The 230,686-nt window shown below is 41.5% G+C and carries 215 protein-coding genes, 8 tRNA genes and 4 pseudogenes; 132 read left to right on the top strand and 95 right to left on the bottom strand.

All coding sequences use genetic code 11. The features are described 5' to 3' along the window. Window positions 1–35 precede the first annotated feature (35 nt). Complete coding sequence (serC, locus tag AC4MC0_RS04825) at window positions 36–1,115, top strand: 3-phosphoserine/phosphohydroxythreonine transaminase (protein ID WP_004982544.1); 1,080 nt, start codon at window positions 36–38, stop codon at window positions 1,113–1,115. 120 nt (window positions 1,116–1,235) lie between these two features. Here the strand turns inward: serC and AC4MC0_RS04830 are convergent. The 5 genes and pseudogenes from AC4MC0_RS04830 to map all read right to left on the bottom strand — a co-directional run bounded on the left by AC4MC0_RS04830 (window position 1,236) and on the right by map (window position 6,073). Then, a pseudogene (locus AC4MC0_RS04830) lies at window positions 1,236–2,191 on the bottom strand (TauD/TfdA dioxygenase family protein). Window positions 2,192–2,358: 167 nt separating this feature from the next. Beyond that, window positions 2,359–2,493 (bottom strand): hypothetical protein, encoded by a 135-nt coding sequence (locus AC4MC0_RS04835; RefSeq protein ID WP_004982541.1) that lies wholly within the window; start codon window positions 2,491–2,493, stop codon window positions 2,359–2,361. Next, on the bottom strand, window positions 2,486–3,694 hold the full coding sequence (locus AC4MC0_RS04840) for an MFS transporter (protein ID WP_087013304.1): 1,209 nt from the start codon (window positions 3,692–3,694) through the stop codon (window positions 2,486–2,488). Before AC4MC0_RS04840 ends, AC4MC0_RS04835 begins: the two co-directional genes overlap by 8 nt. Window positions 3,695–3,846: 152 nt before the next feature. Continuing rightward, window positions 3,847–4,917 carry an OmpW/AlkL family protein gene (locus AC4MC0_RS04845; protein WP_335998490.1) on the bottom strand — a complete coding sequence of 357 codons (1,071 nt, stop codon included), beginning with the start codon at window positions 4,915–4,917 and terminating at the stop codon, window positions 3,847–3,849. A 328-nt stretch (window positions 4,918–5,245) separates the two neighbouring features. Further along, a complete protein-coding gene (map, locus tag AC4MC0_RS04850) occupies window positions 5,246–6,073 on the bottom strand; it encodes a type I methionyl aminopeptidase (RefSeq protein ID WP_491887301.1) in 828 nt (275 codons plus the stop codon). A 207-nt stretch (window positions 6,074–6,280) separates the two neighbouring features. On the opposite strand from map, the gene rpsB reads away from it, so the two are divergent. The 6 genes from rpsB to AC4MC0_RS04880 all read left to right on the top strand — a co-directional run bounded on the left by rpsB (window position 6,281) and on the right by AC4MC0_RS04880 (window position 10,616). Continuing rightward, window positions 6,281–7,030 carry a 30S ribosomal protein S2 gene (gene rpsB / locus AC4MC0_RS04855; RefSeq protein WP_004982536.1) on the top strand — a complete coding sequence of 250 codons (750 nt, stop codon included), beginning with the start codon at window positions 6,281–6,283 and terminating at the stop codon, window positions 7,028–7,030. 141 nt (window positions 7,031–7,171) lie between these two features. Further along, window positions 7,172–8,047 (top strand): translation elongation factor Ts, encoded by an 876-nt coding sequence (tsf, locus tag AC4MC0_RS04860; RefSeq protein ID WP_004695824.1) that lies wholly within the window; start codon window positions 7,172–7,174, stop codon window positions 8,045–8,047. 82 nt (window positions 8,048–8,129) lie between these two features. After that, on the top strand, window positions 8,130–8,624 hold the full coding sequence (locus AC4MC0_RS04865; protein WP_004695827.1) for a DUF3465 domain-containing protein: 495 nt from the start codon (window positions 8,130–8,132) through the stop codon (window positions 8,622–8,624). Between the two features lie 67 nt (window positions 8,625–8,691). Beyond that, window positions 8,692–9,525, top strand: coding sequence for an AraC family transcriptional regulator (locus AC4MC0_RS04870; RefSeq protein ID WP_078426468.1), 834 nt, complete (start codon window positions 8,692–8,694; stop codon window positions 9,523–9,525). A gap of 137 nt (window positions 9,526–9,662) precedes the next feature. After that, entirely contained in the window at window positions 9,663–10,295 is a 633-nt protein-coding gene (locus AC4MC0_RS04875) for an AzlC family ABC transporter permease (RefSeq protein ID WP_227557101.1), read from the top strand. A 3-nt stretch (window positions 10,296–10,298) separates the two neighbouring features. Beyond that, window positions 10,299–10,616 (top strand): AzlD domain-containing protein, encoded by a 318-nt coding sequence (locus AC4MC0_RS04880; protein ID WP_176538050.1) that lies wholly within the window; start codon window positions 10,299–10,301, stop codon window positions 10,614–10,616. Window positions 10,617–11,260: 644 nt separating this feature from the next. On the opposite strand, the gene AC4MC0_RS04885 is transcribed toward AC4MC0_RS04880, so the two are convergent. From AC4MC0_RS04885 to AC4MC0_RS04910, 6 genes are all read right to left on the bottom strand, one after another. Then, window positions 11,261–11,869, bottom strand: coding sequence for a septal ring lytic transglycosylase RlpA family protein (locus AC4MC0_RS04885; RefSeq protein WP_004695839.1), 609 nt, complete (start codon window positions 11,867–11,869; stop codon window positions 11,261–11,263). Window positions 11,870–12,156: 287 nt separating this feature from the next. Next, window positions 12,157–13,158 (bottom strand): lytic murein transglycosylase B, encoded by a 1,002-nt coding sequence (gene mltB, locus AC4MC0_RS04890; RefSeq protein ID WP_062033930.1) that lies wholly within the window; start codon window positions 13,156–13,158, stop codon window positions 12,157–12,159. Between the two features lie 459 nt (window positions 13,159–13,617). Further along, entirely contained in the window at window positions 13,618–14,268 is a 651-nt protein-coding gene (locus tag AC4MC0_RS04895; protein ID WP_234304686.1) for a hypothetical protein, read from the bottom strand. A 27-nt stretch (window positions 14,269–14,295) separates the two neighbouring features. After that, window positions 14,296–15,108 (bottom strand): NADPH-dependent 7-cyano-7-deazaguanine reductase QueF, encoded by an 813-nt coding sequence (queF, locus tag AC4MC0_RS04900; RefSeq protein ID WP_335998489.1) that lies wholly within the window; start codon window positions 15,106–15,108, stop codon window positions 14,296–14,298. Beyond that, window positions 15,108–15,881: an ABC transporter permease gene (locus AC4MC0_RS04905; RefSeq protein ID WP_004695847.1), complete on the bottom strand. Its 774-nt coding sequence runs from the start codon at window positions 15,879–15,881 to the stop codon at window positions 15,108–15,110. Before AC4MC0_RS04905 ends, queF begins: the two co-directional genes overlap by 1 nt. Continuing rightward, window positions 15,878–16,813: an ABC transporter ATP-binding protein gene (locus AC4MC0_RS04910; RefSeq protein WP_004695849.1), complete on the bottom strand. Its 936-nt coding sequence runs from the start codon at window positions 16,811–16,813 to the stop codon at window positions 15,878–15,880. The genes AC4MC0_RS04905 and AC4MC0_RS04910 overlap by 4 nt, the downstream gene beginning before the upstream one ends. 178 nt (window positions 16,814–16,991) lie before the next feature. Between AC4MC0_RS04910 and AC4MC0_RS04915 the strand changes: the two genes are divergently transcribed. Continuing rightward, window positions 16,992–17,067: transfer RNA gene (locus AC4MC0_RS04915), tRNA-Arg, on the top strand. 617 nt (window positions 17,068–17,684) lie between these two features. On the opposite strand, the pseudogene AC4MC0_RS04920 reads toward AC4MC0_RS04915, so the two are convergent. Then, window positions 17,685–17,849: pseudogene (locus AC4MC0_RS04920) on the bottom strand (SOS response-associated peptidase family protein); the annotation flags it as partial. A gap of 16 nt (window positions 17,850–17,865) precedes the next feature. Further along, window positions 17,866–18,303: a hypothetical protein gene (locus AC4MC0_RS04925; RefSeq protein ID WP_491887302.1), complete on the bottom strand. Its 438-nt coding sequence runs from the start codon at window positions 18,301–18,303 to the stop codon at window positions 17,866–17,868. 489 nt (window positions 18,304–18,792) lie between these two features. Here AC4MC0_RS04925 and AC4MC0_RS04930 point away from each other — a divergent pair, with 489 nt between their 5' ends. Then, on the top strand, window positions 18,793–19,473 hold the full coding sequence (locus tag AC4MC0_RS04930; RefSeq protein WP_335998459.1) for a hypothetical protein: 681 nt from the start codon (window positions 18,793–18,795) through the stop codon (window positions 19,471–19,473). 330 nt (window positions 19,474–19,803) lie between these two features. Here AC4MC0_RS04930 and AC4MC0_RS04935 read toward each other — a convergent pair. From AC4MC0_RS04935 to moaA (AC4MC0_RS04950), 4 genes and pseudogenes are all read right to left on the bottom strand, one after another. After that, a pseudogene (locus tag AC4MC0_RS04935) lies at window positions 19,804–19,893 on the bottom strand (molybdenum cofactor guanylyltransferase); the annotation flags it as partial. 139 nt (window positions 19,894–20,032) lie between these two features. Then, window positions 20,033–21,250, bottom strand: coding sequence for a molybdopterin molybdotransferase MoeA (locus AC4MC0_RS04940; protein WP_335998458.1), 1,218 nt, complete (start codon window positions 21,248–21,250; stop codon window positions 20,033–20,035). Further along, the gene (gene moaCB, locus AC4MC0_RS04945) at window positions 21,247–22,170 is read right to left on the bottom strand and encodes a bifunctional molybdenum cofactor biosynthesis protein MoaC/MoaB (RefSeq protein ID WP_004695990.1); all 924 of its coding nucleotides are present in this window, start codon (window positions 22,168–22,170) and stop codon (window positions 21,247–21,249) included. Before moaCB ends, AC4MC0_RS04940 begins: the two co-directional genes overlap by 4 nt. A 139-nt stretch (window positions 22,171–22,309) precedes the next feature. Next, window positions 22,310–23,317: a GTP 3',8-cyclase MoaA gene (moaA, locus tag AC4MC0_RS04950; protein ID WP_335998457.1), complete on the bottom strand. Its 1,008-nt coding sequence runs from the start codon at window positions 23,315–23,317 to the stop codon at window positions 22,310–22,312. 376 nt (window positions 23,318–23,693) lie between these two features. Here moaA (AC4MC0_RS04950) and AC4MC0_RS04955 point away from each other — a divergent pair, with 376 nt between their 5' ends. The 6 genes from AC4MC0_RS04955 to AC4MC0_RS04980 all read left to right on the top strand — a co-directional run bounded on the left by AC4MC0_RS04955 (window position 23,694) and on the right by AC4MC0_RS04980 (window position 29,763). Continuing rightward, window positions 23,694–26,108, top strand: coding sequence for an FdhF/YdeP family oxidoreductase (locus AC4MC0_RS04955; protein WP_335998456.1), 2,415 nt, complete (start codon window positions 23,694–23,696; stop codon window positions 26,106–26,108). Window positions 26,109–26,195: 87 nt separating this feature from the next. Then, the gene (gene fdhD, locus AC4MC0_RS04960; protein WP_335998455.1) at window positions 26,196–26,996 is read left to right on the top strand and encodes a formate dehydrogenase accessory sulfurtransferase FdhD; all 801 of its coding nucleotides are present in this window, start codon (window positions 26,196–26,198) and stop codon (window positions 26,994–26,996) included. An 84-nt stretch (window positions 26,997–27,080) separates the two neighbouring features. Continuing rightward, window positions 27,081–27,431 (top strand): winged helix-turn-helix domain-containing protein, encoded by a 351-nt coding sequence (locus AC4MC0_RS04965; RefSeq protein WP_335998454.1) that lies wholly within the window; start codon window positions 27,081–27,083, stop codon window positions 27,429–27,431. A 277-nt stretch (window positions 27,432–27,708) separates the two neighbouring features. Then, window positions 27,709–28,449 carry a molybdate ABC transporter substrate-binding protein gene (modA, locus tag AC4MC0_RS04970; RefSeq protein ID WP_418655264.1) on the top strand — a complete coding sequence of 247 codons (741 nt, stop codon included), beginning with the start codon at window positions 27,709–27,711 and terminating at the stop codon, window positions 28,447–28,449. Beyond that, the gene (gene modB / locus AC4MC0_RS04975) at window positions 28,449–29,141 is read left to right on the top strand and encodes a molybdate ABC transporter permease subunit (RefSeq protein WP_333653213.1); all 693 of its coding nucleotides are present in this window, start codon (window positions 28,449–28,451) and stop codon (window positions 29,139–29,141) included. The genes modA and modB overlap by 1 nt, the downstream gene beginning before the upstream one ends. 4 nt (window positions 29,142–29,145) lie before the next feature. Beyond that, on the top strand, window positions 29,146–29,763 hold the full coding sequence (locus tag AC4MC0_RS04980) for an ATP-binding cassette domain-containing protein (protein ID WP_279676820.1): 618 nt from the start codon (window positions 29,146–29,148) through the stop codon (window positions 29,761–29,763). Between the two features lie 78 nt (window positions 29,764–29,841). On the opposite strand, the pseudogene AC4MC0_RS04985 reads toward AC4MC0_RS04980, so the two are convergent. Further along, window positions 29,842–30,429: pseudogene (locus AC4MC0_RS04985) on the bottom strand (AraC family transcriptional regulator); the annotation flags it as partial. A gap of 56 nt (window positions 30,430–30,485) precedes the next feature. Between AC4MC0_RS04985 and AC4MC0_RS04990 the strand changes: the two are divergent. Together AC4MC0_RS04990 and AC4MC0_RS04995 are read left to right on the top strand one after the other, a co-directional pair. Next, a complete protein-coding gene (locus AC4MC0_RS04990) occupies window positions 30,486–31,418 on the top strand; it encodes an IS5 family transposase (RefSeq protein ID WP_114392660.1) in 933 nt (310 codons plus the stop codon). Window positions 31,419–31,924: 506 nt separating this feature from the next. Beyond that, complete coding sequence (locus tag AC4MC0_RS04995; protein WP_078426589.1) at window positions 31,925–32,104, top strand: hypothetical protein; 180 nt, start codon at window positions 31,925–31,927, stop codon at window positions 32,102–32,104. A 155-nt stretch (window positions 32,105–32,259) separates the two neighbouring features. On the opposite strand, the gene AC4MC0_RS05000 is transcribed toward AC4MC0_RS04995, so the two are convergent. Together AC4MC0_RS05000 and AC4MC0_RS05005 are read right to left on the bottom strand one after the other, a co-directional pair. Further along, the gene (locus AC4MC0_RS05000; protein ID WP_418655283.1) at window positions 32,260–32,469 is read right to left on the bottom strand and encodes a DUF2171 domain-containing protein; all 210 of its coding nucleotides are present in this window, start codon (window positions 32,467–32,469) and stop codon (window positions 32,260–32,262) included. 327 nt (window positions 32,470–32,796) lie between these two features. Further along, window positions 32,797–33,339: a serine O-acetyltransferase gene (locus AC4MC0_RS05005; protein ID WP_005400529.1), complete on the bottom strand. Its 543-nt coding sequence runs from the start codon at window positions 33,337–33,339 to the stop codon at window positions 32,797–32,799. 515 nt (window positions 33,340–33,854) lie between these two features. On the opposite strand from AC4MC0_RS05005, the gene AC4MC0_RS05010 reads away from it, so the two are divergent. Beyond that, window positions 33,855–34,073: a hypothetical protein gene (locus AC4MC0_RS05010; RefSeq protein ID WP_004696033.1), complete on the top strand. Its 219-nt coding sequence runs from the start codon at window positions 33,855–33,857 to the stop codon at window positions 34,071–34,073. 340 nt (window positions 34,074–34,413) lie between these two features. On the opposite strand, the gene AC4MC0_RS05015 is transcribed toward AC4MC0_RS05010, so the two are convergent. Beyond that, complete coding sequence (locus tag AC4MC0_RS05015) at window positions 34,414–35,004, bottom strand: hypothetical protein (RefSeq protein WP_005400531.1); 591 nt, start codon at window positions 35,002–35,004, stop codon at window positions 34,414–34,416. Between the two features lie 90 nt (window positions 35,005–35,094). Further along, a complete protein-coding gene (locus AC4MC0_RS05020) occupies window positions 35,095–35,793 on the bottom strand; it encodes an exonuclease domain-containing protein (protein WP_078426585.1) in 699 nt (232 codons plus the stop codon). Between the two features lie 491 nt (window positions 35,794–36,284). Between AC4MC0_RS05020 and AC4MC0_RS05025 the strand changes: the two genes are divergently transcribed. The 3 genes from AC4MC0_RS05025 (at window position 36,285) to rnk (ending at window position 39,514) form a co-directional block, all read left to right on the top strand. Continuing rightward, window positions 36,285–37,529, top strand: coding sequence for an alpha/beta hydrolase (locus AC4MC0_RS05025; protein WP_078426584.1), 1,245 nt, complete (start codon window positions 36,285–36,287; stop codon window positions 37,527–37,529). 156 nt (window positions 37,530–37,685) lie between these two features. Beyond that, complete coding sequence (gene glyA, locus AC4MC0_RS05030) at window positions 37,686–38,939, top strand: serine hydroxymethyltransferase (RefSeq protein ID WP_005400534.1); 1,254 nt, start codon at window positions 37,686–37,688, stop codon at window positions 38,937–38,939. Window positions 38,940–39,109: 170 nt separating this feature from the next. Further along, window positions 39,110–39,514: a nucleoside diphosphate kinase regulator gene (gene rnk, locus AC4MC0_RS05035; protein WP_004696044.1), complete on the top strand. Its 405-nt coding sequence runs from the start codon at window positions 39,110–39,112 to the stop codon at window positions 39,512–39,514. A 32-nt stretch (window positions 39,515–39,546) separates the two neighbouring features. On the opposite strand, the gene AC4MC0_RS05040 is transcribed toward rnk, so the two are convergent. Then, the gene (locus AC4MC0_RS05040; protein WP_336000742.1) at window positions 39,547–40,212 is read right to left on the bottom strand and encodes a hypothetical protein; all 666 of its coding nucleotides are present in this window, start codon (window positions 40,210–40,212) and stop codon (window positions 39,547–39,549) included. A 161-nt stretch (window positions 40,213–40,373) separates the two neighbouring features. Here AC4MC0_RS05040 and AC4MC0_RS05045 point away from each other — a divergent pair, with 161 nt between their 5' ends. From AC4MC0_RS05045 to ahpF, 4 genes are all read left to right on the top strand, one after another. Beyond that, window positions 40,374–41,162 (top strand): tellurium resistance protein, encoded by a 789-nt coding sequence (locus AC4MC0_RS05045; RefSeq protein ID WP_491887303.1) that lies wholly within the window; start codon window positions 40,374–40,376, stop codon window positions 41,160–41,162. Window positions 41,163–41,181: 19 nt separating this feature from the next. After that, window positions 41,182–42,315: a toxic anion resistance protein gene (locus AC4MC0_RS05050; protein WP_491887304.1), complete on the top strand. Its 1,134-nt coding sequence runs from the start codon at window positions 41,182–41,184 to the stop codon at window positions 42,313–42,315. Window positions 42,316–42,347: 32 nt separating this feature from the next. After that, entirely contained in the window at window positions 42,348–43,274 is a 927-nt protein-coding gene (locus tag AC4MC0_RS05055) for a hypothetical protein (RefSeq protein ID WP_491887305.1), read from the top strand. A gap of 170 nt (window positions 43,275–43,444) precedes the next feature. After that, entirely contained in the window at window positions 43,445–45,010 is a 1,566-nt protein-coding gene (gene ahpF, locus AC4MC0_RS05060; RefSeq protein WP_491887306.1) for an alkyl hydroperoxide reductase subunit F, read from the top strand. Between the two features lie 288 nt (window positions 45,011–45,298). Here the strand turns inward: ahpF and AC4MC0_RS05065 are convergent, their stop codons facing one another. The 3 genes from AC4MC0_RS05065 to AC4MC0_RS05075 form a co-directional block, all read right to left on the bottom strand. Continuing rightward, complete coding sequence (locus AC4MC0_RS05065) at window positions 45,299–45,553, bottom strand: YfhL family 4Fe-4S dicluster ferredoxin (RefSeq protein ID WP_491887307.1); 255 nt, start codon at window positions 45,551–45,553, stop codon at window positions 45,299–45,301. A gap of 14 nt (window positions 45,554–45,567) precedes the next feature. Next, window positions 45,568–46,968, bottom strand: coding sequence for a prephenate-dependent tRNA uridine(34) hydroxylase TrhP (trhP, locus tag AC4MC0_RS05070; RefSeq protein WP_491887308.1), 1,401 nt, complete (start codon window positions 46,966–46,968; stop codon window positions 45,568–45,570). Window positions 46,969–47,431: 463 nt separating this feature from the next. Beyond that, the gene (locus tag AC4MC0_RS05075) at window positions 47,432–47,863 is read right to left on the bottom strand and encodes a Cd(II)/Pb(II)-responsive transcriptional regulator (protein WP_126037287.1); all 432 of its coding nucleotides are present in this window, start codon (window positions 47,861–47,863) and stop codon (window positions 47,432–47,434) included. A 76-nt stretch (window positions 47,864–47,939) separates the two neighbouring features. On the opposite strand from AC4MC0_RS05075, the gene AC4MC0_RS05080 reads away from it, so the two are divergent. Further along, complete coding sequence (locus AC4MC0_RS05080; RefSeq protein WP_491887309.1) at window positions 47,940–48,578, top strand: cation efflux transmembrane domain-containing protein; 639 nt, start codon at window positions 47,940–47,942, stop codon at window positions 48,576–48,578. A gap of 142 nt (window positions 48,579–48,720) precedes the next feature. Here the strand turns inward: AC4MC0_RS05080 and AC4MC0_RS05085 are convergent, their stop codons facing one another. Beyond that, window positions 48,721–49,563, bottom strand: a complete 843-nt coding sequence (locus AC4MC0_RS05085) for a hypothetical protein (RefSeq protein ID WP_491887310.1) — start codon at window positions 49,561–49,563, stop codon at window positions 48,721–48,723. Window positions 49,564–49,814: 251 nt separating this feature from the next. Here AC4MC0_RS05085 and AC4MC0_RS05090 point away from each other — a divergent pair, with 251 nt between their 5' ends. Continuing rightward, a complete protein-coding gene (locus AC4MC0_RS05090; RefSeq protein ID WP_491887311.1) occupies window positions 49,815–50,381 on the top strand; it encodes a TetR/AcrR family transcriptional regulator in 567 nt (188 codons plus the stop codon). A 387-nt stretch (window positions 50,382–50,768) separates the two neighbouring features. Here the strand turns inward: AC4MC0_RS05090 and AC4MC0_RS05095 are convergent, their stop codons facing one another. Both AC4MC0_RS05095 and AC4MC0_RS05100 read right to left on the bottom strand, forming a co-directional pair. Further along, the gene (locus AC4MC0_RS05095; protein ID WP_491887312.1) at window positions 50,769–51,569 is read right to left on the bottom strand and encodes a DUF2071 domain-containing protein; all 801 of its coding nucleotides are present in this window, start codon (window positions 51,567–51,569) and stop codon (window positions 50,769–50,771) included. Between the two features lie 109 nt (window positions 51,570–51,678). Continuing rightward, the gene (locus AC4MC0_RS05100) at window positions 51,679–52,458 is read right to left on the bottom strand and encodes a ferredoxin--NADP reductase (protein ID WP_004982408.1); all 780 of its coding nucleotides are present in this window, start codon (window positions 52,456–52,458) and stop codon (window positions 51,679–51,681) included. 102 nt (window positions 52,459–52,560) lie between these two features. Here AC4MC0_RS05100 and tsaA point away from each other — a divergent pair, with 102 nt between their 5' ends. Then, window positions 52,561–53,271, top strand: a complete 711-nt coding sequence (tsaA, locus tag AC4MC0_RS05105; RefSeq protein ID WP_159151646.1) for a tRNA (N6-threonylcarbamoyladenosine(37)-N6)-methyltransferase TrmO — start codon at window positions 52,561–52,563, stop codon at window positions 53,269–53,271. A gap of 5 nt (window positions 53,272–53,276) precedes the next feature. On the opposite strand, the gene AC4MC0_RS05110 is transcribed toward tsaA, so the two are convergent. Then, window positions 53,277–54,533 carry an MgtC/SapB family protein gene (locus AC4MC0_RS05110; RefSeq protein ID WP_159151647.1) on the bottom strand — a complete coding sequence of 419 codons (1,257 nt, stop codon included), beginning with the start codon at window positions 54,531–54,533 and terminating at the stop codon, window positions 53,277–53,279. A gap of 208 nt (window positions 54,534–54,741) precedes the next feature. Here AC4MC0_RS05110 and tfpB point away from each other — a divergent pair, with 208 nt between their 5' ends. From tfpB to AC4MC0_RS05130, 4 genes are all read left to right on the top strand, one after another. Then, window positions 54,742–56,499 (top strand): type IV pilus assembly ATPase TfpB, encoded by a 1,758-nt coding sequence (gene tfpB, locus AC4MC0_RS05115; RefSeq protein WP_159151648.1) that lies wholly within the window; start codon window positions 54,742–54,744, stop codon window positions 56,497–56,499. A 101-nt stretch (window positions 56,500–56,600) separates the two neighbouring features. Continuing rightward, on the top strand, window positions 56,601–56,963 hold the full coding sequence (locus AC4MC0_RS05120; RefSeq protein WP_004696098.1) for a NirD/YgiW/YdeI family stress tolerance protein: 363 nt from the start codon (window positions 56,601–56,603) through the stop codon (window positions 56,961–56,963). Window positions 56,964–57,108: 145 nt separating this feature from the next. Beyond that, window positions 57,109–57,771 (top strand): response regulator transcription factor, encoded by a 663-nt coding sequence (locus tag AC4MC0_RS05125; protein WP_491887313.1) that lies wholly within the window; start codon window positions 57,109–57,111, stop codon window positions 57,769–57,771. Further along, on the top strand, window positions 57,771–59,108 hold the full coding sequence (locus tag AC4MC0_RS05130) for a sensor histidine kinase (RefSeq protein ID WP_491887314.1): 1,338 nt from the start codon (window positions 57,771–57,773) through the stop codon (window positions 59,106–59,108). Before AC4MC0_RS05125 ends, AC4MC0_RS05130 begins: the two co-directional genes overlap by 1 nt. A 122-nt stretch (window positions 59,109–59,230) precedes the next feature. Here AC4MC0_RS05130 and hemP read toward each other — a convergent pair whose 3' ends face one another. Then, entirely contained in the window at window positions 59,231–59,398 is a 168-nt protein-coding gene (hemP, locus tag AC4MC0_RS05135; protein WP_004696105.1) for a hemin uptake protein HemP, read from the bottom strand. A 150-nt stretch (window positions 59,399–59,548) separates the two neighbouring features. Between hemP and AC4MC0_RS05140 the strand changes: the two genes are divergently transcribed. Next, window positions 59,549–60,448 (top strand): NUDIX domain-containing protein, encoded by a 900-nt coding sequence (locus tag AC4MC0_RS05140; protein WP_491887315.1) that lies wholly within the window; start codon window positions 59,549–59,551, stop codon window positions 60,446–60,448. 12 nt (window positions 60,449–60,460) lie between these two features. On the opposite strand, the gene AC4MC0_RS05145 is transcribed toward AC4MC0_RS05140, so the two are convergent. Together AC4MC0_RS05145 and mrcB are read right to left on the bottom strand one after the other, a co-directional pair. Next, entirely contained in the window at window positions 60,461–61,009 is a 549-nt protein-coding gene (locus tag AC4MC0_RS05145; RefSeq protein ID WP_491887316.1) for a tetratricopeptide repeat protein, read from the bottom strand. A 21-nt stretch (window positions 61,010–61,030) separates the two neighbouring features. Continuing rightward, window positions 61,031–63,427, bottom strand: a complete 2,397-nt coding sequence (gene mrcB, locus AC4MC0_RS05150) for a penicillin-binding protein 1B (RefSeq protein WP_491887317.1) — start codon at window positions 63,425–63,427, stop codon at window positions 61,031–61,033. Between the two features lie 151 nt (window positions 63,428–63,578). On the opposite strand from mrcB, the gene AC4MC0_RS05155 reads away from it, so the two are divergent. From AC4MC0_RS05155 to AC4MC0_RS05165, 3 genes are all read left to right on the top strand, one after another. Continuing rightward, on the top strand, window positions 63,579–64,517 hold the full coding sequence (locus AC4MC0_RS05155) for an NAD(+) kinase (RefSeq protein WP_004696112.1): 939 nt from the start codon (window positions 63,579–63,581) through the stop codon (window positions 64,515–64,517). A 3-nt stretch (window positions 64,518–64,520) separates the two neighbouring features. Continuing rightward, the gene (locus AC4MC0_RS05160; protein ID WP_058869973.1) at window positions 64,521–64,787 is read left to right on the top strand and encodes a YeaC family protein; all 267 of its coding nucleotides are present in this window, start codon (window positions 64,521–64,523) and stop codon (window positions 64,785–64,787) included. A gap of 93 nt (window positions 64,788–64,880) precedes the next feature. Further along, entirely contained in the window at window positions 64,881–65,321 is a 441-nt protein-coding gene (locus tag AC4MC0_RS05165) for a hypothetical protein (RefSeq protein ID WP_114837366.1), read from the top strand. A 28-nt stretch (window positions 65,322–65,349) separates the two neighbouring features. Here the strand turns inward: AC4MC0_RS05165 and AC4MC0_RS05170 are convergent, their stop codons facing one another. Then, on the bottom strand, window positions 65,350–66,345 hold the full coding sequence (locus tag AC4MC0_RS05170; protein WP_491887318.1) for a glycosyl transferase family protein: 996 nt from the start codon (window positions 66,343–66,345) through the stop codon (window positions 65,350–65,352). Window positions 66,346–66,755: 410 nt separating this feature from the next. Between AC4MC0_RS05170 and AC4MC0_RS05175 the strand changes: the two genes are divergently transcribed. Together AC4MC0_RS05175 and AC4MC0_RS05180 are read left to right on the top strand one after the other, a co-directional pair. Next, a complete protein-coding gene (locus tag AC4MC0_RS05175; RefSeq protein WP_183174841.1) occupies window positions 66,756–68,099 on the top strand; it encodes a dicarboxylate/amino acid:cation symporter in 1,344 nt (447 codons plus the stop codon). Between the two features lie 142 nt (window positions 68,100–68,241). Next, the gene (locus AC4MC0_RS05180) at window positions 68,242–69,384 is read left to right on the top strand and encodes an acyl-CoA dehydrogenase family protein (RefSeq protein WP_004696119.1); all 1,143 of its coding nucleotides are present in this window, start codon (window positions 68,242–68,244) and stop codon (window positions 69,382–69,384) included. 51 nt (window positions 69,385–69,435) lie between these two features. On the opposite strand, the gene AC4MC0_RS05185 is transcribed toward AC4MC0_RS05180, so the two are convergent. Continuing rightward, window positions 69,436–69,954: a DJ-1/PfpI family protein gene (locus tag AC4MC0_RS05185; protein WP_114837591.1), complete on the bottom strand. Its 519-nt coding sequence runs from the start codon at window positions 69,952–69,954 to the stop codon at window positions 69,436–69,438. Window positions 69,955–70,408: 454 nt separating this feature from the next. On the opposite strand from AC4MC0_RS05185, the gene pheA reads away from it, so the two are divergent. The 4 genes from pheA (at window position 70,409) to AC4MC0_RS05205 (ending at window position 75,404) form a co-directional block, all read left to right on the top strand. Beyond that, on the top strand, window positions 70,409–71,518 hold the full coding sequence (gene pheA, locus AC4MC0_RS05190; RefSeq protein WP_335997913.1) for a prephenate dehydratase: 1,110 nt from the start codon (window positions 70,409–70,411) through the stop codon (window positions 71,516–71,518). Window positions 71,519–71,585: 67 nt separating this feature from the next. Then, window positions 71,586–72,677 carry a histidinol-phosphate transaminase gene (hisC, locus tag AC4MC0_RS05195; RefSeq protein ID WP_491887319.1) on the top strand — a complete coding sequence of 364 codons (1,092 nt, stop codon included), beginning with the start codon at window positions 71,586–71,588 and terminating at the stop codon, window positions 72,675–72,677. A gap of 3 nt (window positions 72,678–72,680) precedes the next feature. Further along, on the top strand, window positions 72,681–74,930 hold the full coding sequence (locus AC4MC0_RS05200) for a bifunctional prephenate dehydrogenase/3-phosphoshikimate 1-carboxyvinyltransferase (RefSeq protein ID WP_491887320.1): 2,250 nt from the start codon (window positions 72,681–72,683) through the stop codon (window positions 74,928–74,930). Window positions 74,931–75,038: 108 nt separating this feature from the next. Beyond that, window positions 75,039–75,404 (top strand): hypothetical protein, encoded by a 366-nt coding sequence (locus AC4MC0_RS05205; protein WP_125274733.1) that lies wholly within the window; start codon window positions 75,039–75,041, stop codon window positions 75,402–75,404. 113 nt (window positions 75,405–75,517) lie between these two features. Here AC4MC0_RS05205 and AC4MC0_RS05210 read toward each other — a convergent pair whose 3' ends face one another. Together AC4MC0_RS05210 and AC4MC0_RS05215 are read right to left on the bottom strand one after the other, a co-directional pair. Then, on the bottom strand, window positions 75,518–75,958 hold the full coding sequence (locus AC4MC0_RS05210) for a DUF2147 domain-containing protein (RefSeq protein ID WP_010327146.1): 441 nt from the start codon (window positions 75,956–75,958) through the stop codon (window positions 75,518–75,520). 393 nt (window positions 75,959–76,351) lie between these two features. Continuing rightward, a complete protein-coding gene (locus AC4MC0_RS05215; protein ID WP_125273532.1) occupies window positions 76,352–76,981 on the bottom strand; it encodes an alpha/beta hydrolase in 630 nt (209 codons plus the stop codon). 126 nt (window positions 76,982–77,107) lie between these two features. Here AC4MC0_RS05215 and yaaA point away from each other — a divergent pair, with 126 nt between their 5' ends. Then, window positions 77,108–77,887 carry a peroxide stress protein YaaA gene (yaaA, locus tag AC4MC0_RS05220; protein WP_005400565.1) on the top strand — a complete coding sequence of 260 codons (780 nt, stop codon included), beginning with the start codon at window positions 77,108–77,110 and terminating at the stop codon, window positions 77,885–77,887. A 15-nt stretch (window positions 77,888–77,902) separates the two neighbouring features. Beyond that, window positions 77,903–78,529 carry an HD domain-containing protein gene (locus tag AC4MC0_RS05225; RefSeq protein WP_491887321.1) on the top strand — a complete coding sequence of 209 codons (627 nt, stop codon included), beginning with the start codon at window positions 77,903–77,905 and terminating at the stop codon, window positions 78,527–78,529. Here the strand turns inward: AC4MC0_RS05225 and AC4MC0_RS05230 are convergent. Next, on the bottom strand, window positions 78,526–79,953 hold the full coding sequence (locus tag AC4MC0_RS05230) for a cryptochrome/photolyase family protein (protein ID WP_491887322.1): 1,428 nt from the start codon (window positions 79,951–79,953) through the stop codon (window positions 78,526–78,528). The genes AC4MC0_RS05225 and AC4MC0_RS05230 overlap by 4 nt on opposite strands. 183 nt (window positions 79,954–80,136) lie before the next feature. On the opposite strand from AC4MC0_RS05230, the gene AC4MC0_RS05235 reads away from it, so the two are divergent. The 4 genes from AC4MC0_RS05235 (at window position 80,137) to AC4MC0_RS05250 (ending at window position 83,600) form a co-directional block, all read left to right on the top strand. Then, window positions 80,137–80,379: a hypothetical protein gene (locus tag AC4MC0_RS05235; RefSeq protein WP_004696143.1), complete on the top strand. Its 243-nt coding sequence runs from the start codon at window positions 80,137–80,139 to the stop codon at window positions 80,377–80,379. A gap of 412 nt (window positions 80,380–80,791) precedes the next feature. Next, window positions 80,792–82,114 (top strand): NCS2 family permease, encoded by a 1,323-nt coding sequence (locus AC4MC0_RS05240; RefSeq protein ID WP_004696144.1) that lies wholly within the window; start codon window positions 80,792–80,794, stop codon window positions 82,112–82,114. 67 nt (window positions 82,115–82,181) lie between these two features. Further along, window positions 82,182–83,183 carry an adenosine deaminase gene (locus tag AC4MC0_RS05245; RefSeq protein ID WP_491887323.1) on the top strand — a complete coding sequence of 334 codons (1,002 nt, stop codon included), beginning with the start codon at window positions 82,182–82,184 and terminating at the stop codon, window positions 83,181–83,183. Window positions 83,184–83,237: 54 nt separating this feature from the next. Further along, complete coding sequence (locus tag AC4MC0_RS05250) at window positions 83,238–83,600, top strand: hypothetical protein (protein WP_205667786.1); 363 nt, start codon at window positions 83,238–83,240, stop codon at window positions 83,598–83,600. 26 nt (window positions 83,601–83,626) lie between these two features. On the opposite strand, the gene AC4MC0_RS05255 is transcribed toward AC4MC0_RS05250, so the two are convergent. Continuing rightward, window positions 83,627–84,181, bottom strand: coding sequence for a cytochrome b (locus tag AC4MC0_RS05255; RefSeq protein ID WP_439328825.1), 555 nt, complete (start codon window positions 84,179–84,181; stop codon window positions 83,627–83,629). A gap of 236 nt (window positions 84,182–84,417) precedes the next feature. Between AC4MC0_RS05255 and AC4MC0_RS05260 the strand changes: the two genes are divergently transcribed. From AC4MC0_RS05260 to rnhB, 3 genes are all read left to right on the top strand, one after another. Continuing rightward, window positions 84,418–84,795, top strand: a complete 378-nt coding sequence (locus AC4MC0_RS05260) for a hypothetical protein (protein WP_279665761.1) — start codon at window positions 84,418–84,420, stop codon at window positions 84,793–84,795. A gap of 138 nt (window positions 84,796–84,933) precedes the next feature. Next, window positions 84,934–85,296: a hypothetical protein gene (locus AC4MC0_RS05265; RefSeq protein WP_335997892.1), complete on the top strand. Its 363-nt coding sequence runs from the start codon at window positions 84,934–84,936 to the stop codon at window positions 85,294–85,296. Between the two features lie 63 nt (window positions 85,297–85,359). Further along, entirely contained in the window at window positions 85,360–85,947 is a 588-nt protein-coding gene (rnhB, locus tag AC4MC0_RS05270) for a ribonuclease HII (protein ID WP_491887324.1), read from the top strand. 48 nt (window positions 85,948–85,995) lie between these two features. On the opposite strand, the gene csrA is transcribed toward rnhB, so the two are convergent. From csrA to alaS, 3 genes are all read right to left on the bottom strand, one after another. Further along, window positions 85,996–86,250, bottom strand: coding sequence for a carbon storage regulator CsrA (gene csrA, locus AC4MC0_RS05275; protein ID WP_004982340.1), 255 nt, complete (start codon window positions 86,248–86,250; stop codon window positions 85,996–85,998). A gap of 273 nt (window positions 86,251–86,523) precedes the next feature. Then, window positions 86,524–87,804, bottom strand: a complete 1,281-nt coding sequence (locus tag AC4MC0_RS05280) for an aspartate kinase (protein WP_005400573.1) — start codon at window positions 87,802–87,804, stop codon at window positions 86,524–86,526. Window positions 87,805–87,870: 66 nt separating this feature from the next. Further along, window positions 87,871–90,564, bottom strand: a complete 2,694-nt coding sequence (gene alaS / locus AC4MC0_RS05285) for an alanine--tRNA ligase (RefSeq protein WP_335997885.1) — start codon at window positions 90,562–90,564, stop codon at window positions 87,871–87,873. A gap of 392 nt (window positions 90,565–90,956) precedes the next feature. Between alaS and gap the strand changes: the two genes are divergently transcribed. Both gap and AC4MC0_RS05295 read left to right on the top strand, forming a co-directional pair. Beyond that, the gene (gene gap / locus AC4MC0_RS05290) at window positions 90,957–91,991 is read left to right on the top strand and encodes a type I glyceraldehyde-3-phosphate dehydrogenase (RefSeq protein WP_491887325.1); all 1,035 of its coding nucleotides are present in this window, start codon (window positions 90,957–90,959) and stop codon (window positions 91,989–91,991) included. A gap of 113 nt (window positions 91,992–92,104) precedes the next feature. After that, window positions 92,105–92,410, top strand: a complete 306-nt coding sequence (locus tag AC4MC0_RS05295; protein WP_490753116.1) for a hypothetical protein — start codon at window positions 92,105–92,107, stop codon at window positions 92,408–92,410. A 9-nt stretch (window positions 92,411–92,419) separates the two neighbouring features. Here the strand turns inward: AC4MC0_RS05295 and AC4MC0_RS05300 are convergent, their stop codons facing one another. Together AC4MC0_RS05300 and AC4MC0_RS05305 are read right to left on the bottom strand one after the other, a co-directional pair. Beyond that, window positions 92,420–92,719 (bottom strand): AzlD family protein, encoded by a 300-nt coding sequence (locus tag AC4MC0_RS05300; RefSeq protein WP_490753115.1) that lies wholly within the window; start codon window positions 92,717–92,719, stop codon window positions 92,420–92,422. Continuing rightward, complete coding sequence (locus AC4MC0_RS05305; RefSeq protein WP_029575069.1) at window positions 92,716–93,462, bottom strand: AzlC family ABC transporter permease; 747 nt, start codon at window positions 93,460–93,462, stop codon at window positions 92,716–92,718. Before AC4MC0_RS05305 ends, AC4MC0_RS05300 begins: the two co-directional genes overlap by 4 nt. Before the next feature lie 164 nt (window positions 93,463–93,626). Here AC4MC0_RS05305 and AC4MC0_RS05310 point away from each other — a divergent pair, with 164 nt between their 5' ends. Then, window positions 93,627–94,082 carry an Lrp/AsnC family transcriptional regulator gene (locus AC4MC0_RS05310; RefSeq protein WP_125273521.1) on the top strand — a complete coding sequence of 152 codons (456 nt, stop codon included), beginning with the start codon at window positions 93,627–93,629 and terminating at the stop codon, window positions 94,080–94,082. 88 nt (window positions 94,083–94,170) lie between these two features. Here the strand turns inward: AC4MC0_RS05310 and AC4MC0_RS05315 are convergent, their stop codons facing one another. Next, the gene (locus AC4MC0_RS05315) at window positions 94,171–94,683 is read right to left on the bottom strand and encodes a hypothetical protein (protein WP_491887326.1); all 513 of its coding nucleotides are present in this window, start codon (window positions 94,681–94,683) and stop codon (window positions 94,171–94,173) included. 429 nt (window positions 94,684–95,112) lie between these two features. Between AC4MC0_RS05315 and AC4MC0_RS05320 the strand changes: the two genes are divergently transcribed. The 4 genes from AC4MC0_RS05320 (at window position 95,113) to AC4MC0_RS05335 (ending at window position 99,133) form a co-directional block, all read left to right on the top strand. Then, window positions 95,113–96,279 carry an ATP phosphoribosyltransferase regulatory subunit gene (locus tag AC4MC0_RS05320; RefSeq protein WP_491887327.1) on the top strand — a complete coding sequence of 389 codons (1,167 nt, stop codon included), beginning with the start codon at window positions 95,113–95,115 and terminating at the stop codon, window positions 96,277–96,279. Window positions 96,280–96,348: 69 nt separating this feature from the next. Further along, on the top strand, window positions 96,349–97,668 hold the full coding sequence (locus AC4MC0_RS05325; protein ID WP_114836827.1) for an adenylosuccinate synthase: 1,320 nt from the start codon (window positions 96,349–96,351) through the stop codon (window positions 97,666–97,668). A 199-nt stretch (window positions 97,669–97,867) separates the two neighbouring features. Then, window positions 97,868–98,173 carry a hypothetical protein gene (locus AC4MC0_RS05330; RefSeq protein WP_004696180.1) on the top strand — a complete coding sequence of 102 codons (306 nt, stop codon included), beginning with the start codon at window positions 97,868–97,870 and terminating at the stop codon, window positions 98,171–98,173. 186 nt (window positions 98,174–98,359) lie between these two features. Then, window positions 98,360–99,133 (top strand): M48 family metallopeptidase, encoded by a 774-nt coding sequence (locus AC4MC0_RS05335; RefSeq protein ID WP_004696181.1) that lies wholly within the window; start codon window positions 98,360–98,362, stop codon window positions 99,131–99,133. Between the two features lie 181 nt (window positions 99,134–99,314). On the opposite strand, the gene AC4MC0_RS05340 is transcribed toward AC4MC0_RS05335, so the two are convergent. Both AC4MC0_RS05340 and crp read right to left on the bottom strand, forming a co-directional pair. Beyond that, window positions 99,315–100,364, bottom strand: coding sequence for an NADP(H)-dependent aldo-keto reductase (locus AC4MC0_RS05340; protein WP_491887328.1), 1,050 nt, complete (start codon window positions 100,362–100,364; stop codon window positions 99,315–99,317). A 201-nt stretch (window positions 100,365–100,565) separates the two neighbouring features. Beyond that, entirely contained in the window at window positions 100,566–101,273 is a 708-nt protein-coding gene (gene crp / locus AC4MC0_RS05345) for a cAMP-activated global transcriptional regulator CRP (RefSeq protein WP_004696183.1), read from the bottom strand. 147 nt (window positions 101,274–101,420) lie between these two features. On the opposite strand from crp, the gene AC4MC0_RS05350 reads away from it, so the two are divergent. The 3 genes from AC4MC0_RS05350 to AC4MC0_RS05360 all read left to right on the top strand — a co-directional run bounded on the left by AC4MC0_RS05350 (window position 101,421) and on the right by AC4MC0_RS05360 (window position 106,328). After that, the gene (locus AC4MC0_RS05350; RefSeq protein WP_078426237.1) at window positions 101,421–101,843 is read left to right on the top strand and encodes an OsmC family protein; all 423 of its coding nucleotides are present in this window, start codon (window positions 101,421–101,423) and stop codon (window positions 101,841–101,843) included. Between the two features lie 390 nt (window positions 101,844–102,233). Further along, window positions 102,234–104,813, top strand: coding sequence for an ATP-dependent chaperone ClpB (gene clpB, locus AC4MC0_RS05355; RefSeq protein ID WP_078426236.1), 2,580 nt, complete (start codon window positions 102,234–102,236; stop codon window positions 104,811–104,813). Between the two features lie 228 nt (window positions 104,814–105,041). Continuing rightward, window positions 105,042–106,328, top strand: coding sequence for a DUF945 family protein (locus tag AC4MC0_RS05360; protein WP_491887329.1), 1,287 nt, complete (start codon window positions 105,042–105,044; stop codon window positions 106,326–106,328). Window positions 106,329–106,451: 123 nt separating this feature from the next. Here the strand turns inward: AC4MC0_RS05360 and rlmKL are convergent, their stop codons facing one another. Continuing rightward, window positions 106,452–108,656: a bifunctional 23S rRNA (guanine(2069)-N(7))-methyltransferase RlmK/23S rRNA (guanine(2445)-N(2))-methyltransferase RlmL gene (gene rlmKL, locus AC4MC0_RS05365; protein ID WP_335997868.1), complete on the bottom strand. Its 2,205-nt coding sequence runs from the start codon at window positions 108,654–108,656 to the stop codon at window positions 106,452–106,454. Between the two features lie 231 nt (window positions 108,657–108,887). Here rlmKL and AC4MC0_RS05370 point away from each other — a divergent pair, with 231 nt between their 5' ends. From AC4MC0_RS05370 to AC4MC0_RS05390, 5 genes are all read left to right on the top strand, one after another. Further along, window positions 108,888–109,241, top strand: coding sequence for a hypothetical protein (locus AC4MC0_RS05370; protein ID WP_335997866.1), 354 nt, complete (start codon window positions 108,888–108,890; stop codon window positions 109,239–109,241). A 286-nt stretch (window positions 109,242–109,527) separates the two neighbouring features. After that, the gene (locus AC4MC0_RS05375) at window positions 109,528–110,544 is read left to right on the top strand and encodes an aspartate carbamoyltransferase catalytic subunit (RefSeq protein WP_004696193.1); all 1,017 of its coding nucleotides are present in this window, start codon (window positions 109,528–109,530) and stop codon (window positions 110,542–110,544) included. A gap of 10 nt (window positions 110,545–110,554) precedes the next feature. Further along, complete coding sequence (locus tag AC4MC0_RS05380) at window positions 110,555–111,790, top strand: dihydroorotase (protein WP_335997864.1); 1,236 nt, start codon at window positions 110,555–110,557, stop codon at window positions 111,788–111,790. A 160-nt stretch (window positions 111,791–111,950) separates the two neighbouring features. Next, entirely contained in the window at window positions 111,951–113,408 is a 1,458-nt protein-coding gene (locus tag AC4MC0_RS05385; protein WP_491887330.1) for an OmpA family protein, read from the top strand. A 114-nt stretch (window positions 113,409–113,522) separates the two neighbouring features. Further along, a complete protein-coding gene (locus tag AC4MC0_RS05390; protein WP_490450324.1) occupies window positions 113,523–114,545 on the top strand; it encodes a DUF1311 domain-containing protein in 1,023 nt (340 codons plus the stop codon). A 91-nt stretch (window positions 114,546–114,636) separates the two neighbouring features. Here AC4MC0_RS05390 and AC4MC0_RS05395 read toward each other — a convergent pair whose 3' ends face one another. The 8 genes from AC4MC0_RS05395 to AC4MC0_RS05430 all read right to left on the bottom strand — a co-directional run bounded on the left by AC4MC0_RS05395 (window position 114,637) and on the right by AC4MC0_RS05430 (window position 124,071). Next, entirely contained in the window at window positions 114,637–116,046 is a 1,410-nt protein-coding gene (locus AC4MC0_RS05395) for a short-chain fatty acid transporter (RefSeq protein WP_491887331.1), read from the bottom strand. Between the two features lie 134 nt (window positions 116,047–116,180). Further along, window positions 116,181–116,810, bottom strand: a complete 630-nt coding sequence (locus AC4MC0_RS05400; protein ID WP_004696203.1) for a CoA transferase subunit B — start codon at window positions 116,808–116,810, stop codon at window positions 116,181–116,183. 3 nt (window positions 116,811–116,813) lie between these two features. Then, the gene (locus AC4MC0_RS05405; protein ID WP_004982282.1) at window positions 116,814–117,518 is read right to left on the bottom strand and encodes a CoA transferase subunit A; all 705 of its coding nucleotides are present in this window, start codon (window positions 117,516–117,518) and stop codon (window positions 116,814–116,816) included. A 26-nt stretch (window positions 117,519–117,544) separates the two neighbouring features. Then, window positions 117,545–118,447, bottom strand: coding sequence for a hydroxymethylglutaryl-CoA lyase (locus tag AC4MC0_RS05410; RefSeq protein WP_114836818.1), 903 nt, complete (start codon window positions 118,445–118,447; stop codon window positions 117,545–117,547). Beyond that, window positions 118,444–120,435, bottom strand: coding sequence for an acetyl/propionyl/methylcrotonyl-CoA carboxylase subunit alpha (locus tag AC4MC0_RS05415; RefSeq protein ID WP_279690895.1), 1,992 nt, complete (start codon window positions 120,433–120,435; stop codon window positions 118,444–118,446). Before AC4MC0_RS05415 ends, AC4MC0_RS05410 begins: the two co-directional genes overlap by 4 nt. Before the next feature lie 20 nt (window positions 120,436–120,455). Continuing rightward, the gene (locus tag AC4MC0_RS05420) at window positions 120,456–121,250 is read right to left on the bottom strand and encodes an enoyl-CoA hydratase/isomerase family protein (RefSeq protein ID WP_078388946.1); all 795 of its coding nucleotides are present in this window, start codon (window positions 121,248–121,250) and stop codon (window positions 120,456–120,458) included. Between the two features lie 10 nt (window positions 121,251–121,260). Then, the gene (locus AC4MC0_RS05425) at window positions 121,261–122,862 is read right to left on the bottom strand and encodes a carboxyl transferase domain-containing protein (RefSeq protein WP_062033822.1); all 1,602 of its coding nucleotides are present in this window, start codon (window positions 122,860–122,862) and stop codon (window positions 121,261–121,263) included. 36 nt (window positions 122,863–122,898) lie between these two features. Beyond that, on the bottom strand, window positions 122,899–124,071 hold the full coding sequence (locus AC4MC0_RS05430) for an isovaleryl-CoA dehydrogenase (protein ID WP_491887332.1): 1,173 nt from the start codon (window positions 124,069–124,071) through the stop codon (window positions 122,899–122,901). 148 nt (window positions 124,072–124,219) lie between these two features. Between AC4MC0_RS05430 and AC4MC0_RS05435 the strand changes: the two genes are divergently transcribed. From AC4MC0_RS05435 to AC4MC0_RS05465, 7 genes are all read left to right on the top strand, one after another. Further along, entirely contained in the window at window positions 124,220–124,846 is a 627-nt protein-coding gene (locus AC4MC0_RS05435; RefSeq protein ID WP_004982268.1) for a TetR/AcrR family transcriptional regulator, read from the top strand. 99 nt (window positions 124,847–124,945) lie between these two features. Next, window positions 124,946–126,634, top strand: coding sequence for an AMP-binding protein (locus tag AC4MC0_RS05440; RefSeq protein WP_491887333.1), 1,689 nt, complete (start codon window positions 124,946–124,948; stop codon window positions 126,632–126,634). Between the two features lie 75 nt (window positions 126,635–126,709). After that, window positions 126,710–127,702 carry a biotin synthase BioB gene (bioB, locus tag AC4MC0_RS05445; protein WP_279677875.1) on the top strand — a complete coding sequence of 331 codons (993 nt, stop codon included), beginning with the start codon at window positions 126,710–126,712 and terminating at the stop codon, window positions 127,700–127,702. 70 nt (window positions 127,703–127,772) lie between these two features. Then, the gene (locus tag AC4MC0_RS05450; RefSeq protein ID WP_078426218.1) at window positions 127,773–128,447 is read left to right on the top strand and encodes a class I SAM-dependent methyltransferase; all 675 of its coding nucleotides are present in this window, start codon (window positions 127,773–127,775) and stop codon (window positions 128,445–128,447) included. A gap of 53 nt (window positions 128,448–128,500) precedes the next feature. Continuing rightward, window positions 128,501–129,298, top strand: a complete 798-nt coding sequence (locus tag AC4MC0_RS05455; RefSeq protein WP_491887334.1) for a thioesterase family protein — start codon at window positions 128,501–128,503, stop codon at window positions 129,296–129,298. 212 nt (window positions 129,299–129,510) lie between these two features. Continuing rightward, complete coding sequence (locus AC4MC0_RS05460) at window positions 129,511–130,284, top strand: Rossmann-like and DUF2520 domain-containing protein (RefSeq protein ID WP_078426216.1); 774 nt, start codon at window positions 129,511–129,513, stop codon at window positions 130,282–130,284. Window positions 130,285–130,411: 127 nt separating this feature from the next. Continuing rightward, the gene (locus tag AC4MC0_RS05465; protein ID WP_078426215.1) at window positions 130,412–131,197 is read left to right on the top strand and encodes a fatty acid desaturase; all 786 of its coding nucleotides are present in this window, start codon (window positions 130,412–130,414) and stop codon (window positions 131,195–131,197) included. A 53-nt stretch (window positions 131,198–131,250) separates the two neighbouring features. Here AC4MC0_RS05465 and trmB read toward each other — a convergent pair whose 3' ends face one another. Further along, the gene (gene trmB / locus AC4MC0_RS05470) at window positions 131,251–131,967 is read right to left on the bottom strand and encodes a tRNA (guanosine(46)-N7)-methyltransferase TrmB (protein ID WP_005400603.1); all 717 of its coding nucleotides are present in this window, start codon (window positions 131,965–131,967) and stop codon (window positions 131,251–131,253) included. A 192-nt stretch (window positions 131,968–132,159) separates the two neighbouring features. Here trmB and AC4MC0_RS05475 point away from each other — a divergent pair, with 192 nt between their 5' ends. Continuing rightward, window positions 132,160–134,616 (top strand): ExeM/NucH family extracellular endonuclease, encoded by a 2,457-nt coding sequence (locus AC4MC0_RS05475; RefSeq protein ID WP_491887501.1) that lies wholly within the window; start codon window positions 132,160–132,162, stop codon window positions 134,614–134,616. 63 nt (window positions 134,617–134,679) lie between these two features. Here the strand turns inward: AC4MC0_RS05475 and AC4MC0_RS05480 are convergent, their stop codons facing one another. Then, on the bottom strand, window positions 134,680–136,122 hold the full coding sequence (locus tag AC4MC0_RS05480) for a SulP family inorganic anion transporter (RefSeq protein WP_491887335.1): 1,443 nt from the start codon (window positions 136,120–136,122) through the stop codon (window positions 134,680–134,682). 219 nt (window positions 136,123–136,341) lie between these two features. On the opposite strand from AC4MC0_RS05480, the gene AC4MC0_RS05485 reads away from it, so the two are divergent. The 3 genes from AC4MC0_RS05485 (at window position 136,342) to AC4MC0_RS05495 (ending at window position 138,019) form a co-directional block, all read left to right on the top strand. Continuing rightward, window positions 136,342–136,953 carry a glutathione binding-like protein gene (locus AC4MC0_RS05485; protein ID WP_078388936.1) on the top strand — a complete coding sequence of 204 codons (612 nt, stop codon included), beginning with the start codon at window positions 136,342–136,344 and terminating at the stop codon, window positions 136,951–136,953. 157 nt (window positions 136,954–137,110) lie between these two features. Continuing rightward, window positions 137,111–137,692, top strand: coding sequence for an NAD(P)H-dependent oxidoreductase (locus tag AC4MC0_RS05490; RefSeq protein ID WP_491887336.1), 582 nt, complete (start codon window positions 137,111–137,113; stop codon window positions 137,690–137,692). Between the two features lie 15 nt (window positions 137,693–137,707). Next, on the top strand, window positions 137,708–138,019 hold the full coding sequence (locus tag AC4MC0_RS05495; protein WP_491887337.1) for a putative quinol monooxygenase: 312 nt from the start codon (window positions 137,708–137,710) through the stop codon (window positions 138,017–138,019). 40 nt (window positions 138,020–138,059) lie between these two features. Here the strand turns inward: AC4MC0_RS05495 and AC4MC0_RS05500 are convergent, their stop codons facing one another. The 6 genes from AC4MC0_RS05500 to AC4MC0_RS05525 form a co-directional block, all read right to left on the bottom strand. Next, window positions 138,060–138,785: a hypothetical protein gene (locus AC4MC0_RS05500; RefSeq protein WP_419275171.1), complete on the bottom strand. Its 726-nt coding sequence runs from the start codon at window positions 138,783–138,785 to the stop codon at window positions 138,060–138,062. A 180-nt stretch (window positions 138,786–138,965) separates the two neighbouring features. Beyond that, a complete protein-coding gene (locus tag AC4MC0_RS05505) occupies window positions 138,966–139,751 on the bottom strand; it encodes a thiazole synthase (protein ID WP_005400610.1) in 786 nt (261 codons plus the stop codon). A gap of 12 nt (window positions 139,752–139,763) precedes the next feature. After that, on the bottom strand, window positions 139,764–139,961 hold the full coding sequence (gene thiS, locus AC4MC0_RS05510) for a sulfur carrier protein ThiS (RefSeq protein WP_004696245.1): 198 nt from the start codon (window positions 139,959–139,961) through the stop codon (window positions 139,764–139,766). Window positions 139,962–139,980: 19 nt separating this feature from the next. Continuing rightward, window positions 139,981–140,346, bottom strand: a complete 366-nt coding sequence (locus AC4MC0_RS05515) for a DUF423 domain-containing protein (RefSeq protein WP_004982244.1) — start codon at window positions 140,344–140,346, stop codon at window positions 139,981–139,983. Window positions 140,347–140,475: 129 nt separating this feature from the next. Continuing rightward, a complete protein-coding gene (rpoH, locus tag AC4MC0_RS05520) occupies window positions 140,476–141,345 on the bottom strand; it encodes an RNA polymerase sigma factor RpoH (RefSeq protein WP_004982243.1) in 870 nt (289 codons plus the stop codon). 138 nt (window positions 141,346–141,483) lie between these two features. Next, window positions 141,484–141,717 (bottom strand): sulfurtransferase TusA family protein, encoded by a 234-nt coding sequence (locus tag AC4MC0_RS05525; RefSeq protein ID WP_126037172.1) that lies wholly within the window; start codon window positions 141,715–141,717, stop codon window positions 141,484–141,486. A 391-nt stretch (window positions 141,718–142,108) separates the two neighbouring features. On the opposite strand from AC4MC0_RS05525, the gene AC4MC0_RS05530 reads away from it, so the two are divergent. Together AC4MC0_RS05530 and rhlB are read left to right on the top strand one after the other, a co-directional pair. Beyond that, entirely contained in the window at window positions 142,109–142,321 is a 213-nt protein-coding gene (locus AC4MC0_RS05530; RefSeq protein WP_004648643.1) for a cold-shock protein, read from the top strand. 97 nt (window positions 142,322–142,418) lie between these two features. Further along, a complete protein-coding gene (gene rhlB / locus AC4MC0_RS05535; RefSeq protein ID WP_281963026.1) occupies window positions 142,419–143,570 on the top strand; it encodes an ATP-dependent RNA helicase RhlB in 1,152 nt (383 codons plus the stop codon). 60 nt (window positions 143,571–143,630) lie between these two features. Here the strand turns inward: rhlB and AC4MC0_RS05540 are convergent, their stop codons facing one another. Then, window positions 143,631–144,011, bottom strand: coding sequence for a hypothetical protein (locus AC4MC0_RS05540; RefSeq protein ID WP_491887338.1), 381 nt, complete (start codon window positions 144,009–144,011; stop codon window positions 143,631–143,633). Between the two features lie 232 nt (window positions 144,012–144,243). Between AC4MC0_RS05540 and AC4MC0_RS05545 the strand changes: the two genes are divergently transcribed. From AC4MC0_RS05545 to AC4MC0_RS05600, 12 genes are all read left to right on the top strand, one after another. Next, window positions 144,244–144,819 (top strand): nitroreductase family protein, encoded by a 576-nt coding sequence (locus AC4MC0_RS05545; protein ID WP_491887339.1) that lies wholly within the window; start codon window positions 144,244–144,246, stop codon window positions 144,817–144,819. Window positions 144,820–144,842: 23 nt separating this feature from the next. Continuing rightward, a complete protein-coding gene (locus tag AC4MC0_RS05550; protein WP_004982230.1) occupies window positions 144,843–145,916 on the top strand; it encodes an NAD(P)H-dependent glycerol-3-phosphate dehydrogenase in 1,074 nt (357 codons plus the stop codon). Between the two features lie 102 nt (window positions 145,917–146,018). Then, the gene (gene sixA / locus AC4MC0_RS05555) at window positions 146,019–146,474 is read left to right on the top strand and encodes a phosphohistidine phosphatase SixA (protein WP_279703134.1); all 456 of its coding nucleotides are present in this window, start codon (window positions 146,019–146,021) and stop codon (window positions 146,472–146,474) included. A 29-nt stretch (window positions 146,475–146,503) separates the two neighbouring features. After that, window positions 146,504–147,643, top strand: coding sequence for a type II secretion system protein GspL (gene gspL / locus AC4MC0_RS05560; protein ID WP_491887340.1), 1,140 nt, complete (start codon window positions 146,504–146,506; stop codon window positions 147,641–147,643). Then, window positions 147,643–148,122: a type II secretion system protein M gene (locus AC4MC0_RS05565; protein ID WP_201951864.1), complete on the top strand. Its 480-nt coding sequence runs from the start codon at window positions 147,643–147,645 to the stop codon at window positions 148,120–148,122. Before gspL ends, AC4MC0_RS05565 begins: the two co-directional genes overlap by 1 nt. Window positions 148,123–148,212: 90 nt before the next feature. Beyond that, on the top strand, window positions 148,213–149,223 hold the full coding sequence (locus AC4MC0_RS05570; protein WP_491887341.1) for a quinone-dependent dihydroorotate dehydrogenase: 1,011 nt from the start codon (window positions 148,213–148,215) through the stop codon (window positions 149,221–149,223). Beyond that, complete coding sequence (locus AC4MC0_RS05575; protein ID WP_004696270.1) at window positions 149,220–149,804, top strand: CvpA family protein; 585 nt, start codon at window positions 149,220–149,222, stop codon at window positions 149,802–149,804. Before AC4MC0_RS05570 ends, AC4MC0_RS05575 begins: the two co-directional genes overlap by 4 nt. Window positions 149,805–149,828: 24 nt before the next feature. After that, window positions 149,829–151,364, top strand: a complete 1,536-nt coding sequence (purF, locus tag AC4MC0_RS05580) for an amidophosphoribosyltransferase (RefSeq protein ID WP_004696272.1) — start codon at window positions 149,829–149,831, stop codon at window positions 151,362–151,364. An 87-nt stretch (window positions 151,365–151,451) separates the two neighbouring features. Then, on the top strand, window positions 151,452–153,338 hold the full coding sequence (locus tag AC4MC0_RS05585; protein WP_491887342.1) for a M48 family metalloprotease: 1,887 nt from the start codon (window positions 151,452–151,454) through the stop codon (window positions 153,336–153,338). A gap of 120 nt (window positions 153,339–153,458) precedes the next feature. After that, window positions 153,459–154,124 carry a hypothetical protein gene (locus tag AC4MC0_RS05590; RefSeq protein WP_491887343.1) on the top strand — a complete coding sequence of 222 codons (666 nt, stop codon included), beginning with the start codon at window positions 153,459–153,461 and terminating at the stop codon, window positions 154,122–154,124. Between the two features lie 2 nt (window positions 154,125–154,126). Then, the gene (locus AC4MC0_RS05595; RefSeq protein ID WP_205667811.1) at window positions 154,127–155,095 is read left to right on the top strand and encodes a 2-hydroxyacid dehydrogenase; all 969 of its coding nucleotides are present in this window, start codon (window positions 154,127–154,129) and stop codon (window positions 155,093–155,095) included. A gap of 84 nt (window positions 155,096–155,179) precedes the next feature. Continuing rightward, window positions 155,180–156,619, top strand: a complete 1,440-nt coding sequence (locus tag AC4MC0_RS05600) for a M48 family metalloprotease (protein WP_491887344.1) — start codon at window positions 155,180–155,182, stop codon at window positions 156,617–156,619. 169 nt (window positions 156,620–156,788) lie between these two features. Here AC4MC0_RS05600 and AC4MC0_RS05605 read toward each other — a convergent pair whose 3' ends face one another. Then, on the bottom strand, window positions 156,789–157,235 hold the full coding sequence (locus AC4MC0_RS05605) for a GatB/YqeY domain-containing protein (protein WP_004982206.1): 447 nt from the start codon (window positions 157,233–157,235) through the stop codon (window positions 156,789–156,791). A 33-nt stretch (window positions 157,236–157,268) separates the two neighbouring features. Beyond that, window positions 157,269–157,484: a 30S ribosomal protein S21 gene (rpsU, locus tag AC4MC0_RS05610; protein ID WP_001136722.1), complete on the bottom strand. Its 216-nt coding sequence runs from the start codon at window positions 157,482–157,484 to the stop codon at window positions 157,269–157,271. 145 nt (window positions 157,485–157,629) lie between these two features. Between rpsU and tsaD the strand changes: the two genes are divergently transcribed. Continuing rightward, the gene (tsaD, locus tag AC4MC0_RS05615; protein WP_005400624.1) at window positions 157,630–158,646 is read left to right on the top strand and encodes a tRNA (adenosine(37)-N6)-threonylcarbamoyltransferase complex transferase subunit TsaD; all 1,017 of its coding nucleotides are present in this window, start codon (window positions 157,630–157,632) and stop codon (window positions 158,644–158,646) included. 568 nt (window positions 158,647–159,214) lie between these two features. Continuing rightward, window positions 159,215–159,865: an isochorismatase family protein gene (locus AC4MC0_RS05620; protein WP_491887345.1), complete on the top strand. Its 651-nt coding sequence runs from the start codon at window positions 159,215–159,217 to the stop codon at window positions 159,863–159,865. 161 nt (window positions 159,866–160,026) lie between these two features. Here the strand turns inward: AC4MC0_RS05620 and AC4MC0_RS05625 are convergent, their stop codons facing one another. Next, window positions 160,027–160,899: an ATP-binding protein gene (locus AC4MC0_RS05625; RefSeq protein ID WP_004696288.1), complete on the bottom strand. Its 873-nt coding sequence runs from the start codon at window positions 160,897–160,899 to the stop codon at window positions 160,027–160,029. A gap of 204 nt (window positions 160,900–161,103) precedes the next feature. On the opposite strand from AC4MC0_RS05625, the gene AC4MC0_RS05630 reads away from it, so the two are divergent. The 8 genes from AC4MC0_RS05630 to AC4MC0_RS05665 all read left to right on the top strand — a co-directional run bounded on the left by AC4MC0_RS05630 (window position 161,104) and on the right by AC4MC0_RS05665 (window position 164,334). Next, complete coding sequence (locus tag AC4MC0_RS05630) at window positions 161,104–162,615, top strand: DUF3336 domain-containing protein (RefSeq protein ID WP_491887502.1); 1,512 nt, start codon at window positions 161,104–161,106, stop codon at window positions 162,613–162,615. Continuing rightward, window positions 162,590–163,414 carry a serine/threonine-protein kinase gene (locus AC4MC0_RS05635; RefSeq protein WP_491887346.1) on the top strand — a complete coding sequence of 275 codons (825 nt, stop codon included), beginning with the start codon at window positions 162,590–162,592 and terminating at the stop codon, window positions 163,412–163,414. Before AC4MC0_RS05630 ends, AC4MC0_RS05635 begins: the two co-directional genes overlap by 26 nt. 107 nt (window positions 163,415–163,521) lie before the next feature. After that, window positions 163,522–163,606: transfer RNA gene (locus AC4MC0_RS05640), tRNA-Leu, on the top strand. A 35-nt stretch (window positions 163,607–163,641) separates the two neighbouring features. Continuing rightward, window positions 163,642–163,715 (top strand) — tRNA-Trp (locus AC4MC0_RS05645). Window positions 163,716–163,748: 33 nt separating this feature from the next. After that, window positions 163,749–163,833 (top strand) — tRNA-Leu (locus AC4MC0_RS05650). A gap of 189 nt (window positions 163,834–164,022) precedes the next feature. Then, window positions 164,023–164,107, top strand: a tRNA-Leu gene (locus AC4MC0_RS05655). Window positions 164,108–164,142: 35 nt separating this feature from the next. Continuing rightward, a tRNA-Trp gene (locus tag AC4MC0_RS05660) sits at window positions 164,143–164,216 on the top strand. Between the two features lie 33 nt (window positions 164,217–164,249). Next, window positions 164,250–164,334 (top strand) — tRNA-Leu (locus AC4MC0_RS05665). A gap of 129 nt (window positions 164,335–164,463) precedes the next feature. On the opposite strand, the gene AC4MC0_RS05670 is transcribed toward AC4MC0_RS05665, so the two are convergent. From AC4MC0_RS05670 to ahpC, 3 genes are all read right to left on the bottom strand, one after another. After that, window positions 164,464–164,667: a hypothetical protein gene (locus AC4MC0_RS05670; RefSeq protein ID WP_004696295.1), complete on the bottom strand. Its 204-nt coding sequence runs from the start codon at window positions 164,665–164,667 to the stop codon at window positions 164,464–164,466. 489 nt (window positions 164,668–165,156) lie between these two features. Beyond that, entirely contained in the window at window positions 165,157–165,888 is a 732-nt protein-coding gene (gloB, locus tag AC4MC0_RS05675) for a hydroxyacylglutathione hydrolase (protein ID WP_279743550.1), read from the bottom strand. Between the two features lie 204 nt (window positions 165,889–166,092). Then, on the bottom strand, window positions 166,093–166,656 hold the full coding sequence (ahpC, locus tag AC4MC0_RS05680) for an alkyl hydroperoxide reductase subunit C (RefSeq protein WP_004982189.1): 564 nt from the start codon (window positions 166,654–166,656) through the stop codon (window positions 166,093–166,095). Window positions 166,657–167,000: 344 nt separating this feature from the next. Between ahpC and hrpA the strand changes: the two genes are divergently transcribed. The 3 genes from hrpA to AC4MC0_RS05695 are packed head-to-tail and all read left to right on the top strand — an operon-like array spanning window position 167,001 to window position 172,862. Then, window positions 167,001–170,939, top strand: a complete 3,939-nt coding sequence (gene hrpA, locus AC4MC0_RS05685) for an ATP-dependent RNA helicase HrpA (protein WP_490748063.1) — start codon at window positions 167,001–167,003, stop codon at window positions 170,937–170,939. A 30-nt stretch (window positions 170,940–170,969) separates the two neighbouring features. After that, window positions 170,970–172,082, top strand: a complete 1,113-nt coding sequence (locus AC4MC0_RS05690) for a beta-ketoacyl-ACP synthase III (protein ID WP_279665292.1) — start codon at window positions 170,970–170,972, stop codon at window positions 172,080–172,082. Between the two features lie 6 nt (window positions 172,083–172,088). After that, complete coding sequence (locus AC4MC0_RS05695; RefSeq protein ID WP_125273480.1) at window positions 172,089–172,862, top strand: 1-acyl-sn-glycerol-3-phosphate acyltransferase; 774 nt, start codon at window positions 172,089–172,091, stop codon at window positions 172,860–172,862. A 23-nt stretch (window positions 172,863–172,885) separates the two neighbouring features. Here AC4MC0_RS05695 and AC4MC0_RS05700 read toward each other — a convergent pair whose 3' ends face one another. The 3 genes from AC4MC0_RS05700 to AC4MC0_RS05710 all read right to left on the bottom strand — a co-directional run bounded on the left by AC4MC0_RS05700 (window position 172,886) and on the right by AC4MC0_RS05710 (window position 175,021). Next, complete coding sequence (locus AC4MC0_RS05700) at window positions 172,886–173,164, bottom strand: hypothetical protein (protein WP_125273479.1); 279 nt, start codon at window positions 173,162–173,164, stop codon at window positions 172,886–172,888. Window positions 173,165–173,434: 270 nt separating this feature from the next. Continuing rightward, window positions 173,435–174,430, bottom strand: a complete 996-nt coding sequence (locus tag AC4MC0_RS05705; protein ID WP_125273478.1) for an ABC transporter substrate-binding protein — start codon at window positions 174,428–174,430, stop codon at window positions 173,435–173,437. Between the two features lie 3 nt (window positions 174,431–174,433). Beyond that, the gene (locus AC4MC0_RS05710) at window positions 174,434–175,021 is read right to left on the bottom strand and encodes an ANTAR domain-containing response regulator (protein ID WP_004696311.1); all 588 of its coding nucleotides are present in this window, start codon (window positions 175,019–175,021) and stop codon (window positions 174,434–174,436) included. A gap of 591 nt (window positions 175,022–175,612) precedes the next feature. Between AC4MC0_RS05710 and AC4MC0_RS05715 the strand changes: the two genes are divergently transcribed. From AC4MC0_RS05715 to AC4MC0_RS05825, 23 genes are all read left to right on the top strand, one after another. Further along, window positions 175,613–176,962 (top strand): MFS transporter, encoded by a 1,350-nt coding sequence (locus AC4MC0_RS05715; RefSeq protein WP_335997789.1) that lies wholly within the window; start codon window positions 175,613–175,615, stop codon window positions 176,960–176,962. A gap of 65 nt (window positions 176,963–177,027) precedes the next feature. Then, entirely contained in the window at window positions 177,028–179,574 is a 2,547-nt protein-coding gene (gene nirB / locus AC4MC0_RS05720) for a nitrite reductase large subunit NirB (protein WP_491887347.1), read from the top strand. 95 nt (window positions 179,575–179,669) lie between these two features. Beyond that, window positions 179,670–181,280 (top strand): nitrite reductase small subunit NirD, encoded by a 1,611-nt coding sequence (gene nirD / locus AC4MC0_RS05725; RefSeq protein WP_335997939.1) that lies wholly within the window; start codon window positions 179,670–179,672, stop codon window positions 181,278–181,280. A 291-nt stretch (window positions 181,281–181,571) separates the two neighbouring features. After that, the gene (locus AC4MC0_RS05730; RefSeq protein ID WP_491887348.1) at window positions 181,572–184,364 is read left to right on the top strand and encodes a molybdopterin-dependent oxidoreductase; all 2,793 of its coding nucleotides are present in this window, start codon (window positions 181,572–181,574) and stop codon (window positions 184,362–184,364) included. Further along, window positions 184,361–184,987 (top strand): molybdenum cofactor guanylyltransferase, encoded by a 627-nt coding sequence (gene mobA / locus AC4MC0_RS05735; protein ID WP_491887349.1) that lies wholly within the window; start codon window positions 184,361–184,363, stop codon window positions 184,985–184,987. Before AC4MC0_RS05730 ends, mobA begins: the two co-directional genes overlap by 4 nt. A 345-nt stretch (window positions 184,988–185,332) precedes the next feature. Continuing rightward, the gene (gene moaA, locus AC4MC0_RS05740) at window positions 185,333–186,361 is read left to right on the top strand and encodes a GTP 3',8-cyclase MoaA (RefSeq protein ID WP_125273473.1); all 1,029 of its coding nucleotides are present in this window, start codon (window positions 185,333–185,335) and stop codon (window positions 186,359–186,361) included. Between the two features lies 1 nt (window position 186,362). Continuing rightward, on the top strand, window positions 186,363–186,629 hold the full coding sequence (locus tag AC4MC0_RS05745) for a MoaD/ThiS family protein (RefSeq protein WP_491887350.1): 267 nt from the start codon (window positions 186,363–186,365) through the stop codon (window positions 186,627–186,629). Between the two features lies 1 nt (window position 186,630). Then, entirely contained in the window at window positions 186,631–187,128 is a 498-nt protein-coding gene (locus tag AC4MC0_RS05750) for a molybdenum cofactor biosynthesis protein MoaE (RefSeq protein ID WP_491887351.1), read from the top strand. A gap of 190 nt (window positions 187,129–187,318) precedes the next feature. After that, window positions 187,319–188,740 carry a cysteine--tRNA ligase gene (gene cysS, locus AC4MC0_RS05755; protein ID WP_491887352.1) on the top strand — a complete coding sequence of 474 codons (1,422 nt, stop codon included), beginning with the start codon at window positions 187,319–187,321 and terminating at the stop codon, window positions 188,738–188,740. Window positions 188,741–188,804: 64 nt separating this feature from the next. Next, window positions 188,805–188,880: transfer RNA gene (locus tag AC4MC0_RS05760), tRNA-Gly, on the top strand. A gap of 146 nt (window positions 188,881–189,026) precedes the next feature. Further along, window positions 189,027–189,674 (top strand): 2'-5' RNA ligase family protein, encoded by a 648-nt coding sequence (locus tag AC4MC0_RS05765; RefSeq protein ID WP_279734831.1) that lies wholly within the window; start codon window positions 189,027–189,029, stop codon window positions 189,672–189,674. Continuing rightward, entirely contained in the window at window positions 189,665–190,183 is a 519-nt protein-coding gene (gene cobU, locus AC4MC0_RS05770) for a bifunctional adenosylcobinamide kinase/adenosylcobinamide-phosphate guanylyltransferase (protein WP_491887353.1), read from the top strand. The genes AC4MC0_RS05765 and cobU overlap by 10 nt, the downstream gene beginning before the upstream one ends. Continuing rightward, window positions 190,180–191,232: a nicotinate-nucleotide--dimethylbenzimidazole phosphoribosyltransferase gene (gene cobT / locus AC4MC0_RS05775; RefSeq protein WP_491887354.1), complete on the top strand. Its 1,053-nt coding sequence runs from the start codon at window positions 190,180–190,182 to the stop codon at window positions 191,230–191,232. The genes cobU and cobT overlap by 4 nt, the downstream gene beginning before the upstream one ends. A gap of 2 nt (window positions 191,233–191,234) precedes the next feature. Then, entirely contained in the window at window positions 191,235–191,837 is a 603-nt protein-coding gene (locus AC4MC0_RS05780) for a histidine phosphatase family protein (RefSeq protein ID WP_491887355.1), read from the top strand. Continuing rightward, window positions 191,837–192,580, top strand: coding sequence for an adenosylcobinamide-GDP ribazoletransferase (locus AC4MC0_RS05785; RefSeq protein ID WP_078425898.1), 744 nt, complete (start codon window positions 191,837–191,839; stop codon window positions 192,578–192,580). Before AC4MC0_RS05780 ends, AC4MC0_RS05785 begins: the two co-directional genes overlap by 1 nt. A 270-nt stretch (window positions 192,581–192,850) precedes the next feature. Continuing rightward, window positions 192,851–193,828: a KpsF/GutQ family sugar-phosphate isomerase gene (locus tag AC4MC0_RS05790; protein ID WP_491887356.1), complete on the top strand. Its 978-nt coding sequence runs from the start codon at window positions 192,851–192,853 to the stop codon at window positions 193,826–193,828. A 3-nt stretch (window positions 193,829–193,831) separates the two neighbouring features. Continuing rightward, window positions 193,832–194,371, top strand: a complete 540-nt coding sequence (locus AC4MC0_RS05795; RefSeq protein ID WP_004696343.1) for a KdsC family phosphatase — start codon at window positions 193,832–193,834, stop codon at window positions 194,369–194,371. Window positions 194,372–194,405: 34 nt separating this feature from the next. Then, a complete protein-coding gene (lptC, locus tag AC4MC0_RS05800) occupies window positions 194,406–194,948 on the top strand; it encodes an LPS export ABC transporter periplasmic protein LptC (protein WP_078389214.1) in 543 nt (180 codons plus the stop codon). Beyond that, entirely contained in the window at window positions 194,938–195,504 is a 567-nt protein-coding gene (lptA, locus tag AC4MC0_RS05805) for a lipopolysaccharide transport periplasmic protein LptA (protein WP_078389213.1), read from the top strand. The genes lptC and lptA overlap by 11 nt, the downstream gene beginning before the upstream one ends. Continuing rightward, window positions 195,504–196,250, top strand: a complete 747-nt coding sequence (gene lptB / locus AC4MC0_RS05810; protein WP_004696348.1) for an LPS export ABC transporter ATP-binding protein — start codon at window positions 195,504–195,506, stop codon at window positions 196,248–196,250. Before lptA ends, lptB begins: the two co-directional genes overlap by 1 nt. A gap of 259 nt (window positions 196,251–196,509) precedes the next feature. Then, complete coding sequence (locus AC4MC0_RS05815; RefSeq protein ID WP_491887357.1) at window positions 196,510–197,106, top strand: IMPACT family protein; 597 nt, start codon at window positions 196,510–196,512, stop codon at window positions 197,104–197,106. Further along, window positions 197,099–197,710 (top strand): acyltransferase, encoded by a 612-nt coding sequence (locus AC4MC0_RS05820; RefSeq protein ID WP_125273462.1) that lies wholly within the window; start codon window positions 197,099–197,101, stop codon window positions 197,708–197,710. The genes AC4MC0_RS05815 and AC4MC0_RS05820 overlap by 8 nt, the downstream gene beginning before the upstream one ends. Window positions 197,711–197,838: 128 nt before the next feature. Further along, complete coding sequence (locus AC4MC0_RS05825) at window positions 197,839–198,681, top strand: universal stress protein (protein ID WP_004696353.1); 843 nt, start codon at window positions 197,839–197,841, stop codon at window positions 198,679–198,681. Between the two features lie 141 nt (window positions 198,682–198,822). Here the strand turns inward: AC4MC0_RS05825 and AC4MC0_RS05830 are convergent, their stop codons facing one another. From AC4MC0_RS05830 to AC4MC0_RS05890, 13 genes are all read right to left on the bottom strand, one after another. Beyond that, complete coding sequence (locus AC4MC0_RS05830) at window positions 198,823–199,488, bottom strand: O-methyltransferase (RefSeq protein ID WP_317109462.1); 666 nt, start codon at window positions 199,486–199,488, stop codon at window positions 198,823–198,825. A 133-nt stretch (window positions 199,489–199,621) separates the two neighbouring features. Then, window positions 199,622–200,341, bottom strand: a complete 720-nt coding sequence (locus tag AC4MC0_RS05835) for a D-Ala-D-Ala carboxypeptidase family metallohydrolase (RefSeq protein WP_005400653.1) — start codon at window positions 200,339–200,341, stop codon at window positions 199,622–199,624. A gap of 132 nt (window positions 200,342–200,473) precedes the next feature. Continuing rightward, entirely contained in the window at window positions 200,474–200,797 is a 324-nt protein-coding gene (gene fdxA, locus AC4MC0_RS05840) for a ferredoxin FdxA (protein WP_490753078.1), read from the bottom strand. 207 nt (window positions 200,798–201,004) lie between these two features. Continuing rightward, a complete protein-coding gene (gene mutS / locus AC4MC0_RS05845; protein WP_491887358.1) occupies window positions 201,005–203,638 on the bottom strand; it encodes a DNA mismatch repair protein MutS in 2,634 nt (877 codons plus the stop codon). 251 nt (window positions 203,639–203,889) lie between these two features. Then, window positions 203,890–205,896: an esterase/lipase family protein gene (locus tag AC4MC0_RS05850; protein ID WP_491887359.1), complete on the bottom strand. Its 2,007-nt coding sequence runs from the start codon at window positions 205,894–205,896 to the stop codon at window positions 203,890–203,892. A gap of 132 nt (window positions 205,897–206,028) precedes the next feature. Further along, window positions 206,029–206,931, bottom strand: coding sequence for an ABUW_2363 family tetratricopeptide repeat lipoprotein (locus AC4MC0_RS05855; protein WP_078425893.1), 903 nt, complete (start codon window positions 206,929–206,931; stop codon window positions 206,029–206,031). Between the two features lie 123 nt (window positions 206,932–207,054). Further along, window positions 207,055–207,864 carry a serine O-acetyltransferase gene (gene cysE / locus AC4MC0_RS05860; protein WP_078425892.1) on the bottom strand — a complete coding sequence of 270 codons (810 nt, stop codon included), beginning with the start codon at window positions 207,862–207,864 and terminating at the stop codon, window positions 207,055–207,057. Next, window positions 207,857–208,705 carry an RNA methyltransferase gene (locus AC4MC0_RS05865; protein WP_419380812.1) on the bottom strand — a complete coding sequence of 283 codons (849 nt, stop codon included), beginning with the start codon at window positions 208,703–208,705 and terminating at the stop codon, window positions 207,857–207,859. The genes cysE and AC4MC0_RS05865 overlap by 8 nt, the downstream gene beginning before the upstream one ends. 33 nt (window positions 208,706–208,738) lie before the next feature. Then, the gene (dnaE, locus tag AC4MC0_RS05870) at window positions 208,739–212,308 is read right to left on the bottom strand and encodes a DNA polymerase III subunit alpha (RefSeq protein ID WP_491887360.1); all 3,570 of its coding nucleotides are present in this window, start codon (window positions 212,306–212,308) and stop codon (window positions 208,739–208,741) included. Between the two features lie 184 nt (window positions 212,309–212,492). Next, window positions 212,493–213,122: a hypothetical protein gene (locus tag AC4MC0_RS05875; RefSeq protein WP_336000386.1), complete on the bottom strand. Its 630-nt coding sequence runs from the start codon at window positions 213,120–213,122 to the stop codon at window positions 212,493–212,495. A gap of 84 nt (window positions 213,123–213,206) precedes the next feature. After that, entirely contained in the window at window positions 213,207–213,902 is a 696-nt protein-coding gene (locus tag AC4MC0_RS05880) for a methionine ABC transporter permease (protein WP_151835929.1), read from the bottom strand. Further along, window positions 213,899–214,924, bottom strand: coding sequence for a methionine ABC transporter ATP-binding protein (locus AC4MC0_RS05885; protein ID WP_336000383.1), 1,026 nt, complete (start codon window positions 214,922–214,924; stop codon window positions 213,899–213,901). Before AC4MC0_RS05885 ends, AC4MC0_RS05880 begins: the two co-directional genes overlap by 4 nt. 73 nt (window positions 214,925–214,997) lie before the next feature. Beyond that, a complete protein-coding gene (locus tag AC4MC0_RS05890; RefSeq protein WP_004982088.1) occupies window positions 214,998–215,870 on the bottom strand; it encodes a MetQ/NlpA family ABC transporter substrate-binding protein in 873 nt (290 codons plus the stop codon). 489 nt (window positions 215,871–216,359) lie between these two features. Between AC4MC0_RS05890 and AC4MC0_RS05895 the strand changes: the two genes are divergently transcribed. After that, the gene (locus AC4MC0_RS05895) at window positions 216,360–217,292 is read left to right on the top strand and encodes an IS5 family transposase (RefSeq protein WP_114392660.1); all 933 of its coding nucleotides are present in this window, start codon (window positions 216,360–216,362) and stop codon (window positions 217,290–217,292) included. A 173-nt stretch (window positions 217,293–217,465) separates the two neighbouring features. After that, on the top strand, window positions 217,466–218,554 hold the full coding sequence (locus tag AC4MC0_RS05900; protein WP_335998975.1) for an AraC family transcriptional regulator: 1,089 nt from the start codon (window positions 217,466–217,468) through the stop codon (window positions 218,552–218,554). 47 nt (window positions 218,555–218,601) lie between these two features. On the opposite strand, the gene purD is transcribed toward AC4MC0_RS05900, so the two are convergent. The 8 genes from purD to AC4MC0_RS05940 form a co-directional block, all read right to left on the bottom strand. Continuing rightward, the gene (purD, locus tag AC4MC0_RS05905) at window positions 218,602–219,885 is read right to left on the bottom strand and encodes a phosphoribosylamine--glycine ligase (protein WP_335998973.1); all 1,284 of its coding nucleotides are present in this window, start codon (window positions 219,883–219,885) and stop codon (window positions 218,602–218,604) included. 141 nt (window positions 219,886–220,026) lie between these two features. Continuing rightward, window positions 220,027–221,601 carry a bifunctional phosphoribosylaminoimidazolecarboxamide formyltransferase/IMP cyclohydrolase gene (purH, locus tag AC4MC0_RS05910; RefSeq protein WP_491887361.1) on the bottom strand — a complete coding sequence of 525 codons (1,575 nt, stop codon included), beginning with the start codon at window positions 221,599–221,601 and terminating at the stop codon, window positions 220,027–220,029. Window positions 221,602–221,691: 90 nt separating this feature from the next. After that, window positions 221,692–221,961 carry a DNA-binding transcriptional regulator Fis gene (gene fis, locus AC4MC0_RS05915; protein WP_001086304.1) on the bottom strand — a complete coding sequence of 90 codons (270 nt, stop codon included), beginning with the start codon at window positions 221,959–221,961 and terminating at the stop codon, window positions 221,692–221,694. A 380-nt stretch (window positions 221,962–222,341) separates the two neighbouring features. Further along, window positions 222,342–223,241: an MJ0042-type zinc finger domain-containing protein gene (locus AC4MC0_RS05920; RefSeq protein WP_004696393.1), complete on the bottom strand. Its 900-nt coding sequence runs from the start codon at window positions 223,239–223,241 to the stop codon at window positions 222,342–222,344. A gap of 18 nt (window positions 223,242–223,259) precedes the next feature. Further along, on the bottom strand, window positions 223,260–224,162 hold the full coding sequence (gene prmA / locus AC4MC0_RS05925; protein WP_004696394.1) for a 50S ribosomal protein L11 methyltransferase: 903 nt from the start codon (window positions 224,160–224,162) through the stop codon (window positions 223,260–223,262). A gap of 114 nt (window positions 224,163–224,276) precedes the next feature. Next, on the bottom strand, window positions 224,277–225,158 hold the full coding sequence (locus AC4MC0_RS05930) for a bile acid:sodium symporter family protein (protein WP_078425885.1): 882 nt from the start codon (window positions 225,156–225,158) through the stop codon (window positions 224,277–224,279). A gap of 44 nt (window positions 225,159–225,202) precedes the next feature. After that, window positions 225,203–226,090, bottom strand: a complete 888-nt coding sequence (locus AC4MC0_RS05935) for a bile acid:sodium symporter family protein (RefSeq protein ID WP_335998965.1) — start codon at window positions 226,088–226,090, stop codon at window positions 225,203–225,205. A gap of 137 nt (window positions 226,091–226,227) precedes the next feature. Next, on the bottom strand, window positions 226,228–226,578 hold the full coding sequence (locus AC4MC0_RS05940; RefSeq protein WP_004696401.1) for a hypothetical protein: 351 nt from the start codon (window positions 226,576–226,578) through the stop codon (window positions 226,228–226,230). Between the two features lie 253 nt (window positions 226,579–226,831). Between AC4MC0_RS05940 and mnmG the strand changes: the two genes are divergently transcribed. The 3 genes from mnmG (at window position 226,832) to AC4MC0_RS05955 (ending at window position 230,615) form a co-directional block, all read left to right on the top strand. After that, entirely contained in the window at window positions 226,832–228,712 is a 1,881-nt protein-coding gene (gene mnmG / locus AC4MC0_RS05945; RefSeq protein WP_078389200.1) for a tRNA uridine-5-carboxymethylaminomethyl(34) synthesis enzyme MnmG, read from the top strand. A gap of 94 nt (window positions 228,713–228,806) precedes the next feature. After that, window positions 228,807–229,736, top strand: a complete 930-nt coding sequence (locus AC4MC0_RS05950) for a tetratricopeptide repeat protein (RefSeq protein ID WP_491887362.1) — start codon at window positions 228,807–228,809, stop codon at window positions 229,734–229,736. Further along, window positions 229,737–230,615: a tetratricopeptide repeat protein gene (locus AC4MC0_RS05955; RefSeq protein WP_335998959.1), complete on the top strand. Its 879-nt coding sequence runs from the start codon at window positions 229,737–229,739 to the stop codon at window positions 230,613–230,615. It abuts the gene before it with no gap. Window positions 230,616–230,686 lie beyond the last annotated feature (71 nt).

Below are 230,686 nucleotides of genomic sequence, written 5' to 3' on the forward strand. Positions count from 1 at the left end.
TCATTTTATTGTGTTTCACTTTGAAAGGAAAAATCATGCGCGCGTACAACTTCTGTGCTGGTCCTGCTGCATTACCTACTGCCGTTTTAGAAAAAGCACAAGCTGAAATGCTTGATTGGCAAGGCAAGGGTCTTTCCATCATGGAAATGAGTCACCGTAGTAAAGACTATGTTGCTGTGGCTGAAAAAGCAGAAGCAGATTTACGTAAACTCATGAACATTCCAGAGAACTATAAAGTCTTGTTCCTTCAAGGTGGTGCTTCACTTCAGTTCTCCGCGATTCCTTTAAATTTGTTGGGTAAAAACAGCAAAGCGGACTATATCCATACTGGAATTTGGTCTGAGAAAGCACTAAAAGAAGCGCAGCGCTATGGCGATATCAACGTCATTGAAGCGGGTACGCAAATTGATGGAAAACTTGCCATTGCAGACTCAAGCACTTGGAACTTATCTCAAGATGCGGCTTATGTGCATTATGTAGACAATGAAACGATTGGTGGTCTTCAGTTTGCGGCTATTCCAGAAACCAATGCACCATTGGTTGCAGACCTGTCTTCAAGTATTTTGTCTGCACCTGTTGATGTGACTAAATTTGGTATCATCTATGCAGGCGCGCAAAAGAACATTGGCCCAGCGGGTTTAACCTTGGTTATTGTTCGTGAAGATCTGCTAGATCAAGCTAAACCTGAAATTCCAAGCATCTTGAAATACGCTTCACAAGCGAAGAATGATTCGATGGTCAATACGCCGTCGACCTATGCATGGTACTTATCCGGTCTGGTATTTGAATGGTTGCTTGAACAAGGCGGTGTTGAAGCGATTCATAAAGTGAACCTTGAAAAGGCGAAACTACTTTATGGTTATATCGATGCAAGCGATTTTTATGCGAACCCAATTGCTGTGCAAAACCGTTCAATTATGAATGTACCGTTTACTTTGGCGAATCCAGATTTAGAAAAACTTTTCCTCAAAGAAGCTGAAGAAAACCATTTGTTGAACCTTGCGGGTCACCGCTCAGTTGGTGGGATGCGCGCAAGCATTTACAATGCGGTTCCACTAGAAGGCGTTCAAGCGTTAGTGAATTTTATGGATGACTTTGCGAAACGCAATGCTTAAGTCATAGAAATAAAAAAGCCCATCAAACGATGGGCTTTTTTATTGGTTTTTTAACAGATTATCTAAAACAATCGTGACATTTTGGTGTCATGCCAATGAATTATTCATTTTATTTATCGCCTAGTACGGACGCCCACCTGCAAGACTAATACGTTTGAGTAAGCGACGTTGATCGACAGGAAAGGGGCGACGTGAATGTAGTGTCACCTGATTATCCCAAAAGACAATATCTCCAGTTTCCCAGTGATGTTCATAGCGAAACCAGGTTTGAGGATATGCGTACGAAGTGCAGCAATCAGTTCACTGCCTTCGGTATCATCGACATTGAGTAATTCAACTTCCGAACGAGTATTGAGCCAAAGCGCTTTACGCCCAGATTCTGGATGTGTGCGGACTAAGGGATGAGGATAGGCATGACCTAAAATGGGTTGATCTTTAAAGCGATAATAAGGGCTGTCGCCATAACCCGTATTGCCTGTATTACTTTGCGCACGGACGAATGGGTTATAAGTAATCAGCTGTAGCTGGTCGATCTGCTTTTTGACGTCATCGGGAAGCGCATCATAGGCTTTGATGGTATTGAACCAAGAGGTTTGTCCACCGTCTTGAGGAAGCTCAAGGGCATAGAGCAGAGAGCCAAAAGAGGGAAGAGGTGTCCACTGGTGATCGGCATGTGGGGTGAGTTCGCCATGACCAGTATAGTCGCCTTGACCGACCGCATTAGAAACAGGAACCACATCGGGTGGAACACCAGTGTCAGTCTGGCTAGCCAGCACTGGATTGTCTGCACTTGGGCGGAAAATAGAACCAAAATAGCTGGCAAAGGCTAAATATTGCAGATCATCCAAAGTTTGGTTTTTAAAAATTAAAAGTAGATGTTCAGCCAAAGCTTCTTTCAAGCGATAGATGGTCTCTCCTGCTTGGGCTTTACGGGCATCTAAACCAAAAACCACAGCACCTAAGGCTTCTTCCGCCAGTGGGATAATTTGTATTTCTTCTGGATTTTGAAATTGTTCAGGTTGATGCCAACGCTGGGCATCATGAATCGCTTGTGAAAGTTGAGTTAATGCGGTCATTTTGATTATTTTCTCTAGATATGCGGTCTAGAGAAAATGTAATCAAAATATGTGTAATCTTAAAATTAAAAGTAGTTCTAAACTTATGAAAAAATTTAAAAAATACTAAGCTGATGATTATATTGCTTTTCTTTTATAATGAAATATTGAGCTCAAAATATGCAGATTTAATGAGCGCAAAATGCCTGATTAAAATACTCAAACAGGTCAGGCGTATTCAGCCAAAGGCTAATAGCCAGAGCAAACAACGCAATAATGCTAATGCCGATACCGCATTTGAGCCATAAAAATGAATTAGTCATGGACAACCGCCTTTTCATCGACAAAGAAATGTACCAGTACGCCAAAAACACTCAGAATAATAGAAAACAGCCAAATCAAGTCATAATTACCTGTCACGTCATGGTTCACACCACCTAGCCATCCACCGAAAAATGAACCAACTTGATGGGTAAAGAACACGATCCCGCTCAGCATGCTCAGATATTTAATACCAAACATATTGGCCACAATACCGTTGGTCAAAGGCACTGTAGATAACCATAATAAACCCATCACTACACCAAAGCTATAGATGGTGACTGTGCTGAGTGGGAGCATCAAAAAGGCAATAATGGCAATGCCTCTGAGCCCATATAAGCCCATCAGTAACTTTGGTTTAGAATATTTCCCACCTAGCCAACCAGCAGTGTAGGTGCCAACGATATTAAATAAACCGACCAGCGCTAAGAAAACAGTTCCTGTGGTTGCATTAAAACCATGGTCAATCAAATAGCCAGGTAAATGGATACCTATAAAGACGACTTGGAAGCCACAGACCAAAAAACCAAGTGATAGGAACCAAAACGGTTTATGATTTTTCGCAATCACTAAGATATCTTTAAAGCTGAGCTGAACTTGGTTGGTTGACGCATTCGGTACAACAAAGGCGGGAGCTTTGAGCATCCAAGCCAGTGGAACAATCATCGCAATTAAAAGTGCACTAACGACCAACGCCGCAGACCAGCCAAAGTTTTGTAACAGTAGTAAGGTTGACGGCAGCATAATGAACTGCCCAAAAGAACCCGCTGCACTGGCAATACCCATAGCAAGGCTACGTTTTTCAGGCGGTGCAGCACGACCCACCGCGGATAACAATACAGAGAAAGAGGTCGCAGATAATGCTAGGCCCAAAATAAGACCGACACTTAAGTTGAGTAACCAACCCGTAGAGCTGACTGCCATGAGCAGCAAACCGATGGTATACAACACACCACCGACGGCAACCACGATTTTAGAGCCATATTTATCTGCTAATGCGCCTGTAAAGGGCTGCGCAGCACCCCAAATCAGGTTTTGCATCGCAATCGCTAGACTAAAAACATTATGTCCCCAGCCAAACTCATCACTCATAGGCACAAGGTAGAGTCCAAAGCCATGTCGGACACCCAGTGATAATGCCAGAATTATTGCACTTCCAATGAGCATGTAAATTAGCGGTTTGGAAAAACGAGTTTCTGACATATTTCAACCAAACAATGAGCTTAGAGTTCGCTATATTAAGTGAATTATTTGCTGAAAGCGATGATAAAAAATTGACTATTTGATCAATAAAAACAATGAATATTCATGAAAAAAGACGACTTGGTGTCGTCTTTTTGGTAGTTGTTTGAAGCTTAGAACCGGTAGCCGACACCTGCATAAGCCAGAATGGGGTTAATTTCAATATCGGCTGTAGATTTGATTAGTTCACCGTGCGTAGCATCTTTGACGGTGATCGTGGTTTCATTTTTAAGATGAGCATAGGACACGGAACCGACAGCAAACCATTTATCATTAAAGTCATAGGTGAAACCGACAGTTGCAATAGGCGCGAAGGCATCAGTTGCTTTTAGCTTAACTTTGGGATTAGCTGAACTTTTTTTCCCTTCAAGTGATGCGCCAGCATTTCCTTCTTTAATATTGGCAATCATATGACCTGCCGCAATCAAGTCTTTTTCTGTTTGTGGGTTAATTTCTAGCTCATTGAAGTAGGCATACATCATTCCAACACCGACATAGGGGCGGAATTTATTCACACCTGTTTTACCAAAGTGATATTGGAACTCGAAAGCAGGTGTCCACGCACGTGCAGATGCCGCAGGGCCGTGTGCTTCCAAATCGGTAATGAAAATATCATTTTCAAGTTCTAAATTTCCTAAAGCTCCGCCCATAGGTGTTGCAGTTGCTGAAAAAGGCGCATAAATTTTTCCTTTACCTTGTAAATCGACTTTCGGTGGAATCCCTGCTTTCATTTCAAAAGAAATATTGTCGGTAAAAAAGTAATTGGTCATGATGCCAAGCGTAGTAACATCGTCGGCTTCTAAACCCGTACCTGGGTTGTCCCATTGACTGAGTCCACGGATTTCAGCAGTTCCACTTAATGCTGAGGGGACATCAGCATTAATTAAAGCTAGCCCATCAAGAGTGGCCTTTAATAGAGGATTGACGCTACTTCCTGGCTTGATATTGTCGAGCACCGTTTGTGCTTTGATATCTCCAACTTTTGCAGTTTCACCTTCTTTAACTGATGTGTTAACTCGGAAGGGTTGAGCTTTACCTTGTGGCATGACGTGTAAAGCACCGACCGATACAGAAAAGCGTTTAAATCCATCACCATCTTGTAGACTAAAATAAGGTGAATCTGCATGTGTGAGCATAGGCAAGGCAGCAAGAGACGTTGCTACACAAAGCAATGTTTTTTTCATTCTGGGACTCCATGTCCAAATTAGCTATTCGTTTTTATAGAGCGTATTATTAAGGTTGCTGCTACGATAAAGCTGTTGTTTTTGAAGGACATGTGTTTTTGACATTTGTGAATATCAAAACCCATTTTGTGTGATCGTGTTACTTGCTTGCAATCTTTGTTACAGGTGAATGAATGTAATAGAAAGCTACTGTTGAATATTTTTTAATTCTAGCTGTTTGTAAAATAAAGAATAAATTTCAAATCCAATATTTGCTTAGTCATAAAAAAGACCACCAGTAGGTGGTCTTTTTGACAGATGGCATCATATTTCATGCCAATGACATTATTTAAGACTGAAAACGTGATAAATCTTCTTCAGGACGTGCAGTTAACACTTCAACCCCGTTTTTAGTGACCAACAACGTATGTTCATACTGTGCAGACAAACTATGGTCTTTGGTCACTACCGTCCATTTATCGCCCAGTAATTTAGTTTTCCAGTCACCACCATTGACCATTGGCTCAATGGTAAAGGTCATGCCTTCTTCTAAAATCATGCCTGAGTTTGGTTGACCATAGTGTAAGACTTGAGGTTCGTCATGGAACACAGTTCCAATACCGTGACCACAGTATTCACGCACGACACCAAAACGTTCCGATTCGACATATTGTTGAATGGCATGACCAATGTCGCCAATGGTTGAACCTGGCTTCACTGTTGCTATTCCACGGTACATCGCTTCTTGTGCCACTTTACATAAACGATTCGCAAGAATAGAAGTTTCGCCACCCACGATGTACATCATGTTGGTATCGCCGTGGAAACCATCTTTAATGACCGTCACATCAATATTTAAAATATCGCCTTTTTTCAACACTTTTGCATCTGAAGGAATGCCGTGACAGACCACATGGTTTACAGACGTACAAATCACATGTTGGAAAGCAGGGCGACCCGGTGCTGCACCGTAACCTAAACATGCTGGAATCGCGTCTTGTTTATTGACAATATAATCGTGACAAATCGTATCTAACTCAAGTGTAGTCACACCTGGTTTAATATGTGGCTTGATCATATCCAAGACTTCAGCCGCCAGTCGTCCAGCCACACGCATCTTTTCGATATCTTCAGTGCTTTTGATGAGTCGACGGGGTGCTTCGTAAGTACTGTTCATGATCTCTAAAAACTTTTGGAAATTTGTGTGTGACTATGGTATAAATAGCCGCCCATTTTATCAAATGCTTTTTCGTGAATAAATTTCACGGGCTTTGTGCGATGGGGCAATAAAATCCGCACATATATCGACACATTTCTCTGGGTGCCCGTTAGGGTGGAGGATGCGGATATATGGAGGCCTAACCCAAACTTTAAGGTAAAGAAAATGGCAGATTACAACGTAAGCATGCGCGACCTTCTTCAAGCAGGCGCACACTTCGGTCACCAAACACGTTTCTGGAACCCAAAGATGCGTCAATACATCTTTGGTGCGCGTAACAAAATTCACATCATCAACCTTGAGCACACTGTTCCTGCGTTAAATGATGCTTTGAACTTTGTTAACAACCTTGCTAGCAAAAAGAATAAAGTATTGTTTGTTGGTACGAAACGTGCTGCTTCTAACATCATCCGTGAACAAGCACAACGTGCTGGTCAACCATATGTTGATCACCGTTGGTTAGGTGGTATGTTGACGAACTGGAAAACACTTCGCCAATCTATCAACCGTCTTAAAGACCTTCAAACTCAATCTCAAGATGGTACTTTCGCTAAGCTTACTAAACGTGAAGCTTTAGAGCGTACTCGTGAGATGGAAAAACTTGAACGCGCTTTAGGCGGCGTTAAGAACATGGGTGGTTTACCTGACGCATTATTCGTAATCGACGTTGATCACGAAGCAATTGCAATTAAAGAAGCTAAAAACCTTGGTATTCCTGTAATCGGTATCGTTGATACAAACTCTAACCCAGACAACGTAGACTACGTTATTCCGGGTAATGACGATGCGATCCGTGCAGTTACTTTGTATGCTTCTGCTATGGCTGATGCGATTCTTGCTGGTAAAGAATATGCTCAATCACAAGCAAATGCACAAGCTAAAGTTGAAGAAGCTAAAGAAGCTCCTGAGGCTTAATGCGTTTGACGTAAGCTTGTCATTTTTGCGACATGTGATGGTGGCAAAGTAAGCGTCATGTATGCAGACGGCCCAAGAGACAGCTCTGGGCCGTTTCTGTTCTAAAAAGAATTCATTTTCTACCGTATTTAGGAGATTGACATGACTGCAGTTACAGCAAGCATGGTTAAAGAATTGCGCGATCGTACTGGTCTTGCAATGATGGAATGTAAAAAAGCATTAACAGAAGCGAATGGTGACATCGAATTAGCGATTGATAACCTTCGTAAATCTGGTCAAGCTAAAGCGGCTAAAAAAGCGGGTAACATTGCAGCTGATGGCGCAATCACTATCGCTCAAGACGGTAACAAAGCGCTTCTTTTAGAAGTAAACTGCCAAACTGACTTCGTTGCTAAAGACGAAAACTTTGCTGGTTTCTCTGCTCAAGTTGCTGCTGCTGCGTTAGCTGCTGGCGAAACTGATGCTGCTAAAATTGCTGAATTGAAACTTGAAGATGGTGCAACTGTAGAAGAAGCGCGTATTGCTCTTGTTCAAAAAATCGGTGAAAACATCCAAGTTCGTCGTGCTCAAATCATTGAAGGCGAAAACCTTGCAGTTTACAAACACGGTTTAAAAATCGGTGTTGTTGTATCTTACACAGGTGATGCTGCGACTGGTAAAGGTATTGCAATGCACGTTGCTGCGTTCAACCCAGTTGCTATCTCTGCTGAGGGTGTATCTGCTGAACTTATCGCTAAAGAGAAAGAAATTGCTGAAGCTAAAGCAATCGAATCTGGTAAGCCTGCAAACATCGTTGAGAAAATGGTCACTGGTTCAGTTGAGAAATACTTGAACGAAGTTGCTCTTGATCGTCAAATGTACGTAATCGACAACGACAAGAAAGTTGCGGACGTTCTTAAAGCAACTGGTACTACAGTTGTTCAATTTGCTCGCTTTGAAGTGGGTGAAGGTATTGAGAAAAAAGCTGAACTTTCTTTCGCTGAAGAAGTTGCTGCTGCTCAAGCTGCTGCAAAATAATTGAAAAATTATTTTGAGTAAAAAAAGCCCCTTTGGGGCTTTTTTTATACAATTAATAAAAATAAAACGAGGAAGTAGATAAGTGGCCAACAAAACCAACCTGAGTATTGGCGCGGTGATCATACTATTGATTGCTGCATATTTCGGAATCGATCTTCAAGAAAATCAATTACAAACATCGACACCATCAGTCGCGGTAGAGCCCTCTACACAGACCAGCCAACCGCAAAATCAAGTACTTGATGGCACAGCAAAAATTGCCCAAGCGTTTCAAAACCGGAAAAGTAATATTCAAGTTCAATCACAAGGGCGTGTTGTGGCTGTGCTTAAAGATGATAATGATGGTTCTCGTCATCAAAAATTTATTGTAGAACTCCCTAATGCAATGACGGTTTTGGTTGCACATAATATTGATTTGGCACCACGCATTGAACGCTTACAAAAAGGCGATACCGTTGGTTTCAATGGTGAATACGAATATAGTGAAAAAGGCGGGGTGATCCACTGGACACATCACGATCCACAACAGCGCCATGAAGGTGGTTGGTTAAAACACCAAGGAAAAACCTATCAGTAGTAGAGCAATTTTGTTCTATACGTTTTGCTGAATCGCAGTATGCTGAGTGTTCAGGAGAGGCCAACTCATGCACGAAATCAGACCCAGTGAATTTGTAAATTACCATCATGTTCAGGAACTTGATGGTCTTGAAATGTTAAAAGCCTCCTATCAGCATACGCAGTTTTCAAAACATACCCATGAAGGCTATTGTATTGGTTTAATTGATGAAGGTGCACAGTCCTTTTTGCGCACAGGGAATCAGCATATTGCGCCGCAAGGCGATATTATTTTAGTGAATGCTGATGAGGTACATACGGGTTCTTCTGCTGTTGAAACTGGTTGGTGTTATCGGGCAATTTATCCGACCCCTGAAATGATTCAAGAGGTGAGTCAAGATTTTTTTCATGAAGCAGGCACTATGCCGTGGTTTCCGCAAGCTGTGGTTCATGATGAAGGGCTAGCCGAACAATTGAATTTGCTGTTCGATTTGTTATTACAGCCTAAAAATACACTGTTTAAGCAGAGTTTATATATTTCAACTTTGGCTTATTTATTAAGCCGTTATAATCAATCTAAAAAAATATTAAAAGACTTGCCCGAAGCACAGCGTAAAGTGGTCTTGGTACAAGAACTACTTGCTGCGGAACCTGAAAGAGAGCATCAACTGGCCGAGCTCGCCGCTGTCGTCGGGATGAGCCCATGGCATTTATTACGTCAATTTAAAAAGTTTACTGGACTTCCACCTCATGCATGGTTGGTACAGTTTCGATTACGTAAATCATTATATTTACTTAAACAAGGCTGCGAGATTGCGACAGTCGCACAACTCTGTGGTTTCTCCGATCAAAGCCATTACACTCGTCATTTTAAAAAGTCTTTGGGCTGTACGCCTGCGCAATATCTGGCACATAAAATTTAAAATAACAGCAATTTCATACAAGAAAGCCATCTAAGGTATGCCGCATATTGACTCTAGCGAATTGAAAAATGGAGTCTGCTGTGCAGTCGTAATTGATCCAACAAAAAAGTTTAAGCTTTTTCCGTGGTGTACAGGATATGTTGCCGCTTTCAGTCGCCGTTATTCCATGGGGAATATTGGCAGGCTCAGCAGCGATTAATGCGGGCCTGAGTGTCATGCAAGCTGTAGGCATGTCAGCGTTAGTGTTTGCAGGTGCGGCACAATTGGTCAGTTTGAGTATGCTCATGACGGGTGCATCTTTACTGAGTATTCTGATCACCGTATTTTTTTTAACCAGTCAGCACTTTATTTATGCACTGAGTTTAAGAGAGGAGGTGAAGCCATGGTCACTCAAAAGAAGACTGAGCATCGGCTTTTTGCTAACCGATGAACTCTACGCCACCGCGATGCTGAAGGAAAAGCCGTCTTATGCCTATATGTTGGGTGCAGGATTCAGCTTTTATGTCAGTTGGGTGTTGTTTAGTCTAATGGGTATTTTGCTAGCAAATAAAGTACCTGATCTTTCAACTCTCCACTTAGAATTTTCAATTGTGGTGGTGTTCTTGGTTATGGCAGTGATGCTGATTCAAAATAAAGCTGCAATTTATGGCGTGGTGAGTTCGTCGATCATGGTGTTGATTTTGAGTTGGTTAGAACTCGGATCAGCTATTTTGCTGGCTGGGTTTAGTGGTATGTGGGTTGCTGCGTTTTTTGATCAAGCGGAGGACTAAAACATGACCTGGTTATTTGTTTTGAGTTTGACCTGTGTGACTTTTTTTAATCGGTATTTATTTTTAGAGCCTAAAACTCAAATTCGCCTGCCTAAATTTGCGACACGCATGCTGAAATATGCGGCGCCTTGCCTTATGGTTTCGATTTGTTTGCCACTGGTTTTTTTTGAAGGTGGACACTGGAAAGGGATATTTGAAAATAGCTATTTTTATGGTGCAATTTTTACGCTGTTAACCACTCTTTTGACGAGAAAATTATTGCTCAGTATTTTGCTGAGTTTAGGATTTTTTTACGGTCTGAATCTGTTATTCGATTTCTAGCATTTCATCAGCAAATAGGCCCATAAAATACCGAAAAAAGGATAAAAAAGTGTGCGAGCCCGATCTTTTTCATTGCTTTTAAATTTGTGTTGCTCTAAATGCTCACCATTTGCGATTCTTTCTATGTCTATCAAATTGGCGTAGCTTTGGTTGGGGAACTAGAAAAGTTGAAAATAGAGCAAATGAGGCGGGGTTTGAGAACTTTGAAGAAAGAAGATGCTTTTCTTTTGAGTTTTGGTCCATACAATTGGCTCAATTATACAAAAACAAGCAGGGTAATAGTGAGTCCAATATCGTAAAAATGGCGCTTAATTTACTAGGTAATTCATAAAATCATTCTAATTTGACGAATGCATAAAACTAGAGTTCAGGGTAGGTAGAAAAATTGGCTTTGATCAGATAAGAATGAGCTGAGAAAATATTTAATTTTTCTAGTCTTCCACCGCTGTAAAGATGTGAGCACACTCACTTCAAAAAATCGGATCGATTAGATTTCGCATCTTATTCAAACTAAGCATCTGGGAGGGATCAAATGATGGAGATCGAGCTGTTTACGATTGTGTAAAACATTAGGCAAAGATAGGACAATAAAAAAGCCACATTACTGTGGCTTTGCTGTCAAATGCGTGCTGTAGGAAAGAGTCTTAAGAGTTTGGTCCATCAATACGTTCAATGCTGACTTTCGCAGTACCGGCATTGGTAATACCCAGTTGCTTAGCAGCGCCATAAGAAAGATCAAGCACGCGGTTACCGTGGAATGGGCCGCGGTCATTTACTTTAACCACAACACTTTTACCATTGGTTTTATTCGTTACACGAATAAAACAGTTTAGCGGCAAGCTACGGTGAGCTGCAGTTAATGCATTCATATCGAATGTTTCACCACTTGCTGTTTTACGACCGTGGAACTGACGACCATACCAAGACGCCATGCCCGTTTGACTAAACTTACGTACTGTATTTGATGCAACAGTATTTAACTTTTCAATCACTGAAGGCTCTTCTTCAGGGATCTCAATTTTTGCAGCGATTGTTTCGCGACGAATCTTATCGCCTGAACGTTCAGTGATTGAAAGGCTATTTAAATTTGAGAAGTGTGAGTTGAAGCCTTGAGCATCTTTATTCAAGACACGCGCAGCTAGGCGAGAGTTATCGTTATCATTGGTAAATGATGACTGAACCATCTCTGCTTGCGATTGGCTCAGCGCGATGGTCGAGGCAATGGCCAGTATATATTTAAGTGAAGACTGCATTTATAAACTCCAAAAGACAATACTTTTTTCTTTAAACTAAGTGGTTGAAAGATAAAAAAACTTGCCTGTTAATTCACTTTTGCAACAACATTTGACGAAATGGATAATATTCATGCAGTCATAAGCATGTCTAGTGTTTAATTAAAATAACGATAAAAACTACATAAACCGAACATTTTTTGATTAAAAAATAATCAATATTGTAACAAGGTGTGAAAAATGCCGGAATTTACATCATTTTTAAATATTTTTTTATTGACATCTCAAGCTTGAGTAAAAAGCTAGCCCTATCGGCTAGCAATTTCAGCCCCTAATTGCCACACTGCAGTCGCATACATACGGCTCTTGTTATAGGTCGTAATCACCTGAAAGTTAGGGTAAGTGATGTAATAACTTTGCCCATAATTTTCCTGTAGTTGGATCACATTCACCATATCTAAATCATCGATTTTGACAATCGGATTGGTCGGTTGAATGCCCTGATTTTTTAAAACGCCATAAGGTGTCGGTAAAGTTAAATCTTTGGCAATGACCGCTTCAGGATTCGAGCCACTATAGCGTGCTGCGAATCCAATTGGCTGATTACGTTGCCAGCCATGATTTGCTAAATAGTTGGCAATTGAACCAATCGCATCGACTGCTGAATTTCGTAAATCGACATGACCATTGCCGTCATAATCCACCCCAAACTTTGGAATATTGCTAGGCATAAATTGTGGATAGCCAACTGCACCTGCATACGAACCTACAACCGAGTTGGTTGGCACGCCATCTTTATAGCTCCATGCGATTAAAGCACTGAGTTCATCTTGGAAATATTGCTTACGGCGTTCGTAACCAAAACCTAAAGTGGCTAAGGCATCACGGGTCACAAAATTACCTTTATTGCTCCCAAAACCTGTTTCTACCCCTAAAATGCCGAGAATGACTGATTGCGGTACACCAAATTGTTGTTCGGCGCGGTTTAAAGTATCTGCGTACTGTGCTTTAAAACGGACACCACGTTGAATGGTGCTTTCTGCCATAAAATTGGTTTTATATTCGTACCACGGTTTACTTTCACCAGGGCGGTTCATAATGTTGATGATGTTGGGTACATTTTTAGAACCATTCATCGCCCAATCAACTTGTTCAGCAGACAGACCATAATTTTGCATGGTTTTTTGTTTAAAGCTGTAATAGTCAGGATGAGAAGCGAAATCGTTGGCTTGGCAAAAACTGGTGATCGACAAAGCGCCAATCAATAAAGGTAAACGTTTAACTTTGTTATAAAAGTTTAAATTTAACATAGAAGTCTAATTTCCAGAGTCGTTATTGGCAGTGGAGCAAAGCGAATAGGGGAATGCCCATAGTTCGCGTTTCTGTTATGTCGAAATTCTTGTGAACGGAGTCTAGCGTGAATAGGCTTTAAGATAACATTGTCTGTACTGAAGCGGGCAAATAGGTATACAAAAAAAGACAAACTCAGCCTATATAAAGGACAGATCAATCAAAATGGTACAGTTTTTCAGGCAGAATATTTACGTGACTATATAAGTCAAGTTTTACTGACTGATATAAAAAGTATTCCTTATATAGAGGCAATTAAAATTGTAGTGTTTAGGGTCTAGTGACAATTACAAAAAGATCTGGTCTCAGCTTATATATGGACTTTATATAAAGAGCAAGAAATCACAGCTTAGAAACCAAAATGACCCTACACAAGTAGAGTCATTTTGATCTGAAAAGCCTCGAAAGACTTTTAGCACTTAAGCATGAAATAAGGTGTCGTGATATTCAGCTAAAGCTAAAAGTTCATCTTTGGTTAGATTAGGGATGATTTTATTGGCAGCAATATGCACTGCTTTAATGACAGCTGCAGAACCGATATCGGCCGCTTTACGCTTAATCATGCCCAAATCGAGGGTTTTATTAAAGTCATTCATGAAGTGGCGTACAGTCGCTTCAGCAAACTGTTTATATAGTTCAGTTAACGCGGCTTTATCTACTTCATTGCCTGCTTTAATTTCAGCATAGTTATATTTGAGGTTGGTCACTAAGCTTGCATCTAACGCTTCACCCACACGGAACTGACCTTCAGCATCTTTAAACAAGCTTTTTTCAGAAAACTGAATCGATGCTTGAACCACATCATTCGATGATTTGCCTAAAAGCTGCTTCAACAGAACCGCAACTGTTGACTTAATATAGCCAGCTAGTTTCTCGGCTGTGTCTCGTTTATCACTCGGTGGGAAACGACGTACTAACTCAGTCAAAATGGCATCAATAATTTCATCATTGATCAGTAGTGCTGTTTTGTCTCGAAGTGGATATAAAGGTTCACTTGAGTCTTTCTTCTGCTGAGCAGTTTGAATAGTCTGTAAAAGTTCAGTCGATGGAATAAAACCAAAAAATGGCATCGTGTATTAACCTCAATGTTCTTTATTTTATTGTCGCGCCAATCGAATTGGGCGGGGCATCCATGACACATCTGACACACGACAAGGGTTAATGTCTAAACCACCACGGCGTGTATAAGCTGCGTACACCATCAGCTTTTCAGGTTTCAAATTTTGCCAAATATCGGCAAATATTTGTTCCACACATTGTTCGTGAAAACCGTTGTGCTGACGATAAGAGATAATATAAGCCAGTATGCTGTTATAACAAGGCTTTTTACCTTTGTATCGGATAAATACCGTGCCCCAATCAGGTTGTCCAGTGACTGGACAGTTACTTCTGAGTAAATGTGAGTAAATCTGTACTTCAACATCTTCCGCAGCGTCATCTAATGTCAACAGATGTGCATTGGGATGATTTTCCAATTGGGTCGGAGTCAGTTCATCTATACAGATACCTTCAGGTTGACTAATTTCCACATCATCGACATGAAAAAGATCAATATTCACATCTGCGCCAGCCGCCGCCGATAAATCCTGTTCAACCGTTGCTTTAAATGCAGCTTTAGACTCAAACTGAGTAAAGTTCATGCTATTAAAGTAGAGTTTTAATGATTTTGACTCAATGAGGTTGGGCGAGGTGGCAGGCAGGCTGATGCGACCAATGGCAACTTGCGGAACACCATGGTGATTTAACCAAGAAATTTCAAAAACATGCCACCAGTCTTTACCTTGTTGAATACCTTCAACATGCGCATAGTGCTCACGTGCTGTAGCACGGGCGATAGGAAAAAGAATATCGGGTTGATAAGTTGTAGGGTAATTGGTGTCTTTACCCAAAAGAGAATGTTCTACACTCATTATTCACGCATTCCTGAACCACGAGAAAGTAAATAGTAAGCAATGCCATAAAGCACTGCACAGCATATGGTCATAACAGATAGGGAGACGACGACGTTAACATCACTATGACCTAAGATACCGAAACGAAAAGCATTGACCATATACACAATCGGATTGATCAACGATAAATTTTGCCAAAAAGGGCTGAGTGCTGAAATGGCATAAAATACGCCACCTAAATAAGTTAAAGGCGTCAGCACAAATGTTGGGATGATGGAGATGTCATCAAAAGATTTGGCATACACCGCATTGATAAAACCACCCAGTGAAAATAAGAACGAGGTGACCAAGACGGTGTAAATGGTAACAAACCAATTGGTAATATAAAGGTCAGTAAAAAATAAACTCATGGCTGTCACAATGATACCGACCAAGACCCCACGACAGACACCGCCTAAGACAAAGCCCCATAAAATGGCATGCAAAGGTACAGGACTCATGATCAGCTCTTCAATACTTTTTTGAAATTTGGCACTAAAAAAGCTCGAAGAAACGTTAGCGTAACTGTTGGTAATCACCGCCATCATAATCAGTCCAGGCACGATGAACTGCATATAGCTAAAACCGCCCATCTCACCAATACGAGAGCCGACCAAATTGCCAAATATCACAAAGTACAAGCTCATGGTAATGGCAGGTGGAAGTAAAGTTTGCGGCCAGATGCGCATAAAGCGGCGAATTTCTTTATACACCAAAGTATATAAAGCTACGCTAAGTTGATTTAAGTTCATGGCGTAGTTCCTTCGAGATTTTTTTCGACCATCTTCACAAACAGTTCTTCTAAACGGTTGGATTTGTTCCGCATACTACGAACTTGGATCCCTTGCGATTCGAGCAATTGAAATAAGTCATTGAGGGTATGCGCTCTATCCATAGTCACCTCTAAAGTCACGGCGTCGACTAAATGGAAACGAACCCCAATAATGTCGATATGAATTGGTTCAATCGGTGCGGCCAAATCAAAAATAAAGGTTTCCTCATTGAGTTGATTGAGGAAATTTTTCATGCTGGTGTCTTCTTTAATCACACCACGGTCAATAATGGCAATTCGACGACACAGCATTTCTGCTTCTTCTAAATAGTGTGTGGTTAAAATGATCGATGTGCCTTTATTGTTCATTTCTGTGAGGAAGTCCCACATCGAACGACGTAGCTCAATATCAACCCCTGCTGTGGGTTCATCTAAAATAAGGAGTTTCGGTTCATGCATCATGGCACGGGCAATCATCAGGCGACGTTTCATACCACCTGAAAGCATACGGGCTTGAACACCGCGTTTTTCCCATAAGCCGAGTTTTTCTAAATATTCTTCGGCACGAACTTCCGCAATTTTTTTAGGAATACCATAATATCCCGCTTGTGTGACTAAGATATCGAAGGTTTTTTCAAACTGACCGAAGTTAAACTCTTGAGGTACAACTCCTAAGCACTGTTTCGCTTGAGAGGGGTGTGTATCGAGATTATGTCCAAAAATTTCGACAGTGCCTGAGGTTTTCTTAGTCAATGAACTGATAATACCAATCGTTGTAGATTTGCCTGCACCATTTGGTCCAAGAAGGGCATAGAACTCACCTTCAGGAACAGTTAAATCGATGCCTTTTAAAGCCTGAAACCCATTTTTATAGGTTTTGGACAAATCTCTTAACGTCAATGCATCAGTCATGAAATTCTCGAATGATTAATAGTGGCACTATTGTGAGCGATTATGCCTAATAAACCAAGTAATCTACTCGCAATTCTGTGTTGCAGATATGGAACATTGTATAAAGCATAAGCAGGAAAATCACTCTAAGCTATATAGATGCTTTACCTTGTGATTTTTTTTGATATGATGTGCTCGCGCGCTCATAGCTCAACTGGATAGAGTACAGGTCTCCGAAGCCTGTGGCGTGGGTTCGAGTCCCGCTGAGCGCACCATATTTAAATTATAAGCTATTGTAATTTATATATTTTAAATAATAAAATCTTGCTCCGTGTACTCATGTTTATTTTCACTTGTTTGTAATTGAATATTTCATAACGCTGGAAAGTCTCATTTCGTTAAATGATATCTATCTGATTACTGTGTATTTATAAAACAATATGCACTTATTGAGCTTTGGCGTTCATAAACAGGCATTCAGTGTTTTCCATGTGATGGGGAATATACAAATACAAGATCGGGCAATTAGATATGTTAGAAGAATAGGACGAGTTGGACGGCGTTATTGAGCAGTTGGATAAGTGATTTAAGATAAAAAAGCATCCTCAAGTGCCAAATTATATTTTACAGCATAAGGGGGCTGGGGACTTCTAGTTGATATTTATATTTCTTCAAATTTGATTGATAACAAAGTACGTTTGATGGCAGTAGAAGATAAAAACTGTTAAATCCCATAAAATGTCTATACAAGGAACTGTAAGCAATGGAAGTTTTTAGACTATAAGATATTGATTTAGATAAAAATATTTAATAAGGAGTCAATCCGGAAGTCCCTCAGGTTTTCCCGTATCGTGAGTTTATTATTTAACATCAATGGGTTATTCAGCTATTCCATCACCACCACATCATAGATCCCTGCGACAGTAAAAGGTTGATCATCTGTACGTTTGATGATGTACCAGTGAGGCTTACCATTGATGTATTTTGGTTCGTAGAATTCTTGTAGCGGCACAATGCAAAAGTTACTGCACTTCCATGCGTGACGAAAACTTGGTTTTCATTTACTGATTATCCTATCCCAAAGTGTTACATTTCGAGTCGTTTTCCTCGAAGTGATCATAGTATTCGCGCGATTTATAAAAAAGAATTTTGGCTTCTGGTTGTTGCAACAATTTGGGATATCGATTCAGATACACAGCAAGAAGATTTTTTGCATCAGTAAGATAGTCACATTCAACTTGAAGTTGCTCATTTAAATTTTGTTTAGCTTTAAGTTTGTCCGAATAATAAGAATTTAAAATATTGACCTGAGTCTTCATTCTTTTATCAAATTCTTTATTTGAAGTTTTTCCGTCACCATCAAATGCAACATAGTGTATGTCAAAACCTTGCCAACCTAAATCATTTTTGGGAGTGTATATAGTTACTTGAGCATGTCCTGTATTTATGAATATATAACAGGTTAGTACGCCAATCAGATATTTACTAAATTTAATCATTAATGCACCCACTAATATTATTCTAAATAAACGTGATGATAAATTAAAATTTTTATAGAAATTCTTTAGCTATAAGTATTACTTAAAACTACGAAATTATGCTTTAAGCCAAGCGACCAACCAGGTTCTTTGTAAAAAGGTTCGGCAATGCTATGTAGAAAATTTATATGGAAGTAGAGCCAATCATGCATATTTGGATTCTTATAAAGTGGTTCATTTGTTATGTGATACTAGCAAAAGTAAACAATTCTGGCGCGTCAAAATGGTCAATCTTTTCTATATTTTCGATAATAGTTTTGCAGGAATTTTGCATTTATTTTGCAGGAACTTTTACAAATCATAGTAAAAACATAAAGATAACGTTAATTTTCAGTCTTTTATTGATATTTGTTATGTAACATTAAAGCATGGTTTTTAAGTATTGCTTACTTCATTTTAAGATTCATTAATTACTCATTTGCTATTAACATAAGGAAAAATACTTTATCAGAATGAAGAAAGATGAGAAAAGATTCTATATATGAATTACTTGAAGATGTAAAAGGAACCTTTTTACTAATAAGTAGTTACAAGAAGATTCCACCGCCAAAAGTTAAAACAATACTAGAGCATCTGCGAAGTTGTCTTGAATATGCTGCTCAAGATATAAATTCAAAATTGAGCGCTCCTAAAGTTAGATTTTATTTTCCATATGGAAAAAACCTCGAAACTTTAGTCGATTCCATGCAGAAAAACCTACCTTTACTACAGACAGAAAGACCAGATATCTTTGCTGAAATTAAAAAATTACACAATTTTGAATCAGATGGGGAGTGGCTTAAAACTTTATGTGATTTGACCAATCATACTAAGCATAAAAATGCGATAGACATTAAAAGTGATCAAGAGAAGGTCAAATCGGTAATGATAGCTGCTGGTGGTATGAGTTTATTACATGCTTGCGGTGAGTCATCAAATATTACTTTTACGAATTGCTCAGTGAGTGGTCAAAAAATAGATGATTTCGTTGTAAATAAAGGTGAGGTAAATATAACTAAAAAGGGTGCTGTTCCAATTAATTTTAAAATTACTAAAGATAGAAAAATATTAGTCGGTGATGAAGAGATTGACTTGTTACCATTCTTAGATTCAAGTATCAAAAGCATAGAATCTTTTGTTGATGAGTTATATGGAATTCTCTAATTAGAAGGCCATTATCATGGAAAAGGTAGATGCGCATGAGATTCACGCATCTCTTTTCGGAAAGCCATTGAAATTATTTTATGCGTTACATTTTGCGTTACTTATATTTATTGAGTTTAAAATATATTATAAATACAATTGCTTGTATGCTGGTTTAGATGCACGCTGAGCGCACCATTTACCTATTTCAATACATACCAACATAGCCTCAAACACCTATAAATACTGTATTATCTGCCTTTCTCTTGTTTCAATTTGTTCCATGCTGTACCCCTATAATCCATTTTTTTTTAGGGGCTATACTTAGCAGTACATCAAAACAATAGTCTAAAATCTTTGCAAAAGCTTATTGACCCCATTCATTCGTGTGGCTTTCCCACCCGCTAAAATCACCAGTGTTGTTGCTGGGTAGTTTTGCATGATTTTGACCTAACATCCGTGTATAGGGGTATCAATAACGATCGTTCAATATTGAGATGTACGGTCTAAGACAAAGCTGTCCAAGCCTTAGACCGTGTGCAAAAAGCACTTGGTTTGTATTACTATCTAATCGATGTTCTTAGATCGAGATGAAATCGACATAGTCCAATGTTACAGGGGCATCAGATCGAGCAGGGATTCGAACTATACTATTGGCTCGATTTAAATTACTGAGCATGTGGGATTGTTGTTTGCCGAGTTTGGAAACGGTTAATTGTCCAAATTCGTTGACATCTAATACCATGCGAACCAGTTGCTCACGGCTGTCTTGTCTAATGCTGTCGTTGAAGCGAGCTTTTTTCCACGCGGGTGCAGGAGACGTAACTCCCTGTAAAGCCGCCAATAATGTCGATACATGTACAGCAAGACAGGTGAGTACAGCAGCAGGGTTCCCAGGCAAACCAATCAAATAAGAATGATGATGGTCTGTCTGATATTCAGCAAAATACAATGGTTTACCCGGTTTTTGCGCAACTTGCCAAAAAATCTCTGTTGCACCTAAAGCCATTGAAACAGGTCGAATCAAGTCATAATCGCCTACCGAAACACCGCCTGTAGTAATGACTACATCATAATGATTCATGACATTCGAGAGCGCTTGTGTGAGTATCTTCTCATCATCAATCACATGCTCTAAATGCACTTCAGCAAAACCCTGTTCTTTAAGCCAAGTACGGATCATTGGCGCATTGGCATCGAACACTTTAGATTGATTGTCCAGTTGCGTACTGACTTCATCACCGGTAATAAGCACTGCAATTTTAGGTTGGCGATAAACCTCGACATGCTGAACCCCCGCCATACTGAGTGCTGCAATTAAACCGCTGCCTAAACGCTGGCCTTGCTGTGCAAGTGTTGTTCCGATGGATAACTCCTCACCTTGATAGCGAATGTCTGCGCCTTTGTCCAAAGCTTGAGTTAGAGTCGCTTGTTTATGGCCACGCGTGATAATTTCCTGTCGAGCCACAGTATCTGCTGAGTTTGGCAGCTTGCCCCCAGTAAAAATACGAACGGTTTGTCCTGTTTGAATTTCAATATGTTCTTCAATACCTGCACGAATTTCACCAACCAATTCAAAGCGAGTAATTCCTGCTTGCAAGTCTTCAGAGCGCAGCGCATAGCCGTCAACCGCACTTTGGGTAAATAGAGGCAAGGCAACTGTTGATAAAACATCTGCCGCTAAAACATATCGATGTGCTTGTACTAAAGGCATAGTAACAACAGGCAATGTTTGGACGGTGCTATAGTGTTCAAGAGCTTGATCGAGTGTAATTAAACCAACGCCAGAGCAACTCATTCATAACCTCCCGGATGGGGTAGATCACGGCAGACATCAAAAATATGGACCAAAGCAGGTAAAATGGCTGCCATAGATTCACTTGCACCACCACGGCTGCCCGGAAGGGTAATCACCAATGAACGGTCGATAAAACCTGCAACGCCACGTGACATCGCAGCATAAGGGGTACGTTTTTGTCCGAAAGCACGTGCGGCTTCCATCAGGCCATTGAGTTCACGTTCAAGTAAAGGCTCAAGTGTGTCTACTGTAATGTCACGCTTGCCGATGCCTGTTCCGCCTACAGTAATAATGCAAGCATAAGATTGAGTGAGCTCTAAGACCAATGCTTTTAACTGATCGGCTTCGTCAGGTAAAATTTGATAGTGAATTGGATCAAAACCAGCTTCGGTTAAGGTCTCGACGACGGAGCGGCCAGCAGTATCTGGTTTACGCCCTGCGGCAACGGTATCTGATAGAACCAATACTGCCGCAGAAACAGGCTGACGCAAATGACGTTTAAAGTGTGATTTTCCGCCTTTTTTCAGATCGAGTTTACATTGCTGAATGATCAACTCATGCGGTTCGCAATGGGGTTTGAGCATGTCGTAAATGGTGAGAGCCGCAATACTGGCAGCGGTCAACGCTTCCATTTCTACACCTGTTGGCCCAATCGTTTCAACGGTTGCACGAATAATCACACGGTCGACAAGTAGTTCAAAATCGACATCGGCACGATAAATAGGTAGCGGATGGCACAGCGGAATCAGTTCATCGGTACGTTTTGCGGCTAAAATCCCAGCAATGCGGGCTGTTTTGAGAGCATCACCTTTTTCGGTATTGCCGTCGGCAAGAAGTTGTAAACAATGTGCAGGGGCAAGCAGTTCGGAGCTTGCAGTTGCAACGCGATAGCTTTCTGGCTTCATGCCAACGTTTTTCATAAAGTATTCCGAAACATTGAAGTGTTGATTTAACGTGAAACTGTTCGATCAAGAGAAAAAGTTTATGACGTATTTAGATAACACAAAAATAAAAGCGGATACAGTCGAATGACTGACAAACTCAAAATTAACCAGTTGATTAACCCCCTATGGCATGCATACTGATTTTGCGCGTTGGGGCGTGCTGATGTTCAATAAACCCTGCTTTTTTATGCCATACCGCGTTCAGAATCTGGGCCTGTAATAAAGCGGGATCTTTTTGTTGAAGTAAATGACGTAGCGGTGTTCCCTTGTTGGCAAATAAACAGGTAAAAAGCTCTCCCGTTGCAGTGATACGTAAACGGTCACAGCTTTGACAGAATGGTTTGCTGATGGTGAAAATAATGCCTAATGTGTACTGATCATTAAGCAGATAAATGGTTGCAGGGTCATGTTGTCTGGCTTGTTTCTGAATCTGAAAATGAGGCTTAAGAGTTTGGATAATGTCATCTTCAGTGATGACTTTTTGAGGCTGCCAGTGCTCAGGTTGATCTAAAGGCATATATTCAATAAAACGTAATGCGATCTTCTGCTGATAAGCCCATTGAGTCAGTTCAAGCACTTCATGATCATTTTGTCCTGCGACTAAAACACAGTTTAATTTTATCGGAAGATTGGCTTGTTGTGCTGCCGAAATGCCTTCGAGAACAGGTGCTATCGGACGTTTGGTCATGTTCATAAACGTGTCTGCATGAATGCTATCGAGGCTGATATTAAGATCATCTAGTCCTGCTTCTTTTAGCGCTCGTGCATACTTGTTTAAATAGAAAGCATTACTGGTCATGGAAATACGTTCTAAACCCTGTGGCTTGAGCCGATTCAAAGCATCAATAAAATTGACTACGCCTTGACGCATCAAAGGCTCACCACCTGTTAAGCGGATGTGCCGAATGCCTAGCCCCACCATCATTTCACAAAAGGTTAAAAGCTCTTCAAAGCTCAAGATGTCTTTTTTTGCCAACCATTCCGGCCTATCGGGCATGCAATAACTACAACGAAAGTTACAACGATCTGTCAGTGAGATTCGGAGTTTATGTTTATGACGGCCAAATTGATCGATCAGTTGCGCTGAACTATGTTCTAAGCGTGTAGTCGTCGAACCGTCCATAGTCGCTCCACCTCGTATTTACATACGATTTAGTTTTTATAAGCAGAGTATGAAATGTTTTATTTTAAAGATCAAACGGGGTCTTGAAGCTGTTTAGTTCATTCATTTTCAAAAAATGAGAGGGTATTCCTCGAACACGATCCATCAAGTCATTGTCTTTTGTAATAATTCATCTATTGAAATTGCATATCAAAAGGGTGATATTTTTGATCAGAAGTGTTTTTGGAATGGTGCCAAGAAACGCGGGCATGATGAATAAGAAAAGAGCAATAAAAAAGGGATGAGCAATCCAAATCGCTTGCAAGAATGAGCAAAGCGAACAGTGAATTGATCATTGCAGAACTTTTTACCGAAGATAAATATTGAGGGCGGTGAGATGGAAAACACTGAAGATAAAAAGCATGACGATGAAGAAACCAGCTATGCACGAATAGAGCCTTATAACAATCCTGCGGGTGGTTGGGGCGCATTATTAAGTGTTGCAAGAAACTTGAAAAGACAGGAAGTTTTCAAAAAAGGTGCGATTACGCTTCTCAATATTAACCAACCCACGGGTTTTGACTGCCCAGGATGTGCATGGCCTGAAAAGAAAGATGCACATGCCTTTAACTTTTGTGAAAACGGTGCAAAAGCCGTTGCCTTTGAAGCCACTTCAAAACGTGTTACACCTGAATTTTTTGCGACCCATACGGTCAGTTGGCTGTCTGAACAAAGTGATTTCTTGCTTGAAGATTCAGGTCGTCTAACTGACCCAATGCGCTATGACAGCGCGACCGATAAATATGTGCCTATCTCGTGGGACGATGCTTTTGCCTTAATTGCAAAACATTTACATGCCTTGGATCATCCAGATCAAGCGGCATTTTATACTTCGGGTCGTGCCAGTAATGAAGCAGCATTTCTGTATCAACTCTTTGTCCGCTCTTTTGGTACCAATAATTTTCCAGACTGTTCCAATATGTGCCATGAGACCACCAGTGTTGGCTTACGTGACTCAATTGGTTTGGGTAAGGGAACGGTGACTTTAGAAGATTTTGATATCGCCGATGCGATTTTCAGTTTTGGGCATAATCCGGGCACCAACCATCCGCGGATGTTGGGGACTTTACGAGAAGTTTCACGGCGTGGTGGCAATATTGTTGCCATTAATCCCTTAAAAGAACGTGGTTTAGAACGTTTCCAAGATCCGCAAGCACCTGTTGAGATGATGACCAATGGCAGTACAACCATTAGTCGTTATTATTTCCAACCCAACGTGGGTGGTGATTATGCACTCATGTTCGGAATGCTGAAACATTTACGTGAATGGGACATTCAAACACTGGCAGCTGGGAAAAAGAGCGTTTTTGACCGATCTTTTATTGAGATGAATACGGTTGGTTTCGATGCCATGATGGAAGAAATTGATCGTACTGCATGGTCCGATATTCATACACATACGGGACTTAGCCCTGAGCATTTAGAATCTTTAGCTAAAATGTATTTGGATGCCAAAACGGCCATTTTCTGTTGGGGCATGGGGATTACACAGCATCGGCACGGGACTGCGAATGTACATATGCTCGCGAACTTAATGTTGGCAAGAGGGCATATTGGTCGTCCAGGGGCAGGCTTAGCACCGATTCGTGGGCACAGTAATGTGCAGGGCGATCGAACCATGGGGATCAATGAACGACCAAGCCCAAAATTGCTGGATAGTCTGGACCGAGTATTCGGCATTAAGTCGCCACGTGAACATGGTTTTGGCGTGGTGGATACCATTCAGGCGATGTATGAAGGTGATGTAAAAGTCTTTATTGGTTTAGGTGGTAACTTTGCTGTTGCCACTCCAGATACACCGTATACACAAGAAGGCTTACGTCGTTGTGATTTAACAGTACAGATTGCAACGAAGTTGAATCGTAGCCATTTAGTTTGTGGTAAAGAGGCATTACTTTTACCCTGTTTGGGCCGTACCGAAATTGATATGCAACAGCATGGGCCACAGGCAGTGAGTGTTGAAGATTCTATGAGTAATGTGCATCTTTCAGCAGGGCGTAATGAGCCTGCTTCTAAGAATCTACTTTCAGAGCCTGACATTGTGGCGCGTATGGCAGCAGCCGTCTTGCCAGACAGTGATATCAAGTGGAAATGGTATGTAGAAAGTTATGATCGTATTCGAGATTCGATTGAAGAGGTCTTTGATGAATTCCAAGATTTTAATGCACGTGTTTATCAGCCGGGTGGTTTTCACTTAGAGCATCCTGCCAATCAACATGTGTGGAATACGCCTGTAGGCAAGGCACAGTTCTTAATTACGCCGTTGGCTGAAGTGTATGCCGATAAAGAGAATAAATACGCTGAACAATATACAGGGGCCAAAGTCTATACCCTAATGACTACACGCTCACATGACCAATACAACACAACCTTGTATGGACTCGATGACCGTTATCGTGGGGTATTTGGTCAGCGCCGTGTTTTGTTTATGAATGCAGAAGATATCGCTGCGGCTGGTTTTGTTGCAGATCAATGGGTGGATATCGAAAGTATTTATTCGGACGGTGTTAAACGTGTGGTTCAAAGCTTCCGTATCGTCCCGTATAACATTCCAAGGGGTAGCCTCGCAGCCTATTATCCGGAAACCAATCCATTGGTTGCACTTAGTAGCCATGATAAATACGCCAAAATACCAGCTTCGAAAAGCGTGCCTGTGATTTTGCATGCAGGCCAAGCGCCTGAACATTTCAACTTGGCACAAGCGGTTGATCCTGAAGATGCCAATCAGATCGTGAATCGAGAGGTTAGTTGATTCAATGCTGAAATGACGCCTGATTTGCAGGTGTCATTTTTTTCATGATTGAAGGGTTTGGTGTTTAGGGAAGATTGGAAAATTATTATGGATATTCGGGCGTCTAAGTTGAGTTCTCTGGGCTATGAAACGGTTGATATTCAGCGTTTAAGTGAAAATAGAGCTGTTGAACAATCTGATTTTGTGGTGCAAGAACATCCTATTGCTTTGGTTTATAATGGGATTTCCCATGCGGTAATGATGGCAACGCCAGCCGATATTGAAGTCTTTGCCAAAGGTTTTAGCTTGTCTGAAGGTATTTTGACGAGTTTGAAAGAGCTTTATTCTTTAGACATAAACGAAACTGAATTTGGGATTCAAGTCGAAATGACGATTTCTACTCGGGCCTTTATGGCGCTAAAACAACATCGACGGATGATGGTTGGACGCACGGGTTGTGGTCTCTGTGGGATTGAAAGTTTGCAGCAGCTTCATTTGGATTTACCTCAAATTACCACAGCCCTTTGTGAGGGATGGCTGGTTCAAATTCCGCAAGCCATTGCTCAACTCAATACCCGACAGAAAATCACCCAAATGACGGGCGGTGCACATGCGGCTGCATGGGTTCAAGCGGGGGAAATAGTGGCTTTGTTTGAGGATGTAGGCCGACACAATGCTTTAGATAAACTATTGGGTTATATTGCAGAACATCATTATGATGTAAATCAAGGTTTTGTCGTGATGACCAGCCGCGCCAGTTATGAGTTGATTCGTAAGTGTGCTCAACTGAATATTGCCTTGCTGGCGTGTATTTCAGCCCCAACCAGTATGGCGATTAATATGGCAAAGCAGTCAGGTTTGACCTTAGCGAGTTTTTGCCGCGGTAATCGTTTTGTTTTATATACTTGATATTCAAAATTTTGCTGTATAAAAAGTAAAAGGTTTTTCTTTAGGTCATCTGTGTCGATGACAGGTCTTTATTTGAGTGAATGTATGCAGGACGTCAAATTAAAATTACAGCTCAGAATACTTCTCAATCAAGACATTGCATTTGGGCCGGGTAAGGCCGAGTTATTGGAAGAAATTCGACGTACTGGCTCAATTTCTCAAGCTGCAAAAAGTATGAATATGAGTTACCGCCGTGCATGGCAGTTGGTTGAAACTATGAATCATAGCTTTCAGTCAGGATTGGTCGAAACTCAAAAAGGTGGAACGCATGGTGGTGGGGCAAAACTCACGGACTTGGGGGAAAGTATTTTAAGTCAATTTAGACAAATGGAAATAAAAGCACGTGATGCGATTGAGCAGGATTTTGCAGAAATAGCTCAATACTTGAAACAATAATCTAGTTAGGTCAGCTAATCCTTTTAGTAGTCAGTCATTGCTTACACGAATAAGCTTCCTCTATTTGATAAAACCTCTTATCTACCCACTCGATAGCAAGAGCAGTATCAGTCACGTGATTAGGATACAAATCCTTTAACTTGAACGATAAATAATCTGTTTCTGGAATTGACGTTGCTTATGTATCCATATATTTTTGAAAACATATCGATCAATTTATAACGCTTAGGGGAACATGGTGCTGCTCAATTTTAAGAATAAGTATATGCAATATGCGATGTTATGTTGTGGTTTGACTCTTGCGGCACAGGTACATGCAGAGCAAGCCATTACCGTTTATGCAGCAGCCAGCTTGACCAATGCTATAGCAGATGTTGATGCAATGTTTGAACAACAAAAAAGAGTACGCGTAAAAACTTCTTATGCAGGGTCGTCGACTTTGGCCAAGCAAATTGAAGCGGGTGCACCAGCAGATGTTTTTATTTCGGCAGATGAACAGTGGATGAATTATCTGCAAAATAAAAAGTTAATTGTGCCGAATAAACGTGTGAATTTATTGGGCAATCGTCTTGTTCTAATTTCTCCAAAAGCTAAGCCCGTCAAAATAAAAATGGATAAAAGTTTTGATCCTTCTACCGCTTTTCAAGGCAAGCTTTGTACAGGCGACACCAAAAGTGTCCCAGTCGGAAAATATGGGAAACAGGCACTGACCGCATTGGGCTGGTGGTCAAAACTTAAACCAAGATTGGTTGAAACTGAAGACGTCAGAGCTGCGCTCAACTTTGTCGCACGTGGTGAATGTCAGCTTGGCATTGTCTATGCAACCGATGCTGCCATCAGTAAAGCTGTCACCGTCGTTGGTGTTTTCCCTATCAGCACCCATACCCCAATTGTTTATCCCTTAGGGCTTGTCAAAAATAATCCAGATGCGCTAGCGTTTTATCAGTTTGTACAGAGTAAACAAGCACATGCAGTCTTTAAAAAATATGGCTTTACCGTTTTATCTGCTGCTAAGTGATGATGTTTTCTTTATCGGTTGAAGAGATAGAGGTACTCAAGTTATCCTGCCAAGTGGCTGCAACCTGTTTGGCCTTTAGTCTGATCCCTGCATTGGCAGTGGGTTGGGTTTTGGCACGTAAAGAGTTTTTTGGCAAATCATTATTTGAAACCTTTATTTTCTTACCTCTGGTGCTGCCGCCTGTGGTGCCAGGATATTTGCTGTTACAGGTTTTTGGCGGAAACGGAATACTGGGTAAGTATCTTGAGCCCTTTGGATTCAATTTTGCATTTAATTGGAAAGGCGCAGTTTTGGCTTCAGCCGTGATGGGTTTTCCACTCTTGGTTCAATCGATTCGTTTGGCTATAGAGTTGGTGGATCAACGGCTAGAAATGGCGGCGAAAACGCTCGGTGCTTCCTCTTTGGGTACTTTTTTTTATGTCACTTTGCCTTTAGCCAGCAGTGGCATATTGGTAGGGGCGATTTTATGTTTTTGTCGCAGTCTGGGCGAGTTTGGCGCAACCATTACCTTTGTCGGTAACATTGCAGGCGAGACCAGAACTTTGCCCTTGGCCATGTATAGCCTGATGCAGCAACCCGACACAGAACAAGCGGTTTGGCGATTGATTATTCTGTCATTAACTGTGGCATTTTTGGCGTTATGGTTTGCCCAGTGGTTCCATCGCTATCAGAAGAACAAACGAGGACATTAAGACGATGATTGACTGTCATATTCAGTTAAATTTAGGCAAATTTAAACTCGATCAGACATTTTCATCTGAACATCCTGTCGTTGGTTTATTTGGAGCGTCAGGCTCAGGAAAAACCAGTATTTTGCATGCCATTGCAGGACTCAACACTCCAGTCAAGGGCTGGATTAAAATCAACCATCAGACATGGTTCGATGCTGAAAATAAGATCAATTTAAACGTGCAGCAACGTCATGTTGGCTTGGTTTTTCAGGATGCGCAACTGTTTCCACATATGACGGTGATGCAAAATTTATTGTTCGGCTATAAGCGCATTCCGCCTGAAAGCCGACGTTTTGATCCCGATTATATTATTGAACTGCTTAAACTTAATCATTTACTCAGTCGTATGCCGACGAAGCTTTCAGGTGGTGAAAAGCAGCGAGTTGCATTGGGTCGGGCACTGTTGTATTCGCCAAATTTATTATTATTAGATGAACCATTGTCTGCGTTAGACGCTGCACATAAACAGGAAATCCTTCCTTTTTTTCAAACCGTCCAACATGAAACCCATATCCCGATGCTGTATGTCAGCCATGATATGGATGAAATTAAGCAGCTGACCGAAGCAGTTTGGTTACTTTAATTGAACACATTTCAGCTTCAACTGTTGACGAGGGAATGAATAAAAACAGAAAAAATGGGCCTCCGTATCAGCTTAGGATCATTCGGTACCATTTTTATAAACAGACGGCGCTTGGCCTGTCCAGCGTTTAAATGCCCTACGAAATTCACGTACTTCACTAAAACCTAAAGCTTGGCTAATGTCCCCAATGGAGAGATTTTTCTCAAGCATCTGTTTCGCTTTTCGTTCTAACACGGTTTGTCGAATTTGCTGAAAACTAATGCCTTCTAGCAATAAGTAGCGTCGAAGATGACGCTCACTCATTTGTAAATAGTCTGATGCGAATTGCATATCAAAGCGTATGGGAAGGTGCTGATCGATGAGCTGTTCTAATAAATATGCATATTGTGCATTATTGAGCTGATCAATTTCTTGTTGTGCACGTTCACAAATCTGGATGGCAGTTGCATAGTTAGCAGGGCTATAAGTTTTGAGTGGGCGCTCTAGCATACTTCGTTTAAATCGAATGACATTTCTGTCTGCATTAAACCGAATCGGGCAGGAGACAATTTTTTGATATTCGGCAAGATGCGTGGTCGGAGAATAACTCAGCTCTAACTGAATAATATCTTGATGATCGCCTAACATGGCATTGAAGCAGGCCATGATGCTACTTAGCAGTTCCTCACGGCTTTGTTGCACAAACCTATCTGTAAAGGGTTTTTCAGCGATATAATTTTCAAATGAAGAAGCCTACACACAAAATCTACCGCACAACCAATTGGCCCGCATATAACCGAGCACTCATGAGTCGCGGAAATATTGCCATTTGGTTTGATCCTGCTACGCAATGGTATGCGCCATCAAAAGGCAAACAAGGGCGAAATCAAACCTACTCCGACGCAGCCATCCAATGCTGCTTAATGATTAAATCCTTATTCCGTCTGTCTTTACGTATGGTCACTGGCTTTGTGCAAAGTCTGATTAAACTTTGCGGATTAAATTGGATAGCTCCAGATTACACCACGCTTTGTAGAAGACAAAAGCATATTGATATTGTAATCAGCTACCAAAAAAGTAGCGATGGGCTGCATCTACTCATGGACTCTACAGGCATGAAGTTTCTAGGTGAGGGCGAATGGAAACGCAAGAAACATGGACCTGAATATCGTCGCCAATGGCGTAAACTTCATATTGGTATAGATGCTAAAACCCTACAAATACGAGCAGTTCAGCTTACAACCAATAATGTCAGTGATTCACAGGTGCTTGGTGATTTACTTAATCAGATTCCACAAGATGAGCGGATTGACTCTGTTTATACCGATGGAGCTTATGACACCAAGCAATGCCGTCAGGTCATTGCAGATCGGCAAGGGCATGCGGTGATTCCACCTAGAAAAAATGCGAAACAATGGAAAGATACAAAGAGTAGCTCGCTAGAGCGAAATGAATTACTTCGAACAATTAAACGTTTAGGCAGGACACTATGGAAAAAATGGTCAGGCTATCATCGGCGAAGTTTGGTTGAAACTAAGATGCATTGCATCAAATTATTAGGAGATAAACTCAGTGCAAGGAGTTTTGATAGCCAAGTGAATGAAATCCATGCACGTGTAGCAGTCCTTAACAGATTTACGGAATTAGGTCGACCACTTACCCAAGTTACACCTTAAATTTAGCTCAATTAGGGGCGCTTTGCATTTCCAATCTTTGTGCAACAAAGCCCTCTTTTTTATATCGAACTCAGGTTAGTTTAATACAAAAATTGAAATTAGAAACAATCTTGAGACACAGCCAATAATTAAAATCAAAATTAGTTTTTGTAAATCTAAACGATGAAAAACTGATTTCTTGATCACCCATGCCCCCAAGACAAGAACGGATTTTTAAAGTTTTGTTGTGACGCCTATAGAAGCTCAATTCTCATGATTGAAATTAATTCGGGTGAAAATTGATGAATTTGCTTACTGGTATTTTTATAAGTATAGAGAAACTTCAGATTAATATATATGTAATTTTTCTATAAAAATTACATTAGTTTTCATTAAGATAATATGAATAGCACACAATAGCGCATAATTAATTAAAAGCACTATTAAAGTTTAATGAAAACAACATTAAATTGACATGCCTAAACGCAATAATGAGATCTTTCTTATTTTAACCATTGGAGAAAAACATGCATGTCTTTGGCATCGCATTGATCACTTTATTATCATTCATCGGGTTAGGGGCGCTCATTACCGGTTTCGTTGTGGGTGAAACATTCTTTATCGTGATTGGATTACTTTTATTTATTATGGCTTTTTTGGTTTGGTTAAGTATTAAAGATAAAGTTTCAAACCCTTTTAAAGATTAAGAATGTTGTGGTTGAGCGATTTTTATACTTTTACGATAGATCAATATTGATCAAGCTTAGCTAGATGGATGTAGATTACGCTCTTTGCATCTACTTCGTGTGTATATCATATGCAATACCAGCCCAAAGGCTGGTAGCTTTGCAGTTTTTGGGGGCTAGGCCTCAATCCAATTATCTTTAATTTCTTGGGTATCTTTGCTTAACATGACCTGATCCTCTCGAATTTCTCTTACCCATGCACTTGGGATAATATGATGTTTCCCATCGCCATGTTTGGTCAGTTTGATCTCTTGACCTTCTATGTGGTCAACATCTCCGATCTTCGTTCCACATACGGCAATTACACGGCTTTGTTGCACAAAGATTTCATAACTATATGATTTTAAAAGTTTTGATTATTTTTTGATCCAAAATTAAATTTATTTAAATCAGATGCTTACATATTTATGCAACAAAGCCCAATTACACTAGAATGTTCTTTAATGTCTGAAATATTAATCGTGGTCATGATGTACCTCTATCTTATTCATAGAACAAAAACGAAGATTTACCCTAACCTAATTTTTCCTATTCATCGGCATTTTAAATACAATAGCCACATATTATGTCTTAAAATTTACGGAGTATAAAGATTGTTAACCTTTGTTTTATTTATAGAGTGCTAAATTGATTCAATTATGCTGATGTTGTTTTTATTTGCAATTCAGCCAGCGTCTATTTACAGAATTTCCAGCATTATTATAGTGAATGACTTTTGCGTAATTACCTACGGCTGTTGCATTATCAGGAATATCTTTGGTGACCACACTACCTGCACCGATGGTGGCATTATCGCCAATTTTAACATGATCGATAATACAGACATTTGGGCCAATATATACATTGTCGCCAATTACAGCGGCCTGACGACCGCCATTGGCACCAATCGTTGTAAACTGAGAAAGGTTGACATTGTTTCCAATCACAGTCGTTGGGTTGACAATCAAAGGTCCCCCATGACCGATGAACAAGCCATAGCCAATTTTTGTGGTGCAGTGGATATCGATTCCGTATTTCTTCTTCTTATAATAAAAAATAGGATAGGCCAGTTTGCCGATCCACGATTTTGAAGCCGAAAGACGTAACCAAACGCTAAAGTTAAAACCACGATTAAACAAATAAGTTTTGAGAAATGAACTTAATTTCGTATTGCCACAATACCGATATAAATCACTCAAAATCAATTGAACTAACATGGAAAAGAACTCATAGGTTGAATGCGCGATTTTACTTGATTTGACGCTGAGATGTTATCTCGATTTTGCCTTTCAGTACGGTCTCTTATTTTTAAAAAATATCAATTGGCTTTTATTTGTACAGTTGTTTCGAAATGTCATAGGCACTTGTCGAGAGTGAAAAATGCTTTTATATTGTACTTACAGTAGGTCGATAACTAAGACGCTACGATGTAGTTGGACGGATCAATGACAGCTCGTTGAGTTTGAAACGAAATGTTCAAACAATAAATCAGCACTAGCCTTCCAACATAGAAAAGCTCGCAGCAATGCGAGCTTTTTTTATGTAAAAAATATATGACTATGTATCTCGGTTGTTAAGCATATTTGATTTAAGTTTATGATTTATAGTCCTGATTTTGAAAATATTTATATAAATTAACATTGCGATAAATTCTAACAACTCTAATGGCGGTGCTGGAAAAAACTTGTGCTATAAGATTAAACAGAGCTAAAAAAAGAAAAGGAAAATGACCATGACTCAGCTTGTAGATGTAAAGGTAAAGGACCAATACAGCCAAACGTATAATGTGAAGGCCCAGTTAAGACAAGTACCTGAAAACTCCGAAGCAGAACGTTTGGATTTGTTTAAACGAATTGAACATATCGTTGTTGATGGTGAAGTGATTCTGCCTAGTATTGAACTGTTATTTGAAAGTCGACAAACGGAAAATATATACCGAGTTGTTGATTAACCCTATTGAAAAAAGCCCATGTTTACATGGGCTTTTTTATGGGCGATCTACGTCGAGTTACGTTATCCCATTGCAGTATATAAGAGATAAATTTTTTTGAGCGATTATCTTGAAGGTCATAAAATAAAATCAGCATATCACTTCACACATAGTTATTATTTATCAAGCTGTTTGATAAATGGTTCGAGTAACCATTGTGCCAAAGTCTGAAAAAGTCGATGAAAGACATTAAGATTTATTGCCTGAATGATAAAACAATAGATTGCTAATCAAACTCGTAGTCTTTAAATCTTAACTAAGGCCGAAAAAGACTTAATTATTATCCTTTGAATCTATTTATTTAAGCTGCCTGCAAACGCAACAGTGAGTGATTGATCTGTTGTAAGTGTTGGTTGAGTACTATGGGTTCTATTCGACTTTCCTGTAACGTCGTAATCCATTGCATTTGGCAGCGTTTGAGACTGTGTAAGTCTGTCGCCGATTGAATTTGAAGAATGAGTTGTTTTGCCATTAAGCCACAATAACGTTGTAATAAGCTCATCATCAAATTGCGAGTTTCTTCAAAGCTATAAGCTTTAAGTGGTGGGGCTGGGCTTTGTGTAGGAGCGGGTGGTGTAGGGGGCTGCGCTGTACTGTCTAAATCTATTGGATTGACGTTATTTTGACTAATTTCTAGTACTGAGGCCGGTGGTGGGGGTTCCGATTGTATTGGGCTAGGGGCATGAGATGTTTGTGTAGAATGAATTAAACCTAATTCAATTAATTGTTCGAGGATTTCAGGCGTTGCGATTCGTTGTTTGAACTGGTCAGCCAATTGTTCAAAATCTTCTGTACCAATTAAAACCAATAGTCGTCTTTGACGCGCATTGAGTGGGATATGGCGTTGTTGTAAAGCATCTAAACCCAATGCTGTTTTTTGATAATGATTCATACCTTAATTTACTCCCCCAGAAAAAATAAATTAAGGCTGAACATACAGGCTGAAAATTACAACAATATTAAGAATTTATGACAAGACATTTTAGAGCGTTTTAATGCTCGTATTTTCTAACGCTTTACGTAAGTACGGATCGAGCTCATCTTGGCGCATTAGCCACTGAATATAGTCAGCAGGAAGTTCGGCAATCGCTGTTCCGCGATGCTTGCCAAAATTAATGACACGCGGAATACGAGCATCCTCAGAGACAGCAAATAATTGCTCCATGCTGTTTATTTTTAATTGGTGAACCACATGCATTAAAATATTGGCCGTTAAAATAATATCCATATCGGCACGATGAGCCTTTTTAATCATTTCACGGGCTTTTTCACTGCCTTTTGAAATCATATAAATGAGTGCCGAAATATTGTGGGCTTCAGCATCAGGCCAGACCAAACGTGCAAGTGCGAGTGTACAAATCGCTTTAATACGAGAAGTATCGACACCACATTTTTCGATAGCACGAATATCATAATCAATATTATGACCAATGATGTACTGCGTTTCGGTAGGTAGTTTGAAGGTCGTATAGTGAGGCTTCCCAACGAGGTCTGACTCTAAAATATGATGCACAGCCATCGCAGCGAATGAGATTGGTTCATCGACGGTATAGAGCTGATCAAATACTTGGCTTTTGTCTAGGCTTAATTTGCCATTTGTAATTTCAATCGGTGCATATGCAATCTCAATGGGTTGACCATTTAGGGTATGGGTTTCTGTGTCGAGAATAATGGCTTGCATGTGCATATCCGAAAATTAAAAGCTGAATAAATTTATCATTTTCAAGACTATCAAGACAGCCTATGACTGCCAGATTTGTGGTTTATTCGCTGATTTTGTGCAGTGATGGTGTTTAAATCATCTGGTGAAGCTAGGTGATTAGAGATCAAGCTTTATTAAGCAAGGGAAAAGTTGGAAGCTACTTATCGATTTATTTAGGCGGGTTGAAAAGGAAAATCATTGCTTAAAATTAAAATAATTCTTTGGGATTCGGTTCAAACAAAGACTAGAGAAGAGCTCACTGCCTGAATTCAGTTGTGGGATCAGGATTTATTTTAAATTCCAATGACCAGTTTTTATAACAATGGTGAGTGTGCATTTGCAGACAATGTTCACTTTGTATCATTCTCGTAACTGGTCTTGCCATGCGTCATTTTGAGGCGTAAATCATTAATCTATTCAAGTGATTTGAATCGTTACAACAAGAAAAAATGTCATTAAGGAATTTTAAGATGAAAAAACATATATTGGCCGTGTTCGTCAGTAGTTCTATGCTTGTTTTAACAGCCTGTGGAGGAGGGGATGGCGATTCAACTTCTGTTGGTGTGGATGATGGGATTCCTAAAAATAATATTGTTAATCCAGTCGTAACTACGCCAACAGCATATACAGCTACAGATATGTCAGCTACCGCTGGTGAAAGTGTGGTCATGACTTATAAAATGCTGGGTCAGGACAATAAAGAAACTCGCGCAACAGCATTGCTTTTTACCCCTAAAATAGTAGCTCCGGCGAAAGGTTGGCCAATAGTGGTGTGGGCACATGGTACTACAGGTGTTGCTGATATTTGCGCGCCAAGTAAATCTTCTATGGATCCTGATGTAAAATCGATGATTAATGAGTTACTTAGCGCGGGATATGTTGTTGTTGCTCCCGATTACGAAGGACTGGGAGAGCCAAGTGGTACAGAAGCCCACCCTTATCTTAATTTAAAAAGTGAAGCTTTTTCGATTACAGATGCAGTAGTTGCAACACGTGACTACTTAACCAAACAAGGTAAATCGGTTTCAAAAAACTGGGTGACGGTTGGACACTCACAGGGCGGTCATGCTGCTTTAGGTGCTGGTGAATATCAAAGTCGCGCGCAGTTAGATTATAAAGGGACAGTTGCGATTGCACCTGCGTCTAATTTAAAAACGATCTTTCAAGTGGGGGCTGCAAGTGTTGCAAATTTGCCAGCAACTCAACAGGTTGCTACTTATACTTCACTGAATTCCTATGCTGCACTCATCACTGCAGGTATGCAAAATCCACCCAATATAACTTTGTACGGGCAAGTGTTTGAGTCTGAAGCAGCCCGTATTGCACGAACAGCTGAATCGGCATGTTCAGGGACTGTTTCTGTAAATTACTATACGGAAATGAATATTTCTGCGAATACATATAACACATTAAATGGGTATTACCCAAAAACAGGATTCCTTGATTTGCCAGTCATAAAAAACTTTTTAGATAACACATCTCAGCCTTTGAAGGTCAAACAAACAGCGCCAATTATTATTTATCAAGGTACCAATGACACGACTGTTCCAAGAGCGATTACGAATATTTTATATGCTGGAGCTTCTCAAGCTGGAAACAATATTCGTTATGTGACTGATGACAGTGAAACGACGAAATGGACCCATACCACATCGTTTAGTGAAAATATCGATGATATTGTTGACGATGTCAAAACTCTCATGCCAATTCAGTAATTTGCTTTGACCCAAATCGCTCATGGAGTTCTGCTTCGTGAGCGATTTTTTATTTAAAACTGCGTAAAGTTCGTTCTCGAAATTTATAAACTTCATGCTACAATACGCGCCAATCTTAGCACGGCTTAAAAGCCCTAATTTCATAGGACCTCGCTAATGTTTGCCAATATCTCAATTGCTGAATTTGATCCAGAAATCGCGCAAGCAATCACAAATGAAGATGCTCGCCAAGAAGCGCACATCGAACTGATTGCTTCTGAAAACTATTGCTCTCCAGCAGTAATGGAAGCGCAAGGTTCAAAACTTACAAACAAATATGCTGAAGGCTACCCAGGCAAACGCTACTACGGCGGTTGTGAATATGTAGACGTGATTGAACAATTAGCGATTGACCGTGCTAAAGAGCTTTTCGGTGCAGATTACGCAAACGTTCAACCGCATGCAGGTTCACAAGCAAACTCTGCTGTTTACTTAGCCCTTCTTAACCCAGGCGACACTGTTTTGGGTATGAGCTTGGCTCACGGTGGTCACTTGACTCACGGTGCAAAAGTAAGCTTTTCTGGTAAAACATATAACGCAATTCAGTACGGTTTAAACCCTGAAACTGGCGAGATTGATTACGAAGAAGTTGAACGTTTAGCAATTGAGCACAAGCCACGTATGATTGTAGCTGGTTTCTCTGCTTATAGCCAAATTGTAGATTGGCAGCGTTTCCGTGACATCGCGGATAAAGTTGGTGCTTACCTATTTGTAGATATGGCTCACGTTGCTGGTCTAGTTGCTGCTGGTGTTTACCCAAGCCCAGTTCAGATTGCTGACGTAACAACAACCACTACACACAAAACACTTCGTGGCCCACGTTCAGGTTTAATCCTTGCAAAAGCAAACGAAGAAATTGAGAAAAAATTACAATCAGCTGTATTCCCTGGTAACCAAGGCGGTCCATTGGTTCATGCGGTAGCGGCTAAAGCAATTTGCTTTAAAGAAGCAATGGCTCCTGAATACAAAGTTTACCAACAACAAGTGGTGAAGAACGCTCAAGCAATGGCTGAAGTTCTTATTGCTCGTGGTTATGACATCGTTTCTGGCGGTACAGAAAATCACTTGTTCTTGTTATCTCTTATTAAGCAAGATGTAACAGGTAAAGAAGCAGATGCATGGTTAGGTGCAGCTCATATTACTGTGAACAAAAATGCTGTACCAAATGACCCGCGCTCACCATTTGTGACTTCTGGTATCCGTATTGGTACACCAGCTGTGACGACTCGTGGTTTCGGCGAAGCTGAAGTACGTGAACTTGCTGGTTGGATCGCTGATATCCTAGACAGTAAAGGTGATGAAGCTGTGATTAACGCTGTTAAAGCGAAAGTTGAAGCTGTTTGTGCGAAATTTCCTGTTTACGCAAACTAAGTTCTGACTTGAGAAAGCCCCCTCAAGGGGGCTTTTTTTATAGCATTAAAAAATCAAAATCAGTTGAAATGTAATTTAGACTGCATTTCTGATATAACAGAAGTTATAGGCTAATAAATTATTTTTAATAAGAATTTTATTCATACCGTATTCAAATAGGAATGCAGCACATGGCAAACCCAGCAATTATCATTTCTGAGCAGGATCTTCATCGTTTAGAAACGATGTTAGAACATCAGCCTAAACTTACACCGACCATGCAGTTGCTTGAAGAAGAATTGGCACGCGCCGATGTTGTTGCTCCACAAGATATGCCTGCCAATGTGGTAACGATGAATGCAAAAGTTTTACTGACCATTGCGCCATCTACAGAAGCATCTGAAATTACCTTGGTTTATCCGCATGATTTTAAAGGCGAGAAAGGACAGGTTAATGTTGTAGCCCCAATTGGTGCAGCAATTCTTGGCTTAGCTGAAGGTCAAGAAATTGAATGGCCGCAGCCAGATGGTCAAATGATGAAAGTCAAAATTGAAAAAGTGGTTTATCAACCTGAGCGTGAAGGCGATTATTTATAATATCGAAACACCTCATTTTAAAGCCATGTTGATCATGGCTTTAAAATGACTTTGAATATGTACTTTCTATACTGAAAGACAGTAATGCAAAAGAAAACAATAAAATAGAGTGCTGATTGATTGCGATTTTTTATTTCATTTATATAGAGTTGTTTATATTGCTGATAGGCTTGTTCATAGCCGAAAATCTTTTTCCCATTCACATTTAATGCATACAAAATATCTTGATGGCTTTTTAGATAGGTGATGGGTTGCCCTGTCCAAGCGGGAATATCTAAAGGGAACTGCATTGCATCGAATAGCCATTGGCAAGTATGAAAATAGCGAATAGGTAAATTTATTTTATTCATTGGATTTTTCGGGCCTGTGTCAGAGGAGGTCTTAAGTGGTGCGTCTGGCCAACGATCACACCAAACTGTTTGAATTCGACCTTGGTTCTGGCTAAAGATACCGACCAAAAAGTGCGTTTTCCCCAAGCTGTTTAAGTTATAGGGTGCTTGATTTTTTTGATAAAGTTGGACGGCTGTTTCATTATCTAGCAGTGTGCCACTCACTTGTTGTAATTGGCTTGGATCATGCTCTAAAAATGTTTCGTGAATGTGTTTTGCTTTATAGTGCGCACCAACACTGATAAGTAAGGTTAATGCAATGCAGAAACCTAAACTATAACGAATGATGTGCTGAAGGCGAATGATCATAATTTTGAATAGATATAATTTTGTTGGAAACAGAAGCGATGATTAGCCAGATCAGGATAAACGGTTTTCACAACATTTTTGCAAAAATCTACATGTTATTTGACATAAAAGCTGTACTATAAAAATGATTTTATTCAATTTCTTTATTGGGTTAAAGCACTATGGCACAAATTGACGTTCTTGTTCCTTTAAGGGATATACCAGTCAATTCAGATGAACTTTTAAGTATCCAGCGTAATGATTTGGTTCCTTTGCTGAACGATCAATATCGTCTCAATCATTATGCAGATGGTGTCATTCAAGCGCAGTCTGTGCTGTTAAATGGAGTGGACCCGCAGCTCACTTTACAGTTGAGTCAGACCATTGAGCAACTGATCCAGTCACTGGCTGACTCAAAAAAATATCTGAAGAAGCGTAAATTTAATGGGCTACAAAAGTGGCTCGGAATTGATATTGAATATGGTTCAACCCAAGTTGAATACTATAAAAAACTGGATCAGCTGTTGGATCGAGCCAATCATCTCAGCCAAAAATTACAAATTGAAATTCAAAAGTCACAGGCGCGCTATCAGCAGTTAACAGGCTTACGTGAGCAAATGGCCAAATATATATCTGCGGCTGAAGCATTTTTAATGGAATATCCTAAATTTGTGAAGAATGCACATCCTTTAGATAATTTTGCAGAACGTTTATCCAAGAAAATAAACAGCTTGCAGACTTTGCAAAGCAGTAATGATATTGCGATTACGCAAATGCAGTTGTCTCAACAGCTTTCATTGAGTTTGTTAGACCGATATAAAGAGGCTCAGCAGGTTTTGATCCCAGCATGGCAATATCATGTCAAACAATCACAGCAATCAAGCTCGACAATTGAAGTGAAAAAGCTCGATAATAGCCGTGAAAAATTGATTCATACCTTAAAAAAATCACTACAGAAACCAACACTTTAAGAAATAGATTAGGTGAATTATGACCAACTCAGAACAAAACAGTCTTGTAGTAGAGCCAACCACTGAAGTGATTGAACATAAGTTTCAACAGTTAAATTTGCAAGAAATTGGCTTGCAACAAGATGACTTCAATGCGGTCTTGGCAGCACGGAAAGAGTTGGCAGAAATCAACCATAACGCCGTGGCGGAGTATGGTAAAAATATTGCGACACAAACTTCTGGATATACTGATGAGTTGTTAAATTTGGTTCAAAATAAAGACTTGGATGAAACAGGGCAAAAGCTGAATCAGGTGGTACAAGTCGCACAACAACTGAATACCTCAAGTATATTAAATAAAAAGAAAAATTCAGGTTTTTTTGGTGGCTTGATGAGCAAAATTAAAGGCGCAAAGAATAATATTGATATGCACTTTAATACCACCAAAGAACAGATAGATACTTTGGTGAAAGAAATTGAAAAATCGCAGTCTGGTTTAAAAGCACGCGTCGATACACTCGATCGGATGTTTCATGGTGTGCAAAGTGAATATAAACAGCTCGGTGTGTATATCGCAGCGGGTAAGTTGAAACAGGATGAAATTCAGCAGGAAATCTCAACACTGACTTCACAGGCGCAAGATCAAACCACGACACAGAGAGTTTACGACCTCAATCATTTAGCCAATAATTTGGAAAAACGTGTAAGTGATTTGCAGGTTTTACAACAATCAGCCATGCAAACACTACCGATGATTCGTATTATTCAGTCTAATAATTTGATGTTGGTCGATAAGTTTTATGCGATTAAAAACATTACATTGCCTGCATGGAAAAACCAAATTAGTTTGGCGATTTCTTTAAATGAGCAGAAGAATAGTGTGCAGTTGGCCAATACTATTGACGATGCGACCAATGACTTATTGAAGCGTAATGCTGATTTGTTACATCAAAACTCAGTAGATACAGCAAAAGCAAATCAACGTTCAGTGATTGATATTGAGACGCTTGAACATGTACAAAACACCCTCATTAAAACAGTAAATGATGTGATTCAAATACAAAAAGAAGGGATGCAGAAACGTGCGGAAGCAACCACACGTTTGCGTAGTTTGCAGGACAATTTGAATCAATTGGTTTTAGACTCGAGTTCTAATCGTACGACACCATGTTAATGCCGAGGTGGGGGTCAATAGAGGAGAAGCGTTTGTCTTCCTTAGATGAGTATGTTGTTCAGCCTCAGCACATTGAACAAGGCGTGGTTGCACTCAAACAACGTCAACGTAAACTGAGTTTATGGTGTATGTTGAGTGCAGCCTTGTTTATTGCCTCCAGCATTAGCTATTTTCTACAACCTGATTTTGTCTATAGCTTTTTTGGACTGAGCACTGAAATACAGCAACTACATATGCCCATGAGTGTCGATGCGAATTTAGCATCACTTGGACATCAGCCAGATTATTTTCTGAATTTGCTGTCGTGGTTTGGTTGGCTTGTGCTCAAGATCATGGTGTCTTTTATTGGGGCATTCATACTGGTGCACTATGCACGGAAAATTCATTTTTTCTATGTACGTTTTCAATCTTTTATACTGAAGTTTGTGGCATGGCTGATTGCCTTTATTCTGCTTTGGTCTGGGCTGACTTATGTGCAATATGATTTAAAAGATGATGAAAGCGAGGCTTTTCAGCAAATCGTACACTACGATAAAAACATTCAGCAAAGTGAAATAGCACAGTATTTGCAGCAGTCACAAATACAAATGCCTGTAAAACATTATTTGCTTGCGCAAACGGCATTGTTACACCAACCTGTCGATAAAAATGCAGCCATTCCGCATGTGCTTGCTCTGGTCCAAGCAGAAAAAAACGATTCACATTTTATTGAATATGGGTTTAAGCCTGAACAGTTATGGACGATGCAGTATCAACTCTATGGTAAAACACTCACGCCGATGGCTGCAAGTGTAGAAAAACAAGTTCAGCAAGCAGCACAGTTTACTACGGTCATGCAATTCTTCTCGCTTATCTTGATGTTACTGATGGCAGTCCTGAGTCTTGTGTTGTTTGGTTTGACACGTCAGTTAAAGGCCCGAACGCTAAGAATTGAACAGCGGATTCAGAGTGAATCTTAAGCTTTGACTTCATAAAAAGACCTGCGAGGTAGTGGAGTTTTTTATGATGGATATTTTTAAATTTATAAAACCGATTACTAAAATAAAAACAAACTGTTTTATCTATTTTTAGATTTACTCTATGATTCTTCTATCAAATAATTTTACAGACTGCTTTGGAGAGCTTAACCATGTTAGATCAAAATACTTCAGCTCAATTAAAAACACTTCTTGAACGCCTTGAAGGTCCGATTGAATTGGTTGCGACTTTGAATGGTTCTGAGAAATCAGACAAAATCAAAGAATTGGTTGAAGAAGTTGCAGCACTGTCTCCACTGGTGACTGCACGTTTTGATGGTCAAAACTCACGTGTACCCAGCTTTGGTGTGGCAAAAGCCGGTGAACAGCCGCGTGTCTTTTTCGCGGGTTTACCAATGGGGCATGAGTTTACCTCTTTGATCTTGGCATTGTTACAAACCTCAGGTTATGCACCTAAAGTATCGGATGAAGTTTTAGCTTCAATCAAAGGTTTGGGCATCCAGTCTGACTTTGACGTATTTGTCTCTTTAAGCTGTCATAACTGCCCAGACGTCGTACAAGCGTTGAACCTGATTGCTATTTACAATCCGGGCACGACAGCCACCATGATTGATGGTGCATTCTTCCAAGACGAAGTTGAAGAACGTAAAATCATGGCTGTACCGATGGTGTTCCAAGACAACAACCATATCGGTCAAGGCCGTATGACCTTGGAAGAGATTGTTGCCAAACTGGATACCAATTCCGCAGCCAAAGAAGCTGAAAAACTCAATGCCAAAGATGCTTTTGATGTTCTAGTGATTGGTGGTGGCCCTGCGGGAAATACCTCAGCCATCTATGCAGCACGTAAAGGCATTAAAACAGGGATCGTAGCTGAACGTATGGGTGGTCAAGTCATGGATACCATGGACATTGAAAACTATACCTCGATTCAAAAGACCCAAGGGCCGAAGTTTGCTGCTGAAATGGAAGCACATGTACGTGAGTATGGTGTGGACATCATGAACCTACAGCGTGTTTCTAACATCAAAGGTGCAGATGAGACCGCGAATGGCTTGGTTGAAGTCACTTTAGAAAATGGTGCGAAGCTTGAATCTAAAACAGTAATCCTTTCTACAGGTGCACGTTGGAGAGAAATGAATGTGCCAGGTGAAGCAGAGTACCGTACCCGCGGTGTTGCCTACTGCCCACACTGTGATGGTCCACTGTTTAAAGGCAAACGTGTTGCTGTGATTGGTGGAGGGAACTCAGGTGTCGAAGCTGCGATTGATCTTGCTGGGATTGTTGAACATGTGACTTTGGTTGAGTTTGATACCAAATTACGTGCTGACCAAGTGTTGCAAGACAAATTGCATAGCTTGCCTAATGCCACAGTGATCCTGAATGCACTCTCAACCGAAGTTGTGGGTGATGGTTCACAAGTGACAGCATTGAAATATAAAGATCGTGCAACCGATGTAGAACATACGGTTGAGCTTGCAGGAATCTTTGTGCAAATTGGTTTATTGCCAAATACTGATTTCTTAAAAGAAACAGCGGTTGAACTTTCAAACCGTGGTGAGATTGTAATTAACGATCGCAACGAAACCAATGTCAAAGGTGTATTTGCCGCAGGTGACTGTACGACTGTGCCATACAAGCAAATCATCATTGCAACAGGTGAAGGCGCGAAAGCATCTCTGTCTGCTTTTGATTATATTATTCGTTCTGGGCTGTAAGTGTGAAATGAAAAAGCCAACGCTCTCCCAAAATATACCGTTGGCTTTTCCCCTTTATGTTGTATCGCTGATCTTTGGTTTTACCCTTGATAGGAACTGAGTCGCTAACAGCTCAGTTCCTTTTTTTTCGTTTAAAGCAAATATCTTCTACAAAGAAAAAGCCAAAGTGTTCCCCAGATCACTTTGGCTTTTTCATTTCGTTGTTGTTTATTGTTATTCTTTGCCCAGTTTTTGTTTTGAAACTCTGAGTGTGGTCAGTACTCGGTTTCTTTTCTACTTTCCCCAAGGTTAGACGCTAAATAAGTTCAATCCTTTAAATTTTTCTAACAATTGTTGCTGTGTTTCAACGTGTTCTGGATGTGGCTCGATACAAGCAATTGGGCAAACATCGACACAGGTTTGGGTGTCATAAAAACCAACACACTCGGTGCAACGGCTGATGTCTATTTCATAAATTTTATCACCTTCAAAAATAGCGGTATTGGGACATTCTGGAAGACACATATCACAGTTAATACATGCATCCGTTATTCGTAGTGCCATGGCAATATCCCCAGTCAGCTTGCAATATAGGCCAAGGCAGGCGCTGAAATGTCGGCACTTGAATGCGGTAAGTTACGAATGAGTAGGGCATAGCGCATGTCGACATCAGCAGGAACAGGGATTTCAACCACATGACCTGAGCCTTTCGCTTCAAGTATTGGATTGCCTTTTTGATCGAGGATTTCTGTTAGTTCAAAAGTGATGTTGCCTGAAGTGGTCATGAGTTCGAGCACATCGCCCACTACAAAACGGTTTTTGACATCGACTTTCAGATAATCGCCATTGCGTTCCAAAATTTCACCGCAGTATTGTTGATGGTCAAAACTGGATGAACCATTTTCATAATTTTGATATTCGCTATGCACGTGGCGACGTAAGAAACCTTCGGTATAACCACGGTTGGCCAGACCTTCGAGTTGTGTCATGAGTGATGGGTCAAAAGGCTTACCTGCGAGCGCATCATCTATGGCTTTGCGATAAATTTGGGCGGTACGCGCACAGTAAAAATAAGACTTGGTACGTCCTTCAATTTTTAAAGAATGGATGCCCATTTGGGTTAAGCGTTCAACATGCTGCACCGCGCGCAAGTCTTTTGAGTTCATAAAGTAAGTACCATGTTCGTCTTCTTCAGCAGCAAACATGTCTTCTTCATTACGTTGTAGTAATACGGGTTCATCGAACTGATGTTGTGCTTGCATATGCAGTTCATCAGCATCAGAGCTTGAACAGCAGTTGGAGCCTGTATTCAGATTTTGGACTGGGATCACATCGCCATTTTCATCTTGCTGAGTCTCGTGTACTTTGTATTCCCAACGGCAAGCATTGGTACATGCCCCTTGATTGGCATCACGTTTATTCATATAGCCTGAAAGCATGCAACGTCCAGAGTACGCCATGCATAGCGCACCATGCACAAAAACTTCAATTTCCATATCAGGCACTTGTTGCTTAATTTCTTCAATTTCATCAATAGATAACTCACGAGACAAAATGACCCGAGTCAGTCCCATGTTTTTCCAAAACTTCACAGTAGCCCAGTTGACGGCATTGGCCTGAACGGAAAGATGCACATCCATGTCTGGAAAATGCTCACGTACCATCATAATCAGCCCTGGATCCGACATGATCAGGGCATCGGGTTGCATCGCAACCACAGGTGTGAGGTCACGAATAAAGTTTTTGAGTTTCGAGTTATGCGGTTGAATGTTGACGACCACATAAAACTTTTTACCTAAGTCATGCGCTTCTTGAATGCCGATAGCCAGATTGTCATGGTTAAATTCATTATTGCGCACACGTAAACTGTAACGAGGTTGTCCGGCATAGACTGCATCTGCACCATAGGCAAATGCATAACGCATATTTTTAAGCGAACCTGCAGGAGAAAGAAGTTCAGTAACGTGATGAATGCTCATGATTAAACTAAGGCATAAAAAAAATATGGGTTTATTGTAGGGCTTTAAAAAATAGATTCAACCTAGTAAACAACTCGGAATTTAAGCGGTTATAGGCGCGAAAATTACATGTTCAAACGCTGGATGTGAGTGCTCAATTATAAATGTTTGAATATATGGTTTTATGTGGCTAAGGATAGAAGTAAATTTAAATATCCTTGTTTTATAAAGTAAAATATCGGTTATATAAAACTTACTTGTCATTTTAATCATCAAAAAGCTAGAGTTCTTTGCGGCATTTTATCCGAAATGATTGGGGATCATTTTTATTAGATTTGCTGTGAAGCTAGATTTTTTTATTTGTGAATTTATAAAAAAATTAAATAAAGTAAGGATAAAAATCCTGCATTGCCAACGAATGGTTCGAGTAAATAGTTAGCAAAACTGAGTAATACCCATATTCTAAATTCTGCGTTGATGTGTTTTATTCATCTGAAAGTCCTGCTTCAAGATGTCTTAAAATTTGGCAATCATCAATAGTTGATTGAGTTGTGCAGGACTGCCGAAGTTGTTGTAGTTGTATCTGAAATTTTTGTAATTCAATGATTTTTTGTTCGACTTGTTTTAAATGTTCATCGATCAGTTGATTGACCGCACTACAGTCTTGTTGAGGCTTTTGCTCCAGTTCAATCAGGTATTCAATTTCTTTGAGTGAGATATCCAGCGCGCGGCAACGTTTAATAAAAATGAGTCGTTTAAGCGCATCATCTTGATAATAGCGATAGTTATTTTCTCCGCGAAAAGAAGGCTCTAATAAATGCTTTTTTTCATAAAAACGAATGGTATCGGCACTTAATCCTGTTTTATGGACTAAGTCTTTCATCAAATAAATAGCAGATGAGTTTTGTTGATTCATTTTGCTTGACCTTAGAGCGACTCCATAGTTTTTAATCATAATAGAAAATGATTACGTCTGGATAGAGGTTGTGTATATGGCATGTTCTTCTTGCAGTTGTGCACCCGCACCGCAAAAGCCAAATAGTAAGTTTAGAACGGCATTGTGGATAGCCTTATTGATCAATTTAGCCATGTTCGTGGTGGAGCTTATTGGTGGAGCTTATGCACATTCGTCATCTTTATGGGCCGATTCTTTAGATTTCTTTGGTGATGCAGTCAACTATGGTATTTCCCTAGCGGTGCTTGGTGCGAGCTTGTATTGGCGGGCGACAGTGGCACTGCTCAAAGGCATGACCATGGCGTTGTTTGGCTTGGTGGTGATTGGTAAAGTGATCTATGCCTATGCTTTGGGAATTCCACCTGAAGCTATGACCATGGGGGTGATTGGTGTGATTGCTTTGCTTGCGAATGTGGTTTGTGCCGTCATTTTATATGCCTTTAGAGAAGGTGACTCTAATATGCAATCGGTCTGGCTCTGTAGCCGAAATGATGCGATTGGGAATGTGGCAGTTATTTTTGCTGCAATAGGTGTGTTTGGTACTGGCAGTTTGTGGCCAGACATAATCGTGGCAGGCATTATGGCGACTTTAGGTATGACTGCGGGTTATCAAGTGGTGAGCAAAGCGTTATCTGAGCGCAAAAAAAGTGTATTAGAAAATTCGACTGCACAATAAAAGTGAGAGTGCTTCTACGGGTTCATTCTGGATTTAATACTACTGCTGGAAATTAATACTTGGCATTCATAAGATTTGAATTCACTCCATATTCAAGAGTTGGATACGTGAGTGTATAAGGACGTTTAGCTATTGAGGCGAATTAATGAGTTCGTAAACTCATCTTGCTCCAAAAGTTATTCCATAGATTTAAATATTCAGTTTGAAGTTGCTGGAAATACAGAGCCTGTTCAGGTTTATAGCATTGTGTGAATAGCACCCAAATGTCGTCTTCATGATTGTCATCGTTAGCAAGGGTCGTATCACATGTTTCTGCAAGACCATGACATGCATAGTAGCCTTGAGTAAATAAAGGATCATAGGCTGCGAGATTAGTTCTGAGTGCTTCACTAAACTTAATCACTTGTAATTCAGTACAAGCCAAAATGAGCAGCAAGTCTGCATAAGAATGAATATGTTCTTGAATAAATTGTGCGATTGCAAATGCTTCAGGCTCGGTCTGTTTTTGATTGATGACATTGAGTTCAAGTTGCTGCATCAGTTGAAGGAAATAGAGCAAATGCGATTTAGATGGTGAGCTTTTCTCAAGTTGGTGGGTATTAAAACCCAATTCATCTAGAAGATTTAGCGACAACAAATAACGTGCATATATCTTGGCTGCAATGCGGTCTTGCTCCACGATATTACTGTCGTGCTCAAGTTGCAGCGCTTGATACATAGCCATACTCAAAGCATCAGTGAAAATTTTAACAATGGCAGTAAAATAATTCAGATGAATAAATTTCAGCTGCTCAAGGCTCAGTTGGCATTGATGCAGCCGTGTCAGTATCGGATGTTGGAATAAAATATGTTCAGCTGTCGTTTGCTTTAAATGGCTGATCGCTTGAGTATTGGCTGCCCATGACGTTGAGCTTAAGGATCGTTCAATAAAGCGCAAAACTTCTGCGCGGGTATGTTCAGACTGGGTGAAGGAGAGAGCATTCATATACGAGGTAAATTTTAATTGTCATCATTTTTATCATAGTGAAAAAGACTCGATTCTTCTAGTGTTTTATTTATATTAAAAACTATATATTTCAAATGGTTATTTTAATATTGATATTGTTTCTTATAAAAAAACGGTGTTGATCTAAATTTGATATATAATATCGTCTTCAATCGATGTATTTCGTTTTCATGTGCTGTTCTTTTGGGTTAATGGCTTAATTTTAAAGTTTTGTGCATCAGGTAAAATAAATGTCAAAAAAAGAAGACATCATTAACACAGCGCTTAATCTCTTTAACTCACATAGTTATAATTCTATCGGTGTGGATCGGATTATTAGCGAGTCTGGCGTTGCTAAAATGACGTTTTACAAATACTTCCCATCTAAAGCTAAATTAATTGAAGAATGCTTAGTGACAAGAAACCAAAATTTACAGCAGTCGCTTGAAGCGACGATTGCTGCATGTGACCCAAGTGATTATCTCTCCCATATTCGTGCAATTTTTGAATGGTACCATGCTTGGTTTCATAGCGCGGATTTTAATGGTTGTATGTTCCAAAAGGCAGTTGAAGAAATTTCAAAAATTTATCCTTCTTCGCTACAGCCTGCAATTGATTATAAAGAATGGTTAAAAGGCAAGTTATGTCAGGCTTTGAATCGTCTAGGTGTGAAGCAGGATGAACAGTTGGCGGCTTTTTTATCGAGTATTTTGGATGGCATGACCATACAAGCGCAAATCGATCCGAACCAAGTGCATTTGGAAGATTATTGGAAGCGTGTGAATACTTTAATTCAAATGGAACTCTCGGCTACTTAATATATAAACTTTGATTTTAAGTTTAACTCAATACACATTATCTTGCTGGCTTAAATACATTTTAAATAAATCAAGTGCAAATAAATAAGCGCGATAACGGTTAGGTTATCGCGCTTTGCTGATAATGATTATGTTCCATATCGCACATTATTTTACAATAAAGCATGATATGAATATGAGCAACTTAATGTGCCTTCTTATATTTTTTGTACCCTCTGAATGTTTTCGGTCATTCAGTATTTCAGCAAAAATAGACAGACTTGTCTGTTTTGTTGAATTATAGAGAATTTGTGGAGAAAAACAACCAATCTCTCATTATCTTAGCTGAAATTTATTCATTATGCTTAATATTCCTTAAAATATGTAGGGTATTCATTATTTATTGCACTATTTACCCGAGTAATTAAGACAACTCGGCGGTAAATAAATGGTGAATTCATTGATTGGTTCAATCAGAACACTATAGGGTTTGAGCTGATCTTCATAGCATACAAGATTGAGCCTTGCTAAAAGTTCAAAACGAGCGTAATGCAGCGTTGCAGGTTTCGGATTTAAGCGACCATGCCACACACGATAGCTGCCGAGTTTTCCATCGCGGCGATGGTAAAATCCTGCCAAAGGATGAGTCAAGAAGACCTGATAACTTTCTAAATTGGGAAAGCCTTCAAAATGCCATTGGTCATGTTCGGACTGAGACAAATGCACATCTGAAGTGGCCCATGCCGATTGGGTACGCATTTTATATTGTGTATATCGACCCTCTGCATCTTGCTGGCAATCAAACTCAATCTGTGCTGGATGCCACGGTAGTTGCCAGACATAACGAGGAACGATTAGCGTCCAAGAGTCCAAAGTTGTTCCTAAAAACCAAACACAACGTTCCTGTGTTTCCTGATCAATCACGTAGACTCGATAATTGGTTTGCCCCATAGTGAATTTTGGAAAAGGATAAACCGCAGAGCTGAAATCGACATCGATGAAGGGCACTACCGACATCAGTGCATGTTGTTTGCCTTGGTACTGGACCGTGTCTAACTTAAACCGTGCTGGAATGATCTCTTTAAAACGAGCTGGGTCAACGGCATAAGTAATGAGGGCAAAATGCTGGAGTTTGCACTGTACATCGAGGCCGCTGGGCTTGGGTTTTGGATGTAAATAGTCTTTAAATTTGAGTTCTGGAAAGGTCATGGGTTTGAATTCTAGATTTGTTATTTTTTTTAATATTAGATAAAACTATGCGTAGAGTAAATAAAAAACCGAAGCCTAAGCTTCGGTTTTTTAATATATTTATACGATCTTATTTTTCAACGAATGCACGTTCAATCACGTAGTCACCAAGTACACCCATACGTGGCGATTCTTTTAAACCATGTTGGTCTAGAAGTGCAGCAACGTCATCGAGGAATGCAGGGCTACCGCAAAGCATTGCACGATCCGTTTCTGGGTTGAAACGTGGTAAACCGATCTTCTCAAAAATCTCGCCAGTTTCAATCACAGTTGTGACACGACCTTGGTTTGGATAGTCTTCACGAGTAACCGTTGGGTAGTAAACCAATTTGTCTTTAATGCCTAATTCTTCAAAGAACTCATTGTTCGGAAGTTCGTCTAAAATGAGGTCTTGGTAAGCCAACTCAGAAATGAAGCGTGTACCATGAACCACAATCACTTTCTCAAAACGTTCATAGGTTTCAGGGTCACGAATGGTTGCCAAGAACGGTGCAAGACCTGTACCAGAAGAAAGCAGGTATAAGTTTTTACCTGGGTTTAAGTCATCAAGCACTAAAGTTCCAGTAGGCTTTTTAGATACCAAAATTTCGTCGCCCACTTTAACTTTTTGTAAAATAGAGGTTAACGGGCCATCAGGAACTTTAATTGAGAAAAACTCAAGTTCTTCTTCGTAGTTTGCGCTAGCAATAGAATAAGCACGCATTAACGGTTTGCCATTTACTTCAAGGCCGATCATCACAAATTGACCGTTTTTAAAACGTAGAGCAGTGTCGCGCGTCGTTTTAAAAGAGAATAAAGTATCATTCCAATGGTGGACGTGAGTAATCTTTTCGACGTTGAAAGCAGCCATTAAAGGTCTCAATAAATTATCAAATTAGAACAGGTTGCTATTCTAATCTAAAATCATTCTCGATAAACTGAATATATTTAATTGAGCTTATTAGAAAAAGTGATGATGACTGAGTTAACCTTGCCAATTATTGGCTATATGCACTCTTCTTATAAGGAAAAGTTTGGTATTCCTCGTCAGCCTAATTTGGTTCAAGTGGAATCGTATATTGAAATGCTAGCACCCTATAATGATGTTCTGGCCTTTGAAGGAATTGAGGCATTTAGTCATTTATGGTTGGTGTGGCAGTTTCATGACAATAAAAATCCAGAAAAAACCCAGTTTCGCCCACAAGTTCGTCCACCACGCTTAGGAGGGAATAAAAAAATAGGGGTGTTTGCTACGCGTAGTATGTATCGTCCTTCACCGATTGGTCTATCGGTGGTAAAGCTCAAGTACGTTAAAAAAGAAGGGAAGTCGGTTCGGCTGTATGTCACAGGAAGTGATTTACTAGATGGCACCCCAATTGTTGATATTAAACCTTATATTCACTACTCAGATGCAGTTATAGATGCGGAAAGTGGCTATGCGCAAGATGAACCTAAACGTAAATCGGTGATGTGGTCGGATCGAGCAATCGAGCAGAAGCAGCAGCTCTTGATGAGTGGGAAATTGTCTGTACAGACCGTACAAGAGCTTGAAGCCGTTTTATCTTTAGATCCTAGACCGGCGTATCAGGATGATGAAGCACGGGTATATAAAATGAAATTTGCTGCTGTTGATATCGCTTTTACAGTGGGTGAAACTACAGTGAATATCACGGCCGTAGAATGAGAGTCTTAAAGAGAGAAGCTCCAATACAACAGCCCAATCAAAACCATCATATGCAAAATCTGAATTGGGGCAAAAGCAATAAAGTATTGTTGACCACCTGTTAAGGCGGCATTAACGGATTTAGCAACAGCGTGTGCAGCCAAACCTAAGATAAATGCAGACATTGCTGCCGTGTCTGCTGGTGCTCCTTGCATGACCACAGTTGCCATCGCTGCATGAATTTCAAACAAAGAAGCCAGTAAAGTCCCAGCGATTAAACCTGCATCTCCCAGCCAAAGGTTGAGTCCATACACACCCGCTTGGATGAACGTCAAAGTCAGAGCAATAATGCCAGCCTCTTTTAGGCTAAACATGCGTGAATCAGTGGGTTGATGTTGTTCTTGCGCAGGCACAGATCGTACCAACATGTAGGCACAGATCCCTAAAAGGACACTTGCCACAAGGGTCGGAATCAGTATGGTCTTGAGCCAAGGCATACTTACACCAGCGACGATAATCAGCAATTGTAACAAAGTGGCAATACAGGACATGAGTGCTGCACCTGCATTGGGTTTGGCGAGTGCTCGACCTGCACGTACTTCCATACCTAAGCTGGCAACAGTCGCTGTACTGGATACAAATCCTGAAGCGATTGCCGATAAAATCATGGCATTTTTAGTGCTCAGCAGTCGTTTGGCAATATGTGCAAGCGCTTGAACAGCAAGAATGAGTGTAACTAATTTTAAAATAATATAGGGATTCAACACAGCACCCCATAAAGGCGTATTCGGCGTTAAGGGCAAGGCAATTAAAATCAACGCTAGGAGAAAGATACCGTCTTTAAACTCTGCCTCAGTAATCCATTTCCCCGCAATGCTGTGCATCGGATGTTTGGTCATTAAAATAATGGTCAGGAGCACGGCTAAACCCGCAGCAAGGGGGGTATTCCATAAGCACATCGCCCCGATAAAATAAGTCATGACAAAGGCAAGTTCGGTGGTTGAACCCAAATCTTCTATTTGGTTTTTCATTGAAAATATAACTATGCCGCCGATGATCAGCGCACCGACAATGCCAATATTGACACCAAATAAAAAACAAATAGCACCGAGGAGTGCACAAATGGCAAAGGAGCGTAGTCCTGCAAAGCTCTGTTGGTTTTCACGTTGTTTACTTCGTTCACGTTCTAAACCAATCAATAGGCCACAGCCTAATGCTGAAGCCAAGGTGATGAGGACCTCAGATAAAGCCAAGCTGTTGATGGAAATTGCGCTGAAGTCCAAGCCTATCTCACAAAAGCTAATGATCTGTCTAAAATATAGGCGAATGCTGAAGGTGGATTCAAGTTAAAAGAGCAAGATTTGTGAGTAAATTCGTGATTATATTTATGAGCTTGGCTACTCCTCAATATTTGTGGGATTTGCTTATGCTTTGTGCGAATGAATACAGAAAATCTTGCTATAGTGGGGTTATGTTTGGGGACGTATAACAATGAATTTTAATTTTGAAATTGATACCACTTGGTGCTTAGATCAACTCTTTAAAGATGGGCGAATTACTGAAAAAGAAAAAAATCTAGTACAAACCTCGCACCGTCAACGCGATCAATTGAAGTGGCATCCACTACAGTGGATTGCTCATTTTAATCTGGTGGATCAGTCGCATCCACAGTCGAGACTGACATTAAATCGGCTGTGTCAATGGTTAGCCGAAAAGACCCAATTACCGTTTTATGTGATTGATCCACTCAAAGCCGATGTGCAAGCGTTGACTTCGGTGATGTCTCAAGAATTCGCCTTCCGCAATAAAATCTTGGCAGTTGAAGTTCAGGCCAATCAAGTGTTGATTGCAACAGATCAGCCCTATATGAAAGATTGGATTGCAAATTTGGAGCAGAATGTTGCACCGAAAAAAATCCAGCGTGTATTACTTAGCCCTGAACAATTACAGCGCTATATGGTCGAGTATTATCAGGTGAGCCGTGCTGTCAGTAACTCCCAGAAGTCTGGGAGCTATGACCGTGATAATAAAGGTGTTGAGGCACTTTTACAGTTGGGCGATAGTCAAAATCCAGATGCCAATGACCAACACATTGTTAAATTAGTTGACTGGGTTTTACAGTTTGCTTTTGAGCAAGGTGCCAGTGATATTCACTTAGAACCACGTAAAGACAACGGCAAAGTTCGTTTCCGTATTGATGGGGTATTGCATACGATTTATAACATGCCAGCCAATACTTTAACCGCAGTGATTTCGCGGATTAAAATTTTAGGTCGAATGAACGTGGCAGAGAAACGTAAACCACAAGATGGACGTTTAAAAACACGGACACCGAAAGGGCAAGAAACAGAACTGCGTCTTTCGACTTTACCGACTGCTTTTGGTGAAAAGTTGGTGATGCGTATTTTTGACCCTGAAGTTCTAGTGCGCAGTTTTCAGCAGTTGGGTTTTGAAGGGCATTTGCTCAGTAATTGGCAAGCGCTGACTTCGCATAGTCACGGCATTATTTTAGTAACAGGGCCAACAGGTTCAGGCAAAACCACCACGCTTTATTCTTCTTTGAAACAATTGGCTACGGAACAGGTGAACGTCTGTACCATTGAAGACCCGATTGAAATGTTAGAACCGAGTTTTAACCAAATGCAGGTGAATACAGGTATTGATCTTGGTTTTGCTGATGGTGTTCGCGCGCTGATGCGTCAAGACCCCGACATTATTATGGTCGGTGAGATTCGTGACCATGATACGGCCAATATGGCGATTCAGGCCGCACTTACAGGACATTTGGTGTTGTCAACTCTGCACACCAATGATGCACCTTCCAGTCTAACGCGTTTGCATGATTTGGGCGTACAACCGTTTTTAACCGCGGCAACCATTTTAGGGGTATTGGCACAGCGTCTGGTACGTCATCTATGTCCACATTGTAAAGTTGAAAAGCAAATCAACAGCCAAGAATGGGAGCATCTGACTTTTGATTACATCATGGAAATGCCTGAAAAAGTCTTTACCGCAGTAGGATGTGAAGAGTGTCGGCAAACGGGTTATAAAGGACGAGTCGGTATTTATGAATTTATGCCGGTGAGTTTAGAAGCCAAGCAACTGATTGGTGCCAATGGTGACTTGACTGCACTGCGTCAACAAGCCAAAAAAGAAGGCATTGAGCCTTTAAGAATTGCGGGTGCACGTAAAGTTTTAGAAGGCGTCACCACGCTAGAAGAAGTGTTACGTGTTGTCCCACTCAACTAAGCGTTTAATGCATTACTTGAAGCTTTCTTAAGATTCAGCTCATCTAGCTTTGGTTTAATGACTTCATCGAATAGGTGAACAATTAAATAGAGGTACTGGATATGAATATGATGATGAAAGCGTTATTGGTTGCAGGTGTTATTGGCTCAACCACTGTCGCTGTAGCAAACACCGCAGTGAACCAAGCGGCAGTTGCTGCTTCAACACCAACTACAGTTAAGCATGCGTTAACATTAAAAGATGACAGTCACGTCCAGTTAAAAGGTTATGTGGTCAAAGCCATTGGGGATGAGAAGTATGAATTCCGTGATCAAACCGGTTCAATTACTGTCGACATTGATGATGAATTATGGGGTGGCAAAGCAATTTCGGCTAAAACACCTGTAACCATTATCGGTGAAGTAGATATTGACTACAAACCAGCAAAACGCGTTGAAATTGATGTAGATCAGGTGAAATTCTAAATACGCTAGTTCAAGCTCAATTCAATTTTGATTGGACTTTCTTAAAAAACCACAGGGCTTCGATTGGATCTTAGCCCTGTGGTTTTTTGTATTTCGAGCCATTTCACGGCATGATCTAAACAATAGTAATAAGGCAGATTAAGCAGTGCGGATATTATTAGCAGAAGATGACGTCTCACAAGCTGAGAGTATTAAAACTTGGCTTGAAATGGATGGCTACAGTGTCGATTGGGTGGAACGGGGCGACCATGCCATTTTAGCCATTGAACAGCATCAGTATGATTGTGTGCTTTTAGATCGTGGTTTGCCGCATGCCACAGGTGATGACATTTTGCTGAAAGTCCGTGGCAAGAACCTATCGACTCCTGTAATTTTTTTAACAGCGCGTGACAGTATTCGAGATCGAGTCGAAGGGCTAGACTTGGGCGCCAATGATTATTTGGTCAAACCTTTTAGTCTAGAGGAATTATCTGCTCGAATTCGCTTACAACTTCGACAGCAACAGCATAGCAGCTCGCAGGTATTGAGTTATGCCAATATTCAACTCGACCCGCAAGCCAAAAGTGTGACTCAAAATAGTCAAGCTGTTAATTTAACCGCCAAAGAGTTTCAAATTTTGCATAAATTGATGCTCAAACCCGAATATGTCGTTACGCGGGAACAACTCGAAGAAAGTCTTTATGCATGGGGTGATGAAATCGAAAGTAATGCAATTGAGGTCTTTATTTATCAATTACGAAAAAAACTCGGTAGTCAGTGTATTAAAACCATTCGTGGTTTGGGCTACAGAATGAATCAGGACACATAATGGATCAGCCAATTTCACTGCAGCGTCAGCTCGTTAAAAGTTCGCTCCTCAGTTCGATACTGGCGGGGCTTTTGGCATTGCTGATGTTTATGGGGGTGTCGGTTTATCAGACTATGTCTATGCAAGATGAAATCATGGATGAAATGGCCGATATGTTGCTGGCAGATGATTTAACGGTCAGCAATGGTCAAGCCTTGGCAGAGCTTAGTGATGAGTTTGATATTCGCTATCGACTCGATAATGCACAGCAACTTTTGACTGCATCCGAAGATGTGCCTGAAAAAATTACCGTTGATCATTTGAGTTTGGTTTCAGATGCACCTTATGGTTTTTATTGGTCAGAGCATAAACTGTGGCGTATTTATACTGCACAGGATAATCACGGTTTGCAGGTTCAAGTGACTCAGTCGATGTCCGAACGTTTCCATGCCTTTTGGCAAAGTATCCTAGTTTTCAGTGGTGTGTTGTTTTTAGTCTGGTGTGTACAGTGGTTGTTGATGCATTTTGCCATTCGACGTAAATTTCGGGTGATACACCAAGTTTCAGAGCAAATTTCAAATAAATCGGTCAATGATTTAGCACCTATTTCTATGCCAGAACCTGAGCTGATTGAGTTGCAACCGATGCTATCTCAGCTGAATGCCTTGTTGGCGCGTTTAGACCAAGCTTTAGTGGCAGAGCAGCGCTTTACCGCGGATGCTTCACATGAGTTACGTTCTCCACTGTCTGCGATACAAATGCGACTTCAGGTGCTCAAGCGCAAGTTCCCTGAACTTGAAAGTGAGTTCAAACCGATCCAGCAAGATGTCAGTCGTGGGGTACAGGTGTTGGATAATTTGTTATTGCTGGCGCGTCTAGACCCTGAGCAAAAGGAGGGCTTGGCGAAGACTAAGTTTGACTTCAGTCTACTAATGCAGGACGTGATTAAAGCTTTACAGCCGTTTGCTGACTCAAAACAGATTAAAATTAACGTGGTGCTTGCAGAGCAAGCCTGTGTCTTGGCCAATGAGCAGCTCTTATTTAGCGCACTTCGCAATTTGCTCGACAATGCCATTCGCTATAGCCCCGAGCAGGCACAAGTTTTTGTCAATCTCACGATTGAAAAACAGCAGCTCAGACTGAGGATTGAAAATAGCGGAAATGGGGTCGATGCAGCAGTTATCCAGCGTTTAGGTGAACGCTTTTATCGGGCTTTAGGTACAAAAACACAAGGTTCAGGCTTAGGCTTATCGATTTGTCAGAAAATTGTCGATTTACATGCAGGGCAGCTGTTATTTAGTCTATCCGACTTAGGTGGTTTAAAAGTGGAACTGCTGTTAAATAGGGTTGAGCTTTAGATATGCAGATTGTGATCTGTGATAAAAACAGCATAAATGATCAAACTTAAAGACATTAAAAAGCAGTACGCGCTGACATACTGCTTGTTTCCACGATTATTGTTATTGGGTTTTTATAGTTCTTATTTGGTAAGAATGAGTCGATTATTGCGAGTGAGTCGTAGACGATACTCTTCTCCAGCATGCATAATGCGAATTTCACGGCCTAGGGCAAATAAGTTGTTTGAGTGTAGCATTGGTAGAGAATGGGCTGTTTCGTTACGAGTAAATAAGCTAAATGGTGCGTTCATTCTGGCGACTCCGTGGTATATGTTGAACGATTTAAATGATAATCATTATCGAATGAGGCTGTCAACATTTTCTCGCTGAAAATATAAAAAACTTCAATATCGTTACATGCAATCACTCAATACACTACACATCTGAAATGGAATCTGATTATGTCAAAACCTTTGGTTCAAGTTGCTATAGCCATCCTTTTACATCAAGGCAAAGTGTTGGTGGGCTGGCGCCAGGCGGAACAGCATCAGGGCAATAAGCACGAATTTCCTGGGGGAAAGGTGGAAGCAGGTGAAACGCCTGAGCAAGCTTGTCGCCGTGAAGTGTTAGAAGAGGTTGGAATTGATATACAAGATTGGCATGCTTTTGACTGTATTCAGTTTGAATATGACGATGTGATTGTCAATTTGCATTTATTTCATGCCGTAGTATCAAATCATCTATTGGCAGACATTCACTCACCATGGGCGTGGTTCAAGCGTGCCGAATTACAAGATCTTAACTTTCCAAAAGCTAATCAGGCCATTTTGAAGCGACTTTATGCTGCACCCGTGATTAAAATTTCAGATCAAATCGATCTGTTGAAAGATTTGCCTGAACAACAAGTGCTGTATTGGCGAGTGCCTGCTACTCCTGAACATATTTTAAAAATTGCAGAACTGAGTGTAGAACAATTGGCACGGGTGATTGTCAATATAGAACTATGGAAAGGTTTAAATCCACTACAACAGCAGGCAGTTGCGGCCATACATCTGAAACAATCTCAACTGATGCAATTGAGTAAAGGGGAACTGAATGTTGGGCAGCGTTATATTGCGGCCTGTCATGACCGTAGCAGTGCTGAACATGCACAAGAAATTGGCTGTGATGCTCTTTTACTCAGTCCCGTACTTGATACACTCAGCCACCCAAATAGTGAAACTTTGGGTTGGGAGCAATTGAGTTTGATTGCAGAAGAGATTCATATCCCAATTTTTGCTCTAGGCGGCTTACAGTTAGCTGATTTAGCCAAAGCGCAAAGTTATGGCGCTTATGGTATAGCAGGGCAGCGCTCCATCTAACGGAGCGTGCTTTTAAGACAGACTTTTGATTGCTGTTTGGGCTTGTTGAATGGTTTTCTGATTCTTCTGCATTTGACCTGCTTTTAAGATAATGTTCCAAAGCTGCTTTTTCATGGCATTGCTTTGGGCATAACTCAAGCCGCGACGTGCAAGCGATTCCGCATTTGCAGGTTGTTTTTGTTGATTGGCAATTAAAGCCAAATACAAAAAGGTCTCACTCGACTGTGGTGCTAAACGCTGTGCTTGCATGGCGTAGCTTTGTGCTTGACTCCACTGGCCTTGGCGATAGGCCGTTTGTGTTTTTTGCATCAGACTTTTAAAAGCAGGAAGCTGTCGCCCATCATCAAACTGTTGTTTGCTTTTTTGTTCAGGAATCACAATCTTCTGACGTTGAATTTCTTCACGGTCATAAGGGTGAATTGTGATCCCTGAGGGTGTTTTCTGCTCTTTATCCGCCTGTGTCGGCTTTTCAGGTATCTTTTTTTCAGATGGCTGTGGGAGGCTTTGACAGCCTGCCACAGTCACGATGGTTGCTAAGATACTTAAACGTTTAAACCACATCAAAATTTAAATCCGTCCTATTTATTCAGGTTGATAGCTACCACTCGAAATGACTTGCGTCTCATCTTCTAAGTTACGCTGCATGTTCGATTCACTTTCACGAATATAGTTGTCTATGCTGTCGCCTTGTTCAGGTGTAGCTTGGTAACCATCTGTTTCAGGACTGTAAGTGGGTTCAACTTGATAATGTGGTAAGCCACATGCAGTTGCTTTACGTGGTACGGTGTTTCGCAAGAGGGGAATATACATTGCGCCCTCACAACCTTGAGCAGCAAGATAACCCGTGCCACGATCAATCCAATGCCATTGCACATCATCCGGTTGGCGTAAGTTGACTGGTTTTTGACGCAGCTGGCTCATTACATTGGTCCACACTGGCAACGCGCCTGAAGAACCTGTTAAGCCAGTTTGTTTGTTGTCATCTAAACCTAGCCAAACCACAGAAACATAATTGCCCGAGTAACCGGCAAACCATGAGTCACGGGTGTCATTGGTGGTCCCAGATTTGCCTGCAAGCTGAAGTGAGTTCGGTAAAGTGTTATAAGCTGAACGACCTGTCCCTGAGGTCATCACTTGTTGTAGACCATAGTTCAGGACATAAGCCGAAGCAGGGTCAATGGTTTGTTGGACATTTAAGCCATAACGGGTTAGTAAGCGACCATTTTGATCGACAACAGTACGAATGGATTTAGTCGGATACTTAAAACCGCCTGTGGCAAAGTTGCCATAAATGCTGAGCATTTCCATCGGAGACATGTCTACCGCACCCAAGAAAATGGATGGATAGGTTGGGATGTTACTGGTCACACCAAAACGTTTTAAGTGGTTACTAAACGTCGATAAACCAAACTCTTGACCAAGGCGAACTGCTGACAAGTTATATGAATTAGACAGTGCCTGTACCATTGGTACAACGCCGTGTTCGCCACCACTATAGTTCTTAGGTGTCCATGCTTTACCATTGGCTTGAATACTAATGCTACTGTCTTCAATTGGGCTGGCCCAGTTGTAACGTCCCGACTGAATCGCACTGAGGTAAATCACAGGTTTAAGTAATGAACCAACTTGACGTTTGGCATCGAGTGCACGGTTAAAACCAGTAAAGTCTTGGGTTGAACCAACAGCTGCGACCAATTCACCATTTTCAGGATGTGCAACCAATACTGCACCTTGCAGCTCTTTTAGACGGCTTGAGCCACGGCTTAAGCGACTAACAGTCGATTTAAACGCATCTTGAATTTTGGTTTGGGCAATCGGATCGAGCGTTGTAAAGATGCGTAGACCTTGGTTGGTCAAATCACCTTCTTGGTATTCGGTACGTAACTGACGGCGTACAATGTCTAAGAAATCTGGGAAACGTGAAGGGCCGAGAGTCGGTTTGGCTATCACATTTAAAGGGCGAGCTGTTTCAGTTTCGTATTGTTCTTGGGTTAGATAGCCCATGACCAACATGTTGTTTAAAACAATATTACGACGCTTTTTTGCAGCTTCTAGGTTACGCCAAGGGTTATATAAGGTTGGACCTTGTACCAAACCCACCAAATAAGCTTGTTGCGCAATATTTAGCTCACGCAAAGGCATGCCGAAGTAAAACTGCGAAGCCAAACCATAGCCATTAATAGAATAGTTGCCGTTTTGCCCGAGGTTCACTTCATTGAGATAGGCTTCTAAGATTTCATCTTTGTCATAGTGAAACTCGACCAATAAAGCCATAAATGCTTCATTTACTTTACGCTTAATAGTTTTTTCAGGGGTGAGGTAGAAGTTTTTCACCAACTGTTGGGTCAGTGTTGAACCACCTTGACGTTTTCCACCCGTGACATTACTCACAATCGCACGTGCCGTACCACGAATTGAAACGCCGTGGTGACTATAGAAATTACGATCTTCTGTTGCAATTAAAGCCTCAATTAAAGGCTTAGGGACTTTGTCGAGTTTAATCAGGACACGGTCTTCATTATGCTGCGGATAAATCCCGCCAATCAGCATCGGCTCTAAACGTGCAATCCCTGTAGATGAGGGTTTAGTTGCACTGACTTCAGCCACTTGCTCATTGGCAAAGGTGACTTTAAGCACTTGTTCAGGCTCGACACTATCACCGAAGTCAAAGCCACGAGTGTGTACATATAGCTCATTGCCAGAACTGACAAAGTTCCCTGATTTGGTATAGTTTTCCGAGGACTTATAGCCCAAAAGTTTTAACTCTTGAGTGAAGTCAGCCTGACTGACAGGGGCATTGGTATACACTTCGAGCGGGCGTGCGAATACCTTCGCAGGAATATCCCAGCGCTTGCCTTCAAACTTGTCACGTACAACGGAGTCGAGTCTTATTAAATAAATACTAAACACCAAGAATGCTGCAATGACTAAGATGCAAAAGATCAGTGCAATTAAACCTATGCCACGTTCTGACTTCATAAATACGAATAAGATCCTGAGAAATTGTGCTAATCATGCGAAGCTTTTCGCTAATTTGCAATAATTAAACTGTGAACAAACTGAAATATAGACAATTCCGCGTGTAGCAGCAGTCACTTTAGTTTTTGAATCAATTTAAATAAATAATGTTATGATAGGCGGGAATCGTAGCGGAGCGATGTTGCAGGTGCAAATTTCACATAAAACATTTCGAAACATAGGCTTAATTGGACGTCCAGATAAGTCTTCAGTTGTCGAAACCTTATGTCTTATTCATGATCATCTACTCAGCTTAGGGTTACATCCCGTTTTTGATGCGCAAACCGCTGAACTGGTTCCTTATAAAAACACGCAAACGGTGAGTCGTGCGCTTCTGGGTGAAGTGGTCGATTTGGTGATTGTGGTGGGCGGAGATGGCTCACTTCTGCATGCTGCACGTGCCTTGGTTAAATTTAATACCCCTGTAATGGGTGTAAACCGAGGGCGTTTGGGTTTTTTAACCGACATCAAGCCGACTGAAGTGATTTTTAAGCTCGATCAAGTCTTAAAAGGTGAGTTTCAGTTAGATCGTCGTTTCTTATTGGAAATGGAAATTCGCTCAAAGGGCGAGACGATTTATGATGCTATTGCGCTAAACGATGTGGTATTACACTCGGGCAAGTCGGTGCATATGATTGACTTCGAACTCAATATCGATGGTCAATATGTCTACCGTCAACACAGTGATGGTTTGATTGTATCGACGCCTACGGGTTCAACCGCTTATTCGTTGTCAGGTGGTGGCCCAATCGTGCATCCGGGGATGGATGCGATTGCTTTGGTACCGATGCATCCACATACTTTGTCTTCACGCCCGATTGTGGTGGGTGGTCATAGTGAAATTAAGCTTCTGATTCGTGAAAACCGTGTCTTGCCGATGGTCAGTGCCGATGGTCAACACAGTGTTTCACTCAATGTGGGTGATAGCTTACATATTCGTAAGCACCCCTTTAAACTGAATTTATTACATCCACCGGGTTATGATTTTTATATGTCATGCCGTACTAAACTCGGTTGGAACCAAGATTTTGACTCTTTTCAACAGGATTAAATCATGAATATTGAACAGATGCTTTCTATTTTAGATGCCGATATTGTTGAGCGTTTAAAAACAGCTGTAGAAATTGGTAAATGGCCGAATGGCGTTGCGTTGACTGCTGAACAACGTCAAACTTGTATGCAAGCCGTTATTGCTTGGGAGCATCAGAATACTCCTGAAAAAGAACGTACGGGTTATATTGATAAAGGGCATAAAGAAGAAGGTGAGGAGTGTGATTCTCATGTGCCTGAACCAGAATTTAAACCTATTCGCTTTATTTAATTGATTAAAAATACGTTGAATCGCTCAGCAACAGATGCTTGGTGATTCAACAACTCAATCTAACAAGAATACCTTCAAACTGTTTCAATCATTATGCTTATAAAAATAATAAAGCTCACTCGACTCAGTTTATTCTTCATTACTGTAATTTCGACCAATGTATTTGCTGAGCGAACAAGTGATGCAAGAAAAATTGAATGTTTATTAGATGTTTCTGTGTTACCGAGTCAAAATTTTCAAAATCCCGTCACACAATACACATCAATGAAAAATGATGGTTATCCGATGTTATTGATTGGAATAAAGATCCATAACGCCCATGCAGGTGAAGCATCGAAAAAGATAAAAAGCCATCAGCTCTATTGTTCAAACCTCATTGGACAACAAAAAGATGTTTATTTATCTGGCCCTTATGAATCTCAAAAAATTGAGATCCATATTGGTGATCAGTTGATACTCAGAAATATTCATTCTTCAGGAAAGCATTATCCTTACTGGGCCGACTTTTACTGGGTCGAAAAGCGTAACGAATAACGTTCACGCTTTTGCTTGTCCCTTATGCTTAGAAACGAGTGTGCCAAAGCTGGTTGGCCTGTTGCATGGCATCGCTATATGTATCGCACACTCCCATGGTATAGAGCGCAATGCCAATGGTTTCAGTCACTGCCATTTCACCATATTCATGCTGTTTTTCACCCAGCCAAACTGCTTTAAACTCAGCCAAATCTAACTCTTCTTCAATTGGGCTTCGGTTGTCGGTGAGTTTAGGTAGCTCATGTTCGTAGAGTTCACCATTTTTGATGCCGCAGATCAGTGTTTTGGCATCTGGGTTACGTTCAAATTCGCCGCCTTCACCTTTAATGACCGCGCTATTTTTATAGCCCAGTTTAAATGCTGCTTGCTGATGCGAACCACGATAGGCAGGGTGGAAAATAGCTTGCAAGGTTGCTTTGGCATTAAATGGATTGATCAAGCGTGCAAGAGTATGAATGGGTGAACGAAGACCCATAACATTTCGTAGGGAAATTAAGTCACTTAAAATCGGGGAGATGGCGTGCAGCGGTAAATATGCAAAATTACGCGTCGCTAATTCCTGTTCCACATCTGCTTGAGTTTGGCAAATATTAAAATCGAGATACTCTAATACCTGCTCAGTATAAATACGGTTAATGGTATGACCTGATGCTCCGTGCATCACGACCTTATAACCTGCTTTAGCAAAAGTCAGTGCCGCTAAGAGAAACCATGGATAGTGTTTACGCTTGCCTGCATAAGAAGACCAGTCTAAATCGACCTCTAAAGCCGTGAACGGCAGTTGATCTCGTGTGGCTTGAACAAAGCCTACCAGTTCATCTACAGACTCTTCCTTAACTCGTAGTAGCATCAGAAATGCACCGAGCTGTACATCTAACACTTGATTTTTCAAGATCATATCAAAGGCTTGGTAAGCTTCTTCATAACTGAGTGAGCGCGCACCATTTTTCCCTTTGCCAATAATGCGAACAAACTGGGCAAAAGGGTGCTCAGCATCTTTATAAATATTTCTTTTGTTGTTCATGGAAAAACCAAAGTAAGTGAAGGCTGTGTTGTGCTATTTTAGTGGAACAATCAAAAAAAACAGCACTTTTAATTTTAAATAAATTTTTCACCATTAGACTAAAGTATGAGTCATATTGTTTAGATTTTATACATTATGATTGAAATCAGTTTACTTTGATTAAAGAATGTTAGGTAAAATTTACCCAATAATTGTGACTCGTTAGTTTTTAGTCTCTCCCATTGCAGTAAATATGAATGAACTGTGATTTTTGTCACATTGCTGTTGTTTGTACACCATGAGTTTTTTACCCGGTGTTTGGATGCGGTCCAAACTGTGGGCTTTTTTGTGTTTATCAGAAAGCCCACTACCTATGAGGAAGTATAGGTATGCCGATTTTTTCAGTCTTTTGATTTACAGAAGTATTCGTTATGACTAAGAAACCAATCTATAAGTCACTATATTTTCAAGTTATTGTCGCGATTATTGCGGGTATCTTAGTAGGACATTTTTTCCCTAGTGGTACGCAAGTTATCAATGGCGTTGAAAAATATGTACCCGGCTGGGGTGAGCTTTTTTATCCTCTAGGTCAAGGCTTTATTAAGCTGATCAAGATGATTATTGCACCAGTAATTTTCTGTACCGTCGTGAGTGGTATCGCGGGTATGGAAAGTATGAAGTCTGTGGGTAAAACAGGCGGTGTTGCGCTACTTTACTTTGAAATTGTATCGACGATTGCACTGTTGATCGGTTTGCTGGTCATTAACATCTGGAAGCCAGGTGTGGGCATGAACGTTGACCCTTCAACACTAGATACTTCAGGTATCTCAAAGTTTGTTGAATCGGGTCAGCAGCAAACAACTGTCGACTTCTTCATGCATATTATTCCAAACACCGTGGTTGGCGCATTTGCTGAAGGTGAAATCCTGCAAGTGCTACTCTTTGCCTTGATGTTTGGTTTTGCATTACATAAGTTGGGTGATGCAGGTAAACCTGTACTGAAGTTCATCGATCAAATTTCGCATGTGTTCTTTAACATTGTAAATATGATCATGAAACTTGCTCCAATTGGTGCTTTTGGTGCAATGGCATATACCATCGGTAAATATGGTATTGGTAGCTTGGCACAGCTTGCTCAGTTGATTATCTGTTTCTACATTACCTGTTTACTTTTCATTTTCTTGGTTTTAGGCACAATTTCACGTCTTTGTGGCTTCAGTATTTTGAAAATGATTCGTATGATTCGCGAAGAGTTGTTGATCGTACTGGGTACGTCATCTTCAGAGTCTGTTTTACCGCGTATGCTGAAAAAGCTTGAAATTGCAGGTTGTGAAAAGTCAGTGGTTGGTTTGGTTATTCCAACGGGTTATTCATTTAACTTAGACGGTACCTCAATCTATTTAACGATGGCGGCAATTTTCATTGCACAAGCGACCAATACTCAGCTCGATCTTATGCACCAAGTGACTTTATTGGGCGTGCTATTGATTTCATCGAAAGGTGCTGCGGGTGTAACGGGTTCTGGTTTTATTGTGATGGCAGCGACTTTGTCAGCCGTTGGTCATATTCCAGTGGCGGGCCTTGCGCTCATCTTAGGTATTGACCGTTTCATGTCTGAAGCACGTGCTTTAACCAACTTGGTGGGTAACTCATTGGCAACGATTGTTGTTGCGAAATGGGTCGGTCAGTTAGACCAAGAAAAATTAAACTTCGCACTTGCAAATCCAGAAGAAGTAGACCGCTTGATGGCTGTTGAAGAAAATGCTCACGCATAATTTCAGTTCATCTTAAAAAGGAAGCCCAAGGGCTTCCTTTTTTATTGGAATATAAAATGGCCTGATGCGTTCATGACAGTTGCATTAAAAATGGCTAGCATGTGAGCTGAATAATAAAATAACGTCACTACAAGGAAGAAACATGTTGAATTACGATGCAGACCTAGAACTATTTCGCGATAACTTTCGCCGTTTTATGAATGAACACATTGCGCCACACTATGAACAGTGGGAACGAGAAGGCTTAATGCCGCGCTCAGTCTGGAATGTCTTGGGTGAAAATGGTTTCTTATGTGTCGATGTACCTGAGGAATATGGCGGTTATGGTGTTCCAACGCATTATTCACTGATGTTGGTGGAAGAGTCGGCACGTGCAGGTTTTAGTGCTTTATCGACAGGTATTTCTTGTCACTCTGAAATTGCAGCGCCTTATATTTTGCATATCGGAACTGAAGCACAGAAGCAGTACTGGTTACCGAAAATGGTGTCAGGTGAAGTGGTCGGTGCGATTGGAATGACGGAACCGGGTGCGGGTTCAGACTTACAAGCCATGCGAAGTAATGCCATTTTGCAAGGGGAGCATTATATTTTAAATGGTTCTAAAACCTTTATTTCCAATGGGCAGCATGCCGACCTTGTGGTGTTGGCAGTAAAAACTGATCCGCAAGCCCGCGCAAAGGGTGTTTCACTGATGTTGGTCGATACCCATTTGGATGGGTTTAAAAAAGGCACCAACCTCGACAAAATTGGGCTACATTCACAAGACACTTCTGAGTTGTTTTATGACAATGTCAAAGTCCCGAAAGATCAATTGTTGGGACAAGCAGGCCAAGGTTTTGCTTATTTGATGCAAGAGCTACCACGAGAGCGTACAGCAATTGCAGCAACAGCTATAGGTGCAATTCGCGGTTCGATTGATGTCACCATCCAATACGTCAAAGAGCGCCAAGCTTTTGGTCAACATATTTCGCAGTTCCAAAATACACGTTTTGTTTTGGCTCAAGCCAAGATTGATGAACAAGCCACAGCAGCTTTTTACAATCAAAACGTTGAGCTTTATATGCAAGGCAAGCTGGATGTCGAAACCGCAGCAGCATTAAAAAGTTTTTCAACAGACATGCAAATGAAGGTGGCAGATAATTTATTGCAGCTCTTTGGTGGCTATGGCTATATGAGTGAATATCCAATTTCACGTTTCTTTGTCGATGCGCGTATTCAACGCATTTACGGCGGGACTAATGAAATTATGAAAGAAATTGTCGCGCGTAGTCTACTTGGGCGTTAAGCCTAGGTGCTGATATAAACATGCGTAAAAGAGCCTCAAGTAGGCTCTTTTTTATCGGTTCAGTACCAATAAACTTTCTTGAATAAAGGCGGGGAGGTCATATTGGGTTTGTGATGAAATGTATAAGTTATTGTCATTCACAACACCTGTGTCATACAGCACGGCACCTGCATCTTTTAAGTCTTGATGAAGGTGATGGATACACGTCATGCGCCTACCTTTCACAACTCCAGCATGCATTAAAATTTGCGGAACGTCTGCACTGCATAAAATAGGTTTTTGCATGTTTGCAAAGTGCCTGACAAATAAGACATAGCGTTCATCTTGGCACAGGTTGTCTGGCGAAAAGCCGCCAGGAATGAGTAAGGCATCGAAGTCATGCACAGAGGCATCATCGATACTTTGGTCAATGGTGACAAAAGCTTTACGCTTTTTGCCATAAATGATTTTTCCAGCCTGACTTTCGAGGTTAATAATACTATGCCGAGCTGCTCGAAATGCTTCTACGGGTTCAGCATATTCGGCATCCTCAAAGTCATAGGTGACCAAGACTGCAATTTTTTTGTGCATGACAGAACCTACAGTTCATTATTGTTTTGTTTTATTGAGACTATAGAGCATTCGCTACTGCTGCATACTCTCTTTGTTATGAATACGTCAACTTAAGTAAAGCATATTTTAAAAGATATTCTAACGCACTGAAATACGGATGAATGGTGATTTTTGTGAAGTGTAGCAAAATTTTTCAAAAGCAAGACAGGGCTTTAAAAGGGAAGAGCTAAGACTCGAAAAACATCGTCGTGGTATTTTGCTTGAGCGATGTTTATGCATAACAGTAAGAAGAAAATAGGCAGGGCTCAGTGGTTTTATTGATGTCTATTATTGGGGCAGTTTATTGATAAACTTGATGATTAAATCAACTGTATGTTTTTAGCACTGAAACATACAAAGTCTTATTGCGCAAGATTTCAAAGCTAACTATTGTTATACTGTTTGCACAATGTTTATGAAGGGCGACATAACAATGATCCAAGACGATCAAAACACAACGACTTCTCTTGACCTCAACCAAATCCGTCAGGATATCGACTCTGTTGATCAACAGATTCAACAACTTATTAACCGTCGAGCGAAACTGGCGGAAGCTGTTGCAAAAGCAAAATTTGCTTCTGAAGAGAATCCAATGTTTTACCGTCCAGAACGTGAAGCGCAAGTTTTACGGAATGTTATGGAGCGTAATAAAGGCCCTTTGTCTGATGTGACCATGGCGCGTTTGTTCCGTGAAATCATGTCTGCATGTTTGGCACTAGAAGCACCGCAAAGTATTGCATTTTTAGGCCCTGTCGGTACGTATACACACTCTGCGGTGTTGAAGCACTTTGGACATGATGCTGTGGTTCGTCCTTTACCGACTATTGATGAAGTGTTCCGTGAAGTGGAAGCAGGCAGCGCCCACTATGGTTTGGTGCCAGTAGAAAACTCATCAGAAGGTGTGGTCAACCATACTTTAGATTGCTTTAAAGCCTCACACTTAAATGTGATTGGTGAGGTTGAATTGCGTATTCATCACCAGTTTCTTGTGTCTGAAAACACGCGTAAAGACAGCATTAAACAAATTTATGCACATCAGCAAACTTTGGCGCAGTGCCGTGCATGGTTGGACGCGCACTATCCTGGTGTGGAACGTGTAGCTTTAAGTTCGAATGCTGAAGCGGCACGTCGTATTCGTACTGAATGGCATTCTGCTGCTATAGCATCTGATGTTGCAGCAAGTATTTATGATTTAGAAATTTTACACAGTAATATTGAAGATAATCCTGAGAACACCACGCGTTTCTTGGTGATTGGTCGTGAAAGAATCCCGCAAAGCGGTAATGATAAAACCTCATTGCTGATTTCTGCACATGATCGTGCAGGTGCATTATTGGAAATCCTTGCACCATTTGCAAAGCACAACATTAGTTTGACCAGCATCGAAACGCGTCCAGCATTGCCTGAAAAATGGGCTTATGTTTTCTTCATTGACCTAGAAGGTCATGTGGAACAAGACAATGTTAAAGCGGCGATTGAAGAGATTCGTCCACTCGTGAAAGAAGTTCGAGTATTGGGTTCATACCCGATTGCAGTACTGTAATCTCTAAGGTGGTTGGGTTTACTCCAAACTCAACCATGTACACCACTTGTAAGAATGGAAAGGTCACATGTCGTTTGCTCCAGCCAATGAAGGTATTGCGAAGTTAAAACCATATCAACCAGGTAAGCCAATCAGCGAATTAGAGCGTGAATTGGGCATGACCGATATTGTTAAACTTGCCTCAAATGAAAACCCTTTGGGTTGTTCGGACAAAGTAAAAGAAGCAGTTGCTGCTGAATTGGCGGAAATTGGACGATATCCAGACGGTGGTGGTTTTATTTTAAAGGATCAAATTCATGCGCAGTTTGGTGTAGCACATGATTGTATTACTTTAGGCAATAGTTCAAACGATCTGCTAGAAATTTTTGCCCGTGCTTTTGTTTCAGAAAAAGACTCAGTGGTGTATAGCCAACACGCATTTGCAGTCTATGCATTGGTCACGCAAGCCATTAATGCCGAAGCGATTGAAGTACCTGCTCAAGGTTTTTCGCATGACCTTGAGGCGATGGCGGCGGCAATTAAAGACAATACCAAATTGGTATTTATTGCGAATCCCAATAATCCGACAGGAACTTGGTTTGAAGAGGCTGAATTTGAGCGCTTCATGCAAAAAGTACCAAGTCATGTGATCGTGGTTTTGGATGAAGCTTATGTGGAATATTTCCCAGAAAACTTTAACAGCTTAAAGTTTTTAGTACAGTATCCGAACCTGATTGTTAGCCGTACCATGTCGAAGTGCTTTGGTTTAGCGGCATTACGTGTTGGCTTTGCTTTAGCATCGGCAGAAGTGACAGATTTCTTAAATCGTATACGTCAGCCGTTTAACGTCAACCATTTAGCCATGGTGGCAGCAGTTGCTGCACTGAAAGATGAAGATTTCATTGAGAAATCACGTGTGGTCAATAAAGCTGGCATGGTGCAACTTGAAGCAGGTTTTAAAGCGCTAGGTCTAAACTATGAGCCTTCTCGTGCTAACTTTATTCTGGTCGATATACAAGCCGATCCTGCACAAACTTTTAATGCTTTATTGAAAGAAGGGGTGATTGTTCGTCCAGTGGGCATCGCCAATCATTTACGAGTATCGATTGGAACTGAAGCTGAAAATACGAAATTTTTAACGGCTTTGGCCAACGTACTAGGTTTAGAGGCGAACGCTTAAATTATGTCTGCGCCACTGTTTGAAAAAGTTGCATTTATTGGTCTTGGGCTGATTGGTTCGAGTCTCGCACGGGTGATGATTGCTGAGGGTTTAACCCAAAATATTGTAGCCTCTACACGTTCGGAAAAAACCTTACAGGATGCCAAAGCTTTGGGCTTAATCCAACAGGGGTATAGTGATCCTGTGCAGGCGGTTCAAGGTGCGGACTTGGTGGTTTTAGCCTTACCTGTTCGTGCAACGCAAAAAGTCTTGGAAACCATCAAACCATATTTGCAAGAACATACGATTATTACCGATGTGGGCAGTACCAAAGGCAATGTGGTCGACGCGGCCAAAGCCGTGTATGGCGAAGCATTACCTGCTGGCTTTGTACCAGGGCATCCCATTGCGGGTGCAGAACACACGGGTGTGCATGCAGGTAAGGTCGATTTATTTGCAAATCATAAAGTGATTTTGACACCGTTACCGACCAGTGCTGATTGGGCTGTAGAGAAACTGATTCAACTGTGGCAAGCTGCGAAAGCAGAAGTGATTTGTATGGATGTGGCCAAGCATGATGAAGTCTTGGCGCATACCAGTCATCTTCCGCATTTGATGGCTTTTAACTTAGTTGAACAACTGGCAAACCGTGAAGATAATTTAGACATTTTTCGCTATGCTGCAGGGGGATTCCGCGATTTTTCTCGAATTGCGGCAAGTGACCCACAAATGTGGCATGACATCTTTTTTGCCAATAAAAAAGCCATTTTAAATGCCGTAGATGGTTTTGAAAACCAACTGGCAACGATTCGTAAACTCATTGAAGATGAAGATTCACATGCTTTAATGGGCTTGCTCGGACATGCGCAAGCAGCACGCCAGCATTTTAACCATATGCTCGCTCAAAAACCTTTCATGGAGAACAATAAAGTGACGACACAGCAATTCACCATATTACCGGGTAAAAAGAGTTTCCAAGGTAAGTTTAGCGTGCCAGGCGATAAATCTGTGTCACACCGTTCAATCATGTTTGGTGCAATTGCGAAAGGAACGACACATGTGACAGGTTTCTTGGAAGGTGAAGATGCGTTAGCAACCTTACAAGCCTTCCGTGATATGGGAGTCAGCATTGAAGGTCCTAAAAATGGTGAAGTGACGATTCATGGTGTGGGCGTAAATGGCCTAAAAGCGCCAGCAAGTGCGCTTTACATGGGTAACTCAGGTACTTCGATGCGTCTGCTTTCAGGCATGCTTTCTGCGCAAAAATTTGACTCTGTAATGACGGGTGATGCATCACTGTCGAAGCGTCCAATGGAACGTATTGCTAAACCGTTACGCGAAATGGGCGCACAGATTCAAACAACAGGTGAGCGTGGTACACCTCCTGTTTCGATCACTGGAAACCAAGCTTTGCAAGGCATTCACTATGATTTGCCAATGGCATCTGCGCAGGTGAAATCTGGGATTTTATTGGCAGGTTTGTGGGCAGCAGGTGAAACATCGGTCACAGAACCTGAACCTACACGTGACCATACTGAACGTATGCTACGTGCATTTGGTTATGACGTGAAAACAGAAGGCAATCGTATTTCACTGCAAGGTGGCGGTAAGTTAGTTGGTACAGAGATTCAAGTGCCATCAGATATTTCGTCGGCTGCTTTCTTTATGGTGGGTGCTGCGATTACCGAAGGTTCAGACGTTACTTTAGAAGCCGTGGGCATTAACCCAACACGTACAGGTGTGATCGAGATTTTGAAGCAAATGGGTGCAGATATTACGGTTGAAAATGAACGTATTGCAGGCGGTGAGCCGATTGCAGACATTCGTATTCAAGGCACACGTACACTCAAAGGTATTCATATGCCTGAAGATCAAGTGCCATTGGCGATTGATGAATTCCCTGTATTGTTTATTGCTGCGGCCTGTGCTGAAGGACAAACCGTATTAACGGGTGCTGCTGAGCTGCGTGTGAAAGAATCAGACCGTATTCAAGTGATGGCGGATGGTTTAAAAACCATGGGTATCGATTGTACGCCGACTGACGATGGCATCATCATCGAAGGTAAAGGTCATTCGGGCGAGTGGGGCGCGATTTTCACCGGTGGAGAAATTGAATCACATCACGATCACCGTATTGCAATGAGTTTCTCAATGGCAGGTTTACGCACCTCTGGTGAAATTAAAATCATTGGTACTGAAACGGTTGCCACCAGTTTCCCGACCTTTACGCAATTAAGCAATCAAGCTGGTTTAGCGATCCAAGTCACTGAATAAGACTAAAGCTTAGATATTTTGTGTGAGAACAGCCAAGCTTTTGCTTGGCTGTTTTGTGTTAAGCCATTATGCTAAACCCATATAACAAAAAAGCCTTTGGGATGATCAATGAGAAAATTACAATTTACTGCACAGCATGGACAGCAGCAGGAAGTAAGTGAAAGCGGTGTGGTACAGAAGCAGGTACAAGACTTGCTGGTTCAAAAGTTAGGTCAATTTGGTTTTGAAACATTGCCACAAAGTGGTGATCAGGTGGCTGTGAGTGTCGATAATCATACTTTGCCACTGTCTATTACGTGCCAAGGTCATGACAGCGAAGGAAATCTGGTGTGCGAAATTGCCTCTTATCCAGAAGAAGAGCAAGACTGGTTAGACCGAATTGCTGAACGAAGCTTATTAAATCAATTGGCACAAGCGGTTGAAAATACGCTAAAAACAGATAAAAGTTTTACTGAGTTTGAGTGGAAAGGCTAATTGAATAGATAAAAAATGCTGAATTGATTTTTCCTGATTCAGCATTTTTTAGGACAGAACACGTTTAATATTTTGATGGGTCAACGCGCTTATAACTGGATGTGCTATAAGCCTTATTCCACACGTAACCAAGTTTGGCTACGTCCCACAGCAGAAACGCCTAAATATCCTCTTAAGAATAGCTTTTTACCATTTGGGCTAATTTTACCTTTTAGGCTATACAGCTTGCCTGAAACGGGATCAATGATTTTGCCATGCGTATAATTAATATTATTTTCAGTTTTTAAACCAGTAATCACTTGCATACCAATAATAGGCTTATCGGTGTAGGGTGCAGGGCAGTTGGTGCAAAACTCTTTTGCTGTATAACCTGGACGAGGTGTTGCTTTCAGTGCAGTTCCAGCATAAGTCCCGTTGGCTTGCTTTTCAATTTTCACCAGACCTTTGGGTTCTCCAGTTTTATCATCGATATAACGCCAAGTTCCTATAATGTCCTGAGCACAGGCAGATGTGGTGGCTATAGTGACTAAAACTGCCCCGAGAATTGTTTTCATAAAATCCCTGAATATTTTAAAAATTATTTAAATGAATAGCTCTCACGAGCTAAGATGTTGATTGTATAATTTATTATTTGAATAATGATGTGCAGAATATATCAAGTTCAAGCGTAGATTGTTGCATAAACTACCATTAGCAGGATTAAACTCTTACTTATTTTTAAAACAGGCATTGGATGGAGATCGTGCTGATTGAGTTTAGCGCTCAAAAGGAAGCTTAAAATTATTTTGAGAACAGAAGATATATAAGGGACGACTAATGAAGCTGCTGGAAATGGCGTATTAAGCGTTGGAATAGAAAAAGAGATACGTCTAGATTAAAAATAAAAAGTTCAAGAAAGAAAGGGGCTAATGTTAGACATCCATTTCTTTCTTAAACTTAGTAATGCGTTAAATCCACAAGAAACGTGTAATCGCAATACGTAACTGTTTTAAGTAACCCGTAAAGAAATGGTTTGCACCAGGTAATACAGTCACTAAATGGCGCTGCGGCTTAGCCCACGTAATCATGTCAGACAGTAAGGTCACTTCATCGGCTTCGCCATGGATGAATAAGATGTCACCTTTAAGCTGCGGTGTTACATAGTGGCGTACACCAGCGACCGTTGCCGTTGGTAGACCACATAAAATGGTCTGTTTTGGTCGAATTTCTTCTTGTAAAGCATCATAGCATTTTGCCATGACATGCGCACCGAAACTAAAACCACCTGCATAGAAGGGTAAAGTTGTATGTGCTGCACGAGCATACTTAATCACTTCAAGAACATCATCAGTTTCGCCATGACCTTCGTCGTGTAGACCAACACTTTGACCTGAGCCACGGAAACTTGGACGGTACACAATACAACCACGTTCTAAGAACATTTGCGCAAGCAATGCAGGAACCTTGTGTTGAGGCGTACCACCTTGGAGTGGATGGGGGTGAGTAACTACCGCGAATCCTTTCACTTCACCCTGTGGATAATCTACAAAAACTTCAATTTGCCCAACTGGACCTTGAATGAACATCTGCTCAGACATAGAGAATCGATACATATAACAGGAGAATGGGCTAGTTTAACCGTTTATGCTTATTAAAAACACAGATTGGCAATAAAATAAGTCTACTGATATAGTCTGTTTAATTGTTTTTTAATCAGGTTATCTATGCTTGCCCTTGTTTCTCCTGCCAAAACTTTAGATTACCAAACTGCTTTACCAACCGATGCGTATACACAACCCAGATTGCTGCAACATTCCCAAGAATTGATCGAAGTTAGTCGCAAACTGTCAGCAAGTGAAATTGCAAGCTTAATGAGTGTCAGTGAAAAAATTGCCACCTTAAACGTCGATCGTTTTCGCGATTGGCAGCCAGAATTCAGCTTTGCCAATGCCCGACAAGCTATGTTTGCTTTTAAGGGCGATGTCTATACTGGTTTAGATGCTTATCATTTGTCGGAGTCGAACATTGAATATGCACAGCAACATTTAAGAATGCTCTCTGGTCTATATGGTTTGCTACGTCCATTGGACTTGATGATGCCGTATCGTTTAGAGATGGGAACCAAGCTGGCTAACCCACACGGACATAATCTGTATGAGTTTTGGGGCAATCACATTACCGATTTAATTAACCAAGATTTAGAGCAGGCAGGTTCTAAAATTTTGCTGAATATTGCTTCGGATGAATACTATAAATCTGTAAAAGAAAGCAAAATTCAAGCAGAAATTATTAAGCCTGTGTTTTTAGATCAGAAAAATGGCAAATATAAAGTCATTAGTTTCTATGCCAAAAAAGCACGTGGTTTGATGGCGCGTTATATGATTGAAAACCAAATTGATCAAATTGAAGGGTTAAAATCATTCCAAACAGATGGTTATTACTTTGATGCCGACAGCTCATTAAAAGGTGAGTTGGTCTTTAAACGAGATGAACAGGCAGCATAACGAAAGGGCATTGCAATGGTGCGGTATATAAAACAGTTTCAGGACTATTGGACACATACCGCAAGCCAGTTGAATTTAACTGTGAGTAGTTGTGAAGAACTTTATGGAGCACTGTATAGCGCCTATAGTGAATCACAACGGCATTATCATACGGTGCAGCATATTGTTGAGTGTTTAGATCATTTTCATGACATTAAAACCCACCTAACAGATGCCTTATCCGTTGAGTTGGCGATTTGGTTTCACGATGTCATTTACAATCCGCAAGCAAATGACAATGAACAGCAAAGTGCTGCTTACATGAAGCAGGTGCTTGAAAGTGTGCTGGTTGCTGAACAAATGGAAAAGATTTATGCATGGATTTTGGCAACCCAAGCACATGCACCGACAGCTAACTTGGATTTAGCTTATCTACTGGATATTGATCTGGCAATTTTAGCCAGCAATCCTATTCGTTTTGCTGAATATGAACGCCAAATTCAGCAAGAATATGCTTGGGTTGAGCCTTTACTTTATGCACAGAAACGTCAGCAGGTGTTAAGGCACTTTTTAGAAATGCAGCCTCTGTATCAAACACCACTTTTCCAAAAGCGCGATGAGCATCAGGCTAAGCAGAACTTAGCCCAAATTTTAAGTGTTTAAAGCCCTTTAAATGCTTCGATGGCACGAATACGACTCGATTTTAAATCGACGATTGATTTGGGGTAGTCCAAATTCATATTCGGCTGCTTCGCATAAGGCTCATGAATGCTTTTGGCATCTAAATGTGCAAGCTCTGGCAGCCACTGTCGAATATAATCACCATTGCTATCAAATTTCTGAGATTGGCTCACAGGGTTAAAGACTCGGAAGTAAGGCACAGCATCGGTGCCCGTCGAGGCACACCACTGCCATCCGCCATTATTGGCAGCTAAGTCACCATCAGCCAAATGTTGCATAAACCATTGCTCGCCCAGGCGCCAATCAATCAACAAGTTTTTAGTTAAGAACATTGCGACAATCATACGAACTCGATTATGCATCCAGCCTGTCGCAAGTAGTTGTCGCATACCTGCATCCACAATTGGAATACCAGTACGACCTTGTTGCCACGCGTTTAAATCTTCAGGCGAATCTCGCCAAATAATACGCTGTGTGTTGGTTTTAAATGGTAGATGTTTAGAGACATGTGGAAAATCAAATAAGATATGCTGATAAAACTCTCGCCACAACAGTTCGTCTAACCAAGTCTGCTGGCCTGTGTTATCAATCATAAATTGACCGTGTTGAGCACGAAACAGGGCATTGAGACACTGGCGAATCGACACGATCCCGAGATTTAAATAAGTTGAAAGTTGGCTGGTGCTATTTAAAAATGGAAAGTCTCTCTCTTTTTGATAGTCACTAACTTTGTGATCAATAAAATCATCGAGCACTGAAAGTGCATATATTTCCGTTTCAGGCCAATAGGCTTTAATTTGATTTAGCTCATTCGTATTCACATCAATCAGCGATTCAATGTGTGGAATGGTTGTATTTAAATCGGTAGGAAGTTGTATGGGCTGCTGCGTAGAAGGGAGTGGATAGCACTGCGGTAAGCCAATATTTAAGCGCTCATAACAGGTTTTTTTAAAAGCGCCAAAGACTTGATAGGGCTTACCAGATTGGTTACGAATACTGTTTAAGGGAAAGAGGGTTCGATCTTGGAAGAGTGTAAATTCAATGTGTTGCTGATTTAAGCATTGTTGAACTTCGGCATCGCGCTTAAGCTCATTCACGCCCATTTCGATATTTGCAAAAATCTGTTGTACTTGCAGTGTATGACACAAAGATGAAAGCCGACGTGGAATATCTTGCCACAGCGGAATATTTAGAATGAGCAAAGGAATATTCAGCTGAGCAAGGCTCTGTTTTAAATCGTGCAATTGTCTGACATATAAATCAATTTTTACAGCTGCATCATGATGTAATAGCCACTGTTGTGGGGATAGGATCACTAAAGCCAGCATAGGTCCATGTTGGCTTGCATGCCAAAGTGCGGCATGGTCGTGTATGCGAAGATCTTGTCTAAACCAAATTATGTTCATAAAAGGTTAATCAACTGTAATTTTTTGAAATATAAAATATTACAAAATTGAGCACTTTGATCATATTTTTTTCTCACTCATTTAATTTAATCTTATGTTATTGAAATAATTAAATCAGAAAAAACTATAAAGTGTGAAGATACTTTTTATCTGATAAATGTGTGGCCCTTTGTATTATTTGTTATGATTTGTAATCATGCTAAAGCAGTTGTGGATATTGTGAATGTCATGAAAAAAATTCTAATCCCTATTTTTGTGGCTGCTGTTTGTTTGCTTGGGTTTGTTGTTTTTCAGGATACAGAAACGAAAAAACAGCAACAGTTGAATCAACTCATGAACAGTACTGAGCCTAAAGTGCAAAAGTTGAGTCCTCTCTCAAAGGCAAACGTCGTGCCTGAAAAAGTCAATAGCTCGTTTTCAAAGTGATGCTGAAGCAATAATCGATCAGGTCTCCATTAAAGTAATTTGAAGCTTAAGATAGAATAAAATCATGTATAAATGACTTATCGTGTTGAATTTTAATTAAAAATAAATTTAAAACAATTAAAAATCAGTGTGTTATAATTCGCGCCAAGATATATTGAATTTTAGACTTTGAGTCTAAAATGACGTTTTTGTTGAAAGCTGCATACGGTTTATGCGGCTTTTTTGTTTAGGTATATATGGTTCGACCATACGTTTGAATCATTCATGGCTAAATAAACTTTTCCTGAATTGAGGAAATTTGGCATATTCATTGCTTTAACTTCCAGAAATTTAATCAGATTTTCATCGTACTGAGTGTCGAAATTTTTTGGCAGTTATACAGTTTTAAAAGTTTATTTACAGGGGCTAGGTCATGACGACTCCTAATCCATCTTCAGAAAATATGCTCGAGCGTATGTTCAAACTGAGTGAAAATAAAACCAGTTTTCGTACAGAGCTTCTTGCAGGTGTAACCACATTCTTAACCATGTGTTACATCATTATTGTGAATCCAATGATTTTATCCGAAACGGGGATGGATCATGGTGCTGTCTTTGTAGCGACTTGTCTTGCAGCCGCAATTGGCTGTTTGGTTATGGGTATTGTTGCAAATTATCCAATTGCATTAGCACCGGGTATGGGCTTAAACGCTTACTTTACCTATTCGGTGTGTATGGGTATGGGTGTGCCTTGGCAGACTGCTTTGGCTGCAGTGTTTGTATCAGGTTTGGTGTTCATTGCGATCAGTATGTTTAAGATCCGTGAAGCCATTGTGAATGCAATCCCAATGTCGCTTAAGCTTGCGATTGGCGGCGGAATTGGTTTATTCCTTGCGCTGATTGCTTTAAAAAATGCAGGCGTTATTGTGGACAATCCAGCGACTTTGGTTGGATTGGGCGACTTAAAGCAACCGACGGTTCTTTTGGCTTTATTTGGCTTCTTGATGGTGGTTGTACTGCATCACTTTAAAGTGCGTGGTGCCATTATTATCAGCATCTTGGCTTTAACTGCAATTTCAACAGCAATGGGCTTAAGCGAGTTCAAAGGTGTTGTTGGTGAGATTCCATCAATTGCTCCAACATTCATGCAAATGGACTTTGAGGGTCTATTTACGGCAAGCTTAGTGGGCGTCATCTTTGTATTTTTCTTGGTCGATTTATTTGACTCAACAGGTACATTGGTGGGCGTGTCACACCGTGCAGGCTTACTGAAAGATGGCAAGCTTCCACGTTTGAAAAAAGCATTATTTGCAGACTCAACCGCAATTGTTGCAGGTGCAGCATTAGGTACATCTTCGACGACACCATATATTGAGTCGTCTGCGGGTGTTGCTGCTGGTGGTCGTACAGGTTTAACCGCTGTTGTGGTCGGTGTGTTATTTATCTTATGTTTGTTTTTAGCACCTTTAGCTCAATCTGTACCCGGTTTTGCAACAGCTCCAGCATTGTTATTTGTTGGCGTGTTAATGATTCAGGGGATTACCCATATTGATTGGGATGATATTACTGAAGCCGTTCCTGCGTTCTTAACCATTGTATTTATGCCATTTACCTATTCAATTGCAGATGGTATTGCGATGGGCTTTATTAGCTATGCATTGGTTAAATTGTTCACCGGTAAAGCGGCGACTGTACCGTACATGGTGTGGATTGTAGCTGTGCTTTGGGCATTAAAATTCGCGTTATTTGGTGGCTAATTCATCAAATAGTGATAAGGGTGTAAACTCAGTTTACACCCTTTTTTATTTTTAAAGAGGAAAAGATATGAGTCAATTGGAGCTCATTCGTGCTTTACCAAAAGCTGAATTGCATGTGCATATTGAAGGAACATTTGAGCCAGAACTCATGTTTGCAATCGCACAGCGTAATCAAATAGACATTCCTTATAAGTCGGTTGAAGAAGTGAAACAGGCTTATAATTTTCACAATCTACAATCATTTTTAGACATCTATTATGCAGGTGCAAATGTACTGATTCATGAGCAAGACTTTTATGACTTGGCTTGGGCATACTTTGAAAAATGTGCCGAAGACCGTGTAGTGCATACCGAAATGTTCTTTGATCCACAAACGCATACAGACCGCGGTATTGCCTTTGAAACAGTGATGAATGGTCTGCAACGTGCATGTGATGATGCCGAGGCAAAATTTGGCATTAGTTCGCATTTGATTATGTGTTTCTTGCGTCATTTAAGTGAAGAAGCAGCCTTGGAAACTTTAGCGCAGGCATTGCCTTATAAAGATCAAATCATTGGTGTGGGCTTGGACTCAAGCGAAGTTGGGCATCCTCCTTCAAAGTTTGAACGTGTCTTTGCTAAAGCACGTGAAGCAGGCTTTTTAGTGGTTGCGCATGCGGGTGAAGAAGGTCCAGCAGAATATGTGTGGGAAGCTTTAGATTTGCTTAAAGTGAATCGTATTGACCACGGTGTACGTTCTGAAGAAGATCCTGTATTAATGCAGCGTTTGATCGCAGAGAAAATGCCACTGACAGTTTGTCCACTCAGTAACTTAAAGTTATGTGTCGTTGACGATATGGCACAGCACAATATCCGCCGTTTGTTGCAACAAGGTGTGCAGGTGACGGTAAATTCAGATGATCCATCGTACTTTGGTGGTTATATGAATGATAACTTTATTGCCATTACAGATGCGTTAGACTTAACAGCAGCTGAGCTAAAACAATTGGCGCTGAACTCTTTTGAGGCGTCGTTTATTTCGGCAGAAGAGAAGCAAAAATGGGCGGCTGAAATTGCAGCGATTGCTTAATCTGATGCCCTTTTAAAGACAGAGTTCGCTCTGTCTTTTTTATGTGAGGTCGATATGAAAAAAATGATTGCGGTGCTTGTGGTTATTTTTGTGCTCTTTGCAGTTTATTTGCTCAAAACGGATACTGGGTTAACGCAAAAACTACTAAAGCCAGTGGTGGTGTATCAGTGCGGTGTAGAGCTTGAAGCGACAAGGTTGTGGAAAGTCAGTACAGCATTGCTTGGTGAAGAGAAAAAGAATCAGCTCCAAACGCAAATCTGTGGTTGCGTGGGTGAAAATGCATTAAAGGATATTCCAGCAACAATCTTGCTACATGCCGTAGTTGATGAACAAGTCAAAAAACAGGTGGTACAACAGGGTGTGTTGAATACGCTGAAAGGATGTGTGGTGGATGAAGTCCTAAAAGCAACAGATTGATGCTTTTAGGCTGGTTCAACTTAGTATTACTTTGCTTGTTTGGTCATGCTATTTAACACATTATCTTTATTAATAAAGTGGTGTTTCAGTGCTGCTGCAATATGACCTACCAACAGCAATCCTGCTGCCCATGAAATCCAGATATGTAAAGGTTTCACGATCGCGAGTAACTCTGGGTTGTCTTGTACTAAACGGGGAATTTCAAAAAGGTACAATACAGGCGCAGGGTGCCCAGCACTCCAGCTAAATAAACAGCCAGTAATTGGCAAAGCCAACAAAATGAAATATAAAGCCAAATGACCGAGGTGTGCCATTTTTTGCATTAATGGTGACATACTGTCTGGAAGTTTGGGTGCAGGGTGGGTATAACGCCAAAAGATACGAATCACCACTAGAAAAATAATTGTGGTTGCAATGTTCTTATGTAAGGTAATGACATCCCCTTTAAAGCTACCATCAGCATCATAACTGAGGAAGTTTCCGCTATAAAACCCAATCAGCCAAGCAGCAATAAAGATAATTGCCATGAGCCAATGCAGAATTTGAGCGGTACGCGTGTAATGGATATTTGCCGAGTTCATTAGATTCACATCCATTTTTATGTTGCGCTATTTTATAGAACTATAGATAGGTCAAAAATGTAGTAGATGCAACATAGCGTTGATATTCTGCAACGCTGCACAGACCAATGGCGCATGACTGATCTAAAACTGTGCAATAAGCGAAAGATATTAAAATGGCATGGAAATAGTGTTTCCGTAAATAGCAAAGATTCGGCAAAATACGCGCACTTTAACTGTTATAAATGGATAACTCCGTGAAAAAAATGATTGCAGTGCTTGCTCCTTTGGCTTTGATCCTTTCGGCTTGTACAGCGACTGATATGGCAACGACCAATACGACGACCACCACGCAACAACTGGGTACAGCAGCGCTTAAAATTGCCATTAATGCAAAATGTACGACTGAGTTGAATAATCTGCCAGCATGGAAAACAGCAACCAGATTTATGACGGCTGACCAAAAAACCGATATTCAAACCGAAATTTGTGGTTGCGTAAGTGAAAAAGCCCCACAAAATATTACGGCTGTCGATGTGGCAACAGCGGCTATTGACCCTGCGGCGCGTACAACCATTATTAGCAATGCTGTGACCAAAACCATCAATGCATGTGTGGCTGAAGCGGTGAATTAAGTTGTGATATATCAAAGAAGCGGGGGACATGCTTCGCTTCTTTGCGGTTTTTTTGTACTTTTTGGTGTTTATCTTTTATATTGATGTGAATAATAACAATTGAAGCCTTATTTCTTTTACAACAAAGGGTGTATCTGTATGAAAAATGATAAGTTAATTCTCTGTTTGTTTGGCTCGCTTATGCTTTCCGCGTGTGTGTCGAATCCTTTATCTAGCTCAGATGATGATGGAATTTCGGCTATTAAAATGGTCTCACATGCAAAATGTATGGATGAAATCGAAACTAATCCGACATGGATCATGGGCAGTAAGCTGTTATCAGAAGACCAAAAACAAAAGAAAAAACGTGAAGTATGTAACTGTGTGGGTGATAACTCACCCAAAGTGTTATCTAAAGAACAGTTGGCTTTGGCGGCAATTGATCCCAAAGCAAAGGCAACCTATGGCGCTTTAGCAGCAACAAAAACAACAGCCACATGCGCCTCTGAAATGCTAAACTAAGCCGAATAAATTGTTAAGTTTTTAAAATGGCTGTTGATCAGCCATTTTTTATGAGAGTAAAAAATGCAAATTGCAGGTGCAGATGAGGCAGGGCGCGGCCCTTTGGTGGGTTCAGTGGTCGCTGCTGCGGTAATTTTAGACCCGAATAACCCGATACAAGGGTTAAATGATTCCAAAAAACTGACCGAAAAAAAACGTGAAAAACTTTTTGTCGAAATTCAGGAAAAAGCATTGGCTTGGGCGATTGCTGAGGCGAGTGCTGCTGAAATTGATGAGATCAATATTTTACAAGCATCTTTGCTTGCGATGCGCCGCGCGGTTGAACAGCTTGCAATACAGCCCGAACATGTTTTGGTTGATGGTAATAAAATTCCACAAGGCTTAAGCATGAGCTGTGAGGCAATTGTGGGTGGGGATGCTTTACATGCTGAAATCTCAGCAGCGAGTATTTTGGCGAAAGTGACACGTGACCATCAAATGATTGAGATGGATCGAAAATACCCTCAGTTTGGTTTTGCCAAACATAAAGGTTATCCAACCAAAGCGCACTTTGAAGCGATTGCTGAACATGGGGTCATTGACGAGCATCGTCGTAGTTTTGGGCCTGTAAAGAAAGTGATCGAGACGCTTGAGCAAAAAGAGGCTATATAAAAATTTAAAGCGGCCAATCGGGCCGCTTTATATCTGAATGTTTCAATCTTAACGATTGAAATTATTCTGCTGTGCACCTTCATCTTCAAATGCAGGCTGGTAATCCTGATCAAGATGTTGAAGATGTTCATGCATTGCACGTTCATGCTGAATGCGTTGATAAATCTCTTCACGATGTACAGATACTTCTTTGGGAGCATTGACACCAATACGAACTTGGTTGCCTTTGACACCAAGTACAGTAACACTTACTTGATCCCCAATCATTAATGTTTCACCGACGCGTCGGGTCAAAATCAGCATGTTTATCTCCTTGCAAAACGCTAAACCTGCAGTTGTACTAAAGTAAAATACATAATTTTTTGTATTTAAAAAAATTTAAACAAATGTTTAATACAACCGCATGACACTTGAATTTTTAGATATCTAGTGACATTAGGTATAACATTCATCTAAATTTAAGAAAGCCTCGGGCTTAATATAACAGAGCCACTATAGAAAAAACTATAGTGGCTCCTGATTTTTGTAGTCTTTTGCAAAAACTGTCAGACAATGACAAGTTTTTCGCAAGATTGCTTAAGCACGTGCGCTTGATTCACCATGTTCACGGTCTAAACCGAAAGCAGTGTGTAGAGAACGTACAGCAAGTTCTAGGTAGTTTTCTTCAATAATCACAGAAATTTTGATTTCTGAAGTTGAGATCATCAAAATGTTGATGCCTTCATCAGCCAAGGCAGTGAACATTTTACTTGCAACACCTGCGTGTGAACGCATACCCACACCTACGATTGACACTTTAACAATGTCGTCACGTGTAGCAACTTCGCGCGCACCAATGGCTTGAGCAGTTTCTTGAAGAATTTTTGTTGCTTTTGCAAGTTCGCCGCGGTTTACCGTGAAGGTGAAGTCAGTTGTACCATCTTCTTCAACATTTTGGATAATCATATCCACTTCAATGTTGGCATTACCAATTGGCGATAAAATTTTAGATGCAATACCTGGTTCATCAGGAACACCTAGAATCGTAAGTTTAGCTTCGTCACGGTTAAATGCGATACCAGAGATAATTGGTTGTTCCATGTTGTCTTCCGCCTCAGTGGTGATTAGTGTTCCGACGTTCTTTTTAAATTCTTCGTCGAATGCGCCATCATCGTCATTATCAAAACTTGATAATACGCGTAAAGGCACTTGGTATTTTCCTGCAAATTCAACTGAACGAATTTGTAGAACTTTTGAACCAAGTGATGCCATTTCCAGCATTTCTTCAAATGAAATACGGTCTACTTTTTTCGCTTTTGGTGCAACACGTGGGTCAGTCGTATAAACGCCATCTACATCTGTATAGATTTGGCATTCATCTGCTTTTAATGCCGCAGCAAGTGCTACACCCGAAGTATCTGAACCGCCACGGCCGAGCGTGGTGGTGTTACCATCGGCATCAAAGCCTTGGAAACCAGCAACCACAATCACACGACCAGCATCTAAATGCGCAGTCATGGTATCGGTATCAATCGACTCGATACGTGCTTTGGTAAACGCATTGTCCGTTTTGATCCCGACTTGGCGACCCGTAAGTGACTTAGCTTCAACGCCAATAGAATTGAGCGCCATTGCTAACATTGAAATCGTTACCTGTTCACCCGTAGAAACCATTTGGTCTAATTCTCGTGGGTCAGGGGTTTCGGTAATGGCTTTCGCTAAAGCAAGTAGACGATTGGTTTCGCCACTCATTGCTGATACAACCACTACAACCTTGTGGCCGTGGTCATGCCAACGCTTTACACGACGAGCAACATTTAAAATGCGCTCTGGAGTACCCATAGAGGTACCGCCATATTTTTGAACGATTAATGCCATAGTTGTTCCATATAAACCATGACCCTGAATGCATCATTCAGGGTCAGTTACACAAAAGGTGAAGTTTTATTTCGCTTCAAGCCAAGCAGTTAAATCTGCCATCACTGTTGCAAACTTCTCGTTTAGTGGCGCGCCACCTTGTGCTAAGTCAGGTTTGCCACCACCTTTACCACCAAGCTCAGTTGCTAGATGTTTGATGATGTCACCTGCTTTAATAGAAGCAGTAAAGTCTTTTGCTACAGAGGCGATCAGGCTAACTTTGTCACCTTCAACACCAGCAAGTACGATGACTGCATTTTCTAATTTTGATTTCACACCGTCATGTAGGTTGCGAAGTGATTTCGCATCCATGTTTTGAACAGTCGTGATTAGCGTTTGACGACCCGCAAGCGTTTGAACTTGGCTAAGCAGTTCAGCAGCTTGGAAGCTGGCAAGTTTTTGATTGAGTTGCTCAATCTGTTTTTGCAAGCTTGATGTTGTGTCGACTAAGGCTTCAACTTTTTCTAAAGTTTGGTCCTTTTGAGCTTTCAATAAACCATTGATAGTATTGATATCACGGTCGGCTTTTTGAGTAATTTCAATGGCTTTGGTACCTGTTACCGCTTCAATACGACGTACACCCGCAGCTACACCACCTTCAGAAGTGATTTTAAACAAGCCAATGTCGCCTGTGCGTTTAACGTGAATACCACCGCACAGCTCGATTGAGAAGTTTTTCTCTTCAATGATTGAACCCATTGAAAGTACACGAACTTCATCGCCATATTTTTCACCGAACAACATCATCGCACCTTTAGCCTTTGCAGACTCGATGTCGAGAAGTTCAGTGGTAACAGGGCTGTTTGCAATCACTTCGGCATTCACTAAACGTTCAATTTCTTGAAGTTGTTCAAATGAAACAGGCTGATCGTTGGCAAAGTCAAAACGTAAGATGTCTGACGCAACCAATGAGCCTTTTTGTTGTACGTGTTCACCTAGAATTTGACGGAGTGCAGCATGCAAAAGGTGAGTTGCAGAGTGGTTACGTGCAGTTGCTGCACGAATGTCTGCTTTTACAATCGCTTCAACATTTTGAGCAATCTTAATACTACCTACAGTCACGATACCTTGGTGTACAAAAGCGCCGCCCGATTTCTTGGTGTCTTGGACTTCAAAAATACCCGTGTCGTTTTTGAAAATACCCGTGTCACCAATTTGACCGCCGCTTTCTGCATAGAACGGGGTTTGGTTCAGTACGATGAGGGCTTCGTCACCTTCAACGACTTCATCAACTTGTTCGCCATCTTTATAGATCGCGATAATTTGACCTTCGCCAACTGTTGCGTCATAGCCGTCAAACTGAGTTTCGCCTTCAACTTTAACAACAGAGTTGTAGTCAATTGCGAATTTACCTGCATCACGTGCACGTTGACGTTGAGCTGCCATTTCAACTTCAAAGCCTGCTTCATCAATCGTTAAATCACGTTCACGAGCGATGTCAGCAGTCAGGTCAGTTGGGAAACCGTAAGTATCATACAGTTTAAACACCACTTCACCTGGAATTACAGAACCTTTCAGTTGAGCCAATTCACCTTCAAGCAATTTCAAACCTTGCTCTAAGGTTTTAGCAAATTGCTCTTCTTCTTTCAGTAATTGCGCTTCAATACGTGCCTTTTGTGCTTCAAGTTCTGGGTAAGCTTGACCCATCACTTCAATTAAAGGTTGCAACATTTTATGGAAGAATGAACCTGTTGCACCCAGCTTATTACCATGACGTACTGCACGACGAATAATACGGCGAAGTACATAACCACGGCCTTCATTTGATGGGTTTACACCATCAGCAATCAGGAATGAACATGAACGTGCGTGATCCGCAACCACTTTAAGTGATGCAGGGTACTGAACAGGTGTACCTTTTTCGCGAGCTTCTGCTTCAAGTGCAGCGGTATCTAAACCAATAATTTCAGCGGCCGCTTTGAGTAAGTGCTGGAACAGGTCAATTTCGTAGTTTGAGTTAACGTGTTGTAAAACTGCAGAAATACGCTCTAAGCCCATGCCTGTATCAACAGAAGGCGCCGGAAGAGGGTGTAATACGCCATCTGCAGTGCGGTTGAACTGCATGAAGACGTTGTTCCAGATTTCAATGAAACGGTCGCCATCTTCTTCAGGTGTGCCTGGTAAGCCACCCCAAATATGGTCGCCATGGTCAAAGAAAATTTCAGAACATGGACCACAAGGACCTGTATCACCCATTGCCCAGAAGTTATCTGATGCGTATTGGCCGCCTTTGTTGTCGCCAATACGAATAATACGAGATGCATCTAAACCAATTTCTTTGTTCCAGATGTCAAATGCTTCGTCGTCAGTGTGGTAAACCGTTGCATAGAGTTTGTCTTTAGGCAGTGCTAACCAAGCTTCACCAGTGAGAAAATCCCATGCAAATTTGATTGCATCACGTTTGAAGTAGTCGCCAAATGAGAAGTTACCTAACATTTCAAAGAAGGTATGGTGACGTGCGGTATAACCGACATTGTCTAAGTCGTTGTGTTTACCACCTGCGCGGACACACTTTTGTGAAGACACTGCACGTACATAATCACGTTTTTCTAGGCCTAAGAAACAATCTTTAAATTGGTTCATACCCGCGTTGGTAAACAACAAAGTAGGGTCGTTGGCGGGAACTAGAGAACTCGACGCGACACGTGTATGCCCTTGCGATTCAAAGTAGCTTAAAAAAGCTTCGCGAATTTCAGCTGATGTCATAAAACGAGTACTCACAACCAAGTCACTCCATAATTTCGATTTGGCTAATAGTAGCTGAAGAAAGTCTTATTCTAAATATGCTGACTTCAGATACTGGCTTAAAAATTTTAAAACGCCAAATTATAACGGAAAAAGGATGTTGCACCAATCACTTTAAGGCGAATTGATGACATTTCTATGTATTCGATAGTTCTAAGATTTTGCTTGTTATTGTTGGATATTTATATCATTTCGTGGAAATGAGTTGATTAGTGCGAGGTTGTCAGGCCGGTCAATTTATGACTTAAGGGTTCATATTCACCATCTTCACTGATGGATGATAGAAAAAGAAAGCTTAACCAAATCTGTATAAATCCATTAATATAGGCCTGCTTTATCTTTCATCATTTTATAAATAAGGGCAAGTCATGCAACGAGTGGCGATAAATGGATTTGGTCGAATCGGACGTAATGTACTACGCGCTTGGTTTGAAAATCCAAAGAACTTTCAGTTTGAAATCGTCGCAGTAAATGATGTAGCAGATGTAGAAACCTTATTGCATTTATTTAAATATGACACCACGCATGGGCGCTTTCCGGGAAAAGTCGATTTAAGTTATGAAAATGAACGTATTTATCTGCATTTATCAAATAATCAAGCACAACTTAAAGTTGAAGTCTTGCGTCAGGAAAACCCGCAAGATTTACCTTGGGCAAGTCTCCATGTAGACGTGGTTCTAGAGTGCACAGGTTTATTTCGCTCGCGTGAAGCAGCAACAGGGCATATCAGTGCAGGTGCAAAGCGGGTCATTATTGGCGCGGCACCTTTTGACTCGGTTGATGCCGCCATTGTGTATGGGGTGAATCACCATGAGGTGAAAGCCAGTGACCAAATCATTTCCAGTGTGTCATGTACCACACAGGCCTTAGTACCTTTGGTTAAAATCATTGATGATGCTTTTGGAATTGATACTGCGCTCATGACCGAAATTCATGCAGTGACTGCCGATCAGTCTGTATTAGATCATGCGCATCGTGATTTAAGACGTGCTCGTGCTTCAGGTCAAAATATTATTCCCACCACATCGTCAGCCCTCGGTGCTTTAAAACAAGTCATGCCAAAAATGGCCGATCGTATTGATGGTTATTCCATCCGTGTACCAACGATTAATGTGGCTGCAATTGATTTGACTTTTATTTCGCAAACACCAATTACCGACCATAAAATTAATGAAGTGCTGATTCAAGCGGCGAAGTCAGACTACCGTGAAATTATGGATGTGACGGATGAACCCTTGGTGTCTTCGGATTTTAACCATTCACCCTATTCACTCATTGTTGATTTAACGCAAACCATGGTGGTCGGGCATCAAGCCAAAGTCTTTGCGTGGTATGACAATGAATGGGGCTATGCAAATCGCTTATTAGATTTGTGTGAATCTTTTAGTGCGTCAGCAGCCTAAAGATTTTTTATTTTTAGCATCTTTTACTCTGAAAACAAGATGATAGGCATAGACCGAATACAGACTTGTGGTTATCATGAATTTATAAACGAAAATAATGTAGAGCGGTGCTTATGTTGATCTTAATTTGGGGGTTTATTTTGTTATTGGCGGTTGCTGTTGTGGTTTTAATTTGGTTTCAATTTAAAAATCAGGCAGATAAAACCGATCCAAGCGTAGAGCAAAATCAACTGCAAGAAAAAGTACATCATCTTGAAGAGAATTTAAAAAAGACCTTGGAAATTATGCAAGATCTTGCAAAAAAGATGCATGTGCAACAGGAAGTGATCGAGCAGACTACGTCTAAGTTGCAAAAAGTTGAACTACAAAACGCTGAATTGGTGAATATTCTCGCTAAAGCCGTACAACCAGAACGCTAAAAATTAAGTTTAGATGAGCACGGTACGTAATAATGCCGCGCTCAGCATACTAATCACAACGGTTGGTAAAAGTGAAAAGCGTGAAGCTGCAATTAGAGTGATGGCAATGGCGAGTAGATCTGCGACATTGTCTTTGACAAAATAAGGTGCAATTACTGAAATAAGTACGCAGCCCGGAACAACTTCCAAAATCTTTCGTTGTTTGTTGCTTAAAGCTTTATTTTTCAGCAAAACATAGCCCAATATACGCGTCAGATAAGTGGTGGCTGCGACCAATAAAATTGCGACAAGTGTCGTGCTGTGGATCATAGCTCATCCTCCTGAATAAATAAGAATGCAGAGGCGATACCACAGATTGCACCAATAGGCACATACCAGCCTGTCGGTAAATATAAATAAGCAATGGCCGCACTGATTAGACTGATAAGCCAAGGGCGTGCGGCGCTAAAGCCTTTCCACATGCCACGCAGTAAAACCAGAAATACTGCAGCAAAGGCCATATCAAACCCATAACGGTGAACATCGCCTAGCAAAGGACCAAGAATGGCACCTAAGCTGGTAAAACTGACCCACATCAAGTACAGAGCAAAACAGATGCCTGCGTAGTAGGACATGCTAAAGGCCTGTTGTAACCCAAATCTTTTCTTTTGTTCTGCATCGGCAAGAGCTGCGGCCCAACTTTCATCACACATGAAAAACAGGGCAGGGAAAACCTGTCGATTAGGCAAATGGCGTAAATAGGGCACGAGACTTGCACCCATGAGCAAATGACGGCTATTGACTAAAAAAGTAATGAAAATTAAAACGAGAAAATTTGGTGGATTGGTCCAGACCTCGAGCACGGCAAACTCGGAACCGCCCGCAAAGTTTAGGCCCGTAAATAATGGAACTTCTAAATGGCTAAAGCCTTTTTGAGTGGCTTGTGTTCCTAGGACCAAAGCAAAAGGAATAATGCCCAGCAGCATGGGGATAGATGTTTTAATACCACGTTTAAACTCGACGTAATCTGTAGAGTCATTGAGTTCTTGAGTCGTATTTCTAAGGGAGAACATTTTAAATCGCCTATGCGTGCTAGGTTTTGGTGCAGTAGGTGAATAAGTTTAGGCTTTTTCCGAAGATATTTTTTGCTTTATTTAGCTTAATATAGGGCTTGTTTGGAATAATATGCTGTAATTGGTTAAATATGAGCAAAATTATGCTTTAGGAGGTGAAATTTATGGATCAAACCGATAAACGTATATTGCAAGTGCTACAAGTTGATGGAAAACTTCAAAATAATGAGTTGGCTCAGCGCATTGGATTGTCTGCCTCACCGTGTTTAAGACGAGTAAAGCAGCTAGAAGAAGACGGGATTATTCGGGCTTATGTGGCTTTGGTTGATCCAGCTAAGGTGAATCTGCGTTTGACCGTGTTTGCACGCATTTGGCTAAAAAGTCAGGATCCGCAAACGGTGAACCAATTTGTTGAATCGATTCGTGAAGTTCCTGAAGTGGTCGAGTGTCATTTAATGGCAGGGGATTGTGATTTCTTTTTACGTATTGTGGTTGCAGACTTAGATGCCTATCGACAGTTTCAAATCCATCGTCTAAATAAAATCCCGAATATACAAAGTATTAAAACAGAAATTCCATTACAAAATATCAAACAAACCACAGAATTGCCGATTTGGTAGCTCAAAAGTTGATAGTGAAATCGCCTATGAATCTGGCAGCATGACTCAAAGTGATAAGACTTGTACTCTAGTCATGCTACTTAGGATGTTATGACTCTTCGTTTAAAAAGCCTTCTTTAATTTCTTTAGGCAGATCTGCGTGCCACCATGCATAAATACTGGCTTTAATTTCTTCATCTTCTTCAGGGTCATTTAGAGGTTCATCATCTTCACGAATCAGTTCATCACCTTCAAATTTGAACCAAAACTCCCAAGGATCATCATCACCGCAACCCCATGCTTGCGCATGGATGTCTGGAAGCAAGGCTTTCAGGAAGAATAAAATAGCTTCCATGAACTCATCACCTGATGAACCATGGACAAAGTGTGCGATGGAATAACCCGCGAGGGAGTATAGCGATTCAGGACCTAAGTCAAACTCGATATTATCGACGGTATTTAAAATATATTCGGCCAGTTCAGCACCATGTTCTGGATTGATGTCACAGACTAAAGCCGTAAATTGACTCGCATCGCCGCGATGTTCTTGAAATAATCGGTCTAACTTTGACATGATTTGAGCATCTGCATGCCTGTAATATAAGTTGCTATGCATTTCCATCGAATTTTCCCCAAGTAAAAAATATGTGATTAAAAGTGTTATCGGTATAACGACGTAGTATTTATTGTTGCTGTTAAATTGAGCTGAAGTATAAAAGAATGTGTCTTTTGTGCAAGCACAGGTATAATTGGAAATAAAATATAAAACAAAGTCTTATATGAATTTTTCCAATCTGTGCAGAGCACTAGGATGAGTTAATATTATTTATTCTGATACTTGGGCATTGTCTAAAGCCATGTTTTGAATAGCTCGCTCAAAATCGGTAAGAATTTATAAAGTTGTTAATGAGGACATCAAAACGATAAATTAAATTTTCCGAAATTGTCTAATGCACAGCACATTGTATCGTGATAGACTAAGAGAAATCGGGTGTGCCCCGATTTTTTTATGCGGATTCGTTCCGCGCAGACAAGATTTTAGGTTTACAACATGCCCATTTCAGAGACATGGTTATTACCTGATGGTGTAGCTGATGTACTACCAGAACAGGCGCAAGTGATTGAAACTTTGCGTCGTCAAGCATTAGATTTCCTCGCAACTCGAGGTTATCAGTTGGTGTACACGCCATTCATTGAATACATCGAATCGTTATCTTCTCTTTCAGAATCGAATCAAGATTTAGACTTAGCCACTTTTAAAGTGATTGATCAGCTTTCTGGTCGTTTACTTGGTGTGCGTGCCGATATGACACCACAAGTGGCTCGTATTGATGCGCATGTACATCCAGTTGAAGGCGTTGCTCGCTATTGCTATGCAGGAACAGTCCTACATACCAAACCACAAGGCTTTAATACCACGCGTACACCTTTGCAGTTAGGTGCTGAGCTATTCGGTTCAGACAGCATCGATGCCGATGTTGAGCTGATCGATGTGATGATCAGCCTGCTTGAAAAAACAGGTTTTGCAGACGGTATCCATTTGGATTTAGGCCATGTGGGCTTATTCCGTAGTATGGTGAAGGTTGCGGGTTTAAGCAAAGCGACTGAACGTCAACTCTCTGATTTATACCAACGTAAAGCTCTGCCAGAATTGGCTGAATTTACCCAAGATTTAAACTTTGGTGCTGACTTTTATACTTTAGGTCGTTATGCAAGTGACTTAGCTGCCTTGCAAACGCATTTAAGTGCAGAAGTCATTGCCGATGCTGAATTCAAGCACGCTTTCGATGCATTAAAAACCACACAATCTGAGATTCAAGCACGTTGGCCAAATCTTCAGATGGGTATTGATGTGGTTGAGCTACGTTCGTATCACTACCATACGGGCTTAATGTATGCCGTTTATGCACCAAACCGTGCTGCGCCATTGGCACAAGGTGGACGCTATGACGGAATTGGTGAGCACTTTGGGCGTGCACGCCCAGCAACAGGCTTCAGTTGTGACTTATATGCACTTAGTGCAGGTCGTTTTCAGCAAAACAGTCTTGTGGTTGCTCCCAAAGGTACTCAAACAGATTTGATCCAAGCGATTGAACACACGCGTGCTCAAGGCACGAGTGTGATTCAACTTTTGGGGCAGGATGATTTAACTACGCTTCCATATGCAACGCACCAGTTGGTGAATGTTGCAGGTCAATGGACTGTAGAACAAATTTAATCACTTCTTCAGGTAAGCTAAAACCTGAGAAGTTCTTCAATTTTAACAGCATGATGCAATGAGGCTATTATGGGCAAGAATGTTGTGGTACTCGGTACCCAATGGGGCGACGAAGGTAAAGGTAAAATCGTCGACCTGCTCACAGATCAAGCGGCTGCGGTCGTTCGTTATCAAGGCGGGCATAACGCAGGTCATACACTTGTCGTTGGTGGTAAGAAAACTGTATTACACCTCATTCCATCTGGTATTTTACGTGAAAACGTACTGTGCTTAATTGGTAATGGTGTGGTGCTTTCTCCTGCAGCGCTCATCAAAGAGATGGACATTCTTGAAAAAGAAGGCGTACCAGTTAAAGAACGTCTACGTATTTCTCCGAACTGTCCACTGATTTTGCCAAACCATATTGCACTTGACCAAGCGCGTGAAATCAAGCGTGGTAATGCGAAAATTGGTACCACTGGTCGTGGTATTGGCCCTGCGTATGAAGACAAAGTTGCACGCCGTGCAATTCGTGTTGCAGATTTGGTTCGTGGTGGCGAGCATCTTAAAGCTCAGTTAACTGAACTTCTTGAATACCATAACTTCCAATTAACACAATTCTACGGCGTAGAAGCAGTTAAATTAGAAGATGTACTTGCGCTGTGTGATCAATGGCGTGAAGTGGTTGCACCACTTGTGATTGATGTCACTACAGAGCTGCATAATTACCGTAAAAACGGTGACAACATCATGTTTGAAGGTGCTCAAGGTTCACTTCTAGATGTTGACCATGGTACATATCCGTATGTAACGTCTTCAAATACGACTGCTGGTGGCGTAAGCTCAGGTTCTGGTTTGGGTCCATTACATCTTGACTATGTATTGGGTATTACCAAAGCATATACAACACGTGTAGGTGCAGGTCCGTTCCCAACTGAGTTGGTTTATGACGCTGCAAATGACGTAGGTGATGCGATTGGTAAGCACTTAGGGACTGTAGGTTCTGAATTTGGCGCTTCTACGGGTCGTCAACGTCGTTGTGGTTGGTTCGATGCTGAAATCCTTCGTCGTTCTGTAGACGTAAACTCACTTTCAGGTATTTGCTTAACTAAACTTGACGTTCTTGATGGTTTAGAAGAAGTGAAAATCTGTGTAGGTTACGAAGCAGCAGATTCTGGTTGTGTTGGTTCTTCTGATGCGCTTGCATTTGAAACTTTAAAACCAATTTACGAAACAATGCCAGGTTGGTCTGAGTCTACGTTTGGTGCGAAATCAATGGATCAATTGCCACAAGCAGCGATCAACTATGTAAAACGCATTGAACAGTTAATCGAATGCCCAATCGATATCATTTCTACAGGTCCAGACCGTGAAGAAACGATTGTTTTACGTCATCCATTTGACGCTTAAGCGATGAAGCATTGAACAAAAACCCTGTCTCGTACAGGGTTTTTTATTTGCGCGATAGATCTGCACATGAGCGTGAAAAGTGTTGATTTAAGCTGCTGAGCTTGAATGATTTTCCCGACTAAAGTTGCATGAATAAGCACGACATAATGTATAAGTGCTTGTTAGAATAAAATGCACAATAAACAGATGAGCAGGCAGGATGCAAAAGAATATCGCGGGAACTATTTTTTACTCACTACTTTTTGCTATGGGTGGTGCGCCAACAATCGCGATGATGATTATTCAAGGGCAAACCACCGATCCAGACGTGATTTATAGTGCGCTCATTGGATTGTCTGTGATTATTGCTTGTATCTTGGTGCCGATCATTCTGCTCCAAAATGCATTTCTGTTTGCAAAGCGTAAAAGTGCGACCCTTGAGGAAAAAATTGAACCTTTAAGCCACCTGTATTTGGGTTTAAATATCCTGTGTTTGGTTTATTGGCTTTTAATTCAGTTTATGTAAGTAGGTTTAAGGTGGCGTGTAGATAAGGCTTTACCGCTGAAATTTGGCGTATTGTACTTAATTGTGAAGATATTTTTACATAATTGCTATGATAAAACGCGGTGATGATATTTAACACTTTAAATCTATTCAATATAATTCAGCACATTATGTAAAATGCTTTGAGATGGATGGAGTTAAGCAATAATGAAAAATAAAATATTAATGAGTTTGTGTGCAGCAAGTGTGGTTACCATTTCTGGTTGTGCAACTTTTGCGGAAGTGGCAGGTGCAGATACTGCAACATTAAATGCAGCAGCAACCCAAGGCTTCAACAAAACAGTGAATGAAGCACGGACCACAAAGACCCTAGATACCTCATCAACAACGTATAAGCGTATTTATGGTGTATTCAATCGCTTAAAGCCATATGCTGATCAAATGAATCAAACTGGAACGAAATTTGACTGGCAGTTGGCAGTACTTAAGTCAAATCAGGTCAATGCCTATGTTGCACCTGGCGGTAAGGTGGTGTTCTATACGGGTATTGTAGATAAATTAAACCTAACTGATGCTGAAATTGCAGCGGTCATGGGACATGAAATGGTGCATGCTTTAGAAGAGCATTCGAAGAGTAAAGTGGGTGCGCAGGCATTAACTGATTTGGCCTTGGGAATTGGTCTAAGTGCGGCAGGTGTAGGTCAAACGGGTTCAGCAGCAGCGCAGTTAGGTAGTCAAATTGGTATTGGCTTGCCGTACTCACGTAGCCTAGAAAGTCGTGCAGACCAAGGTGGCTTAATGTTGATGGCTAAAGCAGGCTATAACCCTCAAGCCGCAATTAGTCTGTGGGAAAAAATGAATAAGCTTGATGGAGCAGGCGGTTCTTCATTCCTGTCGACACACCCGTCAAACAGCCAACGTATTGAAGCAATGCGTAAGAACTTAGCCGCTGCTCAAGCGGTTTATAATCAAAGACGTTAATTCGTTTTTGAGTAAAAAAGGACGCCAAGGCGTCCTTTTTTACTATTAGTTGATGATTTTGAAAATCATAAATTATTTGTTACAGATGAAGCAGTGCTTCAAACATTACACTTATCAACCCAATAAAAGCAGTGCAGATTTAGTCTGAGTCATACAATAAAGCAATGCTTTATTGTATGACTCAGGGTGCAGGGTTGGGTTGTTGTTGATGGATAGCTTGAATACCCTGTAAAACTTCTTCCGATAAATCAATCCCAAAGGCTTGAATATTTTCTTTCAACTGATCTAAGTTGGTTGCACCAATAATCGTACTGGTCACAAAAAACTGCTGCTTGATAAAGGCTAAAGCCAGTTGTGTAGGCGTTAAACCATGCCGTTCAGCCAATTGTGCATACTGTTCCGTTGCCCATTCACTCTCTGGGTTGCTATAACGACTAAAGCGGCTGAAAAGCGTCACGCGAGCATTCGCTGGGCGTGCACCATTGCGGAATTTACCTGTGAGATAGCCAAAAGCGAGTGGGGAGTAAGCGAGTAAACCAACGCCTTCATATTTCGCAATTTCCGACATACCAATTTCATAAGTACGGTTCAGTAGGCTGTATGGATTTTGCACACTGACAAATTTAGATAGACCAAGCTGTTCTGCAATCTGCAGGAATTTCATGGTGCCCCATGGTGTTTCATTAGATAAGCCAATATAACGAATACGCCCTTTTTGAATCTCTGCTTCTAATGCTTGTAGTGTTTCTTGCAAAGAGGTCACGGTTTGCGTGTTCTGGGCTTCACTGTTTTCATAGCCTAATTTGCCGAAAAAGTTGGTTGGGCGCTGTGGCCAGTGTAGTTGATATAAATCAATATAATCGGTCTGTAAACGCTTTAGGTTGCCATCTAGGGCAGAAGAAATGTCGCTTGCATTAAAACGAGTCTGTCCATCACGAATATGACTACCACCTTGAGATGGCCCCGCAATTTTAGAGGCTAGAAAGAGCTTGTCTCGACCACCGCGCTGGGCAATCCATTGGCCAATAATACTTTCGGTTGCACCTTGGGTTTCAGGTTTTGGAGGAACAGGGTACATTTCAGCAGTGTCCCAAAAGTTAATGCCTTGCGCTAAAGCATAATCAAGTTGTTCAAAGGCTTCAGCTTGAGTGTTTTGCTCACCAAAGGTCATGGTGCCGAGACAAATTTCAGGAACCAAAACGCCTGTATTGGCTAAGGGTTTAAATTGCATTCAACATTTCCTTTTATGGACTGCACTTTTTCGGTCGAATTAGGTTACACAGTTATGCCCAGTAGGTTAAATCACTATTTTTACAAAGTTTGTCATGATTTTGTCAAAGCAGGATTTAGTCAAAACAGCAATAGATTTAAAGACATAAAAAAAGCAAATCCTAAGATTTGCTTTTGGCTGTATCAGCTATGAAGAAAAGTCTTATTCTTCGTCTTCATAGTCATCAGCATTCGCTTTTGACTCTTCTAAAGAGGCATCGAAAATTAAGATGGCTTTACCATCAGTTTCGATCATGCCTTGCTCTTCGAGTGTTTTCAAAACACGACCAACCATTTCACGTGAACAACCGACAATACGTCCAATCTCTTGACGCGTAATACGAATTTGGCGGCCATTTGGTAAAATCATCGCTTCAGGCTGCGAAGATAGGTCGATTAGGCAACGTGCAATACGACCTGAAACATCGATAAATGCAAGGTCAGTCACTTTACGAGTGGTATTTTTTAGACGGCGTACCAGCTGCGCAAATACTGCATAGCTCAGGTCAGGGTATTGTTTGCTGAGTTCATGGAAGTTTTCATAAGTCACTTCAGCAATTTCGCAGACATCACGTGTACGCACTTCAGCGGTACGTTGTGAGTTTGCTTCGAATAGCCCCATTTCCCCAAAAAAATCACCCGCATTTAAATAAGCGACCACGATTTCACGTTCATCGTCTTCACGCAGAATAATGGAGACCGAACCTTTTAAAATCAAATATAAAGATTTAGATTCTGAGCCTGCATCTACGATGGTGGTACGCTTAGGATAACGATTAATATATGCGCGTTTTAATAATGCTTTGACTGACTCGGGGAGTTGACCTGGAGACAGCGCATCAGTGCTTAATTGTGAAAAGCTTGAAGTCATGCTAACGGTTCCGAAAATGGATAAAATATAGATCGCACAGACCTAGGGTGAACTTGTCACACAGTCAGAGCTGAAATTCCTTATCAACTCAATTTATGTTAGTGTACAGTCACTTCGTCAATCTATAGCTTTTTTTAGGTACTTGCAATGCAAACAACTGTTCATTGGTTAGAGAATGTTGCTTTCGAAGCAAAAACTCAAAGTGGTCACAGTGTTATCATGGATGGATCGCCAGAATATGGTGGTGAAAACCGTGGTCCAAGACCAATGGAATTAATCCTGACAGGACTGGGTGGTTGTGCCTCTTTTGACATCGTGACCATACTTAAAAAATCACGCCAAGAAATTACCGATGTACGCTGTGAACTCAAGGCAGAGCGGGCAGATAGCATCCCTGCAGTGTTCACAAAAATCCACTTACATTTCGTGATTATGGGTCATGCGGTGAAGGAAAAACAAGTCGCAAAAGCCGTGGAATTATCGGCAGAAAAGTACTGTTCTGCGAGCAAAATGTTGATGGATGGTGGGGTTGAAATCACCCATGATTTTGAGATTATTGAAGCAAATTAAACGCTGACTTTTAAGTCATTTGAGGCTGATCTGGTGATCGGCCTTTTTCATGCTTCACGCTTTTGTTTTGATTCCGTAAACTGGGACACAATTCATCACACGAATAAATAGAAAAATGCGTTGCTTGTTTGATTAATAATTGATCAAATGATTTTGGTTGTCACTGATTGATAGGTCGTTGTGGTCTTTAATACATAAATAATGTGGGGTGACGCTTGAAAATAAGGCGGAGAAGACCCATCTTATAACAGAGTCTTATGAGTTTATTATTAAGATAAACTAATGAAAAATAAGTTAAAATGTAGAAAAATTAATTAAATTTGAATTGAATTTTGAGCAATTGTTCCCATATATCCATCAAGTTCGAAATTTATTGTGAGGAAAACAAGAATGCGATTTGAAAAATTCACAAACCGCTTACAGCAAGCTCTCTCAGATGCTCAATCACTTGCAGTGGGGAAAGACCATACCGCAATTGAAGGTATTCATATCTTATCAACATTGTTAGATGAAACCTCCAATCTGAGTTTGTTGCAACAAGCGGGTGCTAATTTACCTGCTTTACAAAGTAAATTAAAACAAGCACTAGCTGATGCACCAACACTGACAAATCCTACAGGTGACGTCAATTTAAGTTCAGAGGCTGTCAAAGCGCTGAATTTGGCAGATAGCTTCGCGCAAAAAGCAGGCGATGAGTTTTTGTCTACCGATTGGGTGATGCAAGCCTTGGCCGAAGTGGGGGCAACTAAAACGCTACTCAACAGCGTGGGCGTACAAGCAGACAGCTTACGAAAAGTCATTTTAAAAATTCGAGGTGATGAGAAAGTCATGAGCAACAATCATGAAGATCAACGTGATTCTCTGAATAAATACACCATTGATTTAACTGAACGCGCACTTGCAGGTAAGTTAGATCCTGTGATTGGGCGTGATGACGAGATTCGTCGTACCATTCAAGTTTTGTCGCGTCGTACCAAAAATAACCCAGTGTTGATTGGTGAACCCGGGGTAGGTAAAACAGCCATTGTTGAAGGCTTGGCACAGCGGATTATTAACCGTGAAGTACCTGAAAGCCTACAAGGTAAACGTGTTTTATCCTTAGATTTGGGTTCTTTGCTTGCGGGTGCCAAATACCGAGGCGAGTTTGAAGAGCGCTTAAAAGCAGTACTGAAAGATTTGTCTAAACAGGATGGTGAAGTCATTTTGTTCATCGACGAATTACATACGCTGGTAGGCGCAGGTAAAGGCGATGGTGCAATGGATGCAGGTAATATGTTGAAACCTGCTCTGGCACGTGGTGAGTTACGCTGTGTTGGTGCAACCACATTAGATGAATATCGTCAGTACATTGAGAAAGATGCTGCGCTAGAGCGTCGCTTCCAAAAAGTGTTGGTCGATGAGCCGAGTGTGGAAGACACCATTGCGATTTTACGTGGTTTGAAAGAGCGCTATGAAGTGCACCATGGTGTGAAAATTTTAGACTCTGCCATCATTGCAGCAGCGAAAATGTCACATCGTTATATCACCGACCGTCAATTGCCTGATAAAGCGATTGATTTGATTGATGAAGCGGCTTCTCGTATCAAAATGGAGCTGGACTCTAAGCCAGAAGCTTTGGATAAACTTGAGCGTCGTTTGATTCAATTGAAACTGCAACTTGAAGCAGTGAAAAAAGATGAAGATGCCGGTAGTCGTGCGGAAGTCGCTCATCTTGAAAAGCAAATTAGCGAAGTTCAACATGAATACAATGATTTAGAAGAGGTTTGGAAAGCTGAAAAAACCTTAGTTGAAGGTACCAAACAAGTTCAAGCTGAATTAGATCAGGCGCGTATTGCGCTGCAAAAAGCGCAGCGTGAAAACGACTTAGGTGAAATGTCGCGTCTTCAGTATGGTGTGATTCCAGAGTTGGAAAAACGTCTCAATGAAGAAGAAGTCGTTGAGGAAAAAGAAGAGCCAAAACTACTGCGTAACAAAGTCACTGACAATGAAATTGCAGAAGTCGTTAGTGCTGCTACGGGCATTCCAGTGGCTAAAATGATGCAAGGTGAACGTGAGAAACTTCTCCATATGGAAGAGTTCTTACATAACCGTGTCGTCGGACAAGATGATGCTGTGGTTGCAGTATCCAATGCGGTTCGTCGTTCGCGTGCTGGCTTGTCTGACCCGAACCGACCAAGCGGCTCGTTCTTATTCTTGGGCCCAACTGGTGTTGGTAAAACAGAGTTGACTAAAGCACTGGCAAACTTCTTATTTGATAGTGACGATGCCATGATTCGTATCGACATGTCCGAGTTTATGGAAAAACACTCTGTCAGTCGTTTGGTGGGTGCGCCTCCTGGTTATGTCGGCTACGAAGAAGGTGGTGTGTTAACTGAAGCTGTACGCCGTAAACCGTATAGTGTCGTGCTGTTCGATGAAGTGGAAAAAGCACATCCCGATGTGTTTAACATCTTGCTCCAAGTGTTGGATGATGGTCGCTTAACGGATTCGCAAGGTCGCGTGGTTGACTTTAAAAATACTGTGATCGTCATGACATCGAATTTAGGTTCGAGTGATGTGCGTGAGTTGGGTGATAATCCTTTGGATGAAGAAGTTCGAGCAGTGGTGATGAATGCTGTGACGCAACATTTCCGTCCAGAGTTTATCAACCGTATTGATGAGTTAGTGGTCTTCCATTCACTCAAAAAAGCGCAAATTCGTGGTATTGCCGATATCCAATTGGATCGTTTACGTGATCGTTTGGTTGAAAAAGATATGCGCTTAACGGTGGATGATCAAGCCTTTGACTTATTGATTGACGCTGGTTTTGACCCCGTTTACGGTGCACGCCCATTGAAACGTGCCATCCAGCAACAGGTTGAAAACAACTTAGCTCAAAAAATATTGTCGGGTTACTATGTGGCCGGAGACAATATTATGATCACTGCACAAGATGGTCAGTTGAGCTTTGACAAAGTGAAAATGAGTTAATCGTGTAAATGGTTCATTGAAACTAAAAAACCCAGCTTCGGCTGGGTTTTTTATTGCGTGATAGAAATGTTAAAAGATGACACTTTTAAGCAAAAATGTGACGTAAGTTTTCACATTTATGTGATGGATATTGCATCTAAGTGATTTATTTGCAAAACAATTATCTTTATTCGAAGATTCTCTTTATAATTTATTTTAATAAAAAACAAACAACTTGAGATAGAAGAAATGACTCAATTGAAGTGGGGTATTGGAGGCGTACTTACGCTTGCTGTGGTCGCAGTAGGGGGGAATCTTTATGCGGATAAAAGTTTGAAGGCTTATTATCAACACAGCATCAAACAGTCGAATGATTTAAAGTTGCAATATCAACAATTTCAAATGGGTGCTTTAAATGGCAGTGCAAACTGGACCGCTGAATTAGTCCTAGACCCATGCAAACCGAAAGAAGTGATCCAATTGAAGGGGCAGGATCATATTCAACGGAGTTGGAATGGATATGCGATTCATTCAGATATTAATATTACGCAAGCACCCGGTGCACTTCAGTCCTTGTTGAAGGAGCCGCTGAAAGTACAAAGCAAAGTGAACTGGTTAGGTACTTTGAATAGTACTTTGACTACGCCAGTGATTACTCGCAATGAAGCTCAACTCCAGTCTAGATTAGACCCGATGACATTAAAGTTTCGGGCAAAACCGATCGAACAACAGTTAAAGATACTGGATTTACAGCTTGAAATTCCGAATTTAACAGTCACCGATCCAAATATACATTTGCAAATGGTGGGGCTGAAGTTAGAAAGTAACCAAGGGCTGAATGGTGAATATCTTGAGGCGGGTGAAACCAAAATTAAGATGGATCTACTGAAAATGTCAGATCGAGATATCAATAAACCTACCAATGCCGAACTTAAGAATTTTAGTATAGAAACGCAAAGTGAACTGACAGACCGAGTTGTAAACACTGAAATGTTATTGCGTCTAGATGAAATGAAAATGCCTTCAGCGCCCGCTGTTCAAAACGTACAGTTTAATTTTAATGTACTCGATATAAACCGACAAAAATTGCAGACGCTGTTTGATATTTTGGCGAAAAGTGAAAACAGTTGTTTGGCAAAAGAGACTGTGGAAAAAGATATGGAGCTTGCTTTGTTGGCAGTGATCAATGAAGGTTTCCGTTTTGAATCCAAAGAGAACCAATTTGCTATTGGGGACGGTGTTGCGCAGGCGAATGTGACGGGGCGTATTATGCCGAGTCATCAATCGACGCTGATGAGTATGGTGAAAATGATGCCAAGTTTGATGGAATACAAAGCAGATATTCAGTTTGATAAAAATATGATCTCGCGCATCATGAATAATTATCTGCAAAAAGGGGGCATCAGCATGTCTGATCAAGAGATCGAAAGCATGCTTTCAACGATGCAGAGTTCAGGGCAGGTGAAGCGTGAAGGGAATATCATGAAAATGTCAGTTGATTATAAATATGGGCAAACCAATTTCCTGACAGAATAATGTAAAAGATGATGATCTAACATAATAAAAGGGACGTATTTCGTCCCTTTTTTATATCTGAAAATTGTCTAATGCAAAATTTAGCGAAGATGAAATGCCAGCGGGTATTTCATCTTCAGTGCATTAGTTTTTTGGATGGGTAATTTTCCACGCACGATGGATTTTTTGATTGCGCTTGAAATCTGGCCCAATGGTTTCACTGGTAATTTCTTCGACATCAAAGAACGCTAAAATTTCTTCGTCCATTTCAAAACCACGGTAGTTGTTCGAGAAGTACAAGGTACCGTCCGTGGTTAAACGGTTCATCGCACGTTTAAGCAATGATAAATGGTCGCGTTGTACGTCAAAGGTACCGTAGAATTTCTTCGAGTTTGAGAAGGTTGGTGGGTCAATAAAGATCAGCTCATATTGCTCATGACCTTCTTTTAACCACTCAAAACAGTCGCTGGCAAAGAATTGATGTTGTTCATCTGCATGGTCGACCGTTAAGCCGTTCAAGACGAAGTTCTCTTTAGACCAGTTCAAATATGTATTTGAAAGATCGACGCTGGTGGTACTTGCCGCACCGCCTAAAGCTGCATGTAAGCTGGCTGTAGAGGTATAGCTATAGAGGTTCAAAAAGTGCTTACCACGCGCTTCTTGCGCAATGCGTAAGCGGATTTGACGGTGGTCTAAGAACAAGCCAGTATCTAAGTAATCAGTTAAGTTCACTAAGATTTTTGCTTTGCCTTCCTGCACGATAAAACGCTTAGAAGCAGTACTTTGCTTGGTATACTGGTTTTTACCTTCTTGGCGAGCACGTGTTTTGATAAAGATCGCATCACGGCCTAAACCTGTCACCGCACGAATTGCCTGTAAAGCAAGATTGAAACGCTTTTTGGCTTTTTCAGGATCGATTTTTTTCGGTGGCGCATATTCTTGGACGTGTAAACGTTCGCCATACAAATCAACCGCGACATTAAAGTCTGGAAGATCGGCATCATATAAACGTAAACAGTGAATGTTTTCTTTCACAGCCCATTTTTTTAAGGTCTGTATATTTTTTTGCAAACGGTTAGCAAAGTCTTCAGCGCCTTCAATTGCTTCAAATTGCTGCGGCTGCCATGTTTCCAAGAATGGCTTGATCACTGCAACAGGTTTAACTGAACCTGAACGCACGTAAATTGGTAATTTACCATTCATCAAACGCATGGTTTGCGGGTCATTCAGCGCCAATACATCGGCTTGCTCGACGGCTGCTGCGATAACCGCTGCAGTTTGATTTGGGAAGTTCTTTTGCAGTAAAGCAGATAAGCCTAAATATAAAGCACGGTTTGAGGCTTTATCACCTAAACGCTCACCATAAGGAGGATTGGTCACAATAAAGGCTGTTTTTCCTTCGGCTTCAAAGTTCGGCCAGTCGGCTAAAGTCCGTTCTTCGATTTGGATCTGGTCAAGTACACGTTCAAAACCAGCAGCAATAATATTTTGCTTGGTGGCTTTTACTGCTTCCCAGTCTGCATCAAATGCGTAGAACTTAGGAAGAGGTTGTTCCAAGGCTGTTTGATGACGTTCAGCAGCTTCTGCTTTAATGCTCATCCACAGATCATGATCATGGCCATTCCAGCCATTGAAACCGAAACGACGAACTAAACCAGGTGCGCGGTCAGTCAGCATCATCAATGCTTCAATAATAAACGTCCCAGAACCACACATTGGGTCAAGGAAAATATCGGGTCTTTTTGCAAGGAGCTTAGCTTTTTGTAAAATCGCAGCGGCTAAGTTTTCTTTAATTGGGGCATCGGTCATATAACGACGGTAGCCACGTTTATGTAATGAATCACCAGATAAGTCTAAACAGTAGGTGTGTTCAGTTTTTCCTGCGAGTGCATAAATGGTAATTTCAGGTTGCTTAATATCAATACTTGGACGCTTACCGACAGCTTCCATGAATGAATCCACGATACCGTCTTTTACACGTAGAGTTGCAAACTGGCTGTTCACCTTAATTTCACGTTCAATATGTAAACGAACGGCGAAGGTGCTTTGTGGTGCAAAAATCAGCGACCAATCAAAGTTCATTGCACCTTCGTAGAGCTCTTCAGCAACATCACGTGCGTCATGGCTAAATTCCAGCTCATGGACATGAATTGGTGTGAGTACACGCGACGCAAGACGCGACCACATACAAATGCGATAGGCATGTTCCAGTGTACCTTTGAAAACTAAACGCCCAGGAAAACGTTCAATGTTTTGAACACCTAAACCTTCTAATTCTTCTTGGAGTAAGGTTTCTAAGCCATCGGCACACGTAACCCAATAGCTGCTTAAACGCGAAGCGGTTTTCATAAATTTGAGAGACCAAAATAAAACAAAATAAACTCGCTAAAGTTTAACGTATTTTGCCTCTGAATGGTTTTTTAAATACGCCTCTACTCAGCGGAAATATCAAAATAAATGAATCACCATGTGAACAATAACGTTTTTGGTACGTATTTTGCTAAATCCTTGCAAGTTTAATTTACTGACTGATTTCTGCTAGATCGTCAGTAAATATTTTTCACTTGAAAGGGGATGAATATGTCGACCAAGTTAGATTGCGGTGTTGTAAGTCATGCTGATGCTTTTTCAATTGCAACTTTACTTTATGCACGTTTGCGCCGTGTATCGGGGCGTGTAATTGATGTGATGTATTTGGTGGAAAATCCAAGTTATGCACGTCAAATGGCAGAGCTTGCTTTAAGTACAGAAGATGCTGAACTGATTCGATTGGTGAGTCGTTTAGACAGTGTCATGGATGTTTTTAACTATGAAGAAACCGCCGTGATCGAAAAACCTAAACAGGTCGACACGACACGACATGAGTTGGAAGCCACTGAAGAAGAAATCTACCGTGCCCAGGTGTCACATCACTATATTGGCGCTTTACGATAAGAATCGCTGAAGTTGGATCGCTCTCGCAAGAGAGCTTTTTAAAATGTCCGCTTGGGATAAATGAGATAAGAAACTCTATAGAATTGATATTTATAGCAATTTGATGAACTCTGAATTTGGCTAATTTAGCCTTTAATGGTTTAATTTAACTGGTTGAAATAATAGATAAGAATTTCATAATCTTAGTTTTGAAGCCGATGATAATTAAGGCAATTGTTTTAAACTGAGGTCCAAATCAAAAAGAAAATCTGTATAATGCGTTAACTTAACGTACAAGGAATCTCTCATGCACTTGGCAGCATTGCATACTCCGAGTCAGATTCAACTCAACCAAGATGGTCATCTCAAACACTTCCTCACCATCGAAGGTCTTTCTAAAGAAACTCTTACAAAAATATTGGACACTGCGCAGTCCTTTTTTAATGACCAAAATCAGCTGATTACCAACAACCTCTTAGAAGGTCGAACGGTAATGAACCTTTTCTTTGAAAACTCAACCCGTACTCGTACCACTTTTGAAGCAGCGGCAAAACGTCTTTCTGCAAATGTATTAAATATTGATATCGCACGTTCAAGTACTTCCAAAGGGGAGACGCTCAGAGACACTTTGTGGAACTTAGAAGCGATGGCTGCGGATATTTTTGTGGTACGTCATTCTTCGTCGGGTGCGGCACATTTTATTGCCCAAACCGTTTGTCCGCATGTTGCAATTATCAATGCTGGTGATGGCCGTCATGCACATCCAACACAAGCTATGTTGGACATGCTGACCATTCGCCGTGAAACCAAAAAGAAATTTGAAGATATTTCAATTGCCATCATTGGTGATATTAAACACTCACGCGTGGCGCGTTCAGATGTTGCTGCATTACAAACACTCGGCTGTAAAGACATTCGTGTAATTGCACCGAACACACTGCTGCCATATGGTTTTGATGAATATGGTGAAGGTGTGCGTTTATTTAATAACATGGAAGCAGGGATTCAAGACTGCGACGTGATTATTACCTTACGCATTCAAAATGAACGTATTGATTCGCCTGCGCTGTCATCTCAAGCTGAATTCTACAAAATGTACGGTTTAAACAAAGAACGTCTTGCGATGGCAAAACCTGATTGCATCGTAATGCATCCGGGGCCTATGAACCGTGGTGTAGAGATTGATTCCAGTATTGCCGATGGTCCACAGTCTGTGATTTTAAATCAGGTGACCAACGGGATTGCTGTACGTATGGCAGTTTTGGCGCTTGCAATGCAAGGTCAACTGCAAGAGCAAGGTTTGTTAGATGCGATTGCTGGATAAGGAATAAGTCATGACTGTTGTAAAAATTGAAAATGTACGTGTTCTTGACCCAATTCATCAAACAGATGCGGTTCAAACAGTGTATATCGAGAATGGCAAGCTGGTTGCTGAAACAGCTAATGTCACTGAAACAATTGATGGTCAAAGCAAGTGGTTAATGCCAACCATGGTGGACTTATGTGCACGCCTACGTGAACCAGGTCAGCAACAGCACGGGACATTAAAATCAGAAGGTCGTGCTGCGCGTGAAAATGGTATTTTGCATGTATTTACACCGCCAGACTCAAAACCGATTGTGCAAGACAATGGTGCTTTGATTCATGGTTTGATGGAAAAAGCGATGTTGGATGGCGGCATTTATCTTGAAGTGATTGGTGCTCAAACCCAAGGCTTACAAGGTAAGCAACCTGCAAATATGGCGGGTCTTAAAAAGGGTGGTTGTACAGCTGTTTCAAATGCCAGTGCGCCTTTTGCAGATGACGATGTGGTGCTGCGCACTTTAGAATACGCAGCAGGCCTTGGTATGACGGTGGTGTTTTATGCCGAAGAACCGCAAATTGCCAAAGATGGCTGTGTCCATGAGGGCTTTGTGGCATCGCGTCAGGGCTTACCAACCATCCCTGCGATTGCCGAAACCATTGCCATTGCCAAGTATTTGTTAATGATTGAAGCGACAGGTGTTCGTGCCCACTTTGGTTTATTGTCTACAGGTGCTTCTGTCGATTTGATCAAAATTGCCAAAGATAAAGGCCTGCCAGTTACATGTGATGTGGCAATGCATCAGCTACATTTAACAGATCAGCTGATTGATGGCTTTAACTCACTTGCACACGTCCGTCCGCCATTACGTGCTGAGTCGGATAAAGAGCTCCTGCGCCAAGGCGTGAAAAGTGGCGTGATTGATGCGATTTGTACGCATCATGAACCGCTGAGCAGCTCTGCAAAGCTAGCACCATTTGCTGAAACACAGCCAGGCATTACCGCTTTTGATACCTATGTAGCTTTTGGTGTGCAATTGGTGCGCGAAGGTTTGTTCAGTCCTTTGGAATGGGTCGAAAAAGTCACGATTGCACCAGCCACGGTAGCCAATATGCTTGAACGTTGGTCTGCTGAAGCTGGCTGGGTGTTGATTGATCCTGAGTTAGACTGGATTGTGAATAAAGACAATATTTTGTCACAAGGTAAAAATACACCTTTGATCAATCAAGTGGTGAAAGGAAAAGTTATAAAAACTTTTGCAGCTTAAATATTGCATGAAACGTGGATTAAAAAGTCAGCTTCGGCTGGCTTTTTTATTGGGCCTAGAGAAAACTGATGCAAATACAATATTTTACAAAGTATAAAAAATGAACAGATAAACTGAAAAATGACGATGAAAACAATGAAAAAAAGTGGGGTAAGACTTCATGAATATCGATTTTATGGATTTACTAAAACAAAATGTCTCTGCAATTGTTTTAGAGGGTGATACACAACATTTACTTGAAAAAAATCAAGCAATTCAATCCTTTTTACCAATTTTACTGTCTATATTAAAGTCAAAGTCTGAACTGATTCCTGCATTTCAACAGCAGTTGAATCCACGTCTCAATGATGCTTTTGCATCGAATGTCAGTCTCAAGCAGCAGTTTTTGGAGCATGTTCGCGGGGCAGCGTCCGCAGATGAAATTGAAAGTACCTTGAGCCGTTCGATTACACCTGCATTAGCATTTTTAGCCACTGAGGCAGGCTCTTCAGAACCTGAAGCGATTTCCCATTTACTAGGGGTCAACACAGATTCCATTAGTCGTGCCTTACCTGAGTGGGCAAGCGCGTTACTGGCTGGATTAGGGGTAAATACCTTACAAGGACAGGCTACACATGTCGCACCTGCAAGTGTACATGCCACAAAAGTAGACGAGAAACGGTCATTTTTACTGCCAGTTTTGGCTTTAATTATTTTTGCGGCATTGTTTGCTTTTATTTTTAGGGCCTGTACCGACAAAGCCAAGACTGAAACAGCACCTGCTGCAAATATGAATGCCAGTCAGCCCGCTAAATTTCAAATCACCACAGGGGCAACAGGAGACTTGGTTACCTGCCAAATTTTCTCAGCCAATGCGGCTTATGTTGAAATTTTGCAAAAAGAAGTAAAGCAAATTTTTAATAACAGCATCGGCTGTGGTGCAGATATGCAGAGTATGTATCACACTGAATTTATTGACCAAGATGCGATACCCAGTGTAATCAGTGCGTTGAAAGGTGTGCCAAATGTAAATTTAACATGGTTTGGCAATCAGTTATCGATTCAATCGCAAGATCCAGCCAATGCACTTAAAGTGGCAGATCAAATTAAACCTTTACTGCGTAATATGACAGTTGTGACTCAGCAACCACTGGATGTAAACCGTGCCGTGGATACCAGTATTAGTGATGCTGAGCGTGCGCTGGCAGAAATTAATCCTGAGCAAGTTCGAGCACTAGACGTTGCCACGGCATTGAATTTACAAATTATTAACTTTGATACAGCTTCATCGGCGATACCTGATGTCAATAAGTCGATTTTGGATCAGGCTGCAGCACTGATGCAAAAAGCACCTCAAGTCAAACTGACCGTGATGGGGCATACAGATGCAACGGGAGATGCGGCAGTCAATAAAACCTTGTCGCAAAATCGAGCGCAGGCGGTGGTGGATTATTTAATTTTTAAAGGCGTCGATCCTGCGCAGTTGCGAGCGATTGGTTATGGCCAAGAAAAGCCAATTGCAGACAATCAAACCGATGAAGGTAAGTTTAAAAACCGCCGTATCGAGTTTGAGGTTTTAAATACAGACTCGGGTGTGGTGCGTGAAGTGGATGATCGTGGTGTTGAAAAGGTTAATTAAGCGATGTTTTAACCCTGCTACGGCAGGGTTCTTTTATACAGCTACTCGCATAAAAGCTTATTTTTTGGTTAAATACGCTGCGAAAAACAACAACCTTATGGTTTTATAATAATGATGAAGAAAACAATTTTTGCCAGTCTAATCTTGAGCAGTTTATTTTTAAGTGCTTGTAACCGAACCGAGAATAAAACAGAAACGGTTGCTGAACCGCAAGAAATGTCAGATTGGAGTTGTACGGCTCCTGCCAATGTCGAACAAATTCAAGCGCATTTAAAAGCTGAATACTTAAAAGCCCTAGACCGCCGTCTGCGTGATAGCCGTGAATATGAGGCCGATGAAAAATTATTAACGCAGATTAATAACGGCATTCGCTTTGAAATTAAAGGGATTTCAACAACTACAGAAAAGCCTGATACAGCGAAGCAATTGGACTGCGAAAGCCAGTTGGTGGTGATTTTCCCGAAAGGGTTACAGAAACGTGCTGAAAATGCGTTTTTAGCGCGTCCATGCGAAGAGTGTGAGGACGGTTATCAAAGTACTTTGCGTGATGTCTTAGAAGAGGGGGAATATTCACTCAACTTAGACAATGATCAGCTACAAGGTGCATTTAGCTATAACATCATTAAAACGGATAAAGAGGGCATTAGCCTCAATGTACCCAATCAAAATGGCGTGATTGATGGTGTGGTTTTGGTGACTCAGCATGCGGTGCAGTTTGCGGCCTATGAAAAAGCCAATTTAGAGCAGCAAGAAAACATCAAACAATATAATGAGCAAGAAGTTGCGCAGATGGAACTGGCACAGAAAGCCATGAATATTCGTAAAAAGGAATTGGATGCTGACCAAGTCAAAGTGGTGGAACGCCTGAACCAAACTTGGGATAATTTCACTGAGGAGCAAAAACAGCAGCTACAACAAGACCAAACGGAGTGGTTTGAAAAACGTGATGTAGACTGTAAAGTGATTTCTCAAAAAAGTGTCTATCAAATGACGGATAGTGAAAAAGAAACCTATCAAAAGCAGTCGCAATATTGGGATGATGCTTTACGTGCCCAAGATCAACAATTGCAATATACCAAGTGCTTTAACCAAAAAACTAATGAGCGCATTGTGTATTTAAATAATGTGTTTAATTAATTGGACTACATTAAAAATACGCTTTATAGAATGAGAAAAGGACGAATATGATTCGTCCTTTTTTATTTAGATTGTGTTTTTTGTCCCTCGTTTAGAAGGTAGGTGGCATATAGGTCAGGCTACGACCTAAAATCCAAAGTAGGAACAGCACCAAAGGCAGATGGAAAACCAATTGAGTGACAGTAAAGCCGATCACATCTTTGGCTTTTAATTTGAGAATGCCAAGCATGGGCAGCATAAAAAATGGGTTGATTAAATTCGGCAAGGCTTCAGCAGCATTATAGATTTGCACCGACCAGCCTAAATGCACTTTTAAATCATGTGCAGCTTGCATGACATAGGGTGCTTCAATAATCCACTTACCACCGCCAGAAGGAATGAAAAAGCCTAAAATGGCAGAATATAAGCCCATCACAATGGCAAAGGTTTCTTTGGAGGCAATCGAAACAAAAAACTTAGCAATATAATGTGATAGCGACAAATCATGACTGTTTAACGCTTGTGTCATCATAAAGGCGATACTGCCATACAGCGGAAACTGAATCAGGACCCCTGAGACTGCTGGCACGGCTTTGGTGACAGCATTGAGGAAATTTCGTGGCGTACCATGTAGTGCAATACCCAGCATCAGGAAAATAAAGTTGTAGGTATTTAGGCTTGAAATGGCCAAGATCGGATTACTTTTGCTGAACTCATTGAACATCCAAACTAGACCCAAGAGCACAATCAAGATACTCAATAAAGGCGAGTTCTCTAACCAGTCTCCTGGGCGTTTTGTGGTTGGTGTCGGCTTAGTTTCTTCCTCAAACTGGATGGGGAATTGATCAATGGTTTTAATGTCTTGCCCTTTGGGTGCAGACCAAAATGCAATAGCAATCGAGGCAATAATCAATACAGCCGTCATGATCATCGACTGAGGCAAGAAAATGGTTTCGGTAAAGGGAATCACACCGGTTAGATTGTAAATCGATTCGGGCAGGCTGGCTTTGTTGGCTTGCAGTTGTGCCGCAGAAGAACTAATACCTAAGGCCCACGTTGCTCCCATACCAATAATCGCGGCGGCAGCGGCAGCACGATAGTCCATATTCAGTTCTTTGCGTTTAGCTAACGCAATCACCAGCAGGGCAGTCAGTACCGTACTCATGGCCCAGTTAATCAGCGAAATTAATAAACTGACCGTGGCAACAAGCACAATTGCACCGCGACCACTATGGGGAATTCGGGCCATTTTTTGAATCAGCAGCTCTACAGGCTTTGAAACAGAAACCACATAACCAACCACAATCAGCATACACATTTGTAAGGTAAAAGGGATCAGACTCCAAAAACCATCACCAAAGGAAACTGCGACATCTTTGGCAGGTGCGCCAATGCTGATCGAGGCAATCGCGACGATCACGACACCCAATAGGGCAAAAATATAAGAGTCTGGAAACCATTTCTCCGACCAATCACTGACACGTAGTGCAAAACGTTGCAAAATATTTTGAGAGTTTTCCATGCATTGATTCCATTTTTATCTATGAGGTATGAATTTTTGATTCAGCCTATCCGTGCTGATAGAAATGCCTTTAAAACAGGATCGCTGCTTTAAAGGCATTGGATTATTTTTTCTATTGTATAAATGATGTCGAATTAGCGGATCAGAGCAACACCTGTCACTTTTTGAATGTCTTCAAAACTGACATCTTTCGCCAGTTCAACTAATTTCACACCTTCCTGCGTAATGTCCATGACACCGAGGTCAGTAATCACGCGATGTACGACATTTTTACCTGTCAGAGGCAGGCTACACTGCTCGACAATTTTCGGTGTACCATCTTTTGCAGAGTGTTCCATGAGCACCACCACTTTTTGTACTCCAGCAACCAAATCCATGGCGCCACCCATGCCTTTGACTTTTTTACCCGGAATCATCCAGTTGGCCAAATCGCCATTTTGTGAGACTTCCATTGCCCCTAAAATGGCGATATTGACATGACCTCCACGGATCATGGCAAAAGAATCTGCACTAGAGAAAAATGCGGCGCCCTGACGTGCAGTAACAGTTTGTTTTCCAGCATTGATTAAATCGGCATCGACCGTTTCCGCCGTTGGAAACTCGCCAATACCCAACAATCCATTTTCAGACTGCAACCAGACGTTGACATTTTCAGGAATATAGTTGGCCACCAGTGTGGGTAAGCCAATGCCTAAATTGACATAAAAACCATTTTCCAGCTCAAGCGCTGCACGTTGTGCCATTTCATTACGAGACCAAGCCATAGGTTAAGCCTCCTCTTTTAATGTGAGTTGTTCGATACGTTTTTCAGGGTTTGCATTCAGCACAATGCGATTGACATAAATACCCGGCAGGTGGATCTGGTCTGGATCTAAAGCGCCAATTTCAACAATTTCCTCAACTTCGACAATGCAGACTTTTCCAGCCATCGCACATACAGGGTTAAAGTTTTGTGCGGTTTTACGGAAAATTAAGTTACCTGCAGTATCGGCCTTGTATGCCTTCACGAGTGCAATGTCTGCGGTGAGCGAGTTTTCTAGAATATATGGTTTTCCATTAAACTCACGCTCTTCTTTGCCTTCGGCAATGAGTGTGCCGACACCTGTTGCGGTAAAGAAGGCAGGGATACCTGCACCTCCGGCACGGAGTTTTTCTGCCAGCGTGCCTTGAGGGGTAAGCTCCACTTCAAGCTCACCACTTAAGAACTGACGTTCAAATTCTTTGTTTTCACCTACATAAGAGGCAATCATTTTTTTGATTTGTTTGCTTTCTAATAAGAGGCCTAAGCCGAAACCATCGACGCCTGCATTGTTTGAAATACAGGTGAGGTTTTTCACGCCCGTTTGTTTTAAGGCTGCAATCAGACTTTCTGGAATGCCGCATAAACCAAAGCCACCAACCGCTAAGGTTTGACCATCTTGAACCACATCTTGCAGTGCATCCTTTGCACTTGAATAAACTTTATTGACCATAGTGTTCTCGTTATCAATTAAATGGCTTAGGCACAGCGCTTTTGCCAGTATGCATTGGCATAGTTAGATGGGTTGGTGCGTTGTAGTACTTGGCTGATGTTTTGGCTGGCAATCATCAGTGCATCAAGATCAATCCCTGTGTCATAACCCATGTTGGAGAGTAGGTAGTAAAGGTCTTCTGTGGAGACATTGCCCGATGCGCCTTTGGCATAGGGGCAGCCGCCTAAACCTGCAATGGACGAATCAAATACACGAATGCCTTGTTCTAAAGACTGGTAAATATTGGCAATGGCCATGCCATAGGTATTATGAAAATGTCCTGCCAGACTCGCGGCATCCATTTCAGCTAAACATGCCTGCCAGACTTTTTTCACGCGGTCTGGTGTTGCCGTACCAATCGTTTCACCTAAGGACACTTCATAGCAGCCCATGTCCAGCAAACGTTGGCTGACTTGTGCAACTTTGCTCGGTGCAATTGCGCCTTCATAGGGGCAGTCGACAATACAAGACACATAACCACGCACTTTGATGTTATGGGCTTTCGCCGCAGTCATGATGTCTGCAAATTTTTCAAAGCTTTCATCAATGGAGCAATTGATGTTTTTTTGGGTAAAGCTTTCGGAGGCTGCGGTAAAAACGGCAACCTCCTGACAGCCGACGGCCAAAGCAGACTCAAACCCTTTCAAGTTCGGGGTCAGTAAACTAAAACTGATATTCGGATCTTTGGGTAAGCTGGCAAAGAGTTCGTCACTTTGTGCCATTTGTGGAACCCACTTTGCAGAGACGCAAGAACCCACTTCAATGGCACTGAGTCCTGTCTGCATTAAATCTAAAATCAGTTTACGACGGTCATCCAAAGTGAGCGGTGTCTTTTCATTTTGCAAACCATCTCGCGGCCCAACTTCGACAATTTTGACAAATTCATTCATGCGGCACCTTCCAAGCTTGAAAACTCAACCAATTCATCACCCGCTTTGACCTGATCACCGACTTGGAAGTAAGCTGCAGAGACAATGCCATCATGTGGAGCACGAATTGAATATTCAATTTTCATCGCTTCAAGCGTGAGGAGGACATCATCTTTTTTCACTGCACTGTTGTTTTGTACCAAGACTTGCGTAATAACACCCGGCATAGGTGCTTTTAAGTTATTGGCATCAGAAGCATCATCTTCCGTATTAAAGTTAGGCTGAATATGTGCAAATTTATAGCTATGACCGTCTGCATACAGGGTTAGGCCGTGTGCATTTGAACTATAAGCATACGTTTTTTTACTTGTTGCATATTCAATTTTAGCTAAATGTGTCTCTAACAATTCACCTTGAATGAAAACGCTCTTTCCATTGTACTTAGCTGTAAAGCCTTTTGCCGTTGGGCTGAAATAAACTTTATGTTCTTCATCGTTCAGTGCCAGTTTAATGGCATAGCTGGTATTAATATTTAAACGCCATAGAGACTCGGCTTGCCATACAGGATTTGCAGCTGTTTTATTGCTGGCAAAGCGGGACAAAAGTTCAATCAATGCCGCCGTGATGATGAGTTCTGAAGAGGCTGTTTCATTGTGTTGCAGTAAAAACGCTTCTTCACGTTGAATTAAGTTGGTGTCGAGGTTGGCGGTTTTAAACGATTCTGAACGGACCAAACGGTCTAAGAATGCAATGTTATTGCCCAAGCCATCGACATGAAACTGACTGAGTGCATGGTGCATTTGAGTGAGTGCTGCTTCACGATTCTTTGCCCAGACAATTAACTTGGCAATCATTGGGTCGTAAAAGGTTGTGATTTCATCCCCTTCAACAATGCCACTGTCTACGCGGACATGCTCATTTTGCTGAGGGTAGTGCAGGTAGTGGATTTTGCCAATCGCAGGTAAGAAACCTTTTTCAGGTTCTTCAGCATAGACACGTGCTTCTAATGCATGACCATGAATACTGAGTTCGTGTTGTTGTTTAGGCAGTGGTTCACCAAAAGCTACACGAAGTTGCCATTCCACCAAATCTTGCCCTGTAATCATCTCTGTTACAGGGTGCTCAACTTGCAGGCGGGTATTCATTTCCATGAAATACGCCGTGCCGTCTTGTTCCACAATAAATTCAACTGTACCTGCACCGACATAATCCACTGCACGTGCTGCATCAATAGCGGCTTGGCGCATGGCTTCGAGTTTTGGCTCTGCCATTTGGGGCGCAGGTGCTTCTTCTAATACTTTTTGATGGCGACGTTGTACCGAACAATCGCGTTCAAATAGGTGCACATAGTTACCATGCGTATCACCAAAAACCTGCACTTCAATATGGCGCGGTTGTACCACATAGCGTTCAACCAGTACATCGTCATTGCCAAAGCTTGAACGTGCCTCACTTTTACATGAAGCCAAATGGCTTAAAAAGTCTTCGCCGCGATCAACCAAGCGCATGCCTTTACCACCACCGCCAGCACTGGCTTTAATCAGCACAGGGTAGCCAATGGCATCGGCTTGTTGTTTTAAAAAGTCAGGATCTTGGTTAGTGCCATGGTAGCCCGGTGTCAGCGGTACGCCTGCTTTTTCCATTAAAGATTTAGAGGTGGCTTTTAGGCCCATGGCTAAAATGGCATCTACAGGTGGTCCAATAAAGACAATGTTGTTTTTTTGGCAGGCATTGGCAAATTGGTCATTTTCAGATAAAAAGCCATAACCTGGATGAATTGCTTCTGCACCCGTGTCTAAGGCAGCTTGGATAATACGTTCAATTTGTAGATAGCTTTGTGCAGCAGGGGATTCGCCGATATAAATGGCTTCTTCGGCTTGTTGCACGTGCTGTGCTTGAGCGTCAGCATCTGAATAGACTGCAACGGTGGCAATGCCCATTTTTTTTGCAGTTCGGATCACACGACAAGCAATTTCACCACGGTTTGCAATTAAGATTTTATTAAACATATCGATATCCTTTCTTGTTGTTATGCCGTCGTCTTGATCCAGACTGGACTGTGTTTATTTAAAAAAGCATTTAAGCCATTTTTCGCCTCTGATCCTTGGCGTACATGGGCAATATGTTGTGCGGTTTGCAACAATAATGCTTCGGTTAACACTTGCTGATCGACCATTTGGATAAGTTGTTTTGAAGCCGTTTGTGCTTCTGGCCCACCCAAAAGTAAGACATCGACTATTTCTGTGACTTTTTCATCTAACTGTTCAGCATCGGCCACCACATGCGCTAGACCAATGTGCAGGGCTTGTTCCGCAGAAATACGTTCTGCGGTTAAAAAGTAGCGTGAAGCTTGACGTGCGCCAATCGCACGAATCACATAAGGACTAATGGTTGAAGGGGCTAAACCTAAGCGCACTTCAGATGTCGCAAACTTAGCATCGCTGCTTGCGACACAAATATCACAGGCAGAAGCTAGTCCCATGCCACCACCAAAAGCAATGCCTTGCACGCGGGCGATGGTCGGTTGTTTTAAAGTCGCTAAACTTTGTAGCATTTTCGCTAGTTTTAATGCATCGGCTTCATTTTCAGCCTGTGAGGCTTGTCCTGCTTCTTTCATCCAGTTCAGGTCAGCACCCGCCGAGAAGCTTTTGCCACGTCCTGCTAAAATCACGACACGAACATCATCACGCGTGTTGAGTTCGCTAAAGCAGCGGTGCAGTTCTTCAATCACTTGAGTATTGAAGGCATTATGCATTTCTGCACGATTAATCCATACCGTTGCCACTTGGTCGCGTTGTTCGAGTTGTAAATATTGAAAGCTCATCGCTCATCTCCTACATGCGGAACACGCCGAATTTGGTCGGTTGAATGGGTGCATTTAAGGCTGCGGCTAAACTTAAACCGAGCACCTGACGGCTTTGTGCAGGGTCAATCACACCGTCATCCCACAAACGCGCCGATGCATAATATGGATGGCCTTGACGTTCAAATTGGTCACGGAAGGGTTGTTTAAAATCATCTTCTTCTGCCGCAGACCAAGACTCGCCACGTTTTTCGATTTGATCACGCTTTAAGGTCGACAATACACTTGCCGCTTGTTCACCACCCATCACTGAAATACGCGAGTTCGGCCATGTCCACATGAAGCGTGGAGAATAGGCACGACCACACATACCATAGTTGCCTGCACCAAATGAACCACCAATCACGAGGGTAAGTTTCGGGACATTTGCGGTTGCAACAGCCATGACCAGTTTAGCGCCATTTTTGGCAATGCCTTCATTTTCGTATTGGCGGCCAACCATAAAGCCAGTGATGTTTTGGAGGAACAGTAGGGGAATATTGCGCTGCGTACATAGTTCAATAAAGTGAGCCCCTTTTTGTGCAGACTCTGAAAATAAAATACCGTTGTTGGCAATAATGCCAACGGGCATGCCATAGATTTTGGCAAAACCAGTGACTAAGGTGGTGCCAAAGCGAGCTTTGAATTCATCAAATCGTGAACCATCGACAATACGCGCAATCACTTCACGAATATCGAATGGTTTACGTGCATCACTTGGCACAACACCATACAGTTCAGTTGCATCAAATAACGGTTCTTCAATCTCTGTTGCACGCGTATGTGGTGTTTTATTCAGATTGGCTACGATGTTACGTGCAATGGCAATTGCATGTTCGTCGTTTTCAGCCAAATGATCGGCCACACCTGACAGGCGAGTATGCACATCACCACCGCCTAAGTCTTCACTGCTGACCACTTCACCTGTTGCCGCTTTCACCAGCGGTGGGCCACCTAAGAAAATCGTCCCTTGATTACGCACAATAATGGTTTCATCAGACATGGCAGGTACGTATGCACCGCCAGCCGTACAGCTGCCCATTACCACCGCAATTTGGGCAATCCCCATGCTCGACATGCGTGCTTGATTATAGAAAATACGTCCAAAGTGATCACGGTCAGGGAAAACTTCATCCTGCATCGGTAAATATGCACCACCTGAGTCAACCAAATAAATACATGGCAGATGGTTTTGCTCCGCAATTTCTTGAGCACGTAAGTGTTTTTTCACCGTCAATGGGTAGTACGTGCCGCCTTTCACTGTCGCATCGTTGGCGACAATCATGCAGGTCACACCATTGACCTGACCTACACCAGCAACGACACCAGCCGCAGGCACATCGTCTGCATAGACGTTTTGTGCTGCCAACTGACCAATTTCAAGGAATGCCGTGCCTGCATCAATTAACTGATCAATACGATCACGTGCTAACAGTTTTCCGCGTGCCAAATGTTTTTGTCGCGCCGCTTCACCGCCACCTAAAGCAATTTGTTCTGCTTTTTGCTTTAAGTCATCGACCAAGCTTTGCATCGCGGTTTGGTTGGTTTTGAAGTCTTCACTTCGAATATTGATCTTGCTATGTAATTGATTCATCACGAACATCCTGGTCATTTTTATTGTTGTGGAGGGTTAAGCTGTTTCATTAAACAGTTCACGGCCAATCAACATACGGCGAATTTCAGAAGTTCCCGCGCCAATTTCATAGAGTTTTGCATCGCGCCATAGACGGCCTGCAGAAAATTCATTGATATAACCATTTCCACCTAAGGTCTGAATGGTTTCACCTGCCATCCATGTAGCTTTTTCCGCAGCATATAAAATTGCACTGGCTGCATCTTTACGTAGACTACGGTTATGGTCAGCCTTATCGCATTCAGCACCCACGGCATAAACCAACGCTTTACACGCCAACCAAGTCGAATACATATCGGCAATTTTGCCTTGCATCAACTGGAACTCACCGAGCGCTTGGCCGAATTGTTTACGGTCATGGATATAGGGAATCACGGTGTCCATGCAGGCATCCATAATGCCTAAAGGACCTGCACTTAAAACCGCACGCTCATAGTCCAAACCACTCATGAGCACTTTCGTGCCGTTTCCTACACCGCCCATCACGTTTTCTTTTGGCACTTTCACATTGTCAAAGAACAGTGGGTAAGTGTTCGAACCACGCATGCCCAACTTGTCTAAATGTGTGCCGTGGCTAAAACCTTCCATGTCTTTTTCTACAAGGAAAGCCGTCATGCCTTTAGCGCCTGCATGCAGATCAGTTTTGGCATAGACCACAAGTACATCAGCATCACCACCATTGGTGATCCACATTTTTGAACCATTTAATAGAAAGTGATCGCCACAATCTTCAGCTTTGAGTTTCATGCTGACTACGTCTGAGCCTGCGTTTGGTTCAGACATAGCAAGTGCACCGACGTATTCACCTGAAATTAGTTTAGGTAAATAGCGCTGCTTTTGTTCCTCGCTACCGTTTCGGTTAATTTGATTCACACATAGGTTAGAATGTGCACCATAAGAAAGACCAATCGAAGCTGAAGCACGTGAGATTTCTTGCATGGCAATGATATGCGCTAAATAACCTAGGCCTGTACCACCGTATTCTTCACTGACGGTTAGACCGAGTAAGCCCATATCGCCAAATTTTTTCCACAACTGAGCCGGAAATTCGTTGTTCTGATCGACTTGTTGAGCAATAGGAGTAATTTCCTTGGCACAAAAAGCCGCAACGGAATCACGCAGTGCAATGAGTGTTTCATCTAAACCGAAATTTAAGCTTTGTAGGGTCATTTCTTCATTCGTCCTATGAGTGTATTTATTGTTCCTGATAAAGCATTTTTGTTGTGCTTGATTTTTACAATACATCGAATTTTTAAAAAAGTGAACTAAAATTCACAAATTGATTTACAATTCATTTTATCTGGTTGAGAATAGAATTATGAGTTATAAAAGATCATCATTGATGCAAGAACGAATGGAACAAAATCGTGAAGCGATTTTGCAATCCGCTCGTGAACTTATTGCTCAAGGGGGGATTAAAGATGCGCAAATTCAAGCAATTGCTGAACGCGCGGGTGTTTCGAGCGGTTTGGTGTATCGATACTTCGATAACAAAAGCCAAGTGTTAATTGAGGTTTTGTCTGAGGCCATACAGCATGAGGTGAAAATTTTAAATCACATTGCTGAAAGTGAGCTCTCGTCAAAACAGAAATTGGACAAGGCTGTAACCACGTTTGTGAAACGTGCCATGAATAGCCCCCAACTTGCGTATTCACTCATGTTTGAACCAGTCGATGCTGAGTTAGAACATGAACGTTTTCGCAGTAAACAGCTGATTAAACAGAGCATCAAAGAAATACTGGCCGCAGGGAAAATTAACGGTGAGTTTGGATTTGAAGATTTAAATACAGCAGCACTTTGTGTGGTCGGTGCCATGACTTTTGTGGTGATTGAGCCTTTAAATCCGTCTCGAAATGTGATGTTTGATCAAAACTATAAAGACTACTTCGTGAAACAAATTGCCGAATTTTGTGTCAATGCAGTTCAGGTTCAGGAGGAAAAATAGTAGCAGGTGTGAACACAAGGCTTGGTGTTTGAAGGGAAGTAGTCATAGAACAATTAAAGTTGAATAACAAGATTACAATGAATCAAGGAGATCGATTCGATGACACAAGAACGGTTAAGTTATGCCTATGGAACGAGCAGTCAGCCCCTATTAGGCATGACGATTGGTGAGAAATTTGATCAGGCTTGTCAGCAGTATGCGGAACAAGATGCTGTTGTCAGCCTGCATCAAAATGTCAGACTCACGTATAAGGAATTACAAGCTCAGGTCAATGCGTTTGCCTGTAGTTTACTAAAACTGGGCTTGAAAAAAGGCGATCGACTTGCGATTTGGTCACCGAACTGTGTGGAATGGACGATTACCCAGTTTGCTGCGTTTAAAGCGGGCATCATTTTAGTCAACTTGAACCCTGCCTATAAAAGTAATGAGCTCGAATATGTGTTGAATAAAGTTTCTTGTAAGAGCTTGGTTATTGCATCACAATTTAAAAGCACGAATTATCAAGATATTCTAATGAAAATTGCACCTGAAATTAAAGGTGCTGAAAATAAAGTGTTAAAGGCAGAACGACTGCCGCATTTGAAATATATTATTAAAATTGATGAAGAAGAGCATACGGGTTTGCATCGTTTTAGTGATTTGCTCACTCCCCCCAGCAAGAGACAGCTCAATCAATTAGAGCTCGTTGCAAGCGAATCGCAGTTTGATGAAACCATCAATATCCAGTTTACTTCGGGCACCACAGGTAACCCGAAAGGCACAATGCTGACACATAATAATATTCTCAATAATGGTTATTTTGTTGGTGAAGCCATTCACTTAAGTCCTAACGATCGAGTTTGTATTTCTGTACCGCTCTTTCACTGTTTCGGTATGGTGATGGGTAATTTGGCCTGTATTACGCATGGTTCAACCATGGTCTATCCATCGGCGGTGTTCAATCCTTTAGAAACGTTAAAAGCCATTCAGCAAGAAAAATGTACGGCCGCATACGGTGTACCGACCATGTTCATTGCCATTTTAGAGCATGAACAGTTTGATGATTTTGATCTTTCTAGTTTACGTACAGGCATTATGGCGGGTAGTCCGTGCCCACGTGAAATTATGCAACGTGTTATTGATCGGATGCACATGTCCGAAATTACCATTTGTTATGGTATGACTGAAACGGCACCGGTTAGTGCACAAAGTTCAACATCAGATTCAGTTGAACAACGAGTCGGAACCGTAGGGCGTGTCCATCCACATCTTGAAATTAAAATTGTTGATGAACAAGGCAAAGTTGTACCGCGCGGTCAGTTGGGTGAACTGTGTGTGCGTGGCTATTCGGTGATGTTGGGGTATTGGGAAGACCATGAAAAATCGCAAGAAGTGATTGATTCAGCACGCTGGATGCATACAGGTGACATCGCAGAAATGGATGAAGCTGGCTTTGTGAAAATTAAAGGCCGAATTAAGGATGTGGTCATTCGTGGCGGAGAAAATTTATTTCCGAAAGAAATCGAGGACTTTTTATATACTCATCCTGATGTCAGTGATGTCCAAGTTATTGGTCTGCCCGATGCACGTTATGGTGAAGAGTTGTGTGCTTGTATTATTTTACATGAGCATCATGAAATTACTGAAGAGTCGATCCGTCAGTACTGTGCGGAACATATTTCACACAATAAAGTTCCACGTTATGTCCGGTTTTTTAATGAGTTCCCAATGACAGCTTCGGGCAAAGCGCAGAAGTTTAAATTGCAGGAATTTATGCGTAATGAACTGGATTTGAAAGAAATCGCATAAGGTTGAAGACGGACTTTCCTTTTGCTGGGTTAAAGCCAAAGGAAAGTCCGAAGTGAAAAGCAAAAGGAATAGCATATGCACCTGAGAAATGATTGGACTCGCGCTGAAATACAAGCACTCTACCAACAGCCTTTTTTAGATTTGGTCTTTCAAGCACAGCAAATTCATCGTCAGTACTTTGAAGCGAATGCCATCCAAGTCAGTACTTTACTGTCGATCAAAACAGGTAAATGCCCTGAAGACTGCAAATACTGTTCACAGTCTGCGCGCTATGACTCAAAGCTTGAAGCTGAAAAAAGAATTGCGGTTGAAAAGGTCATTAGCGAAGCACAACAGGCGAAAGCCTCAGGTTCTACTCGGTTTTGTATGGGCGCTGCATGGCGCAATCCACATGAGCGCGATATGCCTTATGTCTTGGATATGGTGCGTGAAGTCAAAGCTTTGGGTTTAGAAACCTGTATGACGCTAGGCATGCTGAATGCCTCTCAAGCCGAACGTTTAAAAGGTGCAGGACTCGATTATTACAACCATAACTTAGACACGTCGCGTGAGTACTATCCTAATGTGATTAGTACCCGTAGTTTTGATGACCGTTTGGATACCTTAAGTCATGTTCGAGAGGCAGGCTTAAAAGTATGTAGTGGCGGGATTGTTGGCCTAGGCGAAGAGACCAAAGATCGAATTGGGTTATTGTTTGAATTGGCGACTTTACCGATACATCCCGAATCTGTGCCGATCAACATGCTGGTTCCAATGCAAGGTACGCCTTTGGCAGAAGTTGACAAGTTAGATGTGACTGAGTGGATTCGCACTATTGCGGTAGCGCGCATCATTATGCCGAAAAGCTATATTCGTCTGTCCGCGGGACGTGAATCGTTGTCCGATGCCGATCAAGCTTTGGCTTTTATGGCCGGTGCAAATTCATTGTTTTCTGGTGAAAAATTGCTGACTACGCCAAATACGGCACAAGGCAAGGATCAACAACTCTTTCAAAAACTGGGTCTACATGCAGAAAAAGCCAAATCGCAACTTGCTGAGTTAACAGTCGATGCTATGGCTGTGGCTTAAGTGCTAGAACATGCGGTCATGAATGTGTAGATTTAGGGCGATGAATAAAAGCAGATGAGTGAACAATAAAATGGCGAAAGACTTTCAGAGTCAAACTGTAGTGGATGGTTATGATCAACATATTCGTAAGCTCATTCCAGGTTATGAGTTGGTTCATCTGCAAATTCAAGCCATTTTAAAAACACATCTACCAGAACATGCGCATGTATTGATTGTGGGGTGTGGTACAGGTTATGAGCTTTCATATTTGTTGGCGCAGCATCTAACGTGGAGTTTTACCGCGGTTGACCCATCTTTGACCATGATTGAAAAAGCGCAGCAGTTATTGAACACGACCCATGGTGATTTAACACGGGTTCGCTTTGTGCATGGCGATACGACGGCATTACAGGAAAGTGTACAGTTTGATGCCGCTTTAGCCATATTGGTGGCGCATTTTATACCACTTGAAGCAAAGTCATTCTTCTTTGCCGACATTTTACGCTGTCTTAAAACGCAAGCCATTTTGCTCAGCTATGACCTGATGCGTTCTAGTGATGACACTGAACTCAAGGTTTTACAAACCTTATGTCAGAGCAATGGTTTGACGGTGGGACAGAGTGAAAAAATGATTGAGCGCCTGCAACAAGACTTTTATTTAGTCTCGGCCAGCCAGATGCAAGAGCTTCTGACTAAAGTTGGATTTCATGAAGTACGAACTTATAGTCAACTGTTGAATTATTATGGTTTTTTTGCACAAAAATAAAAACCAATGGCAGTGAAAAGATACATTTTAAAGATAAAAATGAAGGAATACACATGGCAGCCTATTATCAACTTTTAAGTCGTGAACAGCACAGTGATGGGAGCTGTACGGCGTCTTATCTTTCCAATATTCATGCACAAGGCGCATGGAATCCGCATGAACAGCATATGGCACCTGCAACAGGGGTTTTGTGTGCGGAGTTAGAGCAGTTTCAACCACGTGATGAGATGCGCATTGGACGCGTGAGTTTAGATATTTTTGGACTGATCGCTTTTGGTGAGTTTACGGTGCATACCCGTGTCATTCGTGCTGGAAAAACCATTGAACTGATCGAGGCGGAAATGCAGGCAAACGGGAAGACTTGTATTGTGGCCCGTGCTTGGAAAATGATGAAACAAGATACCAGTGCAATTGCAGGGCTAGAAGATCAATCAATTATACATCCTGAAACTTTGCCAGTATGGGATGGGATGAAATGTTGGCCGGGTGGTTATATCCAGAGTATTGAGACACGTGCGGCAGAAGGGCACCGTGCTGGTAAAGGCATTGTCTGGTTACATAATGATTTGGACATGGTGGAAGCTCAGAAAACATCAAGTTTTGTGCGCTTATTGGGTATGGTGGATACAGCCAACGGTATTGTACCACGTCAAAATCCAGCATCTGGATGGGGCTTTCCCAATTTAGATCTACAACTGCATTTATACCGTTTACCCCAAGGGAAATGGTTAGGTTTGGAAGCGACGCAGCAATATGGTGATGATGGTATTGGCTTAACCAGTGCGGTTTTGCACGATGAACAAGGGCCATTTGGCCGTAGTGAACAGATTTTGACCCTGCGTAAGTTTTAGTTGGTCAGGGCTTTGTTGCACAAAGATTTCATAACTATATGATTTTAAAAGTTTTGATTATTTTTTGATCCAAAATTAAATTTATTTAAATCAGATGCTTACATATTTATGCAACAAAGCCGTGGGCCAGTGTCAATTTAATAAAAAAGGATGAATTGCTTCATCCTTTTTTTATTGGCATGCTGTAGGCACTTTAAAATAGTGAAATGAAGATGCGGATCAGTTTAATTGGAGCGGGGCGGGTGGCTCATCATTTGGCTAAAGCCCTGATGTCTCAGCATGAAATCGTCAATATTCATAACCGAAGCTTCGACAAAGCTGCGGATTTAGCGCAAGTCGTACATGCAAAGGCGGTCAGTCATTTTAAGCAGTTAAATACTGATGTGGATTTGGTGATGATTGCAGTAAGTGATCAGTCTATTCCGAGTGTGATTTCGGCATTGACTGAATATCTGCCGAATGTGTTGATTGTACATACTTCGGGGAGTACAGCGCTTTCAGTTTTGGCGACGAAACATGCACGTGCAGGGGTTTTTTATCCCTTACAGACCTTTAGCTTAGAACGTGAAATTGATTGGTCAAATACACTGCTGTTTGTAGAAGCCACCGAAAATACGGATCTTCAAAGACTACATACACTGGCAGAAAGCCTGAGCCAACGCGTGTATAGCTACAGCTCTGCGCAGCGTCTAAGTTTGCATTTAGCGGCTGTCTTTGCTTGTAATTTTAGTAATTATTGTTATGACATGGCGAAACAAGTGGTGGATGCAGAGCAGGTCGATTTTAGTCTGTTATACCCCTTGATTTTAGAAACCGCGCAGAAAGCCACACAGAATGACCCGAAGCAGATGCAAACTGGCCCTGCGATGCGTCAGGATCAGAATATTCTACAAATGCATCAACAGATGCTTGCGCAAGCTCAACGAGCGGATCTTGCTGAAGTGTATGCCTTAATGAGTCAGCAAATCAGTCAACGTCACAGTTAACATTTAAAATAAGAAACGATGATGCAAGCCACAAAGAACAAGCAAAGCCACTGAAAACGTGGCTTTTTTTATGTCCTAAGATTCGGTACAGTATTGCTTAAAATAAATACAAACAAATAGAGGGCGTATGCGTTCACATTCATTATTAGAACAAGTGCAGTGGAAAGATCTCGTTCAGTTAGGCCGTAGCGATGTGATCAGTGAATTATTTATTTCTTTACCGTGGTTGATTGTCTCTTTCATTTTTGCAAGTTTACAGTGGTATGTCTTGGCGCTGTTTTGCTCGTTTATGTTTTTCTTAACTGGGCTTAGACAAGTGCATAACGCTTTTCATTTTGCCTTAGGTATTAGCCGCCCTGCGACTCATTGGGTCATGTTTGTTTTGAGCATCGTCATGCTCGGTTCGATGCATGCTGTACAAATTAATCACCTGCGTCACCATCAGCATTGTATGCAGGAGGAAGATATTGAAGCGAAAAGTGCAAGCATGAGGTGGTGGCAAGCTTTGCTTTTTGGCCCCGTTTTTCCATGGATCTTGCATAAAAAAGCCTTTGAGGTTGGGACTAAAACCCAGAAAAAATGGATGTCTGCTGAACTGGTTGCCAACGTCATTGTATTGTTTTTGGTTTTTGTGGTCTTGGATATCAGTATTTTAAAATACCATGTCAGTGCTATGTTGATTGGGCAATGTATGACGGCTTTTTTTGCGGTATGGACGGTGCATCATGATACGGAAGATCATGTGTATCTGGCGCGTACTGTGCGTAATGAGTTTAAACGGATCGTGACCTACAACATGTTTTATCATGTGGAGCATCATTTGTTTCCCGCAGTGCCGACACGACGTTTACATATTTTGGCAAAACGTTTGGATGAACATGATCCAACGGTTGAAATTCGGCATGTGTTTTAAAACATCGGACATAAAAATAGGGCTCTAGGCCCTATTTTTATGAGATCTAAAATTTATTTAATTTTCTTAAATAAGAAGTCGTTGATCTTATGACCTTCTTCGAGTCCACGACGTTCAAATTTAGTTTGTGGACGCCAGTCTGGACGTGGGTAGCTGTTGCCTTTGCCTGCCATATTTTCAAGATTTGGACGGTTATCGAGTACATCAATCATCCACTCTGCATACGGCTCCCAGTCAGTTGCTGCGTGGAATGTGCCACCCATTTCCAACTTTTGCTCAACCAGTGGCATACGGTCATGTGACACGAAACGACGTTTGAAGTGGCGTTTTTTCTGCCATGGGTCTGGGAAGTACAGTTGCACAGCGTTGATGCTGTTATCTGGCATTTCACGTAATACTTGAATGGCATCTGCATCTAAAAGACGAAGATTGGTTAAACCTGCAATTCCAGCTTCATACACACATTGCGCAATCCCCGGAACATGCACTTCAATCCCGACATAGTTACGTTCAGGGTTGGCCTGCGCCATCAAGACCAATGAACGTCCCATACCAAAGCCGATTTCAACCGTGAGCGGACGCTCTGGATGTTCAAACTGCTGACGTAGGTCACCTACAGGATATTCCAAAATCATGTGACCATATTGTTCAAGCGCAGTGCGTTGCGAGGTGTTCAGCGGAGATGAACGACGCATAAATGTCACAATTTCGCGGTGTTCATTTAAGTTGTCTAGCTCGACGACTTGCTGGTCTAATTGATCATTCGTCATAATTTTGGCAGATGTAGAAATTCGAAAGCGGTATTGTAAGTCCTGAGCAGGACAAGTCAAATTTTTTACTCAGAATTTATTAAATTCAGCACCACCATGTTTGCGCAGCCTAGAAATTGTCATCATTTATTAATCATGATGTAACGAATAAAAATTAACCTGCCATCTGATTTAACCAATTGATAAAAAATGATGAAAAATTTTAAGCCACAGATATTAAGCCTGAGCCTGATTTTGGCGGGTTGCTCCTTTCCTGCCTATGCACAACTGTTATTTAGTCAGTATGTGGATGGAACTTCAAATAAGAAAGGATTGGAAATTTATAATCCAGACCCGACTATGGTCAATTTGGCAGAATATCAGATCAAGCAGTTTGCAAATGGCAGTACCAGTGCAAATTTGACAGTGAATTTGACAGGTCAATTGGCGGCAAGGGGGCATTACTTGGTCGGGCATTCTGCTTTAAAAGAAGCTCTGGGCAATGCGGTGCAACAGCAGGCGAACTTAGCCTTCAATGGTGACGACACTTTGGTGCTTTATCATAATGGCGTTGCGATTGACCGCTTTGGTACAGTGGGCGAAAGACCAAGCACTGGATGGGGTAGTGTTGCAACAGCGAATAGTTTTAAACGCACTTTATTAAGCAATAATGTTTCTAGTAGGGGGATAGACGTTACCGCACCATTTGACTTGGCGTCGGCATGGGAAAAGTGGTCAGATCGAGATGCCTTTTCCAGTTATCTTGCTGGAAATACAGTGGTACCACCACTGAACACCGTGAGCTGTAGTACGACAGCTACCCCAATTGCGACATTGCAAAGTGCAGCGCAAGATGAGGAATATGTGGTGAAAGGCGTAATCACGGCTGATTATCGTTATAGCAATGGTTTCTCAGGTTTCTTTGTACAAACACCTGATGTTCAAGCCCAAGCCAATACCAGTAATGCGGTGTTTGTCTATGTTCCCTCTTCAAGTCGCGTGACAGGTGGGCAAGTCGGGCAGGAAGTCATTTTCAAAGGCAAGTTAAAAACCTATCAAAACCAACTGCAGCTTCAAGATTTAAGCAGTGATATTAATGTCTGTAATCCTTCGGCGAGAGATTGGGTTAAGCCAATGGCGATCAATTTGCCCTTTGATAATTTGACTGAAATGTCAGGCCATGCACCAAAACGCTATCAAGGCATGTTGGTCAATATTCCTCAAACGCTCACGGTAAGTGAAAACTATGACTATGGGCGTTATGGTCAGTTGGCTTTAAGCCCCGCGCGTTTATATATCCCAACCAATTTATATCCTGCTCATTCAACCGAGGCCAAAGCACTGGCACAACAGAATTTACGTTCTAAACTCATTTTGGATGATGGCTATAACAATCAGAACAGAACGCCGTGGTTGCCAACTTCCTTTAGTGCTAAAAACACCCTACGTACAGGTGCACAACTGCAAAAGGTTCAAGGTATTTTAGAATACCGTTATAACCAATGGCGAATTCAACCTGTGCTTGGTGCAACAGCGCCACAAGTCTTAGACGCGCCAAACCCACGTACGAGCGTTCCAGCAAAGGCCACACAACAAATTCGTGTTGCAGCATTTAACGTACTGAATTATGACAATGGTTTGGCACAAGGTTTTCCGACGGAACGTGGTGCAAATTCCGAAGCTGAGTTTAAAAAGCAACATCTGAAAATTGTCAGTGCATTAAAAGCGATTGATGCGGATGTCTATGGTCTGATGGAAATTGCCAACAATGGTTATGGCGAGCGTAGCGCAGTGGCATATTTAGCTCAGGCGCTTGGAAGCGACTGGAAATATGTAACGCCTCCGAATGCTGACAAACTTGGAACCGATGCGATTGCTGTTGCCATTATTTATAATGCTAAGCGGGTCAAACCAATCAATGAAGCAGCGGTCTTTGATGACCAGAGTCAGAAAAACCGAGTCACGATGGCGCAAACCTTTCAAGCTTTATCAGGTGGGAAGACTTTTACGGTTATTCCGAACCATTTGAAGTCTAAAGGTAGCTGTCCAGATGATAAAACTTCGATAGAGGCAGATCAGGGCGACGGTCAAGGTTGCTGGAATCCAACCCGCGTTAAAGCGGTACAAGCGTTAATGCAGTGGGTCGCGAAGAATCCAACACAGGTGAGTAAACCAAATGTCTTACTGTTAGGTGATCTGAACAGCTATGCCAAAGAAGATCCAATTCTGGCGCTTGAACAAGCTAACTATAAAGTATTGTTGAATGATGAAAAAATTGGTCAGGGGAAAACAGCTTATAGCTATGTTTTCGGCGTAGCCAGTAATGCTCAAGGTTATGGTGGTGCAGGAAATCTAGATCATGCGATTGCCGATGCAGCACTTTATCCTTTGGTGAAAAAAGCATTTGCATGGCATATCAATGCAGATGAACCGACGGCACTAGACTATAACGAAGAATATAAAACTGAGGAGCAAATTGCTGCATTTTATGCGGACGATGCTTATCGCTCTTCTGACCATGATCCTGTGATTGTGGATTTAGACTTAAACGATGCAGTGGTTAACGATGAGGATAAAACCAATGCAGGAAGTACGGGGCTGTGGTCTGCATTAGGATTAATCAGTTTGGCCTTGTATGGCAGTTTAAGACGTCGTAAGCATCAGTCTTAATCCGTTTTATGGATAATAATAAAAGGGCGTCATCGCCCTTTTATTTTGTCTATGGTTTCAACTTTATGAGCTGATGCGGTCAATGAGGGTGCTGCTGGCTTCATTTAAGCCTAACACCTCGACCACAACACCTTGGGCTTCAAACTTTTCAACTACAGCATTTAACATTTGGACTGAAGTCATATCCCAAATATGTGCATTACTGAGTTCAATTTCAACCTTCTGAATATGTTCGTTAAAGTCAAAAAACTGAAAGAATTTCTCTGAACTGCTAAAGAAAATTTGACCGCTTACCATATAGCGACGGGTATGGTTATGCAGTTCAGACTGAACATGAACCGTACTTTCCAGTTTGTTGATGAAAAATAATGCGGACAGTAAAACTCCGACAAAGACACCCAAAGCAAGATTATGTGTGGCTAAGACAATGATCACCACACTCAACATCACTACATTACTTTGTAGCGGGTGTTTAGCGATGTTTTTAACCGAGTCCCATTGAAAGGTTGTAAATGCCACCATGATCATAATGGCAACCAAAGCTGCCATTGGAATATAAGACAGCCAGTCTTTAAAAAACACCACCAAACACAGTAAAAACACACCAGCCACTAAGGTTGAAAGCCGAGTACGTGCCCCAGAGCTGACATTAATTACAGACTGTCCAATCATGGCACAACCTGCCATACCGCCCATAAAACCGCTCACAATATTGGCCATACCTTGTCCGCGACATTCTTGATGACGGTCACCTTCAGTACCTGTGACTTCATTCACTACTGTGGTGGTCATCATGCTTTCAAGCAAACCGACGGTCGCTAATGTGATGGCGTAAGGGAAGACAATTTGCAGCGTTTCAAAGTTCAGTGGAATATCAGGCAGTAGAAAAATAGGTAAAGTATCGGGGAAATGACCTAAGTCACTGACCATACGCATATCTGTGTCTAAAAACAGCGCCAAAGCGGTCAGGACGAGAATACAAATGAGCGTTGAAGGAATGGTTTTCCCTACTTTAGGCAGATATGGAAACAGATAAATTACAGCGAGGCCAAGAGCGATAAATGCATAACCCCAGTGATTCATTTGGCTGAGCTCTGGAAGTTGCGCCATGAAGATTAAAATCGCCAGTGCATTTAAAAAACCATACACCACCGACTGCGACACAAAACGCATCAGTTTGGCAACTTTAAAATATCCCGCAATGATCTGAATGACACCAGTGAGGATGGTTGCCGCCAGTAAATACTGTAAACCATGCTCTTTGACCAGCGTGATCATGAGTAGTGCCATGGCGCCTGTTGCTGCTGAAATCATGGCTGGACGGCCGCCAAAAAAAGCAATGCTCACTGCGATACAAAAGGAGGCATACAGTCCGACTTGAGGGTCTACACCTGCAATTGCTGAAAAAGCAATAGATTCGGGAATCAGTGCAAGTCCTACCACTAAACCTGCTAAAACATCGGTACGAATGTTAGAAAACCATTCATCTTTTTTAAGGCTAATCACAGATCAAATTCATTTTAGGGTCAAGGGCGCTATGTTAAAACAACTCTGTTGCAAATTGCAGTGTTGTTGTACTTGAAAAAAAATGTGAATTAGACAATATTCAATAGGCGAACGAATGATTTTTCGTTTACGCTTTTTTGCAATTTACAGGTTTTGATCACTTGAAAGTTTGTTAGAAGCCATTTAAAACAGAGAATAGAGTTATAACAAGGATCAGATATGAAGCTTTATTATGCACCGGGTGCGTGCTCGCTTGCGGCGCACATTATCCTCAATGAAATTAATGTTGACTTTGATTTAGTCCGAGTAGATTTAAAAACACATAAAACAGAAAAAGGTGCTGATTATTACGAAATTAATCCAAAAGGATATGTCCCCGCTTTAGAGATTAATCCAGGTTTGATTCTGACTGAAAATGTAGCCATTTTGCCATTTTTAGCACAACATGATCCAAAACAAGATCTTATTCCGCCATCGGGTTTGGGGCGTGCCAAAGTTTTAGAATGGCTAGGTTATTTAAATTCTGAATTACATGATGCTTATGCCGTTTTCTTCGGTGCGCCATTAGATGCTGCTGCCAAAGAAAAAGCCTATGCAGAGATTGATCGTTTACTCAGTTATATCGATAAACAAATTGGTGAGTCAGATCATGACTATTTGGTCGATGATAATTTTGGCCCCGCAGATGCGTATTTATTTGTCCTCACCAATTGGTCAAATGGCATCGAACATGACTTATCACCGTATAAAAATATTATTTTTATCCGTAATAAAGTGGCTGAACGTCAGTCAGTACAAATTGCAATGCGAGATGAAGGTCTAATTCCTTAATTTTGATGCATTGAAGAAGCGCCGAAAGGCGCTTTTTTTTATACTGTAAAGTTTATTGTTGATATTTAGTCAATAATATTTTGCAGATTCACTACTTATTGGCGCTGAACAGAGTCTATATAGTGCCTGCATAGATTTTGGTTTTTAGGCTCTTCCAATGAAAAATATTTTATTAATTAACGGCGCAAAAACTTTTGCACACTCGAATGGTCAGTTAAACGATACCCTAACTGAACTTGCGCAAGAGGTCTTGTCAGGCTTAGGACATCAGGTTCAAGTGACCCGTGCCGACAGCGAATATGATGCAAAAGTTGAAGTGGAGAAATTTCTGTGGGCAGACACCGTGATTTACCAAATGCCGGGTTGGTGGATGGGTGCACCATGGACTGTGAAAAAGTATATCGATGATGTCTTTACCGAAGGGCGCGGTAGTCTGTATGCCAATGATGGACGCTCACGTTCGGATGCTTCAAAAAAGTATGGTTCAGGCGGTCTGATTCACGATAAAAACTATATGCTGTCGTTGACATGGAATGCACCGATGGATGCATTTAATGATGCTGAACAATTTTTCCATGGGGTTGGGGTCGACGGGGTTTATTTACCTTTTCACAAAGCCAATCAATTTTTAGGAATGCAAACCTTACCGACGTTTATTGTGAATGATGTGATTAAAGCACCTGAAGTTGAAGCCTATATGGCACAGTACCGTGACCATTTGACGCAAGTTTTTGCTTAATCGGGAGAAGTGACCATGTTAACTGTCATTGCTGAAATTATTTGTCATTCAGAGCAAGATTTTACAACGGTTCTTGATTCATTCAACAACATCCGTGAGCAAGTATTACAAGAGCCCGGTTGCCATCTCTATGATGTGTATATCGACCATCCTGCTGTTGAGAGTGCATTACAAACCAAAGTACCGTTTTCAATCATGATGTATGAAAAATGGGAAAGCATGCAGCATTTAGAAACCCATATGCACAGTATCAATATGCAGCAACATGCTCAAGCAACTGAAGGTGCAGTTGCTCATGTACAAATTCGTATTTTAGAAGCGCAATAAGCTACGCATATGAGTTTGACAGCGCTTTTCTTCGCTCTGTTTATTTAAACTCCAGTGGCTCATTGAACTGAACCTGTTCGAGTTTCAATGCGTAGCGCTGTTTGAGTGTTGTCCATTGAACTTTGACAGGTTGTGTTGTTTCAGCAAACTCATTTTCACCTGTCGTACTTTTTACTTTACCTGTCATAAAGTTGATACTTCGCGCCGTGATGTCACCTGATGCACGGTGGAAATCGTTGACATCATAACCAATCAGTTTAAATGCACGGTCTTGGTATCGGAAGGTATACGTGTGATTGGTCACATACCACGAACCACAGCTTAACCAGTAGTGCAGATGAACTTTGAGCACGCCTTTTTGAATACTTAATGCTTCAGTCTCACCGAGTGGATCAGCGAGGCAAGGGGACTCTATATCGCCTTCTGTCGGCAAAGTAGTATTAGTCGCCGCAAGTTGATAACCATGCATTTGCTTCAATAAAACCAAAAGCTTTCGTTCATTGATATTGAGGACATCACTCCCTAAGCGATCATTTTTAACAAAATGTTCAGGATTGGTGTCTTCAATAATCAGGGCAATATCCGCTTGACCATCTTGGTTTAAATCGCCTTGGACTTTTTCTAAAATCTTCCAGTTTTTTGGCACAAAAGATTGGTAGCTTGTTTTGAGAGTCGGTTTTTCCTCTACTTTGGCCCAAGCATTGCTTGTGAGTGTTAGGAAAAATAGGGCATTAACTATGAGTGTTGGTCTGATCCATTTTTGCATGGGCATCGCTTCCTCTCATTTTTATATGGTTATAGATGTTTGAAAGTGTCATTGAGTGTATCAAAGCGTGTGGCGAAATGTCCCAACAACCTAGGTCATCATAAAGAGCTGCCCTTGTGTTGAAATAAATAAAAAAGGACTCAGAAGAATCCTTTTTATCGCTTAAAACAGATTAAGAGATTATTTAAAGAAATAACCTGTTTCTGGTGAGCTTGCGTTGGCCATACGTTTGCGAGGCATACGACCTGCGAGGAAGGCTTCTCGACCTGCTTCAACGGCTTTTTTCATTGCAGAAGCCATTAAAATGGGATGTTGAGCGGCAGCAATCGCGGTATTCATCAACACGCCATCACAGCCGAGTTCCATGGCAATGGCTGCATCGCTTGCAGTTCCCACACCAGCATCTACCAACACAGGCACTTTGGCATTTTCTTTAATAATAGAAATCGTGTGTGGATTCAAAATCCCTAGACCCGAACCAATCAAACTACCTAAAGGCATGATGGCAACACAACCCATACTTTCAAGTTCTTGCGCCACAATTGGGTCATCGGAGGTATAGACCATGATTTCAAAACCATCGTCAATCAAGGTGCGTGCCGCTTTCAATGTTTCAGTAATGTTTGGATATAGCGTTTTTTCATCGCCCAATACTTCAAGCTTGACCAAGTTATGACCGTCTAATAATTCACGCGCTAACATACAGGTACGCACGGCACTATTGGCATCAAAACAGCCTGCTGTATTCGGGAGAATCGTGTATTTTTCAGGTGGGACCACGGACAATAAGTTTGGTTGGTCGGGGTGTTGACCAATATTGACGCGACGAATCGCAACCGTCACGATTTCTGCGCCACTGGCTTGAATGGCCAAATCGGTTTCTTGCAGGTCCTTATATTTACCTGTGCCCACCAGCAGACGAGATTGAAATGATCTAGAACCAATGATGAGAGGGCTGTCTTGCATGTGAACTCCGTATTAACCGCCACCGACGGCATGAATAATTTCAATTCGATCCATTGCACAAATTGGGGTATGTTCCAATTTACTTTTACTAATAATGTTTTCATTTTGCTCAACAGCAAAACGTTTGCCTTCAAGTGCAAAGGTTTGCACCAGTTCAAGCAGGTTTTTACATTCGGTGTGCTGTAGTTCGCCGTTTAAATAAATCTGCATCGTGCTCATCCCTAGTTGTTTACTTGGCATATTTCATGGCATTCCATGCCAGAACCAACCAACCTGCAATCATCAATGCCCCACCAATCGGGGTAATCGCACCTAGGCCACGCGGTAAGCCCAATGCCATAACATAGAGGGAACCACAGAAAAAGAAGATGCCGACTTGAATTAGTAAAAAGCTGGTTTTGATGGGAAGTTGCGGGATGACTTTGGCCAAAATACCAAGCGCCAGTAAACCAAGCGCATGATAAAAAAAGTAATCAGTTGCAGTTTGCCACCAAGCCAATTGGGCTTCAGTAGCACGTGCTTTGAGACCATGTGCACCAAAGGCACCTAATATAACGGCAAACGCTAAATTCAGCGCTGAAATCGCAATCCACATATGCAATGCTTTACTTATATCACTGTGCGCAACAAAGTAGCATATTTTGAAGAAAGGTTAAAAGACAAAAAGCCTCATTTATTGGTAAAAAGAAAAGGGCATTTCGCCCTTTTCTGTATTGGTATCATCTTAGTTCGATGACATCGCCACTTTAATTTTTTCCATGGCATTTTTTTCAAGCTGACGAATACGTTCGGCCGAAACATTATATTCAGCAGCCAGTTCGTGCAGCGTCGATTTTTCATCATCTAACCAACGGCGCTGTAAAATATTACGCGAACGGTCATCAAGCTGTTCCATCGCATCATGCAAAGCATTGGTGCTCTGTTCTTCGTAATCTTCTTCTTCAGCCAAACGCGCTGGGTCGTAGCGGTTATCTTCAAGGTAAAGCGCAGGTGCAACATGGGTTGAACCTTCATCGTCATCATCGCCCTGAGCTTCAAACGCTGCATCATAAGCAGTTAAACGACCTTCCATTTCTAACACCTGTTCAGGTGTCACATTGAGGTCATTTGCAATCGATTGAGCTTCTTTTAGAGTGAGCTTTTTAGACGATTTTTTTAGACTACGTAAATTAAAGAACAGTTTACGCTGTGCTTTAGTCGTCGCAATTTTGACAATACGCCAGTTACGAATCACATATTCGTGAATTTCTGCTTTAATCCAGTGCACCGCAAAAGAAACCAAGCGTACGCCCATGTTTGGGTCGAAGCGTTTAACGGCTTTCATTAAGCCCAAGTTACCTTCTTGAATGAGGTCACCTTGAGGTAAGCCGTAGCCTGCATAACTGCGGGCAATATGAACCACAAAACGCAGATGCGACATGACTAAAAGTTTAGCAGCATCGAGGTCTTGGTCATAATAGTAGCGTTCAGCTAACTCTTTTTCTTGTTCCGCTGTCAAAATCGGGATTTGGTTGACAGTACTAATATAAGCGCCCAAGTTTACACCTGGTGCCGATAATGACAGGGGCATCAATTGATTGCTGCTGTCACTCATGTGTTCTCCTTAGGGATTTCATTTTTACCCAACAATTGAATTTATCTTAATCCAATCTTCCACTGAATAATGGAAAATTGGGTATAGAAATGTAAACTTTTATGCAAATGTGAATAGACTTAGTGTAATTGAAAAGAATTAAGATTCAATGAAGTAGTGAAATTCATGTTCATTAATTTGTTTCAAAACGCAAGTTAAATGATGGATTTCGCAATAACGCGTGATATCGATCTGACTGTGCGGATCAGACGATTTTAATAGAAAATGCTGCGCTGGGTTCTTTTTAAGTGCGCGTTTAAGCAACAACAGAGGCATAGGACATGGTTGTCCCATTGCATCAATAATGTTGGTATTTTGTTCGATATCACTCATATAGCTAGGGCAGGCTTCACAACATTTAGGTGGGTAGAAATATTAGCAAATTCAGTGCCAAAACCCAAATATTTCATATGTTATAGGCCTATAGTCGCTATATCCAAAATTACAAATAACTAGTTAAAAAATATGCTGAATTAAAAAGACGATTAATCAAAAAAAAGGGTATGAATTGTTTTTAACCCATGTTAAGCTCGTCGCGTACTGGGATTTAACACAACCATAAATTGTTTTAAATCCTATTTTACAAATGGATGTAACCGGGATTTTGTTAATAGTTATACAGAATGATTACAAGCTTAGAAATAATAAATATTTTTAAACCTTGTTTGGTCTGCTGTTTGCAACACCGGGTGGTCCTTCTTTTAGATACAATGAGGATTAACTTATGACAGCTCGTGAACAAGGCGTAGTTAAATGGTTCAACGACACTAAAGGCTTCGGCTTTATTCAACGCAATGGCGGCGACGATGTATTCGTTCACTTCCGTGCAATCCAAGGCGACGGCCACCGTTCACTACGTGACGGCCAACGCGTTGAATTCAGCGTTGTAAAAGGTCAAAAAGGCTTCCAAGCTGAAGAAGTACAACCTTTAGACTAATTGTCTGAACGTACTTTAAAACGCCTCAATGTAAATTGGGGCGTTTTTGTTTATACTACAGATCAATTTTCGTGATTTTTCGTCAGAGCGCACATATATGTCATCAGGTTTTGAAACCTTAAATTTACATCCTCAACTTAAACGAGCTATTGATGCTTTAGGTTTTAAGGATATGACGCCTATTCAGCAAAAGGTTTTAAAATTCACTTTGGCGGGACACGATGCAATTGGTCGTGCGCAAACAGGTACAGGTAAAACAGCGGCATTTTTGGTGAGCGTGATTAACGACTTGCTGAATAACCCAATTCAAGAGCAGCGCTACCGTGGTGAACCTCGTGCCTTGATTTTAGCACCGACTCGAGAGCTTGCACTGCAAATCGAAAGCGATGCGAAAGAACTCACAAAATTCTCAGATTTACATGTCGTGACGCTTTTAGGCGGCGTTGACTTTGATAAACAAAAAGCACAACTCGATAAAAAACCTGTCGATATTATGGTGGCGACGCCAGGTCGTCTGATTGACTTTGTTGAGCAAAAAGAAGTTTGGCTCGACCAGATTGAATTTTTGGTGATTGATGAAGCCGATCGCTTATTGGATATGGGCTTTATTCCTTCAGTAAAACGTATTGTTCGTTTCTCACCGCGTAAGGAACAACGTCAGACTCTGATGTTCTCTGCAACGTTTAGTTACGATGTTTTAAACCTTGCACAGCAGTGGTTGTTTGAACCTGTAACTGTTGAAATTGAGCCAGAGAAGAAGACCAATGCAGATGTTGAACAACGGGTGTACATGGTCGCAAAGTCAGATAAATATAAATTGCTACAAGACATTCTGCGCGATGAGCCTATTGAAAAAGTGATGATTTTCGCAAATCGGCGCGATCAAGTGCGTAAACTCTATGACAACTTAAAGCGTGATGGCTATAAAGTGGTGATGTTGTCAGGTGAAATCGCACAAGACAAACGTTTGAAAATGCTAGATCAATTTAAAAATGGTCAACATAACATCATGATTGCAACTGATGTTGCGGGGCGTGGTATCCATGTGGATGGTGTATCGCATGTGGTGAATTTCACCTTGCCTGAACAGTCGGATGACTACGTACACCGTATTGGTCGTACAGGCCGTGCAGGTACAAGTGGTGTGAGTATTAGTTTTTTATCTGAAGATGATGCGTTCTATCTACCCGAAATTGAAAAAGCCATTGGGCAAAAACTACCACTGACACGTTTAGATGGCTATTGCTAATCGTTTGACGTGATTGGTTTAAAAAAACCGCTCAGATGAGCGGTTTTTTTTATGGTATCTTTATTTTACTTTACACGAGAAAGTCAGGACTGTTTGATAGTCACTGTCTTGGTTAATGCTTGAGTTTGTACCCGAAATAGAACCCAGTACGGAAGCGGCTGCTTGGATCATTTTTCCAGTTTCGTCACTTACAACGCCTTTTAAAGCACCTTGATATTCAGTTTTTTCATCACTCACAATCGCCGTTGCTTTAGAGCCACACGTTTTAGCTGCTGCTTCAATGGCGTTGTTTTTTGCAATCAATGCAGTTTTACCAATACCCGTAACTTCGTATTGATTGTCAGCTTTTTGGATCGCCAAAGAATTGCTTGGTGTCGATGCACAAGCGCTTAGAAGTAGTGTTAGTGCTGCTGCTCCTGCAATAGCGATATTCTTTTTCATTGCATACCCCAGTCATGTTTTATTAAATCATTGTTTATTGGAACATAGCTTGTCGGATGAATCATGTAAGAAATGTATGAAAAATGCAGTCTTATCGAACAGTTTAAAAAGTGCTCAGGATTTTAAAATTAGTTTTGCTGAAACTGGGTATTTCATACTGAAGCGCTAGAGCAAACTTTTCAGAGTGTGCTACTCTAAAACGTATTGTTTAATTTGAAAGATTAAGAGCCTAATGACGGAACTCGCGGTAGATATCGTTCACCAGAATATGCATCAACGTCAATCGATTGGCCATTTGGTCGAGCCTGCTCCCAATGCAGAACAATTAGAGCGGGCATTTCAAGCCGCATTGACTGCGCCAGATCATCATCGTTTAAAGCCGACACGTTTTATCGTAATTGCTGAAGATCAACGTGAGGCATTTGGTGAGTTATTGTCACAGGCCTTGGCTGATTTGGGCGAAACGGAATCAGCGCAATTAGAGCGTGTTAAAAATCATCCTTTTCGTGCCCCATTACTGGTTTTGGCGCTGACTAAATTTCAATCGCATCCGAAAGTCCCTAATTTTGATCAGACTTTAAGTAGTGGCGCTGCTATTCAGAATTTTATTTTGTCCTTACAAGCTCAAGGTTTTTCGAGTATGTGGCGTAGTGGGGCAGTGGTGGAATCGGTGCATTTCAAACAGGTTTTAGGCCTCAGTGCAGATGATTTGATCTCAGGTATTTTATATATTGGTACGGCAGTTAAAGCGATTCCGCCACGTGCTGAAATTCAAACCCAAGATTATGTAAGTTATTGGAATCAATAGTTCCATTTTAGGATATAAAAATAATGTCAGAGTTAAAATTTTCAGATTTGGTTGAACCTGTAGCAGTAGATCAAAAAACGGCACTACGTATTACAGTTTTGGGTGGTGGTAGTTTTGGGACGGCCATGGCGAATACCGCGGTTCGTAATGGCTGCGATACCATGATTTGGATTCGTGATGAAGCGGTTGCGGCTGATATTAATGCGACGCACGTAAATAAACGCTATTTGCCCGATTTTAAACTTGAAGATGGTTTACGTGCAGTTTCAAATATAGAAGAGGCTGTTCGTGATCGCGACATTATTTTGGTGGCGATTCCGAGTCATTCTTTCCGTGATGTCCTTAAACAAATCAAACCGTTTATTACTTCGCAAGCAGTGGTGTCTTTGACCAAGGGTATTGAAGCGAATACTTTTAGTTTTATGAGTGATATTATTCGCTCAGAGCTACCAGAAGTGCCTTATGGTGTGTTATCTGGGCCAAACTTAGCCAAGGAAATTGTGGCAGGACAACCAGCTGGGACGGTCATTGCAAGCCAGTCTGACTTAGTGCGTTATGCGGTACAACAAGCTTTGCATAGTGCCTTGTTCCGTGTTTTCGCCAGTGATGATGTGCATGGTGTAGAACTCGGCGGTGCGCTTAAAAACATTTATGCGGTTGCGATGGGAATGGCTGCTGCATACAAAGTCGGTGAAAATACCAAGAGTATGATTTTGACTCGTGCTTTGGCGGAAATGAGTCGTTTTGCTGTGAAGTTAGGGGCAAATCCACTGACCTTCTTAGGTTTGTCTGGTGTCGGTGATTTATTTGCAACGTGTAGCAGTCCACTGAGTCGCAACTATCAAGTCGGTTTTGCACTGGGTCAAGGCAAGAGCTTGGAACAGGCGACCACTGAATTGGGACAAACAGCAGAAGGCATTAACACCATTGTACAAGTCAAAGCACGTTCTGAAGAGCTAGATGTGTATATGCCGATTACTAGCGCTTTATACAGTGTTATTTTTGAAAATGCGCCACCAATGACAATTGCATTATCCTTAATGAAAAATGGACACCGAAGTGATGTGGAGTTTGTTTTGCCGCATCATGAGGTTTAAAGTCAATTAAAAAACGAAATAAAATGAGCGTTTAAGTGGGTAGAATGACTGAATTGTCATAAAAATTAATTAAAATAATCAGGATTTGAATAAGGATTTTTTATGCAACTGACTTTGGTCCGTCATGGCGAAGCTGCACCACCGATCATGGGGAATGACACTAAACGCCCACTCACTGAACGTGGGCATGCACAGGCAGAGCAAACTGCTGACTTTTTAAAGTCACGGATTCAACCTGATATCTTTGTGGTTAGCCCCTTGCTGCGTGCGCAGGAAACATTGGCACACATCAAACAGCACTTTGCGGATGTGCCTGTCGTAATCTGTAATACCATTAAGCCAGATGATGATGCAAAAGCGGCTGTGGAATGGTTATCACATTTGCCGTATGAGTCTATTGTGGTGGTGTGCCATATGAATGTGGTGGCACATATCGCCTCGATTTTGGTGACAGAATCTTTCAATCCTTATGCTTTGGCTGAAGCGAGGATTTATGAGCAAGCAGTTATCGCGGAAGGCTTGTCGACACAAACAAAAGCATTTATACCTAGCATATAAAAACCAATTAAAACGGCAGAATATAATACATGTTGCAAATTTGGATGCCCGAAGCCGATGGAACATGGCACTGGTCTATAGGGGAAAGATGGCAATCTGCTCATACACTTGAGCAATTGATCCAAGATATACAAGCGCATCATGGTGAGGAAGCAACTGTTTTCTTTCCAAGCCGTGATGTGCAAATTATTCAGCAAAATATGCCTAAGGCCCAATACAAGCAGTTGGGGGCTGAAGGTGTGAAGTATTTGCTCGAAGAATATGTATTGAGCTCAATCGATCAGATGAAAGTATTACATCACTTTCAAGCACCTGAGCAACTCACTGTTTTGGGTATTTCAAAGCATTGTTTAGAGACTTTGCAACATGCCTTGAGTTTGATTCCTGTGAAGCTGGTCAGTCTATTGCCTGATTTTCTGATTTTGCCTGTGCCTGACGCAGAACAGGTAATCTTGGGTTGTATTGAAGAACGACTCCTGTTCCGCGCTAATACTTGGTTGGGTGGATCAATTGATGATCTCTCTGTATTTTTAGATTATCAAGCAGCCAATCAAAAATATAAGATTTGTAACTTGAGTGCTTCACATATGCATAGCTTAAACGCCAGTCTGACGCAGGAGCAGCTTGAGTCTTTCCATTATGAATGGGTGGTATTGCCAAGAGCAAAACAGCATCCATGGAATCTTTTGCCGAAGGTGAAAGAGCAACATGTTTCAACGGGCTATTGGAAAGCCTGTGCAGCGGTATTGGTTGCGTTGATTGTGATCCAACTGACCTACGATGCGACGCGTTGGTATCAAAATAAAAAGCTTGCAGAGCAAGTGGCTGTTCAGGCAGTCGACCAATTTAAATATTGGTTTGGTGCGAATTATCCTGTGACCGAGCAAACCCTGCGAAGCCAGTTTGAATATCAACTGAATATGAATAAACAAGCGGATGCTCAAGCTTTGTCTTTATTGAGTCGTGTTGGCCCTGTGCTCATGCAACAGCAAATTGTGGCGAATCAGGTGGTTTATGAAGCGAATAGCCTAAATATGCAACTTAAAGCCAATTCGGCAGAGGCTTTACAGACACTCACTCAGCAGCTTAATCAACAGGGTTTTCAGGTTGAATTAGGCAATATTCAGCCGACCACGGGTGGGGCAATTGGAATGGTGAAAATACAATAATGAAAGCCATGCAAAATTTACAAACTGTTTTGGATCAGCGTTTAGAGCTGATCAGTACTTATTTTGATCGTCTTACACCGCGCGACCGTGTATTGGCTATTTTCTTGGTTGTTTTTGTATTGGTGAGCTCGATAGGGGCTGCACTTTGGTATACCCATGCTGCGGCAGAAAAACAGCAAAAACGCGTGAACCAGCTCAAAGAAACCATGACATGGATGCAGAGCAATGCAGTCACCATGAAATCGAGCTCAGATGGACAACTAACCCCGATGGAGCAGATCCAACGTATTGCACAGCAGCAAGGTTTGTCGGTTGCTTCGCAGCAGAATGCTGAACAAATTCAGTTGGTCGTAAGCCACGCAAACTATGTAGTGTTAGCCAACTTTTTGACCCAACTAACGCAAAATGGTTTGAGTATTGAAAAAATGGAGTTGGTCTCAGATGCAGGGCAGATTAAATTATCGGCTAGCGTGAAATAATCGCTAAAAATAAAGCCAGACGAAGCATGGTGTTTTAGCGAGGCTATGCCTATAATATGGCGACTTAAAAAGCAGTAGACTTTTACAGATATGTTGTATTCTCTTGCCCGCCCTTTGTTGTTTACTTTAGCACCAGAGCGTGCACATGAGCTAACACTATCGCTATTGAAATCAACGCATAAGCTAGGCTTAATGCGTCAAAATATAGCGGCTAAACCGGTGACATGTATGGGCATCGAGTTCCCCAATCCTGTAGGTTTGGCTGCTGGTCTAGATAAAAATGGTGCTTATATTGACGCATTAGCAGGTCTAGGGTTTGGTTTTATTGAAATTGGAACCATTACTCCACGTCCACAGCAGGGCAATCCTTTGCCGCGTTTATTCCGTATCCCACAAGCTAAAGCCATTATTAACCGTATGGGTTTTAACAACGATGGTGTGGATCAACTGATTGAAAACGTCAAGGCAGCAAAATTTAAAGGTGTTTTGGGGATTAATATCGGCAAAAATGCGGATACCCCAGTCGAAAATGCAGTAGATGACTATCTCATTTGTTTAGAAAAAGTCTATAACTATGCGTCTTATATTACTGTTAACATTTCTTCTCCAAATACTAAAAACCTGCGTAGTTTGCAAAGTGGTGATGCTTTAACCGAGCTGCTAGAGACGCTGAAAAAACGTCAGTTAGAGTTGGCTGAAGAGCAGCAGCACTATGTACCCTTGGTGTTGAAAGTTGCGCCGGATTTGGAAGCGGAAGATATTCAATTTATTGCGAAACAACTGCTTCAGTTTAAAATTGATGGGTTGATTGTGACCAATACGACTTTGTCTCGTGAAGGGGTGGAAAACTTACCTTTTGGTGATGAAGCGGGTGGTTTATCTGGTGCGCCTGTGTTTGAGAAAAGTACAGCGTGTTTAAAAGCCTTTGCTGAGGTTTTAAAAGGTCAGATTCCTTTGATTGGTGTGGGTGGGATTTTGTCGGGTGAGCAGGCGCTTGCAAAACAAAATGCAGGGGCAAACCTTGTACAAGTTTATAGTGGCCTCATCTATATAGGACCAACCTTAATTCAAGACTGCGTCTCTGCAATGAAAACAACATGAATGCCATTGATATCTTCATATTGATTGTATTGCTCATTGGAGGGCTCAACGGTTTGCGTCAAGGATTTGTTAAAGCCTTTGCGAACTTGATAGGATGGATTTTAGCGCTGATTGTTGGTGCTAAATTTGCAAGCGTTCTAGCACCTTCGATGGTCTCACTCAGTGAAGATCCAGTGGTTCAAAAAATTGCAGCTTTTGCATTTATTGTATTGGTTATTGTGGTTTTGACGTGGATAGTCACGGCATTACTGAATAACATATTGAAGAGTTTAAAACTCGGGCCTTTGAATCGATTAGCCGGCGGTGCTTTTGGTTCATTAAAAGGGTTGTTAATTGTTCTGATTACGATGCAAGGTGTCGGGTCTTGGGTTGAAAGCTCTCCATATTGGAGACAATCCAAATTTGTCCAAACACTTTTGCCTTACGCGCCTTGGGCGATGGAGCTTTCTAAAGAGGCTGCAAGCGAGGCGATGTCACATATCAAGTCTAAAGATACACATGTATCTTCAGATTCTTCACCGAAAATTTCCTCGAAAAATGCTGAGGGACAGGGTGAGTCAACAAATAATCCTTTTTATTAATCCTAGCTTGTCTGCGAGGTTGCTATGTGTGGAGTAGTTGGTATAGCTGGTAAATCAGCTGTTAACCAAATGTTGTTTGATGCATTAACGATGTTACAACATCGTGGGCAAGATGCAGCTGGGATAGTAACCTGCCACGAAGGTCGTTTATTCTTACGTAAAGACAATGGCATGGTTCGTGATGTGTTCCACACTCGCCATATGCGTGCATTACAAGGTAACTATGGTATTGGGCATGTGCGTTATCCAACGGCGGGTTCATCGAGCAGCGCTGAAGCGCAGCCCTTCTATGTGAACTCACCTTACGGGATCACGTTAGCGCATAATGGTAACTTAACCAATGCTGAAGAAATTCATGACGACCTGTTTAAAACAGACTTACGTCATATGAATACGGATTCAGACTCAGAAGTACTGTTAAACGTGTTCGCGCATGAGTTGCAAAAACGCGGCAAATTGATGCCTACAGCAGACGACATTTTTCATGTGGTTAGTAAAGTACATGAGCGCTGTAAAGGTGGTTATGCTGTAGTTGCAATGCTTACTGGGCATGGCTTAGTGGGTTTCCGTGATCCAAATGGTATTCGTCCACTGATTTACGGTTCGCGTGAAACTGATGCTGGTATGGAATATATCATTGCATCTGAGTCTGTCGCTATTACGGCACTCGGCTTTAAAGTTGAGCGTGATATTGCGCCGGGTGAAGCGATCTTTATCGACTCACAAGGACAGATGTTTACCAAGCAGTGTGCTGAAGCGCCTGAATACCGCCCATGTATTTTTGAATATGTTTACTTTGCGCGTCCAGATGCGATCATTGATGGCATCTCAGTCTACAAAGCACGTTTAAAAATGGGCGAAAAGCTTGCTCAGAAAATCCTGACAGAGTGGAGTGAAGAGCACGATATCGATGTCGTGATCCCAATTCCAGATACCTCGCGTACCTCTGCACTTGAACTTGCAAATATGCTGGGCGTGAAGTTCCGCGAAGGCTTTATGAAGAACCGCTACATCGGCCGTACCTTCATTATGCCAGGTCAGCAATTACGTAAAAAATCAGTACGTCAAAAGTTGAACCCTGTTGAACTCGAGTTCCAAGGTAAAAATGTACTTTTGGTGGATGACTCGATTGTGCGTGGTACTACGTGTAATGAAATTATCCAGATGGCACGTGATGCGGGTGCGAAAAAAGTCTTCTTTGCTTCTGCTGCGCCGATGGTGAAATATCCAAACGTGTATGGCATTGATATGCCAGCAAAAGAAGAGTTGATTGCATCTGAGCGTACCGTTGAAGAAATTCGTGAAATTATTGGTGCGGATCGTCTAATTTTCCAAGATTTGGAAGACTTAAAAGCAGCTGTGCGCACTAGCAAAGTACCAGATTTACAAGAGTTTGATTGCTCGGTATTTGATGGTAAATATGTTGCTGGTGGTATCGATGAAGCTTATTTAGATGAATTACAGGCGAAACGCCGTGAAACATCGAAAAAGAAAGATAGCTATATTGATGTCAATATTGATGCAGCTTCCGTTGATTTGACGGGTGTGAAAGAAGTGTAATTGATTTAGATTTGAGAAAAGCGGGAGTTTCCCGCTTTTTTCATTTATGATGGATTGATTCAAACAATGTAAGAAAAGGGATTTACATTGAAGGGTGTAAGTTATTCAATCATAAAGAATAAAAACATGTTGTGGTCTGCCAGTATCTGCTTGCTGGCGGTGCTTTTGTCGCTATTTATTTTAAATACTGTAGCTGGACTGCTGGTTTTTTATTTTGATTCGAGTCAAAGCATTTTTTGGCATAGCTTGAGTATTTATATCATTGGTTTATTGCTCTTGGTGATGAGTTATTCCGTGGTATATGAGTTGTATGTGTTTCGTTCGGGTGGACATAGTCTGGCCAAGCAACTGCGTGCACGACGTCTAAGTTTGATTGAAAGTACACCTGAAGAAAGTATTGCACTGAAAATTACAGAAAAACTAGCTGATACTTTTTTAATTGAAACACCTGCTGTCTATGTTTTGCCCGATGAGGTGGGGGTAAATGCCTTAACCGCTGGTTTTTATCCCAAAGATATTGCGATTATTTTAACGTGGGGCGCACTGCAAAACCTCGATGAACTTGAGCTGACGGGGTTATTGAATCATGAGTTTAATCAAATTTTATCTGGTGAGACCGCTGAAAATACACGGCTAAAAATTTTATATAGTGCCCTCACCACCTTTAGTCAGTGGGGCAGTAAAATTGCTAAATTGGGATTTTCAACTCATCATAAAAAGTCGCAAAGTTTTGAAACGACTTTTGTCGCAACAGGTGGTGTGATCTGGCTGATTGGTAGTTTGGGGGTGCTGGTTACCCGCTGTATTAAGTTTCTGACGTTGGGGGGGCGTACTTTAAAAAATGATATGAAAACACGTCGTCTGATGCAAAATGATGCCAATATTCAAACCTTGATGCGTATCTATGTGCATCACGCAGGTTCGCAAATTCACAGTGAATATTCTGAGTCGATTGCACACATGTGTTTTGCCAACTCATTAAGTGCACAAAGTTGGATGAATATTCATCCAAGTATTGAAGAACGTATTTATGAAATGAATCCGAATTTGGTTCAAGACATACAGTTGGAAAATCTAGAAAAACTGCGCAACCGTCCGTTATTTGGTTTGTTTCGTTCCCTAGAAGAGCAGTACGCGGATTTTCAAGCCCCTTGGACTTCACCGCAGCCTTTGCCCTTATTACGACTGTCTCCGATTAGTTTTGCCATTAAAGATGCGATTAAACCGCTTAACCCTGAAGTACGTGCGCATATTGAACGTCCAGAGCTAATTCAGCGTGCTTTACAGACCGCAACAGGTTCACGCGAGCTGATGGTCGCGATTTTGATGATTCGCCAATTTCGTGAGTTCATTCCTGCTGAGGCTGAAGTCAGCCGTGCCATTGTTGATTCATTGTTAAACCTAGATGGTCGTGTTCATATTTCAATTTTCCATGAAGCATGCCGAAATATTGGTGGCATGCCAGCGACAATTGCACGCCAGTTTTTATTAAAGTTGGCGAGGATTATTCAAGAAGACGGTGAAATTGGACTGTTAGATGCACTGCTACTTGAACGGGTTAAGTTTGAGCTGAATTTGTTGCCTGTACAAACACCTGCGGCCCTAGATGAAGTTAAACTGCAGATTGTACGTTTAATTGATGCTTTGTTACATGTGCAACAAATCAATAGCGAAACACAGTTGGAAGTACGAGAGAAAATTTTACGTCGAGTTTTAACTGTGCAAGAGTTAGAGCAGTATGCGGAAATTTCAGATGAGCCGATTGATTTGGCCGAAATTTTAAATGATATGGCGGGGCTGCTACTTCGGGATCGTTTGAGTATTTTGGGGGTGGCTGAAATTTGTCTATGGAACGACCGCATTATTACTCAAGATGAGCAGGATGTTTTGGAGTTGCTTTATTGGCGTCTCGGTTTCGACAGTGAAGAAATTGTTGAACAAATGCAAAAGAAGAATCGCTTGATGATTGTTTAATTGAGGGTTTAATGCGTTCTTAGTATTTGCATACTGTCTATGCGAATAAAATGTGAAAAGAACAGCATCTCTAGGCATTTCTCGATAGAATATGCACTGAATGAAGTGTGAAGGTAAAAGATGATCGGGCATCAGCGTGAGGTTTTGGCGAGTCTAGGAATTGATTTGTGGGTTCCTGATTTTTTGCCGTCTCAACAAAATGCAACCACATCGATTTGGCGAGATCAAAGCACGACTGAGATTATTTCTGAAATTGTGCGACCTCAATCTCAGCCCGAAGCCAAAAGCATTTCTGAACATCCACTTGTACAGAATAAGCTTCCACATCAAGCGCCTCCTGCTGAAATTGCAACGCAGCCGATTGAACAAGAAGTTGTTACAGCATTAAAAGAAGAAATTGTCCGAGAGGCCATCTATGTTGAGGCTTTTCAGTTGCAAGCTATTGCCTTGGAGCACTGTGCCTTGGTCATTGAAGCGACACAATTGAGCTTGGAGCAGCAACAGCTGTGGCAAAATATTGTGCAAGCCTTACCAGCGCAAAAGTATGCGCTGAATTGGCCTTTTCCTTTGTTGAACTTACAAGATGGGCGCGGTGTTCAGAGTTATATTCAAGGTTTCATTGATGGTGTAAGTCAGGGTAAAACTGTTATTACATTGGGCTCTATACCAAATGCTAATGGTATAAAAGTCACACAAGCAGCAAGCTTACAAGAAATGCTTGATCAGCCATTACTTAAAAAAGCCCTGTGGCACATGATGCGAGCAAAACAACAAAATATGGAATAGGTATGAAGCAGAAAGTCGTTGTTTTTAGTCAAATAGATGCAGAAGTATTACAGCGCCTAGAGCACCGTTATCACGTGGTGGTCATCAACCCTAAAGCAGGTGATGTAAATATGCAAATCCGTGAGCAAGTTGCGGATGCGGATGCCATGATTGGTGCAGGGCGTTTACTTAATCAAAACAACCTAGAAACGGCGAAACAGCTCAAAATTATATCTAGTGTTAGTGTTGGCTATGACAACTATGATCTGAACTACTTAAACCAAGCAAAAATTTGGCTCAGCCACACCCCTCATGTGCTAACTGAAACGACTGCCGATTTGGCCTTTACGTTGTTGATGAGTGCGGCGCGTCAAGTGCCTTATTTGGATCAATGGACTAAAACAGGTCAGTGGTCACGTACTGTCGGGCAGGCACAATTTGGTCAGGAAATTTTTGGTCAAACATTGGGTATTATTGGCTTAGGAAATATTGGTGCGGCAATTGCGCGACGTGGTTTTCATGGTTTCAATATGAATATTTTGTATCACGGGCGCCGAGAAAAATTAGAATTGGCACAACCGTTAAATGGGCGTTTTTGCGAATTAGATGAGTTGCTAGAGCAATCGGACTTCATTGTCGTGGCGGTTGATCTAAACGCGCACACGCAGCATTTGATTGATGCAGAAGCTTTTAAGAAAATGCAATCGCATGCTGTTTTTGTAAATATTTCGCGTGGTGCCGTGGTGGATGAGCAGGCACTTATTCGGGCCTTGGAGCAAAAGCAAATTTTTGCAACTGGGCTGGATGTTTATGAAAAAGAACCCTTGCAAGATTCGGCACTGTTCCAGCTTCACAATGTAGTGACGTTACCGCATGTCGGTTCAGCAACCTCCGTAACACGAAAAAAAATGGCAGAGTTGGCTTACCAAAACTTGGTGAAAGCGTTGGAAGGTGGTCAACCTCAATATGTGGTGAATCCTGAATTTAGATAAAAATTTGATAACACTTCATTGCATTTTCATTCAATTATCAATGTTATAGTCATTCGATTCCTTTAAATAAAGTCGGGGTGAGGGTTGAAGCGTTTTCTGTGTGCGTGCAGTTTAAGTCTTATTTCGACTGTTGGTTTTGCAGAAGGTCAATTTCTTACGAATGCCCCACAGTTTAATGTGCCTGAGATTGGTTCAGGTATAGGTTTTATTGACCAATATAATGAGCGCTATATTGGTGAAAAAGTTTATCGTGAAGTACAGCGTCAGCTACCTGTTACGCAAAATCCGTGGCTAGAAGATCAACTGATGAATGCTTTTTCAAGCATTTTGAGTCAAACTCAGCTTGGTCAACCCATTGGTCTGGTGGTCATTAATGACCCGCAAATTAATGCCTTTGCAGTTCCGGGTGGATTGTTTGCATTAAACGCTGGTTTGATTACCAATGCCAATAATATGGATGAAGTTGCCGGCGTAATGGCGCACGAAATTGCGCACGTCACACAGCGCCACTACAGTCGTTCGCAAGAGGCGTTTAAGGGGCAGGGATTACTCGCGCTGGCAGGGATTTTGGTTGGTGCTTTGGTTGCATCTCAAGCAGATGGTGATGTCGGTTCTGCGGTCATGGTGGGTACGCAAGCCGCACTCATGGACAAGCAGTTGTCTTATAGTCGTAACCAAGAGCGTGAAGCTGACCGTATAGGGATGCAGTACATGTATAGCGCTGGTTATAACCCGCAAAGTATGGCTGATTTTTTTGAAGTGATGCATCGCGCAACCAGCCGAGTGAGTTTTTTACCCGACTTTTGGTTCACACACCCACTCACGACTGAGCGAATGAGTGAAGCGAGACTTAGGGCGAATCAATTACCTAAAGTGAAATCTACTTGGCGTGATGAAGACTTTGAAATCTTGAAGCTGTATACCACGGTGATCTCGAATCAGGCGACAGAACAGCAACTACAGATGCTGGTGAGTCGTAACAGTTATGCGGCACAACTGGCTTTGGCTAGTTTTTACCTCAAACAAGGTGACTATAAACTTGCTCAACAAGTGTTAGATCAGGCCAAGTCACATCAGAAATTACATAACCTACAAACCTTGATTCAAGCTGATATTTTACTTGGACAAAATCGGGTGAATGAAGCTCTTACCGTGATCCAATCACCTGCGAGCATCATGCCTGAAAATCGGGCTTTAAATTATAAATTGGCTGAAGTTTATATTCGTCAAAATCGACCTGAGCTTGCGCAGCCTGTACTCAATCGTTTTTTGAAAAATAATCCGCGTGATGTGAATGCGTGGAGACTGATGCAGCAAGCTGCGAGTTTAGATAAAAAGTCGCCAATGCATACCATTAATGTTTTGCGCTATCGGGCTGAAGTGCAGTTCTGGTCGGGCTTTGAAGAAGAAGCGATTAAATCTTTATTGCATGCTCAGCGTTTAGCGAAAGATAATGAAGCAATGTCAGCGACCATTAAAACGCGTTTAACCCAAATGCAAAAGGATCGACAATTTAGAGCTTAGAAAAGTGGTATTTCAAATAGAGGGGTAAAACAGAGATGAGTCAGGAGCTGTTTTAAAGCTGAGAATGAATAGATAAAATAAAAAGAAGAATAATAATTTTTATATAAAGTAGAACTTTGAACTGCCTTTTTAAGGTCAGTTCAACGTAATCGATTTAAAGATTTTTAAATTAAGCCAGTTTTGCTTTAATTTTTGCTGAAACTTGAGAAGGATCGGCGCGCCCGGCTATGAGCGGACGCAGAGAATTCATCACCTTACCCATATCTTTCATGCTAGTAGCTTCTTGCGCTGCAATCGTTTGCGCAATCATAGAATCAAGTTCTTCCTCAGTCATAGCTTCTGGTAGAAATTGAGATAAAACCTCAAGTTCGGCTTGTTCCTTACTAGCTAAATCTTCTCGACCAGCGCCTTCAAAGGCTTTGATCGATTCTTTACGTTGTTTAATTTGTTTTTCAATGACCGCAAGAACTTGAGCGTCGTCAAGTTCTTTGCGCTCATCGACTTCGATTTGCTTAATTGCCGCCTGTAGACCACGAATTACCGTTAACTTATCCATTTCTTTAGCACGCATAGTGGCTTTCAAAACTTCAGTTATTTGGCTTTTTAAAGTAGTCATTATTTAGTCCAGGCAGTCAATCACAAATTAATCTTAGTAAAGGCGAGTAGTACGTACTGATTCACGCGCCAATTTCTTTTGGTAGCGTTTAACAGCAGCAGCTTTTTTGCGCTTACGTTCTTGAGTTGGTTTCTCGTAGAATTCGCGCTTACGTACGTCAGCTAAAACGCCCGCTTTTTCGCATGAACGTTTGAAACGACGGATAGCTACGTCTACTGGTTCGCCTTCTTTCAATTTAACTTGTGGCATGAAGAATCCTCATTAAGTTATGGATAAGATCTGGGCGACATTGCCCTGATCACAAGTGAAGGTCAGTATTTTACTCATTTACATCTCATACCACAAGTCTATAATGGTTCACGCAATAGATTTGATACAGGTTATAGGCAGTTTAATGATCGTTTTAGGCTTAGAAACATCTTGTGATGAAACAGGACTTGCCCTTTATGACAGCGAGTCGGGTTTACGTGGGCAAGTGCTGTACAGCCAAATTAAACTGCATGCAGAGTATGGTGGTGTGGTACCAGAGTTGGCATCGCGTGACCATGTGCGTAAGCTGATTCCTTTAATGAATCAACTGCTTGAAGAAAGTGGTGTAAAAAAATCTGAAATTGATGCCGTGGCATATACGCGTGGCCCAGGTTTGATGGGTGCGCTGATGACAGGCGCGCTGTTTGGTCGAACTTTGGCCTTTGCTTTAAATAAACCTGCAATTGGTGTGCATCATATGGAAGGGCATATGTTGGCACCACTTTTATCGGAAACGCCGCCAGAATTTCCTTTTGTAGCACTTTTGGTCTCAGGCGGACATTCTCAACTGATGGCTGCCTATGGGATTGGACAGTATGAATTGTTGGGGGAGTCGATTGATGATGCTGCAGGTGAAGCCTTTGATAAGGTTGCGAAAATGATGGGATTACCGTATCCAGGTGGTCCAAATATTTCAAAACTGGCTGAGCAAGGTGATCCGAATGCCTTTGCTTTCCCACGCCCAATGCTGCATCAAGGTTTGGAGTTTTCATTTAGTGGTTTAAAAACAGCCGTATCTGTGCAAATGAAAAAATTAGGTGATGAAAACCGTGATGCGGATATTGCAGCGAGTTTTCAAGAAGCCATCGTGGATACCTTAGTTAAAAAATCTGTGAAAGCATTGAAGCAAACAGGTTTGAAACGTTTAGTGATTGCAGGTGGTGTTAGTGCAAATAAACGTTTACGTGAGCGTTTGGAAGCAGATTTAACCAAGATTCGTGCGCAGGTCTACTATGCCGAGCCTGCACTTTGTACAGACAATGGTGCCATGATTGCTTTTGCTGGTTATCAGCGCTTAAAAGCAGGGCAGCATGACGGTTTGGCAGTAACGACAACACCACGCTGGCCAATGACTGAGTTGACCAATCCCAGTGAAGTCTAAGACTTTCATTTGATAAGCTTAAAGCCTGACTGAATGTTGGGCTTTTTTATATTTAGGTCTTTATCACAAGGCTTTTCAAAAAACGCTGCTTAGACTTTAAAAATATTTTTTGACTTACTTAAATGTAGCTTAGCATCAAGTTAAAAGTATTTACCCATAGGTTTATCCATAGAAATTGGGGATAAGTATGCCTAGCGTAGTTTTTGATTGATCTCAAAAGATTAAAACTTTGAGTATTTTGATTTCAATTGAAATTCTATTTTATATGGTTTTAAGGTATTGATTAATATTAAGAGTTTGTATTTTTCTTAAGTTTTTATTTCTATACGAGGATAAAACTCAAAGCCACGAAGGCCAATTACAACACGTAACATGATTTAGCTTTCTGAGCGCAAAATTATTCATTAGTTTATATGAAAGGCAGATATAGATTTTCTTAAAAAATATCTTGGTCGTATAAATCATAAAGCTATGACGGTCTGTCTTAGGAACTTTCATTACAACAATGGAAGTACATAATTAGAAGAGTATTTAGAGGTGTTACCCATGGCGGCTACTAACTAATGGAATGCTAGACCCTGATGATTCGATAATTCTACTGATTGATCATCAAAGTGGACTTTTTAATACCGTACGCGATGTACCTGTACCCGACTTACGCAATTATGTGATTGCAATTGCAAAAGCGGCAACTTTATTAAATATACCTGTAATTACCACGGCTTCTGTACCGGATGGCCCCAATGGCCCTTTAATTCCTGAAATTCACCACTTTGCTCCGCATGCAGTTTATGTACCACGAACTGGACAAATTAATACTTGGGACAATCCCTTATTTGTAGATGAAGTTAAAAAAACGGGTAGGAAGACACTGATTATTGCGGGAACGCTGACCAGTGTATGTATGACTTTCCCTGCTGTAAGCGCTCGTAAAGAAGGTTATAACGTTTATTGTGTTGTGGATGCATCAGGCAACTGGAGCAAATTAGCTACAGATACATCAATTGCTCGTGTGACCCAAGCGGGCGCAATTCCAACCGATACTTTTGCAATCGTGGCCGAGTTAATGCGTACTTGGAACCGTCCAGAAGGCTCCCGTTTTGCTGAAATTCTTTCAGATCGTGTCTGCCCAGAATATAAATGCTTAATGGAGAGTTATGCAAAAGCACAAGCTGTGGTTAAAGATGGGCCAGAAACAAACTTAGATAAATATCAATAATCAGATCAAACCTATTTGAACTGATATTTATCCCTAATTTTCAAAGAAATAACCCAAATTCTAATGCGGAATTTGGGTTATTTCTTTGATCAGACTGAACTATTAAATATAAAAATAATTGAAATAAAATAGATGCTTAAGCGCCGATCAGTATTTTTATACTAAAGCTGTTTTAATTGTTGTGAACCGACCCAGTGTTTAGAAAATTGATACGCAGCACGTCCAGAGCGTTGTCCACGTGCTTGACACCAACGAAGCGCTTCGGCTCGTACCATATCGTCCATGGAGATTTGAGCTTTTGCTAAGTAGTGCTGCACAATGTCCAAATATAAGTTTTGATCCATTGGATAAAAAGACAGCCATAATCCAAAACGATCGGAGAGTGAAATTTTTTCTTCAATCGCTTCTTGTGGATGCAGTTCAGTGTACTGCGGTACATCGACTCGAGTTACAGGCGTGTTTTCATGCATAAACTCTGGTAGCAAATGACGACGGTTACTGGTGGCATAAATAATAAAATTACTTGAACCTGACTGCAAAGACCCATCTAGCACACTTTTTAAACTGCGATAGTTTTCATCTTCGGCGTTAAAAGCCAAGTCATCACAATACACAATAAACTTTTCAGGGCGCTCTGCAATTAGCTTTTGAATTTCAGGCAGTTCGGATAAATCATCACGTTCAATTTCAATCAGCCTTAAGCCTTGCTCTGCATATTCCGTTAATAAAGCACGCACAATAGAGGACTTGCCTGTCCCGCGAGAGCCCGTCAGCAGAACGTCATTGGCAGGTAAACCATTAAGAAACTGTTCTGTATTTTGCAGTACTTTTTCTTTTTGACGCTCAATGCCTTTTAAATCATTTAATTCGATTCGTTTGAGCTGATGAATGGCTTTTAACTCGCCATTTTCCCATTTAAAGGCAATCGCTGAAAAATCAGGTGCTTGTTTAACTTCTGGTAGGCTTTGCTGTAGTTGTTGGAGTACAGTCGATAGTGCTTCTAAGATATTGTTCGGTAGGTCAATGGTCGCCATGATTAATCAGCTTATAATTACACTTGTCGTCGATCTTAACATCCGATCTAGTCGTATCAAACCCTTAACGTGGTGCAGATTTGCCAATTTTAGGCTTGAAATGGCAATTGTAATGCTCACATAATTTGCACATAGTCAGTTAGACTGACGGTTGAACATGTCAGTGAAATTTTAGGAAAACAAAAAAAGTGGGTGAGTATGAATATGTTGTTTAAAGATTTCACACGGGAAATCAACCCGCACCAAGCCTATCGAATCAAAAAACTGAAAAACCAATTGGCTCAGGCAGAGAACTATACTGAGTGGAAAAGCATTGCACTTAGAATTGATGAAGAGTCAGGGGCGCAAGAGTGGAAGTATGACAACTGTTCACCTTATTTCGATGCAGAAGTGATTACCCATCGTTTGGGTTTGTTGAAGCGTTATCGCCAAAAAAATCGTACGACCGATTTAATGTACCTACTACGTGAAGGTCTGAGTTATGACATTGCCAATATTGCTCACCCCATGCTGTTTACTGCAACCTATGTCGGCACCAAGAAAATTATTGAAGACTATATTGAAGAAGTTAGTCGAGGTTTAGCATTTGTAGCATCTACGGATTGCCAGTGTTTGGACAAACAGCAAAAAATTGAATTTTTTCAGCACTGCCAAAAGGCCTTTGGGCAACCGGCCATGATGTTTTCAGGCGGTGCAACATTAGGACTGTTTCATACAGGTGTGTGCAAGGCTTTGCTTGAGCAAGACCTGATGCCGAAAGTGCTGTCTGGTTCAAGTGCAGGTGCGATTATGACAGCGATGCTGGGGCGAGCAACGCCTGCAGAAATGCTAAGCATCTTAAATGGTGAAAACTTTTTCACCGATGCTTTTCAATTTCGAGGCTTTCGTGAGGTCTTAAAGGGCAATGGTGGTTTAGCGGATGTAAAGCATTTAAAAAACTTTTTAATTGCAAATTTGGGTGACGTTACCTTTGAAGAGGCATTTAAGCAGTCAGGCTTGTATAACAATGTCGCGGTTGCACCTTATGATGCCTCACAAAATCCACGCATTATGAGTACCTTTACTTCACCTGACTTATTGGTGTGGAGTGCGGTACTCGCGTCTTGTGCAGTTCCGATTCTATTTCCACCAGTCAAGCTGACTAGTAAGCGACATGATGGGTTGTATACACCTTATATGTCATCTACGCGCTGGGTTGATGGCAGTGTGCGTAGTGATTTCCCGCAGGAAAAAATGGCGCGTTTATACAATTTAAACTACACCATTGCCAGTCAAGTGAACCCGCATGTGGTGCCGTTTATGCAGTCGGATGAAGCACGGTTTCGTAAAGATATGTTGAGCTGGCCTGAGCGGATTGTACGCCGACAAGGCAAAGTGATTAGTAAAGGGGTGATGGACTTTGCCCGTGAGCGTGTGGGGATGATTCCACCGATCCGCCGTTTACTGGATCATGGCTATGGCGTGGTCGATCAGCGTTATTATGGTGATGTGAACATTGTGGGGAAATATGGCCTGCGCCATTATAGCTATATGCTGCAAAATCCAAGGCCACACTTGTTTAAACTTTTACAACGTGAAGGTGAACGTGCAACTTGGCCAAAAATCTCAATGATTGAAACACATGCCCGTGTTGGGAAAACCATTCAACATTGTTTAGAGGTCTTAACTGCATTGGATACGGCAGAGATGAATGAATCCGAATTCTTGGCAGTTTGATCGACAAGAATTAAATGCTCTCGCGATGTCACTTCATACTCCGACTCAGCGTTTGGGTTGGGGGCGAAGGCTTTATCGCTTTGAAGTTGCAGGGCAGGGGTATTGGTTAAAGTATCAGTCGCTATCAGAGCATGCGGCGCTAATTAACGGCTTTGACGCTGAACTTAGTTTTTATCAACATGCACTTGCGATGCTGCAACTGCCGAAGTTCTTGCCTGAAGTGCAAATCCTTGAAAATTTTGAGTTTCACTCAGAGCAGGTGAAAGTCGCACTCATCTTAAAAAATGTTCCATCATTACTTATGGCGAATCCCCGTCAGTTAAGTCGAGATCATGTCATTCATATCATCTTTAAAATGCTGAATGCAGTTGAAGAATTACATCAGATGGGGTGGATTCATGCTGATTTAAAACCTTCACATTTTTTGTTAGACGGTTCTACATGTAAGTTAATTGATTTTGAGCAGAGCCAAAGAATTGGTGAAATAAGCTGTCAAAAGGCTCTAACAGCGACACCGCGCTATATGGCACCTGAATTATTTCATGGTGAAGCAAAGACCGTACAAACAGACCTGTATGCACTCGGGATCATTCTACTTGAGTGGTTGACTGATCAACGTTTGCAGGCAGCAAGCTACCAAGATTGGGCGTATTTACACTGTCAGTCTTTGAAGATAGCACTTCCAGAACCTTTTCAGGGTTTTAGTCCACTTTTACATGGACTTTTGGCCAAGCAAAAAAGCCAAAGATGGCAAAATACCATGGCTGCAAAACGATGCTTAATGACTGAAATTGAATGAGAAAAAGCCAAGCATAAAGTTTTTGTTTCTTATTTAATCAAATGAGTGTGTTTTTCTTAAAAATTGCTTGTCATGCGAAAATGATCCCTATAGTATACACAGCCATTGGGGACGTGGCGAAATTGGTAGACGCACTGGATTTAGGTTCCAGCGCCGCAAGGTGTGAGAGTTCGAGTCTCTCCGTCCCCACCATAAATCATTTGAATTAAGATGGTTTATAAGGCAATAGAGGATTGGTGTAATGGTAGCATGACGGTCTCCAAAACCGTTCGTCAAGGTTCGAGTCCTTGATCCTCTGCCAACTTAAAGTCTAACGCAAAGTTAGCACCCTGATGGGGACGTGGCGAAATTGGTAGACGCACTGGATTTAGGTTCCAGCGCCGCAAGGTGTGAGAGTTCGAGTCTCTCCGTCCCCACCATCAGTAATGAAGCAAGGTATTAAGCCTTGCTTTTTTATTGCCTGAAATTTAGTGAAGAACGGAATAGCCTTTTTATACAGATAGAACATAAAAATAGATTCAACTGCTGATTTTATGACAGAAAAGCAGGTGATTGCTTATAAAAGCGCTTGTCATATAGTGTCTATCGCTATAATATACACAGCCATTGGGGACGTGGCGAAATTGGTAGACGCACTGGATTTAGGTTCCAGCGCCGCAAGGTGTGAGAGTTCGAGTCTCTCCGTCCCCACCATAAATCATTTGAATTAAGATGGTTTATAAGGCAATAGAGGATTGGTGTAATGGTAGCATGACGGTCTCCAAAACCGTTCGTCAAGGTTCGAGTCCTTGATCCTCTGCCAACTTAAAGTCTAACGCAAAGTTAGCACCCTGATGGGGACGTGGCGAAATTGGTAGACGCACTGGATTTAGGTTCCAGCGCCGCAAGGTGTGAGAGTTCGAGTCTCTCCGTCCCCACCATCAGTAATGAAGCAAGGTATTAAGCCTTGCTTTTTTATTGCCTGAAATTTAATAGATGATTCATATATAAAAAAAGCCCCTCTAAGGGGCTAAATTTTGATTCATCACGCGAAGTAAGTATGGAGCAATTTAGGCTTTCAAATGGTCTTCGAATTCTTCACCGAGCTGCATGGCCAAGTTATTGCCCGCTAGATCGCAGGTCACCAGTCCATATTCTTTTTTAAAGCTAAAAGTAAAGCCACGGTTGTCTGCTAAGGTTTTAACTGAATAACCTAATTTCTCTAGCCAAATGCGAAAGGCGATGAGGTTTTTTGCTTTCACTACTTTTTTCACGAGGATATTCCTTTTTCACTGATAAATTATTAATAGGGATATTTCACGCTTTTTTAAAGGGGATTTTTTTATATATTTTTGTTTTTGTCTCTTTTTAAAGCAATCTAAACTAAGGCGAAAACGTATACAAAGCATAAATGAGAGTATTTCATTGTTTAAAATAATTTTATCATGATGAAAAATAAGAATATTTTGAGATGAGTCTCAATACTTTAGAATTATGTGCATTCGTTGTAGAGAAATATTTTGTCGTAAATAGAAATGTAATGATTTTTTTCAAAGGCTGGGTACTTTGAGACAGTAATGCCATTCAGTCTTGCTCGTGATCATTCGATTATGGCATCGTGTGGTTTGAAACTGCATTGGTTGAAATTTTGAGAGCTTAAAGGTTAAGGGTAGAAGCCCCAACTGATCGTTTTAACTCAATAGAAGCATACATACATAATAGGAGACTGCGTTCGTTAGCAGTCTCTAGAAGGGGGAGACCAATTAAAATTGATCCTTCAGATCACGTAGTCTTTTAAACTCTTCCACATTTTCTGTACGTAAAAAAGGATTGGTTTCAAGTTCGATTTCAATACTGCTAGGAAGGGTACATTGACCCAAATAGCGCATGGTTTCGACACGGTCTAAACGCTCTTGAATAGCGATATTGTCTGGTTCGACTTGGTTGGCAAATTTCGCGTTAGAGAGCGTGTATTCGTGCGTACAATAGACTTTTGTTTCGGCAGGCAAAGCCGCTAAACGATTGAGCGAATGGTACATCTGCTCATGTGTACCTTCAAACACTCGCCCACAGCCCATAGCAAACAGAGTGTCACCGCAAAATAAAGTCTGGATAGATTCAATAAAGTACACAATATGGCCCAGTGTGTGGCCAGGAACTGCTAAAACATCGATATGTAAATCATGAAATGAGAAATAGTCATCATCCATCAATGCATGGGTGATGAATGGAATTTTAGATAATTCCTCACGTGGCCCATACACAGGAATATTCCGACTCGCAATCAGGTCAGCGACACCGCCAATATGGTCTTTATGCCAATGAGTAAGCCAAATTTGAGCAATGCTTAAGCCATGTTCAGTGCAATAATCTTCAACTAATCCAGCCTCAGTTGGATCAACCACCACGACTTGCTTTGATGAGGTGTGTTCCAGTAGCCAAATATAGTTTTGGAGTTGGTTTTTCACATCAATCATATGAACTTGATAAGTCATTTTTCTTCTTCAAAGAGCTGCATGTATTCATTCTACTGTAGCGGGTACACGCACTGAATTCCAGTCATGAATTATGTGTAACGCATAAAGGATAGCTCTTTCTTATTCTGTATTTTTCTCTTTCTTGTCATATTGTGCTGTTATCTTGGACATAAAAAACCACGCTAAAAAGCGTGGTTTTTTATGTGTTCAATCTAATTTAGATTAGATTTTACCTACTAGGTCGATTGAAGGAGCAAGAGTTGCTTCGCCTTCTTTCCATTTAGCTGGGCAAACTTCACCTGGGTGAGCGTGCACATATTGAGCTGCTTTAACTTTACGAAGTAATTCTTGAGCATCACGGCCAATACCACCAGCGTTGATTTCAACGATTTGGATTTTACCTTCTGGATCGATTACGAAAGTACCACGGTCAGCAAGACCAGCAGCTTCGATTAGAACGTCGAAGTTTTTAGAAAGAGTCCACGTTGGATCGCCGATTAATGGGTATTGGATTTTACCAATAACTTCAGAAGTGTCGTGCCAAGCTTTGTGAGTGAAGTGAGTGTCAGTAGAAACACCGTAGATTTCCACGCCTAATTTTTGGAATTCAGCGTAGTTGTCAGCAAGGTCACCAAGTTCAGTTGGGCAAACGAAAGTGAAGTCAGCTGGGTAGAAGAATACTACAGACCATTTGCCTTTAAGATCTGCTTCAGTTACGTCAACAAATTGACCGTTGTGATATGCAGTAGCTGCGAATGGTTTTACTTCAGTATTAATCAAGCTCATCATTGTCTCCATGATTGGGGTTTGTATTTAATGTTGAATAGGGTATCGAAATTTTTGTTATTGCTGAAACAGTATTTTTACATTACAAGAATCGGAAAAACCGAATCTTACTCCAGACTATTTCAGCTAATGTGATCATTCTGTTCATTTAGCATGATAAATATGATGACTAAATGACAAAATCATCTATTCCGCAACTCGTTTACAGACATGATGTCCCTAGGCTTAAAATTCAAGGGGATATTTGAAAAAAAGTTAAAATTAAAAAATTATGCTGTACTTTCGCTTCGCTGTATTACCACGTAAACTAAGCGATTGATGTTTTTGATGTAGGTATTTTTTCTGTGCAGCGTCCTTTAAATATAGAGCAATTGGTGATGGTCAAAGACCGTCATCGTTTAAACCGACTCAAAAAAGGAAAAGATGCCAACGAAAAGCAATATCAAGCATTATTTGAACAGTCGCATTTAAAAGTTCTAGAGCGTATTGAACGCATTCCGAATATTAAACTGAATCAAGACCTGCCTGTTACGCAGTATGCAGATAAGTTAATTGATGCCATTCAAGAGCATCAAGTGATTATCGTTGCAGGGGAAACAGGTTCAGGTAAAACCACACAGCTACCGCAAATTGCGATGCTAGCAGGTCGGGGTTTAACCGGTCTGATTGGTCATACGCAGCCACGTCGTTTGGCTGCACGTAGTGTCTCCCAGCGTATTGCTGAAGAAGTTGGTGAGAAACTTGGCGAGTCAATTTCCTTTAAAGTTCGTTTTAATGAACAAGGATCGCAGGATTCTATTGTCCGTTTAATGACGGATGGTATTTTGCTGGCAGAGTTGGCCAATGACCGTTATCTCAATAAATACGACACCATTATTATCGATGAAGCGCATGAGCGTTCGCTCAATATCGACTTTATCATGGGGTATCTCAAACAGCTTTTGCCTCGCCGTAAAGATTTAAAAGTCATCATCACTTCAGCAACTTTAGATGTAAACCGTTTTAGTCAGTACTTTAACAATGCGCCTATTTTTGAAGTAGAAGGTCGTAGCTTTCCAGTCGAACTACGTTATCGCCCAGTCTCTGAGATGAGCATTGTCGGTAGTGATGATGATGAGTTTGATGACTTTGAAGAAAATCTACCTCGTGCTGTCGTGCAAGCTGTAGAGGAATGTTTTCGGGATGCACAAGAAAAAGGCCATCCTGAATATGCCGATACTTTAATTTTTGCCAGTACCGAACAAGAGATTCGTGAATTACAAGAAACTTTGCAAAAGCATGGGCCGCGACATACAGAAATTTTACCTTTATATGCGCGTTTGGCCTTGGCTGAACAACAAAAAATCTTTAATCCATCAGGTGGTGGGCGACGCATTATTATCGCCACCAACGTTGCAGAAACAGCGCTGACTGTACCCAATATTCGTTATGTGATTGACAGTGGTTTTGCGCGTATTTCTCGCTATAACTATCGTTCACGGGTACAGCGTTTACCGATTGAAGCGGTTTCGCAAGCAGCGGCAAATCAGCGTAAAGGCCGTTGTGGTCGTATTGCCCCAGGTGTATGTATTCGTTTGTATTCTGAGGAAGACTTTCAAAGCCGCCCTGAGTTTACCGAACCCGAAATTAAGCGAACGAACTTAGCTTCAGTTATTTTGCAGATGCAAAGTTTAGGGCTGGGTGCTTTAGAAGATTTTGATTTTATTGAGCCGCCAGATCATCGGTTAGTCAACGATGGTCGTAAGTTGTTGGTTGAACTTGGGGCTATGATGGAGAAAGGTAAAGCCCCTCTTTTGCAAAGAGGGGTTGGGGGAGATTCATCTGAAGTCAATCCCCCTCAATCCCCCTTTTCCAAAGGGGGAGGTAAAGGAGATTTAACCAAAATTGGTCAACAAATGGCCAAAATGCCAATTGATCCACGTTTGGCCCGTATGATTTTGGGTGGGGCACATTTTGGAGTGTTGAATGAAGTCTTGGTGATTGTTGCTGCTTTGGCCGTACAAGACCCACGTGAACGCCCTGCGGATAAACAAATGCAGGCAGATCAAAAACATGCGTTGTTCCGTGAAGCCGATTCTGACTTTTTATTTTATATCAAACTTTGGGAAGCGCTGGTTGCCAACCGAGACATGAGTGAAAACAAACGCCGTACTTTTGCGCGTAATCACTTTTTAAGTTGGTTGCGTTTACGTGAATGGAAGAAAACTCATGAGCAATTGGTCGATTTAGCAAAAGGCTTAAAGCTGTCTTTTAATGAGAAAAAAGCCAGTTATGAAAATTTACACCGTGCGCTTTTAACAGGTTTGTTGTCTTTTATTGCCAATAAAACCGATGAACGCAATGTGTTTATGGCGGTACGTCAGCAAAAGGCCCGCATTTTTCCAGCATCTACTTTACATAAGACCAATACGCCTTGGGTCATGGCTTTTGAGATGGTAGAAACCTCACAGGTCTACATTCGTACACTGGCAAAAATTGAACCTGAGTGGATTTTGCTTGCAGCAGGTGATTTGCTGAAGCACCATTACTTTGAGCCGCACTGGTCGAAAAAAGCAGGTGTGGTCAATGCCTATGACCAAATTTCACTATTTGGCTTAATTATTGAGCCGAAACGTCAAATCAACTATGAAAAAGTCGACCATGTTGCAGCACATGAAATTTTCCTTCGAGATGCACTGACGACAGGACATTTAGGCATTACGCCACCATTTTTAAAACACAACCTGCTTAAACTTGAAGAAGTAGAGCGGGTCGAAGATAAGCTACGCCGCCGTGATTTGGTGGTGGATGAAGAGACTATTTACCAGTTTTATGCGGCTAAAGTTCCTGAAGAGGTGGCAAGCCGTCGTAGTTTTGAAGACTGGCGCGCTACGGTTGAACCGCAAAACCCACGTTATTTATTTATCGATGATGATGCGCTGTGGATGAACGACCGTCCAACCACACAACAATTTCCCGATTTTTTACGCAATGGCGAACTGCGCCTAGCAGCCAGTTACCGTTTTGATCCAAGCCATGACGAAGATGGTGCAACAGTGAAAATTCCGTTGCAAGCCTTGCCTCAGGTGGATGAAAACTTGTGGTCGTGGGGCATTCCCGGCTGGCGTCAGGATTTAATGGAAGCCTTACTCAAGGCGCTGCCTAAAGATAAACGTCGTCATTTGGTGCCTATCCCTGATACAGCTGCAAAGCTAATGGCGAAAGTAGATGCGATGCATTTGCAACAGCATATTTTTAGCTTTTTAGCCTTCCAGTTGCGTGGCGAACAAATCACTGAAAAAGACTTTAGCTTTGAGCGGATTGAACAATATCTATTGTCATTGATTAAGGTGATAGATGACAAAGGCCGTGTGATTGAACAAGGTCGTGACTTGTCTGAGTTAAAAGCGCGCTGTCGAACAGAAACTCATAGTCCAGTCAAACAGCTCAAAGGTGAGTTCCAAACTTTTCCTGAAAATTTTGTGTTTGAAGCATCACAAAAAGTGACGGGTGTGGTGGTGAAGCAGTATCAAGCTTTAGTCCCGACCAAGGCCTTTGCTGCACTGGAACAAAAGGATGAGTCTGGTGTGGTGATTCAGACCTTTAATGATCAAGCTGAGGCGATTAAACAGCACCGTGAGGGTGTACTCCGTTTGGTGCATATACAACTGGGGGATTTGGTCCGTCAGTTGAAAAAGCAAATTTCCAAACCGTTGGCATTGGCGTATTCACCTTTGGGCGATAAGGCGCAGTTGGAGCAAATGTTAGTTTATGCCACACTGCAAATGTCGATCAATGAACTGCCTGTCAACGCACAAGAGTTTGAAAACTTGGTTGTAAATGTCAAAAAAACTTTTCTGACCCATGGGCAAAAAGCACTGGCAGATGTGACAGAGATCTATATTCAATGGCAGGATATACGTCGAAAACTGTTGGTCTTAGATGATGCAGTGTTTGGGAAAAATATTGATGATGTTGAAGATCAGCTAGATTTGATGTGCTTATCAAACTTTGTTTATGTAAAATCTTCCGACATTTGGCTTGAATTTCCTCGATATTTGAAAGCATTGGTCTTGCGTTTGGAGCGCCTGCCCAATAACCTACAGAGGGATAATTCTGCCATTGATCAAGTTGACCCGTGGATGGAAAAATTATTTAAGTTTAAAAATGACACTCGCCTTAAAGAATTGTATTTCATGGTTGAGGAGTTTCGGATTTCTTTATTCTCTCAACCGATGAAGACAAAGATGCCCATTTCTCCGACTCGCTTGCAAAAAGTATGGGAAAAACTTGGAATCAGTTAAGATATAGGTAATTTAAAGAAGGAGTTTTACATGGGCATCCGCATTACAGGTACGGGTCTTTATCATCCTGAAGACATCATTACCAATGAAGAGTTAGTTGAAAGTTTAAATGCTTATGTGGAACAGTATAACTTAGACAATGCTGACAAAATTGCTTCGGGCGAGTTGGAAGCCCGTCGTGGGTCAAGTGCAGAGTTTATTGAAAAAGCATCTGGTGTAAAACGTCGTTATGTGGTTGAGAAAACAGGGATCTTAGATCCGAAGCGTTTACGTCCATTGTTACATGAACGTTCAAATGATGAACTCTCGATTCAAGCCGAATGGGGCGTGATCGCTGCAAAACAAGCGATGGAAAATGCAGGCGTAACTGCAGAAGATATCGATGTGGTAATTTTATCGTGCTCTAATTTACAGCGTGCTTATCCAGCTGTTGCAATTGAAATCCAAACAGCATTGGGTATTCAAGGCTATGCCTACGACATGAATGTGGCATGTTCGGCCGCAACCTTTGGCATTAAACAAGCGTATGATGCGATTAAAGCGGGCGGACGCCGTGTATTATTGGTGAATGTAGAAATCACCTCTGGTCATACCGACTACCGTTCACGTGATTGCCACTTTATCTTTGGGGATGTTGCAACGGCTTCAATCATTGAAGAAACCGACAGCAAAACTGGTTTTGAAATTGAAGACATTAACTTATTCACACAGTTTTCAAATAACATCCGCAATAACTTTGGTTTCCTAAACTTAAGTGAAGTCGATGCAGACATTGAAAATAATCGTTTTGCTCAAGATGGTCGTAAAGTGTTCAAAGAAGTTTGTCCACTGGTTGCCAAAATGATTACAGTGCAACTTGAGAAAAACAACATTGCACCGACTGATGTGAAGCGTTTCTGGTTACACCAAGCCAATGCCAGCATGAATGAGCTGATTCTGAAACTGGTCGTAGGCAAAGAAAATGCTCAGCCTGATTTAGTGCCGATCATTTTAGATGAATTTGCAAATACCTCTTCAGCAGGTGTCATTATTGCGTTGCACCGCACAGCAGACCAAGTCAATGATGGTGAATACGGTGTCTTGTGTTCATTTGGCGCGGGTTACTCTGTTGGTGCTGTGCTTGTGAAAAAACACGTCGCATAAGCCCGTATGTTGCAGGTTGAGCATGATGCAAAATGGATTAAACGCCTGAGTGCTTTATCCAAAGTTTATTTCACACCGACATTTATTGGTGCTGAACAGTTAGATGCATCACAACCTGCAATGTATGTAGGAAATCATTCCTTATATGGTGTGCTTGATTCACCTATGTTGATTGATTATCTCTACAATGAGCATCAAGTGGCTGTGGTCAGTATTGCTGATCATAGCCATTTTTATTTGCCACTGTGGCGCAGTGTGGTGAAAAAATTTGGTGCGGTCGATGGCGTTCCAGTCTATGTGCGTGAAGCCATGCAACAAGGCTATTCTATTTTGGTTTTTCCTGGTGGCGGACGCGAAGTTCTAAAACGTGAAGGCGAACAGTACCACCTGATTTGGAAACAACGTTACGGCTTTTTAAAGCTCGCTCAAGAATTTGGCTATGACATTGTACCCTTTGCCGCGTTAGGCGGAGATGAAGTCTTTGATATTGGTTTTGATGCTAATAAAGTTGTTCAGCACCAATATTTTCAAAAGTTGCTACAAGTGCCGCAGTTAAGTCGCCTGCTGCGTAAAGGGGAGGTGATTCCATCTTTACCAAAACATTTGATTCCGAAACGCTTGCCTTTTTATTTTAAGTTTATGCCTAGACAAAGTTTGATGCATATTGAAAACCTAGAACAGTTACAGCAGTTCCGCGACTTGATTGCAGCAGAAATTTATACTGGGCTTGCAGACTTAAGAGTATTGCGTCAACAGCAACATGGTGACCGATTTGATTGAGCATTTACAAGCGTAAACTCGGCTTAGTCTTTCTGTAAATCTTTCAACAAATGTGCAATTTTTAAAGTATGGGTCTTATTCCCTTTGACTTCCATAACCTTATTTTCCACCCACCATAAATATTCAAAAATTTCAGTTTCACTGGCTTGTTCACAAATGAACCGGAATAAACTGGGTAAGTATTCCTCATACTCATCTTGTAGTGCAGGATTGCGATAGATACACAGGGGATCCCAGTCTTTAAGCAGTATTTTGTTAATCGCATGTAATAAAGAAACATGTCGATTTTTCTCGGTAAACATAATACACCCCGCTGTCCCTAAGTTAGTTTGACGTTTAAAAAAGAAGTGGTGATGAAGATTATTTATCTATTGTTTTCATGTTTTAAAAGATCTTAGCGTGCTTTTCGCATGAGTAAATAGCACGCTCAGATAAATGGAAGCTAAAGAAAAATATCTAGTAAAGTGGCAGTAAAGTTAGATCACTGATTTATTTCAAAATATTATTTAGAATAAATGTTTCAAAATAGTGAGTAATTACGGATTAAGTAACATATAGTAATAATTTAACAATCAAGTTTTTGTTTGAATGACGCAATTTTCACTAATGCTGTGAATTTCATCACTTTCTAAATGTACATCATCCCATTTTTGCATTTGCTGTGTGAGCCAAACAAAATCCGAAACTTGAGGCTGGGCTTGTTCGGGAATAAAACCACGAATGATGTTCTGAATCAGATGATATTTTTCAACGTGAACACTTGCTGAACACGCAAAACGAATGATGTTGTAATCGACCAAGACTTGCCAAACAGGCTCAAGATCTTGCATTTGTTTAAGTTCAACTTGTGCTTTTTGGATGGCTTGGACGAGGGCTGCAATTGTATTGGGATTGGAGATAGCCCATTCTTGAGTCACAGCCAGTACTTTGTCTGCGACGCGAGGAATAATTTCTGAGCCAGTCGCAATGATTTGGCTATAGCCTTGAATTTCCGCTTGTGTGTTCCAAGGTTCCCCAACACAAAAACCATCGATCAATTGGTTTGAAATGGCTTCCACCATATAGGGCGGCGGTAAAGTGCGGAGATGTACGCGTTTGGCAAATTCAGTATTGGCCAACGCCAACCACTCACGTAAACAATAATGATGAATAGACTGCTTAAACACATGGGCAATCGGAAGATACTGTTCATGCTGCATGGCGCTAAAAAATTTCTGTGCAGTGGTGGCTGCTTCGTCAGTTTTTTTGATATCAAGCGCGTAGCATAGTTTTTGGCTTAAGCTGATAAAAGCACTGTTGTAGCTTAAGACGAGAGGGGTTTGTAGCGGAATACCGAGTTGATCTTGAGCGAGTGCAGCAGCAGGCAACATGGCAGATAAACAATGCGCGGCATCTAGAAAACCAAAAGCCAAACGATCTCTTAAGCTTGCCCAAGACTCTTCTTTGACTAAGCTTACGTCTAAGCCTACTTCCTCAAAAAAACCGCGTTGTTTAGCCCACAGTAAAGGAACACAGTCTAAAAGTGGAATATAGCCCAGATGAAGTTGTGACTTTTCGAGTTGAGCCATGACTTAGTCCTTGAGTTGAGATTGTAAAAGCTGTTGAGCATCCAACAGACGTCTTGCCATTTCACCGATGGTCATACGGTGGCTCATGGCATTTTTACGCAGTAATTGAAAGGCATCGTCTTCAGATAGTCCATGTAATTGCATCAGCAAGACTTTCGCACGCTCCACATCTTTACGATCGGCGAGTTTATTTTTGGTGTCTTGTAAGTCTGTGAGCAACTTTTTGTGTTTACGAAACTGTTCGATCGAGATCTCTAAAATATTTTCTAACTTTGAAGGATCGATCCCATCCACTATATATGCCGTCACCCCAGCATCTATGGCACTTTTAATGGTGTCTTTATGGCTATTTTTAGTAAATAAAACAGTGGGTAGGTTAAATTGACTTACACAGCTTTCAATGATGTCACGTTGCGGGTGGTCCATATCTAACAAAATGACATCCGCACTTAATTGTTCAAGACGGCTAATATTGATGTGATCGATAATCAGGCAGGCAACCACATCGAAATCATGTTCGATGAGGGAACTTCGAATATATTGTGCGCGTTCTTGATTGTCATCAATCAATGCAATTTTCAGTTTAGGCATACTGTACAGTGCTCAGGAAAACCTGAAAATGAGATCTAAAAGTGTACAAGCAATTTAAATGCCAAACTTAACAAATGCCAGCTTTATCTCGAATCAGGCAGTCAATCTTTATGGTCGCGATTACAAGCAAAGTATGCATGTTGGCATGAAGACGATTGCGGATATGGGTTAAGTAAATCGAAGTGTTGATGTTCTCAATCGATTTGTACATATAAGGGCGAATTTCTAGATGTCGTGCTTAGAACAAAGCAATGTCGTTTATTAGAGAAAGCAGATGCTCATCCATAATGCAAAATGCACCAAGAGGTGGCAGGGTTTTAAAAAGTCGGAAAACTTAGCTGTTGTGCTCTAAAAGTAAAAAGAGCTGCTTATATCGAATTATAAGATCTTATTTTAAATAAAGTAATAAAAAACAATATATTAAAATTTAATTATAAATATTGGCATACTCGTTGCATTATCCCTAATGAGTCAAAGACGACTCTAAATCAAATTTGTAAGACGGCCAACGACGTCCGTTCTGATCGCTTCTACATAGCAAGTGTTTATGCTGTAGAAAAACTATACGCTCAGTTCAGTCTGGAGAAGGTTATGTCTTCAAATTTACATGCTAAAAAAGCAACAAAAATAAGTCTTTTCAGTTTTAACGGCGCAGCAATGAGAGCCTTCCACATGAGTTGGCTCGCCTTTTTTGTTTGCTTCTTTGCTTGGTTCGCTTGTGCACCGTTGATGCCTGTGATTGCGGGTGAATTTCATTTAACCAAAGATCAAATTGCCAATATTAATATTGCTGCTGTCGCGATCACCATTTTAGTTCGTCTTATTGTGGGGCCATTGTGTGATAAATACGGTCCGCGTAAAACCTATACCGCACTTCTTCTACTCGGCAGCATTCCAGTCTTTGGAGTAGCGTCTGCAAATAGCTATGAATCCTTCTTGTTCTTCCGTCTATTGATTGGTGCGATTGGGGCAAGCTTTGTCATCACTCAGTATCACACCAGCATTATGTTTGCGCCAAACGTAGTCGGGACTGCAAACGCAGCGACAGCAGGCTGGGGTAATGCAGGCGGTGGTGCAACACAAGTACTCATGCCATTGATGCTCGGTGCTTTGGTGATGTTTGGTGTAGAGCAAGCGATGGGCTGGAGAATTGCACTGATCGTTCCAGGTGTCTTGATGCTGATCGTGGGTTTGATGTATTGGAAATTTACTCAAGATTGTCCACAAGGCAACTTCCAAGAACTTCGTGCAGAGGGCGTCAGTGTTGGTTCAGATAAAAAAGGTGGTGTAGCGATTCTGATGCATGCTGCGAAAAACTACCGTGTTTGGATTCTATTTGGTGCCTATGCCGCGTGTTTCGGAATTGAAATCTTTATTCACAACATTGTCGCGATGTACTACGTTGACCACTTTAGCTTTGGTTTAAAAGAAGCGGGAATGGCGGCAGGTATTTTCGGTTTACTGGCACTGTTCGCTCGTGCTCTGGGCGGCATTGTGTCAGACAAAGTCGCAACCAAAAAAGGGCTTGATGGTCGTACCAAAGTGTTGTTTGGCATGATTTTGCTGGAAGGCCTTTTCCTCGTCCTATTCTCTCAAATGAATACCCCTATCTTTGCGATTCTTGCAATGACAGTCTTTGCATTGTTCACACACATGGCATGTGGTGCAACTTATGCTTTGGTTCCTTTCATTGACCGCGATGCCTTGGGCGGTGTGGCAGGCATTATTGGCGCAGGGGGTAACGTGGGTGCAGTGGCAGCAGGTTTCCTACTCAAAGGTATGTTGGATATTCAAACCACACTGATGATTTTAGGTGGCTTGGTGGTCATCGCTGCAAGTTTTGTCCTGATGATTCGCTTCTCTGTTGAGCATAAAGAAAAGGAACAGCGCTTATTCGAACAAGCAGTACATGATCGTAGCATTGCTGAAGCGCAAAACTAAATAAAGAGATTAAACCCAAGCCTCAAGGCTCAGGTAGAACAAATGAAATATTGCGGAGAAAGAATATGAAAATCATCATGATTGGTCATGGCATGGTTGGCCACAAATTTATCGAATCAGTACTCGAACATGTGGGTGACGATGTTGAAATTACCATCTTGGCTGAAGAACCGCGCTTGGCTTATGACCGCGTACATTTGACTGAGTATTTCAGTGGTAAATCAGCAAAGGATTTAACCCTTTGTCGTGCAGATTTTGCGGATGCTTATGGCATAGATTTACGTTTAAACACCAAAGCGGTTGCAATTGATCAAAGCCATAAAACGGTGACGACGAATCATGGTGATGTTCTTGGTTTTGACAAATTAATCTTGGCAACAGGTTCATACGCTTTTGTTCCGCCTATTTCGGGTAATGACCGTGAAAACTGCTTTGTTTACCGAACCATTGAAGACTTAGATGCGATTCGTGCTGCAAGTCTCAATGCGAAATCGGGTGTGGTGATTGGTGGCGGTTTACTGGGCCTAGAAGCCGCTAAGGCGCTACGGGATCTGAACTTGGAAACACATGTGGTTGAGTTTGCACCGCGTCTCATGGCGGTTCAAATTGATGACTTGGGCGGAAAGGTTCTACGTGCAAAAATTGAAAACTTAGGCGTAAAAGTCCATACCCAAAAAGCGACTTCATCAATTGAGGAGGGTGCTACGACTAAGCATGTGATGAAATTTGGAGATGGTTCTGAGCTTGAAACAGACATCATTTTGTTCTCAGCAGGTATTCGCCCACGTGATGAGTTGGCACGTCAAAGTGGTTTAGCGCTTGGGGAGCGTGGCGGGATCATGATTAATGATTATTGCCAAACGTCGAATCCAGATATTTACGCGATTGGCGAATGTGCACTGTGGCAAAACAAAATTTATGGTCTGGTGGCACCGGGCTATGACATGGCACGTATTGCAGCAAAACATGTCACTGAACAAGCTTGTGCTGAATTTGCGGGTGCAGACATGAGCACCAAGTTGAAACTGATGGGCGTTGATGTTGCTTCGGTCGGTGATGCACATGCGATGACATCGAATGCACTCAGTTATTTCTATGCCGACGAAGATACACAAGTTTATAAAAAAATCGTGGTGAACGGCGAAAAAACCAAGTTACTTGGCGCAGTTTTAGTGGGCTGTGCAAAAGAGTACAACGACTTACTACAAATGATGCTGAATGGTTTAGTGCTTCCAGAAAATCCTGAAAGTTTAATCATGCCAGGTTATGCACAATCCTCAAGTAAATCTGGCGGCAGTGGAGTTGATTTATTGCCAGATAGTGCAACCATTTGCTCATGTAATAACGTATCTAAAGCCGATATTTGCAGTGCAATCGCCGAGGGCTCAACGTCTCTAGGTGCCCTAAAAAAATGTACCAAAGCAGCCACTGCGTGTGGTGGATGTGCGCCACTGGTCACTCAAGTATTGAAGTCTGAATTACAACGCCAAGGCGTTACGGTCAATAATCATATCTGTGAACACTTTGCTTACTCACGTCAAGAGCTGTATCACTTGGTACGGGTTAATGAAATCAAAACTTTTGATGACCTGATTCAACAACATGGTCATGGTTTAGGCTGCGATATTTGTAAGCCAACTGCAGCCAATATTTTAGCATCGTGTTGGAATGACTTTGTTTTGAAACCAAGCCATGCAGGCCTACAAGACAGTAATGATTACTACCTAGGAAATATTCAAAAAGATGGTTCTTATTCTGTAGTCCCACGCATGGCCGGTGGTGAAGTGACGCCTGATGGCTTAATTGCTGTGGGGCAAATTGCTAAAGAATATGGCTTATATACCAAACTTACAGGTGGACAACGTGTCGATATGTTTGGCGCGCAAATTCACCAACTTCCTGAAATTTGGGAAAAGCTCATCACTGCGGGCTTTGAGTCAGGCCATGCGTATGGGAAATCGTTGCGTACAGTAAAGTCTTGCGTCGGCAGTACGTGGTGTCGTTATGGTGTGGATGATTCTGTGGGCTTGGCCATTTTCCTTGAAAATCGCTACAAAGGCTTACGTTCACCGCATAAATTAAAAATGGCAGTCTCTGGTTGTACCCGTGAGTGTGCCGAAGCGCAAAGTAAAGATGTCGGTGTGATTGCGACTGAAAAGGGCTGGAACTTATATGTCTGTGGTAATGGTGGGATGAAACCACGTCATGCAGAATTATTGGCTTCAGACTTGGATACACAAACTTTAATCAAGTACATCGACCGTTTCTTTATGTTCTATATCCAAACAGCAGATCGTTTACAACGAACTTCGGTATGGCGCGACAACATGGAAGGTGGTTTAGATTATCTCAAAGATGTGGTTGTGCATGACTCTTTAGGTCTAGCTGCTGAACTCGAACGTCGTATGAGCCATGTGGTGGGGACTTATCAAGATGAATGGCGTACGGCTGTTGAAGACCCAGAAGTACGTAAACGCTTCGTGACTTTCATCAATGCCAAAGCTGAGCAACAACAAGATCCGCATATTCAGTTTGCAGAAGTTCGTGGCCAGATTCGTCCTAAAACTGAGGCTGAACGAGATCGTAGCCGTATTCCAGTGGTTGAAGCTTAACAAATTAGGGTATTCAAACTTCTTTCTTCAGCACTCTCTCAAAAGCAAAGATAGAGGGAATAAATGAATGAAAAAGTTTAAAAAGGATCAAGATGATGACAATTTTAAAAGAAATGAATGAGCTAGATTGGGTTGATGTCTGTGCGTTAGATGATCTAACGCCAAACACTGGCGTAGGTGCACTTATTGAACATCAGCAAATTGCTATTTTTCGTGTCGGTGCTGAAAAGCGGGTATATGCCTTGAGTAACCAAGACCCATTTAGCCAAGCTTTTGTAATGTCGCGCGGCATTATTGGTGATTTACAAGGCGAGCGTGTGGTGGCATCCCCGATTTATAAACAGCATTTTAGCTTGGCGACGGGACGTTGTTTGGAAGATAAAGATCAAAAACTATTGGTTTTTCCAAGCAAAATTGAAAATGGTCGAGTGTGGATTAGTCCGACACCACAAAAAACCTATATCACCAACACAGGTGCATCTCAGGAAAAAATGAAGTTGGTGCTGGTTGGCAATGGCCTAGCGGGGATGCGTTGTCTGGAAGATTTGCTCGACATGGCACCAGAGCGTTATGAAGTGACGGTGATTGGTGAAGAGCCTTGGGGAAACTACAACCGTATTATGTTATCGCCAGTGTTATCAGGAGAGAAAACCATCGATGACATCATGTTGCATCCACATGCATGGTATAGCGACAAAGGAATTCGTTTTATTGCGGGTGATCCTGCGGTACGTATAGACCGTCCTCGTAAGCAGGTCTATACCGAAAAAGGCGAAGTGGTCGATTATGATCGTTTGATCCTGGCGACAGGTTCGAAACCGTTCATTCCTCCAATTGCTGGAGCGGATTTGAAAGGTGTCATTAGTTTCCGAGATATCTACGACATCAACACTATGTTGGATTACTGCAAGACCAAGAAAAACGCCGTGGTAATCGGCGGTGGTTTGTTGGGACTTGAAGCTGCATATGGTCTCAAACAACGTGGGATGAATGTCACCGTTTTACATCTGATGGATCGCATTATGGAGCGCCAACTAGACAGTAAAGCCAGCCAAATGCTACGCCATAGTATTGAACAAAAGGGTATCTCCATTATCACTGAGGCCAATACTGAAGCATTGGTGGGTGTAGATGGTCATGTCACACAAATTCGCTTGAAAGACGGTACAGTCTTAGCGGCGGATCTTGTGGTTTTTGCAGTTGGTATTCGTCCGAACATGGCACTTGCACAAAGTGCAGGACTGCGCTGTAACCGTGGTGTGTTGGTGAATGACACCATGCAGACTTTTGACCCAAGTATTTACGCCGTGGGGGAGTGTATTGAGCATCGTAGCCAGACTTTTGGCTTGGTTGAGCCACTTTGGGGGCAGGCGTTCATTTGTGCCTCACATTTGGCGGAGCATGGCAGCTTAACGTTCAAAGCACCAACTGTTCCAACACAGTTAAAGGTAAGTGGTTGTGATGTGTTCTCAGCGGGTAATTTTGAACCAAAGGATGACTTTGAAGACATCATTTTAAATGATGAAAAACGTCAGATTTATAAACGTATTATTATTCAAAAGGATAAAGTTGTTGGTGCAGTGTTGTTTGGGGATACTGAAGATGGAGTTTGGTATGCAGAACTTATTTCGGATCAAACCCCAATTTCTTCGATCCGCAATAAATTGCTATTTGGTAAAGATTTTGCATTAAAAAAAGCAGGGTAAAAACCTCCTCTTGAAAGGAGGGGGATAGATTTTCTAATAGTTAATTTGATACGCGGAAACGTCATTCACGACTTGTTTGAGGCAGGGTTACTTATGAAAATTAATGTTTCTGCGAGTAAGTTGGGATGAAGGTGGTATGGGACGAGTTTTGTGAATGACAATGGTTTTGCTTACTTTTCCCAAAAGAAAAGTAGGTCGAACCGAAGGGCAATCCTAAATCTAAACACAAAAGAAAAGACGCCATTGTGAGTGATTAAAAATAAATGAAAGGCAAATAGGAGCGAAGCAGAAATGAATAGTATCCCTGTAATGGAACTGCATAGCTCCACAGAAAAAATGATTACAACCACACAAACCACCTGCCCATATTGTGGGGTGGGGTGTGGGGTAACAGCAACTGTTGAAGAAACGGCTTTAGGGCAAAAAGTGTCTGTAGTGGGCGATGCTCAGCATCCATCTAATTTCGGAAAGTTGTGCATTAAAGGCAGTAATTTAGCCGACACGGTAGGTTTAGAAACGCGCGTCTTACATCCCATGTTGGGGCGTAAACCGCAACGTGAAGTAAGTTCATGGGATACCGCAACAGATTTAATCGCCAACAAATTTCAATATTATATCGATCAATATGGGCCTGAAAGTATTGCTTTTTATGTTTCAGGTCAACTGCTGACTGAAGACTATTATGTGGTCAATAAATTTGTTAAAGGTTACTTGGGTACGGCCAATATAGACACCAATTCACGGTTGTGTATGTCTTCAGCCGTTGCTGCGCATAAACGCGCTTTTGGTGAAGACTTAGTTCCAGCCAGTTATAGTGATTTTGAACATACCGATATGGTGGTTTTGGTGGGTTCAAATACTGCATGGTGTCATCCTGTGCTGTATCAACGCATCATGAAAGCCAAAGAGGAGCGAGATATTTTTGTCGTCGTGATTGACCCGCGTTTTACTGCCACCTGTGAGGCGGCTGATTTACACTTACCGATTTTACCGGGTCAAGATGTTGCACTGTTCAATGGTCTATTACAGTATTTAGCAACCAATCATTATACCGATACCGATTTTATTGCAAAGCATACTCAAGGCTTAGAACAAGCGTTGGCAAGCAGTGCTTCTGAAGCATCCATAGCGAGTGTGAGTGAACGGACGGGGATTTCTGTTGAAAAATTAGCACTCTTTTTTGAAAAATTTGCACAAACAGAAAAAGTGATGAGCTTATTTTCAATGGGTGTGAATCAGTCTTCACGTGGGGTAGACAAAGCCAATAGCATTACCAACTGTCATTTGTTAACTGGCAAAATTGGGAAATTGGGCGCAGCGCCTTTTTCCATGACTGGTCAGCCGAATGCAATGGGCGGGCGTGAAGTGGGTGGCCTTGCCAATATGTTGGCTGCCCATATGGATTTGGATAATCCAAAGCATCAACAACTAGTACAGCAGTTTTGGCACAGCCCAACGATTGCAAAGCAAGTGGGTTTAAAAGCCGTCGACCTTTTTGAAGCAGTTGAAAGCGGTAAAATTAAAGCCATTTGGATTATGGCGACCAATCCTGTGGTGAGTTTACCCAATGCCGATCAGGTGAAACGTGCACTAGAGAAATGTGAGTTTGTGGTGGTGTCAGACATTTGTCTAGATACCGATACCACGCAATATGCCGATGTGCTACTGCCCGCATTGGGTTGGGGTGAAAAAGATGGCACAGTCACCAATTCTGAACGCCGTATTTCAAGACAGCGTGCTTTTTTAGACATTCCAGAACAAGCACAAGCGGATTGGTGGTCAGTTTCACAAGTTGCGAAAAAATTAGGATTTCAGGGTTTTGACTTTGAAAGTAGTCATGACATTTTCAAAGAACATGCCCAGCTCTCAGCTTATCAAAATGCAGAAATTGCTTTACGTTCATCGACTGAAACATTCCGCTATTTCAATTTGGCAGGTCTGACGAATATTTCATTTGATGACTACCAAGAGCTTGAACCGACGCAATGGCCTGTGCTCGCACCTTTGAAAAATGGCCAAACCAAACCAAACACTTTTGCTCAATTATTTAAAGATGGTCAGTTTAGTCACCCAGATGGTAAAGCCAAGTTTATTGCAACAACAGCAGTTGGTGCAGTGAACCCAACCAGCAGCGAATATCCATTGGTACTTAATACAGGACGTATCCGTGATCAATGGCATACCATGACGCGTACAGGTTTATCAGCCAATTTAAGCACACATAAAGCAGAACCTTATTGTGAAATTCACCCAAATGATGCCCTGAAATATGGTCTGAAAGATGGGGAATTGGTGGAGATCACATCGGCTTGGGGAAATTGTGTGTTACGAGCCGCAGTCAGTGACAATATCCGTCGTGGACAGATTTTTGCACCGATTCACTGGAGTGATCAATTCGCATCAGATGCACGGATTGGCAAAGTGGTGAATCCTGTGGTGGATGCTATTTCGGGAGAACCTGAGTTCAAACATACCCCTGTGATGATTCATCCGTTTTATACGCAATGGCAGGGTGTGTTTTATGTCAGAACGGGCTTTGAACATTTGGTACAACAAAGTATTGAACAAAGCATTTGGTGGACCAAAATCAAAACGTCCAAAGCTATTCGTTATGAGCTGGCAGACCGTCGACGTTTTACGGAAACGACAGAACAACTCAAAGCTTTATTGCCTTTTGATGATGAAAGTTTTGAATGGCTCAATGTAGAAGATCAAACCGCTCATATCAGTCATAGTGTGGTGTTACAAGATGGACACCTCATTGCAAGTCTGTATATTGCGCCCAAAGCGTTATTGCCAGATCGAGACTGGGTGGCAAGTCTGTTTAAGCGCGAACGCTTAAGTGCTATGCATCGGAAAGCTTTATTGGCAGGGCAAGCGATGTCAATGACTAATAGCGATGGCCCACTGGTTTGTAGCTGCTTTAAAGTCGGAAAAAATCGTATTATCGATGTCATTAAAGAAAAAAATATCACCCATGAAAAACAAGTCACTGCATGCTTAAAGGCAGGAGGCAATTGCGGTTCTTGCTTACCTGAAATTCGAGGTCTGATCAAAGCTTGTCAAACGGAGGATGTAGAATGAAAAGAAAAATATTCAAACCCGTGAGTTACCAAGAAACTGAAGTTGTTATTTTGGCGGGTGGTCAGGCGCGCCGTATGAATGGTATCAATAAACTCTTGCAAAAATTTGATGATGAAATTCAACTTATCAAAATTCATCAGCAGCTAAAATCGCGAGCAACCAAGGTATGGGTCAACAGCCATCGGGATCATTCCATTTATGAGCGGTTGATTCCGTCGATTGGCTTTTTTGAAGATGAGGCAACAGGCTTTCAAGGACCCTTGATGGGGATGAAAAGTGCATGGGCACATGTGCAATCAGACTATGTGCTGTTCGTACCCTGTGATGTGACTTTTATTCCGAAAAAAGTGTTTTCACGGCTACATCAGGCGATGCAACAAGATCCGAACTGTGGTGTCGTTATTGTAGAAATCAATGACCGTGCACTGTATCCGTTTTGTTTGTTAAAACGGAGCAGTCTACCGACATTGATTCAGCACCTTGAACAAAATCAGCGCAGTTTAAGGCAGTGTTTTGCAGATCTGCACCCACAAGTGGCACGATTTAAAAATCATGCACTGTTTTTTCACAGCATTAACTCGTTGGATGAGTTACAACAGCATCGGCAACTCAATTTTTTATAAATACCTCAGATATTGAAGAGAGGAGGTTTGTGTCGAGAGTAGAAGATGTTGCCATAAACTGATTTGACTGTTTAAATAAAAATCTATAAAAGAACCAAATAAGTATTCATTTTGATATTAAATTTATTATAAAACAATTATTTGAAATAAATTCAGAGGGAGTCGTTATTTTATTTAGATTATAAATGTATGCAGCAGTGATCACTCATTGCGGCGGTGAACTGAAATACTCAAAATTTAGAAAGTGCACAAAGTTGGAACAGTTATTGCAAAATATACTTCAGAAAATAGGGCGTGAAATATGAATTGCACCCACACCGCTCAAAGGACGCATAGGCAAGACAGATGAACAGCATGACCCATGTATCCGCAGTTAGAGTATTCCAAGATCAGTTTGGACGTGAAAAGCGAAAACTACGAATCTCGGTGACGGATCGTTGTAATTTTAAATGTGTCTATTGCATGCCTGAACATCCCGAGTGGATGAAAAAACACGACTTGCTCAGTTTTGAAGAACTTTACCATTTTTGCAAATTTATGGTGCAGCATGGCATTGAGCAAATTCGTATCACGGGTGGTGAACCGTTGATGCGACAAGGTGTGGTACATTTTATCGAACAGCTACAAAGCCTAAAAAAACAGGGGCTGAAGCGTATTTCCATGACCACCAATGGTCATTATTTAAAACAATATGCCACTGCTTTAAAGCAAGCAGGGCTGGATGATTTAAATATTAGTCTAGACAGTCTAGATGCCGAGCAATTTCAACACCTCACCAAAAAACAACTACATACAGTGCTGGAAGGCATTCAGGCTGTACAACAGCTTGGTTTTAATATCAAAATCAATACCGTGCTGATGAAAGGCATCAATGATGATCAAATTGTCCCTTTGGTGCAGTGGGCAAAGCAGCAAAAGGCAGAACTGCGTTTTATTGAGTTTATGCCTTTAGATGGCGATCAAAATTGGTCGCAAGCCGATGTCGTCACTGAACAAGAGATTTTGTCCCAACTCAGCTCGCAATTTACGGTGCAAGTGCTTGAAGGACAAGGTGCCAATCCAGCGCGTAGTTATCGGGTAGATGGTGGGAAGGTTGGGATTATCTCTACCATTAGCAACTCGTTTTGTGGGGAGTGTGATCGACTGCGGTTGAATGCACAGGGTGAGTTTTATAATTGTCTTTTTGCTAAGCAAGGCTTAAATTTAAAGTCAGACATTCAGCAACTTGCCCAACTCAATCAGCACGAATCCTTTGTTTTAGAAAGTAAACTTTCAACTTATGTTTGGCATAAAGAGCAAGGTTTTCATGCCATTCAAAAACAGCAGTTGCATCAGCCTGTGCGAAAAATCAGTATGCATATGATTGGAGGTTAGGATGACTCAGGAATTAAACAACGTGATTAGAGTGAAGATCGAGGCTTTTGGTGCGATTGAACGTCAGTTACCGCCCAATTTAACGCTGCAATGTGAGCCTGATTCATCGGTTGCAGCGGTATTAAAGGATGTCGTTGCTCAGTACCCAGCTGTACATGGGTTACTAGAGCGCTGTGCCTGTGCAATCGGTGAAGACATTATTCCAAGGCAGACCATTTTAAGTCGAGATTGTACTTTGGTGTTGTTGTCCCCTGTGGCAGGAGGTTGATATGGAATTAAAACAATTTCCACGGATTCAAACAGTGACTTTTAGCCAAAATGATTTTGATGGCATCCAACATTTTCCTGAGTGTGGTGGCATTGGTATATTCATTGGTACAGTGCGGAATCACCATCAAGGCAAAGCTGTAAAAGCGTTAAAATATACCGCTTATGCACCAGTCGCTGAAAAAATGATTCGTCAAATTGAACAAGAAATCCAATTAAAATATGGCGTGTCTTATGTTCGGGTGGTGCATCGCATTGGTGCTTTAGATATTGGTGATACTGCGATTATTGCGATGGCGTACGCTGCGCACCGCCGTGAAGCCTTTCATGCCTGTGAGGAAGCAGTAGAACGGGTGAAACATGAAGTTCCTGTGTGGAAAGAGGAGTTTTATGTGGATGGCACCAGCCAGTATGTCGAGGGTTGCTGTATTCGAACAGATCATGAGGCGCCAAAACCTCATAGCCATGAGCATTGCGAGCATGAACATGTTCATCCTTAGCACAGTGCGTCATGTAGTGCCAATATTTACCAGTAACCCGTTTAAGATTTGGATAATGGAAATTTAGTAACAGTTGCGTATGAATGGAAAGTGGCGAGATAATTGAAAGAAAAATCTTCTGAAAACTTTATGAAAAATAATGCTTAGGTTAAGATGATCCATTCTTATATTTGAAGTCTTTTGAATCGCTATGCAACCATTTGTTCTATATAACTCAGAGCAACGCAAAAAAGTAGAATTCGTACCTCGTGTTGAGGGGCATATTGATATGTATGTCTGCGGTATGACAGTGTATGACTACTGTCATATTGGACATGCGCGCGTGATGGTTGCATTTGACTATATTATTCGCTTCCTGCGTAGCCAAGGTTGGAGCGTGAAATATGTACGTAACATTACCGACATTGACGACAAAATCATTAAACGTGCCAATGAAAATGGCGAGTCGATTACGCAGTTGACAGATCGCTTTATTCAAGCGATGAATGAAGATGCTGAAAATCTAGGCTGCCTACATCCAGACGAAGCACCACGTGCAACGGATTATATTGATCAAATGCAAAGCATGATTGGCAATTTGGTTGAAAAGGGCACAGCTTATCCATCTGCCAATGGTGATGTGTATTTCCAAGTGGAAAAATTCGCTAAATATGGTCGTCTTTCGGGTCGTAAACTGGAAGATATGCAAGCGGGTGCATCTGAACGTGTCGATGTTGAAGTTGAGAAAAAACATCCCTTTGACTTTGTACTTTGGAAACATGCCAAAGAAAATGAACCTGCATGGGCTTCGCCGTGGGGCAAAGGTCGTCCGGGCTGGCATATTGAATGTTCTGCAATGTCGACATGCTGCCTAGGGAACCATTTTGACATTCATGGTGGCGGTTCAGACTTGATGTTCCCGCACCATGAAAATGAAATTGCACAGTCTGAGGCTTCAACTGGCGAGCAGTATGTCAACTACTGGATGCATGTCGGTTTCATCAACGTTGATGGTGAGAAAATGTCGAAGTCATTGGGCAATTTCTTTACCATTCGTGATGTGATGCATAAGTTCCATCCTGAAGTGATTCGCTACTTCATTGTGTCATCACACTATCGTAGCCCTGTGAACTTCTCTGATGTTGCCTTAAAAGAAGCAAAAACAGCACTGTCACGTTTCTATCATTCATTCAAAGCTTATCAACAAGCCTATGGTGATACGCAAGTCGATACCTTAGATGAAACATTGCTTGAGCGTTTCAATAGTGCCATGCGTGATGACTTCAATACCGCTGAAGCCATTGCGGTATTGTTTGAAGTGAACAAAGAATTGAACCGTGCTGTGAAAGAGCAACAAGCGGAACAAGCGGCGATTTACTATGCAACTTTGCGTCATTTAACCAATATTTTAGGTTTGGTTCAGCACAATGTTGAAGAGTTCCTGAAGTCTGATATTGGGCAAGAGGCTTTGGCTTTGTCTGAAGAGCAAATTGAATATTTGATTCAACAACGTCAAGATGCGAAAAAAGCTAAAGAGTTTGCCAAAGCAGATGAAATCCGTCAGTCCTTGTTGGATCAGGGCGTTGTTTTGGAAGACACCCGTCAAGGGACAATTTGGCGTCGTGCTGATTAATTCAGCAATTGCATTATAGAGTGTTGACAGTTTGATGAAACTCTCTATAATGCACATCCATATTGCGGGAATAGCTCAGTTGGTAGAGCACAACCTTGCCAAGGTTGGGGTCGCGAGTTCGAGTCTCGTTTCCCGCTCCAAAATTTAAAAACCTCAAGTTCAACTTGGGGTTTTTTTATACCTGTAATTTGAGTGTATTGAAAATAATTCATTTAAATGTGAAATTATCTTGGTGTTTCAGCCCATAATTTTGACAAAAATATGCTTAAATTATTCATCTTCATTTGTGATTAAAATTGTGTTTCTTCAACCCCATAGCACTGTAGTACCGACCGAAGCTCGAGACTATCCTGAATGGCATTTGGGACGAGAACGCTATGCACTTTGGTATATTGAAGTGGATGATCCCGTTTTGATCAGTTATTTAACACAGCTTCGTGAGCAGTTCTCAGATTTGCTTTATCAACCAAATCAACGGCAGTTTCATATCACTTTATTTGTTGCAGGTTTTTGGGTAGAACAGGCAACACAGTCGGATGACTTTAGTCGAGTGCAACTGAATCAGCAGCTTGAACGCCTTAAAAATTTAAAACTAGAATCTTTTCAGTTACAGATGGGTGAATTAAATAGTTTTGAAAGTGCCTTATTTTTAAAAGTGGATGATACCGCAGGCGTGTTGGATAAAATTAGAAAGACATTGCTGCAAACCTCGCAGGAAGTCGCAGCATTAAGTTATTGTCCACATATTACATTAGGTCTATACCGTGAAGCGGTGAGTAGTGATCATGTATTGGCACGTATGGCTGAAATTGAAGATATCAACTCTAGCTTAAACATCTCAAAGCTCACGTTTGGTTTTTATCAGGCCCATGTGCTACAAGGGCTATTGTTTTCACATGCACAAATTGAGTTGGGGAATGCGCAATGCAGCTGATTTTAGGTGGTGCACGTTCGGGGAAAAGTCGCTTGGCGGAGCAGATTGCACAACAGTTGGCGCAGCCTGTGGTTTATGTGGCAACTGCACAAGCCTTGGATGGGGAGATGCAAGTGCGCATTCAACACCATCAGCAACAACGACCCGAAGATTGGGGGCTGTGTGAAGAACCCACTTATCTTGCCGAGCAGTTGGTCAAATTAGACCGTCCAAACCAAACTATTTTGGTTGATTGCCTGACCTTATGGATGAGTAATTTACTGATGCATACTGACCCCGATTTGCAAGTTCAAGAATGCCAGAAGTTGTTAGAGGTTGTAGGAAGTTTACAGTCCGAGCTAATTTTAGTGAGCAATGAAACAGGCTTAGGTGTGGTTCCAATGGGACAAATCAGCCGTCGCTTTGTCGATGAAACAGGGCGGTTGCATCAGCAGTTAGGTCAAATCGCTCATAAAGTGGTGTTCTGCGTAGCAGGATTTCCAATGATTTTAAAAGGAGAACAAGTGTGAGTTGGTGGTTAGAAGCATGTCAAAGTCCGAGTGAGTCTGTATTGGCTCAAGCCCTAGCACGCCAGTCACAGTTGACCAAACCGACAGGCTCGTTGTCGGAGCTTGAATCGGTTGCAGTGACTTTAGCTAGTTTGCAAAACACTGTAAAACCCAAGATTGACCGTCCATGGATTACGATTTTTGCAGGTGATCATGGGGTGATGGAGGAAAATATTTCTGCCTATCCACAAGCGGTGACACGTCAAATGTTGCAGAACTTCGCAACTGGCGGGGCGTGTATTAGTGTGATTGCCAAAGAGTATCAAGCCAAGTTACAAGTCATCGATTGTGGTTCAGTCGGTGAAGCGTATGAATATGTCGGGGTTGAGCGCCACTGCATCCGCGCTGGGACGGCTAACTTTGCTCAAACTACAGCCATGACTGAGGCTGAATGTGAAGCTGCTTTTGCTTTGGGGCAAAAAAGTGTGGAAGATGCCATCGCTTATGGGGCAGATATCTATGTCGCGGGGGAGATGGGCATTGGAAATACCTGTTCAGCCTCAGCTGTCGCTTGTTTTTTATTGGCTGAGCCAGCTGAAAAGCTCACGGGTGTTGGAACGGGTATCCGTACTGATCAATTGATACATAAAAAACAGGTGATCGACCAAGCACTTGCATTGCATGCACAATATGTCGGGAACGATCCGTTTAAAGCCTTATGTGCCGTGGGTGGACTTGAAATTGCAGCCATGACAGCTGCGTATATTCGCTGTGCACAATTGGGTCTACCGATAGTGGTGGATGGGTTTATCAGTACTGTTTCGGCATTGCTCGCAGTACGTTTAAATCCAGACGTTCGCGCTTGGATGCTTTTTGGGCATCAGTCGGCTGAATATGGTCATGTACGTTTGTTAGAAGAACTTAAAGCGATGCCTTTATTGAAGCTGAATCTGCGTTTAGGTGAAGGCAGTGGAGCAGGGGCCGCACTGGGGTTGATCAAGCTAGCCTGTCGCTTACATAATGAAATGGCGACATTTGCTGAAGCAGCCGTGATTGGTGAGAAAGTTTAGAGATGTTGTATTTAGATTTTCTGCGCCACGGCGAAACCAGCTTAAGTCATACTCTACGGGGTAGAACGGATGATGCTTTGACTGCGAAGGGGTGGGCGCAAATGCAGTCTACTATCGCCCAGGCTGAGCAGCTTAGGCCGGCGTGGGATGTCATTTATAGCTCACCATTACAGCGCTGCCGTCTATTTGCAGAGCAGTGGGCGGAGCAAAAACAGCTCCCTTTGTATATAGAACCGAATTTGCAAGAAATGGATTTTGGAGAATGGGAAGCTCAGCCGACCGATCGACTCTATCAACTCTACCCAGATGAATTGGCTCAATTTTGGCAAAAACCGTTAAGCTTTACACCGCCCCAGGCAGAAAGCTTATTGGCATTTAAAAGTCGTGTTCTAGAGTCTGTAGAGACCTTGACCCAACAAATGTATGCGCAGGGCTGGACACGCGCATTGATTATTTCCCATGGTGGAGTGATTAAACTCTTAAAATGCCAAGCGCTGAAGCAAAACGCTAATGACCTTTTAAAAATGTCAGCAGAGTTGGGACAGTTGAACCGTTTTGTATTCGATGAAGGACAACTTCAGTTTATTCAAAGTGAGGATGTGTAATGACACCTTTTTGGATTGCACTGCAGTTTTTAACGACGTTTCCAGTTCGTTTAAGCACAATGCCAACGCCTCAGCAAAATGCGCAAGCACTGTTATTTTATCCTGTGGTGGGTTTGCTCATAGGAGCCATTCTGTATGGGATAACCCTGTTATTGTATGCTTTGCCACTTGTGCTGTTAAGCAGTGTGATTCTGGTGCTATGGATTTGGCTGACGGGTGGTTTGCATCTGGATGGTTTGGCCGATACCGCAGATGCTTGGGTCGGTGGTTTTGGCGATAAAGCACGCACACTTGAGATCATGAAAGATCCGAGTTGTGGGCCGATAGGTGTACTCAGCCTTGTCATTGTATGCATATTAAAGTGGTCTGCACTGTATGTGTTATTGCAGCAGCAGTGTTATAGCACACTCATTTTATTTCCTGTCTTAGGGCGTCTTGTGCCGCTATTTTTCTTTTTAAGCACAGACTATGTGCGTGCTAAAGGACTCGGCAGCCAGTTGGGCCAACATTTAGCACGACCAATTGCAATGGCACTTTTACTGCTGATACCTTTGGTGGCTTTGTATTGGACATGGATTGGTGTTGTGGTGATTGCCACTTTTTATCTGGTATTATGGTATTTGCGGTATAAATTTATACAGCGTATTGGTGGTGTGACGGGAGATACCATTGGTGCCAGTATTGAAATAATTGAATTAGCGACATTGTTTAGCTTTGTGGTGGCTACTTTTTATTTCACTTAAGTTAAGAAATTAATAAGAGCCTCTCAGCGTGAAAGATGTGCAGTCATACGTGGTCGAAAGAAAAAATAATAAAAAGGGAGCGAGCTATATGCACTTGAAACAAAGGTCTTCCATCATCAGCAAAACACATTTGTAGATATGTTGTGAAAATCCAAAGATTTCCGCGCTAGTTGTCTACAGAGATATGATAAAATTGCGAAAATTATTTTTATGTGCTGACGTTTCATTTCGTCACACGGTTCAGGTAAAACAACGTTGAATTCTGAAAATATGTCAAATCCCATTGATTTCCAAAAAGTTGCTTTAGAAACACTAGAGATAGAGCGTCAGGCACTCTCGGTGCTTGCTAAGCAAATCGATGATCGTTTTAGCCGTGCTTGTGAAATTATCTTAAAGTGCAAAGGTCGCTTAGTCATTACTGGCATGGGTAAATCAGGACATATTGGCCGAAAAATGGCAGCCACCTTTGCCTCTACAGGTACGCCATCATTCTTTATGCACCCAGGTGAAGCGGGGCATGGTGATTTAGGGATGTTGGTTGCAGGTGATGTGCTGATTGCGATTTCAAACTCAGGCAAGAGTGATGAAATCATGATGCTGATGCCTTTGATCAAATATTTGGGTGTGCCTTTAATTACCATCAGCGGTGATGACCGTGGGCCGATGCCACAAAATGCAGATGTGGCGCTGACGTTGGGCAATATTCAAGAAGCTTGTCCATTAGGTCTAGCACCAACATCGAGTACAACGGCGACTTTAGCTTTGGGTGATGCATTGGCTGTTGCACTGTTAGATGCACGCGGGTTTACTTCAGATGACTTTGCACGCTCGCATCCTGCGGGTGCTTTGGGTAAACGCTTGTTATTACATGTGAAGCATTTAATGCACACTGGAGACGAACTACCGAAAGTGTCTCCAAATACAGCAATGAACAAAGTTCTGTACGAAATCTCTAACAAACGCCTAGGTTTAACCACAATTGTGGATGACAATGATCATCTATTGGGGATTTTTACCGATGGTGACTTACGCCGTTTGATTGATAAACAGCAAGGTTTTGATGTGAACTTGGCGGTGTCTGATGTGATGATTAAGAGCCCGCTGACGATTTCACCGGAAGCACGTGCTGTTGAAGCATTAGAGCGAATGAATGAAAAGAAAATTAACCAATTTGTCGTTGTTGATGAGAGCAATAAAGTCATTGGTGTTTTGAGTATGCATGACCTGATTCAAGCTGGGGTAAATTAAAAAATGGCTTCTTATATTTTGTTAGAACAAGCGCGTTATGTAGAAGCTCTAGTTTTGGATGTTGATGGTATTTTAAGTGATGGTTTTGTGACTTTGACCAATTCTGGAGACGAAATCAAATCTTTCGATATCCGTGATGGCTTAGGCATGAAACTGGTTCAGCAAGCTGGTGTGAAAGTGATTATTATCACAGGGCGTAAAAGTCAGATCGTAGAAAAACGGATGTCTGATTTGGGCGTAGACCTTGTTTATCAAGGCCGTGAAGACAAAGGTGTTGCACTGCGTGAGGCTTGTGCAAAATTTGGTATTTCAGCCGAAGATTGTTTATACATGGGTGATGACTGGCCTGACCTATCTGCATTTGCCATTGCAGGCATGAAAGTGACCGTGCCAAATGGTCATTTAGAAGTACGTCGTCGTGCCGATTTGGTGACTCAAGCGATGGGTGGACGTGGCGCGGTACGCGAAATCTGCGATATGATTTTACAAGCCAAAGGTGTATACGAAACTTTACTTGAAAAGTACACCGCAGTCCCGCATTAATCTGTATGCATGCATGAGAGTTTAGTTAACATTTATGGATACTAAAGTTTTATATATCACTGCTGTAGCCATTGCGGCTATCAGTAGTGGTTATTACTATTACAGCGGAAAAGGGCAAAAGCTCGAGGTCGATGGTGCGCAAAGCATGACCTATTCTGCTGAACAGATCCAACTGACTCAAACAGATGAGCAGGGTCATTTATACGTCCGCGCAAAAGTAGACCGTCTTGAGCAGGATATGCAAAAGAAGACCTCTAAGTTAGAGAACTTAAATGCTGAGATGTATAAAGATGGAAAAGTGGATGCAACTTTCTATGCCAAGCAAGCCAATGGTATTAACGACAACGAAAAAGTCGTTCTGACAAACCAAGTGGTTGCAAAGAAAATGTTGGATCAAGGTCAGATGCAGTTTGAAACCGCAGAACTGACTGCGTTTCCACAGACGCGTGAACTTGAATCTCAGCATCAAGTGGTTGTTACGACACCACAAGCCGAATTTGTTAGTCAGGGCTTAAAAGCGAATTTAAATACGGGTCAATATGACTTTTTCCATATTCGAGGGAAGTATGAACCATAATCCAAAATTTTCTATTTCGAAAACTTTCCTCAAGCAAACACTTGCACTGAGTTTAGGTGTGGCTGTTTCAACTTTTGCTTTGGCATTGCCAAGTGACCGTAGTAAAGCGATTTCGTTGGTGGCAGATCGTGCAACTTTTAATGAAAAAACGGGTGTTACGACGTACACAGGCAATGTCATCATTGAACAGGGTACGATGAAACTACAAGCGGATTCGATTGTTGCCAATTTAAATCAAACCCGTCAAATTAGCACCATTACGGCCAATGGTAAGCCTGCACGTTTCCAACAACAAGTTAGTACCAACAAAGGTATTGCCAAAGGTCAGGCGCAAAAAATTATTTATAATGCAGAAACAGGCATTATTACCTTATCGGGCAGTGCACTTCTAGAACAAGATGGTGCCAGTATTCGCGGTAATACATTGCGTTATAGTATGAATAAAGGTGATATCGAAGCGATTGGTACACCAAATAACAGTGGTTCGTCGAGTGGTCGTGTTAAGATTGTGATCCCACCTTCAGGTTCTCAATCCTTCCCAGGAGCGCGTGACTAATGGAGCAAACTCTCAATCAGCCACAAACCCTATGTATTAAGCATCTCGCGAAAAACTACAGTAAGCGTTGGGTAGTGAAAGATGTATCTTTTAGCATGCAAAGCGGACAAATCGTAGGTTTACTGGGCCCTAATGGTGCTGGGAAAACCACCAGTTTCTATATGGTGGTTGGACTGGTGCGTATGGACAAAGGTGAAATTCATCTTGATGACCTAGACATGTCTGATTTGGCCATGCATGAACGTGCACGTAAAGGCATTGGTTACTTACCTCAAGAAGCCTCAATTTTTAGAAAACTCACTATTTCTGAAAATATTATGTCGATTTTGGAAACGCGCAAAGATCTAAATAAAGAACAACGTAAACAGCGTCTGCATGAATTATTAGCCGATTTCAAAATTAGCCATATTAAAGATTCATTGGGTATGAGTGTGTCTGGTGGTGAACGTCGTCGTGCTGAAATTGCACGTGCGTTGGCAGCCGATCCAAAATTTATGTTGCTCGATGAACCTTTTGCTGGGGTTGACCCAATTTCAGTGGGTGACATTAAAGATATTATTCGTACCCTAAAAGACCGTGGTATTGGCGTTCTTATTACGGATCATAACGTTCGTGAGACTTTGGCGATTTGTGAACGTGCTTATATCGTGAGTGAGGGTGCGGTGATTGCTGAAGGTTCTCCAGATGAAATCTTAGCCAATGAAACCGTGCGTCAAGTTTACCTTGGTGATGACTTCACTGTATAAGCTTTTTCTGCGTCAATGAAAATAATTGGCGCAGATTTCCCTGTCATATTTTTAATGCATCGCTCTGCATTGAATTAAGAATAGGGCATTTCTTTATATTCAAACCGCGCACCCTGCCATCCTTTTGAAATCGCTTTTTCAGCATGCTACACAATATGCATATCTTTTTTCGTGTTGGCTTAAAGCGAAAAGCCATTTTCATACGATAGCTGATTGAAAATACGTTATAATTTTTTGTGAAATTTTTAAAAATTACGCTATGCCATTTACCATCTCTAGTTTAATGAGCTATGAAGAAGACATTAAAAAAAGTCGTTTTCAAGCTTTTGCTGTGCCTGTAGAAAATGAACAAGCTGTTAAAGATTTTCTAGAGCAATATAAAGATATCAGTACCACGCATCAGTGCTGGGCATGGAAAATTGGTCATAATGTTCGTTTTAATGATGACGGTGAACCTTCAGGTACTGCAGGTCGTCCTATTTTAGCGACCATTGAAGGCAATGAACTGACCAATGTTTTGGTTTTAGTCAATCGTTGGTATGGTGGTGTCAAGCTAGGCACAGGCGGGCTGGTACGTGCTTATGGTGGAACAGCAGGACAGTGTTTACTGTTGGCTGAAAAAATAGAGCTCATTGAGAAGAAAAAAGTGCATTTTGCCTGCCAATTTAATGAATGGGCGATTTTCCAGTATGAGCTGAATAGCCAGCAGATTGAGTTTAATGAGCAATATACTGCGGATGGCGTGCTTGTAGAAGCATTATTACAAGTGCATCAGATTGAAGTGCTCAGACTTAAAATACAAGACGTAACCCGTGGACGTGAAGCGTTAAAAATTGTGGATAACCATCATGACTGATCCCTTATTAAAATATCGTGAGCAGCATAAGCATCGCTTAAACTATATGCCTTGGTTGTATTGGTCGCTCAAGCCTAAAAACCGTGTGTGGGCTGAAGCATGGCAGCAAGAATACCAAGCTTATTTAATGGAAATGGAAACCGTTGAAATTGGTCAAAACTGTTTTATTTCTCCATTGGCACACATATTTGCAGAGCCTGGTCGTAAAATTGTCATTGGGGACAACACCTTTATTGCTGCCGATTGTACTTTGCATGGGCCTTTAGAGATCGGCAGTGAAGTTGCGATTAACCATCATTGTATTTTAGATGGTGGACGTGTGGGGATTAAGTTACATGATCAAGTGCGTATTGCGGCCTATTGTCACTTGTATGCCTTTGATCATGGCATGGCACTCAGTGATCCGATTTATCAGCAACCTGTGCGTTCACAAGGGATAGAAATTGGTCGGGATGTTTGGTTGGGTGCACATGTGGGTGTGAAAGATGGGGTGAAAATTGGTGCACATGCAGTGGTGGGAATGAATAGTATGGTAACCAAAGATATCGCCGAGCAATCGATTGTTGCTGGCAATCCCGCACAGTTTATTCGTTTACGTGATTAAGATATCAAAAAATATTGAACATTTATCAATACTTAATTACATAAAAACCTGCCATCAAAAAAAAAGATATGCTAAGTTTAGAACAACAATGAGACCTTATACCAAATGCGGTGTAATGAGAGGCGATAATGAAACGAGTCATTGCATGTATTGATTCCTCCCCTTGTATTAATGCCCTAGCAGAAGCTGCGGCGTGGATTGCAAAGCAGACGGGGCGGGAATTGGTCCTTTTACAAGTTTTGGATTATTATCCTGCAAGTTATCACTTAGGTGAAATTAGTGGGGTAATTGGATTTGAAAGCAATGCAATGTTGCTCAAAGAGCTAGCTGAATTAGAGCAAAAACAAAGTGAACTTGCGCTCAGTTATAGCAATAATTTACTCGATCATATTTCTAAACTCATTCTCGAAACGCATGGCCTGCATACGACACATATTCAAGAAAAGGGTGACTTTCTAGAGCAAAGTTTTAACTTATTGCATGAAGATGACATTGTGGTGATTGGCCGTGTGGGTGAGAAATCGGCTGAACGCAATAAACCGTTGGGCAGTAATGTTGAGAACTTTATCCGCGGAGCAAACTGTACCGTCATGACGGTAGGCGATAGCTTTAAGCCACCTACGCGCTTTATCTTTGCCTACGAGTATTCACCGACGTGTGTGAAGATGATGAAACGGATTGCGCAAAGTGATCTACTGCGCCTCTTACAGTGCCATTTGGTCTATGTCGGTGACCACCCTGAAATTTTAAGAGAGCCTGAACAGTATTTGAAAGATGCGAATTTGGATGTAATTACAGAATATCGTTATGGCGACGTGGCTGAAAATATTCTGGAATACCAAAATGAGCATGGCATACAACTGATTGTGCTTGGTGCGTTCAGCCACAGTAAAATTCATCAGTTCTTCTTGGGCAGCATTGCAACGACCATTTTTAGGAATGCCAAAGTTCCTTTACTGGTCGCCCGTTAATTTAGAGTGATTTATCTAAATTGAAACTGTTTTATCCATAGTTATCCGCATTAATTGTGGATAACTATATGGACAGTAAATGTAAGTTTATAATTTATATAAGCTTAAATTAATCGATTGTTTTTTAATCTAAGTTTTAGCTTATTTTACAATAGCTAAGGCAAATCCATCATGTCCTTTGCTACCGACCGTTTGAAGTGCGGTGCACGACAAAATTTTCGGATGGTTTTGCATCGCTTTGAACATATCTCGAATCCCTTCAATACTTGGTTTATGATTTTCAGGATTGATAATATCGCCTGCACGAATCACGTTATCGAGGAAAATCAAAGTACCTGAATGAGATAGATTCAGGCTTAATTCCAAATACTCTGGGTAGCTTTGTTTATCGGCATCAATAAAAATAAAGTCAAAAGGGTCAATGTCTGCAGGCAGTGATTTAAGGATATCTGCTGCACGCCCACATTTGAGTTCAATGGTTTGTTTGAGCTGAGCTTTGTCGATATTTTCTTGACCCATCGCGGCATGCGTATCACGACCTTCAATCGTTAAAATATAACCATCTTCAGGTAAGGCACGCGCTAACCACATGGTGCTATAGGCAGCAAAAGTGCCGAGCTCAAGTACACGCTTGCATTGATTCATTTGAATCAGCATTTGTAAAAGCATGCCTTGGTTCGGTGCAACAGCTAAGTGATCTGGAAAACCATGCTTCTCTGTATTTTCTAAAGTTTGCAGTAGAATGGGGTCTTCAGGAATTAAATGTGCATCGATATAGTTATCAATCTCTGTCCACATTTGTTGCATAGCATGTTCACCTTGGTTGCGATGTGGAGCATTTTAAACTTTTATTTTCAGAGTGCAATTTTTCCGACCATATTTGTTGAAATCAATGCTCAAAAAAAAAGAGGTCATATTGACCCCTTTTAATTTTTAAAGATTAGTAACTACACATCGAAGAATTGCGACTGAGGTCTGGGCCCCATGTACGATATCCTTGGGTATCAATGTGAATCTGGCCAGAAGCATATAAACCTAAGCCCATGTTCAAGCTCTGACCATGTTGGGTCCAAAATTGGCATAGACGATATTTTGTATTTTCAATGTAAGCATAATCTTCGGGTTGCGGGTTTTCAGACCCAATTCGAAAATCGATGGCAGAATTGAATAAGTGGCGTGACGAGTTTGCACCGCCAGCACATTGGTTTAAAGGCAGATCTCGATAAACTGAAGTGACTTCAAAATCGGTCAGTACTTTGGCTGCAACTAAGTATTTAAAAACTTTTAAGGTCGCAATTTGGTTTTTCCAAAGTTCACGGTTTGGAATCATGTATTGTGAACGACCACATTTTTGCCAATCACGCGCTGTTCTGAGCAGTTCAAAGCTTGGGATGATATTTCCCACACCATTGCGTTCAAGAAAAACTTCATACTCACGTACGCGTGCTAGCGTGTCACCGACAGACATCCATGAATTGTAGTTATAAGGAATAATTTTAGGTGGAGCAGGGCGGTCAAAACTAATTTTCTCTTGCGGGATAAAAATACGTTTTCCATCAGGAGTTGTGATGGTCTGTCCTTTGTGGGATGAAGTCGTACAGCCAATCATCACCAAGGGGATTATGCTAACCGCAAATAATCCCTTTAAAAATTTCTTCATTATAGAAATCAAATATTTAAAAAATACGCTTATTATTTTAATCCAAATTTGTGAGGAAAAATTGGAAATATTGCAATCAAATGTGTGTTTTAGGTATAAAAAAAGATCAGCTTATGCTGATCTTTTTCTGGCTTACTTTTCTAAGAATTGTAACTTATCTGTTTTACCGTTCCATTCTTCACGGTCAGCAGGTTGGTCACCAATCTGGGTAATGTTCGGCCAAGTTTGTGATAATTCAGCATTTAGTTCAATAAATACTTCTTGACCTTCTGGCAGTTCATCTTCAGAGAAAATTGCATTTGCTGGACATTCAGGTTCACACAGTGCGCAATCGATACATTCATCCGGATTGATCACTAGAAAGTTTGGACCTTCATAGAAACAGTCTACTGGACAAACTTCTACGCAGTCTTGATATTTACATTTAATACAATTTTCAGTGACAACAAAGGTCATGGCGAAGGCTACCTAAAAATATGGTTCTAATAACTAATGTGTATTTTAGGCAAAAACAGCACCAACTAACAATTGCTTTTATTGATATTTGTTATATGCACGGCTGTTAAATTTGATAAAAACTGAATATTCTGCTGAAAACTGCTTTTGACAATAAAAAAGACCGTCATTTTGACGGTCTAGATGGGTTACAAAAATAGAAAACTACTATGAATGTAACTGATCTTTCAATGCATAAAGCTGCTGTAACGCTTCACGTGGGCTTAAGTTATCGACATCAATGCTCTTGAGTAGTTCAAGTGCGGCAGAAGGTTTCTCAATTTCGACCACACGTTCAATAATTTCAAGTTCAGGCGTTTCTATTACAGCAAACAAATCATTTTGAATGACTTTAGGTTTTTGCAGTTGTTGCTTCTCTAAAATTTTCAGACGATTTTGTGCTTCTTTGATCACACTGGCAGGAATACCCGCCAATTTTGCTACCTGTAAGCCGTGACTTTGACTCGCTGGCCCATGTTGGACTTTATGTAACAAAATGAGGTTGCCATTGAGTTCTTTTGCGGTGACATGATAGTTATCAATTACGGTTTCTTTGGCCAGTTCGGTTAGTTCAAAGTAATGCGTGGCAAATAAACATAAGCATTTAATGCGTTTGGTTAAGTCGAGTACGCAAGCCCATGCCAAAGATAAACCATCATAGGTACTGGTGCCACGACCAACTTCATCCATCAGAACCAGTGACTGATTGGTTGCATGATGTAGGATTTGCGAGGTCTCAGTCATTTCCACCATAAAGGTCGATTTGCCTGTAGATAGGTCATCCGCAGAACCAATACGGGTAAAGATTCGGTCAATTGGACCTAATACTGCCGATTGGGCAGGTACATATGAGCCACAATAGGCCAATAGGCTAATTAAAGCCGTTTGACGCATAAAGGTTGATTTACCACCCATGTTAGGGCCAGTAATAATGGCCATGCGGTGGTTGAAATCAAGTGTCGTGTCATTCGGTGTAAATGTAGCCTTATTCAAAGCCTCAACCACTGGATGACGTCCCGCAATAATTTTAACCCCAATTTCTGGACTATACTCAGGACGTGACCAATTGCGTAAGCGAGCCTGATGTGCAAAGTTGGCTAAGAGGTCGATTTGCGCAATAGCGCTACTCATCATTTGTAAATGACCAATGTCGGCGCGGAGTTCATCTAAAAGCATTTCGAACAGCATTTTTTCGCGAGCTAATGCACGGGATTCACTTGAAAGCACTTTGTCTTCAAAGCTTTTCAGCTCAGGCGTGATATAACGCTCAGCATTTTTCAAGGTTTGACGTCGAATGTAGTGATCAGGCGCTTGCTCGGCTTGCGCACGGGTCAGTTCAATGTAGTACCCGCTGACACGGTTATAACCAATTTTTAAGGTCGAAATTCCAGTATTTTGACGTTCTTGAATTTCAAGGTCGATCAAGTACTGTCCTGCATGATCGCGGATTTTACGGAGTTCATCGAGTTCATGATCGAAGCCTTCGGCTATTACATTTCCATCCCGTAAAAGCACAGGTGGATGTTCAACGATGGCAGACATTAAACGTTGATGTAAGCCATGGAAATCACCCAATTCCTCATTCAATTGGGTAATGAGTGCAGACTGTTTGCTTTGGATCACGGGCTGAATAGCATGGCGCAAATAAGGCACTTGCGCACAGGCTTGACGCAGCTGTACCAAATCGCGTGGACGGGCACTGCCTAAAGCCACACGGCTGAGAACACGTTCAATGTCTCCAATCTCTTTTAATACTAAACGGACTGGTGATTCATGGTAACCATCCACAAGACTCTTGGTGGCATCTAAACGTGCGTCTAAGAGCTTGGTATCACGTAACGGTTGCATCAGCGTACGACTAAGTAAACGTCCACCCATTGCTGTTTGACAGTCATTGATGAGTTGAAATAATGACGTGCCGTGTTCAAACAGAGGCTCAACCAGCTCTAAGTTTCTACGTGTCACAGGGTCAAGCGCAATGAAATCACTGCTTTGTTCTAGTTGAATCGAACGAATATGCGGCAAGGCAGTCTTTTGCGTTTCTTTGGCATAATGAATCAGAGATGCTGCTGCTGCTTTGGCAAGTGGCAAATGGTCAATACCGAAACCAGCTAAAGTCGATACTTCAAACTGATCACATAAGGTTTTTTGTGCATTGTTTAAATTAAAGTCGACATTCGGACGGCGTGTCACAGGGCAGTCGAGCAGTTTTTTAATGTGTTCAATGATATTGGGGTCGACAATATTTTCATCGACCAAAATTTCACTTGGCATGAGGCGAGACAGTTCAATACCGAGTTGTTCAAGTTGGAACTCTTGTTGTTGAACTTTGAATAAACCTGCACTTAAATCTAACAATGCAATACCAATTTCATTTTGTTGTACGCAAAGCGCCACAAGGTTTGAACTTTGATGTGCAGTCAGTAAAGCATCGTCAGTCAGTGTACCTGGGGTAATAATCCGGACAACACCACGTTCAACAGGGGCCTTACCTGTAACTTCACCAATTTGCTCGCAAATAACGACGGTTTCGCCTTTTTTCACTAAGCGAGCAAGGTAGCCTTCAGCTGCATGGTAAGGAACACCTGCCATAGGGATGGGTTCACCATTGGCTTTGCCACGATGGGTCAGGGTAATTCCGAGAAGTTTAGCGGCCTTATGTGCATCTTCAAAAAATAGCTCGTAGAAGTCACCCATACGATAGAACATCAAAGAGTGCGGATGTTGCATTTTGACGCCCATGTACTGTTGCATCATAGGGGTGAGGGTGGACAAATCAGTGATGATTCCCGAATTGCTCATGTAGGTGAAATCCTTAAATCTTTGAAAATACACAATATAAAAATAGACCGAGCGACACCGCTTACCGTGTGTATTTATGCGCTATGAACAGCTATTGTATGAATGGCAATATCTTAGCAAAATTGAAAACGACTAAACAATAAATCATCTATAAAGCGAACAGTTGTTAAACAGCCAAGTGATTATTGCTGTAGGCTTAGGCGTAAAGCAAAAATAAAAGAGCCTAAACATGTGTTTAGGCTTTTAAAGATTTAAGGTTTATACAGACCGAGTTCAGTCAGGTGCAACCGCAGGATACGACGTAACTCTAGAACGGCTTCAGGCGTTTCTTGAATAGAATGTCCACCTTTAATAATCTTCTCAGACAATGCACCATCTAGATGGGCACTCGTATAAGGCACGACATTATCTGTAATGATATTGAGGTCATCACTTTTAGTCGTATTCCCCATAATGCTATGGAACTTTATCCCTTTATATGGGACAACATTTTTTGTTAATTCAGTAAATTTTGAGTTTTTACTGAGGTCACTAGGACCATTTTGAATCAACCCTTGCCCGATGTCTTTGACGAAGTCTTGCAAATCTGGGTCACTACTTTGTAGGACATCTGTGAGTGCACCCAAGAAAGCGCCTGGTAGCTTGATTACTTTACGGGCAGCAAGAGTAAACCAACGGTCGGCAAACTCTGTTCCTCTATGTGGGGCGGCTAAGAAGATTGCACGGCTAAAGTTTGGAATAGGTTTCATGTCCAAACGTGCTTTAAATAGAGGGTCTTTTTCGAACTGTTGAACACGACGGTTTGGAAATAATTTGATTGCTGAAGGTGTTAAATCTGCATCACTCACGAGGAGTCTAGCAATAATTCCTCCCATACTATGTCCAATGAGTACCGCATCTTTTTTAGCAGGTGATTTGTTGTCTACTAAATTAAAACTTTGTTGAATGATTGCATAGATTTGGAAACGACTTTCCAAAATTGGCATATTGGTCGAGTAGAACACTTGCCAGACTTGATAGTGCTCACGTAGCACGGGATCGCCCATGACATCATTCGTCAAACGAATCCATGCCTCTGGGCTACTGGCTAGACCGTGAACGAGCACCACCACTTTTTTATTTGGGTTGTACGGCTCAAGCATGTATAGGTGCGGCATAGTGAGGCGTGCATCACGATCAATCAGTGATAAATACGCTGCTTTACCTAAATTGTTTTGTGCTAACCATAAGCCATAAGGCGCAGAAAAGTTTGCAGCGAGTGGGTAGCTTTTGCCCGCAATTTTCGCAGATTCAAACTTATAGGGATCATAGGCTGAGATTTCAAACTCAGGGTTATTTAAGATTTCATCGATACTGGATGCAGAGCGTGGCTGTGCAGTAATGGTCGCCGCTAAATAACGGGCATTGTGAATGTTAGGATTACGACCATTGGTGTACTGATAATGCAGTGGATCGACAATATATTTGGTTTTTTCGGGTGAGGTGTCATTGTGCTCAGGTGGGAGGACAATCAGAAACTCTGAACCAAAACCATCGCGACGTGTGATAGAGCGCAGGCCTGAAAAGTTCATATTGTAAGTTGACATCAGTTGTTCAACTTGACGGTTTTTTAAAAGTGGGTAGTTATCATAATTTATGCGGTAAATACTTTGTCCCACTTTTATTTGATTACCGACTTCAGATGGCCCATGGCGCAGGCCATAACTATTTACAAGTTTAGCGATAGCTTGGTTATAAAAGTCACGGAGTTGGACTTGTCTGTTATCAAAAATACGGTCTTGCGGGCCACGTTTGGTGTTAAACATGTAGGCATAACTATAGCGAATGCTTTTATCCAGCATGCCAAGTTGTTGATCTAAGCAGCTTTGGTAGTTTTGTTTTTGCAGCGCCTGTTTTTCTTCCGACTGGGTCTTGGCTAAAATACTCACTTTACAGGCTGATGATTTTTCTAAGGAAAGTGCTTTAGCGAGATAAAGTTCGCTAGCAGTAGAGAGGAGCTGTTCATCTTGAATTTGTGGAATTTGTTTGAGTTCGCTGACACATTCCTCAGGTTGCTCTGAACAGATTTTTGCTTCTCGGCCTGTCATAGACAGCACGTTTAGACTCGCTTCACTGAGCTTATCCCGCGTTAAAATACTCTCACGCTCATTGGTAATCGTGACGTTCAGTGATTGATTTTTCACACTGACCACTTGGCAACCACTCAAAAGCGAAACGAGAGTGGTCATCATCAAGGTGCTACGGATGTATTTAGGCATAAAAAGCGTCGACTACCGTTTATTCTTTTGAATTTTTTAAATCATACGATAATTCTCGGATTTATCAATTCGCCTAAAATAAAAATAGACCGAAAATTCGGTCTATTTTTAGGTACATCATAAATGATGGGATTATTTTGCAGTATTTAGAACTTGCCAAACATTCCAACGACCTTGTTTTTCAATTTCATTAATCAAGCGATCCGCAACTTCAGCTTCTTGCGGATATTTCAGCTTGTAGTTTTTCAAGGTTTGCACCGCATTTTTCTTTTGTTCCATCGCGATGTAGTTATTTGCTGTCGCTAAATAGGCTTCTTGAACACCAGATTTCATTGCTTTATCGAGGTATGGCATCGCTTCACGTTGACCACCACCTTCAGACAAGGCAAAACCGAACCAGAAGTTTGCTTCAGGGTCTTCTTGGTTAATTTTTAAAATACGCTGTGCATAAGCCAAAGACTTGGTGGTATAGACTGAACCAAGGTCTAAATTACGTGCCATAACGCTAGCTTTGAACGCACGAACCAGTACATCAAATGAAGCATTGTCTTTCGACGCTAACGTATCGAGCTGTTGTGTCACTTCTTTTAGTTTTAACTCAAAACCTTTACGTTCTTGGCGTTCTGTAAAGCGTGGTGGGTAGTGACGGGCTTTGCCTTCAACCAACTGTAAGAAGTCATCAATTTCAGTAATGTCGACTTCATTGTCGCCCGCCAGTACGGCAAACTTCAACTGACGGTCTTTGCTGTTTACGGTTGGAATAATCAGTTTATTGGTGTCTAAAACCAGTTTTTTAGATGGATCGTCAGAGCGAGTCACTTCCATTTTAGTTACGGGTTGAGCCGCTGCTTTTTTTAAGTTAATTTCAAATGGAGGTGGCGCATCATAATTAAATGGATTGAGTGCATAAAATGGTGCAGTTAATTCAGGCTCTGTAAAAACGATGGTATCGCTATTGTTCTTCGTTGGGTTTGAGCTACACGCTGTTAAAAACGAGACAGCAAGAACAGCAACCGCTAAGGGTTTAAGCATCATAAGGTTCATCCATTCATTATTTTAAGAAGTGGTATAAAAGGCATGTTCGTCAGTCTAAAAAAACTCTGATGAACATGCAAGGTTTGCTATAGGCAGGGTTTCAAAAACTAACACTTTTCATGTTTAGTCATTGGATGGTAGGCTTTGAGCTTCACATTCGCGGCGTACATCTTCCAAAATTTTCAATTCTTCAGCACTAAAGGGTTGTTCATTTTGTTGTTGCTTTTTAAAAGTTGGATCAAGCAAAGACAAACGTTGGCATAGGGTGCTCATCCGTTTCTCATTCAGCTGAATACGGTCAAGTAGAACACGCATACCTTCAAGAATTGGATCAGACTGGTCTTGCGTTGCAGCATAAGGTTGGAAACCAATACTTTCTGCATAATCGCGACGACGTGTTTCTGCTTCATCTTTCGGTTTATCTTTAGAAATAAAGCGTGCAGGGTTACCAACTGCTGTGGTGTCGGCTGGAACTGCTTTGGTGACGACTGCATTTGAGCCGACTTTCGCATTTTTACCAACAGTAAAAGGGCCTAAAATTTTAGCACCAGCACCAACCACCACACCGTCTTCTAAGGTCGGGTGACGTTTGCCTTTATTCCATGTGGTTCCACCTAAAGTGACACCGTGATATAAGGTCACATCGTCGCCAATTTCAGCGGTTTCACCAATCACGACGCCCATGCCATGGTCAATAAAAAAACGACGACCAATTTTAGCACCCGGGTGAATTTCAATACCTGTTGCAAATCGGCTAAAAGAAGATAATAAACGAGCTGAGCCTTTACATTCTTTTTTCCATAACTCATGCGCCATGCGGTGCATGATCAAGGCATGAATGCCTGGATATGTGGTTAGAACTTCTAAAGTGTTTCGTGCCGCAGGATCGCGCGCGAATACAGCTTGTATATCTTCTTTGAGCTGTTTAAGCATTAGATTGATCCTCTGTTTGATCCGTATTTGACTTTTTCCATGTGCCGTTATTTAAAGCTTGTACACGACTAAAAATACCACGAAGTAAATGATATTCCATACGATCTAATTGTATACGTCCAAAAAGACGACGCAAGCGTAAAGGCAGTAATCGAGGATTTTTTGGATCTAAAAATTCAATCTCGGCCAACATTTTTTCAATGTGCGGGTAGAACTGTTCCATTTGCTCATGGGTGACCAAAGGCTCATCCCATTGCATAGACTCAGTATCTGTTACAGGCATGGTTGCAGTTTCATCTTTACCGCTTTCCACAGCAGCCAGTGTGGCCATACGCATTTCATAACAAATCACTTGAATCGCTTGAGCCACATTTAGTACACCATAGTCTGTATTTACAGGAATGGTGACATGATAGTTAGCCATGGCGAGTTCTTCGTTGGTCAGTCCGCGGTCTTCACGGCCAAATACAACAGCAACGTCTTGCTGATCATTCACCACTGCTGAAATTGATTTTTCAGCTGCGGGACGTGCGTCTAGCAAAGGCCAAGGAATGGTACGACTACGCGCACTCGTGCCAAACACTAAATGGCAGTCTTTGATGGCATCAGCAAGGGTTTCAACGATTTCAATCTGCTCAATTAAATCAGTTGCACCCGCAGCCAAAGCATCAATATTGGGATGCGGATAGGTTTTTGGCGCAACCAAAACCAGTTTTGAGAGTCCCATCGTTTTCATGGCGCGCAGTGCGCTACCAATGTTTGCAGGGAGTGTGGTATTGACCATGACAATACGCACATGGGAGAGATGCGCTGAAACAGCGGCATTGTCAAATTGGCTCATGATTTTTCCAATGAATCTTTAAAATTTAAATAATTAAGAGAACTGACCGACTTCAGCTTGATATAAGTCCATGGCATCATCCATGCTCATATCCGCAGGGGGCGGTGGTACATCTACAGGTTTGGCTTCTTCATAGCTCACCGCTTTGGCTGCTTTGGATTTGACTTGATATTCCACATGAAGATTTTCTTTACCAAAATAGTCACGCAGTTTAGACAGAAGGTCATCCAGTGGCGCCACTTTCCAATTAATCCCTAAGTGCAATTCAGCCGTGGCATACGGGTAGTCCAACAGCAATTGCAGTGGGATGTGATTACACATATCGACATTACAAAAGGGTGCAAGAATATTTTTTAAATCTTGGCTCAGTGTTTTTGTGCTATGTGTTGGGTCGAGACGAATTTGAATACAGTTGGCGCGTTTTTGACGAATTTCATTTAGGGTAAATGCTTTGGTTAAGCGACCCATTGGACGGTCAAAACCTTCACGTTCGTAAATTTCACCTTCAATTACCACCACTTTTTCATTTTGAATGATGTCTTTAAAACGCATAAAGCGTTCATGGTTCGCAGAGACTTCGATCCGTGAGGTACCATCATCTAAGGTCACCATCATTCGGTTCGGGAAGTTAGCTACATCAACCACAAGCCCAGCAAAAACCGTAGTAACACCACGACGGGTTGGGGTAAGTTCATTAATTTTATTCGGAATAAACGCTTTCAACTCAGTGCGATATACATCAATTGGGTGACCGGTTAAATACAACCCTAGAGTGTCTTTTTCACCTTTGAGACGGACTTCATCTGACCAAGGTTTAACAGGTTTGGCGGGTTTACGTTGTACTTCTTCAACCTCACCAAACAAGTCCATGATGCCTGTTTCACGGTTTGAGCGAGCTTGATCTGCCGCTTGTACCGCTTCAGGTAGCTGCGCCATTAGGCTTGAGCGCTCAATGCCGAGGCAGTCTAAAGCACCTGAGCGAATCAATGCTTCTAAAGTCCGTTTATTGATTTTTTTCAGATCAATACGATGGCAGAAATCAAACAAATCACGATAAGGCCCATCTTGAATACGCGAGTCAATGACCGACTGCATCGCCGCTTCACCGACGCCTTTAATTGCACCGAGTCCATAAACGATCGTTTTATCGTCCGAAGCATGGAATTGATAGATAGACATATTGACCGAAGGCGGCAATACCTCTATATCATTGTGGCGACAGTCATCAATCAAGAACACCACGTTATCGGTGTTTTGCATTTCCGATGACATCACCGCTGCTAAGAATTCAGCTGGATAATGCGCTTTGAGCCATGCCGTTTGATAAGCTACAAGGGCATAGGCAGCGGCATGCGATTTGTTAAAGCCATAACCTGCGAACTTTTCCATATAGTCAAAGATATGGTTGGCAGTGGCTTCATCAATGTCTTTTTTGGCTGCACCTTCCGTGAAAATTTGGCGCTGTTTGACCATTTCTTCGGGCTTTTTCTTACCCATCGCACGACGTAGTAAGTCCGCACCACCCAAGCTATAGCCCGCACAATACTGTGCTGCCTGCATTACCTGTTCTTGGTAAACCATAATGCCGTAAGTCGGCTCAAGTACACCTTCAAGTAGGGGGTGAAGATATTCAAACTCGCCACCATGCATACGGTGGATAAAGTCTGGAATCAGGTCCATTGGGCCCGGACGGTAAAGGGATACGAAGGCGATAATTTCTTCAAATTTGCTTGGACGTGCTTCCTTGAGCATTTTTTTCATGCCCACGGATTCAAACTGGAAGACCGCTGTGGTGTTGGCATTGGCAAAGATGAGGTATGCATCTTTGTCATCAAGCGGAATGAAAGCAATATCTAAAGGCACATCTAGCTGAATGCGCTTATTGATATTCTTCACGGCATCTTCAATGACCGTTAAGTTGCGCAGACCCAAGAAGTCGAACTTTACTAGACCTGCAGATTCAACATCGTCTTTATCATACTGCGCAACACGACCTGTACCATCTGCGTCACATAGCACGGCAGAAAAGTCGGTAATTTTAGTCGGGGAAATGACCACGCCACCTGCGTGTTTACCTGTGTTACGGGTAATGCCTTCGAGTTTTAATGCCATTTCCCAAATTTCAGCGGCATCGTCATTGTCTGGGTTGGATGGGTTAGTAACAATATCTTTAAGCTGTGGCTCTGCTTCAATGGATTCTTCGAGGCTTAAACCTAAAGGTTTGGTCGGAATCATTTTTGAGATTCGGTCTGCCAAACCATAAGATTTACCCAAGACACGTGCCACGTCACGAATGGCACCTTTGGCTGCCATAGTACCGAAAGTGGCAATTTGTGATACTGCATCGCGTCCGTATGTACGCGCCACATAGTCAATCACACGATCACGACCAGCAATACAGAAATCGACGTCGAAATCGGGCATTGAAACACGTTCTGGGTTTAAGAAGCGTTCAAAGAGTAGTCCGTATGGGAGAGGATCGAGATCCGTAATTTTTAAGCTGTAGGCAACAAGCGAGCCTGCACCTGAACCACGACCTGGACCAACGGGAACGCCATTACCTTTAGACCATTGGATGAAGTCCATGACAATCAAGAAGTAGCCCGGGAAACCCATTTTAAGAATGGTCCCGATTTCATACTCTAAACGATCATCGTATTCTTTACGTTTTTCAGGCCAGTATTCATCACGCGTTTCTGGTGGATATAAAAAGTCTAAACGTTCTTCTAAACCTTCTTTGGATAAATGTGCAAAGTAGGTGTCGATGGTATGGCCTTCTGGAATAGGGTAGTCAGGCAGGAAGTATTTACCTAATTGCAGGGTAACGTTACAACGTTTGGCAATCTGATAAGTATTTTCAAGTGCAGAGGGAATGTCTGCAAATAACTCCGCCATTTGTTGGCCAGATTTAAAATATTGCTCTGGAGAGTAATTTTTTGGTCGACGGTTATCCCCTAATACATAACCATCGGCAATACAGACCCGAGCTTCGTGTGCCTCAAAGTCTATTTCTTTCATGAAGTGCACATCGTTGTGCGCAACTACACCAATATTGTATTTTTTAGCCAGTTTTAAGGCTTCATAATTGAAGTCATCTTCGCCTGAACGCTCTGTTCGACATAGAGCCAAATAAACACGATTGCCAAATTTTGTAATCCATTCTTCGAGTAAAGGTTCGGCTTTTTGCGGATTCGATGTACAAAGCATTTTGCCGACATCAGATCGCATGCCAAGTAGCGCAATCAGGTCATGGTTTTGTTCTAAAATCCAGTCTTTTGCAACGCAAGGAATATCAAGCTGTTGACCACGGATAAAACCTTCTGAAACCAGTTCGGTTAGATTACGCCAGCCAACATTGCTCATCGCCAATAATGTCACGCGATGTTCAGCATCGTTCAAGCGAACTTCTGAACCCATAATCGGTTTGATGCCATTATCTAAGCATTTACCATAAAATTTTACAGCAGCGTGTAAGTTAGATAAGTCAGTAATGGCAAGGGCTGGCATACCTTCTGCCTTAGCAGCTTTGACTAAATCAGGTATACGTACAATTGATTCTGTGATTGAAAATTCTGTATGAATACCAAGATGTACAAAGTGCATAAGTGAGTCCCTGCAAAAACCGCTGAATAGTTTAACATGCTCTGCCTTCATTCTGAGTGCGATTCAAATGAATTGGCAAAATTTAATAGCACACAGTGTTTGGACTGTTTATTTTATTGTCAGTAAGTTCAAAACGACTTAGAAAAGACAATGTCACCCTTGTTCTTTGGCACAAAAAAAGCCTTTAGCAGGCCACTGCTTGCTGAATGGCAAAGCTGCTTAACCGTCCATTTTTAAAACCAAAGTTGAGATAAGCCGTGTAGGGTGGGGCAAAGTTTTGTGGTTCTTTTAGAAAGGCTTTGATTTCATTGGGCTGCAAGAGCAAAACTTGGGCTTCACCTGATGCTACTATGCCTTGTGCACTGTATTTAAAGTCTTGTTTAAACTGCTGTAAAGTATAATTTGGTGTGATCTGAATATTTTGCACGCGTATATTTTCGCTCATTGCTTGAGTGCTTTTCCAGTCAAGCCAAACACGGCCTTTGGTTTGACCGAGTTGTTTGAAATTCGTTTTGTCTTTATAGAATTTTTCAGTCTGAATCTTTGGATTATCTTCGTTAAAAATCTCAAACTTTAGGCTTTTGGGTTGGGTACTTGCAATACTGTATTCATAGTTGCCTGTACATTCGGCATATCGTTTGCTGGTTTTTCCATTCGGATGAGCGAGTAATTGACTGACTTGATGTGCTGACATGGGTGCATTGAGTTCAACCTGATTCACTTTCACACTGGTGACGTAGTTATAGGGATTTGAAGCTGCATGACTGAGCATCGGCAAAAGACTTAGACTGATCAATAGAGTTGTTATTTTCATGTTATAGCTTTTAAAGGTTTTGTTTGCCGCATTATATAAAATTTAGACCTGAAAAAAGCTCCCAATATTGAGAGCTTAATTTTGTTAGCGCAGTTTAGATAGCCAATCCCCGACAGACTGTACAATTTGCACCATGATCAACAGCACAATTACTGTGAGTATTACGACACTGGTGTCAAAACGTTGATAACCATAAGAAATAGCAAGGTCACCAATACCGCCTGCACCCACTGCGCCAGCCATCGCGGTTGCACCAATTAAGCTGATGGTGGCTGTGGTTAAGTTTAAAATCAGTGAACTGCGTGCTTCAGGTAGAATAAATTTGAAGATGATTTGTAGCGGAGTTGCACCCATTGCTTGTGCAGATTCGATAATGCCTTCATTCACTTCCAGTAATGAAGTTTCCACCAAACGACCAATGTATGGTCCGACATAGATGGTGAGCGGAACAATTGCAGCCCACGTGCCAATCGATGTTCCGACGATGAGTTTGGTTAAAGGTAAAACCGCAATCAGCAAAATAATAAAGGGTAGAGAGCGCAGAGCATTCACAATCGGGTTCAGGCTGTGATAAATCGCTTTGTTTGGCAAAATACCATGAGGACGTGTGACCAATAAAATGATGGCCTGAATAAAGCCCCAAATACAGCCAAACAGCATTGCAAAAAACACCATATGAAATGTTTCTTGCAAAGCGGTAATAAACTGATCAATCGATAAAGAGCTTTTCCAAAAAGGTGCTGTGATTTGAGTTAACCACTGGACAATTAAATCTCTCATGCCAGCTCTCCTGATTGTTCAACAGCCACACCATGTTGTTTTAAAAACTCAACCGCTTCAGCGATCAGGCTTTCATTTCCCAAGAGCTGAACAAACATTTGTCCAATCACATTGCCATCAATTTCAATCATGTTGGCAAACAGGATATTGAGACTAATATCAAACTGTTTAATTAAGTTTTGAATTACGGTTTCGTGTGCAGAGTTACCAAGGAACTGTAAGCGGTAAATACTATGATGATGCTTATGTTCGAGGTTATTCAGAAGCTTAATAGGTAACTGTTGATGCAAAATCGTTTGAATAAAATTCTGTGTTGTTGCATGTTGCGGGCGACTAAATAAGTCCACTGTTTTTCCAGTTTCAACCACTTTGCCAAGTTCCATCACGGCCACATGTGAGCAGATGCTTTGGATCACATCCATTTCATGCGTCACCATGACGATGGTAATGCCTTGCTCTTGATTGATTTTTTTGAGCAAGTCCAAGACCGATTTGGTGGTTTGTGGGTCTAGTGCAGAAGTTGCCTCGTCACAAAGTAATATTTTAGGATGGTTGGCAAGCGCACGTGCAATACCGACACGTTGTTTTTGACCACCCGAGAGCTCATCTGGGTAAGCTTCTTTTTTATGTTTGAGGTCAATAAACTCAAGTAGCTCATTCAAACGTTGTTCACGTTCAACTTTGCTATAACCCAAAAGTTTCATGGGCATTTCAATATTGGCTGCAACGGTTTTGGTTTGCAGTAAATTAAAATGCTGAAAAATCATGCCAATATTTGCACGTTCTTGACGTAATGCTTTTGCATCTAATGCAGTAAAGTCTTTCTGATTGATAATTACTTGGCCTTGAGTTGGGCGTTCAAGTAAATTGATCAAACGAATGAGGGTACTTTTACCTGCACCACTATAGCCAATAATGCCAAAAATACTACCTTCTGGAATGTCCAAATTGATTTGGTCCAGTGCAGGAATGGTTTGGCCCTTCAACTGATAGTGCTTTGAAATGTTTTTAAATTGAATCATATCGTCAAAAACTACACAAAAATGAAAAAACAGGCAAAGAGACTTTGCCTGTTTCGTTGATTTGATTATATTACTATTTAGCTTGAGTAAGGTAGCTTACTGGCTTGTTCACATCAATTTTTGTGCCGCCAAAATGTTCTTGAACATATTTGCCTACTGCAGCGACATGGTAAAGCTCACCGACTTTTTTCAGTACAGGGTCATTTTGACGCGCTTCAGCCACCGCAAGTACGTTCACATTCATTTTTGTGGTTTGATCGATTGGCTCATAGTAAATCGCATCTTTCAATACGTTTAGACCACCTTCCATTGCAAGGGTATTACCCAAAACAATGGCATCAACTTCGTCTTTCACACGTACAGCCGTTGCCATTTGAATAGGCTTGATGACGAGAGCTTTGTTGTTTTCAACGATGTCTTTAGAAGTGCCTTTCACGAAGTCAAAGTCATTTTTTAACTTCACTAGACCCGCAGATTGTAATAATAACAATGCACGTGATTCGTTCGCACCATCATTTGGAATCGCAATCGTTGCACCATTTTTAAATTCAGCCAGTGTTTTTACTTTGCTTGAATAGATGCCCATAGGCTCTAGGTAGGTCGTTGAAAGTGGAGCAATCTTTGCTGTGTTTGCTTCGTTATATGCCACGAGGTAAGCATAAGATTGGAATGCGTTGACATCGACTTCATTGTTTGCAACAGCGGTGTTCATTGCGACATAGTCAGTGAAGTTTTTAATGTCTAACTTTAAGCCAGCAGCTTTGGTTTCTGGCAAAGTTGCAATGTGGCGCCAAATATCAGCATCAGAACCAGTCGATGCGATGGTTACTGTTTGCTCAGCTGCTGCAGTATCCGTTTTAGCCGCATCTGTCGCAGGTGCTTCAGGTTTGCTACAACCCGTTAAAACAACAGATAAACCCAGCGCAATTCCTAGAATTTTTTTCATTTTTTCTTCCCGATTAAGCATCCAAACGAGGCTTAACTTAGCTGAACAATAGAGAGATCAATTGATTTTAAATCAGGCATTCCTGATTTGATGCATATGACTGTAATGTGAGTTTTGTAAGCGCACAATTCGATATCAGTCGAATATGTGTTTTCGCTTTGAAAAAGATTAACTTTTTCAACTCACTAGAAACATCTCTGCTCAATCGTTAAATTTTGCACATCATATCAACAAAGTAATATTCGATATAGAGCATAAAAGTTCAATACTTATCTTATTTATAGATTAGTAATTTGCATTTTGTTTGTAATTTTATAATGAAAACAATATATTATTTTTAATTAATCTATTTAAAAATAAGAATTTGCATAAATTTTGTGCTTTATAAGATTTTATCTAAACTAAATACAAAAAATAGATATAACGAGTATAAAGGGCTTTGTTGCACAAACCTATCTGTAAAGGGTTTTTCAGCGATATAATTTTCAAATGAAGAAGCCTACACACAAAATCTACCGCACAACCAATTGGCCCGCATATAACCGAGCACTCATGAGTCGCGGAAATATTGCCATTTGGTTTGATCCTGCTACGCAATGGTATGCGCCATCAAAAGGCAAACAAGGGCGAAATCAAACCTACTCCGACGCAGCCATCCAATGCTGCTTAATGATTAAATCCTTATTCCGTCTGTCTTTACGTATGGTCACTGGCTTTGTGCAAAGTCTGATTAAACTTTGCGGATTAAATTGGATAGCTCCAGATTACACCACGCTTTGTAGAAGACAAAAGCATATTGATATTGTAATCAGCTACCAAAAAAGTAGCGATGGGCTGCATCTACTCATGGACTCTACAGGCATGAAGTTTCTAGGTGAGGGCGAATGGAAACGCAAGAAACATGGACCTGAATATCGTCGCCAATGGCGTAAACTTCATATTGGTATAGATGCTAAAACCCTACAAATACGAGCAGTTCAGCTTACAACCAATAATGTCAGTGATTCACAGGTGCTTGGTGATTTACTTAATCAGATTCCACAAGATGAGCGGATTGACTCTGTTTATACCGATGGAGCTTATGACACCAAGCAATGCCGTCAGGTCATTGCAGATCGGCAAGGGCATGCGGTGATTCCACCTAGAAAAAATGCGAAACAATGGAAAGATACAAAGAGTAGCTCGCTAGAGCGAAATGAATTACTTCGAACAATTAAACGTTTAGGCAGGACACTATGGAAAAAATGGTCAGGCTATCATCGGCGAAGTTTGGTTGAAACTAAGATGCATTGCATCAAATTATTAGGAGATAAACTCAGTGCAAGGAGTTTTGATAGCCAAGTGAATGAAATCCATGCACGTGTAGCAGTCCTTAACAGATTTACGGAATTAGGTCGACCACTTACCCAAGTTACACCTTAAATTTAGCTCAATTAGGGGCGCTTTGCATTTCCAATCTTTGTGCAACAAAGCCGTTTGAAGCGCAAAATTGATGAACAAATAAATTGCTCATAGGGCTATTCTGCCGTGGCTTTTTTATGCTAACTTGACGTAATGAGTCAATTTTTTGACGTATTGAGACAGGGATTGTGGAAATGAATCAGGAAGATTCACTCGCAGTTGAGTACCCTAAAAATGGCCATGAAGACATGGTGCATAGTTCGGGGCTACGTGGCTATCTAGAGGTAATGCAACAATTGGGCATTGACCCAATATCGTTGTTGGCCAAGCATGGAATTCAACTTGCACAATTACAAGATGACAATGCATGGATTTCGCATACAGCACTAATCCAACTTTTAGAAGAAAGCGCGCAACAGGCCAACTGTGCCGATTTAGGTTTGCGGATCTCACAGTATCAAGATATTGGCATTTTGGGTGTACTTGGGCTGATCTTACAAAGTGCATCGACACTGCGTGAAGTGATTAAATACAGTTCAGATTTACTGTTTTTACATGGTTCTGCTTTACGTTTATATATCAATGACCGAATGAGTTCTGAGCTGTTTGGACCGCATGCAGATGTTGTAGAAATTATTTTTGATATTCAATTGAACGATGCTACAGATATTGTGAGTAAACGACAGGCCATGGATTTGGGGCTCGCTGTGTGTCATCGGGTGCTTTGTTATTTAAGTGGTGAGCAATATCAGCCGCTTAAGGTTGCATTACCCCATAGTCCCATAGCATCTTTAAATGTATATAAACGGTTTTTCCATACAGAAGTCGTGGCAGACCAACAGCATGCGGCATTGTTTATACATAAAGATATGTTGAATATTACTATAGATAGTATCGACCATGGCTTACGTGAAATTGTAGACAGCTATTTGGAGCAGAGTTTTCGCAGTCACCGAGGCTCGTTTAGCGATCGTGTGCGACATGCGATACGCATTCATTTATCAGGTCCAAAAGCCAATAAAACAGATATTGCAAATATGCTTGCGATGCATCCTCGAAGCTTACAACGTAAATTAGATGAAGAAGGGACCAGCTTTGAGCAGATTCGAGATAAACTCAGACAACAGTTGTTGTTGCAATATTTAGCTGACTCAAAAGCATCGATGAGTCAAATCGCTTCTGTACTGGGTTTTTCCGAGCAGTCAGCATTAAGCCGTGCCTGTAAAAATTGGTTTGGTGTAACACCGAGACAGCTAAAAAGGCTTCGCAGCGGTTTGCAATAAAAAAACCCGCATTTAGCGGGTTTTTTAAAGTGTGTTGACTGCATTACTTATGCGTTTTCACGCGCAATGGCACGATAACCAATATCTGTACGGTATTGCATACCCGTAAATGTGACTTGACCACAAACTTCTAAAGCATTGACTTGTGCTTCAAGTACGGTATCACCAAGAGCTGTCACACATAAAACACGACCACCCGCAGTCAAGATGTGACCGTCGGCACTCATTGTTGTGCCCGCATGGAAGATTTTTGTGTTTTCAGGAGATTGACCAAGACCAGAGATGACGTCACCTTGACGAACGGTTTCTGGGTAGCCTTCAGCTGCAAGAACAATACCAATTGATTTGCGTTCATCCCATTCAGCTTCTGCTGGAAGATTACCTGCAATACCAGCTTCAACCAGATCGACCAATGATGATTTTAAACGCATCATAATCGGCTGAGTTTCAGGGTCACCAAAACGACAGTTGAACTCGATCACTTTTGGTTGACCTTTGTCATCAATCATCAAGCCTGCGTATAAGAAACCTGTATAAACGTGACCGTCTTTTTTCATACCTTCAACGGTAGGACGCATCACTTCATTCATGGTTTTTTCAAATACATCTGCAGTCACCACAGGAGCAGGAGAGTAAGCACCCATACCACCCGTGTTTGGACCTTGGTCGCCTTCAAAAATACGCTTATGGTCTTGAGATGTTGCCATTGGTAAGATGTTGTCGCCATCAATCATACAAATGAAAGATGCTTCTTCACCTGCAAGGAACTGTTCAATCACAACACGTGAACCGGCATCACCAAACTTGTTGCCCGCCAACATGTCATCAATCGCATCAAAAGCTTCTTGGTTGGTCATGGCTACAATCACGCCTTTACCCGCAGCAAGACCATCGGCTTTGATCACGATTGGCGCGCCATTTTTTTCAACAAATGCTTTCGCTGCATCGACTTCAGTAAATACATCGTAGAACGCAGTAGGAATGTTGTGGCGTTTTAAGAAGTGCTTAGCAAATGCTTTTGAGCCTTCTAGCTGGGCAGCAAATTGAGTTGGGCCCCAAATTTGAAGCTCTGCCGCGCGGCAAGCATCAACTACACCATTTACCAGCGGTGCTTCTGGACCCACAATAATCAAATCTACTGCATTGTTTTTTGCAAAGTCGATAATTGCAGCATTGTCTAAAATGTTGAGTGCAACATTTTCACATTTGTTTTCTGTTGCAGTTCCTGCATTACCTGGTGCAACAAAAACTTTTGCAACTTTTTCATCTTGAGCGATTTTCCATGCCAATGCATGTTCACGACCGCCATTACCCAAAACTAAAATGTTCATCTTACTATCCTTTTTTAATCCCTCCCAACCTCCCTTTGAAAAGGGAGGGGCATCACAAATTTAAAGAGTCCTTTAATTCATGACAAGTCCCCCTTTAAAAAGGGGGATTTAGGGGGATTTTTGAATATGAATTATTGTAAATTAATGACGGAAGTGACGCATGCCCGTGAAGACCATTGCAATACCTGCTTCATCTGCAGCAGCAATGGTTTCTTCGTCACGCATAGAACCGCCCGGTTGGATAATACATTTAATGCCTGCTTTCGCTGCATTATCAATACCATCGCGGAATGGGAAGAATGCATCAGACGCCATTACAGCACCTTCAACCACTAAGCCTGCATGCTCCGCTTTAATCGCAGCAATACGCGCTGAGTTAACACGGCTCATTTGACCTGCGCCTACACCAATGGTTTGACGACCTTTAGCATAAACAATGGCATTTGATTTCACGTATTTCGCAACTTTCCATGCAAAAATTAAGTCATCAATTTCTGCATCAGTTGGTGCAACTTTGGTCACCACTTTAAGGTCATCTTTGGTGATCATGCCTAAGTCTTGGTCTTGAACCAATAAGCCGCCATTGACGCGTTTATAGTCAAGTTGAGCTTGGCGTGCGTCAATTGCTGGTAATTCACCACAAACGAGTACACGAACATTTTTCTTTGCACCAGTGACTTCAAGCACGCCTTCAGCGATGCTCGGTGCAATGATAACTTCAACAAACTGACGATCTACAATGGCTTGTGCAGTTGCAACATCTAATTCACGGTTGAATGCAATGATGCCGCCAAAAGCTGATTCAGGATCTGTCGCATAAGCCAAGTCATATGCCGCTTGAATACCATCTAAAGACACAGCAACGCCACATGGGTTTGCGTGTTTAACGATAACACAAGCAGGTTTTGCAAATGATTTGACACATTCAAGTGCGGCATCTGTATCTGCAATGTTGTTATACGAAAGTTCTTTACCTTGAAGTTGTTTCGCTGTTGAAACAGAGGCTTCAGTTGCTGTGCTTTCTACATAGAATGCTGCTGACTGATGCGGGTTTTCACCATAACGCAAGTCTTGAGCTTTATTTAACTGTGTATTGAACGTACGTGCAAACTTGTCTGCTTGACCTTCTTCCTTGCCTACGCGAGCACCTAGGTAAGAAGCAATCATGCCATCATACTGTGCTGTATGTTCAAATGCTTTAACGGCTAAATCAAAACGAGTTTCGTAAGACAAAGCACCATTTGTTTTAAGCTCAGCAACAACAGTGTCGTAGTCTGTAGCATTGACCACAATACCGACAGAAGCATGATTTTTCGCAGCAGCACGCACCATAGTTGGGCCGCCGATGTCGATATTTTCAATCGCATCCGCAAGTGAGCAGTTCGGTTTAGCGACAGTTGCAGCAAATGGATAAAGGTTCACAACCACAAGATCGATCGCATCAATATTGTGTTCAGCCATCACAGCTTCGTCTAGACCGCGACGAGCTAAGATACCACCATGAATTTTCGGGTGTAGCGTTTTTACACGACCATCCATCATTTCTGGGAAACCCGTATGCTCTGAAACTTCGACTACAGCGATATTGTTGTCTTTTAACAACTTATATGTACCGCCAGTAGATAAAATTTCTACCCCTAGAGCAACAAGGTTTTGAGCGAACTCAACAATGCCAGTTTTATCGGAAACAGAGATTAAAGCGCGTTTAATGGTCATGATCTTCGTCACAGTTATCAAGAATTAAAACAAAAAGCCAAAAATAGCAGGTAAAAAAAATGCCCGCGGAAGCCGCAAGCATTTTATCATTTATTCACTCATTAAACCGTGAGCTTTTAACTTTTTACGTAAAGTTCCACGGTTAAGTCCTAGAATCTCCGCAGCACGTGTTTGGTTACCGCGGGTATATTCTAAAACTACAGATAGAAGAGGTTTCTCCATTTCTGCCAGCACCATGTCGTAGACCTGAGATGGTTGCTCGCCTTGCAGTTGTGCAAAATAGTGGCGAACTGCGCGATCTACGTGAATACGAAGAGCGACATCAGACTGTGCAGTAAAAATAGGAGATTTGCTATTCATGCGAAGTAATCCGAAAAATCTAAATATCACTTGGGTAAAGTGACATATATAAAGTGGTCTAAAATTAAAATGAACTTCGTTTTAGATCCTAAAACGACTAGTTCTAAAACTGTACATTTAGCATGCCACAATATCGCCAAGTTGGTCGAAATATAAGCGTAACAATAGTTAAATATTTGTTACCGACCTTTTTTAAACAAAAAAATCTGCTCAATACGCGATATTTTGATAACGCGCATTTTTGCTGATGTTCTATTTGTATTAAAAGACTGAGGAGATTGCAGCACTAAGCTTTTGTGGCGCGTATCATACCATTGTCTAAGAAAAAGTGAGCAAGAAAACTGCATTTTTTTTCACTTTTTTTACATTTTTTTTAAATTTTAGGGCTGGACTATTTCTAAACTGTAATGATTGAAGCTTTTACGACTTACTGGCAGGCTAAATTTGAATTTGAATGGACTATTTTTAGGAATTCGTTTAATTCCAACCAGGCTATCAATCAAATATTCATTTGCATGTAGTTGATAGGTTGAATCGACTTCACCATCCACTTTTAAAATGACCTTAAGATCTGGTAGGGGAAGACTGGTGTCATGATAATTGATCAGTTCACCTGAAAATTGAGTTTTCTGTGCATCGAGACGTTTTACTTTTAATTTATTAATGCTGATCAGACTGTAACGTTCTTGTAGGCTGCTACAGTTCAGTACGAGACAAATTTTATTATAGGTTGCACCTAATGCGGGGCTGTTATTGAGGATATGTGGGTTAAACCATAAGTATTGGAAACACAATAATGCCAATAAGCTGAAGTTAATCATACCCCAAAGCATATAGTACATCGGGCTTTTTTGCGGTTTCGCTGGATTGTTGTCTGCCAAATTCATGGCAGGATAGTTACCAATCGGGTCGGTACTAAAATAGTTTAAATTGTTTAAATAAGTTTTGAGGTCAATGTTGGAGTGCTCAACTTTCAGGTTGAAAATATCAAGCAAATTTGATGTCGACATTGAAAGTGCAGCAGATTGTGATAAATCAAAATGAATGCTGTCTACACGAGGAGAGGAAAATGCTGAATTTGAAGACATGCTCATGTCATTCTGATTCGACGATCTTTCCTCACCTGTGTCAACAGTATGACCCGTGGTTAAATGCGAGAGCGCATTAAAGGTCATCGAACACTTTGGGCAACAAACCATACCTTGCGCAACAGTGAGTTGCGCAACACTTACTTTGTAGATGGTTAGGCATTTAGGGCAAGAGGTTTGTTTGTCGCTCATAGTGTATTAAGGGTTCATTTAAAGGGTGTGGCGTTTACCCGAGATTCGGCACCAGTTTTCATCACGTTTCTCGACCTCTAATATATCAAAAAACTCAGAATAAACACTAGAAACATCAGAAACTTGCTCTTCAATTACACCTGCAAGTGCGAACTCTCCCTCAGATTTGACTAAAGTTGCGAATTCAGGCGCTAACATCATGAGCGGGCCTGCCAAAATATTTGCAACAAAGACATCTGCTTTTTGGTCAGCAAGCTCTAAATTAAACTCATCTGGTAAGCCGACATAAAGGTTCTCAGCCACGCCATTGAGCGCCGCATTTTGTTCAGTGGCTAAAATTGCTTGTGGATCAATATCTGTGGCATAGACTTTTTTTGCACCAAGAAGTAGAGCAGCAACACCTAAAATACCTGAACCGCAACCATAGTCGATCACGATTTTATCTTTAACATCAGTTTTACCTAACCACTGCAGGCAAAGAAAAGTAGAGGCATGGTTCCCCGTGCCAAACGCTAAGCCTGGATCAAGTTTAATGTTGACTGCATCTGGTTCTGGTGCTTCCATCCATTCAGGAACGATCCAGTATTTGTCAGCAATTTGAATTGGTTCGTAGGCATCCATCCATGTGCGTTCCCATTCTTGGTCTTCAAGAAATTCGCTACGCATCGGTGCATCAGGCATTTGAGTGCGAATAAAAGTTTCTAATGCATTGACATCAATTTCTTCATCGTCTTCTTGCGCATAAATACCTGTCACAATGACTTTATTCCAAAGTGGCGTTTCACCTGGAAGTGGTTCAAGTAAGTCTTGGTTTTCTGCATCATCTAATGTGACACTGACTGCACCCAAAGATTCTAAAAGGGTTTCAGTAAAATCGACTTGCGCTTGATCAACCGTAATATGAATTTGTAGCCACTTCACAGGAATAACCTAATATTTATGTATAAATAAATATTGTAGCGGAACGGGCGACAGTTCGACAGCATTCCTCAAAATAAAAAAGGATGCCGAAGCATCCTTAGACCTATATCAGTTCTAGGCTTGTTCTGTGCTGGTTTGAACCGATGGGGCATAACGGTTGAGTAATGTCCCAAAGATGGCAGCAAAGATATACATAAAAATAGAATAGACCGCTGCGGGCATGGCAATGGTGGTACTGGCCATCACGGTGAGTGCAATGGTCATGGCAAGGGTACTGTTATGAATGCCAATTTCAAAGGCACAGGCCCGAGCTTGAGCACTGTTGATCCCCAGTAGTCTCGGTACAAAATAACCAATCATTAAACTACAAATACAGAAAATGACTGTGGCTAAACCGACCTGAGTCAGATACTCCAGAATATGTGCGCGTTCTTTGGCTATTGCTCCAACAATGATTAAGACCAAAAATACAACAGAAAAAATACGTAATGGCTTATTCAGCTTCTTGGTAAAAGAGGGTGCATAGTGGCGAATCAACATACCAATACAGACAGGGATAAGAATAATTGAGAAAACTTGTAAGATTTTACTAAACTGCATACTGACGTGTTGTCCATCCTGCATAAAGTATTGAATGGCAAAGTTGACAATTAGCGGCAAGGTAAACGCTGCAATAACGGAGTTAATTGCGGTTAAAGTAATATTGAGCGCAATATCACCTTTAAACAAATAGCTAAATAAATTTGCAGTACTACCACCTGGAGAAGCTGCTAAGAGCATCAAGCCGACGGCAAGCAGTGGCGGTAAGTTGAGTACTTTGCAAATTACAAAGGCAATCCCAACAAGAAGTACCAACTGACAAAATAAAGCAACCAATACTGCTTTGGGATGTTTGCTGACGCGTGCAAAATCCTTCGGGGTTAACTCTAAGCCCAAGCCAATCATGATGATGGCAAGAGCTAGAGGTAACATAATAGTGATAATTCCTGAATCCATAGGTGTATATTCTCCTTAAAATTATATAAATCATGACCGTGAAATTATTCAGCTGCGGTCTCTTTCTTAAACAATAGACTGTCATTTCTTCGCGAGATTAATAGGCCCAATAACGCAGCAAATACAAACATGAAAATAGAATAAATACCGGCAGGAATGGCCATGGCGGTGTTGCCTAAGACGGACAGGGCAACCGTAATGGCAAGCGCGGTGTTGTGAATGGTGATCTCAAAGGAGCAGGTCAACGCTTGTTTTTCTGGAATATTGGCAAGATGTGGCACAAAAAAACCAATAAACATACTACAAAAGCAGAATAAGGCTACGGCTGGCCCAATCTCAAACACATATTCAACAAAATTATGTCGCTCTAAGTACAGTGCGAGAAAAAAGATAAAAAGAAGACAGCTTGCAGACAAAATACGCATTGGGCGATTTAATCTGTCGGCAAGTTTTGGAAAGTAATAACGTAAAAACATGCCCATACTGACTGGAAGTAAAGTGATGAAAAAAACTTTCATCATTTTCATGGCGGGCATGTCAACGGGTTGTGATGTTTGTAGAAAGTACATCAGTGAAAAATTAATAATAAAAGGGAGAGTTAGTGTTGAAATGATGGAGTTCGTGGCTGTAAGAGTAATGTTGAGCGCAACATCACCTTTAAATAAATAGGTCAATAGGTTTGACGTTGGCCCACCTGGTGAAGCTGCAACGAGCATCAAACCAATCGCGAAAATAGGCGCTAAATTTAAAAATTGGCAAATCAGGAAAGCAATGCCAACTAGCAGCACTAACTGTGAAAATAACGCGATGAAAATGACTTTGGGGTGCAGTGTGAGGCGATAAAAATCAGCTGGGCGTAGGTGTAAACCAAGACCCATCATCATTAATGCCAAAGTCAAAGGCAAAAAAACTGTAAACAATTCCGAATCCATGGAATACCTTTTTTATTCGTTTTTATCTTTTGTGTTTTTGAGTGTATACAGAATTCAATAATTTACAAGGTCGAAAAAAGGGTAAAAAATGGACTATTTTTTACCCTCAATACAGCATGAACTTTAAATTGTTTTGCTTACATTCTTGGTTTAGGTGCTACAAAACCAAGGGCACATTTGCCTTTAATTTCTTTACCTTCGATATTGATTGATGTCGCTTTTGAGTCGCCTTGGCAAATGCTGGCTAACTCAGCTTCATCACCATGAATATTGGCATTTTTTGAGCTTGGGAAAAATTGAGGTTCACAGGTACCATTCCAAATAATGCCTCGATAGGCAAAACTAACCGCTGTTCCTTGTGACTTGCCTTTACAGACTTGTTGATAACGTTGACTATCATAGACCTTTTCAACTTTGTCGTTGGCTGATACAAAAGGCGAAAAAAATAAACCGCAGAGAATGGATGAAAAAAGAATCTTCTTATTCATAATGCTTACCTTTGGTTGTTGTATGATCAACTTATAGGATAAAAAATGATCAAATTAATGCAAGGCTTTTCAGGTAACAAAACGCATCCTTTGTTGAGTTTTTGCTACTGCTCTGCAAGTAAAATTACATAAACCTAGTGCTGGCGCAGTAAGCACAGCACCGCATATACAATAAATTCCACGGAATCTGTCAACTTACAATCGAAAATTTGCTATAATCTTTCGTTATCATTTTTTAATCTCCTTTACCACTATGCATTATCCTAAAGTTTACGATGTCATTGTTATCGGCGGCGGTCACGCAGGTACAGAAGCAGCATTGGCTGCGGCACGTATGGGGCGACAGACTTTACTCTTAACTCATAATATTGAGACTTTAGGGCAGATGAGCTGTAATCCAGCAATTGGTGGTATTGGTAAATCGCATTTGGTGCGTGAAATTGATGCCTTGGGCGGTGCAATGGCATTGGCTGCCGATAAAGGTGGTATTCAGTTCCGTATCCTAAACTCACGTAAAGGTGCAGCCGTTCGTGCAACACGTGCACAGGCAGACCGTATTCGCTATAAAGCCGCGATTCGTGACACTTTAGAAAACCAAGCAAATCTCGATATTTTCCAACAAGCCGCAGACGACCTGATTGTTGAGGGTGATACTGTAAAGGGTGTTGTAACTCAAACGGGTATTCGCTTTGATGCGAAAACAGTTGTACTCACCGCAGGGACGTTCTTAGGTGGTGTAATCCACGTAGGGCTTGAAAAATCAAGCGGTGGCCGTGCAGGTGATCCACCTTCAATTTCACTGGCACACCGTTTACGTGAATTGAATTTGCCAGTGGGTCGTTTAAAGACAGGTACGCCACCACGTATTGATGCGCGTTCAGTTAATTTTTCTGTGATGATTCCACAGCCGGGTGATTTCCCATCACCTACTATGTCATTCATGGGTGATGCATCTATGCACCCTGAACAAGTGAATTGTTATATCACACATACCAATGAAAAAACCCATGACATCATCCGTGGTGGTTTAGATCGTTCTCCGATGTACACTGGTGTCATTGAAGGCGTGGGCCCACGTTACTGCCCATCTATTGAAGACAAAATTCACCGCTTTGCCGATAAAGACTCACATCAAGTGTTCTTAGAGCCTGAAGGTTTAGATACACATGAGCTTTATCCAAATGGTATTTCAACTTCACTTCCGTTTGATGTGCAGTTTGAATTGGTTCGTTCAATTCGCGGGATGGAAAATGCGCACATTTTACGTCCGGGCTATGCTATTGAATACGATTATTTCAACCCGCAAGCATTGAAGTTTACTTTAGAAACCAAAGCCATCAATAACTTGTACTTTGCCGGTCAAATCAATGGTACGACAGGTTATGAAGAGGCGGGTGCACAAGGTCTACTAGCAGGCTTAAATGCTGCGCGTCGTGCGTGGGATCAAGAGCAATGGACACCAAAACGTGATGAAGCCTATATGGGCGTATTGGTGGATGACTTGATTACGCTCGGTACGAAAGAACCGTACCGTATGTTTACTTCACGAGCCGAATATCGTTTGATGCTACGAGAAGACAATGCGGATCAACGTTTAACGCCAGTGGGTCGTGAAATGGGTTTGGTGGATGATGAGCGTTGGGCAGCTTACTGTGAAAAAATGGAAGCGGTTGAACTGGAAACAGGTCGCTTACAACACCTTTGGGCGGCACCAAACAACCCAATGGGCAAAAAGTTTGTCGAAATGACGGGTGCAGATTTATCGAAAGAGTGTTCTGCGATTGATTTGTTAAAACGTCCGAATATTTCATTTGCTCAAATTGCGGAACTCACAGGTTCTGAAGTCTCTGCGCAAGTGGGCGATCAAATTGAAATCGCGGTGAAATATGCAGGTTATATTAACCGTCAACATGAAGATGTTGCGCAAATGAAGCGTTTGGAAGAAACTAAAATTCCAGCCGATTTTAATTATGATGTAGTTTCAGGTTTATCTCGTGAAATTACTTTAAAATTGAAAGATGTACGTCCTGAGACATTGGCTCAAGCAAATCGTATTCCGGGGGTAACACCTGCAGCAGTGCAATTGATCATGATTACGATCCGTAAAAATGCACAAGCGAAAAAATCTGCTTAATATTTGAAAGTTATTGAAAAAGCCCGCTTTATGCGGGCTTTTTTTTGGGTAAAATCTGTGCAGGGGAAATATACAATAAAAAATAAGGTGAATTATGTCATTACATTATAAAAGTGGAGAAGAGATTCGCGCGGGTGATGTGGTTATCTGGCTCAATCAAAGTAGTGAGTTTTATCAATTTGATCAAGCCATTATGAAAGTTTGGGAGGTTGCTAAAACTAATGATGGAGAGTTGGTTGGGGTAAATTTAATGCCACCAGAAGCTGAATCTCCTATGCAGATGCTGAGAGCATTGATTCGACCCGAAGATCCTGAGCCATCTTCTGACATTGTGAAAATGCAAGATGTTCCGGGACTCTATACCATTACACGATGGTTTCTACCCTTGGAGCAAGTGTCTAAAAGTTTGGGATTGATTGAACGAATTGAGTATTTTTCTGAGCATGAAACTGGACATGGAGCGTTAATCCTTCAATTAATTAGAGGTAAAGCCGAGCAATATCGGGGTATTTATCAATATTATTTGGCAGATCAAGCCTACCAAGAGCGTGAGTTTCAGCTCTATATTGATTTACTACGTCAATCCGCTCAGTCAGGTTATAGCCCTGCGATGTGTCAGTTAGCGCAGCAATTATTCATTGGTGGAATTTTACAAAAAAGTCTGGAAGGAAGTTTTAACTGGTATCGAGAAGCTGCGTCCAAAATGGATAGCATTGCGCTATATCAGTTAGCGGGATGTTATGCACGAGGTCAAGGCACTGAACAAGATTTACAAAAAAGTTTGCAGCTCTTGGAGCAGTCCTCCGAACAGGGTTGTTGGGCAGCCACATTGGGGTTGGCGGCTTATTATCGTTTTGGCTGGTTAACGTGTTTCTTGGTCAATTCAGTTTATCCAAATTATGGTGTGGTGAGCGAACATGTGATTCACTCGGCACGAGCATTCTATCTGTATCATCGAATCTCATCACAAGCGCCTGAAACTGAAAAAGCTGTTTTGGCAAATGCTTATTATCATTTAGGCTGAATGTATCAAGATGGTATCGGGACAAAACGAGACTACGAGCAATGTGTCTATTGGTATCAAAAATCTGCTGATTTGGGTAATCCCGTTGCGATCAATAATTTAGCGGATAAGTATGAACATGGTTTAGGTGTACCGCTAGACCTAGATATGGCAATTGGACTGTATCAACAAGTAGTAGGTCAGGTCATAGCGGCAGATTTAAGTTTGGGTCGAATGTATTTAGAAGGACGAGGGGTTGAGCAAGACTTCGAATTGGCTCGAAAATATTTAAATGTCGTACTGGATGCACGCATTGAGGGTATAGATGAAATGCAGGCAGAAGCGATGCAATTAATCGCATCCTTTACCGAAGAAAGTCCGCTGCAACTGGCTCAACACGTTCTCAAAAATGCACGTGATTATTCGATTAAACAAGTTTCGGAGCAGATTGGAAAAATTGATTCATTTTTACATATGGATGAAGCCAAACAATTATTCTTCAAACTATTTTTACTGAATGCCCAAAAAGGAGAAGCTTCCTCACAGTATCAAGTGGGTTATTGGTATTTAAATGGCTTGTACACTGAGAAAGATTTGGAAGAAGCCGTGTATTGGATTCAAAAAGCGGCTGATCAGAAAGACCAATATGCGGAATGTAAAATTGGCTATTTGTATGAAAAAGGGCTCTATTTTAATGCCGATTTAGACGTTGCACAAAAATGGTATGAGCGCTCATTACGAAAACCTTGTACATCGTATACGCCTGAATATATCGGAGAGCAGTTGAATCCAGAGTATTTAAAAATGTATGACAGAATCAATAATGAAGCCCTCAAGGGATTGGTGCGTATTGAAGAAAAGCGACCTAAACGTAGCAAGTGGCAATTTTGGAAGAAATAAAAGCGGATGATTTGTAACGATTACTGTCGAAAGGTTCTTGCAATCCACATTGGAAATGCAAGGGCCTAATC

The sequence above is a fragment of the Acinetobacter sp. CAU_H_S139_7 genome (assembly GCF_058599305.1).

Coding starts and splice junctions, on each gene's coding strand:
- AC4MC0_RS05020 (WP_078426585.1), bottom strand. CDS start 35,793: ATGCAAGCCATTATTCTCGACACAGAAACCCATACCCTAAATGGTCAA.
- AC4MC0_RS05265 (WP_335997892.1), top strand. CDS start 84,934: ATGAAAAATGATAAGTTAATTCTCTGTTTGTTTGGCTCGCTTATGCTT.
- clpB (WP_078426236.1), top strand. CDS start 102,234: ATGCGATTTGAAAAATTCACAAACCGCTTACAGCAAGCTCTCTCAGAT.
- AC4MC0_RS05340 (WP_491887328.1), bottom strand. CDS start 100,364: ATGCAATTTAAACCCTTAGCCAATACAGGCGTTTTGGTTCCTGAAATT.
- AC4MC0_RS05370 (WP_335997866.1), top strand. CDS start 108,888: ATGTCGACCAAGTTAGATTGCGGTGTTGTAAGTCATGCTGATGCTTTT.
- AC4MC0_RS05505 (WP_005400610.1), bottom strand. CDS start 139,751: ATGCAAGACAGCCCTCTCATCATTGGTTCTAGATCATTTCAATCTCGT.
- AC4MC0_RS05100 (WP_004982408.1), bottom strand. CDS start 52,458: ATGGCTGCTTTCAACGTCGAAAAGATTACTCACGTCCACCATTGGAAT.
- AC4MC0_RS05050 (WP_491887304.1), top strand. CDS start 41,182: ATGACCAACTCAGAACAAAACAGTCTTGTAGTAGAGCCAACCACTGAA.
- AC4MC0_RS05545 (WP_491887339.1), top strand. CDS start 144,244: ATGACGGAACTCGCGGTAGATATCGTTCACCAGAATATGCATCAACGT.
- rlmKL (WP_335997868.1), bottom strand. CDS start 108,656: ATGAAAACCGCTTCGCGTTTAAGCAGCTATTGGGTTACGTGTGCCGAT.
- fdxA (WP_490753078.1), bottom strand. CDS start 200,797: ATGACCTTTGTTGTCACTGAAAATTGTATTAAATGTAAATATCAAGAC.
- tsaD (WP_005400624.1), top strand. CDS start 157,630: ATGATCGTTTTAGGCTTAGAAACATCTTGTGATGAAACAGGACTTGCC.
- AC4MC0_RS05025 (WP_078426584.1), top strand. CDS start 36,285: ATGAAAAAACATATATTGGCCGTGTTCGTCAGTAGTTCTATGCTTGTT.
- AC4MC0_RS05795 (WP_004696343.1), top strand. CDS start 193,832: ATGGCTTCTTATATTTTGTTAGAACAAGCGCGTTATGTAGAAGCTCTA.
- AC4MC0_RS05230 (WP_491887322.1), bottom strand. CDS start 79,953: ATGAACATAATTTGGTTTAGACAAGATCTTCGCATACACGACCATGCC.
- glyA (WP_005400534.1), top strand. CDS start 37,686: ATGTTTGCCAATATCTCAATTGCTGAATTTGATCCAGAAATCGCGCAA.
- AC4MC0_RS05300 (WP_490753115.1), bottom strand. CDS start 92,719: ATGATCCACAGCACGACACTTGTCGCAATTTTATTGGTCGCAGCCACC.
- AC4MC0_RS05255 (WP_439328825.1), bottom strand. CDS start 84,181: ATGAACTCGGCAAATATCCATTACACGCGTACCGCTCAAATTCTGCAT.
- AC4MC0_RS05075 (WP_126037287.1), bottom strand. CDS start 47,863: ATGAATCAACAAAACTCATCTGCTATTTATTTGATGAAAGACTTAGTC.
- AC4MC0_RS05885 (WP_336000383.1), bottom strand. CDS start 214,924: ATGATTCAATTTAAAAACATTTCAAAGCACTATCAGTTGAAGGGCCAA.
- AC4MC0_RS05815 (WP_491887357.1), top strand. CDS start 196,510: ATGCCATTTACCATCTCTAGTTTAATGAGCTATGAAGAAGACATTAAA.
- AC4MC0_RS05235 (WP_004696143.1), top strand. CDS start 80,137: ATGATTTGTAATCATGCTAAAGCAGTTGTGGATATTGTGAATGTCATG.
- AC4MC0_RS04845 (WP_335998490.1), bottom strand. CDS start 4,917: ATGAAAAAAACATTGCTTTGTGTAGCAACGTCTCTTGCTGCCTTGCCT.
- AC4MC0_RS05625 (WP_004696288.1), bottom strand. CDS start 160,899: ATGGCGACCATTGACCTACCGAACAATATCTTAGAAGCACTATCGACT.
- AC4MC0_RS05750 (WP_491887351.1), top strand. CDS start 186,631: ATGGAATTAAAACAATTTCCACGGATTCAAACAGTGACTTTTAGCCAA.
- AC4MC0_RS05935 (WP_335998965.1), bottom strand. CDS start 226,090: ATGGATTCGGAATTGTTTACAGTTTTTTTGCCTTTGACTTTGGCATTA.
- AC4MC0_RS05315 (WP_491887326.1), bottom strand. CDS start 94,683: ATGGAAATGCATAGCAACTTATATTACAGGCATGCAGATGCTCAAATC.
- AC4MC0_RS04840 (WP_087013304.1), bottom strand. CDS start 3,694: ATGTCAGAAACTCGTTTTTCCAAACCGCTAATTTACATGCTCATTGGA.
- bioB (WP_279677875.1), top strand. CDS start 126,710: ATGCACCTGAGAAATGATTGGACTCGCGCTGAAATACAAGCACTCTAC.
- AC4MC0_RS05865 (WP_419380812.1), bottom strand. CDS start 208,705: ATGAGCCAATTTGACAATGCCGCTGTTTCAGCGCATCTCTCCCATGTG.
- sixA (WP_279703134.1), top strand. CDS start 146,019: ATGCAACTGACTTTGGTCCGTCATGGCGAAGCTGCACCACCGATCATG.
- rpsU (WP_001136722.1), bottom strand. CDS start 157,484: ATGCCACAAGTTAAATTGAAAGAAGGCGAACCAGTAGACGTAGCTATC.
- AC4MC0_RS05605 (WP_004982206.1), bottom strand. CDS start 157,235: ATGACTACTTTAAAAAGCCAAATAACTGAAGTTTTGAAAGCCACTATG.
- AC4MC0_RS05140 (WP_491887315.1), top strand. CDS start 59,549: ATGTCAAAACCTTTGGTTCAAGTTGCTATAGCCATCCTTTTACATCAA.
- mutS (WP_491887358.1), bottom strand. CDS start 203,638: ATGAGCAATTCGGGAATCATCACTGATTTGTCCACCCTCACCCCTATG.
- AC4MC0_RS05550 (WP_004982230.1), top strand. CDS start 144,843: ATGTCAGAGTTAAAATTTTCAGATTTGGTTGAACCTGTAGCAGTAGAT.
- AC4MC0_RS05010 (WP_004696033.1), top strand. CDS start 33,855: ATGACTCAGCTTGTAGATGTAAAGGTAAAGGACCAATACAGCCAAACG.
- AC4MC0_RS05435 (WP_004982268.1), top strand. CDS start 124,220: ATGAGTTATAAAAGATCATCATTGATGCAAGAACGAATGGAACAAAAT.
- ahpF (WP_491887306.1), top strand. CDS start 43,445: ATGTTAGATCAAAATACTTCAGCTCAATTAAAAACACTTCTTGAACGC.
- AC4MC0_RS05525 (WP_126037172.1), bottom strand. CDS start 141,717: ATGAGTGATATCGAACAAAATACCAACATTATTGATGCAATGGGACAA.
- nirD (WP_335997939.1), top strand. CDS start 179,670: ATGACAATTTTAAAAGAAATGAATGAGCTAGATTGGGTTGATGTCTGT.
- AC4MC0_RS05475 (WP_491887501.1), top strand. CDS start 132,160: ATGAAAAATTTTAAGCCACAGATATTAAGCCTGAGCCTGATTTTGGCG.
- AC4MC0_RS05790 (WP_491887356.1), top strand. CDS start 192,851: ATGTCAAATCCCATTGATTTCCAAAAAGTTGCTTTAGAAACACTAGAG.
- AC4MC0_RS04910 (WP_004695849.1), bottom strand. CDS start 16,813: ATGACTGATGCATTGACGTTAAGAGATTTGTCCAAAACCTATAAAAAT.
- map (WP_491887301.1), bottom strand. CDS start 6,073: ATGAACAGTACTTACGAAGCACCCCGTCGACTCATCAAAAGCACTGAA.
- AC4MC0_RS05450 (WP_078426218.1), top strand. CDS start 127,773: ATGGCGAAAGACTTTCAGAGTCAAACTGTAGTGGATGGTTATGATCAA.
- hisC (WP_491887319.1), top strand. CDS start 71,586: ATGTCGTTTGCTCCAGCCAATGAAGGTATTGCGAAGTTAAAACCATAT.
- AC4MC0_RS05745 (WP_491887350.1), top strand. CDS start 186,363: ATGACTCAGGAATTAAACAACGTGATTAGAGTGAAGATCGAGGCTTTT.
- AC4MC0_RS05245 (WP_491887323.1), top strand. CDS start 82,182: ATGAGTCAATTGGAGCTCATTCGTGCTTTACCAAAAGCTGAATTGCAT.
- AC4MC0_RS05455 (WP_491887334.1), top strand. CDS start 128,501: ATGGCAGCCTATTATCAACTTTTAAGTCGTGAACAGCACAGTGATGGG.
- serC (WP_004982544.1), top strand. CDS start 36: ATGCGCGCGTACAACTTCTGTGCTGGTCCTGCTGCATTACCTACTGCC.
- AC4MC0_RS05950 (WP_491887362.1), top strand. CDS start 228,807: ATGTCATTACATTATAAAAGTGGAGAAGAGATTCGCGCGGGTGATGTG.
- AC4MC0_RS05830 (WP_317109462.1), bottom strand. CDS start 199,488: ATGCAACAAATGTGGACAGAGATTGATAACTATATCGATGCACATTTA.
- AC4MC0_RS04875 (WP_227557101.1), top strand. CDS start 9,663: ATGTTGCCGCTTTCAGTCGCCGTTATTCCATGGGGAATATTGGCAGGC.
- AC4MC0_RS05440 (WP_491887333.1), top strand. CDS start 124,946: ATGACACAAGAACGGTTAAGTTATGCCTATGGAACGAGCAGTCAGCCC.
- trmB (WP_005400603.1), bottom strand. CDS start 131,967: ATGACGAATGATCAATTAGACCAGCAAGTCGTCGAGCTAGACAACTTA.
- AC4MC0_RS05575 (WP_004696270.1), top strand. CDS start 149,220: ATGAATGCCATTGATATCTTCATATTGATTGTATTGCTCATTGGAGGG.
- AC4MC0_RS05695 (WP_125273480.1), top strand. CDS start 172,089: ATGTTGCAGGTTGAGCATGATGCAAAATGGATTAAACGCCTGAGTGCT.
- AC4MC0_RS04835 (WP_004982541.1), bottom strand. CDS start 2,493: ATGACTAATTCATTTTTATGGCTCAAATGCGGTATCGGCATTAGCATT.
- AC4MC0_RS05785 (WP_078425898.1), top strand. CDS start 191,837: ATGACACCTTTTTGGATTGCACTGCAGTTTTTAACGACGTTTCCAGTT.
- rnhB (WP_491887324.1), top strand. CDS start 85,360: ATGCAAATTGCAGGTGCAGATGAGGCAGGGCGCGGCCCTTTGGTGGGT.
- AC4MC0_RS04930 (WP_335998459.1), top strand. CDS start 18,793: ATGAGAAAAGATTCTATATATGAATTACTTGAAGATGTAAAAGGAACC.
- AC4MC0_RS05780 (WP_491887355.1), top strand. CDS start 191,235: ATGTTGTATTTAGATTTTCTGCGCCACGGCGAAACCAGCTTAAGTCAT.
- gloB (WP_279743550.1), bottom strand. CDS start 165,888: ATGACTTATCAAGTTCATATGATTGATGTGAAAAACCAACTCCAAAAC.
- AC4MC0_RS05145 (WP_491887316.1), bottom strand. CDS start 61,009: ATGTGGTTTAAACGTTTAAGTATCTTAGCAACCATCGTGACTGTGGCA.
- AC4MC0_RS05280 (WP_005400573.1), bottom strand. CDS start 87,804: ATGGCATTAATCGTTCAAAAATATGGCGGTACCTCTATGGGTACTCCA.
- AC4MC0_RS05530 (WP_004648643.1), top strand. CDS start 142,109: ATGACAGCTCGTGAACAAGGCGTAGTTAAATGGTTCAACGACACTAAA.
- AC4MC0_RS04990 (WP_114392660.1), top strand. CDS start 30,486: ATGAAGAAGCCTACACACAAAATCTACCGCACAACCAATTGGCCCGCA.
- AC4MC0_RS05045 (WP_491887303.1), top strand. CDS start 40,374: ATGGCACAAATTGACGTTCTTGTTCCTTTAAGGGATATACCAGTCAAT.
- AC4MC0_RS04905 (WP_004695847.1), bottom strand. CDS start 15,881: ATGAACTTAAATCAACTTAGCGTAGCTTTATATACTTTGGTGTATAAA.
- AC4MC0_RS04895 (WP_234304686.1), bottom strand. CDS start 14,268: ATGCCATTTTTTGGTTTTATTCCATCGACTGAACTTTTACAGACTATT.
- mltB (WP_062033930.1), bottom strand. CDS start 13,158: ATGTTAAATTTAAACTTTTATAACAAAGTTAAACGTTTACCTTTATTG.
- AC4MC0_RS05900 (WP_335998975.1), top strand. CDS start 217,466: ATGAATCAGGAAGATTCACTCGCAGTTGAGTACCCTAAAAATGGCCAT.
- AC4MC0_RS04995 (WP_078426589.1), top strand. CDS start 31,925: ATGCATGTCTTTGGCATCGCATTGATCACTTTATTATCATTCATCGGG.
- AC4MC0_RS05430 (WP_491887332.1), bottom strand. CDS start 124,071: ATGACCCTACAAAGCTTAAATTTCGGTTTAGATGAAACACTCATTGCA.
- ahpC (WP_004982189.1), bottom strand. CDS start 166,656: ATGAGCTTGATTAATACTGAAGTAAAACCATTCGCAGCTACTGCATAT.
- AC4MC0_RS05500 (WP_419275171.1), bottom strand. CDS start 138,785: ATGCAAAAATGGATCAGACCAACACTCATAGTTAATGCCCTATTTTTC.
- AC4MC0_RS05495 (WP_491887337.1), top strand. CDS start 137,708: ATGTTAACTGTCATTGCTGAAATTATTTGTCATTCAGAGCAAGATTTT.
- AC4MC0_RS05825 (WP_004696353.1), top strand. CDS start 197,839: ATGAAACGAGTCATTGCATGTATTGATTCCTCCCCTTGTATTAATGCC.
- AC4MC0_RS05250 (WP_205667786.1), top strand. CDS start 83,238: ATGAAAAAAATGATTGCGGTGCTTGTGGTTATTTTTGTGCTCTTTGCA.
- AC4MC0_RS05700 (WP_125273479.1), bottom strand. CDS start 173,164: ATGTTTACCGAGAAAAATCGACATGTTTCTTTATTACATGCGATTAAC.
- cysS (WP_491887352.1), top strand. CDS start 187,319: ATGCAACCATTTGTTCTATATAACTCAGAGCAACGCAAAAAAGTAGAA.
- AC4MC0_RS05890 (WP_004982088.1), bottom strand. CDS start 215,870: ATGAAAAAAATTCTAGGAATTGCGCTGGGTTTATCTGTTGTTTTAACG.
- AC4MC0_RS05160 (WP_058869973.1), top strand. CDS start 64,521: ATGAATATTGAACAGATGCTTTCTATTTTAGATGCCGATATTGTTGAG.
- AC4MC0_RS05210 (WP_010327146.1), bottom strand. CDS start 75,958: ATGAAAACAATTCTCGGGGCAGTTTTAGTCACTATAGCCACCACATCT.
- AC4MC0_RS05730 (WP_491887348.1), top strand. CDS start 181,572: ATGAATAGTATCCCTGTAATGGAACTGCATAGCTCCACAGAAAAAATG.
- rhlB (WP_281963026.1), top strand. CDS start 142,419: ATGTCATCAGGTTTTGAAACCTTAAATTTACATCCTCAACTTAAACGA.
- AC4MC0_RS05205 (WP_125274733.1), top strand. CDS start 75,039: ATGAGAAAATTACAATTTACTGCACAGCATGGACAGCAGCAGGAAGTA.
- tsaA (WP_159151646.1), top strand. CDS start 52,561: ATGATGACTGAGTTAACCTTGCCAATTATTGGCTATATGCACTCTTCT.
- AC4MC0_RS05065 (WP_491887307.1), bottom strand. CDS start 45,553: ATGGCACTACGAATAACGGATGCATGTATTAACTGTGATATGTGTCTT.
- AC4MC0_RS05165 (WP_114837366.1), top strand. CDS start 64,881: ATGCTTATAAAAATAATAAAGCTCACTCGACTCAGTTTATTCTTCATT.
- AC4MC0_RS05310 (WP_125273521.1), top strand. CDS start 93,627: ATGGATCAAACCGATAAACGTATATTGCAAGTGCTACAAGTTGATGGA.
- dnaE (WP_491887360.1), bottom strand. CDS start 212,308: ATGCACTTTGTACATCTTGGTATTCATACAGAATTTTCAATCACAGAA.
- moaA (WP_335998457.1), bottom strand. CDS start 23,317: ATGGACGGTTCGACGACTACACGCTTAGAACATAGTTCAGCGCAACTG.
- crp (WP_004696183.1), bottom strand. CDS start 101,273: ATGACTTCAAGCTTTTCACAATTAAGCACTGATGCGCTGTCTCCAGGT.
- purH (WP_491887361.1), bottom strand. CDS start 221,601: ATGACCATTAAACGCGCTTTAATCTCTGTTTCCGATAAAACTGGCATT.
- AC4MC0_RS04955 (WP_335998456.1), top strand. CDS start 23,694: ATGGAAAACACTGAAGATAAAAAGCATGACGATGAAGAAACCAGCTAT.
- AC4MC0_RS05955 (WP_335998959.1), top strand. CDS start 229,737: ATGTATCAAGATGGTATCGGGACAAAACGAGACTACGAGCAATGTGTC.
- AC4MC0_RS05090 (WP_491887311.1), top strand. CDS start 49,815: ATGTCAAAAAAAGAAGACATCATTAACACAGCGCTTAATCTCTTTAAC.
- AC4MC0_RS05565 (WP_201951864.1), top strand. CDS start 147,643: ATGAAAGCCATGCAAAATTTACAAACTGTTTTGGATCAGCGTTTAGAG.
- mnmG (WP_078389200.1), top strand. CDS start 226,832: ATGCATTATCCTAAAGTTTACGATGTCATTGTTATCGGCGGCGGTCAC.
- AC4MC0_RS05395 (WP_491887331.1), bottom strand. CDS start 116,046: ATGGAAAACTCTCAAAATATTTTGCAACGTTTTGCACTACGTGTCAGT.
- purD (WP_335998973.1), bottom strand. CDS start 219,885: ATGAACATTTTAGTTTTGGGTAATGGCGGTCGTGAACATGCATTGGCA.
- AC4MC0_RS05620 (WP_491887345.1), top strand. CDS start 159,215: ATGCTAGACCCTGATGATTCGATAATTCTACTGATTGATCATCAAAGT.
- AC4MC0_RS05380 (WP_335997864.1), top strand. CDS start 110,555: ATGACTGTTGTAAAAATTGAAAATGTACGTGTTCTTGACCCAATTCAT.
- AC4MC0_RS05330 (WP_004696180.1), top strand. CDS start 97,868: ATGCAAAAGAATATCGCGGGAACTATTTTTTACTCACTACTTTTTGCT.
- moaCB (WP_004695990.1), bottom strand. CDS start 22,170: ATGAAAAACGTTGGCATGAAGCCAGAAAGCTATCGCGTTGCAACTGCA.
- AC4MC0_RS05715 (WP_335997789.1), top strand. CDS start 175,613: ATGTCTTCAAATTTACATGCTAAAAAAGCAACAAAAATAAGTCTTTTC.
- AC4MC0_RS05930 (WP_078425885.1), bottom strand. CDS start 225,158: ATGGATTCAGGAATTATCACTATTATGTTACCTCTAGCTCTTGCCATC.
- queF (WP_335998489.1), bottom strand. CDS start 15,108: ATGAGTGTAGAACATTCTCTTTTGGGTAAAGACACCAATTACCCTACA.
- moaA (WP_125273473.1), top strand. CDS start 185,333: ATGAACAGCATGACCCATGTATCCGCAGTTAGAGTATTCCAAGATCAG.
- AC4MC0_RS05710 (WP_004696311.1), bottom strand. CDS start 175,021: ATGCCTAAACTGAAAATTGCATTGATTGATGACAATCAAGAACGCGCA.
- AC4MC0_RS05460 (WP_078426216.1), top strand. CDS start 129,511: ATGCGGATCAGTTTAATTGGAGCGGGGCGGGTGGCTCATCATTTGGCT.
- tfpB (WP_159151648.1), top strand. CDS start 54,742: ATGAATTTTAATTTTGAAATTGATACCACTTGGTGCTTAGATCAACTC.
- AC4MC0_RS05015 (WP_005400531.1), bottom strand. CDS start 35,004: ATGAATCATTATCAAAAAACAGCATTGGGTTTAGATGCTTTACAACAA.
- lptA (WP_078389213.1), top strand. CDS start 194,938: ATGAACCATAATCCAAAATTTTCTATTTCGAAAACTTTCCTCAAGCAA.
- AC4MC0_RS05405 (WP_004982282.1), bottom strand. CDS start 117,518: ATGGTCAATAAAGTTTATTCAAGTGCAAAGGATGCACTGCAAGATGTG.
- AC4MC0_RS05920 (WP_004696393.1), bottom strand. CDS start 223,241: ATGAGCGACAAACAAACCTCTTGCCCTAAATGCCTAACCATCTACAAA.
- AC4MC0_RS05690 (WP_279665292.1), top strand. CDS start 170,970: ATGGGCATCCGCATTACAGGTACGGGTCTTTATCATCCTGAAGACATC.
- gspL (WP_491887340.1), top strand. CDS start 146,504: ATGTTGCAAATTTGGATGCCCGAAGCCGATGGAACATGGCACTGGTCT.
- pheA (WP_335997913.1), top strand. CDS start 70,409: ATGATCCAAGACGATCAAAACACAACGACTTCTCTTGACCTCAACCAA.
- AC4MC0_RS04965 (WP_335998454.1), top strand. CDS start 27,081: ATGCAGGACGTCAAATTAAAATTACAGCTCAGAATACTTCTCAATCAA.
- AC4MC0_RS05420 (WP_078388946.1), bottom strand. CDS start 121,250: ATGAGCTTTCAATATTTACAACTCGAACAACGCGACCAAGTGGCAACG.
- purF (WP_004696272.1), top strand. CDS start 149,829: ATGTGTGGAGTAGTTGGTATAGCTGGTAAATCAGCTGTTAACCAAATG.
- AC4MC0_RS05040 (WP_336000742.1), bottom strand. CDS start 40,212: ATGATCATTCGCCTTCAGCACATCATTCGTTATAGTTTAGGTTTCTGC.
- AC4MC0_RS05415 (WP_279690895.1), bottom strand. CDS start 120,435: ATGTTTAATAAAATCTTAATTGCAAACCGTGGTGAAATTGCTTGTCGT.
- AC4MC0_RS05295 (WP_490753116.1), top strand. CDS start 92,105: ATGTTGATCTTAATTTGGGGGTTTATTTTGTTATTGGCGGTTGCTGTT.
- AC4MC0_RS05240 (WP_004696144.1), top strand. CDS start 80,792: ATGACGACTCCTAATCCATCTTCAGAAAATATGCTCGAGCGTATGTTC.
- AC4MC0_RS05335 (WP_004696181.1), top strand. CDS start 98,360: ATGAAAAATAAAATATTAATGAGTTTGTGTGCAGCAAGTGTGGTTACC.
- fis (WP_001086304.1), bottom strand. CDS start 221,961: ATGAATAGCAAATCTCCTATTTTTACTGCACAGTCTGATGTCGCTCTT.
- AC4MC0_RS05185 (WP_114837591.1), bottom strand. CDS start 69,954: ATGCACAAAAAAATTGCAGTCTTGGTCACCTATGACTTTGAGGATGCC.
- csrA (WP_004982340.1), bottom strand. CDS start 86,250: ATGCTGATTTTGACCCGACGCGTCGGTGAAACATTAATGATTGGGGAT.
- AC4MC0_RS05170 (WP_491887318.1), bottom strand. CDS start 66,345: ATGAACAACAAAAGAAATATTTATAAAGATGCTGAGCACCCTTTTGCC.
- AC4MC0_RS05490 (WP_491887336.1), top strand. CDS start 137,111: ATGAAAAATATTTTATTAATTAACGGCGCAAAAACTTTTGCACACTCG.
- AC4MC0_RS05130 (WP_491887314.1), top strand. CDS start 57,771: ATGGATCAGCCAATTTCACTGCAGCGTCAGCTCGTTAAAAGTTCGCTC.
- AC4MC0_RS05850 (WP_491887359.1), bottom strand. CDS start 205,896: ATGCCTAAATACATCCGTAGCACCTTGATGATGACCACTCTCGTTTCG.
- modB (WP_333653213.1), top strand. CDS start 28,449: ATGATGTTTTCTTTATCGGTTGAAGAGATAGAGGTACTCAAGTTATCC.
- AC4MC0_RS05515 (WP_004982244.1), bottom strand. CDS start 140,346: ATGTGGATTGCGATTTCAGCGCTGAATTTAGCGTTTGCCGTTATATTA.
- AC4MC0_RS05225 (WP_491887321.1), top strand. CDS start 77,903: ATGGTGCGGTATATAAAACAGTTTCAGGACTATTGGACACATACCGCA.
- AC4MC0_RS05005 (WP_005400529.1), bottom strand. CDS start 33,339: ATGTTAGTTCAATTGATTTTGAGTGATTTATATCGGTATTGTGGCAAT.
- yaaA (WP_005400565.1), top strand. CDS start 77,108: ATGCTTGCCCTTGTTTCTCCTGCCAAAACTTTAGATTACCAAACTGCT.
- lptC (WP_078389214.1), top strand. CDS start 194,406: ATGGATACTAAAGTTTTATATATCACTGCTGTAGCCATTGCGGCTATC.
- AC4MC0_RS05875 (WP_336000386.1), bottom strand. CDS start 213,122: ATGAAAATAACAACTCTATTGATCAGTCTAAGTCTTTTGCCGATGCTC.
- fdhD (WP_335998455.1), top strand. CDS start 26,196: ATGGATATTCGGGCGTCTAAGTTGAGTTCTCTGGGCTATGAAACGGTT.
- AC4MC0_RS05590 (WP_491887343.1), top strand. CDS start 153,459: ATGATCGGGCATCAGCGTGAGGTTTTGGCGAGTCTAGGAATTGATTTG.
- AC4MC0_RS05635 (WP_491887346.1), top strand. CDS start 162,590: ATGAATCCGAATTCTTGGCAGTTTGATCGACAAGAATTAAATGCTCTC.
- AC4MC0_RS05880 (WP_151835929.1), bottom strand. CDS start 213,902: ATGAGAGATTTAATTGTCCAGTGGTTAACTCAAATCACAGCACCTTTT.
- nirB (WP_491887347.1), top strand. CDS start 177,028: ATGAAAATCATCATGATTGGTCATGGCATGGTTGGCCACAAATTTATC.
- AC4MC0_RS05385 (WP_491887330.1), top strand. CDS start 111,951: ATGAATATCGATTTTATGGATTTACTAAAACAAAATGTCTCTGCAATT.
- AC4MC0_RS05940 (WP_004696401.1), bottom strand. CDS start 226,578: ATGAATAAGAAGATTCTTTTTTCATCCATTCTCTGCGGTTTATTTTTT.
- AC4MC0_RS05400 (WP_004696203.1), bottom strand. CDS start 116,810: ATGGCTTGGTCTCGTAATGAAATGGCACAACGTGCAGCGCTTGAGCTG.
- AC4MC0_RS05595 (WP_205667811.1), top strand. CDS start 154,127: ATGAAGCAGAAAGTCGTTGTTTTTAGTCAAATAGATGCAGAAGTATTA.
- lptB (WP_004696348.1), top strand. CDS start 195,504: ATGGAGCAAACTCTCAATCAGCCACAAACCCTATGTATTAAGCATCTC.
- tsf (WP_004695824.1), top strand. CDS start 7,172: ATGACTGCAGTTACAGCAAGCATGGTTAAAGAATTGCGCGATCGTACT.
- AC4MC0_RS05095 (WP_491887312.1), bottom strand. CDS start 51,569: ATGACCTTTCCAGAACTCAAATTTAAAGACTATTTACATCCAAAACCC.
- AC4MC0_RS05835 (WP_005400653.1), bottom strand. CDS start 200,341: ATGAAGAAATTTTTAAAGGGATTATTTGCGGTTAGCATAATCCCCTTG.
- AC4MC0_RS04870 (WP_078426468.1), top strand. CDS start 8,692: ATGCACGAAATCAGACCCAGTGAATTTGTAAATTACCATCATGTTCAG.
- AC4MC0_RS05425 (WP_062033822.1), bottom strand. CDS start 122,862: ATGAATCAATTACATAGCAAGATCAATATTCGAAGTGAAGACTTCAAA.
- AC4MC0_RS04885 (WP_004695839.1), bottom strand. CDS start 11,869: ATGCAGTCTTCACTTAAATATATACTGGCCATTGCCTCGACCATCGCG.
- trhP (WP_491887308.1), bottom strand. CDS start 46,968: ATGAGCATTCATCACGTTACTGAACTTCTTTCTCCTGCAGGTTCGCTT.
- AC4MC0_RS05895 (WP_114392660.1), top strand. CDS start 216,360: ATGAAGAAGCCTACACACAAAATCTACCGCACAACCAATTGGCCCGCA.
- rnk (WP_004696044.1), top strand. CDS start 39,110: ATGGCAAACCCAGCAATTATCATTTCTGAGCAGGATCTTCATCGTTTA.
- gap (WP_491887325.1), top strand. CDS start 90,957: ATGCAACGAGTGGCGATAAATGGATTTGGTCGAATCGGACGTAATGTA.
- AC4MC0_RS04980 (WP_279676820.1), top strand. CDS start 29,146: ATGATTGACTGTCATATTCAGTTAAATTTAGGCAAATTTAAACTCGAT.
- AC4MC0_RS04940 (WP_335998458.1), bottom strand. CDS start 21,250: ATGAGTTGCTCTGGCGTTGGTTTAATTACACTCGATCAAGCTCTTGAA.
- AC4MC0_RS05570 (WP_491887341.1), top strand. CDS start 148,213: ATGTTGTATTCTCTTGCCCGCCCTTTGTTGTTTACTTTAGCACCAGAG.
- AC4MC0_RS05085 (WP_491887310.1), bottom strand. CDS start 49,563: ATGAATGCTCTCTCCTTCACCCAGTCTGAACATACCCGCGCAGAAGTT.
- AC4MC0_RS05360 (WP_491887329.1), top strand. CDS start 105,042: ATGACTCAATTGAAGTGGGGTATTGGAGGCGTACTTACGCTTGCTGTG.
- mrcB (WP_491887317.1), bottom strand. CDS start 63,427: ATGAAGTCAGAACGTGGCATAGGTTTAATTGCACTGATCTTTTGCATC.
- AC4MC0_RS05325 (WP_114836827.1), top strand. CDS start 96,349: ATGGGCAAGAATGTTGTGGTACTCGGTACCCAATGGGGCGACGAAGGT.
- AC4MC0_RS05855 (WP_078425893.1), bottom strand. CDS start 206,931: ATGATGCTTAAACCCTTAGCGGTTGCTGTTCTTGCTGTCTCGTTTTTA.
- AC4MC0_RS04880 (WP_176538050.1), top strand. CDS start 10,299: ATGACCTGGTTATTTGTTTTGAGTTTGACCTGTGTGACTTTTTTTAAT.
- AC4MC0_RS05375 (WP_004696193.1), top strand. CDS start 109,528: ATGCACTTGGCAGCATTGCATACTCCGAGTCAGATTCAACTCAACCAA.
- AC4MC0_RS05465 (WP_078426215.1), top strand. CDS start 130,412: ATGCGTTCACATTCATTATTAGAACAAGTGCAGTGGAAAGATCTCGTT.
- AC4MC0_RS05180 (WP_004696119.1), top strand. CDS start 68,242: ATGTTGAATTACGATGCAGACCTAGAACTATTTCGCGATAACTTTCGC.
- AC4MC0_RS05485 (WP_078388936.1), top strand. CDS start 136,342: ATGAAGCTTTATTATGCACCGGGTGCGTGCTCGCTTGCGGCGCACATT.
- AC4MC0_RS05410 (WP_114836818.1), bottom strand. CDS start 118,447: ATGAATGAATTTGTCAAAATTGTCGAAGTTGGGCCGCGAGATGGTTTG.
- AC4MC0_RS05175 (WP_183174841.1), top strand. CDS start 66,756: ATGACTAAGAAACCAATCTATAAGTCACTATATTTTCAAGTTATTGTC.
- AC4MC0_RS05350 (WP_078426237.1), top strand. CDS start 101,421: ATGCAAACAACTGTTCATTGGTTAGAGAATGTTGCTTTCGAAGCAAAA.
- thiS (WP_004696245.1), bottom strand. CDS start 139,961: ATGCAGATTTATTTAAACGGCGAACTACAGCACACCGAATGTAAAAAC.
- modA (WP_418655264.1), top strand. CDS start 27,709: ATGTTATGTTGTGGTTTGACTCTTGCGGCACAGGTACATGCAGAGCAA.
- cysE (WP_078425892.1), bottom strand. CDS start 207,864: ATGCTTAAACAGCTCAAAGAAGATATACAAGCTGTATTCGCGCGCGAT.
- AC4MC0_RS05390 (WP_490450324.1), top strand. CDS start 113,523: ATGAAGAAAACAATTTTTGCCAGTCTAATCTTGAGCAGTTTATTTTTA.
- AC4MC0_RS05320 (WP_491887327.1), top strand. CDS start 95,113: ATGCCCATTTCAGAGACATGGTTATTACCTGATGGTGTAGCTGATGTA.
- AC4MC0_RS05630 (WP_491887502.1), top strand. CDS start 161,104: ATGTTGTTTAAAGATTTCACACGGGAAATCAACCCGCACCAAGCCTAT.
- cobU (WP_491887353.1), top strand. CDS start 189,665: ATGCAGCTGATTTTAGGTGGTGCACGTTCGGGGAAAAGTCGCTTGGCG.
- rpsB (WP_004982536.1), top strand. CDS start 6,281: ATGGCAGATTACAACGTAAGCATGCGCGACCTTCTTCAAGCAGGCGCA.
- AC4MC0_RS05540 (WP_491887338.1), bottom strand. CDS start 144,011: ATGAAAAAGAATATCGCTATTGCAGGAGCAGCAGCACTAACACTACTT.
- AC4MC0_RS05200 (WP_491887320.1), top strand. CDS start 72,681: ATGTCTGCGCCACTGTTTGAAAAAGTTGCATTTATTGGTCTTGGGCTG.
- AC4MC0_RS05080 (WP_491887309.1), top strand. CDS start 47,940: ATGGCATGTTCTTCTTGCAGTTGTGCACCCGCACCGCAAAAGCCAAAT.
- AC4MC0_RS05120 (WP_004696098.1), top strand. CDS start 56,601: ATGAATATGATGATGAAAGCGTTATTGGTTGCAGGTGTTATTGGCTCA.
- hemP (WP_004696105.1), bottom strand. CDS start 59,398: ATGAACGCACCATTTAGCTTATTTACTCGTAACGAAACAGCCCATTCT.
- AC4MC0_RS05215 (WP_125273532.1), bottom strand. CDS start 76,981: ATGTCTGAGCAGATGTTCATTCAAGGTCCAGTTGGGCAAATTGAAGTT.
- AC4MC0_RS05705 (WP_125273478.1), bottom strand. CDS start 174,430: ATGGCTCAACTCGAAAAGTCACAACTTCATCTGGGCTATATTCCACTT.
- AC4MC0_RS05305 (WP_029575069.1), bottom strand. CDS start 93,462: ATGTTCTCCCTTAGAAATACGACTCAAGAACTCAATGACTCTACAGAT.
- AC4MC0_RS05155 (WP_004696112.1), top strand. CDS start 63,579: ATGATAGGCGGGAATCGTAGCGGAGCGATGTTGCAGGTGCAAATTTCA.
- AC4MC0_RS05820 (WP_125273462.1), top strand. CDS start 197,099: ATGACTGATCCCTTATTAAAATATCGTGAGCAGCATAAGCATCGCTTA.
- rpoH (WP_004982243.1), bottom strand. CDS start 141,345: ATGAGTGACAGCAGCAATCAATTGATGCCCCTGTCATTATCGGCACCA.
- mobA (WP_491887349.1), top strand. CDS start 184,361: ATGAAAAGAAAAATATTCAAACCCGTGAGTTACCAAGAAACTGAAGTT.